The 230,686-nt window shown below is 70.1% G+C and carries 178 protein-coding genes and 1 pseudogene; 92 read left to right on the top strand and 87 right to left on the bottom strand.

Going from position 1 to position 230,686, the window contains the following annotated elements:
• Nucleotides 1-49: 49 nt before the first annotated feature.
• The 12 genes from rplB to VT85_RS01055 all read right to left on the bottom strand — a co-directional run bounded on the left by rplB (nt 50) and on the right by VT85_RS01055 (nt 15,759).
• Nucleotides 50-907 (bottom strand): 50S ribosomal protein L2, encoded by an 858-nt coding sequence (gene rplB / locus VT85_RS01110; protein WP_068409423.1) that lies wholly within the window; start codon nt 905-907, stop codon nt 50-52.
• Between the two features lie 109 nt (nt 908-1,016).
• Nucleotides 1,017-1,343: a 50S ribosomal protein L23 gene (gene rplW, locus VT85_RS01105; RefSeq protein ID WP_068409421.1), complete on the bottom strand. Its 327-nt coding sequence runs from the start codon at nt 1,341-1,343 to the stop codon at nt 1,017-1,019.
• 4 nt (nt 1,344-1,347) lie between these two features.
• Nucleotides 1,348-2,076, bottom strand: coding sequence for a 50S ribosomal protein L4 (gene rplD / locus VT85_RS01100; protein ID WP_068409420.1), 729 nt, complete (start codon nt 2,074-2,076; stop codon nt 1,348-1,350).
• Nucleotides 2,077-2,114: 38 nt separating this feature from the next.
• Complete coding sequence (gene rplC, locus VT85_RS01095; RefSeq protein WP_068409418.1) at nt 2,115-2,747, bottom strand: 50S ribosomal protein L3; 633 nt, start codon at nt 2,745-2,747, stop codon at nt 2,115-2,117.
• A gap of 315 nt (nt 2,748-3,062) precedes the next feature.
• Nucleotides 3,063-3,395, bottom strand: a complete 333-nt coding sequence (gene rpsJ, locus VT85_RS01090; RefSeq protein ID WP_015244106.1) for a 30S ribosomal protein S10 — start codon at nt 3,393-3,395, stop codon at nt 3,063-3,065.
• Between the two features lie 1,152 nt (nt 3,396-4,547).
• The gene (locus VT85_RS01085) at nt 4,548-5,267 is read right to left on the bottom strand and encodes a metallophosphoesterase family protein (protein ID WP_068409416.1); all 720 of its coding nucleotides are present in this window, start codon (nt 5,265-5,267) and stop codon (nt 4,548-4,550) included.
• A 12-nt stretch (nt 5,268-5,279) separates the two neighbouring features.
• Nucleotides 5,280-7,160: an asparagine synthase (glutamine-hydrolyzing) gene (asnB, locus tag VT85_RS01080; RefSeq protein ID WP_068409414.1), complete on the bottom strand. Its 1,881-nt coding sequence runs from the start codon at nt 7,158-7,160 to the stop codon at nt 5,280-5,282.
• A gap of 148 nt (nt 7,161-7,308) precedes the next feature.
• Nucleotides 7,309-8,739, bottom strand: a complete 1,431-nt coding sequence (locus VT85_RS01075) for a DUF1501 domain-containing protein (protein WP_068409412.1) — start codon at nt 8,737-8,739, stop codon at nt 7,309-7,311.
• A 20-nt stretch (nt 8,740-8,759) separates the two neighbouring features.
• The gene (locus tag VT85_RS01070; RefSeq protein ID WP_068409410.1) at nt 8,760-11,036 is read right to left on the bottom strand and encodes a PSD1 and planctomycete cytochrome C domain-containing protein; all 2,277 of its coding nucleotides are present in this window, start codon (nt 11,034-11,036) and stop codon (nt 8,760-8,762) included.
• A gap of 139 nt (nt 11,037-11,175) precedes the next feature.
• The gene (locus tag VT85_RS01065) at nt 11,176-12,357 is read right to left on the bottom strand and encodes a serine hydrolase domain-containing protein (RefSeq protein WP_082858897.1); all 1,182 of its coding nucleotides are present in this window, start codon (nt 12,355-12,357) and stop codon (nt 11,176-11,178) included.
• A gap of 42 nt (nt 12,358-12,399) precedes the next feature.
• Nucleotides 12,400-15,240 carry a cation-translocating P-type ATPase gene (locus VT85_RS01060; protein WP_068409408.1) on the bottom strand — a complete coding sequence of 947 codons (2,841 nt, stop codon included), beginning with the start codon at nt 15,238-15,240 and terminating at the stop codon, nt 12,400-12,402.
• A gap of 210 nt (nt 15,241-15,450) precedes the next feature.
• On the bottom strand, nt 15,451-15,759 hold the full coding sequence (locus VT85_RS01055; RefSeq protein WP_068409406.1) for a hypothetical protein: 309 nt from the start codon (nt 15,757-15,759) through the stop codon (nt 15,451-15,453).
• Between the two features lie 269 nt (nt 15,760-16,028).
• Here VT85_RS01055 and VT85_RS01050 point away from each other — a divergent pair, with 269 nt between their 5' ends.
• Nucleotides 16,029-16,739 carry a GDSL-type esterase/lipase family protein gene (locus tag VT85_RS01050; RefSeq protein WP_068409405.1) on the top strand — a complete coding sequence of 237 codons (711 nt, stop codon included), beginning with the start codon at nt 16,029-16,031 and terminating at the stop codon, nt 16,737-16,739.
• Nucleotides 16,740-16,759: 20 nt separating this feature from the next.
• On the opposite strand, the gene VT85_RS01045 is transcribed toward VT85_RS01050, so the two are convergent.
• Nucleotides 16,760-18,931, bottom strand: a complete 2,172-nt coding sequence (locus VT85_RS01045) for a leucine-rich repeat domain-containing protein (protein ID WP_068409403.1) — start codon at nt 18,929-18,931, stop codon at nt 16,760-16,762.
• A 239-nt stretch (nt 18,932-19,170) separates the two neighbouring features.
• Between VT85_RS01045 and VT85_RS01040 the strand changes: the two genes are divergently transcribed.
• The 6 genes from VT85_RS01040 to VT85_RS01015 all read left to right on the top strand — a co-directional run bounded on the left by VT85_RS01040 (nt 19,171) and on the right by VT85_RS01015 (nt 28,281).
• On the top strand, nt 19,171-20,733 hold the full coding sequence (locus VT85_RS01040) for a trypsin-like peptidase domain-containing protein (RefSeq protein WP_082858263.1): 1,563 nt from the start codon (nt 19,171-19,173) through the stop codon (nt 20,731-20,733).
• Nucleotides 20,734-20,925: 192 nt separating this feature from the next.
• A complete protein-coding gene (locus VT85_RS01035; RefSeq protein WP_197491026.1) occupies nt 20,926-21,543 on the top strand; it encodes a PEP-CTERM sorting domain-containing protein in 618 nt (205 codons plus the stop codon).
• Between the two features lie 151 nt (nt 21,544-21,694).
• A complete protein-coding gene (locus VT85_RS01030; RefSeq protein ID WP_082858261.1) occupies nt 21,695-23,518 on the top strand; it encodes an esterase/lipase family protein in 1,824 nt (607 codons plus the stop codon).
• 273 nt (nt 23,519-23,791) lie between these two features.
• Complete coding sequence (locus VT85_RS26375; protein ID WP_082858260.1) at nt 23,792-24,913, top strand: lipid-binding SYLF domain-containing protein; 1,122 nt, start codon at nt 23,792-23,794, stop codon at nt 24,911-24,913.
• A 119-nt stretch (nt 24,914-25,032) separates the two neighbouring features.
• Nucleotides 25,033-25,581: a formaldehyde-activating enzyme gene (gene fae, locus VT85_RS01020; protein ID WP_068409397.1), complete on the top strand. Its 549-nt coding sequence runs from the start codon at nt 25,033-25,035 to the stop codon at nt 25,579-25,581.
• A gap of 1,023 nt (nt 25,582-26,604) precedes the next feature.
• On the top strand, nt 26,605-28,281 hold the full coding sequence (locus tag VT85_RS01015; protein WP_068409395.1) for an alkaline phosphatase family protein: 1,677 nt from the start codon (nt 26,605-26,607) through the stop codon (nt 28,279-28,281).
• Between the two features lie 4 nt (nt 28,282-28,285).
• Here VT85_RS01015 and VT85_RS01010 read toward each other — a convergent pair whose 3' ends face one another.
• Together VT85_RS01010 and VT85_RS01005 are read right to left on the bottom strand one after the other, a co-directional pair.
• Nucleotides 28,286-28,759, bottom strand: coding sequence for a hypothetical protein (locus VT85_RS01010; RefSeq protein WP_231871440.1), 474 nt, complete (start codon nt 28,757-28,759; stop codon nt 28,286-28,288).
• 69 nt (nt 28,760-28,828) lie between these two features.
• Nucleotides 28,829-29,701 (bottom strand): NAD(P)H-binding protein, encoded by an 873-nt coding sequence (locus VT85_RS01005; RefSeq protein WP_068409391.1) that lies wholly within the window; start codon nt 29,699-29,701, stop codon nt 28,829-28,831.
• 63 nt (nt 29,702-29,764) lie between these two features.
• Between VT85_RS01005 and VT85_RS01000 the strand changes: the two genes are divergently transcribed.
• Together VT85_RS01000 and VT85_RS00995 are read left to right on the top strand one after the other, a co-directional pair.
• Nucleotides 29,765-30,358: a TetR/AcrR family transcriptional regulator gene (locus tag VT85_RS01000; RefSeq protein WP_068409389.1), complete on the top strand. Its 594-nt coding sequence runs from the start codon at nt 29,765-29,767 to the stop codon at nt 30,356-30,358.
• Nucleotides 30,359-31,005: 647 nt separating this feature from the next.
• Entirely contained in the window at nt 31,006-31,287 is a 282-nt protein-coding gene (locus VT85_RS00995; RefSeq protein ID WP_156512600.1) for a ribosome-binding factor A, read from the top strand.
• A 143-nt stretch (nt 31,288-31,430) separates the two neighbouring features.
• On the opposite strand, the gene VT85_RS00990 is transcribed toward VT85_RS00995, so the two are convergent.
• Together VT85_RS00990 and VT85_RS00985 are read right to left on the bottom strand one after the other, a co-directional pair.
• Nucleotides 31,431-32,156: a hypothetical protein gene (locus VT85_RS00990; protein WP_068409386.1), complete on the bottom strand. Its 726-nt coding sequence runs from the start codon at nt 32,154-32,156 to the stop codon at nt 31,431-31,433.
• Nucleotides 32,157-32,185: 29 nt separating this feature from the next.
• Entirely contained in the window at nt 32,186-32,959 is a 774-nt protein-coding gene (locus VT85_RS00985; protein ID WP_068409385.1) for a sugar phosphate isomerase/epimerase family protein, read from the bottom strand.
• Nucleotides 32,960-33,227: 268 nt separating this feature from the next.
• Between VT85_RS00985 and VT85_RS00980 the strand changes: the two genes are divergently transcribed.
• Entirely contained in the window at nt 33,228-34,487 is a 1,260-nt protein-coding gene (locus VT85_RS00980; RefSeq protein ID WP_156512599.1) for an acetylxylan esterase, read from the top strand.
• Between the two features lie 603 nt (nt 34,488-35,090).
• Nucleotides 35,091-35,747, top strand: a complete 657-nt coding sequence (locus VT85_RS00975) for a DUF2306 domain-containing protein (RefSeq protein ID WP_068409384.1) — start codon at nt 35,091-35,093, stop codon at nt 35,745-35,747.
• Here the strand turns inward: VT85_RS00975 and VT85_RS00970 are convergent.
• Entirely contained in the window at nt 35,734-36,483 is a 750-nt protein-coding gene (locus tag VT85_RS00970; RefSeq protein ID WP_197491025.1) for a DUF1559 domain-containing protein, read from the bottom strand. The two genes, VT85_RS00975 and VT85_RS00970, sit on opposite strands and share 14 nt — an antisense overlap.
• Before the next feature lie 576 nt (nt 36,484-37,059).
• Complete coding sequence (locus tag VT85_RS00965) at nt 37,060-40,365, bottom strand: PAS domain S-box protein (protein WP_068409382.1); 3,306 nt, start codon at nt 40,363-40,365, stop codon at nt 37,060-37,062.
• Nucleotides 40,366-40,726: 361 nt separating this feature from the next.
• Between VT85_RS00965 and VT85_RS00960 the strand changes: the two genes are divergently transcribed.
• Both VT85_RS00960 and rtcA read left to right on the top strand, forming a co-directional pair.
• Nucleotides 40,727-41,683, top strand: a complete 957-nt coding sequence (locus tag VT85_RS00960) for a hypothetical protein (protein ID WP_068409381.1) — start codon at nt 40,727-40,729, stop codon at nt 41,681-41,683.
• Between the two features lie 206 nt (nt 41,684-41,889).
• On the top strand, nt 41,890-42,960 hold the full coding sequence (gene rtcA, locus VT85_RS00955) for an RNA 3'-terminal phosphate cyclase (RefSeq protein WP_068409379.1): 1,071 nt from the start codon (nt 41,890-41,892) through the stop codon (nt 42,958-42,960).
• A gap of 29 nt (nt 42,961-42,989) precedes the next feature.
• On the opposite strand, the gene VT85_RS00950 is transcribed toward rtcA, so the two are convergent.
• Nucleotides 42,990-44,210 carry a cellulase family glycosylhydrolase gene (locus VT85_RS00950; RefSeq protein WP_068409377.1) on the bottom strand — a complete coding sequence of 407 codons (1,221 nt, stop codon included), beginning with the start codon at nt 44,208-44,210 and terminating at the stop codon, nt 42,990-42,992.
• Nucleotides 44,211-44,540: 330 nt separating this feature from the next.
• On the opposite strand from VT85_RS00950, the gene VT85_RS00940 reads away from it, so the two are divergent.
• Entirely contained in the window at nt 44,541-46,364 is a 1,824-nt protein-coding gene (locus VT85_RS00940) for a beta-L-arabinofuranosidase domain-containing protein (RefSeq protein WP_068409373.1), read from the top strand.
• 64 nt (nt 46,365-46,428) lie between these two features.
• On the opposite strand, the gene VT85_RS00935 is transcribed toward VT85_RS00940, so the two are convergent.
• The 4 genes from VT85_RS00935 to msrA all read right to left on the bottom strand — a co-directional run bounded on the left by VT85_RS00935 (nt 46,429) and on the right by msrA (nt 51,782).
• Entirely contained in the window at nt 46,429-47,799 is a 1,371-nt protein-coding gene (locus VT85_RS00935; protein ID WP_068409371.1) for a sulfatase-like hydrolase/transferase, read from the bottom strand.
• A gap of 146 nt (nt 47,800-47,945) precedes the next feature.
• Complete coding sequence (locus VT85_RS00930; protein WP_068409369.1) at nt 47,946-49,487, bottom strand: hypothetical protein; 1,542 nt, start codon at nt 49,485-49,487, stop codon at nt 47,946-47,948.
• A 380-nt stretch (nt 49,488-49,867) separates the two neighbouring features.
• Entirely contained in the window at nt 49,868-50,875 is a 1,008-nt protein-coding gene (locus VT85_RS00925; RefSeq protein WP_068409367.1) for a Gfo/Idh/MocA family protein, read from the bottom strand.
• A 187-nt stretch (nt 50,876-51,062) separates the two neighbouring features.
• Entirely contained in the window at nt 51,063-51,782 is a 720-nt protein-coding gene (msrA, locus tag VT85_RS00920) for a peptide-methionine (S)-S-oxide reductase MsrA (protein WP_068409365.1), read from the bottom strand.
• A gap of 561 nt (nt 51,783-52,343) precedes the next feature.
• On the opposite strand from msrA, the gene VT85_RS00915 reads away from it, so the two are divergent.
• The 3 genes from VT85_RS00915 (at nt 52,344) to VT85_RS00905 (ending at nt 57,892) form a co-directional block, all read left to right on the top strand.
• Nucleotides 52,344-53,366 (top strand): SIS domain-containing protein, encoded by a 1,023-nt coding sequence (locus VT85_RS00915; protein WP_068409363.1) that lies wholly within the window; start codon nt 52,344-52,346, stop codon nt 53,364-53,366.
• 5 nt (nt 53,367-53,371) lie between these two features.
• Nucleotides 53,372-53,938 (top strand): KdsC family phosphatase, encoded by a 567-nt coding sequence (locus tag VT85_RS00910; RefSeq protein ID WP_068409361.1) that lies wholly within the window; start codon nt 53,372-53,374, stop codon nt 53,936-53,938.
• A gap of 1,098 nt (nt 53,939-55,036) precedes the next feature.
• Nucleotides 55,037-57,892, top strand: coding sequence for a hypothetical protein (locus VT85_RS00905; RefSeq protein WP_068409359.1), 2,856 nt, complete (start codon nt 55,037-55,039; stop codon nt 57,890-57,892).
• Nucleotides 57,893-58,045: 153 nt separating this feature from the next.
• Here VT85_RS00905 and VT85_RS00900 read toward each other — a convergent pair whose 3' ends face one another.
• The 3 genes from VT85_RS00900 to hpt are packed head-to-tail and all read right to left on the bottom strand — an operon-like array spanning nt 58,046 to nt 60,878.
• Complete coding sequence (locus VT85_RS00900; protein WP_068409357.1) at nt 58,046-59,161, bottom strand: glycosyltransferase; 1,116 nt, start codon at nt 59,159-59,161, stop codon at nt 58,046-58,048.
• Nucleotides 59,162-59,177: 16 nt separating this feature from the next.
• The gene (locus VT85_RS00895) at nt 59,178-60,353 is read right to left on the bottom strand and encodes a glycosyltransferase family 4 protein (protein ID WP_068409356.1); all 1,176 of its coding nucleotides are present in this window, start codon (nt 60,351-60,353) and stop codon (nt 59,178-59,180) included.
• A gap of 9 nt (nt 60,354-60,362) precedes the next feature.
• A complete protein-coding gene (hpt, locus tag VT85_RS00890; protein WP_068409354.1) occupies nt 60,363-60,878 on the bottom strand; it encodes a hypoxanthine phosphoribosyltransferase in 516 nt (171 codons plus the stop codon).
• Nucleotides 60,879-61,011: 133 nt separating this feature from the next.
• On the opposite strand from hpt, the gene VT85_RS00885 reads away from it, so the two are divergent.
• From VT85_RS00885 to VT85_RS00875, 3 genes are all read left to right on the top strand, one after another.
• Nucleotides 61,012-61,590, top strand: coding sequence for an RNA polymerase sigma factor (locus VT85_RS00885; protein WP_068409352.1), 579 nt, complete (start codon nt 61,012-61,014; stop codon nt 61,588-61,590).
• 24 nt (nt 61,591-61,614) lie between these two features.
• A complete protein-coding gene (locus VT85_RS00880; protein ID WP_068409350.1) occupies nt 61,615-62,103 on the top strand; it encodes a hypothetical protein in 489 nt (162 codons plus the stop codon).
• Between the two features lie 302 nt (nt 62,104-62,405).
• Complete coding sequence (locus VT85_RS00875) at nt 62,406-62,888, top strand: hypothetical protein (RefSeq protein WP_068409348.1); 483 nt, start codon at nt 62,406-62,408, stop codon at nt 62,886-62,888.
• A gap of 245 nt (nt 62,889-63,133) precedes the next feature.
• Here VT85_RS00875 and VT85_RS00870 read toward each other — a convergent pair whose 3' ends face one another.
• The 4 genes from VT85_RS00870 to VT85_RS00855 all read right to left on the bottom strand — a co-directional run bounded on the left by VT85_RS00870 (nt 63,134) and on the right by VT85_RS00855 (nt 66,933).
• Nucleotides 63,134-64,195 carry a class I fructose-bisphosphate aldolase gene (locus tag VT85_RS00870; protein WP_068409346.1) on the bottom strand — a complete coding sequence of 354 codons (1,062 nt, stop codon included), beginning with the start codon at nt 64,193-64,195 and terminating at the stop codon, nt 63,134-63,136.
• 339 nt (nt 64,196-64,534) lie between these two features.
• Nucleotides 64,535-65,014: a hypothetical protein gene (locus VT85_RS00865; RefSeq protein WP_068409344.1), complete on the bottom strand. Its 480-nt coding sequence runs from the start codon at nt 65,012-65,014 to the stop codon at nt 64,535-64,537.
• A 79-nt stretch (nt 65,015-65,093) separates the two neighbouring features.
• Complete coding sequence (locus VT85_RS00860) at nt 65,094-66,182, bottom strand: DUF1559 domain-containing protein (protein WP_068409342.1); 1,089 nt, start codon at nt 66,180-66,182, stop codon at nt 65,094-65,096.
• A gap of 298 nt (nt 66,183-66,480) precedes the next feature.
• Nucleotides 66,481-66,933, bottom strand: coding sequence for a hypothetical protein (locus VT85_RS00855; protein WP_068409340.1), 453 nt, complete (start codon nt 66,931-66,933; stop codon nt 66,481-66,483).
• A 200-nt stretch (nt 66,934-67,133) separates the two neighbouring features.
• On the opposite strand from VT85_RS00855, the gene VT85_RS00850 reads away from it, so the two are divergent.
• The gene (locus VT85_RS00850; protein WP_068409338.1) at nt 67,134-68,204 is read left to right on the top strand and encodes a tagatose 1,6-diphosphate aldolase; all 1,071 of its coding nucleotides are present in this window, start codon (nt 67,134-67,136) and stop codon (nt 68,202-68,204) included.
• A 331-nt stretch (nt 68,205-68,535) separates the two neighbouring features.
• Here VT85_RS00850 and VT85_RS00845 read toward each other — a convergent pair whose 3' ends face one another.
• Nucleotides 68,536-69,237, bottom strand: a complete 702-nt coding sequence (locus tag VT85_RS00845; RefSeq protein WP_068409337.1) for a metal-dependent hydrolase — start codon at nt 69,235-69,237, stop codon at nt 68,536-68,538.
• Nucleotides 69,238-69,343: 106 nt separating this feature from the next.
• On the bottom strand, nt 69,344-70,267 hold the full coding sequence (locus tag VT85_RS00840; RefSeq protein ID WP_197491024.1) for an alpha/beta hydrolase: 924 nt from the start codon (nt 70,265-70,267) through the stop codon (nt 69,344-69,346).
• Between the two features lie 142 nt (nt 70,268-70,409).
• On the opposite strand from VT85_RS00840, the gene VT85_RS00835 reads away from it, so the two are divergent.
• The 8 genes from VT85_RS00835 to VT85_RS00800 all read left to right on the top strand — a co-directional run bounded on the left by VT85_RS00835 (nt 70,410) and on the right by VT85_RS00800 (nt 78,751).
• Nucleotides 70,410-71,225: a M15 family metallopeptidase gene (locus tag VT85_RS00835; protein WP_197491023.1), complete on the top strand. Its 816-nt coding sequence runs from the start codon at nt 70,410-70,412 to the stop codon at nt 71,223-71,225.
• 86 nt (nt 71,226-71,311) lie between these two features.
• Nucleotides 71,312-72,604, top strand: a complete 1,293-nt coding sequence (locus VT85_RS00830; protein ID WP_197491022.1) for a right-handed parallel beta-helix repeat-containing protein — start codon at nt 71,312-71,314, stop codon at nt 72,602-72,604.
• Nucleotides 72,605-72,665: 61 nt separating this feature from the next.
• A complete protein-coding gene (locus tag VT85_RS00825) occupies nt 72,666-73,502 on the top strand; it encodes a glycerophosphodiester phosphodiesterase (protein WP_068409330.1) in 837 nt (278 codons plus the stop codon).
• 24 nt (nt 73,503-73,526) lie between these two features.
• Entirely contained in the window at nt 73,527-75,023 is a 1,497-nt protein-coding gene (locus VT85_RS00820) for a sulfatase family protein (RefSeq protein WP_068409328.1), read from the top strand.
• Nucleotides 75,024-75,389: 366 nt separating this feature from the next.
• The gene (locus tag VT85_RS00815) at nt 75,390-75,854 is read left to right on the top strand and encodes a hypothetical protein (protein ID WP_068409326.1); all 465 of its coding nucleotides are present in this window, start codon (nt 75,390-75,392) and stop codon (nt 75,852-75,854) included.
• A gap of 66 nt (nt 75,855-75,920) precedes the next feature.
• Nucleotides 75,921-76,895 carry a DUF1559 domain-containing protein gene (locus VT85_RS00810; RefSeq protein WP_068409324.1) on the top strand — a complete coding sequence of 325 codons (975 nt, stop codon included), beginning with the start codon at nt 75,921-75,923 and terminating at the stop codon, nt 76,893-76,895.
• A 153-nt stretch (nt 76,896-77,048) separates the two neighbouring features.
• Entirely contained in the window at nt 77,049-77,861 is an 813-nt protein-coding gene (locus VT85_RS00805) for an endonuclease/exonuclease/phosphatase family protein (protein ID WP_068409322.1), read from the top strand.
• 488 nt (nt 77,862-78,349) lie between these two features.
• The gene (locus VT85_RS00800; protein ID WP_068409320.1) at nt 78,350-78,751 is read left to right on the top strand and encodes a hypothetical protein; all 402 of its coding nucleotides are present in this window, start codon (nt 78,350-78,352) and stop codon (nt 78,749-78,751) included.
• 426 nt (nt 78,752-79,177) lie between these two features.
• On the opposite strand, the gene VT85_RS00795 is transcribed toward VT85_RS00800, so the two are convergent.
• The gene (locus tag VT85_RS00795; RefSeq protein WP_068409318.1) at nt 79,178-80,920 is read right to left on the bottom strand and encodes an alkaline phosphatase; all 1,743 of its coding nucleotides are present in this window, start codon (nt 80,918-80,920) and stop codon (nt 79,178-79,180) included.
• A 328-nt stretch (nt 80,921-81,248) separates the two neighbouring features.
• On the opposite strand from VT85_RS00795, the gene glgC reads away from it, so the two are divergent.
• The gene (gene glgC, locus VT85_RS00790; protein ID WP_068409315.1) at nt 81,249-82,481 is read left to right on the top strand and encodes a glucose-1-phosphate adenylyltransferase; all 1,233 of its coding nucleotides are present in this window, start codon (nt 81,249-81,251) and stop codon (nt 82,479-82,481) included.
• Between the two features lie 200 nt (nt 82,482-82,681).
• On the opposite strand, the gene VT85_RS00785 is transcribed toward glgC, so the two are convergent.
• Nucleotides 82,682-85,660 carry a right-handed parallel beta-helix repeat-containing protein gene (locus VT85_RS00785; RefSeq protein ID WP_068409314.1) on the bottom strand — a complete coding sequence of 993 codons (2,979 nt, stop codon included), beginning with the start codon at nt 85,658-85,660 and terminating at the stop codon, nt 82,682-82,684.
• 232 nt (nt 85,661-85,892) lie between these two features.
• Nucleotides 85,893-86,639, bottom strand: coding sequence for a PEP-CTERM sorting domain-containing protein (locus VT85_RS00780; protein ID WP_156512598.1), 747 nt, complete (start codon nt 86,637-86,639; stop codon nt 85,893-85,895).
• Nucleotides 86,640-87,004: 365 nt separating this feature from the next.
• On the opposite strand from VT85_RS00780, the gene VT85_RS00775 reads away from it, so the two are divergent.
• The 4 genes from VT85_RS00775 (at nt 87,005) to VT85_RS00760 (ending at nt 91,429) form a co-directional block, all read left to right on the top strand.
• Complete coding sequence (locus tag VT85_RS00775) at nt 87,005-87,196, top strand: hypothetical protein (RefSeq protein WP_068409310.1); 192 nt, start codon at nt 87,005-87,007, stop codon at nt 87,194-87,196.
• Between the two features lie 76 nt (nt 87,197-87,272).
• Nucleotides 87,273-89,201 (top strand): asparagine synthase (glutamine-hydrolyzing), encoded by a 1,929-nt coding sequence (asnB, locus tag VT85_RS00770; protein WP_068409308.1) that lies wholly within the window; start codon nt 87,273-87,275, stop codon nt 89,199-89,201.
• A 186-nt stretch (nt 89,202-89,387) separates the two neighbouring features.
• A complete protein-coding gene (locus VT85_RS00765) occupies nt 89,388-90,371 on the top strand; it encodes a DUF4349 domain-containing protein (protein ID WP_068409305.1) in 984 nt (327 codons plus the stop codon).
• A 92-nt stretch (nt 90,372-90,463) separates the two neighbouring features.
• A complete protein-coding gene (locus VT85_RS00760; protein ID WP_068409303.1) occupies nt 90,464-91,429 on the top strand; it encodes a PLP-dependent cysteine synthase family protein in 966 nt (321 codons plus the stop codon).
• A gap of 150 nt (nt 91,430-91,579) precedes the next feature.
• On the opposite strand, the gene VT85_RS26370 is transcribed toward VT85_RS00760, so the two are convergent.
• The 4 genes from VT85_RS26370 to VT85_RS00745 form a co-directional block, all read right to left on the bottom strand.
• Nucleotides 91,580-91,750, bottom strand: a complete 171-nt coding sequence (locus tag VT85_RS26370) for a DUF1328 domain-containing protein (RefSeq protein WP_082858257.1) — start codon at nt 91,748-91,750, stop codon at nt 91,580-91,582.
• A gap of 286 nt (nt 91,751-92,036) precedes the next feature.
• On the bottom strand, nt 92,037-92,651 hold the full coding sequence (locus tag VT85_RS00755) for a GDYXXLXY domain-containing protein (RefSeq protein WP_068409301.1): 615 nt from the start codon (nt 92,649-92,651) through the stop codon (nt 92,037-92,039).
• Nucleotides 92,638-94,020 (bottom strand): DUF2157 domain-containing protein, encoded by a 1,383-nt coding sequence (locus tag VT85_RS00750; protein WP_068409299.1) that lies wholly within the window; start codon nt 94,018-94,020, stop codon nt 92,638-92,640. Before VT85_RS00750 ends, VT85_RS00755 begins: the two co-directional genes overlap by 14 nt.
• 153 nt (nt 94,021-94,173) lie before the next feature.
• On the bottom strand, nt 94,174-95,148 hold the full coding sequence (locus VT85_RS00745; RefSeq protein WP_068409297.1) for a hypothetical protein: 975 nt from the start codon (nt 95,146-95,148) through the stop codon (nt 94,174-94,176).
• Between the two features lie 446 nt (nt 95,149-95,594).
• Between VT85_RS00745 and VT85_RS00740 the strand changes: the two genes are divergently transcribed.
• The 4 genes from VT85_RS00740 to VT85_RS00725 all read left to right on the top strand — a co-directional run bounded on the left by VT85_RS00740 (nt 95,595) and on the right by VT85_RS00725 (nt 98,276).
• Nucleotides 95,595-96,551, top strand: coding sequence for a lactate racemase domain-containing protein (locus VT85_RS00740; protein ID WP_068409295.1), 957 nt, complete (start codon nt 95,595-95,597; stop codon nt 96,549-96,551).
• A complete protein-coding gene (locus VT85_RS00735; protein WP_068409293.1) occupies nt 96,494-96,949 on the top strand; it encodes a hypothetical protein in 456 nt (151 codons plus the stop codon). The genes VT85_RS00740 and VT85_RS00735 overlap by 58 nt, the downstream gene beginning before the upstream one ends.
• Before the next feature lie 154 nt (nt 96,950-97,103).
• Nucleotides 97,104-97,598 (top strand): hypothetical protein, encoded by a 495-nt coding sequence (locus VT85_RS00730; RefSeq protein WP_156512597.1) that lies wholly within the window; start codon nt 97,104-97,106, stop codon nt 97,596-97,598.
• A 183-nt stretch (nt 97,599-97,781) separates the two neighbouring features.
• Nucleotides 97,782-98,276 carry a ferritin-like domain-containing protein gene (locus VT85_RS00725; protein ID WP_068409289.1) on the top strand — a complete coding sequence of 165 codons (495 nt, stop codon included), beginning with the start codon at nt 97,782-97,784 and terminating at the stop codon, nt 98,274-98,276.
• 66 nt (nt 98,277-98,342) lie between these two features.
• Here the strand turns inward: VT85_RS00725 and VT85_RS00720 are convergent, their stop codons facing one another.
• From VT85_RS00720 to nadD, 4 genes are all read right to left on the bottom strand, one after another.
• Nucleotides 98,343-100,136, bottom strand: coding sequence for a glycosyltransferase family 39 protein (locus VT85_RS00720; protein WP_197491021.1), 1,794 nt, complete (start codon nt 100,134-100,136; stop codon nt 98,343-98,345).
• 1,102 nt (nt 100,137-101,238) lie between these two features.
• The gene (locus tag VT85_RS00715) at nt 101,239-103,581 is read right to left on the bottom strand and encodes a TRAFAC clade GTPase domain-containing protein (RefSeq protein WP_068409285.1); all 2,343 of its coding nucleotides are present in this window, start codon (nt 103,579-103,581) and stop codon (nt 101,239-101,241) included.
• A gap of 251 nt (nt 103,582-103,832) precedes the next feature.
• Nucleotides 103,833-104,831 carry a hypothetical protein gene (locus VT85_RS27245; protein WP_068409283.1) on the bottom strand — a complete coding sequence of 333 codons (999 nt, stop codon included), beginning with the start codon at nt 104,829-104,831 and terminating at the stop codon, nt 103,833-103,835.
• Nucleotides 104,832-104,963: 132 nt separating this feature from the next.
• The gene (nadD, locus tag VT85_RS00705) at nt 104,964-105,563 is read right to left on the bottom strand and encodes a nicotinate-nucleotide adenylyltransferase (RefSeq protein WP_068409281.1); all 600 of its coding nucleotides are present in this window, start codon (nt 105,561-105,563) and stop codon (nt 104,964-104,966) included.
• 134 nt (nt 105,564-105,697) lie between these two features.
• On the opposite strand from nadD, the gene priA reads away from it, so the two are divergent.
• The 6 genes from priA (at nt 105,698) to VT85_RS00675 (ending at nt 114,947) form a co-directional block, all read left to right on the top strand.
• Nucleotides 105,698-108,088, top strand: a complete 2,391-nt coding sequence (priA, locus tag VT85_RS00700; protein WP_068409279.1) for a primosomal protein N' — start codon at nt 105,698-105,700, stop codon at nt 108,086-108,088.
• Nucleotides 108,089-108,542: 454 nt separating this feature from the next.
• Entirely contained in the window at nt 108,543-109,193 is a 651-nt protein-coding gene (locus VT85_RS00695; protein ID WP_197491020.1) for a PEP-CTERM sorting domain-containing protein, read from the top strand.
• Between the two features lie 265 nt (nt 109,194-109,458).
• Nucleotides 109,459-110,151, top strand: coding sequence for a sigma-70 family RNA polymerase sigma factor (locus VT85_RS00690; RefSeq protein WP_197491019.1), 693 nt, complete (start codon nt 109,459-109,461; stop codon nt 110,149-110,151).
• Nucleotides 110,135-113,299 (top strand): serine/threonine-protein kinase, encoded by a 3,165-nt coding sequence (locus tag VT85_RS00685; RefSeq protein WP_068409272.1) that lies wholly within the window; start codon nt 110,135-110,137, stop codon nt 113,297-113,299. The genes VT85_RS00690 and VT85_RS00685 overlap by 17 nt, the downstream gene beginning before the upstream one ends.
• A gap of 17 nt (nt 113,300-113,316) precedes the next feature.
• The gene (locus tag VT85_RS00680; protein ID WP_068409271.1) at nt 113,317-114,021 is read left to right on the top strand and encodes a WD40 repeat domain-containing protein; all 705 of its coding nucleotides are present in this window, start codon (nt 113,317-113,319) and stop codon (nt 114,019-114,021) included.
• Between the two features lie 215 nt (nt 114,022-114,236).
• Complete coding sequence (locus tag VT85_RS00675) at nt 114,237-114,947, top strand: PEP-CTERM sorting domain-containing protein (RefSeq protein WP_156512595.1); 711 nt, start codon at nt 114,237-114,239, stop codon at nt 114,945-114,947.
• A gap of 90 nt (nt 114,948-115,037) precedes the next feature.
• On the opposite strand, the gene VT85_RS00670 is transcribed toward VT85_RS00675, so the two are convergent.
• The 3 genes from VT85_RS00670 to pyk all read right to left on the bottom strand — a co-directional run bounded on the left by VT85_RS00670 (nt 115,038) and on the right by pyk (nt 119,255).
• On the bottom strand, nt 115,038-116,375 hold the full coding sequence (locus tag VT85_RS00670; protein WP_068409267.1) for a Gfo/Idh/MocA family protein: 1,338 nt from the start codon (nt 116,373-116,375) through the stop codon (nt 115,038-115,040).
• 359 nt (nt 116,376-116,734) lie between these two features.
• Nucleotides 116,735-117,337, bottom strand: a complete 603-nt coding sequence (locus VT85_RS00665; RefSeq protein ID WP_156512594.1) for a hypothetical protein — start codon at nt 117,335-117,337, stop codon at nt 116,735-116,737.
• Nucleotides 117,338-117,746: 409 nt separating this feature from the next.
• Entirely contained in the window at nt 117,747-119,255 is a 1,509-nt protein-coding gene (pyk, locus tag VT85_RS00660; protein WP_068409264.1) for a pyruvate kinase, read from the bottom strand.
• A gap of 416 nt (nt 119,256-119,671) precedes the next feature.
• Here pyk and VT85_RS00655 point away from each other — a divergent pair, with 416 nt between their 5' ends.
• Together VT85_RS00655 and VT85_RS00650 are read left to right on the top strand one after the other, a co-directional pair.
• Nucleotides 119,672-121,642, top strand: coding sequence for a hypothetical protein (locus tag VT85_RS00655; protein WP_068409262.1), 1,971 nt, complete (start codon nt 119,672-119,674; stop codon nt 121,640-121,642).
• Nucleotides 121,643-121,652: 10 nt separating this feature from the next.
• A complete protein-coding gene (locus tag VT85_RS00650) occupies nt 121,653-122,348 on the top strand; it encodes a class I SAM-dependent methyltransferase (protein ID WP_068409260.1) in 696 nt (231 codons plus the stop codon).
• A 129-nt stretch (nt 122,349-122,477) separates the two neighbouring features.
• On the opposite strand, the gene VT85_RS00645 is transcribed toward VT85_RS00650, so the two are convergent.
• On the bottom strand, nt 122,478-125,198 hold the full coding sequence (locus tag VT85_RS00645) for an MGH1-like glycoside hydrolase domain-containing protein (protein ID WP_068409258.1): 2,721 nt from the start codon (nt 125,196-125,198) through the stop codon (nt 122,478-122,480).
• A gap of 478 nt (nt 125,199-125,676) precedes the next feature.
• Between VT85_RS00645 and VT85_RS00640 the strand changes: the two genes are divergently transcribed.
• Nucleotides 125,677-126,351, top strand: coding sequence for a DUF1080 domain-containing protein (locus VT85_RS00640; protein ID WP_156512593.1), 675 nt, complete (start codon nt 125,677-125,679; stop codon nt 126,349-126,351).
• Nucleotides 126,352-126,465: 114 nt separating this feature from the next.
• Here VT85_RS00640 and VT85_RS00635 read toward each other — a convergent pair whose 3' ends face one another.
• The 3 genes from VT85_RS00635 to VT85_RS00625 form a co-directional block, all read right to left on the bottom strand.
• Nucleotides 126,466-128,559: an FAD-dependent oxidoreductase gene (locus VT85_RS00635; RefSeq protein ID WP_082858253.1), complete on the bottom strand. Its 2,094-nt coding sequence runs from the start codon at nt 128,557-128,559 to the stop codon at nt 126,466-126,468.
• A gap of 39 nt (nt 128,560-128,598) precedes the next feature.
• Nucleotides 128,599-129,741 (bottom strand): alpha/beta hydrolase family protein, encoded by a 1,143-nt coding sequence (locus tag VT85_RS00630; RefSeq protein ID WP_197491018.1) that lies wholly within the window; start codon nt 129,739-129,741, stop codon nt 128,599-128,601.
• 484 nt (nt 129,742-130,225) lie between these two features.
• The gene (locus tag VT85_RS00625) at nt 130,226-131,212 is read right to left on the bottom strand and encodes a GGDEF domain-containing protein (RefSeq protein WP_068409256.1); all 987 of its coding nucleotides are present in this window, start codon (nt 131,210-131,212) and stop codon (nt 130,226-130,228) included.
• 275 nt (nt 131,213-131,487) lie between these two features.
• Here VT85_RS00625 and VT85_RS00620 point away from each other — a divergent pair, with 275 nt between their 5' ends.
• Nucleotides 131,488-132,870, top strand: coding sequence for a Gfo/Idh/MocA family oxidoreductase (locus VT85_RS00620; protein WP_156512592.1), 1,383 nt, complete (start codon nt 131,488-131,490; stop codon nt 132,868-132,870).
• 56 nt (nt 132,871-132,926) lie between these two features.
• Here VT85_RS00620 and VT85_RS00615 read toward each other — a convergent pair whose 3' ends face one another.
• A complete protein-coding gene (locus VT85_RS00615) occupies nt 132,927-133,184 on the bottom strand; it encodes a GlsB/YeaQ/YmgE family stress response membrane protein (protein ID WP_068409254.1) in 258 nt (85 codons plus the stop codon).
• Between the two features lie 46 nt (nt 133,185-133,230).
• Nucleotides 133,231-134,202, bottom strand: coding sequence for a tryptophan--tRNA ligase (gene trpS / locus VT85_RS00610; RefSeq protein WP_068409252.1), 972 nt, complete (start codon nt 134,200-134,202; stop codon nt 133,231-133,233).
• A gap of 505 nt (nt 134,203-134,707) precedes the next feature.
• Here trpS and VT85_RS00605 point away from each other — a divergent pair.
• A complete protein-coding gene (locus VT85_RS00605) occupies nt 134,708-135,139 on the top strand; it encodes a hypothetical protein (RefSeq protein WP_068409250.1) in 432 nt (143 codons plus the stop codon).
• Nucleotides 135,140-135,247: 108 nt separating this feature from the next.
• Nucleotides 135,248-136,291: a DUF1559 domain-containing protein gene (locus VT85_RS00600; RefSeq protein WP_068421162.1), complete on the top strand. Its 1,044-nt coding sequence runs from the start codon at nt 135,248-135,250 to the stop codon at nt 136,289-136,291.
• A 93-nt stretch (nt 136,292-136,384) separates the two neighbouring features.
• Here the strand turns inward: VT85_RS00600 and VT85_RS00595 are convergent, their stop codons facing one another.
• Nucleotides 136,385-137,827: a sulfatase gene (locus VT85_RS00595; protein ID WP_068409248.1), complete on the bottom strand. Its 1,443-nt coding sequence runs from the start codon at nt 137,825-137,827 to the stop codon at nt 136,385-136,387.
• 224 nt (nt 137,828-138,051) lie between these two features.
• Between VT85_RS00595 and VT85_RS00590 the strand changes: the two genes are divergently transcribed.
• Nucleotides 138,052-138,483 (top strand): hypothetical protein, encoded by a 432-nt coding sequence (locus VT85_RS00590; protein WP_068409246.1) that lies wholly within the window; start codon nt 138,052-138,054, stop codon nt 138,481-138,483.
• A gap of 334 nt (nt 138,484-138,817) precedes the next feature.
• Complete coding sequence (locus VT85_RS00585) at nt 138,818-140,752, top strand: tetratricopeptide repeat protein (protein ID WP_068409244.1); 1,935 nt, start codon at nt 138,818-138,820, stop codon at nt 140,750-140,752.
• 19 nt (nt 140,753-140,771) lie between these two features.
• Here VT85_RS00585 and VT85_RS00580 read toward each other — a convergent pair whose 3' ends face one another.
• From VT85_RS00580 to VT85_RS00570, 3 genes are all read right to left on the bottom strand, one after another.
• On the bottom strand, nt 140,772-141,728 hold the full coding sequence (locus tag VT85_RS00580) for an alpha/beta hydrolase (RefSeq protein WP_197491016.1): 957 nt from the start codon (nt 141,726-141,728) through the stop codon (nt 140,772-140,774).
• Complete coding sequence (locus VT85_RS00575; RefSeq protein ID WP_068409241.1) at nt 141,716-144,241, bottom strand: ComEC/Rec2 family competence protein; 2,526 nt, start codon at nt 144,239-144,241, stop codon at nt 141,716-141,718. The genes VT85_RS00580 and VT85_RS00575 overlap by 13 nt, the downstream gene beginning before the upstream one ends.
• Nucleotides 144,242-144,327: 86 nt before the next feature.
• Nucleotides 144,328-144,807, bottom strand: a complete 480-nt coding sequence (locus VT85_RS00570) for a hypothetical protein (RefSeq protein WP_068409239.1) — start codon at nt 144,805-144,807, stop codon at nt 144,328-144,330.
• 430 nt (nt 144,808-145,237) lie between these two features.
• Between VT85_RS00570 and VT85_RS00565 the strand changes: the two genes are divergently transcribed.
• From VT85_RS00565 to VT85_RS00555, 3 genes are all read left to right on the top strand, one after another.
• Nucleotides 145,238-146,638 (top strand): hypothetical protein, encoded by a 1,401-nt coding sequence (locus VT85_RS00565; protein WP_068409237.1) that lies wholly within the window; start codon nt 145,238-145,240, stop codon nt 146,636-146,638.
• Between the two features lie 153 nt (nt 146,639-146,791).
• Entirely contained in the window at nt 146,792-147,166 is a 375-nt protein-coding gene (locus tag VT85_RS00560) for a hypothetical protein (RefSeq protein WP_156512591.1), read from the top strand.
• An 831-nt stretch (nt 147,167-147,997) separates the two neighbouring features.
• On the top strand, nt 147,998-148,684 hold the full coding sequence (locus tag VT85_RS00555) for a PEP-CTERM sorting domain-containing protein (RefSeq protein ID WP_068409233.1): 687 nt from the start codon (nt 147,998-148,000) through the stop codon (nt 148,682-148,684).
• A gap of 611 nt (nt 148,685-149,295) precedes the next feature.
• Here VT85_RS00555 and VT85_RS29915 read toward each other — a convergent pair.
• From VT85_RS29915 to VT85_RS00525, 6 genes and pseudogenes are all read right to left on the bottom strand, one after another.
• Nucleotides 149,296-150,401, bottom strand: a pseudogene (locus tag VT85_RS29915) (sulfate/molybdate ABC transporter ATP-binding protein).
• A 134-nt stretch (nt 150,402-150,535) separates the two neighbouring features.
• Nucleotides 150,536-151,441, bottom strand: a complete 906-nt coding sequence (locus tag VT85_RS00545) for a sulfate ABC transporter permease (protein WP_082858251.1) — start codon at nt 151,439-151,441, stop codon at nt 150,536-150,538.
• Nucleotides 151,431-152,276 carry a sulfate ABC transporter permease subunit CysT gene (cysT, locus tag VT85_RS00540; protein ID WP_068409230.1) on the bottom strand — a complete coding sequence of 282 codons (846 nt, stop codon included), beginning with the start codon at nt 152,274-152,276 and terminating at the stop codon, nt 151,431-151,433. Before cysT ends, VT85_RS00545 begins: the two co-directional genes overlap by 11 nt.
• A 3-nt stretch (nt 152,277-152,279) precedes the next feature.
• Nucleotides 152,280-153,353 carry a sulfate ABC transporter substrate-binding protein gene (locus VT85_RS00535; protein WP_068409228.1) on the bottom strand — a complete coding sequence of 358 codons (1,074 nt, stop codon included), beginning with the start codon at nt 153,351-153,353 and terminating at the stop codon, nt 152,280-152,282.
• 120 nt (nt 153,354-153,473) lie between these two features.
• Nucleotides 153,474-154,487, bottom strand: a complete 1,014-nt coding sequence (locus VT85_RS00530) for a DUF1559 domain-containing protein (RefSeq protein WP_068409226.1) — start codon at nt 154,485-154,487, stop codon at nt 153,474-153,476.
• 126 nt (nt 154,488-154,613) lie between these two features.
• On the bottom strand, nt 154,614-155,135 hold the full coding sequence (locus VT85_RS00525) for a hypothetical protein (protein ID WP_068409224.1): 522 nt from the start codon (nt 155,133-155,135) through the stop codon (nt 154,614-154,616).
• Nucleotides 155,136-155,407: 272 nt separating this feature from the next.
• On the opposite strand from VT85_RS00525, the gene VT85_RS28140 reads away from it, so the two are divergent.
• The 5 genes from VT85_RS28140 (at nt 155,408) to VT85_RS00500 (ending at nt 162,026) form a co-directional block, all read left to right on the top strand.
• A complete protein-coding gene (locus VT85_RS28140) occupies nt 155,408-155,839 on the top strand; it encodes a hypothetical protein (RefSeq protein ID WP_197491015.1) in 432 nt (143 codons plus the stop codon).
• Nucleotides 155,770-156,966, top strand: a complete 1,197-nt coding sequence (locus VT85_RS00515) for a sigma-54 interaction domain-containing protein (protein ID WP_068409221.1) — start codon at nt 155,770-155,772, stop codon at nt 156,964-156,966. Before VT85_RS28140 ends, VT85_RS00515 begins: the two co-directional genes overlap by 70 nt.
• Nucleotides 156,967-157,504: 538 nt before the next feature.
• Nucleotides 157,505-157,723, top strand: coding sequence for a hypothetical protein (locus VT85_RS00510; RefSeq protein ID WP_068409218.1), 219 nt, complete (start codon nt 157,505-157,507; stop codon nt 157,721-157,723).
• 80 nt (nt 157,724-157,803) lie between these two features.
• Nucleotides 157,804-158,925, top strand: coding sequence for a DUF1559 domain-containing protein (locus tag VT85_RS00505; RefSeq protein WP_068409214.1), 1,122 nt, complete (start codon nt 157,804-157,806; stop codon nt 158,923-158,925).
• A gap of 365 nt (nt 158,926-159,290) precedes the next feature.
• On the top strand, nt 159,291-162,026 hold the full coding sequence (locus VT85_RS00500; RefSeq protein ID WP_068409212.1) for a bifunctional acetate--CoA ligase family protein/GNAT family N-acetyltransferase: 2,736 nt from the start codon (nt 159,291-159,293) through the stop codon (nt 162,024-162,026).
• A gap of 6 nt (nt 162,027-162,032) precedes the next feature.
• Here VT85_RS00500 and VT85_RS00495 read toward each other — a convergent pair whose 3' ends face one another.
• Nucleotides 162,033-162,560, bottom strand: coding sequence for a hypothetical protein (locus tag VT85_RS00495; protein WP_068409211.1), 528 nt, complete (start codon nt 162,558-162,560; stop codon nt 162,033-162,035).
• Between the two features lie 27 nt (nt 162,561-162,587).
• Nucleotides 162,588-162,722, bottom strand: a complete 135-nt coding sequence (locus tag VT85_RS29570; protein ID WP_255376967.1) for a hypothetical protein — start codon at nt 162,720-162,722, stop codon at nt 162,588-162,590.
• 211 nt (nt 162,723-162,933) lie between these two features.
• On the opposite strand from VT85_RS29570, the gene VT85_RS00490 reads away from it, so the two are divergent.
• Both VT85_RS00490 and VT85_RS00485 read left to right on the top strand, forming a co-directional pair.
• Nucleotides 162,934-163,959 (top strand): hypothetical protein, encoded by a 1,026-nt coding sequence (locus tag VT85_RS00490; RefSeq protein WP_068409208.1) that lies wholly within the window; start codon nt 162,934-162,936, stop codon nt 163,957-163,959.
• Nucleotides 163,960-164,135: 176 nt separating this feature from the next.
• Complete coding sequence (locus VT85_RS00485) at nt 164,136-165,317, top strand: tetratricopeptide repeat protein (RefSeq protein WP_197491014.1); 1,182 nt, start codon at nt 164,136-164,138, stop codon at nt 165,315-165,317.
• Between the two features lie 79 nt (nt 165,318-165,396).
• Here VT85_RS00485 and VT85_RS00480 read toward each other — a convergent pair whose 3' ends face one another.
• Genes VT85_RS00480 through VT85_RS28130 form a run of 4 tightly spaced genes read right to left on the bottom strand, consistent with a single transcriptional unit; the run spans nt 165,397 to nt 170,683 of the window.
• Entirely contained in the window at nt 165,397-166,266 is an 870-nt protein-coding gene (locus VT85_RS00480; RefSeq protein WP_082858249.1) for an alpha/beta hydrolase, read from the bottom strand.
• Between the two features lie 31 nt (nt 166,267-166,297).
• Nucleotides 166,298-167,725 (bottom strand): hypothetical protein, encoded by a 1,428-nt coding sequence (locus VT85_RS00475; RefSeq protein ID WP_068409204.1) that lies wholly within the window; start codon nt 167,723-167,725, stop codon nt 166,298-166,300.
• A gap of 22 nt (nt 167,726-167,747) precedes the next feature.
• Nucleotides 167,748-169,607 carry an AAA family ATPase gene (locus VT85_RS28135; protein ID WP_068409201.1) on the bottom strand — a complete coding sequence of 620 codons (1,860 nt, stop codon included), beginning with the start codon at nt 169,605-169,607 and terminating at the stop codon, nt 167,748-167,750.
• Nucleotides 169,604-170,683 (bottom strand): hypothetical protein, encoded by a 1,080-nt coding sequence (locus VT85_RS28130; protein ID WP_068409199.1) that lies wholly within the window; start codon nt 170,681-170,683, stop codon nt 169,604-169,606. Before VT85_RS28130 ends, VT85_RS28135 begins: the two co-directional genes overlap by 4 nt.
• Nucleotides 170,684-170,960: 277 nt before the next feature.
• Between VT85_RS28130 and VT85_RS00460 the strand changes: the two genes are divergently transcribed.
• Nucleotides 170,961-171,518, top strand: coding sequence for a superoxide dismutase family protein (locus tag VT85_RS00460; RefSeq protein ID WP_068409196.1), 558 nt, complete (start codon nt 170,961-170,963; stop codon nt 171,516-171,518).
• A gap of 99 nt (nt 171,519-171,617) precedes the next feature.
• Here VT85_RS00460 and VT85_RS00455 read toward each other — a convergent pair whose 3' ends face one another.
• Nucleotides 171,618-172,109: a dTDP-4-dehydrorhamnose 3,5-epimerase family protein gene (locus VT85_RS00455; protein ID WP_068409190.1), complete on the bottom strand. Its 492-nt coding sequence runs from the start codon at nt 172,107-172,109 to the stop codon at nt 171,618-171,620.
• Nucleotides 172,110-172,305: 196 nt separating this feature from the next.
• Between VT85_RS00455 and VT85_RS00450 the strand changes: the two genes are divergently transcribed.
• The gene (locus tag VT85_RS00450; RefSeq protein ID WP_068409185.1) at nt 172,306-173,241 is read left to right on the top strand and encodes a hypothetical protein; all 936 of its coding nucleotides are present in this window, start codon (nt 172,306-172,308) and stop codon (nt 173,239-173,241) included.
• Between the two features lie 7 nt (nt 173,242-173,248).
• Here the strand turns inward: VT85_RS00450 and VT85_RS00445 are convergent, their stop codons facing one another.
• A complete protein-coding gene (locus VT85_RS00445; protein ID WP_068409181.1) occupies nt 173,249-175,684 on the bottom strand; it encodes an ATP-binding protein in 2,436 nt (811 codons plus the stop codon).
• 107 nt (nt 175,685-175,791) lie between these two features.
• Complete coding sequence (locus tag VT85_RS00440; protein WP_068409179.1) at nt 175,792-176,100, bottom strand: hypothetical protein; 309 nt, start codon at nt 176,098-176,100, stop codon at nt 175,792-175,794.
• Between the two features lie 248 nt (nt 176,101-176,348).
• Between VT85_RS00440 and VT85_RS00435 the strand changes: the two genes are divergently transcribed.
• The 4 genes from VT85_RS00435 to VT85_RS00420 all read left to right on the top strand — a co-directional run bounded on the left by VT85_RS00435 (nt 176,349) and on the right by VT85_RS00420 (nt 180,316).
• Entirely contained in the window at nt 176,349-178,277 is a 1,929-nt protein-coding gene (locus VT85_RS00435) for a hypothetical protein (RefSeq protein ID WP_156512589.1), read from the top strand.
• A gap of 146 nt (nt 178,278-178,423) precedes the next feature.
• Nucleotides 178,424-178,909, top strand: coding sequence for a VOC family protein (locus VT85_RS00430; protein WP_068409176.1), 486 nt, complete (start codon nt 178,424-178,426; stop codon nt 178,907-178,909).
• A gap of 125 nt (nt 178,910-179,034) precedes the next feature.
• Complete coding sequence (locus tag VT85_RS00425) at nt 179,035-179,655, top strand: YcxB family protein (protein WP_068409174.1); 621 nt, start codon at nt 179,035-179,037, stop codon at nt 179,653-179,655.
• 7 nt (nt 179,656-179,662) lie between these two features.
• Entirely contained in the window at nt 179,663-180,316 is a 654-nt protein-coding gene (locus VT85_RS00420) for a hypothetical protein (RefSeq protein WP_068409170.1), read from the top strand.
• A gap of 161 nt (nt 180,317-180,477) precedes the next feature.
• Here the strand turns inward: VT85_RS00420 and VT85_RS00415 are convergent, their stop codons facing one another.
• Nucleotides 180,478-181,008, bottom strand: coding sequence for a hypothetical protein (locus VT85_RS00415; protein ID WP_197491013.1), 531 nt, complete (start codon nt 181,006-181,008; stop codon nt 180,478-180,480).
• A 414-nt stretch (nt 181,009-181,422) separates the two neighbouring features.
• On the opposite strand from VT85_RS00415, the gene argH reads away from it, so the two are divergent.
• The 5 genes from argH to VT85_RS00390 all read left to right on the top strand — a co-directional run bounded on the left by argH (nt 181,423) and on the right by VT85_RS00390 (nt 189,074).
• Nucleotides 181,423-182,805: an argininosuccinate lyase gene (gene argH / locus VT85_RS00410; RefSeq protein WP_068409166.1), complete on the top strand. Its 1,383-nt coding sequence runs from the start codon at nt 181,423-181,425 to the stop codon at nt 182,803-182,805.
• 136 nt (nt 182,806-182,941) lie between these two features.
• Complete coding sequence (gene lysA, locus VT85_RS00405) at nt 182,942-184,225, top strand: diaminopimelate decarboxylase (protein WP_068409164.1); 1,284 nt, start codon at nt 182,942-182,944, stop codon at nt 184,223-184,225.
• A gap of 173 nt (nt 184,226-184,398) precedes the next feature.
• The gene (locus VT85_RS00400) at nt 184,399-186,804 is read left to right on the top strand and encodes a hypothetical protein (protein WP_068409163.1); all 2,406 of its coding nucleotides are present in this window, start codon (nt 184,399-184,401) and stop codon (nt 186,802-186,804) included.
• 66 nt (nt 186,805-186,870) lie between these two features.
• Nucleotides 186,871-188,076, top strand: a complete 1,206-nt coding sequence (locus VT85_RS00395) for a sigma-54 interaction domain-containing protein (RefSeq protein ID WP_082858248.1) — start codon at nt 186,871-186,873, stop codon at nt 188,074-188,076.
• 8 nt (nt 188,077-188,084) lie between these two features.
• The gene (locus tag VT85_RS00390; RefSeq protein ID WP_082858247.1) at nt 188,085-189,074 is read left to right on the top strand and encodes a DNA-methyltransferase; all 990 of its coding nucleotides are present in this window, start codon (nt 188,085-188,087) and stop codon (nt 189,072-189,074) included.
• A gap of 153 nt (nt 189,075-189,227) precedes the next feature.
• On the opposite strand, the gene VT85_RS00385 is transcribed toward VT85_RS00390, so the two are convergent.
• Nucleotides 189,228-189,551 (bottom strand): phasin family protein, encoded by a 324-nt coding sequence (locus tag VT85_RS00385; RefSeq protein ID WP_156512588.1) that lies wholly within the window; start codon nt 189,549-189,551, stop codon nt 189,228-189,230.
• A gap of 220 nt (nt 189,552-189,771) precedes the next feature.
• Between VT85_RS00385 and VT85_RS00380 the strand changes: the two genes are divergently transcribed.
• Complete coding sequence (locus VT85_RS00380) at nt 189,772-190,644, top strand: inner membrane protein YpjD (protein ID WP_068409160.1); 873 nt, start codon at nt 189,772-189,774, stop codon at nt 190,642-190,644.
• Nucleotides 190,641-191,960 carry a glutamyl-tRNA reductase gene (gene hemA, locus VT85_RS00375; RefSeq protein WP_068409158.1) on the top strand — a complete coding sequence of 440 codons (1,320 nt, stop codon included), beginning with the start codon at nt 190,641-190,643 and terminating at the stop codon, nt 191,958-191,960. The genes VT85_RS00380 and hemA overlap by 4 nt, the downstream gene beginning before the upstream one ends.
• 649 nt (nt 191,961-192,609) lie before the next feature.
• Here hemA and VT85_RS00370 read toward each other — a convergent pair.
• The 5 genes from VT85_RS00370 to VT85_RS00350 form a co-directional block, all read right to left on the bottom strand.
• Nucleotides 192,610-194,316, bottom strand: coding sequence for a hypothetical protein (locus VT85_RS00370; protein WP_068409156.1), 1,707 nt, complete (start codon nt 194,314-194,316; stop codon nt 192,610-192,612).
• Between the two features lie 41 nt (nt 194,317-194,357).
• Nucleotides 194,358-195,434 carry a DUF4297 domain-containing protein gene (locus tag VT85_RS00365; protein ID WP_082858246.1) on the bottom strand — a complete coding sequence of 359 codons (1,077 nt, stop codon included), beginning with the start codon at nt 195,432-195,434 and terminating at the stop codon, nt 194,358-194,360.
• Between the two features lie 324 nt (nt 195,435-195,758).
• Nucleotides 195,759-197,552, bottom strand: coding sequence for a glycoside hydrolase family 15 protein (locus tag VT85_RS00360; RefSeq protein WP_068409152.1), 1,794 nt, complete (start codon nt 197,550-197,552; stop codon nt 195,759-195,761).
• A gap of 6 nt (nt 197,553-197,558) precedes the next feature.
• Nucleotides 197,559-198,608, bottom strand: a complete 1,050-nt coding sequence (locus VT85_RS00355; protein WP_068409150.1) for a glucose 1-dehydrogenase — start codon at nt 198,606-198,608, stop codon at nt 197,559-197,561.
• Between the two features lie 226 nt (nt 198,609-198,834).
• Nucleotides 198,835-200,421: a hypothetical protein gene (locus VT85_RS00350; protein WP_068409148.1), complete on the bottom strand. Its 1,587-nt coding sequence runs from the start codon at nt 200,419-200,421 to the stop codon at nt 198,835-198,837.
• 321 nt (nt 200,422-200,742) lie between these two features.
• On the opposite strand from VT85_RS00350, the gene VT85_RS00345 reads away from it, so the two are divergent.
• The 5 genes from VT85_RS00345 to VT85_RS00325 all read left to right on the top strand — a co-directional run bounded on the left by VT85_RS00345 (nt 200,743) and on the right by VT85_RS00325 (nt 208,669).
• Nucleotides 200,743-202,134 carry a DNA-directed RNA polymerase subunit alpha C-terminal domain-containing protein gene (locus VT85_RS00345; RefSeq protein ID WP_068409146.1) on the top strand — a complete coding sequence of 464 codons (1,392 nt, stop codon included), beginning with the start codon at nt 200,743-200,745 and terminating at the stop codon, nt 202,132-202,134.
• A gap of 7 nt (nt 202,135-202,141) precedes the next feature.
• Nucleotides 202,142-203,308 (top strand): tRNA guanosine(34) transglycosylase Tgt, encoded by a 1,167-nt coding sequence (gene tgt, locus VT85_RS00340; RefSeq protein ID WP_082858245.1) that lies wholly within the window; start codon nt 202,142-202,144, stop codon nt 203,306-203,308.
• A gap of 100 nt (nt 203,309-203,408) precedes the next feature.
• The gene (gene yajC / locus VT85_RS00335) at nt 203,409-203,753 is read left to right on the top strand and encodes a preprotein translocase subunit YajC (protein WP_197491012.1); all 345 of its coding nucleotides are present in this window, start codon (nt 203,409-203,411) and stop codon (nt 203,751-203,753) included.
• Nucleotides 203,754-203,998: 245 nt separating this feature from the next.
• Nucleotides 203,999-207,061, top strand: coding sequence for a protein translocase subunit SecDF (locus VT85_RS00330; RefSeq protein WP_068409144.1), 3,063 nt, complete (start codon nt 203,999-204,001; stop codon nt 207,059-207,061).
• 429 nt (nt 207,062-207,490) lie between these two features.
• A complete protein-coding gene (locus VT85_RS00325; protein ID WP_197491011.1) occupies nt 207,491-208,669 on the top strand; it encodes a P1 family peptidase in 1,179 nt (392 codons plus the stop codon).
• A 21-nt stretch (nt 208,670-208,690) separates the two neighbouring features.
• Here VT85_RS00325 and VT85_RS00320 read toward each other — a convergent pair whose 3' ends face one another.
• Complete coding sequence (locus VT85_RS00320; protein ID WP_197491010.1) at nt 208,691-210,061, bottom strand: Calx-beta domain-containing protein; 1,371 nt, start codon at nt 210,059-210,061, stop codon at nt 208,691-208,693.
• A gap of 526 nt (nt 210,062-210,587) precedes the next feature.
• Here VT85_RS00320 and VT85_RS00310 point away from each other — a divergent pair.
• Nucleotides 210,588-211,874, top strand: coding sequence for a hypothetical protein (locus VT85_RS00310; RefSeq protein ID WP_156512587.1), 1,287 nt, complete (start codon nt 210,588-210,590; stop codon nt 211,872-211,874).
• Between the two features lie 591 nt (nt 211,875-212,465).
• Nucleotides 212,466-213,575, top strand: coding sequence for a tetratricopeptide repeat protein (locus VT85_RS00305; RefSeq protein WP_156512586.1), 1,110 nt, complete (start codon nt 212,466-212,468; stop codon nt 213,573-213,575).
• Here the strand turns inward: VT85_RS00305 and VT85_RS00300 are convergent.
• Nucleotides 213,530-214,855 (bottom strand): UDP-glucose dehydrogenase family protein, encoded by a 1,326-nt coding sequence (locus tag VT85_RS00300; RefSeq protein ID WP_068409131.1) that lies wholly within the window; start codon nt 214,853-214,855, stop codon nt 213,530-213,532. The two genes, VT85_RS00305 and VT85_RS00300, sit on opposite strands and share 46 nt — an antisense overlap.
• A 401-nt stretch (nt 214,856-215,256) precedes the next feature.
• Here VT85_RS00300 and VT85_RS00295 point away from each other — a divergent pair, with 401 nt between their 5' ends.
• Complete coding sequence (locus VT85_RS00295) at nt 215,257-217,047, top strand: aspartate kinase (protein WP_068409129.1); 1,791 nt, start codon at nt 215,257-215,259, stop codon at nt 217,045-217,047.
• A 129-nt stretch (nt 217,048-217,176) separates the two neighbouring features.
• On the opposite strand, the gene VT85_RS00290 is transcribed toward VT85_RS00295, so the two are convergent.
• Nucleotides 217,177-217,674, bottom strand: coding sequence for a hypothetical protein (locus VT85_RS00290; protein WP_068409127.1), 498 nt, complete (start codon nt 217,672-217,674; stop codon nt 217,177-217,179).
• A gap of 934 nt (nt 217,675-218,608) precedes the next feature.
• Between VT85_RS00290 and VT85_RS00285 the strand changes: the two genes are divergently transcribed.
• Nucleotides 218,609-219,868 (top strand): argininosuccinate synthase, encoded by a 1,260-nt coding sequence (locus VT85_RS00285; RefSeq protein WP_068409125.1) that lies wholly within the window; start codon nt 218,609-218,611, stop codon nt 219,866-219,868.
• Between the two features lie 57 nt (nt 219,869-219,925).
• Here VT85_RS00285 and VT85_RS29565 read toward each other — a convergent pair whose 3' ends face one another.
• Both VT85_RS29565 and VT85_RS00280 read right to left on the bottom strand, forming a co-directional pair.
• Nucleotides 219,926-220,057, bottom strand: coding sequence for a hypothetical protein (locus VT85_RS29565; protein WP_255376966.1), 132 nt, complete (start codon nt 220,055-220,057; stop codon nt 219,926-219,928).
• 92 nt (nt 220,058-220,149) lie between these two features.
• Nucleotides 220,150-220,911, bottom strand: a complete 762-nt coding sequence (locus VT85_RS00280; protein WP_068409123.1) for a hypothetical protein — start codon at nt 220,909-220,911, stop codon at nt 220,150-220,152.
• 247 nt (nt 220,912-221,158) lie between these two features.
• Between VT85_RS00280 and VT85_RS00275 the strand changes: the two genes are divergently transcribed.
• The 7 genes from VT85_RS00275 to VT85_RS00245 all read left to right on the top strand — a co-directional run bounded on the left by VT85_RS00275 (nt 221,159) and on the right by VT85_RS00245 (nt 227,955).
• The gene (locus VT85_RS00275; RefSeq protein ID WP_068409121.1) at nt 221,159-221,422 is read left to right on the top strand and encodes a hypothetical protein; all 264 of its coding nucleotides are present in this window, start codon (nt 221,159-221,161) and stop codon (nt 221,420-221,422) included.
• 3 nt (nt 221,423-221,425) lie between these two features.
• A complete protein-coding gene (locus VT85_RS00270) occupies nt 221,426-222,895 on the top strand; it encodes a hypothetical protein (protein ID WP_068409119.1) in 1,470 nt (489 codons plus the stop codon).
• A gap of 305 nt (nt 222,896-223,200) precedes the next feature.
• Nucleotides 223,201-224,463: an ergothioneine biosynthesis protein EgtB gene (egtB, locus tag VT85_RS00265; RefSeq protein WP_068409118.1), complete on the top strand. Its 1,263-nt coding sequence runs from the start codon at nt 223,201-223,203 to the stop codon at nt 224,461-224,463.
• On the top strand, nt 224,460-225,413 hold the full coding sequence (egtD, locus tag VT85_RS00260; RefSeq protein WP_068409117.1) for an L-histidine N(alpha)-methyltransferase: 954 nt from the start codon (nt 224,460-224,462) through the stop codon (nt 225,411-225,413). The genes egtB and egtD overlap by 4 nt, the downstream gene beginning before the upstream one ends.
• A 27-nt stretch (nt 225,414-225,440) precedes the next feature.
• Entirely contained in the window at nt 225,441-225,722 is a 282-nt protein-coding gene (locus VT85_RS00255; protein ID WP_068409116.1) for a DUF427 domain-containing protein, read from the top strand.
• A complete protein-coding gene (locus VT85_RS00250; RefSeq protein ID WP_068409115.1) occupies nt 225,722-226,459 on the top strand; it encodes an ATP-binding cassette domain-containing protein in 738 nt (245 codons plus the stop codon). The genes VT85_RS00255 and VT85_RS00250 overlap by 1 nt, the downstream gene beginning before the upstream one ends.
• On the top strand, nt 226,456-227,955 hold the full coding sequence (locus tag VT85_RS00245) for a glycine betaine ABC transporter substrate-binding protein (protein ID WP_068409113.1): 1,500 nt from the start codon (nt 226,456-226,458) through the stop codon (nt 227,953-227,955). The genes VT85_RS00250 and VT85_RS00245 overlap by 4 nt, the downstream gene beginning before the upstream one ends.
• Before the next feature lie 11 nt (nt 227,956-227,966).
• On the opposite strand, the gene VT85_RS00240 is transcribed toward VT85_RS00245, so the two are convergent.
• The 3 genes from VT85_RS00240 to VT85_RS00225 form a co-directional block, all read right to left on the bottom strand.
• The gene (locus VT85_RS00240) at nt 227,967-228,362 is read right to left on the bottom strand and encodes a very short patch repair endonuclease (RefSeq protein ID WP_197491009.1); all 396 of its coding nucleotides are present in this window, start codon (nt 228,360-228,362) and stop codon (nt 227,967-227,969) included.
• A complete protein-coding gene (locus VT85_RS26360) occupies nt 228,328-229,578 on the bottom strand; it encodes a DNA cytosine methyltransferase (protein ID WP_197491008.1) in 1,251 nt (416 codons plus the stop codon). Before VT85_RS26360 ends, VT85_RS00240 begins: the two co-directional genes overlap by 35 nt.
• Nucleotides 229,579-229,648: 70 nt before the next feature.
• The gene (locus VT85_RS00225) at nt 229,649-229,936 is read right to left on the bottom strand and encodes a hypothetical protein (RefSeq protein WP_068409103.1); all 288 of its coding nucleotides are present in this window, start codon (nt 229,934-229,936) and stop codon (nt 229,649-229,651) included.
• Between the two features lie 118 nt (nt 229,937-230,054).
• Between VT85_RS00225 and VT85_RS00220 the strand changes: the two genes are divergently transcribed.
• The gene (locus VT85_RS00220) at nt 230,055-230,513 is read left to right on the top strand and encodes a hypothetical protein (RefSeq protein ID WP_068409100.1); all 459 of its coding nucleotides are present in this window, start codon (nt 230,055-230,057) and stop codon (nt 230,511-230,513) included.
• The last annotated feature ends 173 nt before the right edge of the window (nt 230,514-230,686 follow it).

The raw sequence follows: 230,686 nt of genomic DNA, 5'->3' as shown, positions 1-230,686 counted from the left end.
GTCGCGGGGTCGGGCCGGCTCCGCGACGGCGCTCGGCTCAGTTCGGGATTCAGACCTTGAGCTGACCGTAGCGGACGCTCGTACGGCGGCGGATGATCGCCTTGTTCGACGGCTTGCGGCGGCGACGGGTCTTGCCCCCCTTCGCCAGAACGCCGGTCGGCGACTGCGGGGTGTGGCCCTTCGACCGCCCCTCGCCGCCGCCCATCGGGTGGTCGACCGGGTTCATCGCCATGCCGCGGACGTGGGGACGACGCCCCAGCCACCGCTTGCGACCCGCCTTGCCCAGGCGGATGTTCATGTGGTCGGAGTTGCCGACCACGCCGATCGTCGCCCGGCAGGTGGCCGGGATCCGGCGGACCTCGCCCGACGGCAGCGTGATCTGGGCCCAGGTCCCCTCGCGGGCGGTCAGCGTCGCCGACACCCCGGCCGAGCGGCAGAGCTTGGCCCCGCCGCCGGGCTGCATCTCGATGTTGTGGATCGAGTGCCCGGTGGGGATCTTGCTCAGCGGCAGGCAGTTGCCCACCTTGGGCTCGGCGTCGGGCCCGGAGTTGACGGCCATCCCCGCCTTCAACCCCTCGGGGGCCACGATGTACCGCTTGGCACCGTCGGGATAGACGATGAGGGCGATCCGGGCCGACCGGTTGGGGTCGTATTCGATGTGGGTCACCTGGGCGACCTGGCCGTCGCGGTCGTTGCGCCGGAAGTCGATGATCCGGTACATCCGCTTGTGGCCGCCGCCGCGGTGCCGGGCCGTGATGAAGCCCTGGTTGTTCCGCCCGCCGGTCTTCTTGAGCGGCTCGGTGAGTGACTTCTCCGGCTTCTTGTTCTTATCCGTCAGCTCCGAGAAGTCGCTGACCGACGCGTTGCGGCGGCCCGGACTGGTCGGCTTGTAGTAGCGGATGCCCATCGCTGGATTCCTCTGCGGGCGGCCCGGCCGGCTGCGCCCGTCCCTTCACGTCTCGGTGTTCGGTCCCGGGGGGCGGGCGCGGGGCCCGCCGCGACCCATCCTCATACGATCAATAGAAGTCGATCCGATAGTCGTCGTGGAGGGCGACGATCGCCTTCTTCCAGCTCCGGGTGCGGCCCTGCTGGAGCTTGACCCGGCGGAGCTTGCCCTTGCGGTTCTGGATGCGGACGTCGCGGACCTTCACGTTGAAGAGGACCTCGACGGCCGCCTTGATCTCGGTCTTGCCCACCAGGGGGTTGACCTCGAACGTGTAGGCGTTGTGCCGCTCCGAAAGGTGGGTCGCCTTCTCGGTGATCAGCGGCCGGACGACCACCTGGTGGGGGTCGAGGGCCGGTCCCTTGCGGGAGTATGCGGGGGCTCGGCGGAGCGTGACCATGGAATCAGGCCTCCACGGCGCGACGCGCCGGCTGGGACTTCACGCGCTCGATCAGGGTCGTGAGCGCCTCGCGCGTCAGGACCAGGTATCGCTGCTTGAGCACGTCGTAGGTGTTGAATTCGGCGACCGGGGCCACCGTCACGCCCTCGATGTTGCGGGCGCTGCGGTAGAGGACCGGGTCGGCGGCCGGCAGGCCCAGCAGGATCGACCGGCCGTCGAGGGTCCGACGCACGGCCTGGGCCTTGGTCTCGCCCACGACCTCGGCGGCCTCGGCCTCGGTGATGTCGGGCCGGCGGATCGCCTTGAGGGCCTTGGCGACCGTCCGGGTCTGGGGCTTGTCGAGGCTCAGGCCGTCGAGCACCAGGACCTGGTTGTCCTGGAACTTGGACAGCAGGGCCATCCGGATGGCCGTGCGGACGGCCTTCTTGGGGATGCTGTAGCGGTAGTCGCGGTTGCGGCGGGCGAAGGCGACGCCGCCGCCCTTCCGCTTGTTGGTCCGCTTGGAACCGGCCCGGGCGTTGCCCGTCCCCTTCTGGCGGAACAGCTTCTTCTTCGAGCCGGCGACGTCCGACCGGCCTCGGGTGTTCACGGTCCCGACCCGGCGGGCGGCCAGGTGCATCAGGACCACGTCGTGAAGGAGCTGCTTGTTGACGGCCCCGCCGAAGTCGGCGGGGTCGATCGACTCCTCACCCACCTTGGCGCCGTCGGGGTTGTAAACAGGGATCGTCAGCATGGCGGTCGTATCCATCTCCGAGGGTCCGCGAACCCGGCTCAGCCCTTGTTGGTCTGACGGACGGTCAGGTAGCCGCCGTTGGGGCCGGGGACGGCGCCGCGGAGCAGCAAGAGGTTGTTGGTCGGGTCCACCCGGACGATTTCCAGGTTCCGCACGGTCACCTGGGCGTTGCCGAACTGGCCCGGCTTGCGGATGCCCTTGCGGGTCCGCGACGGGTCGGCGCTGGGACCGGAGGAGCCGGGATGGCGGTGCATCCGCTTGACGCCGTGCGTGGCCCGGAGGCCGCGGAAGCCGTGACGCTTCATGACGCCGGAGAAGCCGCGACCCTTGCTGACGCCGGTCACGTCGACGTTCTTCACGTCGCCGAAGACCTCGACCGTCAGGGTGGTCCCGGCCGCCACGTCGACCGCCTCGGCCTGGCGGATCTCCTTGACGTAACGCTTGGGCTCGGCCTCCACCTTCTTGGCGTGGCCTCGCTCCGCCTGGGTGGCGTTCTTCCGCTTCTTGTCGTCGAAACCGAGCTGGACCGCGTGGTAGCCGTCGACTTCGTCGGTGCGGACCTGCAGCACGGTGCAGGGCCCGCACTCCAGAACCGTGATCGGGACGGCGGTGCCGTCCTCCTGGAAGATCTGGGTCATTCCGATCTTCCGTCCCAGCAGTCCCACTCGCATCGTCGAACTCCGTGTACAACCGGTGGCGGCGCTTCCGCCGGCCGAGCCCCGGGGGGCCGGGACGCCCGGCGGGCCTCGCGGCGAGGCGTGTTCCAATCAACCTGGGTGGGTGGCGGACTTCGACGGAGGATCGCGGCCAGGCTTTTCGGCGATCCCGGCGTCGGGGCTGTCTCTCGGCCTGGGCCGATTGAGGCGTCCGACGCATCCGGACGTGCACGTACCAGTCGTACGCGGTCCAGGAAGTCTTCGGCCCGTTGCGACGACCGGGGGAGGTCGGCGTCGGGCGTCTTCAAGGCGATAGCTGTTATCCGGCGATCAGGCGCCCGAGGGCGAAGCCTTGATCTTGATGTCCACGCCCGCGGGCAGGCTCAGTTTGTTCAGGGCGTCGATCGTCTTATTGGTGGGCTGGACGATATCGATCAGCCGCTTGTGGGTCCGGATCTCGAACTGCTCCCGCGACTTCTTATCGATGTGCGGGCTGCGGAGCACGGTGTACCGTTCGATCCGGGTCGGCAGGGGGATCGGCCCGTGCACGATGGCTTCGGTCCGCTTGGCCGTGTCGACGATGTCCTTGGCCGACTGATCCAGGATGGTGTGATCGTAGGCTTCCATCCGGATCCGAATCCGCTCGTTGCTGATACCCGCCACCGCAGTCACGTCCTTCCGCCCGAAACCCAGCCGATCCGAGGTGAGCCGGTCTCACCTAACTGGCCTATCACGTAGGAAAGTAAGAGTGTATCGCCACCCTCAGGACCCGTCAACCATTCCCCATGCCGTTTTTTCACGGAATCTTCCGCGCGACCCGAACGGCGACGGCCTTCGGCCCCTCGCTTCGATCCACGCGGTCTTGACGACGGCGCAGCCGCCTTGAATCCGCGATTCAACGCTGGTCGACCGACCCGATTTCTCGCGACGTCGTCGTCGCCCTCCCGGTATCGGCCGCGACGTCGAGCCGACTGCACCCTTCACGGGTCGGTCGTCCTCGGCGGCGAGGGATGATCCGGATTGGACGGCGTCGTCGCAAGCGACGAATCCTCGAGCCGGTTTCGCCGCAATGGGCGATCGCGGTGCAATGTCCCACTTAGGGGGCGCTGCGCCTCGAAGCTCTCTGGCGATTCGATCGGAATCGAACGCGGAAGGTCCGCTGGCGAGATGATAATCGAATCCCGCTCCGAACTCCAGGGGCCTGCTTGCTTTCCGACGCCCGATCCCCGCGTCGGGGCCCGTCCTTCGGGGCTCTCGGCGTCGCGACGGGAGCCGGGATCTCGGCCCGGCGCAAGGCCGGTCGGCTTATCTGTCGACGTTGTAACCAACTCTCCAAAAACAGCTTGCGCCGGAATTTCCGCTTGCGCCGATCGCGCCGGAAAGTCCAGCAGCCACTCCTGAACCCACGTTGGAGAGCGGGTCCCCGCTCCCTCGCGGACGGCTCATTTTTTTCCTTGGATTTTCGCAGCGAGGTCTCTCCTCTTCTCCCTCGACTTCATGCAATGCGGCCGAACGAACCCAATTTCCTGCCACGCCTTTTCGATGTAAACCGACACTGCGATTAACCTTGCGTCGAATTTCTTTGATTCGAGGCTGGCTCGAACGAAGCCTATCTTACGCTCTGGGCGCAGGTCGTTAACGCCATATCGGCCGAACGGAGCCAATTGAGATCGACATAACATTCCGAATCCACAGGAATTACGACGTCTTACGGTCTCATGTCCGGTGTCAAACGAAGCCAATTTTGGGTCGCGGGTTCGCTGGCCAGGCTCTCTGAAACCGGCCGGGGTGGTACGGCTTCTCGTGGGTCAGCGGCTATAGGTGCGTGGGGTCGCTCGGCGGGGGGGGGAGGCGTCCGTTGCGGAACACGTGGGTGAGCATGGCCTTGGCGCGGTCGGGCCAGGGGGTGGATTGGGTGGCGGCGACGACTTCCTCGATGGGGTAGGGAACGCGCTTGAGTTCGACCCGGCCGTCCTCGATGACGGCGTAGGCGGCGCGGGGGTCGCCGTCGCGGGAGATGCCGACGCTGCCGGGGTTGACGACGAGCTTATCGCCGACCTTGAGCTTGAACTGCATGTGGGAGTGGCCCACGCAGACGACGTCGGCGTCGACGTTTTCGAGGCGGCGGGCCCAGCCGGCCTCGTCGCGGAGGAGGTATTCGTCGAGGGGGTCGCGGGGGGTGGCGTGGACGAGGAGGTAGCGGACGTCGTCCAGGGTGACGCGGCAGGTGACGGGGAGTTGGAGGAGGTATTTGCGTTCGTCGGGGGCCAGGGCCTCCCACATGTCGGGCCGGGTGACGCGGGTCAGGTAGCGGAAGCCGAGGTCGCCGGTGACCGGGACGCCCTGGGCCACGCCGTGGTCGTGGTTGCCCCGGACGGCGTGGTCGGCGTGGGTCATGGCCCAGCGCACGCAGGCCGACGGCTCGGGGCCGTAATCGACGAGGTCCCCCAGACAGAAGCAGACGTCGTGGGGTTCGTCGATCGCGGCGAGCGCCGCGCGGTTGGCGTGGAGGTCGGAGACGACGAGGATCCTCATCCTAATTCCTGTTCACTCAAGCCATTGTTCATGCCACAACTGGAACATCAGGAGCGTCCAGAGGGGTTTGCGGTGGTCTCGGGCGCCGGCCTGGTGCTCGGCGACGCGGCGGGCGACTTCCTCGGGGCGGAAGAGGCCCTGGGCCCGCAGGCGGTCGGGGGCGAGGAGTCGGTGGAGCAGGGGGGCGAGCGGGCCCCGGAGCCATCGGGCGACGGGGATGCCGAAGCCTTTCTTGGGGCGTTTGAGGATCGCTTCGGGGAGTCGGGACGCGGCGGCCCGCTTGAGGAGCCGCTTGGTGGTCCCCTTGCCGTACTTGTAGGACGAAGGCAGGGACCGGACCTCGTCGACCAGGCGGGCGTCCAGGAACGGGGCGCGGACTTCCAGGCCGCAGGCCATGCTCGCGCGGTCGACCTTGGTCAGGATGTCTTCGGGGAGGTAGGTCTCCTGGTAGAGCTCCAGCGAGCGGTCGAGCGGGTCGCCGGGGTCCTCGGCGGCGATCCGGGCGGCGAGCGAGGCGTGCTCGGCCTCGACGTCGAGACCGTCGGCGACGAGCAGCCGGGCCAGCTCGGGGCCGGAGAACGAGCCCAGCCAGCGCTGGTGGGCCAGGGGGGGGGCTTCGGCGGCGCCCCGGAGGAACTGCTTGAGCTTGAAGTCGAAGCTGAAGTTGCGATGGTCGACGGGCAAGCGGCCGACGGCGGCCTCGGCCAGGGCGCGGGCGGGGCGGGGGAGGCCGCGATAGATCCTGGCGGCGCGTTCGGCTTCGAAGGTGGGGTAGCCGGCGATCAGCTCGTCGGCCCCGTCGCCGCCGAGGGCCACGGCGACGTGCTCGCGGGCGAACCGGCTGAGGAGGTGCGTGGGGAGGACCGAGGCGTCGCCGAACGGCTCGTCGAGCCAGGCGGCGACCTGGGGCAGCAGTTCGAGGACCTGGTCGACGGAGAAGGTCCGCTCGTGGTGGTCGGTCCCCAGGAATTCGGCGACGGCCCGGGCGTGGGCGCTCTCGTCGAAGCTGGGGTCCTCGAAGCCGATGGAGAAGGTGTGGACGGTCGCGGCGGGCTCGACCTCGCAGAGCGCCGCGGCGACGCTGGACGAGTCGACGCCCCCGGAGAGGAAGACGCCCAGCGGCACGTCGGAGCGGCGGTGGCGGGCCACGGAGTCGCGGAACGAGCCCCAGAACCGCTCGGCCGCCTCCTCGAACGGCGGCGGGCTCGGGTCGCGCGGGTGGCCTTTGGGGAAGAACCGGGAGACCCGGACGCGGCCTCCCTCCCAGATCAACACATGCCCGCGCGGCAGCTTGCGGACGCCCTGCCAGATCGAGTACGGGGCCGGGACGTACTCGTAGAAGAGGTAGCGGGCCAGGCCGTCGGGGTCGAGCGCGCGGGGGACCTCGGGGTGTTTCAGCAGGGCCTTGGGCTCGGAGCCGAACGCCAGTCCGCCGCCGGGAAGCTCGGCGTAGTACAGCGGCTTCTGGCCCATGCGGTCGCGGGCCAGGATCAACCGACGGCGGGGACCGTCCCAGATCGCCAGGGCGAACATGCCGTTGAGCCGCTCGACGAAGGCCTCGCCGTCCTCCTCATACAGATGGACGTAGGTCTCGGTGTCGCAATGGGTCCGGTAGCGGTGGCCCTTCGCTTCCAGGCCCGGTCGCAGCTCGGGCTCGTTGTAAAGCTCGCCGTTGTAGACGATCCAGACCGAGCCGTCCTCGTTGGCGAGCGGCTGGGCGCCCCCTTCGACGTCGATGATGGACAGCCGCCGGTGCCCCAGGGCGACGGGCCCCGCGACATGCACGCCGTCGCCGTCGGGCCCGCGATGGGCGAGGACGGCGGTCATGGCCTCGACCACCGAGCGATCCGCCGCCCGATCTCCGCCGTTCACGAATCCGGCGATCCCACACATCGCGCCGCCGCCCTTTCCGCCCTGGTTTCGATCCCCCTCGTCGCCGGTTCAGCGTACCGCAATCGTTCGGCGTCGGGGAAGGCGCAGCCGGTCGGAGGGACGAACGGGTCGGGCGAGGGCCGATCGCCACGCCCGCCCCCCGGCGCGCTCAGGCCAGGAGCGGCTTGACGACGTTCCCCTTGACGTCGGTGAGGCGGAAGTCGCGGCCGGCGTGGCGGAAGGTGAGGCGGGTGTGGTCGAGGCCGAGGAGGTGGAGGATCGTGGCGTGGAGGTCGTGGACGTGCACGCCGTCCTCGGCGACGTGGATGCCGTGGTCGTCGGTCGCGCCGTGGACGTGGCCCGCCTTCACGCCGCCGCCGGCCAGCCAGGTGGAGAAGGCCCAGTGGTGGTGCTCCCGCCCCTTCGCGTCGGCCGACTCATGATAGGGGGTGCGGCCGAACTCGGTGGTCCAGACGACCAGGGTGTCCTCCAGCAGCCCGCGCCCCTTGAGGTCGCGGATCAGGCCGGCGATGGGGCGGTCGACGTTGCGGGCGAGCGGGGCGTGGGTCTGCATGTCGCCGTGGGCGTCCCAGTTGTTCGAGGCCCCGGTGTCGACCAGCTCGATGAACCGGACGCCCCGCTCGCAGAGCCGGCGGGCGACCAGGCATTGCCAGGCGAACCCCTCGGTCGATCCCCGCTCCAGGCCGTACAGCCGGAGGGTGGCGTCGGACTCCCGCGAGACGTCGAAGGCCTCGGGGGCCTCGTGCTGCATCCCGAACGCGGTCTCGAACGACCGGATCCGCGCGGCCAGGCCGGGGTCGTCGCCCCGGGCCGCCAGGTGGTCGCGGTTCAGCCCCTGGATCCGGGCGATCTCGCGTTCCTGGAGCGAGGCGGAGCGGAGCCGGCGATGGAGGTCGGCGATCGGCTCGGGGCCGGGGACGACCCGCGTCCCCTGGTGGCAGCCGGGGAGGAAGTCCGCCCCCCAGGCCTGCTCGCCGGCGTAGGGCGAATGGGGGGCGATCACCACGAACGACGGCAGGTTGCGGTTGAACGTCCCCAGGCCGTAACTCACCCACGCGCCGACGCTCGGCCGGGCGAAGGTGATCGACCCGGTGTGGGCCTGCAACGTCGCCTCGTAGTGGTTCGTGTGGTCCGACTTCATCGACCGGATCACGCAGAGGTCGTCCACGCAGCCGGCCATCTCCGGGAACAGCGAGCTGACCTCGATGCCGCTCTCGCCGTGCTTCGCGAACGTCCAGTCCGGCCGCTTCAGGAAGCGAGCGTACTTCCCGCGCTTCCCCTGCCACTCGTCGATCTCGATGCTCTTGCCGTGGTCGGCGAAGAGCCGGGGCTTGGGGTCGAACGAGTCGACGTGGGAGACACCTCCGGTCATGTAAAGCATGATCACCCGCTTCGCCCGGGCGGGGAAGTGGGGGGCGCGAGCCGCCAGGGGGTCGTCGGGGGCGGTCCCCTTCGCCGTCCCGGCCTCGGCGGCCGAGAGGTCGGCGAGGATTCCGGAGAGCCAGAGCGAGCCGCAGCCCAGCCCGGCCGTGGAGCGGATCAGGTCGCGCCGGGAGACGCCGGTCGGTCGGTCGCTCATGGTCCGGGCTCGCCCTCGATTCAATCGACGTAGAGGAATTCGTTGGTCCCGAAGAGGATGCGCGCCAGGCTCGCCCAGGTGCGGCGTTCGAGCGTATCGGGCGGCTCGCCGACGGCGGCCAGGTCTTCGCGGCACTCGTCGAGGTGGGCTCGCATCCGGTCGATCTCGACGGCCGAGGCGGGGCGGCCCAGGACGAGGCGGAAGGCCCGGTCGATCCGCGCCGAGGGGTCGTCGCTCGCGGCGAGCAGGCGGTCGGCGAGCCCTTCGGCGGCCTGGTGCACGAGCGGGTCGTTCAGGAAGAAGAGGGACTGGGTGGGGACCGTCGTCGCGTTCCGGGCCTCGGTGCTGGAGTTGGGGTCGGCCCCGTCGAAGAGGGCCAGGAACGGGTGCCGCCGGAGGCGCTGGGTCATCAGGTAGACGCTCCGGCGGTCGCTGGGATAGACCGCCAGGAAAGGCGAATGCTGCGTGAACCCCCACTGCTCGACGGGCGGGAACGGATGCGGCCCCCCTCGGCCGGAGTCGAGCCCGCCCGAGACGAACAGGAGGGCGTCGCGGATCTCCTCGGCGTCAAGCCGTCGGCGATTGAAGCGGCCCAGCCGGACGTTCTCGGGGTCGGCCTCCGCTTCCGAGGCGCTCGCCGGTCCGGCCGTCGAGGCGGTCCGGTAGGCGGCCGAGAGGAGGATGCGGCGATGGAGGGCCTTGATGGAGAAGCCGTCCTCGATGAACCGGGAGGCCAGCCAGTCGAGCAGCTCGGGGTGCGAGGGGGGGCTCCCCTTCACGCCGAAGTTGCTGGCCGAGGCGACGATCCCCCGGCCGAAGTGGTGCTGCCAGACACGGTTGACCAGCACCCGGTAGGTCAGCGGGTTGGAGCGGTCGGTCAGCCAGGCCGCCAGCTCGCGCCGGCCGCTCCCCGAGCCGATGGGGGGGGCGTCGCGACCGACGAGGACTTCCGGGAAGCCGCGAGGGACGGCCGGCCCCAGGTTCTTCGGGTCGCCCCGGCGCTGGATGCGGGAGTCGGCCGGCGTGGGGGACTCGGCGACGGCGTAGGCCAGCTCGACGGCCTCGGAGGCCGAGCCATCCGCGACGGGGACCGAGACGAAATCGCGGGGCCGCTTCGTCTCCTCGCCGCCGGGGAAGGGATAGCGGGTGCTCTCGAAGACGCCGTAGAGGGCGTAATAGTCGGCCTGGGCGATCGGGTCGAACTTGTGGTCGTGGCAGCGGGCGCAGGCGATCGTCAGGCCGAGGACCGACTTGCCCAGGGCGTCGATCGTGTCCTCGATCGTCAGGTGGTGGTAGTTCTGGGGGTCGAATCCGAACCGTCGGGAGACGGCGAGGAACCCGGTCGCGATCACCGCCGCGCGGGCCCGTTCGGGGGGCCCGGCCGGGGCCAGCAGGTCGCCGGCGATCTGCTCGGCCAAAAAGCGGTCGTAGGGGAGGTCGGCGTTGAAGGCGTCGATGACGTAATCGCGGTAGCGATACGCCTCGGGCACGGGATAGTCGGCCGTCTCCCCGGCGGTGTCGGCGTAGCGCACCAGGTCGAGCCAGACGCGCCCCCAGCGCTCGCCGTATCGGGGGGAGGCGAGGAGCCGGTCGACCAGCCGGGCGACGGCGTCGGCGTCGCCCGCGGGGTCGGCCTCGAAGGCGTCCACCTCCTCCGGGGTCGGGGGGAGGCCGACGAGGTCGAACGAGGCGCGGCGGATGAAGGCCCGACGGCTCGCCGCGGGCGCGGGCGACCGCCCCTGGGCTTCCAGCTTCTCCAGCACGAAGCGGTCGATCGGCGAGGCCGGCCAGGCGCGGTCGCGCACCTCCGGGACCGGCGGGTCGGCCAGGGGCCGGAACGCCCAGTGCGACCGGCCGGACTCCAGGTCGATCCCGGGGGACGCGGCGGCGGGCGTGGGGACCTCGTTCTCGTCGTCGGCCGCCCCGGGCCAGGCCGCGCCTTGCTCGATCCAGCGGCTCAGGGCGCGGATCTCGCCGTCGTCGAGCCGGCGGTCGGGGGGCATCCGGGGCTCGTCGTGATAGCGGATCGCGCGGACGAGCAGGCTGTCCTCGACGTTCCCCGGCTCGATCGCCGGCCCGCTGTCCCCGCCCTCGAGGATCTTCGCTCGCGAGGTGAGGTCGAGCCCGCCCCGGACCTTGACCTTGCCGTCGCCCGACTTCGCCGGCCCGCCGTGGCAGGAGAGGCAGCGCTCGACGAGGAGGGGCCGGACCGAGCGTTCGAAGAACGCCTCGGCCTCCTCCCGCGGCGCCGGCTCGTCCGCCAGGCCGACGCCGGCCCAGGCCGTCGCGGCCAGCAACCAGGCCGCTCCGAGATGTCCAGCCCATTGTCCCATGGTCGATCGCGCCGAAGGTCGATGAGGTAGCCCGTCGAGGCCCCTGAACGATACGCGCGACGGCCGACCCGTGCAACTAAAATTCAACAAACGGCCGCCGCGTTCAGGGCTGCGGCCGGGAGCCGAAGAGGTCGCGGGCGGCCTGCTGGAAGGTGGGCAGGATGCGATCGCCCCCCGGGCCCCAGGCGGCGTGCTGGACGAGGAAGACGGTGATCAGCCGGCGTTCGCGGTCGTACGACGAGTGGGTGCCGTAAGCCCCGCCGTGGCCGAAGCCCGCGCCGTCCACGGCCAGGCCGAAGCCGTAAGAGGAGCGGGCGTCGCCGGACTGGTCCGAGGTCATCATCCGCACGGCCGGTTCGGAGAGGATGCGCCGGCCTTCGAAGACGCCATCGTTCGCCAGCATCCGGTAGAACCGCGAGACGTCGTCGGCCGTCGCGAAGAGGCCGCCGGCGGGCATCGGCTCGCGGTCGGGGGCGTCGAGCGGGTATTTCAGCTGGTCGATGGGGGTGGCTTCGAGGCCCTTCCCGCCCGGCTTGTACGCCTTCGGCACGCGGGCGAGCCGCGAGCCCTCGGGGCGGAACGTCGCGTCGACCATCCCTAGGGGCTGGAAGAGCCGCTCCCGGAGGAACGTCTCGTAGGGCGAGCCGCTCACGACCTCGATGATCCGCCCGGCGACGTTGATCCCCGCGTTCGAGTACAGCGACTTCGACCCCGGCTCGAAGAGCAGGGGGAGCGTCGCGTAGCTTCGGACTCGCGACGCCAGCGGGAGGACGTCGAGCGTCGGCGTCTCGATCGGCGAGCGGAACGGCAGGCCGCTCGTGTGGGAGAGGACGTCGCGGACCAGGACGGGGCGTCCGGGCCGCTTCAACAGCACATGCCGATCGTCGCGCTCGACGGCGACCCACGCGTCCCCGAACTCCGGCAGGTACGTCGCCACCGGGGCGTCGACGTCCACCTTCCCCTCGTCGACGAGGATCATCAGCGCCGCGGCGGTCATCGGCTTGGACTGGGAGGCGATCCAGAAGACGGCGTCGGTCGCCATCGGCGTCCGCGCCGCCACGTCGGACCAGCCGACCGCCTCCAGGGAGAGGACCCGCTCGGGGGACGCCACGAGCGTCACGGCGCCGGCGAGCGCGCCGGAGTCGACGAACGGCCGGAGTTGCGGCGCGACCTTCGGCGCGTCCTCGCCTCGCGAGGCCGAGGCGAGCGCGACCGAGAGCCAGGCGGCCCCGATCGCAAGGGCCGAAAGGGGCGGGAGACGGCGAGGGTTCAAGAGGTTCGGCATCAAGCTCATGGCGTCCCAAGGGGGCGAGGGTCGATGATCCGATCAGGGGGCCGGCGCGGGCGTGGCGGCGGCGCGTCGCCGCCAGGCGCGGAGGGCGGCCTTGCCGAGTTCGCAGAGCCAGAGGACGGAGCTGGCGACCGCCGTGCAGACGAGCCAGTCGTTCAGGCTCAGCGCGGTGGTCGAGAACGCGACCTGGAGGAACGGGACGTAGACCACGGCCACCTGGAGGAGCAGCGAGAGGCCGACCGCGCCCCAGAGCCAGGGGTTCCGGAAGAGGCCGTGGAAGGCGGACTCGTCGTCGGAGCGGGCGTTGAACACGTTGAAGAGCTGGTACATCATCAGGGTCGTGAAGGCCATGGTCTGGGCGTAGTGCATGTCGCCGGTGCCTTCGATCAGGCCGCCGGGGAGGCAGGCGTCGATGACCAGCAGGGTGCCGACCGCCATCACGGAGCCGACCAGGCCGATGCCCACCCACATGCGACGGGTGATGACGCCCTGGTTCCGGGGCCGGGGGGGGCGGTCCATCACGCCCGGATCGGCGGGGTCCACCCCCAGCGCCAGGGCGGGGGCGCCGTCGGTGACCAGGTTGATCCAGAGGAGCTGGGTGGCCAGCAGCGGCAGCACCACGGCGGACCCTTCCTCGGCGTGCAGCCCGATCGGCTTGGACAGGAGCACGCCGAAGAACATGGTCAGGACCTCGCCGATGTTCGACGAGATCAGGTAGCGGAGGAACTTGCGGATGTTCTCGAAGATGGCCCGGCCTTCCTCGACCGCCGAGACGATGGTGGCGAAGTTGTCGTCGGTGAGGACGACGTCGGCGGCCTCCTTGGAGACGTCGGTGCCGGAGATCCCCATCGCCACGCCGATGTCGGCGGCCTTCAGCGCCGGGGCGTCGTTGACGCCGTCGCCGGTCATCGCCACGGTCCCGCCGTTGGCCTGGAGGGCCTTGACGATGCGGAGCTTGTGCTCCGGGTTGACGCGGGCGTAGACCGAGACCTCGCGGACGGTCCGGGCCAGGGCCTCGTCGGAAAGCTCTTGCAGGTCGGAGCCGGTCACGACGCGGTCGTCGGCGGCGATGCCCAGCTCGGTCGCGATGACCGACGCGGTGATCGGGTGGTCGCCGGTGATCATGATCGGCCGGATGCCCGCGCCTCGGGCCCGCTCCACGGCCTGCCTCGCCTCCTGGCGGGGGGGGTCGATGATGCCGATCAGGCCCAGGAAGTCGAGGTCGCGCTCCACCTTCTCGTCCACCGAGTGCCGCTCGGGCGCGTCGGTGGGAAGCTCGCGGAGGGCGATCCCCAGCACGCGCAGGGCCTTGCGGGCGAGGCCCTCGTTGACCTTCAGAAGCTCGGCGCGACGCTCGGGCGTCAGCGGCCGGACCCCTTCGGCCGTCAGCTCGCGGGTGCAGCGCGACAGGAGGATGTCGGGCGCCCCCTTGGTGAAGACGACGAGGCGCTCGGGCTGCTCGGAGTCGGTGTGGACCGTCGACATCAGCTTGCGCTCGGACGAGAACGGCACCTCGCCGACCCGGGGGAACCGGGCGTCGAGCGACTCGTCATCCAGGCCCGCCTTGCGAGCGGCGACGATCAGGGCCGCCTCGGTCGGGTCGCCCTGGACCGTCCAGCGCCCTTCCCGCTCCTGCACCACGGCGTTGCTGGCCCGGGAGGCGGCGGAGACCACGCGGCGGAACTCCTCGCGGAGCGCCCCGTCGCCCTGGCTCCCGGCGGCGCTGAAGTCGAGGGCGCCGGCGGGCTCGTAGCCGGTGCCGCCGAAGTCCACCCGGCCGGCCGCGGTGGCGACCACGCGGGCGGTCATCTCGTTGCGGGTCAGGGTGCCGGTCTTGTCGGAGGCGACGACGGTCGCCGATCCCAGGGTCTCGACGGCCGCCAGCCGGCGGACGATGGCCTTGCGCGTGGCCATCCGCTGCACCCCCAGCGCCAGGACGGCCGTCACCACGGCCGGCAGGCCCTCGGGGACCGCCGCGACGGCCAGCGCCACGCCCAGGATCAGGACGTCGAAGAAGGCGGAGACGCCCTGCACCTCCTCGACCACGAAGATCGTCCCGATCATGATCACCGCGATGGCGACGACGATCACCCCCAGCAGCTTGCCGACGCCGTTCAGCTCCACCTGGAGGGGCGTCATCTCCTGGGGTTCGGCCTTGAGCATCTCGGCGATGCGGCCCATCTCGGTCCGCATGCCGGTCGCCGTGACCACCGCCGCGCCCCGGCCGTAGGCCGCCGCCGTGCCGCTGTAGACCATGTTGCGGCGGTCGCCCAGCTCGGCCTCTTCGGAAAGGGCCTCGGTCTCCTTGGAGACGGGCACGCTCTCGCCCGTGAGGGCCGCCTCGGCCATGTGCAGGGAGGTGGACCGGGTGAGGCGGCCGTCGGCCGGGATCGTGTCCCCTTCCTCGATGACGATCAGATCGCCGGGGACCAGCTCCTCGGCCGAGATCCGCCGCTGGCGGCCGTCGCGGATCGCCGTCGCCTCGACCGCCGACATCGCCCGGAGCGCCGCCACCGCCGCCTCGGCCCGCGACTCCTGCACGTAGCCCATGACGGCGTTGAGCAGCACCACGCCGAAGATGGCCAGCGCCTCGTAGGGGAGCGCCGTGTCCCGCTCATAGAGCCAGAGCGCCGCCGAGATCGCCGTGGCGATCAGCAGCAGGATCACCAGGACGTCGGAGAACTGGGCCAGGAACCGCTTCCAGCCCGGCTCGGGGTCCTCGGCCGTCAGCTCGTTGCGGCCGTAACGCTCCAGTCGCGCCTCCGCCTCCTGGCGGTCGAGCCCGCGTCGCAGGTCGGTTCGGAGCGCGGCGACGACGGCGTCCACCGACTGCTGGTACGATCCTGAAGGGTCGGGCTCGTCTATTGGGACATTCATCAATCTTCATCCTTCACGGCCGCGGGGACTCGCGGAGTTCCGCCCGGCGTCCTTTGCGGCTGGCCTTCTATCGCGATTCGCCGGCGCACCGCGAATCGCCCCAATCGATGGCGTTCGCGGCCCGGACTCCCCGGGCGCGGCCGACTCCTCACCACTATAACGCCGCCGCCCAGGCCACGCCTCGCCCTGGCCCCGGATACGTCGCGGGGATCAGTCGAACGAGGAGGGTTCCAACCCCAGCCCGTAGGCGGGCTGGCCGCTGTCCTGGACGACGGCCGCGCGCACGGTCCCGTCGTACTGGACCCCGCCGGGGAGGATGTAGAGTTCGATCTCGCGACCGCCCGGGACGCTGAGGAACAGCCCCTCGTTCTCGCCGACGGCCCCCTTCGCCAGCCGGAACACGGCGACGTGGATCCCCCCCAGCTTGTCGATCTCGACCGCCAGCCCCGGGGCGACGACGTCCCCCGCGCTGGATTTCAGGTCCCCGGTCAGATGCTCGTTCTCACCGCCGCTCACCATGACGACCTCCCGATCGCGCCCGTCCCCGGCTCCCGACTCGACGTGGTGGGAGCCCCCTGGGGATTCATGATGCCGGAAGCCCGCGGGCGCAGGAACCCCTGAACCGTGGCGTCCTCGAAAACGGCGGTCGTCTCGCCCGGCCGGCCCGGCCTGGATCATCGGGCCCCTTGCGACCGGAACCGAGCCTTGTAGGATGGACCCACTCCGCCTCCTGAGGCGCGCCGGCGCCTGGAAGCCGCGGGGGACCTGGCCCGACCGAGGACCGGACCGTGAGAACGCCGAAATCGTCGATCGCCTCGATCTTCGCCTGCCTCCTGCTGGCGAGCTTCCCGCCGTCCGGCCTTCGCGGCCAGGAGCCGGTGGGGGGAGCGCCCGCCGCCCGGCACGACTACGCCCGGTGGGAGAAGGAGATCGCCGCGATCGAGGCCGCCGATCGCCAGGCCCCGCCCGAGAAGGGGGGCGTCCTGTTCGTCGGCTCCTCGACCATCCGGCTCTGGAAGACGCTGGCCGAGGACTTCCCGGACCACAAGGTCGTCAACCGGGGGTTCGGCGGCTCCGAGATCGTCGATTCCACCTACTTCGCGGACCGCCTGATCTTCCCCCACGAGCCCAAGCAGATCCTGCTGCGGGCCGGGGGCAACGACATCCACGCCGGGAGGCTCCCGGGCGAGGTCGCGGCCGACTTCGTGGAGTTCGTCCGCGTGATTCACGCCCGGCTCCCCGAGACCGAGATCCTCTACATCGGCCTCAGCCCGGCGCCCGCCCGCTGGGGCGAGGTGGACAAGGGCCGCGAGATGAACCGGCTGATCCGCGAGGCGGCCCTCGGCATGCCCCGCGTCGGCTTCGTCGACGCGGACGAGTTCACCGTCGACGACGACGGTCGCGCCCGCCCCGAGCTGTTCGTCGAGGACAAACTCCACTTCTCCCCGGAAGGCTACAAGCTCCTCGCCGAACGCGTGCGGCCGTTCCTCGGGCGCTGAGTTGCAGCCAGCCGGGGGACTCAGAAGTCACCGTGGTCGATCCGGACTTCCGGGAGGCTCTTACGGAGGTCGTCGATGCCGGCCTGGGTGGCCTTGGTCCAGGAGATGCTGAGGTATCGGAGCTTGGGCAAGGCCTTGAGGTGGACGAGGCCGGCGTCGGTGATCTTCTCGCCGGAGATGTAGAGCTGCTGGAGTTCCGGGAGCGACTTGAAGACGGCGAGCGAGGCGTCGTCCAGCTTGTTGTAGTAGAGGTTGAGCTGATACAGCCGGGTCAGGCCCCGGAGGTTCGCCACGCCGGCCCCCGTGATCTGGTTGTCCGGGAGGGAGAGGCGGTCCAGCCGCGTCAGCCCCCGCAGATGGGCGAGGCCGGCGTCGGTGACGTTCCCCTTGACGACCGAGAGGACCTCCAGGTTCTTGAGCGGGACGAGCTGGGCCATCGCCGCGTCGCCGAGGTCGGTGTAGCCGAGGAAGAGATACTTGAGCTTGGGGATCTCCTTCAGATGGGCGAGCCCGGCGGCGGTCACGGGCGTGTTGTCGAGGTGGAGCTGGGCGAGTTCGGGCATCTTCGCCAGGTGGGCCATCCCGGCGTCCGTCACGTTGGTCGACGAGATGTCCAGCAGGGCGAGGCTGGGCGCCCCTGCCAGCGCCGCGAGCCCCTCGTCCCCCAGCGGGACGTACGACAGGACCACATTGTCGAGCTTCGGCAGCTTCCTGAGATGCGCCAGCCCGGCCGCGGTGATCTTCTCGCTCGCGAAGGCGGGGTCCTTGCCCAGGTTGAGGACGCGGAGCCTCGGCAGCGCCTCCAGGACCGCGAGCCCGGCGTCGCCGACGTCGGTCGTCGCGAACGTGAGCACTTCCAGGTTCTTCAGGCCCCGCAGCGACCGAAACCCAGCATCGGTCACCAGCGTCTGGTCGATGTTGAGGTGGGTCAGCCCGGCGAGGCGGCCGATGGTCGCGAGCCCGGCGTCGGTCGTCCGCGTGCCGATCAGGTCGAGTTCCCGGAGGCCCGCGAGCCCCGCGAGGTTCTCCAGGCCGGCGTCGCCGACCTGCGTCCCCCGCAGCGAGAGCTTCCGCAGCCCCTTCAGGCCCCTCAGGTGGACCATCCCGGCGTCGTCGATCGGCCTGTCGTTCAGGTCCAGGGCGTCCATCTCGGCGAGGTCCTCAAGGTCCATCCCCCGGAGCGCGTCGACGATCCCTCCGAGATACTTCAGGTCGGCGTTCGTCGGGCGGGCTGCCGCCAGCATCCGGGGCGTCGCCTTCGCCGTTTTCCGGGCCGTCGCGGCGGGGGCGGTCGGATAGTCGCGCGGCTGACCGGTCGGCCTCGGCGGGGGGAGGGCCCCCGAGTACGAGAAGACCGCCTCCGCGACGCCGTTGCGGCCGTCCTTCTTGATGAATCGGAAGAGGGAGGCGACCCACCGCGAGTGCCCGGCCTTGCTCAGCGAGTAGATGAAGTAAGACCCCCGGGAATCGCGGCGGACTTCCGACGTGCGGGTCTCGGCCTTGTCCGGCCATCCCCAGTGGTCCTTGCCGTCCGTCCCCTCGCCCCAGGTCATGCCGACGTCGATCCGCGTCCCCGCCCAGTCGCCGGGCCCGAACCGGAGCCGGTACGAATCGAAGTCGGGGAGGTAGCCCTCGTCGTTCGGGCCCAGCCTGCCGTCGAGGCCGAGGGCCGCGACGGTCTCCTTGGGAATCCCGGGGTCGCCGCCGTAGGGGAACAGAGCGGTGGCGACCCCCCTCCGACCGTCGCGAAGGGTGTAATGGAAGACCGCGCCGACCCAGTCGGCCAGGTCGGCCGTCTCCAGCGAATAGATGAAGTAGAAACCGTCCTTGTCGGAGAGGGCGTCGGTGGCCTTGACGGCGAGGCCGTCGGGCCAGTTCCAGAGCCGTTCCGGCTTCCGGTCGCCCCAGGCGGACGTGATGATGATCCGGGCCCCGGCCCAGTCTCCCGGGCCGAACCGGAGCTTGTACGACTCGAAGCCGGGGACGAACCCCTCCTCGCCGGCCTTGACCTTGCCGCCGAAGCCGAACGCCACCGCCGATCGCGGCCCCGCAGCGGCCGACGACGCGGACGCCCCGGCTCCCGAGGCCGGCTTCTGGAGCGTCCGCGCGAGGACGGCCTCGCCCGACGCCGAGACGGCGGCCGACGCCGCCAGGACGAGACCCACCACCGAGATTCGAGTCGACTTGCGCATCACGAGCTCCCGACCGGGATTTGAGCCCACCGCATCGACCGCGGGGCGCCACGCAGGCATTCAAAAGTCTAGCCCGCCGCCGATCCTCCCACAACGAGCCGGCGACGGCCCCCGCCGGCCGCATCGGTCGGGGCGCGTCGGCGTCCCCGCCGGTTGATTTCGCCGGGGACGGCCCGCACAATGGCTTACCATTCGTGGACTTGCACCGGGCGTTCCGCCGATCGAGGGCCGCATCGCACATGGCGTCGTACAACGTGACGGACGATGGGTACGGGTACGACGCGCCGCCGCCGAGGCCGACGACGCCGCCGGTGAGGCGGGGGTTCGTGATGATCCTGGCGCTCTTAAGCCTGGCGGTCCTGGCGGTCTACGGCGTGCCGTTCATCGCCGAGCGGGCGGGGCGGGCGTGGGAGGCGGGGAGGGCGCAGGCGGCCTCGGCGGCGCTCTCCAAGCTGGACGAGCAGGGGGCGGTGAGCCAGGCCTCGCGGCTGTTCCGGCTGGCGACGACGGCCGTCTCGCCGGCGGTGGTGAACGTCCGGTCGTTCCGCGGGAGTTCGGGGATCGGCCGCCACGGCCTGCCGATCGGCGGCCCCCCCAGCGACCGCGAAGGGCTCCGCAGCGAACTGGGCTCGGGCGTGGTGATCGACAAGGTCAACGGCTACATCGTGACCAACAACCACGTCATCCAGGACGCCGAGGAGATCATCGTCCGCCTCGGCCCCCGCGACGACGTGCCGGCGCGGCTGGTGGGGGCCGACCCCAAGACCGACCTGGCGGTGCTCCAGGTGAGGACCGAGCTGAAGACGGCCGCCGAATGGGGAGACTCGGACAAGCTGGACATCGGCGACTGGGTGCTGGCGATCGGCAGCCCCCTGGGCTTCGACCACTCCGTGACCGCCGGCATCGTCTCGGCCACCGAGCGCAACGACCTGCGGATCGCCGAGTACGAGTCGTTCATCCAGACCGACGCCGCGATCAACCCGGGCAACTCCGGGGGGCCGCTGATCGACCTCTCGGGGCGGATCGTGGGCATCAACACGGCCATCATCACCCAGTCCGGCGGGTATGAGGGGATCGGCCTGGCCATCCCCACGTCGCTCGCCCGGCGGGTGGTCGAGGCGCTCATCAAGGACGGCCGGGTGACCCGCGGCTTCCTCGGGGTGGCGATGCAGCCGCTCGACGACGAGACCGCCAAGCTCCTGAAGTTCCCGGGAAAGCCCGACGGCGTGGTGGTCGGCGGGGTGATCCCGGACGGCCCCGCCGCCCGCGCCGACCTCCGGCCCGGCGACGTCATCGTCTCGCTCGACGGCCGACCCGTACACGACCCGACCGGCCTGCGGTACGTCACGGCCGACCTGGGGGCGGGGATCGACGTGCCGGTCGTCTTCTACCGCGAGGGCGCCGAACAGAAGGTGACCGTGACCCTGGCCGAGAGCCCCACGAACCCCGAGATCGCCCCCCTGGGCTTCCGCGTCAAGGAGGTGGACGCCCCCACCCCCGACGGCAAGCCCCGGACCATCGTGGAGGTGGACCGCGTCGTCTCCGCCGGCCCCGCCTTCAACGCCGGCCTCCGCCCCGGCATGTGGATCGCCGCCGTCGACCAGACCCAGGTCCACTCGGTCCTCCAGTTCCTCGCCCTGATCCGCAACTACGACCTCGAACACCGCCTCCCCCTCTTCGTCGTCACCCCCGACGGACGCGGCGCAGGACTGGTCATCCTCGGCCCCAAGGCCGTCCAGGACCAGCCGCCGGGCCAGGCCGCCGAAGGCCTCGGTCCCCCGTCGGCCACCGAGGGGCCCTGACCGGGGAAGACGAGACCTAAAGACGCAGGACGACCGAATCCAGCTTAATCCTTCCTGAAACGTTTCGTCCGAACATCACGCGATCAACCTCCGTGGCTTTTCGTTCGCTTCGACGCTCCGGCTCCGATACCCTACGTGCTCATCCCCGCGCCCGTGATGGTGCGTGGCGCATGTGGATCGAGGAGCCTTCTCATGAACACCCAAGGATTTTCGGATGCATTGAAGTCCGCCGCCGGTCTCGTCGCCGCTCGCGGGAGGCGGGCCGCCCTGATCGTCGCCTGCGCGTCCGCCCTCTTCGCCCAGGCGGCGCCGGGAGCCCGAGCGGAGAGAGTGGAGGCGTTGTTCGTCGGCCTGGTCACCTCGGCCTTCCCCGAGTCGAACGAATGGGTCTCGATCCGCCAGACTCTCGGCATGTACGTCGCTTACGACGACAGCCAGTACGACGGGGTCGGCCTCGGGGTGATCTCCTTCTCGGCGACGAACTCCAACATTCTCGAGATCGGCACGAATCTCGTCGGTTTCCGGGCCGAGGCGTCTCCCCGCTACCATACCGGGGAGCCCCTGACCATCACGCTGCTGGATGGAGAGCTCGTCGACACGAATTTCCGTTTGTACGACGAGAACGGGTTCGGAATCGGCGGAATCGAGTCGAAGGGCCTGGAGTTCTCGGCCTTCTTCATTCCCGGCGGCGAGCGATATTCCTACCAGATCTCCGGAACGTGGGGGGCCGTCGTGCCGGAGCCCTCGTCGGTCGTCCTGCTCGGCCTGGCCGCGGTCGGCCTGGCGGGCTGGATGAAGTGGCGGAGCTGAGCGGTCCCGACCGCTCGCTCGCCGGGGTCCGGGCACCCGATGGCGTCCCGGCCTCGAACCGGCGCAGACAGGATCGCCGAAGTCGCTAAGATCCCCGCCGAGATCCTCTCTACTTCCACGGCTTCGGCCGGGTCTCGGGGGCGGGCGGCGGATGATGCAGCCACGGCGTGCGGCGGTGCTCTCGGTCCTGGCGGTCGTCCTGGCGACGGCGGGCGGCTGCGCGCAGATCGTGGTGCACCAGCGGCCGATCCTGAGCCGGGAGTCGCGCGAGGTCGTCGAGACGGCGACGATCGCGCCGGCGGGGACGCGGCGGGCGCACGCCCTCATCCGGTCCGGGCTGGAGCTGGACCGCAAGCATCCCGACTGGGCCGTCACCTACTTCCGCGACGCGGCCCTCCAGGCGCTGCCGGCCGTCGCGTGGGGGGGGGAGTCGCCCGAGGCGGTCGACGGCCGGGGCGCATATCGGCGGGCGATCGAGTACCTGCTGGTCACGGCCGACCGCCGGGTGAAGTCGGAGAAGATCGCCTGGACGGAGGCCCTGGCGCAGTCGGGGATCGGCGTCTCCGGGAGGGTCGCCCTCTACGACCCGCCGCTCTGGCGCGAGGTCTTGCCGACGCGAGAGTTCGAGGTCAAGGGATTCCGACGCACGGCAGGGCGGGGGGGCGTGGGTGCGCCGGTGGTCATCCGCATGGCCCGAACCCTGGAGAACAACGAGCGGATCGTGGAAGGTGCCCTGGACGTGAGCGACCCGTCCGAGCGGCACTTCCCCGCGCAGGTCTTCCAGGGGGCCTCGGCCGTGATCCGCCCCGGCGGGCCTGGCGAGCCCCCGGCGATCCTCGAATTCCACGACCCGGTGCGCGAGCCCGACATGACCTGGAGCCCCGCCGGCGGCCCGCCGCTGCCGCTGGCCTACGACATGACCATCCCCGTCGCCCGCCAGTTCCACGAGGGCAACCTCGACCTCATCGGTCGGCTCGGCGTCCTGTACCCCTCGGAGTACGACGGCCGGACGGGCATCTTCATGATGGACCCGTACCAGCCCGGCAAGATCCCGGTCGTCTTCGTCCACGGCCTGATGTCCAGCCCCGCCGCCTGGACCAACGCCATCAATGAGCTTCGCGGCGATCCCGAGCTGCGCAAGCGCTATCAGTTCTGGATGTTCTTCTATTCGACGGGCAATCCGATCCTGACCTCGGCCGCGCGGCTGCGTTCGTCCCTGGTCTCGATCCGGGACGAGCTGGACCCGCTGGCCAAGGACCCGGCGATGGACCAGATGGTCCTGATCGGCCACAGCATGGGGGGCGTGCTCACTCGGCTGATGATCAGCGACAGCGGCGACGCCCTCTGGCGGGCCGCGACCGCCAAGTCGCCCGACGACGTCGTGTTGGCCGACGAACCCAAGCGGATGCTGCTGGACTCCATGTTTTTCGCCCCGGTGCCGACGATCCGCCGAGCCGTCTTCGTGGCCACGCCGCACCACGGCAGCCCGATGGGGGACGCCTGGATCGGCCGGGTCGCCTCGCGGCTGATCCGCGTGCCCCAGCAGGTCGTGGACATCCAGGGCGCGCTGGCGAAGCTCAACGGCGGCGACGACGTGGGCTGGGACTTCAAGGACCGCCGCTACGCCACCAGCGTCGCCCAGCTCGGCCTGACCAACCCGGTGCTCCAGGCCATCGACGCCCTCCCCATCGAGCCCAGCGTCCCCTTCCACTCGATCATCGGCTACGACGGCAAGGAGCCGCTCCCCACCGGCGGCGACGGCGTCGTCCCCTATCTCAGCGCCCACGTCGACGGCGCGATGTCCGAGCTGATCGTCTCCAGCGGCCACACCGCGCAGGAGACCGAGGCCGCCGTCGAGGAGATGCACCGGCTCCTGACCCTCCACTCCAACGAGTACGCCGCCGACCGCATGGCGATCGCCGCCGGCGCCCCGCCGACCCCCGCGCCGCCCGCCCCGACGGCCCCACGCCCTTGAAATTCGACGAGGCCGCCGCCGACCCCCGCGTCAAGGCCGACGTCGCCCGCGACGACAAGCCGCTGGACCTCCGCCTGATCCGATAAGAGCCGAAAGCGCCGCCCGCACAATCCAAACCGCGACGCTCGTCGCCGCGACGAAACTCCAGCTCCTCGGCACGCGGCCTGCTCGCCTTGACGAAAAACCCCGGCGACTGTAAAAGCCACCGGAATCCACGCCGTCCGCACCCGGGGCGAGCGTCCCGTTGCGGCCCCCCAGAAAGCGAGATCCTCGATGCGGACCCCAACTCGGCTGCGGCTCGCCGCCCTGTGCTTCCTCCCGACGCTCCTCTCGACGGCCGCCCCGGCGCGGGCGCAGAAGCCCCCGGACGTCGTCGTCGGCCAGGCGATCCAGGCGATGAGCGAGGTCACCCGCAATCCCAGGACGGGCATGCCCCGGCTGGTCATGCGCAACGCCCAGGGGATCGCCATCATCCCCAACATGTTCAAGGCCGGTTTCGTCATCGGCGCGCGTTTCGGCCGGGGGGTGCTGCTCGTCCGCCAGCCCGACGGGATGTGGAGCAACCCGGTCTTCATCCACCTCGTCGGCGGCAGCTTCGGCTTCCAGGCCGGCGCCCAGAAGACCGACCTGATCCTGGTCTTCCAGACCCAACGCGGGCTCGACCGCTTCATCAAGGGGCGCGACAAGTTGACCCTGGGCGTGGACGCCGGCGTGGCGGCCGGGCCCGCGGGCAGGCGGTTCGAAGCCGGGACCGACGTCGCCCTGAAATCCGAGATCCTCTCCTACTCCAACAGCCGAGGCGTCTTCGCCGGGGTCTCGGCCGAGGGGGGGACGCTCCAGATCGACTGGCGGGCCAACATGCTCTACTACGGCCGCCCCGTCTCCGTCGGCGAGATCGTCGCCGTCAACAGCAAGCTCCCCGTCCCCATCCAGGCCGTGACCTTGCAGGAGATGCTCGCCGAGAAGACCGCGCTCCCCGGCGGCGTCGTGGTCGGCCAGCCCGGCCAGGTCGTCGAGGGCGAGACCATCATCCTCGAATCGGACGAGCCGGTGATCCAGGGTGCGGCCCCCCGGACCTCGTCCTCCGTCCGCACCTCCCCCGAGCCTCGGCCCCGCCCCCGGCCCCGGGTCGTCCGCCCCGAAATCCTCGAGGAGGATGAAGACCTGGACCCGCTCCCCAGCGCCAGGCCCGAGCCCCGGTCGATCCCCGCGAACGACGAGGATCTCCCCTCCGCCATCCCCGACCCCCGCCCGGCCCGGCCCGACAACGAGCCGCTCCCCAAGGTGAAGGTCGAATCGAAGCCCAGGGCCAAGGTCGAGTCGACGCCCAGTCCCAAGGACGAGCCCGGCCTGAACCTGGACGACATCCCGCCCCTCGACCCGCCCAAGTCCTGACGAGGCCCGAACCGGACCACCGTCCGCCCGATCCGATTCCCCGACGCCCGCCGATCCGCTATCCTTGGAACCCGCGATCACGCGGACCAGGCGAGGCGAATCCCGAAGGGGGCGGAACGATGAGCGGACGCATCCTGCTGCGGACGGGCGAGGCGTTGGTGGAAGGCTCCGAGGACTACCTCTGCGCCGAGCCGGAGATCGTCATCGGCGAGCTGGACGGGCCGGTCGGCACCGCCCTGGCGACCCTGATGGGAGACCAGGTGAAGGGCCACACGCGGGTCTTCGCGATCCTCAACAGCGACGTCCAGGTCCGCCCGGCGACCCTCATGGTCAGCAAGGTCACCGTCAAGAGCGCCAGGTACACGAACATCCTGATGGGGACCGTCCAGGCCGCGATCGCCAACGGCGTCCTCGACGCCGTCCGCGAGGGCGTCATCCCCAGGGACAAGGTCTACGACCTGGGCATCATCTACTCCGTCTGGCTCGACCCGTCCGTGACCGAGGTCGAGAAGGTCGACCACAAGGCCCTCTTCGACGTCCACCGCGAGGCCACCCTCAAGGCCATTCGCAAGGCCCTCCACAACGCCCCCTCGATCGACTGGCTCCTGGAGAATCAGGACAAGGTCGAACACTACTTCCACAAGCTCGGCCTCGACGGCGAGCTGTGAGGAAGCGCCAATTCGAAGGGCGTGGGTTTCGCCAAAGCCTGCGCGGCCGGACCTCGAACCGGAAGTACCAGTCGAGGAGGCCCGAAGGGTCGGGAGCGTACGGGTGAAGCCGCTCCGCGGTGTCGACCCAGCGACGGCGACGGCGGAGGACGCTCGGCTTCTCGTACCGATGCCGATCCCGCTTGTGCCATCTGGGATCTCGCACGGCGTAATCTTGCCGCACGAGGTGTTTGAATCGCCTGATCGCGACTTCAAAAGACTCGTACTCGGCCACTTCGACTCGGACGCCCATGTTTCCGCGTCTTCACGGCTGACGCGACGCCGATGAAAGGGAGATCCGTTCCACGGACTCCAACCGGTTTCAGCCTAGCCCGACAGCCTCGCCGGGTCCAGCCGGCCGAAACCTCGGCGCAAAAAAAGCCCGGCTCCCAACGAGGGAGCCGGGCACAGCCAGGGAGAACGACGCTTGCTCGTGACGGCTGCCGGAGTTCCGGTCGATCGACGGAACTGTCGGTTTGGCTTGGGGAAGCGACTCGGAGCCCGGTGAGCTTTCGGCCCCGTCGCTTGCGATGTGGAGTCCTAGAGCATGAGCCGCGCCAAAGGCGGATATGCTTCGCGATTTATCGTCTTGGTTTCGCGCAAATCCAGGAATTGAGGGCACTTGAGACTTAAACATTTTTCCAGGCACGACTCCCAGCGGGCCATTCGGCAGAGCTCGACGCCCCCAGGAGTCCGGTGATCGCCCAGAGAATCGGCCGCCGCCGCCTAGAATCCAGGCAGGTGATATAGTGGAACGAGGCAGCCCGGCCGGTGCGGCCTGCGGCTCCCGCGCGACTCGACCTTTCGGCTCGGGAAGGGGAAGGTTGGGTGCGAGGCCGCCGGAAGCCTTGACGGGGTCAGGCCGAAGCTCGGTTGACGAGATCGGCCGGAATTCCGCAAGCTGGGAGGGATGGAGCCGAATTTTCGGGGGAACGGCGGGTCGGAACGAACGTCAAGCGGCGTCAAGGAAAGGATCGTGCGGCGATGAAGGTCATGGTGCTGGGCCTGGACGGGGCCACCTGGGACATCCTGGGGCCTCTCGCCGCCGAGGGGCTGCTGCCGAACTTCGAGCGACTCCGCAAGGGCGGGGCCTCGGGCGAGCTGCGGTCGGTCTTCCCGCCCCTCAGCCCTGTGGCCTGGACCGGCGTCATGACCGGCAAGAACTCGGGCAAGCACGGCGTCTTCGAGTTCCTGGAGCACGACCACGACCCGATGAAGGGCCGGGTCAACTCGTCGCGGGCGATCCGGTCCGACCTGATCTGGGAGGTCGCCGCCCGCCACGGCAAGAAGACGATCGCCGGCGGCGTGCCGATGAGCTACCCCCCGCGCCCGGCGAAGGACTTCCCCGGCTTCTACCTGGGCGACTTCCTCAGCCCCGAGAACGCCCCCGACTTCTCCAGCGACCCCGCGCTCTTCGCCGAGCTGGAAAAGGCCGTCGGCCCCTATCGCGCCTGGTCGACGTCGATCCACGACGGCGACAACGAGGAGGCGGTGACCGACGACCTGACCGCGTTCCTCGACCAGCACCTCAAGACCATCGAATTCCTGATGGGACGGTGCGAGTGGGACCTGCTCATGTTCGACCTCATGGCCACCGACCGCTTCGGCCATGAGTTGTGGCACGCCTGGGACACCACCCACGCCGCCGCCAAGGGACGCGAGAGCAAGCTGCAAGCGCTCCGGCCCAAGCTCCTGGAGTTCTGGAAGACGCTCGACCGAGGGTTGGGGGCGATCTTCGACAAGGCCGACGCCGACACCACGTTCCTGCTGATGAGCGACCACGGCTTCGGGCCGATCGAGCATTACGTCAACTTCAACGTCTGGCTGCTGGAGCAGGGCTACATCGCGCTCAAGGACGGCTTCTACGTCAAGCAGAAGCACTGGTTCTACCGTCGCGGCGTGACCCCGGAGTGGTTCTACGGGCTGATGAGCAAGTGGGGGATGGCGAACCACCGCGTCACCCGCTTCCGGGGCAAGCAGGAGAGCTGGATCGACCGCCTGGGCGAGAAGACGTTCCTCTCGCGCGAGCACATCGACTGGTCGCGCACCCGGGCCTACGCCCAGGGGAACTTCGGCCAGATCTTCCTGAACCTCAAGGGCCGCCAGCCCCAGGGGTGCGTCGACCCCGGGGAGGCCCGCGCCTTGCTCGACGAGATCAAGGCGGGCCTCATGACGATCGTCGACCCCGCGACCGGCGAGGCGCTCGTCGAGCGCGTCCACGAGGCCGCCGAGCTGTACCACGGCCCCCACGCCGACAAGGCGCCCGACCTGACCGTCGTCCTCAAGGACTGGAAGTACCGCACGATCGGGCTGCACGACTTCACGACCCACAAGATCGTCTCGCCCGCCTTCGGCCCGACCGGCGATCACCGCATGGAAGGGGTGCTCGTCGCGGGCGGCCCCGGCATCCAGCCCCGGACCGGCCCGCAGGGGGCGAACCTCCTGGACATCGCGCCGACCGTCCTCCACCTGCTGGGCGTCCCCGTCCCCGCCGACATGGACGGCCGCGTCCTGGGCGAACTTCTCACCCCCGAACTCGCCGCCACCGCCGACCGCCGCGCCGACCGCGACGACGACGAGGGCGCCGAAGTGGACTCGTCCTACACCGCCGACGACGAAGCCGCCATCCAGAGCCGCCTCGCCGACCTGGGCTATCTCTGAGCGGTCAGCCCTCGATCGACGTCGGGAATTTGGGCGTCAGCGCTCGGGGGTCGGCCGGGCTCGCCGCCCCGGCGGGGATCGGCGTCAGCGATCGGATCGTCGCGGTCGGCAGCCAGACTTCCTTCGCCGCCCCCGGGGCGGGGCGGCTGATCCCGACGTTCCGAAAGAACCGATTCAGGAACCGCATCCGGGCGAGCGGCGTCCGTCGGACGACGGTCAGCCGCGTCTCCGTGACGGTCAGGCCGACGCCCTCCGCGCTCGACCTGGCGACCACGCCCTCATGGAGCGTCTCCGTCACGTCGCGGCCCGTGGACACCGGGTTCAGCTCGATTCGACACCGCGATCCCACCTTCGGCGGCTCCGCGACCGGGACGCTCGCGATCGCCCCTCCCGCGTCTTCCTGGTCGTCGCCGGACCAGGCGGCCCCCGCCAGGATCGCGCAGGCCGCCAGCGACAGGCCGAGAATCCCAGGTCGCATCATCGCCTCCTACGAGCTGGTGGAACGAGACGTGGAGCGGGCGGGTCTTAGACGATCTCCCCGACCGCGTCAATCGGGATTCGGACCGTCGCCCGCTCGGCCGAGCACCCGCCAGGCCGAAGCCTGACGGCGAGCGAACGTCGCGAAGCGGCCGAGAGGCCGACCGATCAATCGAGAGACCTCTGCGTCGACCGAGGCGCACCAACCCGACCGAGCCAGCGCGTAGAAGCGAAGGACGCGTTCGACGTGCGCCGGCGGCAGCCCGCGAAGCTCCAGCAGTCGTCGCGCCTGGTCGTCGTCAAGGGGGACGTAGCGGACGCCTCGGCCCGTCGCTCCGGCGATCTCGGCGGCGATCTCGTGGTGATCGAGCGCCTCGGGGCCGTTGACCTCGATCGCCCGACCGGAACGCTCGGGGCCGTCGAGGGCGCGGACGACGACCGCCGCCACGTCCTCGGCGTCGACGTAGGCGATGCGAGCGTCGGCGAGCGGGAGGCTCAGCATGCCAAGCTCGGCGATCTCCCCGCTCAACGGCGGCCGGGCCAGCATCTGCATGAAGAAGTTCGGCCGGACGTGCGTCCAGGCCAGGCCCGACCCCTCCACCAGCCGCTCGACCTTCCGCAGCGAAAAGTCCTCGCGACGCTCCGCTCCCAGCGCCGACAGGACGACAACCCGGCGCACGCCCCGCGCACGCATCGCCTCGACCACCGGCCCGGCGTGGACGTCGGCCTCCTCGTCCCCCGGCCTCGAAATCAGCATGACCGCTTCCACGCCCTCGAACGCCGGGCCGTGCGTTCGCGAGTCCAGCAGGTCGAATTCCACCAGGCCCGCCCCATCGGGCCGTCGCGACGCCCCCTTGACCGACAGCCCCCGCGACCGCATCGTTGCGAACACCCGACGGCCCACCTCGCCCGTCGCTCCCAGGATCAGATACGAACCGGCCATGCCATCCTCCCCGTGTCGCCCCCACCCTCACCAGGACAGTAACGCCTGCGTTACTTTATCGCCGTGAACCAGAAAGACAAGCAGCGGGAGGCGACGAAGCGGGCGTTCGTGGAGGCGCTGGCGGAAGAGCTGGCGTCGGGCCGGGCACCCACAGTGGAGGGGGTCGCGGGGCGGGCGGGGGCGAACAAGGCGCTGGTGTACCGCTATTTCGGCGGGCTGCCCGGGTTGATCGCCGCGTATGCGGGGGATGAGACGTTCATGCCGTCGGCCGCCGAGTTGCTGGACCTTGGCGGCGTCTCGGGCGAGGCCTCGGCGCGGGAGCGGTTCGCGGCCTGCGTCACGGCGACCGTGGCCGCGCTGGCGAGGCGGCCGGCGACGGTCCAGGTCCTCCTCCGACTGTCGACGTTCGACGAGGCGATTTTGGCGGCCCTCCGCGAGGGCCGAGCCCGGGGCGTCGACGAGATTCGCAAGGCGTTCGGCGAGCCCGGCCCGGAATTGGGGTTCGACGCGGACGTCGCCTTCAGCCTGCTGATCTCCGGCGCCTGCCAGATCCTCGGCGCGCGGCGGACGACCTGGATCGAGGCCGAGCGGCCCGTCTCCGAACTCGCGGCCGAGCTCGACCGGACGATCCGAGGCCTTCTCGGCGTCCCGTGCTGAAGCCGACGGCCTGGCCGACGCGGCGACGCAGGATCTCAAGACACAAGCACTTCGGACGAAACCACTCCGGCCGCGAACCGGAATCGGGCGCGGGGAGTCTGGAGGATCGTGTTGCTCGCCGCCGATAGGTGGGCTAGAATCAAGAAGCACGCTTCGATCGTGCTTACCCGCGCATCAAACACGATGCCACCTCTCCTTTTCTCACCGCGAAGGAGCCCGACGATGTTTTCACTCTCCCGCCCTATTGAATCGTCGGGCCTGATTCGCCAGTTCGCCGCCTCTGCGAATCGCTTCTAAGCGAGAGCGGATCGCACGTCCGAACCCGCGAGACCTTCTCGCCCCTCTCCGCGCCCGTCGCGGAGGTCCATTGCGAGATCGGGCCCTTCCCCCCTTCGTGCCGCCGCGCCCGTCGATCGGAGCCGGCGGTCGGTGACGCCCCGCGCCCTGCCGGGATGCGTCGAGGAAGCCTCACGGATAGCCGTCAATCAGGAACGAGGACGATCATGGGACGTCATTTCCCCCTGCGCCGGAGTGAGGATTGGAACCCGGGCGAGGCGAGCGATCGCGAGGGATCGCGGCTCCCGAGCGCGCGGCGCCGTCGAGGCAGTCGCGGCGGCGGGCCCACGGAGCCGAAGGACCGCAAGGCGATGCAGCTCTGCCATCAGGTGGCCGTGACGCTGAGCGAGGTCCTGGCCGATTGCGGCGACCCGCTGCTCCAGGGCCTCCAGGTCGTCGGCGTCGAGCCGGCGCCGGACGCCTCGCGGCTCTCCGTCGCCCTGGCCTGCGACGACGGCCGGACCCTGGAACGCATCGAAGACCACCTGGCCAAGGCCTCGGGCCACATCCGCGGCGAGGTCGCCCAGGCCATCACCCGCAAGCGCACGCCGGTGCTGATCTATCACCTGGCCCCGGCCGGCGCCCTCGGCTGAGCCCAACAGGCCGCCATCGCCCCGAAGCCGTCGCCGACGCCTCTTCCCACTCGTGAGTGAAGGGGCGTCGGCGCGTTCATACGTTCCCCCCTGGTTGGGGAAGGGTGATCGAGGAGGCCTCATGTCCTCCGACGAATCCCGCCTCAGCGATCCGAGGGCTCGACGAGCCAGAGACGCCGCAGCAGGGCGTGGACCTCGGCGTCGTGCCTTGCCAGCTCGGCGCGGACGAAGGGGTAGAAGTCGTTCACGCCGAAGAGGGATTCGGAGGCCTCGGCGAAGTACTCCATCGGGTTCGTCAGCGCGTAGTGTCGCTGCTCGCGTCCGTTGATGTGGAGCACCTTTTCATACGTCTTCGCCTCGCGCGCCCGCTCCAGCGCCGAGGCGATCTCGGAGTTCGCGAAGCTCCCCTCGACGAACTGGTGGTGATAGCCGTGGGCCAGCTCGTGGAGCACCATCCAGGGCTGGTCGCGACACCAGTCGAGGAAGTTGCGGGCGTTGGCGATCTCGACGCAACGGGCCTTGTCCGGGTTCATGTCGTGCTCGCGCAGCCAGCCTGCGTCGGGGTGGTACGCCATGCAGGGATGGTGCGGCTCGGCCCGTTCCACCCAGATCGGGATCATCCGCAGCTTCGCGACGGCCTCGGGCGGCACGACGCGGACGATGGCCCGAAGCTGGTCGGCCAGGAGCGACATCGCCCGCGACGCCAGTTCGGGCTCGTCGCGCGGAAGGTCGCGATGCACGCGGACGGTCCATCCCTCCACGTCCCGGGTCTCGTAGCGGTCGGTCGGCTCCTGCGCCGACGCGGCCGGAGCGAGGGCGAGCAGCAGCGCGAGGATCGCCGGCGCGGCGATCGGGGGGCGTCGGGTCATGAGGGGCGTCCCAGGTCCGGGGAGGTTCGTCAGCGGGAGGGTTGGTAGGCCAGCCAGAGGGCTCGGAAGTAGCGGAGGACGCGATCGGGGTCGGTGCTCTCGGGGATCTCGGCGAGGGTGTAGCCGTCGTAGCCGCTCGCGTCGAGGAGGCTGAACAGTTCGCGCCAGGGGTATTTCTCGTCGGTCAGGTCGCGGAGGTGGACGGTCCGGATCTTGTCGGCGACCAGCCGGAAGTTGGCGGCGATCGAGCCGCCTCCGGCGGGCACGTCCTGGGGGTTGGAGTTCCAGCAGACGCCGACGTTGGGGTGATCGGCGTGCTCGATGATCCGGGCGAATCCGGGCCATTCCGAGGTCCCCGCGCCGTGGACCTCGACCCGGATCTCGATCCCCTGGCCCTGGGCGTCCTCGCCGACCTCGTGCAAGGCCGCGCCGATGCGACGGAAGACGGTCTCGGGATCTTCCCCTTTCGGGAGCCCGTTGGGCCGGACCTTCACGCCAGGCGCGCCGACGTCGTGCGCCAGCCGGACGTACTCCTTGGTGTCCGCGATCTGCTTGCGGACGACCGCCGGGTCCGGGCTCTGGTATTCGAACGCGCTCCCCAACCCGACGAGCTCGACGGGCGAGTCCTCGAACCGCTTGCGGACCTCGCGGCGCTCGTCGGCCGAAAGCCCGACCTCGACGCCGTGGCGGTGCGTCGTCCGCAGCTCCACGCCGGCGTAGCCCAGCCCTTCGAGCTTCTGCAAGAGGGTGGGGAGGTCCCAATCCTTGGCGATGTTGTAGGTCACGATCCCGAGTTGGAGCATGGCGTCTGGCCTCGATCGTCGGGGGATGCAGGGCGGTCGGCTCTCGAACGATTGTGACGCCCCGCACGGCCCGCACAAGGGGGCGGTCCGGCCGTCGGCCGCAAGCTCGATCGTCGGCGGGCGGTTGCACCGCGCGCCGGGGTGGGGCATCATCATCGAGGCGTCGCCGCGCGGGCCGGTCGCCGCCGGGAGAATCCAGACGATGACCAGATCTTCACGTTTCCGGATATGGATGATTCGGGGGCTCGTCGCCCCGGGGGCAATTCTCATGGGGACGCCGGACGCGGAAATCGCCGCGCAGACGAACTACGACGAGGCGGCGGTCCGGCCTTACACGCTGCCGGACCCCCTCCGCACGGCCGAGGGGCGGAGCGTCACCTCGCCCGACCTCTGGGCGAAGGCCCGGCGGCCGGAGCTGCTCAAGCTGTTCGAATCGCAGGTCTACGGCAAGACCCCCACGCCCTCTCAGCCCATCCCGATCTCCCACGAGGTCGTCTCGGAGGAGCCCGAGGCGCTCGGCGGCAAGGCGATCCGTCGCGAGGTGACGATCAAGTTCGGCGAAGGGGCCGACGCCCCCCGCATGGAGCTGCTGATCTTCCTGCCGAAGCAGCCCACCGGGGGCCGACCCGTCCCGGCGTTCCTGGGGCTGAACTTCGAGGGGAACCACGCCGTCACGAACGACCCGGGCGTGCGGATCTCAACGGCCTGGATGCGGCCCGGCCAGGAGAAAGGGGTCGTCGACAACAGGGCGACCGAGGCCGGGCGGGGCCGCGTCGCCGACCGCTGGTGCGCCGAGCGGGTCGTCGAACGCGGCTACGCGCTGGCGACGGCGTACTACGGCGACATCGACCCCGACTTCGACGACGGCTTCCAGAACGGCGTCCACCCGCTCTTCTACCGACCCGGCCAGACGAAGCCCGACCCCGACCAGTGGGGCTCCATCGGCGCGTGGGCCTGGGGCCTGAGCCGGGCGCTCGACTATCTCGCGACCGTCCCCGAGGTCGACGCCGCGAAGGTCGCCGTGCTGGGCCACTCGCGGCTGGGCAAGACGGCGCTCTGGGCCGGGGCGCACGACCCCCGGTTCGCCCTGGTGATCTCGAACAACTCCGGGGAAGGGGGGGCGTCGCTCGCCCGCCGGAACTTCGGCGAGACGACGGCGAATCTCAACAAGAGCTTCCCCCACTGGTTCTGCGGCAACTTCAAGCAGTACTCCGGCCACGAGGACAAGCTCCCGGTCGACCAGCACGAGCTGATCGCCCTGATCGCCCCCCGCCCGGTCCTGATCAGCAGCGCCGAGGACGACACGTGGGCCGACCCTCGCGGCGAATTCCTCGCCGCCCAGGCCGCCGACCCGGTCTACCGGCTGCTGGGGACCGACGGCTTCCAGCTCGCCGAATGGCCCGCCCCCGCCGAGGACTCGCTCAGCAAGGGGACCATCGCCTACCGCTACCGCCCCGGCAAGCACGACGTCCTCCCGTCCGACTGGGAGGCGTTCCTGAAGTTCGCCGACGAACATCTGAAGAAGTAAGAGTCCGTTCCGGAAGTGCGCCGTGGTCCGATCGACGCCCTTCCCCCCTCGCGGGCTTGTAGGGGGAGGTATTCTGCAAGATTCTGGGCTGAAACAGGTTGCGTGGACAAATCGCACGGAATCGCGGCCGTTACGGAAGTCGATCAATCATGTGCCAGAACGCCGCCGTGATCTGGCCCCGTAAATCACGGGGTTCTCCACGAACGGTGGACTCGGGCGTCGATCCGAAGCCCCGAAATCACGATCAGCAACCTCTCTCAAAACCAGTAGTTGCGAAAATACCTCCCCTTGTAAGCCCCTCGCGGGGGAAGGCGGCCCGAAGGGCCGGATGGGGGGGGGGACGAGCACCGCGGCCGTCGGCGTCTCGGTCGGCCGGACTGCAAATTCCGACGAATGGCCGTGCTCGTCTTCCCCCTCATCTGACCCCTCCGGGGTCTGTCTTCCCCCGCGAGGGGGGAAGACTTTCATCGCACGGAATCGGTCGGCGTTTCGGTCGGCCGGACTTCGAGTACCGACGGCTGCCGTTCGCCATGATGGGACAGATTCCAACCCGAACCCGGCGCGGGGGCGCGATCGCCCTGCGCCGGGAGAACCGGCCTCGCCATGCCTTCACGCCGTCCCACGTCGTCCGGCCGCATCCTGGCCTTGCTGGCCGGGCTGGTGGTGCTGCGGGCCGTCGCGGGCGTCGTCTCGAATTACGGCGACTACCTGCCGCCCGATTTCCGCTCCGACTTCCTGCACGGGCGTGAGGGCCATTTCCGGGGGGCCTATCGGTGGGCCTTCTACGCCCACATCGCGTCCGGCCCCGTCGCGCTGATCCTGGGCCTGTTCCTGGTCGGCGAATGGTCGCGGACGAGGCTCCGCGGGTGGCATCGCCGCCTGGGATGGGTGCAGGTGGCGTGCGTCCTTGCGGTGGTGACGCCCAGCGGGCTCGTGATGGCGCGCCACGCCGCGGCGGGGCCGGTGGCGGCGGTCGGGCTGGCGACCCTGGCGATCGCCACCGCCGTCTGCACCTTCCAGGGCGCGCGGGCGGCGGCGAGGCGACGATTCGCGGACCATCGCCGCTGGATGTGGCGGAGCTATCTGTTGCTCGCCTCGGCCGTCGTGCTCAGGCTGATCGGCGGGCTGGGCGTCGTCGCGGGGGGCGTCGCCCCCTGGTTCGACCCGCTCGCGACCTGGCTCTGCTGGCTCCTCCCGTTGGCGGCCTTCGAGCTGTCCGAGCGAATCCAACGCGCCCCCGGGCCGATCACAGTTCGTTGACGACCTCGCCGTCGTCCCCGGCGATCGTGATCATCGCCCGGCGCTCCTCGGCCGGCATAGTAGCACTCAGGAAACGGGCGTGCCCGTCGACGAAGACCGCGTTCCAACCTCCGTTGTGGTGCAGCTGGGTCTTCGGGCCGATCCCCATCACCAGCGCCTCGTCCGCATCCGTCGGGGCCATCCAGGGGACGGCGCCCTCCTCGCCGGCCTCGATCACCAGGAGCGTCGACGCATGGGAGTCCGTGACGTCTTCCAGGGAGCGGGGCCTATCAGGGAGGAGACCTCCGCCCGGCGCGACGATCGCCAGGTAGGTCGTCGTATTCGGGGGACCGGCCGACTCGGGGCACCGGAAGACCGAGAGGGGCGTCTCCCGCGCCTCGGCGTTCGCCGGATCGTCCCAGGGCTTCGACAGGTCGATCTTGCGGTAGAGCGGCTCCATCTCGAGATACGGCAGGATCAGCGTGCGCCAGCTATGCAACGGCCGCCCCTCCGCATCCACCGTGTAGGCGGGCGGCAGGGCCTTGTGTTCCTGTCGATAGTTGCTGAGCGCCAGCGCAATCTGCTTGAGATTGTTATTGCACTGGGCTCGCCTCACGGCGGCCCTCCCGCCGCTACGACTCAACGGCAAGATCAGTGCGATCAGCAGAGCGATGACGGCCAGCATCACGAGGACCTCGACGAAGGTCAGCCCTCGCCTCGCGCCGGGCCTCAGGTGTTTGTCGAAACCGGTCGACATGGACATGCCCTCCGATAACTCACTTCGCCGCGCCGAGGATTGGCGGTCGCCTCGTTCGATTCCATGCTATCTCATCAGAGATTGTCCCATAAGGTGGGAAAGTGGGGCGATTCGACGCCTTCCCTCCTCGCGGGGGAAGGCAGACCCCGCAGGGGTCGGATGAGGGGAAGACGAGCACGCACGCCGTCGGATTTCGCAAGCTGGCCCGACGTTAGGGCGACGGCCTTCTCGTTCGTCACCCCCTCATCCGGCCCTCCGGGCCACCTTCCCCCGCGAGGGGGGAAGGACGTCGTTCAATCCGTCGGCCCCCCTTTCAGCACTCCTGTCCGCGAGGCGTGAGTGACCAGATCGCCGTCCCAAATCCGCACGGCGCGGCATTGTCTCTGATGGGGCGGTCTCGGCCGAGCCTGTCGGTTTCGCGTGCGAAGCGGCGAGACAGGCGTCGGACGGACGATGAGTTTCGACCGAACGAAGCCATCCCGGCCCCCGATTCCATCGAATCAAACCCATTAACACGAATGATTTACAACGCAATCTAGAAATCGGCTTCGGTCGCGAACGAAGCCAATTCCGGCGTCAGCATTCGACGGCGGCCGGGGGGGCGTTCTCGGCCCATTCGAGGGAGGCGACGACGGCGAGGATGGCTTCGGGGTCGGCGGGTTTGACGAGGTGGTGGTCGAAGCCAGCCTCGTGGGAGAGGCGGCGGGCCTCGTCGTCGGCGTAGCCGGTGACGGCGGCCAGGGGGAGGGCGGCCAGCTCGGGTCGGGCGCGAAGCTTCCGGGCGACCTCGTAGCCGTTCATGCCGGGGAGGCCGATGTCCATGAACACCACGTCGAAGGCGTGGGCGCAGACGGCCTGGAGGGCGGTCGGGCCGTCGTGGACGACCTGGACGTCGTGGCCCTCGAACTGGAGGAGCATGGCCAGGCTCTGGGCGGAGGTGACGTTGTCGTCCACGACCAGGATCCGCCGGGGCGTGATCGAGGGAGGGGCCTCGGGCTCGGGGGGGGCCGGTTCGAGCTCCGGCTCGGGTGCGGTCGCGAAGGGGATTTCGGCCGGGTCGGGGATCCAGACGGGGAGGCGGACGACGAACTCGGAGCCCCTTCCAAGGCCCTCGCTGCGAGCCTCGACGGTCCCCTCGTGCATCTCGACGAGGCTCCGGACGAGCGACAGGCCGAGTCCCAGGCCCCCTTCGGAGCGGTCCAGGGTGCGATCGACCTGGGTGAAGACGTCGAAGACGCGGTCGAGCATGGGGGCGGGGATGCCGATCCCGTCGTCGAGGACGCGGAAGACGACGCGGCCGTCCTCGACGCCCGCCGAGATCCGGATCGAGCCGCCGTCCTCGGTGTACTTGGCGGCGTTGAGCAGGAGGTTGGAGAGGACCTGGGCCATGCGGAGCGGGTCGGCCAGGACCAGGACCTTCTCCGGGGGGGTGGCGATCGTGAGGCGATGGCGGTGGGCGTCGATCTCGGGCCGGCTGGTCTCCACGGCCGCCGAGACGACGGCGGCGACGTCGACCGGCTCGCGCTGGAGGCGGACCTTCCCCCGATTGACGCGGGCCAGCTCCAGGAGGTCGCCGACCAGATGAGAGAGCTGGCCCACCTGGCGGTCGATGACGTCGAGGGTCCAGGCAAGGTCGGGGGCGACGCCCCCGCGCCGCTTCATCACCCGGACGGCGTAGCGGATCGGGGCGAGGGGGTTGCGCAGCTCGTGGCCGAGCATGGCGATGAACTGGTTCTTGCGGTGGTCGGCCTCGGCGAGGTCGGCGGCGTTCCGCCTCAGCTCGTCCTCCAGTTGCTTGCGCTCGGTGAGGTCCAGGCAGAAGGCGACGATCGGGGCGCGGGGGTCGATCCGGGTCTCGTCGAGGCGGGCGAGGCCCAGGAGGATCGGCAGGACGCGGCCGTCCTTGCGGCGGACCTGGATCTCGAACGGGGTGCAGCTCCCGCGACGGGCGAGCTGGACGCGGCAGCGGCGGATCCAGCGGCCGGACGTGTCGGCGACGATGTTCAGCCAGTGGACGCCGCCGTCGATCAGGTCGTCTCGGGAATAGCCCACCATCTCAAGGAAGGCGTCGTTGGCGTCGGTCAGGGCGCCGGTCATCTCGCCGAAGGCCACGCCGAAGATGTTGGCCTCGACCAGGCGGCGGAGCCGGGCCTCGCTGGTCCGCACCTGGCGCTCGGCGGCCTGGCGATGGCTGAGGTCGGTGGCGATCGCCAGGAAGCCCCGGAGGGTCCCCTCGGGGTCGCGGACGGCGGTGACGGCCAGGAGGACCGCGATCCGGGTCCCGTCCTTGCGGACGAAGGTCCACTCGCGGACGTCGTGGCCGTCGCGGCGGGCGTGGGCGACCAGCGCCTCGAAGCCCTGCACCGGCCGGTCCAGCTCGGCGGCGAGCTCGACGGCCCGCGCGTCGACCTCGGCCGGGTCGTGGAGGATCAGGGGGGTGGCCCGGCCGACCATCTCGCCGGCGGCGTAGCCGAGCATCCGCTCGGCCCCCGTGTTGAAGATCATGATCAGGCCGCTGGGATCGGTCACCAGGATCGACGAGTGGGTCGAGGCGTCCAGCATGGCGTTGAGCCGGGCGTTGATCTCCACCTGCTCGCGGACGGCCTTGCGGCGCTCGGCGAACAGGCCGATCTGGCGGCCCATGGTCGTCAAGACCTGGAGCAAGGGCTCGTCGCGGACCAGGGGCTCGCGGCTGAACAGGGTCAGCACCCCGACCAGCGGGCTCTTCTCGGCGTCGGCCACCGGGATGATGACGGCTCCCCGGAGGTCGTTCCGGGCCTCCGGCGACGGGGCCCCGGACGCGTCGGGGGGGGGGGCGGCGATCTCGGAGACCCAGGCCGGGGCCCCGGTCGTCCAGACTCGGTCCATCGGCCCGGCGAGCGCGGCGTTGGGGATCAGGGCGGAGGCGTCGCCCGCCCAGCCGGCGTCGACCCGGCCCGAAGCCCAGGGACGGCCGGCGAGCCGAGGGGTGCGAGCCTGCCGGTCCCAGATCCAGAACGCGGCGACGTCGAAATCCAGCGTCCGGCCGATCGTCGCCAGGAGATGCGGGATCGCCTCGTCCAGCCGCATGCAGTCCCCCAGGATCCGCATCACGGCGTACTGGGCCTCCAGCCGCCGCTCGTCGCGCTTCCGCTCGGTGACGTCGGTCTGGACCGAGAGGTAGTTCACCAGCCGGCCGTCGGCGTCGAAGATGGGCTGGATCTCCATCGTCGCCCAGTATTTCCGGCCGCTCTTGGCGTAGTTGAGGATCTCCGCCCGCACCGGCTTCTCGGCGCGGAGCCGCTGGCCGACGTAGGCGCGAACGGCCGGGTCGGACTCGGGGCCCTGGAGCAGCGAGCCGGGGGTGCGGCCGACGACCTCCGCGGGCTCATAGCCGGTGATCCGGGTGAAGCCCTCGTTGACCCACTCGATCCGACGCCGGGCGTCGGTGACGATCATCCCCTCCTCGGTCCGGCTGGCGAAAAGCTGGAGCCAGCGCGCGTCGCGATGGGCGCGGCCCAGGGCCTCCTGCAAGGCCTCGGCGTCGGCGAGCGCCTCCGGGTCCTCGGCACGGGCCGCGGCGCGTCGCGCGCGGGCCGCCAGGCCCAGCGCGACCGAGCCCGCCGCCACGGCCCTACCCAGATCCAGCACCAGCCGAAGGCCCGCGGAATCGCCCAGGCCGAGCGCGTGCACGAACGCCGTCGCGGCGGTCAGGACGGCGAACGCGGTCAGCCCCCAGACGATCGCCGGGGAGAGCCGGCGGGTCGAGACGCTCGTCAGGCGCAGCCGCTCGACCGCCAGCAGAACGGCGCAGGCCACGGAGGCCAGGCCGACGGCGAGTTCCAGCGCCCAGACGGCGGCTGCGTATCCCGACGACGGCGACAGGGCCGCGAGCGAACCCATCACGATCGAGACCTTTCGAGTCGTTTCATGTCCGCGTCCTCGTCCCTCATGGGTGTTCATCCTGAAGCACGACAGCGTGGATCGAGGGCGTCCGGTTGATCTTCGGGAGGACCGACCGCCGTCCCAAGATATACCGGCCGCTCGACCGGATCTCAACCAGTTTTTGCGACCGGGGGCGGGGCCGTGGCCGGCGACGGCCGCCCAGATCCACAGGTCCTCCCGAGCCCCCCGTCTCGACCCGGGGTACTGCGATTGACGGCGGCGTCGAACCGTCCTACACTCGCCCGCTGTCGACGACGGGGACGAATCGGTCGAGTCGAGGATGAGGCCGGGCTTTGCTATGCGGAAAGGATTCCGCCCCATGCGTGCGAACTGGGGGTTTTCGGCCGTCGCGTCGCGACGGGCCGTCCTTGGCTGTCTGGCGGCGGGGCTGGCCGGGGCCTGGGGCTGCAACCCGCGTAAGGACCAGATCCGACCGGACAACCTCCTGGGGCGGATCGGCAACCGGCAGGGCGAGATCATCGAGCCCAAGAAGTGCGCCCTCCGCATGGCGGTCGTCACCCGGCCGTTCCGCGACCCCGTCGTCAACGAGATCGCCTGGCGGGCCGTCGACGAGCAGTCCGTCGCCCCCGAGGAGCGGCTGGCGTTGCAAGCCAACGGCATCCGCATGGGCCGGATCACCGGCGACCTCCCGCGCGAGCTGGAGGCCCTGCTCAACGCCCCGCCGCCCCACAAGGTGGAACCGATCACGTTCCTCGTCCCCGAGGGGACCCAGGAGTTGCTCACCGTCTGCGACAAGGTCGACCAGGCGAGCCTCCTGCTCAACCTGGACCGCCGCGTCACCGGCAAGGACTACAGCGAGGCCAGCGGCTTCTACCGCGTCACGCCCGAGCACTACGAGTCGGGCTCGGTGTCCCTCCGGCTCACGCCCGAGATCCACCACGGCGACGTGCAGCGGTCCTACCAGCCGCTCCAGCAGCCGTCCCCGTACTCCCCCCAGGAGTTCAAGATCGCCGACGGCCAGCAGCAGGAATCGCTCCGCGACCTGACCGCCAACCTCGTCGTCGAGCCCGACCAGGCCGTCGTGCTGGGCTGCCTGCCCGACCAGGAGCGGAGCCTGGGCGCGTTCCTGTTCACCGCCTCCGCCGACCACCCCGACCGCCGCAGCCAGCGCCTGGTCCTGATCTGGGCCGGCCGCAACCAGCTCGGCGTGCTTGAGGAGAAGCCCTCGAAGATCGTCGGCGACGTCGCGGCCCAGCCCGGCGCCGACCTGGCGACGGCCCGGCCCACGCCGGCCAAGGACGAAGCCGCCCGTTGACCTTGCCCCCCAGGAGCGCGACCATGGAAGGCGACATCGGATCCGGAGATCGGCGGAACCGACCCCCGACGGGCATCGAACCGAAGCTCGCCGGCGGTTGTCGGAAGCGCTGGGTCGGCCATGCCGCGCATGAGCCGAACGCGGGACCGTTGCGGCCGTCGTGGGCCTCTCCCCCCAGTCCTCGCCCTTCCAGGGGATCGCGCGCCGTGTCCTCTTCCAAGCCCGAGTCGGAACGCCTCGTCACCCTCGACGGCTCGCACGGCGAGGGGGGCGGGCAGATCCTCCGCACGGCCCTCACGCTGTCGCTGCTGACCGGCAGGCCGTTCCGCATCGTGAAGCTGCGCGCCAACCGCGACAAGCCGGGCCTCCGGCCCCAGCACCTCAAGGCCGTCGAGGCCGCCGCCCTCCTCGGCGGGGCCGACCTGCTCGGCGCCGAGGTCGGCTCTCGCGACCTGGTCTTCCGCCCCGGCGCGGTCGCGCCCCGCGACCTGACCATCGACATCGGCACCGCCGGCTCGACCGGGCTCGTCCTCCAGACTCTGCACCTCCCTCTGGCGATGCGGGCCGAGACCGCCGCCCGCGTCGTCCTGACCGGGGGGACGTTCAACCCCAAGGCGCCCGCGTTCCCGTTCCTGGACCAGACCTGGCGCGAGCACCTGGCGAACCTCGGGACGCCGATCGCCCTGGCCATGCCTTCGGCCGGCTTCTATCCTCGCGGCGGCGGCCGTCTCGAAGCCTGGATCGAGCCGGCGAAGCCCAGCCCCTGGGTCCGCACCACCCGAGGCGACCTGCTCCGCATCCGGGGCGTCGCCGGCGCGGCCAACCTCCGCGAGGACGTCGTCCGCCGTCTCCGCGACCGCGCCCTGAGCCGGATCGCCGACGAAGGCTGGAACGTCGACGTGGAGATCGAGGCCGCCTCCTGGCCCAGCCCCGGCCAGGGCGCGGCGATCAGCCTCACGGCCGTGCACGCCGGATCGGCCCCCGCCACGTTCGTCGGCCTCGGCGAGCGCGGCAAGCCCGCCGAACTCGTCGCCGACGAGGCCGTCGACGAACTCCTCGACTTCCTGGGCGTCCCCGACGGCGCCGTCGACCCCCACTCGGCCGACCAGATCCTCCTCCCCCTGGCCCTGGCCGAAGGCCGATCGGTCTACACCGTCTCCCGCGTGACCGAGCACCTCCGCACCAACGCCGACACCATCCGCGCCTTCCTCCCTCGCGAAATCGAGATCGAGGAAGCCGTCTCCCCCGACCAGCCCGGCCGCGTCATCGTGGCCTGAACGGCGGATGAAGGGGGGCCGGCGCGGCCTCAATCAAGGCCCGCGTGGCGACGGTTGAAGGCGCGGGCGCGCTCGACGAGTGCGGGGTGGGAGCGGCCGTCGAGGGTCATGTCGGGCTGCCAGGGGAAGTGCCAGACCCAGAGGGCGACGAGGGAGATCCCTTCCTCCTCGGCCATGTCCAGGTAGGCCCTGGCCCAACTCGCCTCCGGGTCGGACTGGAATCGGGGGGCGTCCTGGCCCAGCTCGCCGATGAACAGGGGGGCGCGGGCGGCCCCGACGGCGCGGGCGGCGAGGCGGGCTCGTCCGAGGGCGTCGAGGCCGGAGCCCTTCGGGCCGGGGTCGGCGGGGCCGTAGTGGTGCAGGCTGAAGACGTCGAGCGGCTCGGGCTGCGCGGCCAGCTCGTTCGCCAGGTGCTCGCGCCACGAGTCGTCGCGAAAGCGGAAGTCGGGGAACGTCTCGCGGCGGCTGGCGGCCTCGGGCCGCACGCCGGCGTCGCCGCTGGTCACGGGATGGTTCGGGTCGAGCGACTTGATGAACGCGGCCTGTTCGCGGTAGATCCGCCGGGTCATCTCCCAGGTCAACGAGTCCTCGCGCCCGCCGGTCTCGCGGATCGTCGCCCCCTCGGGGTAGACGCTTCGCGGGAGCAGCGGCGAGCCCTTCAGGTCCACGTCGGCGGCGAGCATCAGCTCGTTCTCCAGCTCCCACATCAGGACCGTGGGGTCGTCCCTGTAGCGGGTCACGAAGGCCCGGACGTAGGCCTCGTTCGCGCGCCAGGTCTTCGAGTCGTGGTCGAGGATCGCGCCCCTCGGCTCGCCGACGTGGGAGTTCCACGAGGTGACGTTCAGGCAGGGGACCAGGCGGAGGCCCGAGCGTCGGCAGAGGGCGAACAGCTCGTCCATGCCGCGCCAGTAGGCGTCGGGGTCGCGTGTGAGGAGTCGGTCGGCCTCGATCGGGTAGCCGGGGCCGGCGAAGAATCGGAGGAACGCCAGGCCGCTCCGCGAGGCGTCCTCGATCGCCGCGGCGGCCGCCGCCTTCGCCCGCTCGGGGGTCCCGTAGATCTGGCCGAGGTGGAACCACGTCCCCAGGTGGATCTGGTGCAGGTGCGGCACGTTAGCGCCGACCGCCCGGTACTCCCGGCCGTCGAGGACGAGCCGAGCCCCCTGGACGGCGACGAAGCCCTCGACGGGGCCTCCGGCCTGCGCGGCGAGACACCAGGCGAACAGCATCGTCGCATAGACGGTTCGTTTCATGATGGGTTCCTGGCTCACCGGCGAGCGGCTCGGGGGGACCGTCGCGCCGGGGCGGGGCGTGGAGGATGTCGAGGGAGTCACGTCGACGTTACCGACCGCCGGGGCCGTCGTCGAGGGGGCGGAGGCTGGCGGCGGGCTCGGATCGGGTCTATCCTCGGAAACCGTCGCGTCCTGCGAAGGGACCTGGCCGCATCATTCAGCCCCGGAGAGACTCCCGATGACACGAAAGCTAGGCCTCGCGACGCTGGCCGCGATCCTCTGCGCGGGCGCATCCGCCGCCCCCCCGAGACGCCCCCCGAGCACCCGCTGCGACGTCCCGCCGGCCTGAGGATGGAGCCCGCCGGGCCGCTCCGCGCCTATCTCGACGCCGTCACGGCCGACTGGCTCCTGCCCGGCCCCAGGGCGAATCCGGCGATCCTGGCGATGTTCGCCGACCGCGACCGCCAGCCCTATCGCGACCTCCTCCCCTGGTCGGGCGAGTTCGCGGGCAAGTTCCTCACCGGCGCGGCGCAGGTCTACCAGGCGACCAGCAACCCCGACCTGAAGCGGTCGCTCGAAGCCTACGTCCGCGAGCTTCTCCCCCTGCAAGACGCCGACGGCTACTTCGGTCCCTTCCCGAAGGACCACCGGCTCACCGGCACGGCGCCCAACATCCAGGGCAAGCCCGGAGGCACCTGGGACGCCTGGGGCCATTATCACATGATGCTCGGCTTGATGACCTGGGACGACGCCGTCGGCGACCCCGACGCGCTGGCCGCCGCCGTCAAGATCGGCGACCTGCTCTGCGACAGGTTCCTCGGCGACAAGAAGCCCCGGCTGGTCGACACCGGCTCCACCGAGATGAACCTCGCCCCCGCGCACGCACTCGTCCTGCTTTATGAGAAGACGCGGGCGAAGAAGTACCTGGACCTGGCGAAGCAGATCGTCGACGAGTTCGCCGCGACCGCCCCCGACGGCGCCCCCCTGGCCGGCGACTACCTCCGACGGGGCCTGGCCGGCGACGAGTTCTTCCAGACCCCGAAGCCGCGATGGGAGAGCCTCCACCCGATGCAGGCCCTCGCCGCCCTCGGGAGGATCGAGAACGACGCGGACCGCCGCAAGGCCTACGCGAACCTCTGGTGGAGCATCGCCAAGCTCGACCGCCACAACAACGGCGGGTTCTCCTCGGGCGAGCAGGCCCAGGGCGACCCATACCACGCCGGCGCCATCGAGACCTGCTGCACCATCGCCTGGCTCGCCCTCTCGGTGGACATGCTCAAGCAGTCGGGCGACCCGATCGCGGCCGACGAGCTGGAGCTTTCCACGCTGAACTCGGCGCTCGGGCTGTTCTCCCCCACCGGCCGCTGGAGCACGTACAACACGCCGATGGACGGCGTCCGCCAGGCCAACTACCACGAGATCGTCTTCCAGTCCCGCCCCGGGTCGCCCGAGCTGAACTGCTGCTCCGTCAACGCCGCGCGGGGCCTCGGCCTGGTCTCGCAATGGGCCCTCCTGAGCGACGACGCGACCGGCGGCCTGGTCCTGAACTGGTACGGCGCCGGCGACCTCATCGGCCGCCTCGGGGGGGGAGCGCGGGTCGGCCTGGAGACCGAGACCGACTACCCGCGCTCGGGCCGCGTCCGCATCAAGGTCGACGTCGACCGGCCGACGAAATTCGCGCTCGCCCTCCGTATCCCGCAATGGTCCACGGCCACCAGGCTGACGGTCGGGGGCGAGGCCGTCGCGGACGTGAAGCCGGCGACCTACCGGACGATCGACCGCGAGTGGAAGGACGGCGACGTCATCGAATTGGATCTTGATATGAGCCCCCGCGTCTGGGTGGGCGAGAACGGGTACGCCGGACGCGCGTCCCTCTACGTCGGCCCGACCCTGCTGGCCTACGACGCCCGGCTGAACGAGAACGGCCCCGACGACCCCGAGCCGATCGACGCCCGCTCGCTCCGCATCCTCCCCCCCTCCGACTGGAAGGGTTCCCAGCCGCCGATCGTCCTCGTCGAGGCGAAGACGGCCGACGGCAAGCCCGTGAAGCTCTGCGACTTCGCCTCCGCCGGGGCCGACGGCTCCCGCTACCGTTCGTGGCTCCGCGTCGAACACGCCTCGGCCACGCCCTTCTCCCGCGAGCACTCGTTCCGCACCGGCCCGCCGGTGGAGTGAATCGCCGAGCGGCCCCAACCCCCGGCGGCGCGTTCCCGCCTTCCCCCTCAGTGGGGAAGGCTTCTCACCCTGGGCCGGGAGTCGGCGTCTCGGCGACGGACTTCGCCCATTCGGCGTGGAGTCCGGAGAGGCGTTCGACCACCTCGGGATGGTCGGCGGCGAGGTTCCTGGTCTCGCCCGGATCGGCTTCGAGGTCCGCCAGGAACAGGGCGTCGGGGCCGACGACCGGGCGGTTCTGGTCATCCCGGCCGTTGCGGACGAGCTTCCAGCGGCCTTCGCGGACGGCGTCCTGGCCGGCCGAGGACCAGGCGAGGGACGCGTGCGGCGAGGGGGCGTCGCGGAGGAGGACTTCGGTCAGGTCTTTGCCCTCGAACGCGGTCGGCGAATCGGGCGTGCCGCCGGCGGCGGCGAGGAACGTCGGAGCCAGGTCGGACGTGCAGGCGAGTTGGTCGCGGGTCTGGCCGGCGGGGACGACGCCAGGGCGTCGGACGATGCAGGGGACGCGGAGTCCGCCTTCGAACAGGCTGAACTTCCGGCCTCGGAAGGGGCCGTTGTCGCCGATCGGGCCGTCGCCCCGGGCCTCCGCCGTCGCGCCGTGGTCGCTGAGGAAGACGACGAGGGTGCGATCGGAGATCTTATGCTCATCGAGTCGCGCCAGCACGTCGCCCACGCTCTCGTCGACGGCCGCGAGGGTCGCCGCGTACTTCGCGCGCGAAGGGGGCAGGTGGGCGAACCGCTTGAGGATCCGCTGGGGCGCCTGCAACGGGTAATGCGGGAGGTTGTAGGCGACGTAGAGGAAGAACGGCCCGGCGCGGTTCTCGTCGACGAAGCGGAGCGCCTCGCGGGTGACGATGTCGGTCAGGTAGGTGCCGTCCTCGTGGACCTCCTGGTCGTCGCGGCGAAGGTCGTGGACGTGGGGGGCGTCCCAGTAGAAGGTGTGGCTGAAGTTGTCGACGCAGCCGGCGTAGAAGCCGAAGAAGCGGTCGAACCCCTGGTCGTTGGGGGTCGCGCCGGGGGCCGAGCCCAGGTGCCACTTGCCGACGGCGGCCGTCGCGTAGCCCAGCGGCTTCAGGCGCTCGGCGATGGTGACCTGCTCCGGGGGCATGCCCGGCCGGCCGGGGTACGACGAGACATTGCCCGGCACCCCGGCCCCCTGCGGCGACCGGCCCGTCAACATCGCCGCGCGCGAGGCGGAGCAGACGGGGGCCGCGGAGTACCAGGACGTGAACCGCACCCCCTCGGCGGCCATCCGGTCGATGTTCGGCGTGCTGAGGTCCGTCGAGCCCTGGCAGCCGAGATCGCCGTACCCCTGATCGTCGGTGAAGAAGACGACCACGTTCGGACGATCGGCCGCCGGCGGCTCCGCCCCTCGGGCGACGTTCGCCCCGATGGCGAGAAGGGGGACGAAGAGGGCCGACAGGATGCGGTCGTTCATGTTCGACGGCCTCGGGGATCGGTGCGGGCGAAGTCCCGGAGAAGGGGGCGGCAAGAGAGCGGGGCGAAAGGTGCGCAAGGACTCATGCGGCGCGGAGACGGCGCGCGACGCGCCGTCTCCGCGTGCGGTCCGTGGGCCGTCGGGCCTCAGTCGAGTTGCGGGCGACCGTCGCCGTAGGTCCAGGGCTTGCCCTTGAACGGGCCGAGGGCGGGGGCCTTGGGGATGGCGCCGGGCTTGAGGCTCGCGGAGAGTTCCAGGAGCGCGTCGGCGATCTTGCGCCCGGCGGCGGGCTCCAGGTTGCTGTAGGCGGTCAGGCGGGTCTCATAGCCGCCGCCCGTCTGGGGGTCGAGCGCGCTTTCGTGCGGGACGTAGCCCACGACGTCGTTCGCCAGCGACACCGGGAACGTGAACGGGAATTTCGACCCGGCCTTCAGGTCCAGGCCGTACTGGCAGAAGTACTCGGCGGGCGAGGTCAGGAAGACGGCCGGGCCGACCTGCACGGCCTGGACCTCGGTCTCGACCACCGGCTCCCTGGCGATCCGCGCCTCCAGGACGACGGTCTCCTTGGCGAATGTCCATTCGGTCGGGTCGACGCCCGTCTTGTCCGGCTTCTGCACCAGGGCGAGGGCCGCCGCGACGTGCTCCGCCGACGGCTTCCGGCGCGGGATGGAAAGCCGGCGCGATGCGACGGCCACCGGGACCAGCGGGCCGGCCTTCGGCTCCATCGCGATGAGCGCCTTGCCCGCCTCGGCGCCGACCGTGCCGCCGACCAGCCGGGACGATCCCTCGCCGAACTGCCTGGCCTCGTAAGGCAGGCGGTTGTTGACCTGGGTCACGTCGCCGGCCATGCCGGGGACGAAGACGACCTTCGCGTCGTCGCCCATCAGGCCCCGGATCGCGTTCTCCATGTAGTAGACGTAGTCCGCCGAGATCCCGCCGGGGCCGGTGGTGCAGTGGCAGGCGAAGTTGACGACGCAGCCCAGGAACTTGCCCGACTCGTCCCACGCGCCCAGCACGCCGACCTGGGGGTCGACCGGCCCGGCGGGCTCGACGATGTCCGGGTTTCCGACGCCCGGGTGGGTCATCGCGTGGCCCTGCTTCATCTTGAAGCGGCGGTTGAACGCCACGTTCTCGGCCAGGCCGAAGCCCGCGCCGCCCCGCGCAGGGACGCGCTTCGCGTCGGCCTCGACGACGGCGTCGACGATCCCGGCCTTGACCTTCTCCAGGTAGGCGGGGTCGGCGATCACGGTCTCCTTCTCGACCATGTCCCTGACCAGCGGCGAGGCGTCGGCGAACTCGCCGGGGAGGAACAGGCCCGTCGGCCCGCCGCTGTGGGTGTGCGAGGCGGAGATCAGGATCGAACCGGCGGGGATGCCGGTCTTCGCCTCGATCGCGGCGCGGATCTCGCCGACGGTCTTGCCGCGGATGAACAGGGCGTCGAGCCCGACGATCGCGGCGCGATTGGTCCCGTCGTCGAAGACCGCCGCGCGGGCCTTGCAGGGGTCGTGGAACGTCTGGTGGTAGGCCTTGCCGTACCCCCCCGGCGCCTCGTCCCCGATCGCCGGCGAGACGTCCCGCTCCGCGAACCCCGCCTTGAACGTCGGCCCCTCGGCCCTCGCGGCCGTCATCGTCCCCAATGCCAGGGCGACCGTCGCCGCCCATCGCCATCGCTTCGTCGACTGCATCATCACGTCCCTCGGTCGAACCTCGGTGCGTCGCTCGGTCCCGGGCAGCTCAAACAATGTTGAACACGCCCCAGACGAGGGTGGTCGATCAGGACGTCGGAATCAAGGGGCCTTCGCCCCCCCCGCCAAGACCTGGCGGTTTCGATCAGGGATGCCGCGCCGCCCGAGAGCGTTCGCGTCGCGCAGGGCGCGCGTCGGAGCCGACGGCCGAGGGAAGCTCGCCGATCCGATGGATGATGAGCCCCGCGCGGAGAGCCCCGTCCTCGAGTCGTTCATGGATGAAGAGCCCCTCGCGGAGAGCCCCGTCCTCGAGTCGTTCGACGAGGACGGCGGCTTTCCGGTCAGGTTTCCGCAGCGAAGGCCGGGAGGCTTTCTCGTCGTCCTCAGAGGTCGACGCGGCGGCCTTCGCGGGCGGATTCCTTCTCGGCGGTGACGAGGCGGATGGTCTCGCGGGACTGGAAGGGGGTGACGACGGGTTCGAGGGTCTCGCCGGCCGCGGCGCGGGCGAAGTGGTCGATCTCGCGGGTGTAGCCGTCGCCGGGGGGGAGTTCGGGGGTGAAGGCGTCGCCCTCGGCGGGGCAGACGCGGAAGGCCGGGGTGCGGGTGCAGTCGAAGACGATGGTGGCCTTCTCCAGCACGACGTTGAAGCTCATCTCGAAGCCGAAGCTGGGCGCCATCCGCCAGGTGCTCTCGGCGACGACGGCCGGGCCGCCGGGGTAGAAGTACTGGCTGGAGATGTAGGCCTGCGGGGGGTCGGCGATGCTCGACACGGCGGCCGGCATGCCGAAGACGTAGTGAATGTAGTCGGTGTCGTGGATGTGCAGGTCCAGCGGCTGGCCGCCGGATCGCGACTCGTCGGCGAACCAGTTGTCCGGGCTCCAGTTCGGCGCGGTCGAGAACCGCCGGAAGCTCGCGGCGATCGGCTTGCCGTACTCGCCCGACCTGATGAGGTCGCGGGCGACGACGTACTCCGGCCAGAACCGGATGCAGTGGCCGACCTGGAGGACCTTGCCCGACTCCTCGGCCGCGGCCACCATCCGGTCGCACTCGGCCGGGTTGAGCGCCATCGGCTTCTCGCAGAGGACGTGCACGCCGGCCTTGAGGGCCTTGATGGTCGTGTCCGGGTGGACGAACGTCGGCAGCGTGATGGAGATCGCGTCGACCTCGCCGGAGGCGAGCATCGCGTCGAAATCGGTGTACGTCTTGATGCCCGCCAGGTCGATGTGGTCGGCCGCCCCCTGCACGTTCCCCTTGGGCGCGCCGCCGGCGTCCGCGAGGACCTTGGGGTTCGCCTCGCAGATGGCGGTGATCGTCGCCCCGGGCTGCGCCTTCCAGCAGCGGTAGTGCATCCGACCCATGAAGCCCAGCCCGACGATCCCGACCCGAATCATAAGTAAGTCCCCTGATACCCTGGAACGTGCGCCTCGTAGTCGCCGCGGGGGCCGCGTCGCGCCCCATCCGAAAACGGCTTGCGGCCGATCGTCCCAGGATACCAGCCGGGACCCGCTGATCCAATCCGAACGCGGGCGGACCGGGCGGGGGGGGAGGGCGGGGGACTCCCCGTGGGGGGCTCCGGCGTCAGTTCGATTCGGCCTTCTTCTTCGACTCGGCCTTCAGCTTGGCCTTGAGCTTGTACATCTTGGGGGTGATGTAGGTCTCGACGTAGCCGTGGTAGGGGTTGTTGCGGGCGAAGTCCTGGTGGTACTCCTCGGCCGGGTAGAAGGCTTCGAAGGGGACGATCTGGGTGACCACCGGCGACTTGCGGGCGCGTTTGGCGTTCAGGTCGTGCTTCGCCTGCTCGGCCAGCCGCTTCTGGTCCTCATTGTGGTAGAGGATGATCGAGCGGTACTGCGTGCCGTGGTCGGGCCCCTGGGAGTTCACGGTGGTCGGGTCGTGGGCGATCCAGAAATACTCCAGGAGCTTCTCGAACGAGATGACGCTCGGGTCGTAGGTGATCTGGATCACCTCCGCGTGGCCGGTCAGGCCGGTGGAGATCATCTCATACGTCGGGTTCGCCACGTTCCCGCCCGAGTAGCCCGAGACGACCGACTTCACGCCCGGGATCCGCTCGAAGACCGCCTCGGTGCACCAGAAGCAGCCGCCGCCGAACGTCGCCTGCTCCAGCTTCGGCTTCTTCGGCTTCTCGCCCTCGGCGCCGTCCTTCGTCGCGGGAGCCTCGGCCCCCGGCGTCTCCCGGCTCGGCTCCGCCTCCTTCGCCTCCTGCCCGAAGGCGACGCCCGCGACGAGCGCGAACCCGAGTCCAAGTCCGAGTCGCCAGGCCTGCTGAAGCGTGCTCATCCGTCTGCGCTCCTGGGTGAAGAAAACCGATCCGAATCCCGTCCGGGACGAATGCGCGTCCAGGACTATTGTGGCGGCGATCGCGGCGGATTCCAGCCCCGAGATCCGTGGCGGCCCGGCCGCGGTTCCTCAGGCGAGTCCCGGCGGGAGGCTTCCTCGCTCCGTCGAACACGCCTGGCCTCGCTCCGCTCCCCGGCCCGCCCGCGAAGAATTTGGGGCTGGAGCTTTAGCAAAAACCTCCACTCCGCCTTGCAATTTTTACATGCAAGCCGCGCAATCGCGCCAGTGCGGTCAATACAATCGCAACAGGGTCGCTCAACGCTATTCCCGCCCCATCTTACGGGCGTCCCGCAAATATCCAGGGCTTCCATAATCGTTCCAGGTTTGACTTCGCGTTGGACGATAAGGAGGGGCGACGGGGTAAGCGGGGATGCTCGGGCGTGGGTCGCGCCGGAGTCTGCGTTGACGGCCTTTGGGGGATGGGCTATGGTGCCGCCGCTCGAGGGCCTGATCCGATGCGACGTCGGCCACGGGTCCGCAAGCCGGGCAGGGAGGCCCAGGATGGCGACGATCTCGGAAGCGACGGCGAGCCCGGAGACGGAGGCCGATGGCCTGGCGTTCGCCCGCAGGGTCCTTCGGGACGAGGCCGCGGCGCTGGCCGGCGTCCGCGAGCGGCTCGACGGCTCGATCGTGCGGGCGGCGCGGCTGGTCTACCACTGCCAGGGGGGCGTGATCGTCACCGGCATGGGGAAGGCGGGGCTGGTGGGGCAGAAGACGGCCGCGACGTTCGCGTCGACCGGCACGCGGGCCTACCCGCTGCACCCGGCCGAGGCCGTCCACGGCGACCTGGGGCGGATCCGCCCCGGCGACGTCGTCGTCGCCTTCTCGCAGAGCGGCGAGACCGAGGAGGTGCTGCGGCTCCTCCCCTCGATCCGCCGGATCGACGCCGGCCTGATCGCCGTCACCGAACGCGCGGCCAGTTCGCTGGGCCGGTCGGCCGACGTCTGCATCGCGATGGGGCCCATCGCCGAGGCCTGCCCGCTGGGCCTGGCGCCTTCGGCCAGCACGACGGCGATGATGGCCGTCGGCGACGCCCTGGCCCTGCTGGTCTCCCGGATGCGCGACTTCACCCCGGAGGACTTCGCCCTCTACCACCCGGCGGGGAACCTCGGGCGGAAGCTGACGCGGGTCGAGGACGTGATGCGGACCGGCCGCGACGTCCGCACGGCGAGGCCCGAGGAGACCGTCCGCCAGGTCTTCGTCCGGCTCGCCGGCCCCCGCCGCCGCTCCGGCGCCGTGCTGGTCCGGGACGACCAGGAGCGGCTGCTGGGCATCTTCACCGACAGCGACCTCGTGCGGCTGTTCGAGAAGCGCCGGGAGTCCGAGCTGGACCGGCCGATCGGCGAGGTGATGACGGCGAACCCGTTCCGCACCACGGTCGGCTCCATGCTGGGCGAGGCGGTCGAGCTGATGAAGGGCCGCAAGATCAGCGAGCTTCCCGTCGTCGACGGCGACGGCCGGCTGGCGGGCCTGATCGACGTGACCGACCTGATCGGGACGCCCCCCGAAGACTTCGAGGAGTGACGCGGATGACGACCCCGGGAAGCCCCACGGCCGGCGTCGCGGCCGACCTCCAGGCGCGTTGCGAGGCGATCCAGGTGCTGGCGGTGGACGTCGACGGCGTCCTCACCGACGGCCGGATCATCGTCGACGACGCCGGCGTCGAGTCGAAGAACTTCCACGTCCGCGACGGCCTGGCGTTCGCGCTCTGGCACAAGGTCGGCAAGTCCTCGGCCATCCTCTCCGGCCGTCGCGCCGCGGTCGTCGAGCGGCGGGCGGCCGAGCTCAAGATTCAACGAGTCGTCCAGGGGATCGCCGACAAGGGCGAGGCCTTCCGGGCGCTGCTGGCGGAGACGGGGGCGACGGCGGAGCAGGTCTGCTACGTCGGCGACGACCTGATCGACCTGCCGGTGCTCCGGGCCGTCGGGCTCGCCGCCTGTCCGGCCGACGCCGTGGCCGAGGTCCGCGAGTCGGCCCACCTCACGACCGTCGCAGCCGGAGGAAACGGCGCCGTCCGCGAAGTCGTCGAGGTCATTCTGAAAGCCCAGGGGCTGTGGCACGGGGCTTGCGGCAGCTATCTTTCGCCAGCGACGTGAGCAGGCTTGGGCGGGGCCGCCCTCATCGCGCGGGGATCGTCCCCCCGACGCTTCCGAGGTGGTCGTCGACCGCGTGGACCGGGTAACCGCCGACGTTACGGAATGTCGATTCGTGCTTAAGAAACTCTTCAAGCTGGCGACGGTCCTGAGCCTCCTGACGGCGGCCCACCTGGCGTACGTCCAGGCGTTCGACCTCGTGGTCGCACGCCTCCGGTCGACCCACCAAGTCGACCAGATGGAGTTCACGGTCCACGACTCCGAGACCAAGACGCTGGTCAAGCAGACCGCGGAGCGCGTGTTCGGCCCCGACAGCTGGACCAACTCCGACGACCTCCTCCGCTACGTCAGCCCGGAGAAGGGGGTGATCCTCTTCGCGGCCGAGTTCTCCCGCCCCACCGAGAGCGGCGGCGTGAAGTTCGACGGCAAGCGGATCGAGGTGAAGCCGGCCGCCGTCGTGCTCGGGTCTCCCAAGGCGGGGAGCACCCGGACCATGACCAGCGAGTCCGCGGTCATCGACTTCAACAAGCCGTTCGGCCTCAGTCCCAAGGGCGACGGCGAGCCGCTGACCGTGCGCTACGCCCGGCTGGAGCGGAACGTCATGATCCGCGACGACCGAGGGACCCCGGACGACCCGACCGACGACCTGCACATCGGCCCGCTCACCGAGGTCGAGTACGAGGACGACGGGGTCTCCCCGGTCATCCGCACCAAGTCCGACGTCGTCGTCGTCGATCGCGACGTCCGCGTCACCGGCACCGGCCTGGAGATCCAGCTCCGCCCCAAGTCCGCGGCGAGCCAGCCCGGCGGCCGCGCCACCGGCTTCGACGGCGCCCAGCAGCTCACTCTCTTCAAGAACGTCCGCACCACGTTCGCCGACGTCGGCCGCACCGGCATGCTCCCCGACCTGGACGCTAAGCAGGCCGCCGACGGCGGCGTCGTCGCGGCCCAGGCTCGGCCGAAGTCGAACGGCAAGGCCGCCAGGGACCCGAACGAGGCGATCCCGCTCGACGTCCAGTGCGACGGCCCGCTCATCGTCGCCCTGCCGCGCCCGGTCCCCGCGCCCCCGGTCGGCCCCCGGTCCCCCCCGAGCCGACCTACGTGGAGTTCCGCAACAACGTCGTCGTCCGCCGCGGCAAGCTCGCGGACCTGCCCGACCAGCTCACCTGCGACACCCTCCACCTCACCCTCCTCCCCGGCGAGAAGAAGTCGGGCGAGGCCCAGGCCAAGGCTGGAGACGAGACCGAGGTGACGACGGCCGCCAAGGGAAGCGCGTTCGGCGGACTGACCCTGCGGCGGGTCAAGGCCAGCGGCCACGCGGTCTGGCTCCAGATGCCGGGGCAGGGGGTCAAGATCCTCTGCGTGGAGCTGCTGCATTACAAGGAGCCCGCCTCCGGCAAGAACACGACCGTCTTCAACGGCGGCGGCCCCAAGAAACTCTGGCTTGAGAAGCGGGACCTCGCCGCGGCGGCCCCCGCCGGCGCCCCCGCCCGGCTCCAGTCGGTCACCCACGTCTGGTGCTCCGACGCCACCCTCACCGACGACGGCGACCCCAACAACGCGGCGCTCGTCGCCAACGGGCCGGGCCTGCTGGAGACCCGCCCCGCGCTGGGCGAGAACGAGCCCCCTCGCGACGTGCCGCCCTCCCGCACGGCCGTCTGGCGCGAGCAGCTCTGGGTCCAGAACGAGGCCCCGCAGGCCGACCGCGCCTCGGGCCGAGTCCTGGTGCTCAAGGGCTCGCCCCGCGTGGAAGACCGCGCCCGGGGCGCCTCGCTCGACGCGGCCGACCGCATCGTCGTCTGGCTGAACCCGGACGAGAAGAAGGCCCAGCTCACGCGGGAAGGCCGCGAGGTCGTCCCCGCCGCCTACACGGAGCCCGACCCCGCCGCCGCGCCGAAGCCGGCCCTCCCCAGCATCCGGCGACTCCTCGCCGTCAAGGACGTCCACCTCGTCGATCCCAGCCGCGACTTGCACCTGCGAGAACGGCTCGACGTGGACTTCGAAGCCGGGACCGTGGCCGCTTCCCCGCCGCTGACGACGAACCCGAACCCGGTCGCGAAGCCCGCGCCGGCCGCGGACGCCAAGGCCGCCGGCGACGGCGGCGGAGCCGTCGCGCCCGACCTCACGCCGGTCCCCGCGCAGGGTGCCGCGACCAAGCCGACCGGACCGAAGATGTCCGCCAAGGCCGAGCGAGCCCAGGCCGTCGTGATCGTCGGCGCCCCCGCCCCCCAGCCCGGCGCGACCGCCGGGACGGCCGCCGAGCCGGCCTATGAGCTTCGCGACGTCGAATTGCGGGGGGGCGTGCAGCTCCACCAGGAGCCCGGCCCGGGCAAGACCGTCGGCACCGACGCGGAGGGCGAGGTGCTCGTCCTTCGCAACCAGGCGGCGGGCCAGGTCGTCTTCGACCTCTACCACCACGACCAGCACTCCGCCAAGGGTCGCGCGATCGATCCCAAGAAGGCCCCCAAGGCCCGCGTCTCCACCGAGGAGATGACGATCGTCGCCGACACCATCGGCGTCGACCAGAAGGCCGACCAGGCGTGGGCCTACGGCGAGGGCAAGCTCACCCAGCTCACCGACCGCGCCCTGTTCACCGACCGCTCGGCCGAGGGCCTCGAAGCGGCCCAGCCGCCGGCCGACCCGGCCAAGCCCCGCAAGCGCGGCGGCAAGACCCTGTCGAACAAGGTCCCGATCGTCATCACCTGGACCAAGCTGATGACCTTCGAGGGGATCTCGCACGACCCGCTCAAGCGGCCGGCCGCCAAGATCAAGTTCCTGGGCCGGGCCCACGCCCAGATGGAGGACTCGCTGCTCCACGGCGAGGATTCGATCACCGTCTACACCGACAAGCCGATCCCGCTGGTCGACGCCGGCAAGCTCAGCGGCCGGACCGCCGCCAAGGCCCCGGCCGAGGCCGGCGACGAGGCCGAGCCCGAGTCCCGACCCGACCTGGCGATGATCGAGGTCGTGGGGACGCCGAAGTCGCGGGCCGTGGCCATCGCTCGGAAGGTCCACCCGGACTTCCCGCTGCTGATCAGCCAGCAGCGGATGGAGGCCGGCTCGCTCCTGTACGACCGCCGCACCGGCACGTTCCGGGCGCCGGGCCCCGGCGAGGTCTTCCTCTACGACCGCAAGGGCGACCCGACCAAGGAGGCGAGCCCGGAATTCGGAGCCTCCGTCGCCGCCCGGCCGGTCGTCCGCCCCACCGCGTACAACCCCGGCGAGGACGACGACGCGGCCTCGGGCGTCAAGGAGCAGATCGCCGTCAGCCCCGACGCCCCCCGCCGGGCCGGGGCCGCCGGAGCCAGGCCCGAGCTGCCGCCGCTGGTCCTGACCCAGATCCGGTTCGCCGACGAGATGAAGGGTCGGTTCGGCACCGGCGCCCAGGACGACGTCGACGAGCAGCGTTGGGCCGAGTTCTTCGGGGCCGTCGAGACGGCCCGGGGGAACGTCGCCAACGAGGCGGTCCGGTTCGACTACGACCGCCTGCCGAACGATGCCGCGTTCCTGACCTCGGAGATGCTCCGCGTCATCAACGAGCCCCCGCCGGCCGGTTCCGCCAAAACCTCGAACGGTCGGAACTTCCTGAAGGCCTGGGACAACGCCTACGTCCGTGCCCAGGACACCGCCCTGCAAGCCGATGTCATCACGTATGACTCGCTCAACGACCTGGTCTTCGCCAACGGCCTCGACGGCCGCCCGGTGCAGGTCGTCCGCCAGGGGGCCCCCGGCCAGTCCGCCTCGCCGGGCCGCGCCGCGGCCGTCCGGTTCAATCCCAAGCTCGGCTCGGTCGACGTCATCGCCCCGGAGAACTGGCAGATCGTGGACGACCGGACCGGCACCCGACCCGGCATCGTCAAGCCCTCCAACGGCAACAAGATCGCCGACAAGCCGCGCAAGCCCCGCACGCGAATCTACACCAACCCGGCCGAGCGCAAGGGCTTCACCGGACGCTGACCCGCGCTCGGGGACCCGTCGAAATCCCCCCCGCAGGCGAAGGACGCGATGACGGCCTTCGCCGGAGAGAGGATGACGAGCGAGCCGGCTCGACGGCATTCGTCTCAACGGTCTTCCTCCCTTGCGGGGGAAGGGCGTGATGACGGGCGCGGTTCACGCGGGGGGGCGCTTGGCGGCGGCGAGGTTTTCGTAGAGGTCGGCGAAGTGGGCGACCATGGCGTCGGCGCGAAAGTCGGCCAGGACGCGTTCGCGGCCGGCGGCGCCGAGGGCCCGGGCGCGGCGGGGGTCGCGGACGAGGTCGCGAAGGGCGCGGGCGATCAGGGGGAGATCGCCGATGGGTGCCAGGAGGCCGGTCACGCCGTCGACGACCACCTCGGTCGTGCCGGGCGCGGCGGTCGCGACGACGGGCTTCGCCTGCATCATGGCCTCCAGCACCACGTTCGGCAGCCCCTCGTACTCGCTCGGCAGGACGACGACGTCGGCGGCGGCCATGAGGCGGGGTACGTCGTCGCGGTGGCCGAGGAAGCGGACCTTGTCGGTCAGCTCGTACTGCCCGGCGCGCTTCTCCAGCTCGGCTCGCAGCGGGCCGTCGCCGACGATCGCGGTGCGGAGGTCGGGCTGGACGTGTTGCAGCAGGTCGAGCACCCGCAGGAGGTCCAGCACCCGCTTCTGGGGGGCGAGCCGGCCGACGAACAGGGCGAGCTTGGCGTCGGGGGGGAATCCGATCTCGACGCGGACGGCCGCGGGATCGACGGCCGGCGGCGGCTCGTCGGCGACCCCCGAGTAGATCATCGCCAGCCGGTCCTCGGGGACGCCGAGCTTGCGGTAGTAGTCGACGACGGCGTTCGAGTTGCCGACGAGCTTGTCGCAGGCCGTCGCCAGCCTGCGGTCGACGGCCTTCTCCAGACGCCCTTTCCAGAGGTCGACGGCCATCTCCGCCGTGACCACCACCGGGACGCCCGCCCGCCCGGCGGCGATCCGGCCGTAGGCGTTGGCGGCGAAGATCCAGGTCTGGACCACGTCGAACTTGCCCGCCTTCAGGAACCTCGTCAGGCGGCGGAGGGCGAACGGGTCGACCTTGAACCGCTTGGCGATCGACGTCACCGGCACGCCGGCGGCGGCCAGCTCGGCCTCGAGCGGGCCCGTCCGGGTGAGCACCGCCGCCTCGACCTGGAAGCGGTCGCGGGGGAGCCCCCTGGAGAGCATCACCATCTGCTTCTCGGCGCCCGAGCGGTCGAGCGTCGGGATCAGTTGCAAGACCTTGAGCACGGCGGAAGACCCCGTTTCAACCCGACCGTTCGCGGGCGATCAATTCCTGGAAGAGTTGCAGGTGGCCGCGGGCGACGGCCCGGATCGAGAACTGCTGCTCGACGCGGCCCCTCGCCGCGCGGCTCATGTGGAAGGCCCGATCGAAGGTCGTCCACTGCTCGACGATCGTCCGGGCGAGGGCGTCGACGTCGCGCGCGGGGGCGAGCCGGCCGTGCTTGAAGTCGGCGATCAGGCGGCGGTTGCCCGGGATCGCCGTGGCGACGACCGGCACGCCGATCGCCATCGCCTCCAGCAGGGCGATGCTCATCCCCTCCTCGGTCGACGGCAGCACGAACAGGTCGGCCGCCCGCAGCGCGGCCTCGACGTCGTCGGTCGCGCCCGGGAGCGAGACCGCCCCGGCGGGGAGGCCCAGGTCGCGCGCCGCACGTTCGAGGGCCGGCCGTTCCGGGCCTTCGCCCACGAGCGTCAGCCGGGCGTTCGGGAAGCTCGACCGGACGGCGGGCCACGCCCGGACCAGCGTGGTCAGCCCCTTCTCGGGGGCCAGCCGGCCGACGAACATCGCGTGCGGGGCCTCTTGCCAGCCCTTGCGGCGCTGCCAGGGACGGGCGGGGATCGGGACGCCGTTGGGCAGGTCGTGGATCTTCGCCGCGTCGTATCCGGCCCCGGCCAGCTCGTCGTGGACGGCCTTCGAGATGGCGACGAAGGCGTCGGCGTCCCTGGTGCGACGGGCGATCCGCGCGCCGAAGTTCCCCCGGGCCTGCCAGGCGACGTCGCCGGTGTCGCCGGCGCCCTCGGGACGCAGGACGACCGGGAAGCCGCGCTCGCGCCCGGCGCCCACGGCGACGTAGGCGTCGTGCTTGAGCATCGAGACGTAGGCCAGATCGACGGGGTTCGCCGCCAGCCATCGCCGGAGGTTCCGCATGTAGAGCCAGGTCCCGAAGAACCGCAGCGGCGAGGTCTCCAGCCGGTGGATCGTCAGCCGCCCCCCGCCTCGTGATTTCGAGTAGTCCAGCGCCTCTCGGGTCGGGAGTCCGGCGGCCTCGCCCACGGCGGAGGTCAGCACCGAGACGTCGGCCCCCTCGCGCGCCAGGGCCTCGGCCAGGTACGCGAGCACGCGCTCGGCGCCGCCGATGAGGGGCGGGTAGCGTCGGGAGACGAGGGCCAGCTTGAGGGGGGGCGTGGGAGGGGTCACGTCGGGCGGTCAGTCCTTGAGGATGCCGACGAAGGGCAGGTGGCGGTAGTCGTCGTCGAAGTCGAGCCCGTAGCCGACCACGAAGGCGTCGGGGATCGGGAAGCCGCAGTAGTCGGGCTCGATCGGCGTCGTCTGGCGGCCGATCTTGCGGAGCAGCACCGCCGTCTTGACGCTTCGCGCCCCCCGCGCGATCAGGTGGTCGACGAGCGCCGCGAGGGTCTGGCCGGTGTCGAGGATGTCGTCGAGCAGCAGGACGTCGCGGTCGGCCACGTCGGGGGCGAGCGTCTCGTTGATGATCAGGGTCGAGGCGGTCGTCGTGGCCCCCCGGTAGCTGCTGGCGTGGACCAGGCCGATGCGGTGGGGGACGTCGACCTCGCGGATCAGGTCGGCCAGGGCGATCAGGCTCCCGGTCAGCACGGCGACGATCGTCAGCGGCTTGCCGGCGTAGTCGCGGGCGACCTCCCGACCCAACTCGCGGAGCCGGTCGTGAAGCGCGCTCTCCGGGATCAACACCTCGACGGGCACGGCGGCGGCGCTCCTCGCGTGACGTGACGCTACAATGGCTGCGGCGGACGATTACGGCCGTCCAGTGTAACCGATGGCCCCGGAGATCGAATAGGAGACGGGCCGGGTTCGTCTGGTCTGGGTAGGAGATCGTATGCTCGACGCCCCGACGACCGCATCCATCACCGATGAATCGCTGGTCCGGCGGGCGCTCGGACGCGACCCCCAGGCCCGCGAGGAACTGTTCCTGCGGCATCGGGACGAGGCGTACCGCGCGGCGTACCGACTGCTGGGGGACGAGCACGACGCGCTCGATGTGGTGCAGGAATCGTTGATGAAAGCCTTCGCCCGACTGTCGGAATTCGACGGCCGGGGGGGATTCCGGTTCTGGCTGCTTCGGATCGTCGTCAATACGGCACTCGACCAGGGAAGGCGGAGAAAACGGCGGAAGTACGTGACCCTTGAGGGGGAGCCGACGAGCCTCTCCCCGGACGACGACCCGGCGCGGGGGCTCCGCCGCCAGGACCTTCGCCGGGCGCTCGACGAGGCCCTGGAGAACCTGTCGCCGACCCTCCGGGCGACCTTCGTCCTCTTCGCCGAGCTGGGATTGAGTTACAAGGAGATCGCCGAATCGCAGGACGTCCCGATCGGAACCGTCATGAGCCGGATCAACGCCGCCCGGCGCAAGCTCCAGGCCGTGCTGGATTGGGAACGCCTCAAGGACCTCGGCTGATCGACCCAAGAAGGATGGCAGACCATGCGAGGAGACGCCGAGAATCGCGAGTCGGATCGGCTCGAACGCCTGTGGCGGGCGACCCGCCCCCCCGCGCCCTCCGCCGAAGCCTGGGACCGCGTCTGGACGGCCGTGAACGCCGCCGTCGACGAGTCGGCCGCGATCGGCGACCGCCCCCACGTCCCGACCCTGGTCATGGCGAAGCCGGCACCCTCCCGAGCCCGCCGCTGGGCGGCGATCGGCGTCGTGCTGGCGGCGCAGGCCGCCGCGATCCTGATCGCCGTGGGGATCGCCCTGCGTGAGGAGGCCTCGCAGCCCGACGGCGTCTCGCACACGGCCACCGCCGTCGTCCACATCGACGAGGGCCAGCTCGTCCTGATCCGCTCCGACGCCGACGCCGTCCAGACGACCGACCTGACCGCCCAGGCGGGCCCGGCCGGGGTCGACGCCTGGTATCTCGTCTTCAACCTCCTCGAATCGATGGCCGGCCCGGTCGTCGCGATGTCCGAGTGAGCGGCGAGCCTCTGGAGGATCGGATGGGAAGGCAGACCTTCGACGTCACGCCTTCCCCCCTGGCGGGGGAAGGTGGCCGCAGGCCGGATGAGGGGGAAGACGAGCGCGGATGCTGTCGTAGCTTCAGCCGCGTCGGTTGTGGGGCGATGGGACGTTTCAAGGTAAACAACCCGAGCGGCCGACGATGGGCGGTCTTGCCGCCCGGGGCTTTTATGATGAGGCCGGAATGCCGACGGCCGTTATGCTCGTCTTCCCCCTCATCCGGCCCTTCGGGCCACCTTCCCCCGCGAGGGGGGAAGGGATTGGGCCTGGTCGTCTTGCTTTGGCTGCTCGTCTCGGGTTGCTCGCCGCGCTCGTCGTCGCCGGAGCCGGCTCCCGAGCCCGCGCCGACGGGGGTCGCGGTTTCGTCGGTCGAGGCCGCTCGGCAGGTGACGGTGTTCGCGATCAAGGCGGAGCCGGGCGAGTCGGCGATCGACCCCCGGCTGACGTCGGTTCGGGTTCAGCTCCGCAAGGTCCTGCCCGATCACGGCTTCGAGCTGATCGTTTCGCGCAGTGAGCGGCTCTCTCCGGGCGAGACGCTGGCCTGCGACCTGGGCGGGGGGCGCGTCGCCGAGACGACGTTGGAGAGCGACGACGCGGGCCGCGTGACGCTCCGCTGCTCGTTCCAGGAGGGCGACGCCCCGCCGTTCGTGACCGTCGTCGACGCCCCCGAGAATCAGCTCTTCTTCTATGAGCGGTCCCTTCGCGACGGCTCGCGAGTGCTGATCGGCGTCGGGGCTCGCTGAGGCGGTCGGCGATCAAACGCCGAACGCCCCGACGGCTGGCGGGCCGTCGGGGCGTTCGGGCTGAACCTTCGTGTTCGTGAGCCGGGCCTTCCCTGGCCCGTCGGCCTTCGGGTCGCCGCTCCATCCTTGGGGGCGACCGTCTAGCGAGGGCCTGCGTCATCCAGTCTTCCTTGACCGGTTCAGCGTCCCAGCCGACACCCTTGTTATCGGCGTCGGCCGGGTCCCCCTTTACTTTTTCGGGATCGTCAGGCGATCGTGATCGACTTGTCGAGGTAGACGTCCTGGATGGTGTTGAGGAGCTTGACGCCCTCGGCCATCGGCCGCTGGAAGGCCTTGCGGCCCGAGATCAGGCCGGTGCCGCCGGCGCGCTTATTGATGACGGCCGTCTTGACGGCCTCGGCGAAGTCGTTCTTGCCGCTGGCCCCACCCGAGTTGATCAGCCCGGCGCGGCCCATGTAGCAGTTGGCGACCTGATAGCGGCAGAGGTCGATCGGGTGGTCGGAGCACAACTCCGTGTACATCCGCTCGTCGAGCTTGCCGTAGCTGGAGCCGCCCATGTTCAGGGCCTTGAAGCCGCCGTTGTTCTCGGGGAGCTTCTGCTTGATGATGTCGGCCTCGATGGTCACGCCCAGGTGGTTGGCCTGGCCGGTGAGGTCGGCGGCGACATGGTAGTCCTTGTCGGACTTGAAGGCGTTGTTCCGCAGGTAGCACCAGAGGACCGTCGCCATGCCGAGCTCGTGGGCCCGGTAGAACGCCTCGGCGATCTCGACGATCTGTCGGCCGCTGTTCTCGGAGCCGAAGTAGATCGTGGCGCCGACGGCGGCGGCGCCCATGTCGTACGCCTCCTCGACCTTGCCGAACAGGATCTGGTTGGCCTGGTTCGGGTAGGTCAGGAGCTCGTTATGGTTGATCTTGACCATGAACGGGATCTTGTGGGCGTACTTGCGGGCGACCATCCCCAGCACGCCGAAGGTGCTGGCGACGGCGTTGCAGCCGCCGTCGAGGGCGAGCTTGACGATGTTCTCGGGGTCGAAGTACGCCGGGTTCTTGGCGAAGCTCGCGCCGCCGGAGTGCTCGATCCCCTGGTCGACCGGGAGGATCGAGAGATAGCCGGTGCCGGCGAGGCGGCCGGCGTTGAACATCCAGGAGAGATTTCCCAGAACCCGCAGGTTGCGATCGCTGGGAATGAACACGCGGTCCACGAAATCGGGACCGGGGAGGTGGAGGGTCTCCTTCGGGATCGCCTTGCAGGTGTAGTTCAGCAGGCCGTCGGCTTCGCCACCGAGAACTTCTTGGACGGACGCCATGTTCCTGGCACTCCGAGGCGCGGGCGTCGCGGCGATCCCTCTCTGGGGGCGGACGCCGGCGCGGGCCGCGTGGACATGAAGGGAATTGAGAGGCTCGAGCGATGGATTTCTTCCATCACGCCCCGGACGACGGCCCCAGTCGAGCGGGCCCGGGGGCGAGTCGTTGCGTCCGGCGTGGATCCATCCGGCCGCACGGTCCCGAAACCGGGCCCGCCCGGTGAAGGGGGCCCGAACACGTTCAGGACAAGGCTCCATCATAGGGCCGATCGGGCCCCGATGCAATGAGCGATTCCTCGCTTCGCTACGACGCAGGCCCGAACCGGCCTCGGCCCTGGGGGCTCAGCGAGATCGCTTGGCGCCAGCCTTGCCGTCGGCCTTGCCGACGCCCCCGGCGTTGACGTCGCCGTCGGCGGGCTTGGGGGCCGACTGGAACTCCTCGGCGGTCATCTTGATCGCGGAACCGTCCCGCAACAGAACCTCGCCCCCCTGGGTGGGGACGTCCTTATGGTAGGCCAGGACGGTCTTGGAATCGTCGGGGTCGAAGGCCGCGCCCCAGTAGAGCACGACATCGCCCTTGCGGAGGGATTCCACCGCGAACGGATAGCCGTTCGCCAGGGGAATGACGTCCTTGATGGTTTTCGGGGCCCCCTGGCCGGACTTCTTGTACATCCGAAGGATCTGGCCGACCTCCTCGATCGAGAGGACCTCGGCGCTGGGGGCTTCGGTTCGGGGGGCGGGGGCGCCGTCGCAGCCCCCCAGGATGGTTGCGGCGAGGGCCAGGACGCAGACGCGTCCCAGGGCCGTCGGGCGGGATCTCATGGCAGCTTTCCTCGTTCAGACGGACGGTCGGACGTGGGGGAAGGCCCGGGCGAGGTCGCCCCGCCCGGGCGCATCGCCGTCAATAGGCGTCGGAACTCACGACCTCGCCGCCGGCGCGGGTGCCCAGGGCGAACCAGGTCGGAGCGCTGATCGAATCCTTGATGAAGTGGACCGAGCCGTCGCAGAACGAGACGTTGACGCCGCCGGAATGGTAGCTTCGAGGGGCCGCATGCGACGCGGAGAACGAGTTGCTGCCGCAGTCGTTGTTCTTGAAGTTGGGCGTCAGCGTGTGGCTGTAGTTCGTGGTCATCGGCAGGGTGCGGTAGTACTGACCGCCGCGGTAGCCGATCAGGTCGACCACCTGGGAGTTGTCCCAGTTGCCGCAGAGCGGGTTCCATGTCTGATTGTTGAACGAGGCCGACGACATGAGGTAGACCATGTCGATTGCGTACGGCGTCCGGCCGGCGTACAGCGTCGCCGCGGCGACCCCCGCATAGTTCGAGCGTCGGGTCTCGGCGAACATCCCCGTGTTCGAGGTCCCGTCGGTGAACGCCCCGATCGTCGTGCGGCTGGTGACCTTCTGAAAGTCCGGGGTGCCCGAGGCGGCCGTCTCATTGAGCTGGACGTTGAAAGCCCCGAGGTAGGCGGTGTTCTTCTCCGAGGCGGCCGAGGTCCCGCCGTAAATCTGGGCGGCGGTCCCGCCGGTGCTCGCCATGTAGTTCGAATAACCGAGGAGCGTCCCCGGCGCCCCCGCGAAACGGGCGCTCGACGCGTCCGACGGGCAGACGTAGGCCGAGACGATCTGGGTCTGGGCCGTGTTGTTCGGGGACGAGGCGCCGTAGATGTTGATGCCCACCGAGGTATTGAACGCGTTGTACGTGTTGCCCCCCTCGATGAACGGCAGCAGCATCGCCTGGACGTTGATCCGGCCCCCGCCGCCGGGCGGGTTGGGGCCGAATCCCGGGGGAAGCTCGTTGTACGTCGACTCGAAGGTCAGCGCCGCCAGGGACATCTGCTTGAGATTGTTCGTGCACTGGGCGCGGCGGGCCGCCTCGCGCGCCGACTGCACCGCAGGGAGCAACAGCGCGATCAGGACGGCGATGATCGCGATCACCACCAGCAGTTCGATCAGCGTGAAACCGTGTCGTCTTCGACTGGTCGACGTCATCGTCCAAATCCTTCAGTTGGCCCGAGGAAAGCCGAGCGCATGCACAGGCGGGCTCGCCTCGGACGAGTTCTCACACAGGGGCTATTCGAGGAAGGAGAAAGGCGGAAGACGGAAGGCCTCGAGATGGCATGGCAAGCGAGTGAAGGGATCCTCCTCCACCTCGCATCCCGAATCCTAGATTCTTAGGATTTAAGAATAGTAATCCTGGAGTCGCCGATCGTCAAGCGTGCAGGCGTGTCGCCGTGGCGAAAAATGAGGCTCGACGTTTTGGGGCTTGGGAGGTCGCCAGGCGGCATGGTCATCGGGATGATTTCGACCGGCCGCCGGCTGGGGGGGTGAACCGGCTCGCGGGGGGCTTGGAAGCGGCCTGGAACTCCTCGGCGGTCAGCTCGACGACGGTGCCGTCGCCCAGGACCACCGCCCCTCCCTTGTCCGGGGCGTCCTTCTCATAGCCGATCACCGACGTGCCGCCGTATTCCTCAAGGTCCAGGCCCCAGGCGATCACGACTTCCCCAGACCGCAGCGCCTCCAGCGCCCTGGGCAGGGCCGTGCCCGACTTCTGGGCCTCCTTGAGCGTCCGGGGCGTCGGCCGGTTCTGCTCGCGGTGCATCCTCAAGAGCTGGCCGACCTGCTCGACGGGGCTGGGCTCGGCCCCGGAGACCGTCGATTCCGTCGAGGAACCGCAGCCGGAATGCGGCGCGATCAGGCTGACGAGCAGGGCGGCTGCGAAACGACTCCGGCGCGAGATCATGGGCCTGTCCTCATTCCCTTCGACGAACCTGGGGTCGGCGTCCCGCCGCCATCCTCGCATCCCCGAGGCGCGCCGTGCCAGGGGACCGCGCCTGCAATCTCCCCGGGGGGCCGTTAGAATGGGGCCGGCGTGGGGCTCGTCGCGCGACGGGGCCTGGACGGGGCGATCGCTCGGGAATCGGGAAGAAAAGAAGGCCGGCCATGACGTTCGGGGACGGATCGAAGAAGCTGGGTGCGTTCGTGCTGGCGGCCAAGGGGCTGACGCCGGGCAAGCTCCGGGGGTTGCAGCGGATCAGCAACCCGAACGGCACCCTCACCATGCTGGCGCTCGACCAGAACAACTCGGTGATCGACATGGGCGGCAAGGCCCTGCGACGCGCCGGGGAGGACCGCGAGCCGACTTACGAGGAGGTCGTGGAGGCCAAGCTCGACCTGATGCGAGGCCTGGCGACGGCGGCTTCGGGCGTCCTGATCGACCCCTATTACGGCGCGTGGTCAGCCGTCGCCTCCGGCGCGATCCCTCCCCACACCGGGCTGCTCCTGCGCCTGGAGCGCACCAAGTATGAGATGAGCGCCAAGGGCGCGCCCCTGGCGACGATCGAGCCCGGCTGGGGCGTCGAGAAGGCCAAGAAGATGGGGGCCGACGCGATCAAGTTCCTGGCCCAGTTCGAGCCAACCGAGACCGAGTCGGCCGACGCCAACCTCGCGATCGTGGAGCGGGTCTACGAGGAGTGCAAGAAGCACGACCTGCTGCTCTTGCTGGAGGCCGTCGCCTTCCCGATCGGCGGCGAGACCAAGAAGGACGCCTCGTTCCTCGACCGCAAGGCCGAGACGGTCATCGAGAGCGCCCGCATCCTGAGCCGGTTCTGCGACGTTTACAAGGCCGAGTTCCCCGGCACGCTCGACCGTGAGAGCGACCAGCAGCTCGAGGACAACCTGCAAGCCCTCGACGCCGTCTCCGAGCGTCCCTGGGTCTTGCTCTCGGCGGGCGTGGACTACGACCAGTATCTGGACCAGGTCCAGATGGCGCTCCGCGCCGGGGCCTCCGGCGTCCTGGGGGGCCGGGCCTTCTGGAAGGAATACTTCGACCAGGACGACGCCCCCGCGCGCGCCTCGTTCCTGTCCGACGTCGCCCGCAAGCGGATCGCCGAGGTCGACGCCCTGGTCCGAGAGGAGGGCTCCCCCTGGTTCGCCCGCTACGGCTTCACCCGCGAAGACCTCGACTCCGTCCGCGCCGTCGAAGGCTGGCACTTCCGCTATCCAGGCGCGTGAATCTAAAGATGTAATCACGTCAAAACGCCTTCCCCCTGGTGGGGGAAGGCGGCCCGCGGGGCCGGATGAGGGGGGGACGAGCACCAAGACCGTCGGAGTTCGACGAGCCTTTCCCAGACCGTCGGCTCTTGAAACAGACCTCGAATCCCGACGGCTCACCGGCGCGTCCCCCCCTCATCTGACGCCTTCGGCGTCTGTCTTCCCCCGCCAGGGGGGAAGACCGTCATGGACCGAACGCCCGGCGGGCCTCGGGCTCGTCCGGTCCCTGCGGGCGCTTAGCTCCGCAAGGGAGGGGAGGGGTTCCGCGGGTCCGCTCGTTTCGCGCCACGGCTCACTTGGCGACGTCGAACCAATCGCCGGGCTTCAGGACGATGGGTTGCGCGGAGGTCTCGGCCTTGACGCGTTCGGCCCAGGCGTGCGCGTCTTGCGCGATGGTGGGAAATGTATTGTAGTGGATGGGGATCACATATTTCGGCTTGAGCAACTTGATGGCGCGGATGGAGTCGTCGACGCCCATCGTGTAATAGTCGCCGATCGGCAGCAGGGCCAGGTCGAGCCCTTCCTCACCGATCAGGGCCATGTCGCCGAAGAGGGCGGTGTCGGCGGCGTCGTAGACCTTGGTGCCGTCGGGGAAGGTCAGGATGAAGCCGCACGGATTGCCGCCGTTGGAGCCGTCGGGCAGGGCCGAGCCGTGGAAGGCGAGCGTCAGCTTGACGTGGACCCAGTCGTTGAACGTGAACCCGCCGCCGTGCTGGAGCCCCTCCACCTTGGAAAGCCCCCGGGGCGGCTGCTGGAGCCAGCCGCCGATCTCGTAATTGGTGGCGACCGTCGCCCCGGTGCGGCCGGCGATCGCCACCGCGTCGCCGACGTGGTCGCCGTGGCCGTGCGAGATCAGGATCAGGTCGGCGGGCGCGTCCTCGGGCTTGATCGCGGCTGCGGGGTTCCCGGTCAGGAACGGGTCGACGAGCACGTGCTTGCCGTCGTTCTCGAACAGCAGGGCGGAATGGCCGAGCCAGCGGAAGCGGGTGGACATGGCGGTTGCCTCTCCGGGCGTGCGAACGAACCGTCGGGACGTCCCTCGACGTCCGCGAAGCCCCATCATAACCCGCGAATCACGGGCCGCCATCGGCCTCGGCGCGTCAGGGCGCCTTGGCCGTCGGCTTCCCCTCGGCGTCGAACCCCGCCAGGGGGGGGAGTCCCAGGTGCTTCCGCAGGAACGCGACCGACTTCACGACGACGGCCTCCCAGGCGTGGGGATCGTCCCCCCCGCCGCCGTGCCCGCCCCCCTGAATCGTCACCAGCTCGGCCTCGACCCCGGACTTCTCGCAGGCCTCCCGAAACCTCGTCGCCTGGTCGTAGGGGACCAACTCGTCCTTCGTGCCGTGGATCAGCAGCACCGGAGCGTCGCCGGGGTTCAGGTGGAAGAGCGGGCTCGCCCCCTCCTGGACGGCGCGGTCGGCCCGGCGATCACGGCCCAGAAAGTCCGCGACCATGTCGCGCGAGGACTCGGGGAAATCGGCCGTGAGGTCGGTCGGCCCGGCGATCGAGACGGCGGCCCTGATCGCGGTCGACGGGGCGTCTTTCGGGTCCTCGTCTCCGGTCGTCGCCAGCAAGAGGGCCAGGTGCGCCCCCGCCGAGCCCCCCATCACGGCGATGCGCTCCGGGTCGAGCTTCCACGGCTTCGCTCGCTCGCGGACGAACCGGACGGCCGCCTTGACGTCGTCGAGCTGCGCCGGGAACGGGTGCCTGGGGGCGAATCGGTACTGCACGGAGACGACCCCGCAGCCCTGCTGGGCCAGGCCGAATAGGGCCTCGCGGAAGTCTTTCTTGTCCCCGGCGCGCCAGCCGCCGCCGTGGATGCAGACGACCACCGGGAACGGCCCGTCCCCCTCCTTCGGCCGCGCGAAATCCAGCCGGAGCGTCTCACCGTCGACCTCGCGGTACGTCACGTCGGGCTCGAAGAGGATCGAATCCGGCGGCGAGGGCTCGCGCCCGGCGAGCGCGATCGCCGCTCCGACGACCAGCAACGCCGTCAGGCCCGCCCATTTCTTCCAGAGCTTCACGGCTCGCGTCTCCTTCGCCTCGGTGTCTCGCACGCAAGGAGCTACCCGCGCGGCCTACGCCGGGTTTCGATGGCGGGAAACCGAGTCTCGGTGATGTTATCATGGCCGCGGTTCCTGGTCGCCGAGATTCGAGGGAGACCGCATGAGCGCGAAGTCGATCGGTCGGGCCGTGTTGCTGTTCTCGGGCGGGCTTACCTGGGCCGCTCCCGCCCCCGTCGTCCAGGCCGCGATGACGGTCGCCTCAAAGGATGAGGACGGGAAGCCGGGATCGCGGGCCGAACCGTCCCGCCAGACGTTCCACATCCAGCCCACGCGGCCCATCGCCGAGATCCGCGCCGAGGCCCTCGCCGCCAGCCCGCCGGAGGAATCGGGCGAGTTCGTCAGGCCGGATCTCGTCGACCTGGCGACGCTCGACCCGAGGATCAGGCTGGAGATCCGTTATGCGACGGCGGACAACTTCCTGGGCGTCCCGGTCTATACGACGCCCCGCGCGTTCCTCCAGCGGCCGGCGGCCGAGGCCCTGAAGCGGGCCCAGGCGAAGCTCGCGGAGCAGGGCTTCGGCCTCCTGATCTACGACGGCTACCGGCCCTGGTACGTCACCAAGATCTTCCGCGAGGCCACCCCCGCGAAGTACCACGACTTCGTCGCCGACCCCGCCAAGGGCTCCCGGCACAACCGCGGCTGCGCCGTCGACCTCACGCTCTACGACCTGAAGTCCGGCCGACCCGTCGACATGCCCACCGGCTACGACGATTTCACCGAACGCGCCTTCTCCGATTCCCCCGACGCCACGCCCCCCCAGGCCGCCAACCGCGCCACGCTCCGCAAGGCCCTCGAAGCCGAGGGCTTCCTCCACCTCCCCGAAGAGTGGTGGCACTACGACTACAAGGACTGGAACCGCCACCCGATCCAGAACGTCGAGTTCGAGAAGCTCCAGGCCGGAGAGAAGACCCGATGACGAACCGTTCGTACGGAGCCCGGACGATCCCCCTGCTCATCCTCCTTGCGGGATCGACCGCGGTGCGGGCCGGCGGAGATTCCGACGTGTCCACGCGCGATTATCCTTCGATCCAGGCGGCGATCGACGCCAACCCCGGCAAGGTGGTCGAGGTCGCGCCGGGCGTCCATGAGATCGACGAGACGATCCGCATCGCCACCGAGGGGGGCGGCCTGGTCGGACGCGCCCGGATCGTGCAGAAGGACTCGGCGAAGGCCATCGTCCGCATCGACCACGCCGACGGCGCGATCCTCCGCGACCTCACGCTGACGCGGCCGGAAGGGCTCCGCGAGACGGAGGCCGAGGCCGTCCTCGTCACCGACAGCCGCGACGTGAGCCTCGCGGGCCTGCGAATCCTCGACAACCAGACGCGGTCGGCGGCCGTCGAGTTGCGCAACTGCGACAACGGCCAAGTCCGCGACTGCCTGGTCCAGAACTACCAGCGCGTCGGGATCGACGACCGGACGGACACGCCCGACCAGGGGTTCGCCTTCCGCTGCATCATCGGCACGGGGATCCTGATCCGCGAATGCCAGGGGACCTTGATCCAGGGGAACACCGTCCGCGAGGACCGGCTGATCGCCACGCCCGAGGTGAAGCGGGAGTTCGAGCTGGGCCGGATCATCAAGAAGAACGCCGTCCGGGGCCGGATCGCCAGCGCCCGCGACTGGGAGCGGGGCGAGACCGACAACTGGATGCAAGGCACGGCCGTCCACGTCGGCTCGCCCGAGGCGACCGATTGCACGCGGGTCCTGGGCAACCTCGTCGAGCGCGCGGGGCAGGGGTTCGACATCCACGCCGACCACGTCATCCTGTCGCAGAACATCGTGAACGACGCCCTCATCGGCATGAAGGCGATGCACGGTTCCAAGCATGTGATCGTGTCGAATAATCAATTCATCAAGAATTCGCTCTGGAGCATCGGCATGATGCCCGGCGCCGCGTCGCTCCCGGCCCGCGCCGCCGAGGGCGACCGGCCCGCCCGCGCCGCCAACGTCGACGGCGGCTCGATCATCTCCGGCAACATCATCACCGACTTCGGACTCGGCCTGACCCGATGGATCTGGGGCGACGAGGCCGGCGGCTGCCCGATCCGCTTCGACCACGCCCAGGTCCCCGAGAACCCGCCGCTCGCCGACGTGATCGTCACCGGCAACGTGGTCTACGACACCGGCCACGACGCGATCCTCAAGGACGGCAAGCCCGAGGTCGTCCCGCCGCGCTACCGATACGCGGTGCTGATCGAATCCGGCGACTCCGCGCCGGTCGGTCTGCACTTCTCCAACAACCTCTTCCATCCCGGCCTCCGGGGCGTCTCCAACGTCGAACTGAAGCCGTAGACCGCCCGCCGAGGCTCGCCGCCCGGACCAACCATCCCCACGTCGCCACGGACGCACGCCCATGACGCGAACCTTCACGCTCGTCTTCCTGGCCGCGCTCGGCCTCCCCGACCACGCCGGGGCGGACGCCCCCCCGCGCCCGACCTCGTTCCTGAACAACGGCGTCACGGCCCATCGCGGAAACTCCAGCGAACACCCCGAGAACACCCTGCCCGCGTTCGCGAGCGGCTTAGAGATGGGCGCCGACTGGGTCGAACTGGACGTCTTCCTCAGCCGTGACGGCAAGATCGTCGTCACCCACGACGCGACCACCGGTCGCGTCGGCGACCGGAACCTCGCCATCTCCGAGTCGACCTATGAACAACTGAAGACGGTCGACGTGGCGACCGACTTCCGACGACGGCATGGGCTGACGGCCGAGCAATTCCCGCCGATGGCGATGCCGCTGCTGGAAGACGTGCTGCGGCTGGCGATGACGCAAGACCGCGCGAGGATCTCGATCCAGCCCAAGATGGACTGCGTCGGCGAGGCCGTCGCGCTCGTGAAGGGGCTCGGCGCCGAGGCGTGGGTCGGCTTCAATGACGGCGACCTGGCGTACATGACCGAGGTGAAACGGCTCGCGCCCGAGATCCCCGTCTTCTGGGATCGCCCGGCCGATTGCGACGTCGACGCCGACGTCCGCATCGCCCGCGAGCGGGGCTTCGAGGCCCTCGTCGTCAACCACGCCGGAGTCACCCCCGAGAAGGTCCGCAAGGTCAAGGCCGCCGGCCTCGCCTTCGGCGCCTGGACCGTCGACGACCCGGACCTCATGCGCGAGCTCCTCGGCATGGGGGTCGACCGCATCTACACCGACCGGCCGCGCACGCTGCTGGCGATCAAGCAGGCCCCGAGTCGCTGAACCGCCGTTGCAACGGGAGACGCCATGACGCGACACGCTTCGATCCTCACCCTCGCGATCCTCCTGACGACCTCGGCGGCCCCCGCCGCGCCGCCGAACGTGGTCGTGATCTATGCGGACGACCTCGGCTACGGCGACGTGGGCGCTTACGGGGCGAAGGCCGGGCTGACGCCGAACCTCGACCGGCTGGCGCGCGAGGGGCTGAAATTCACCGACGCCCATGCGTCGTCGGCGACGTGCACGCCGTCGCGATACGCGATCCTGACGGGGGAGTATCCCTGGCGGAAGCAGGGGACCGGGGTCCTGCCGGGCGACGCCAAGCTGATCATCGAGCCCGGCCGCACGACCCTGGCGACCGTCTTCCGGGACGCCGGCTATCGGACGGCGGCGGTCGGCAAGTGGCACCTGGGGCTGGGGGACGGGAGCCTCGACTGGAACGGGGCGATCAAGCCCGGCCCGCTGGAGGTCGGCTTCGACGAGTGCTTCATCATGGCCGCCACCGGCGACCGCGTCCCCTGCGTCTACGTGAGGGACCATGAGGTCGTGAACCGCGACCCGGCCGACCCGATCCAGGTCCGGTACGGCGAGCCGATCGCCGGTGAGCCCACCGGCAAGGCGAACCCCGAGATGCTCCGGCTCCATCCCAGCCACGGCCACGACATGGCGATCGTCGACGGCGTCAGCCGGATCGGCTACATGAAGGGGGGGAAGAAGGCCCGCTGGCACGACGAGACGATGGCCGAGACGTTCACCGACGAGGCCGTCGGATTCCTCAAACGGAACAAGGATCGGCCGTTCTTCCTGTACCTCGCGACCCACGACGTCCACGTCCCGAGGCTGCCGCACCCCCGGTTCCAGGGGAAGTCGGGAATGGGCCCGCGCGGCGACGCGATCGTCGAGTTCGACTGGACGGTCGGCGAAATCCTCAGGACGCTCGACGAGGAGGGCCTGGCCGATGACACGCTGGTCGTCTTCACCAGCGACAACGGCCCTGTCGTCGACGACGGCTACCGCGACGAGGCCGTCGCGAAGCTGGGCGGCCACAAGCCGGCCGGTCCCTTCCGGGGGGGCAAGTACAGCAAGTTCGAGGGGGGGACGCGGGTGCCGTTCATCGTCCGCTGGCCAGCGAAGGTCAGGCCGGGCGAGTCGCACGCGTTGGTGGGACAGGTCGACTTCCTCGCCACGTTCGCCGCCCTGGTCGGCCGCCAGGACGCGATCCCGACGGCCCCCGACGCGCAAGACCATCTCCGGGCGCTGCTGGGCGAGGACCCGAACGGCCGCGAGACCCTGATCGAACACGCCAACGGCCTGGCCGTGCGCCGGGGGAAGTGGAAGTTCATCCCCGCCTCCGGGGGCCGGGCGTTCAATCCCGCCACCGCCACCGAGACCGGCAATGACGAGGCCCCGCAGCTCTACGACCTCGACGCCGATCCTGGAGAAACCCGGAACCTGGCCGCCGACCACCCCGAGATCCTCGACAGCCTCCGCGCCGATCTCGCCAAGGCGCGGAATTTGCCTTGAAATCCCCAAGGTTTCGACTTACTTAATCCCAGCGACCAGGCTACGATGCACGCGACCATGAACAGGAGCTTCGGCGACTCGACTGCGTTTTGTTTGCGCCAATACGTGCGGCTGCGCAAACCACCGAACGCCTAGCCCCCCGACCAACGGTCGAGAGGCCATCCCCCCGCCAGGTTCGTTCAGCTCGCCCGTTCGAATCGCTATCTTTTCTAGTCTTCATGGAGCCCCGCTCGAAACGCCCGAGGAGTCCTCCTCGGGCGGCGGCCTCTGCTTAAATCAACCTACATCGTCGACGGCTCGACGAACGCCCCATCCCGGCGGCTTCGCCGGATGCGCTGCGCGCCTTGCTGAAAGGAGTTCCGACTCATGACCCTCGTCAAGTTTCGAACCGGATTTGTGGCTGCGGCGGCGCTGCTCGTCGCCTCGTCGGGTTGCGGGGGAGGCGACGGCCTGCCTCGGCAGGCGATCTCGGGCCGGGTCACGCTCGACGACCAGCCGCTGGAGTCGGCGTTGATCACCTTCACGCCCCTGGGCGCGGGGGGCGATTCGACCTCGGGGGCGACCAAGGTCTCCTCGGGATCGTTCGCGATCTCCAAGGCCGAGGGCCTCATCCCCGGCAAGTATCGGGTCTCCATCTCGGTGCAAAAAGAGGCGCCCGCCAAGGCGTCGCGGAAGCCGCACACCGACAGCGTGACCGGCGAGGTCATCCCGCCGCCGTCGACGACCCTCGCGGAAGCCCTCCCCGAGCGATACAACGCGCGTACCGAGCTGACCGCCGACGTCACCGAAGCCGGTCCGAACGATTTCCCGTTCGCCGTCACCTCGAAGTGAACGGGGAAATCGCCGACGAAATCCCCGTCCATCCCTCTCCCTCCCGGTCCCAGGAGTTTTCATCCGATGCCGTCCGAAATTCGTAAGCGCCCGCGTGGATTCACGCTGATCGAACTGCTGGTGGTCATCGCCATCATCGCCGTGCTCATCGCGCTGTTGCTCCCGGCGGTGCAGTCGGCGCGCGAGGCCGCCCGGCGGATCCAGTGCACCAACAATTTGAAGCAGATCGGGCTCGCCGTCCACAACTACGGCGACGCGGTGGGCTCGTTCCCCCCGGGCGCGTCCGACTGCTGCAACGGCACCTGGCAGGCGTTCATCCTCCCCTATATGGAACAGGGCGCCCTCTCCAACTCGTACAATTTCTCCAATCCTCGCTACGTCAACCTGGCCAACACCACGGTTACGACGAGCTTCATCAGCGCGTTCCTCTGCCCGAGCAATGGTCTGCGGCACAGGCCGATCAGCACGGCGCTCGGGGCCGACGCCACGGGCAAGATCTCGGCGCACAACTACGTGGCGAACTTCGGCGCGACCGACCTCAATCAGCAGAGCGTCGCGCTGGACTCCGTTTTCGCCGGCGCCCCGTTCACATTCATGAGGCCTTACACCAACGCCGACCACCCGGAGTCGCCCAACAAGGGCAAGACGATCACCATCGCCTCGATCACCGACGGCACGACCAATACCATGCTGGCTTCCGAGGTCCTCATCGTGCCCAAGGAGCAGGAGCTGCGCGGCATGACCTGGTGGGCCGACGCCACCAGCTTCACCGCCATGCTGGCCCCCAATTCGGCCCTCCCCGACATGATGTACGGCGGCGGCGCCTGCACGCCGACGATCGCCAGGCCCACCCCCTGCGCCCACTCCGCGGGCACCCCCCGCCTCAACTACCTGGCAGCCCGAAGCCAGCACTCCGGTGGGGTCAACGCCGCGATGTGCGACGGCTCCGTACGGTTCGTGAAGAACTCCGTCAGCCTCCCCATCTGGCGCGCCCTGAGCACCACCCAGGGGGGCGAGATCATCAGCTCCGACGCCTATTGATCCAGGCGGAGGCCGTCGTTCCAACATCTCCCCCTCGCCACGCGTGAGGGGGCCGCGATCCGGGGCCTTCGCCGCCCCTCTCCCCCCGACGCCGGGGGCGGAGGACGGCTGAAAGGCCCTCTTTCGTTTCCCGTCCCTCAAGGAGCCTTACCCGTGATCCGTCGCCTCGCGCTATCCTTCGGACTCCTCCTGTCGCCCGCCTTGGCCGGGGCGCAGGACGTGATCAAGCTGGCCACCTTCAACATCCATCACGGCGAGGGGACCGACGGCAAGCTCGACCTCAAGCGCGTCGCCGACGTGGTCCGGGGCGCCGACGTGATCGCGTTCCAGGAGATCGACGTCCGGTTCGGCGACCGGAGCGGCGGCGTGGATCAGGCGGAGCAGCTCGGGAAGGAGCTGGGCGGCAACTTCGCCTTCGGGCCGAACCTGCTCAGAGGGGAGGGGAGCTACGGCGTCGCCCTGGTGACGCGGTTCCCCATCGTGGGCCACACGAACCATCGCCTGCCGAGGTCCGAAGGGCGCGACAAGGCCGAACCTCGCGGGCTCCTGGAATGTCGGCTCGACGTCGACGGCAAGCCGTTGCGGGTCTACGTCACCCACCTGGCCCATGACTCCGGGGCCGATCGGGCGCTCCAGGTCGCCAGGGTGCGCGAGATCGTCGCCGCGAGCCCCGACCCCTGGGTCGTGATGGGCGACTTCAACCTCCGCCCCGACTCGGCCGACTACCGGACCCTCACGGCGCCCGAGCCCGGTCCCCGTTTCATCGACGCCTGGACCGTCGCCGGGAAAGGCCCGGGAGACACGATCGGCGTGCATGGGACTCGTTCGGCGCGGATCGACTACGTCTTCACGTCCGGGCCGCTCGCCGCCGGCCTCGTCGCCGGGTCGGCTCGCGTGGACGTCGAGACGATCGCGTCCGACCACCAGCCGGTCTTCGTCGACCTGCGATTCCCCACGGATCGCTGATCGGATCGGACACCGCCGCGGGCGGGCGACGAGCCCGCGTCGGCGGATTCGGATACGCCGCCTCGGCCCCTTGCGCCTCGACCGATCGAGGCGTCCCGGGGACGGATCGACGCCCATTCGATTGAATAGCCGGCCCGGATATAATCATCGCATCCAAGGATTCCACGCACAACCGCAGGCGAGAGCGGACTCATTCACCGCGGCGCGATCCCGGCTCCGAGCGTCGTTCCGAGCCGGACACCCCGGCCCCGACAACACCCTTCCCGAAGCGAAGGATCGGGCTCGTTTGCGCAAGCGCCTATATTGAAATCGGGGCCCATCCTGGATAACGTATGAGTTATCTTGAGGTACATGCCGGATCGGCCGACAGAGGCTTCACCTCTGCGAGGCGATCTCTCCCCCGGCGACCGAATGACTCGCGAATCCCCGGATCCGCTCCCGCCCTGCATAACGGGCCGCCCCGCATTCTTTCTTCCACGGAGACGCCTATGAGCCGCAAATCCAAGTCCGTCGTCGAAGTACCCGAGATGGCCGAAGAGACGACCGCCCCGAGCGAGGGCGGCGCGATTTCCAACGCGCAGGCCGTGCGCAACGCGCTGGCCGAAGGTCACGACGACATCAGCTCCATCGATGAATTCGTCAGGACCGAGTACGGCAAGGAGATCCCCCGGCAGCAGATTTCCGCCTACAAGTCGCAGACCAGGCGCAAGGCCGGCGAGGCCCCGCGCCGGGGACGCCGCCCCAGGGCCGCCGTCGAGGGCTATCTCGCCCCTCCCCGGATCTCCCCCGCGGGCGAAGGAGACCTCATCGACGCCCTTCGCGCCCTCAAGCCGCTGGTCGCCAAGGTCGGCGTCGAGAACGTCAAGAAGCTCGCCGAGCTCCTCTCCTGAGCCGCCGCCGCGTCCCGTCCCGCCCCCTCCCGGCGGCCCCCGCCCCTCGGGCGTGACGCGGCGTCCATCACTTTCGGCCCTCGTCGTTCGCTCATCTTCCGCCCGGCCTCATACGAGATGAGATGAGACGATTCAAGCCGGGTCGGATCGGCTTCAAGTCCGTGCAATGCACCGCGCAATCCCGATTCAATGCATGACGTCGAATCGGTCATTTCATCAAATCTCCTCTGCATTCACCTGACGCCTGATACCAAATTGCCTCGATCACCGACCATTGGGCGCCACGGCCGCTCGGTAAAGGCGAGTCACCAAAGCAACTGCGTATGGCAGGGGTCGGGGCGCACGAAAAACGGCCGCCGCGCAGGAGCGCGGCGGCCGTGGTGCGGTGCGGTTCGGCCGGCGGGTGGGGTGCGAGGCCGCCGGGGATCAGCGGCCGGGCGAGAGCAGGCCTTCGGGCTTGTCGATCACCAGGTAGTGGCCGTGGTCGGACGAGACGAGCAGGACGGAGTCGTCCCAGTTGCTCTGGGTCTCGACCCAGTGGATGATCCGCCGAATGGCGGCGTCGCCGCTGTGGACGGCGCCGACGGCGTTGTCCAGGTTGTTGGCGTGGAGCGCGAAGTCGACGTCGCCGGCCTCGACGAACAGGATGAACTTCTCGTCGGGCCTGGCGAGGACCGTGAGCGCGGCGTCGGTCATCTGGGCGAGGGTCGGCTGGGAGTCGAGGACTTCCTTGGAGTAGGGGAGGCCGACCGCTTGCCTGCCCTCCTTCGAGGGGTTGGGGGAGGGGTCGAAGTTGCCGTCGGCGGTGCGGAAGGGGAGATGGTCCAGTCCCTTCTCGCCGAAGAAGCCGAAGAGGCGGGTGCCCGCCCGGGCGGCCTCGTCCGCGGCGCGCTGGAGGGCCTCGCCGCCGTTGACGCCGAGCTTGGTCTCGACGACCGTGTACTTGCCGCCGTTCTTCACGTTGATCGCGGCGCGGTCGGCCTCGGCGATGAACAGGTGGCCTTCGACCGCGTTCTTGCCCTGCCGCTTGAGGTGCGCGGGCTCCATCATGACGCCGTAGCCCATCCCGATCACGACGTCGAGGCCGGGATACTGGGGCGCCCCCAGGGCCTCCTGGATGACGCTCGGGATGCCGAGCATGGTCCGGGCCAGGTCCTGATAATCGTCGCGGTAGACGTTCTGGGCGTACATGCCGGCGGGCGAGGCGTGGGGGAACGGCACGCTCGTCACGGTGCCGGTCTTCCAGCCCTGGGCCTGGAGGTCGTGGAAGATGGTGGGGACCGGACGTCCGTCGTCGCTCACGTTGACGCTGTTGTTGTACGACTTGACCCCGCTGACGATCTCGGCGGCGCTCTGGGAAGAGTCGGTGTAGGCGTGGAGGATCCGGCCGACGGACTTCACACCCTCGCGGTCGGCCTCGTTGGCCGATTGACCCTTGAAGTAGCCGGGGGCCTTGGCGCCGAGCGGGCCGGGGGTCCAGGGGTTCGGGCCGGCGATCTGGACGTCGTAGCCCCCCTTCATGCTCCCCTTGGGGATCTTGACCGTCTGGGCGTCGACGTCGAGGTCGCTCTTGTCATACGTCGGGCTGGTGACGACGTAGCCGTACTGGGGGTTGGAGCCCGGGGCCGCGTAGTCCTGGAAAATCAGGCCCGAGCCCTTCCCCTCGGTGTAGACCTTGTTCGACTTGGCGATCGCGGCGGCCTGGGTGGCGACCCAGTCCATGCCGTCGAACCAGACGATGAAGACGTGCTTGGCGCCCTTGACGGCGGCCGACTCCAGGACCTTGCGGATGTCGCTCTGGTCGGCGTATTCGGCGTCGGGGTTGACGGTGTTCTCGGGCACGTAGCCGTAGATCGCCTTGAGCTTCTCCGGGTCGCGATAGCTGCTCGCGGAGCCGGTGATCAGGCCGAGGTCGGCCTTGGTCCCCCAGGTGTAGACGGGGATCTGGCGGTTGGAATGGCTGCCGTGGTTCGAGTAGACGTCGCCGGGGCCCTGCGACCCGAAGTGATACACGCGGTCGCGCTTCTCGGCGACGGAGTTCGAATACTCCGTCTGCAATTCCTTCAGGCGGTCCTCGGCCTGCGCGGCGCGGGGGCCGCCCCAGGCCAGCAGGGCCGCCGCGATCGAGACGGCCGTCATGCGAACGGGTTGAGATGCGTGTCGGATCATCAAACTTCGAGCCTTTCGAGTCTGCGATACCCCGGGACGCCTGCGGGCGGGACGTCGACGACGACGCGACGCCGCCCCGGTCCCGGGCCTGGGCCCAGCATACGAACGCCTCGCGAAGATCGGCGGGAGGATCGGTGAGCTTTCGGAGGAGGGACGGCGGCCCCGCCCGAAGGACAGTCTAACGGATGCGCGGCCGGTTCCGCAGCGCCCAGCGGGAGCGAGGAAGGCCGGGGCGGTCGCCGGTTGGATCGGCGCGTCGCCTCGGGCAGAATAGAGGCGGCGAGGTCGTCCCCGTTTCGGCTGGTCGAGTGCGATCGGAGGCGTGACGGTGTATCGCGACGTGCTGGCCATCGTTCTGGCGGGCGGGCGGGGGACGCGGCTGGACCCCCTGACGCGAGACCGCGCCAAGCCGGCGGTCCCGTTCGGGGGCATCTACCGGATCATCGACTTCACCCTATCCAACTGCATCAATTCCGACATCAGGCGCATCCTGGTCCCCACCCAGTACAAGGCCACCAGCCTCAATCGCCATATCGACCAGGGTTGGAACTTCCTCTGCCGCGAGCTGGACGAGTACATCGAGGTCATCCCGCCCCAGCAGCGGCTCACCGAGGCCTGGTATCAGGGGACGGCCGACGCCATCTACCAGAACGTCTACACGATCGAGAAGGCCGCCCCCCGCGACACGATCATCCTGGCCGGCGACCATATCTATAAGATGAATTACGCCCGCATGATCGACTTCCATCGCGAACGCAAGGCCGACCTGACCGTCGCCTGCCAGCCCTCCACGCTGGCCGCCGCCCGCGATTTCGGCGTCATGGGGACCGACGACGAGGGGCGGATCACCAGCTTCGTCGAGAAGCCCAAGGACCCGCCCCCCATGCCCGGCCATCCCGACCAGGCCCTCGCCTCGATGGGCATCTACGTCTTCAACACCGACGTCATGTACGAGCTGCTCTTCCGCGACGCGGCGAGGAAGGAAGCCAGCGGCCACGACTTCGGCCGCGACATCATCCCCCGGATGGTCCAGGAGGGGATGCGCGTCGTCGCCTATCCGTTCCGCGACGAGAACCGCAAGACGGCCGCCTACTGGCGCGACGTCGGCACCCTCGACGCCTACTTCCAGACCAGCATGGACCTCATCGCCGTCGACCCGACCCTCAACCTGTACGACCGCGAGTGGCCGATCCACACCTACCAGCCCGCCTCCCCCCCCCCGAAATTCGTCCACACCGACCCCGACCGTCGCGGCGCGGCGTTCGGCTCGATCGTCTGCCAGGGGGTGATCGTCTCGGGGGGCCAGGTCTTCCGGAGCATCCTCTCGCCCGCCGTCCGCGTCCGCAGCTACTCGCTCGTCGAGGATTCCATCCTGTTCGACGGCGTCGAGGTCGGCCGACACGCCCGCGTCCGAAACGCCATCATCGACAAGTACGTCCGCGTCCCCCCGGGCTTCACCATCGGCTGGGACCGCCAGCTCGACATCGAGCACGGCTTCACCATCACCCCGGCGGGCGTCACCGTCGTCTCCAAGGACGAGGACCTCGAACGCTTCGCTTGAAGCCGCCGTGGATCGCGAGGGATCTCCGCCGGCGCGAGGAGCCACGGCGAGAGCGACGGTGTTCGGAACGGCAGAGAGTCGATTCGATCACGACCGTATCCGCCGTCTCGCCGCGGCCCATCGCGCCGGCGTTCGTCGCCACGTCGAGGTCCGCGCCCGGCGTCGGGCGCGGACCTCGGGATTCCTCCGCCTCGATCCGCTCAACGGCGGGCCATCCGGCTGAACGTCCGCTGGATGGCGAAGATCCGACGGTTGGTCATCGCCTGGATGCGGACGGTCGACTGGATGATCCGCTGCATGAGTCGGCGGATCGTCGGCGGCGGGGCCTCGCCATACTGCGCGGTCAGGGCGGCCAGGCGCACCTCCTGCTCACGGACGACGGCGTCCGTCCTCGTCACGAGATCCTGCACCGACTGCTGCACGGCCGGGGGGGCGTTGGCCGTGACGGCCGTGAAGACGACCGACCGGCCGACCAGGCCCCCCTCACCGTCGGAGACCTCCACGACGGCCTCGTACACGCCGGGGAAGATCGGCGTGAAGTCGAGCACGGCCCGGTCGCCGACCGCGACCACCGTGCCGTTGCGCAGGACCGTCCACGCATAAGTGAGGACCGCCGAGGGATTGACGTCGGCCGCCTGGGCCGTGAGCGAGACGGTCGCGGCGGCGTCGATTTGCTCGGGGATCGGCGGGATAACGACCGTCGGCGCCACGTTCAGCACCGAGACGGCCTGCGAGGCATGCCCCGACGCTCCGTGAGGGTCGCTCGCCGTCACGCTCACGACGTACTCGCCCGGGACCACCGGCGCGAACGCCAGCGTCGCCTGGTCGCCGGTGAAGACCACCACCCCTTCACGGGTGACCGTCCACGCATACGTCAGCGCGTCGCCGCCGAGGTCCGCGCCCACCGCCTGCGCAACCACCGACTCGCCCTGGTTCAGCGAGCCGGGAGCCCCCACGATCGCCACCGTCGGCGCCACGTTCAGCACCCGGACGGACACCGTATTCCGCGCGTCGAAGACGCCCGAGGTCGTCGTCGCGGTGGCGGAGATCGTGCGGGCTCCGGGAACGCCGGAGTAGACGTGACTCGCCGTGGCGAGACCGCCCGAAACGAAGTCGATCGTCCCGTCACCCCAGTCGATCCGCCACAGGCCCACGTCGACCGGCGAGCCGTCGCTCAGGAGACTCAGGGTGTAGGTCGATCCCTGGTCGACGGACGCCGGGCCGGCGAGGGACAGCGGCGGGCTCAGGACGTCGAACGACGTCGACGCCGATGCGCCGTCGAGGCTGGCTGTCACGGTCGCCTGGCCCGTCGTCCTCCCGGCCGAGAAGAGGGTCGAGCCGACGCCGTCGACCAGCGCGAGCAAGTCCTCGCTCAGCGAGCCGAGGTCCGGCGTGAGGTGGACCAACGACAGGCCCGGGATCCGGCCGAGGCCCGAGACGTCCTGCCCGGCCGAGTCGTGATTCAGATCGACCGTGATCCCGGCCGATCCGCCGACGACGAGCGGCCCGGGATTCGAAAGGCTCAGGACGATGTAGGGCGCCGCCGTGACCGCGCCGGTCGCGGACGAGCCCGGCCCGGCGTTGGAGCCCCACCAGTTGTGGACCGCGTCGACCGCCGTCGCGGACAGGTTCGTCAGGGCCGACGAGGCGTTGCCGACGATCCGGCTGAAGTTGATGGAGATCTCTTCCGCCCCCTCGCCGATCAGGAGGCCCGTGCCGTTGCCGGTGATCACGCTGGAACGGAGTTGGAAGCCGGAGACGGCCGCCCCGTCGCTCGCGTCGACGCCGATGGTCGTCCCGCTGATCAGCACATCCTCCAGGACGACCCCCCCCACCTCCCCATGAAGCCGGACGCCCTGCTCGCCGCCGAGGATCTGGAATCCGCGAACGGCGATCGGGCTCGCCTCCGAGCCGATCCCGGTGATCGCCACCGCCGCGCCCGAGGTGGGCTGGAGGATCGCGCCGTCGGCGCCTTCGAGCGTGATCGCCTGATCGATCGCGAGGTTCTCGGCATAGGTCCCGGTCTGGACGTGCACCGTGTCGCCGACGTCGGCCGCGTCGATCGCCGCCTGGATGCTCATCGTCGCGTACGGCCCCACCGTGAACGTCCGCGCCGCGCCGGACGCTCCCACCGTCGCCAGCACCCGGTCGTGATTCAGATAGTGGTCGGGCGCCCCGGACGCCGCGTCCAACCCCTGATCCAGCGACGCGTAAAACCGCCGACGCACCGACCAGGCGTCGTCCTGCGGGCCCGAGAGGACGTAGGGCAGGGGGGTCGTCGTGCTGAACGTCACGTCGGCGCCGTCGGCCGGGTTGGTGCTGAAGGTGATCGGGTAGGGGTTCGACGGGTCGTAGACCTTGCCCACGTCGTCCCAGGAGGACTCCTCGAACATCACGCCGCCGTTGGCCGTGGCGGCCTCGCCGAACGTGCTCGCGCCCGCGATCACCACCCCCTCGATACCGATCGCGTGATAGCGGCCGGCCGTCGAAAAGGCCAGCCCGGTCCAGACGTTCCCCGAGGTCGCCACGTCGGTCAGGGTGCCCCGCTTCACGTCGGTGAGGAAGATCCCCGCCCCGTTGTTGTCGCGCGAGGTCACGCCCGTGATCGTGAAATCGGTCGAGCCGATCAGGTTGACCCCCGTGGACGGCATGGAATGCACGACCAGATTCTGCAAGGTCACGTCCGACTTGCCGCTGGAGTAGATCCCGTACTTCAGCTTGGCGTTCTCCTTCGAGCCCTTGACGGTCATCCCGCTGAGGCCGACCTCCGAGGCGGTGATGTTCACGCCGTAGGAGGACGCGATGGCGGAGACGTCGAGGGTGACCTTGTCCGCGCCGGCGCCGACGAGGTCCAGGCTCTTGGATATCGTCACGACGCCGGAGTAGGTCCCCTCGGCGATCCGAACCTCGTCACCGTTGACGGCCATGGAGATCGCGCCCTGGATGGTCGCGAAGGCGTCGGTCCCGATGGTCTTGCCGTCGACGACGGTCCCGGCCGAGAGGCCGGCCCAGTCGTCGTCGACGAACATCGTGGAGAGCAGCGATCGGACCTCCAGGTTTTCGATCGTCGGCCGGCGGCGATCGTTCGCCCGGCGTCGGCCCGCGCGGCGGGGGGAAAGTCCGACCGCCCGACCGAGGGGGCTCCAACGACCTGAAGACGGGAAGACGCGGATGGGCATGGTTCGACTCCAGTTGCGTGACGACGGGCCGATTCCCGTGACGGATGGAAAGCGCCGACCGTGGCGCGGAGGGGGGAGAGGAGGTCGGCGTGGTCGTGGCCGGTCGCGAGACCTAAAAGGCCCCGGGAACCGGGCTCCTCCATCCTGAACCTAGATTCCCCGCGGGGAATGTCAAAAGCGCCATCGCCCCGGGAGGCCCGAGGCGACGCGGCGGAATCCTCCGGCTCCTCGATCAGCGGGCCTTCCTCCCCCGACGGGCGGCGAAGCCCAGGGCGAGCGCCGACGCCACCCCGGCCATCGCGAACGAGGAGGGCTCGGGGACGGCTTCGACGCCGTCGATCACGGTCCCCGGCAGCCCGTCGACGGCCGCGTTTCGGATGCTGAAATTGTCCAACTCCAGTCGACTGCCGCTGTTGGGGTTCATGAAGACGACCCGGTCGAACGTCGTCCCGGCGGTCCCGGCGAAGTTCAGGTACGCGTACTTCTCGCCGTAGTTCCAGCCCTCGAAGGGGGCCGTCGGATTCCCCTTGTACTCGTACGACAGCGCCTCCAGGGCCGTCGTGGGGTCGAATCTGGCGAGCAGGGCCGAGCCCGAGTAGATTTCGAGATAATTCGATGGATCGGCCGCCGACCACCAGAAGCCGAAATACGCCTGCGCGGCGTTGAACTGCAACGTCGTCGGGTCGTTCCCGCCGCCGACCGCCAGATACTTCCCAGTCCCCCCCGCGCCGCCGTACTGGTCGGCGTTCAGGACGAACATGTTCCCCGAGGTGATCGACCCCACGGCCGTCGACAGCGAACTCGTCCAGCCGGTCGCGAAGCTCTCGAACCGTTCGGTGGTCACCCCGGCCACGGAGGTCTCCTGCCGTCCCGGGGCCTCGACGGTGAGCACCAACCCCGCCGAGGCCGAACCCAACCCGAGGCCCAGGAAAGCCGCGGGCGCAAACCCGAATCGAGCCAAGGCGCCCAATCTCCGCATCAACGCACTCCTTCCCCATCATGTCCATCTCACGCGATCGGGGGGCGGTCGAGCCCTTCCCCGAGCGGCGGAGTCCGGCCTCATCGCCGACCCCCGCCGCCGTCGCTTCGCGGCCCCTTCGCCGCTCCCCATTCCGATTCGCGACACTCAACAACTAGGCCACGATCGGGGCCGTCGACGGGGCTCGCCGCGATTTCACGGCCTTACCGTTCGTCGAGGACGCCGGATCGGCCTGCTCCTCCGAGACGCGAATCGGGGAGTGGGAGTCCAGCGATCGACCTGGGCTCGGATCGGGCTTGCACGAGCTAGGGCGAACGCAATAATCCGGCGCGGGACCGCGGTCGGTGAGAAGTGAGGAGTGGATCATGCGACGTCTGGTCATGCTGGCGGCGGCATTACTGGCCCTCTGCGGCTGCGCCTCGACGAATCACACGGACGTCGGCGAGGAGCACGGCTTCGTCAACGCCTTGCGCGGACCGTTGGAAAACGTGTACTGGGGCGCGTGGACGCCCGAGTTCGCGCCCGATTCGTCGTCGATGTCGAGCGGTCGTCGCTGAGCCGGGCCGGGCCTGCTATCCTGGAACCCGGACGTCCGGTCGACGGACGCGTCGGGACTCGGCGAAAGGCTCGGCCATGTGCGGTATCTGCGGAGCAGTCTGGAGCGATCCGGCCTTGGCACTGGGGGAGGACCGTCTGGCGGCGATGATGGACCGGATCGTCCATCGCGGGCCCGACGACGCCGGCGTCCATCGCGACGCCCATGCGGCGCTGGGATTCCGAAGGCTGGCGATCGTCGACCTGCCGGGGGGCCGTCAGCCCCTCTCGAACGAGGATGGCACCGTCTGGACCGTCTTCAACGGCGAGATCTACAACTTCCCCGCGCTCCGACACCGGCTCGAAGCCAGGGGCCACACCCTGCGATCGACCGGCGACACCGAGGTCCTCGTCCATCTCTATGAGGACGAGGGACCCGCGATGTTCGGCCTGCTCCGGGGCATGTTCGCGCTGGCGATCTGGGACGCCCCCCGGCGCACCCTGACCCTGGCCCGCGACCGGATGGGGCAGAAGCCGCTGCTGTATCGCAACCACGGCGGCCGGCTGACCTTCGCCAGCGAACTGAAGGCGCTCCTGGCGCTGCCGGAGTCCGAGATCCCCCGCCGCGTCGACCCGGCGGCCGTCGATCAGTACCTCACCCTGGGATACATCCCGCATCCCCGGACGATCCTCCAGGGGGTGCACAAGCTCCCGCCGGGCCACTTCGCGGTCTGGCGCGACGGCGGCCTCCGGATCGAACGCTACTGGAACCCGGACTGGAACCTGGAGCGTCGGCGGCCGTTCGAGGAAGACGCCGAGGAGCTTCGCGCCACCCTCGACTCCGCCGTGCGCGAGCAGATGATCGCCGACGTGCCGCTGGGCGCGTTCCTCTCCGGCGGCGTCGACTCGACGATCATCGCGGGGCTCATGCAGCGCGCCTCGACCCGGCCGGTGAAGACGTTCGCCATCGGCTTCCCCGACCCCGCCTACGACGAGACGGCCTTCGCCGAGGCCGCCGCGAAGGCGATCGGCACGGAGCACCGCACGTTCCGCGTCGAGCCGGAAGCGTGGCAGACCCTCCCGGCCCTGGCCCGGCAGTTCGACGAGCCGTTCGCCGACAGCTCGGCGCTGCCGACCTGGCACGTCGCCCGCGAGACCCGCCGCGAGGTCACCGTCGCCCTGACCGGCGACGCCGGCGACGAGCTGTTCGGCGGCTACGACCGCTACCGCGCCCTCGCCCTGACCGAACTCTTCCAGCGCCTTCCCGTCGGCGCCCGTGCACTCGGCCGGATGACGGCCCGCATCCTGCCCCGATCCGGCAAGGCCAAGTCGCGGCTGCGGGCGCTGGAGCGGGTCTTCGAGCGGATCGACGAGCCGGCGTCCCGACGCTACCTGGGCTGGATGACGACCTTCGACGAGGACCAACGGCTCGCGCTCTACGCCGACGACCAGCTCGACCGCCTCGCCTCCTACGCCTCGGGCCTGGACGACCCCGAATCGGCCGACCCCGCCTCGATCCTCGATCGCGCCCTCGCCGAGGCGTCGGGCCGCGACGTCGTGACCCGGGCCATGGCCTGCGACCTGCTCACCTACCTTCCCGGCGACCTTTTGCACAAGGTGGACATGGCGAGCATGGCCCACGGCCTTGAGTGTCGGGGGCCGTTCCTCGATCACCGCGTCGTCGAGCTGGCGGCGGCGATGCCCATCGACCGAAAGATGCGGATCCGACCTGGGCGATCCAAGGTGGTCCTCAAGCGCGCGTTCGCCGACCTCATCCCCGAACCCATCCGCACCCGCCGCAAGATGGGCTTCGGCGTCCCCGTCGGCCGCTGGTTCCGCGACGAGCTGAAATCCGAGCTGACCGAGGTCCTCCTCGACCGCTCCACCCTCGAACGCGGCCTCTTCCGCCCCGACCAGATCCGCAACCTCGTCGACGAGCACACCTCCGGCCGCCGCGAGCACGGCCACCGCCTCTGGGCCCTCCTCATGCTCGAACTCTGGATGCGGAACCACCTCGACCCGACTTGAAATCCGCCGAGGTCGCGGATCATCGAATCGTCGACCCGAGTCCGGAACGTCGGCGGCGCGCCGGTCGATAGGCGCTCCCCCACGATTTTCATGTCGCCGACTATCAAAACGGCCTGTCCCAACGTCTAAGAAGAGGAACGCCCCTTTCCCTCGCCACGATGCGGTTCTTCGACGAAAGGCCCGACCATGCAATCACCCGCCAGCTTCCTCCTGACCATGGTGCTCCTCCCGCTGACCGGCTGCGGCGAGGCGGGATACGAGGCGCAGATGAAGACGGCGGAAGCCCCTGCGGCGTCGCATTACGCCAATTACAAGGTGCCGGCCCCCGGCCAGGTGATCTCGGCGGACTCCGACGGAGGTGGGGGGATGGCGGGGGGCATGATGGGGATGCACGCCGCGACGGCACCCGAGGCACCGGCCGAGGCCGCTGCGCCCACAGACGCCGGAATCTCCCGCAAGGTCATCTACGACGCCACGCTCGACCTGGCCGTCGATGCGGTGGACCCCGTGGCCGCCATGGTCGGCGAGCTGGTCGCCTCGTCGGGCGGGTACATCGCCGAGGAGAACATGACCGGCTCGCCGGGCTCGCTCCGCTCGCAATTCTGGCGGCTCCGCGTCCCGGTCGACCGCTTCGACGGCCTCGTCCGCTCGATCATGGCGCTGGGCGAACTCGTGCAGTTCAACCGCAAGTCCCAGGACGTCACCGCCGAGTTCTACGACGTCGAGGCCCGGATCAAGAACAAGCTGGTCGAGGAGGAGACGCTCAAGAAGATCCTGGAAGAACGCTCGGGCCAGCTTGAAGAGGTGCTGAAGGTGGAGGTGGAACTCGCCCGCGTCCGGGGCGAGGTCGAGCAGATGCAGGGCCGCCTCCGCGTGCTCCAGAACCTCTCTTCGCTCGCCACCCTGACGCTGACGATCCGCGAGCGCGACCGCTTCCAGCCCCCCGCGCCCGTCGTGGCCGACTTCCCCACGCAGTTGGCGCGCACCTGGCAGAGCTCGCTCACCCGCTTGCTCGACCTGGGCAAGGCCCTGACGATCTTCGTCGTCGGCCAGGTCGTCTGGTTGCCGTTCTACGCGATCGGGCTCGTGCTGATGTGGTGGGGCCTACGACGCCTGATCGCCATCGCCCGGACGCCCCGGCCGACCACCTCGACGCCTCCGGCCGTCTGACCGTCGATCCCGACCGCCGCGAGGATGGCGTAAGCTGTCCGGGACGGCATCGATCTCGATGCGAACGACCACCAGCAGCCCGCGAGGTCCCCGTGAACACCGGCGCCCGGCTTCCCGACGTCAACCACTATCTCGACCGCGCGGCGGCGACGCCGTTGATCCCCGTCCGGCTCGATCCGGACGGGCCGACGATCTGGTGCAAGCTCGAGTTCCTCAACCCCAGCGGCTCGACGAAGGACCGCATCGCCTGCCACATCCTGCACAAGGCGGTGCGCACCGGGACGGTCCCGCCGGGGGGGACCGTCGTCGAGGCGTCGAGCGGCTCGACGAGCATCGCCATGGCCCTGGCCTCGGCGCAGCTCGGCCTGAAGTTCGTCGCGGTCATGCCCGAGGGGGTCAGCCGCGAGCGCCGGCTGATGATCGAGGCGTACGGCGGTGAGGTCCAGTTCTCACCCCGAGGCGAGGGCATTCTCGGTGCCCTCGCCGCCGCGGCGGCCGTCGCCGACGAGCGCGGGGCGTTCCAGCCGCTCCAGTTCGAGAACCCGGACAACCCCGCCGCGCACCGGAGCCGCACCACCCAGGAAGTCCTGGCGCAGATCCCCGGCGGTCGGGTCGACGCCGTCGTCAGCGGGGTCGGCACCGGCGGGACGCTCGTCGGCCTGTTCGAGGGCCTGTGCGATCACGGCTGCTCGCCCACCGCCTTCGCCGCAAGGCCCGTCGGCGGCGCCGCGATCGGCGGGGCGGGGGCGGAGTGCTGCTCGTTCAGCGGTCGGATTCCCGGCGTGATCGACGGCCTCTCCGCCATCTACACGAAATTCCGCGCCGACCGCGCGGCGTCCCTGGTGGAGCTTGACGTCTCCGACGACGAATCCATGGAAGTCGCCCGTCGCCTGATCCGCAAGGGATTCCCCATCGGGCCCAGCTCCGGCCTCAACTACCGGGCCGCGATGACGGTCGCCCAACGCCTCGGGCCCGAAGCCCGCATCCTCACGGTCTTCCCCGACCGCATGGAACGCTATTTCTCCACCGAACTGTTCGGCGCGACCTCGCAAGGCTGAGACGACGGTCTTCCCCCCCGCGAGGGAAGGACATTGTGTGGCCCCCGAAAATCCGCGACGGTCAGAAAAAAGGGCCGGGGACGCGACGCTTCTTGCAGCGTCCGTCCCCGGCCCTTTTCGATGGCTTGATCCTTGATGGATCGACGCCGATTATACGGCGGGTGGACCGGAACGGCCCATGACCAGCGCGACCACGAACAGCACGAGGAAGACGAAGACCAGGATCTTGGCGATCCCCGCCAGGTCGCTCTGCATGCCGCCAAAGCCCAGGAAGCCCGCGATCAGCGCGAGCACGAAGAAGACGATAGCCCAGCGCAACATGGTCGTGATCCTTTCGCCTGGATGGCTATGGGAATGCTCCGGCTGAGGGCCGCGACCGGACCACTCGGTCCCCGGCCGGCCTCGACGCCAACGCCAGAGCAATAACGCAAACGTGATGCCATAGCCCCATGACAAATAAAGAACCCGCGACGGCCTTGCGCTTGATTGATTCGGCCGTCATCTCGGAACAACCGAGGGGGCGACGGCCCCCGTGCTCGGCGCCCCCTCGTCCAACGCTGCGCATCCGCCTCTCCGTCGAGGGAAGCAGGATTGCACCAGCGGAGGCTCAATCGATCTCGAGCCCCTGCAGCGTCCCATGGCCGGAGCGGTTCAGGGCGACGCGGGCCCAGAGCTTGTGGTCGCGGGCGGCGGCTTCGTAGGGGGCTCCTCCCCCCTCCTGGACGTAGTAGGTCTCGATGCCGAAGACGATCCGCGAGGGCTCTTCCAGCGTCCCCTGGAGGAAAGGAACGCCGTCCGGCGGAGGCGTGCTTCTGGGGGGGCCGGCGGCGTATCGGCCCATCCCGCCCTCCTCGGGGATCAGCGGCACGAAGACGGGGCGATCGTGCCAGTCGTCGAAATTCTCGGCCGTGAAAGGGCCGGGGAGGCCCTCGATCCCCTCGGGGGGGACGCGGCCGAAGTCATAGGCGAGGATCACGTACTCGCCCCGGAACAGGTCGCGGGGATCGACCGGCTCGACTTTCAGGAGGACGGTCCGCGTCTCGCGAAACGCCAGCAACGTCCCGCCGATCATCCAGCCCAGGACGAGGAGCTGGAACGCCGCCGCCGCGATCAGGAGCTTGGACTCGCGGGTCGCGAACGGCCCCCGAGGCCGCGCCGAGGCGCCGAAATCCGGGTCGGCGAGCGCGGAGGAGGCGGCGGGCTTGGGTTCAGGCAGGGACATGGTGGACCTCCTTCAGCCGTCGCCAGAGCAAGGAGGCCGCGACGAGGGCCCCGCCGCAGGCCAGGAACATCAGGGCCGCGCCCGGCATGCCGCCGAAGCCGCTGAACAGGTCGATGTAGCGGGCGATCGCCCAGAGCAGGAAGTACGCCACGCCGGCCGCGAAGGGACGGACTCGATCCTCGCGGGCGCCGACGATCGTCAGCCAGATCGCCAGCGACGCCATCGCGACGTTGGCCGCGATCGTCGTCGTGATCGGCTCGGCCACGACGGCGTTCCAGAAGCCCAGGGCCGCGAAGAAGGCCAGCATCAGGACCGGGAACCAACGGCCGGGGGCGGCGAGCAGCCTCCGGCCCAGCGAGCCGGCCCCCCCCTCGCGGCGGCGGTCGAGTTCGGCCGCGACGACCAGGAGGATCGCCGCCAGCACCACGGCCGCCGCCGACTCGATCGCCAGCGGCGTCGGCAGGATCTCGCCGCTCATCGCCGAGTTGGCCGCGTACGTGCTCAGCGGCAGCAGCACGCCGCCGACCAGCACCACCCCGAAGAACCGATACGGGATCCCCAGGCCCCCCTCGACCGGATGGCACTCGGCCAGCAGCAAGAGGAGCGATCCCACCAGCCCGACCCAGTAGATCGGCGCCTCGTCGAGCCGCCAGGCCGTCGGCTGGAGGAGCAGCCACCAGGTCCCGAGCGCGACGTACAGGCCCAGCGCGCTCCGCGACTTGTGGCGGTAGGCCCAGGCCAGGCCCAGGCCCGCGAGGATCGGGACGCTCCAGGCCGGCTCGACCAGGTCTCGCATCCCGCCCCCGCCCCAGGACCACGACCCGAACGCGGACAGGCCGACGAAATAGGCGAGCGTCGCGGCGGTCAGGGCGTGCAGCGGCCAGGTCCCCAGGGTCAGGGCGAACGGCAGCACGCCGATCCCCCACCACCAGTAGCCGTCGGGACCTTCCACGTTGAAGTTGAACATCTGCGCGATCAGCGCGATCGCCGCGCCGTAGAACAGGCAGCCGAGGAAGCAGACGACGTTCGAGGTCGTCCTCGCGGCGGCCCGATAGCGCAGCAGCCAGGCCCCGCCGTAGGTCCCGGCGAGCGTCAGGAAGATCAGGGCGATCCGCGCCCCCCTCGGCAGCTCCGACCAGTTGAACGCGACCGCCGTGAAGACGGCCAGGCCGATCAGCAAGGCCCCCAGCCCCATGACCGCGGCGCTCGCCCGGTCGTCCCGCCTCGCGGCCTCGCGCCGGGGCGCGTCCGCGTACACGCCGAGGATCCCCGTCGACTGCTCGACGGAGAGAAGGCCCATCGCCGTCCAGGCTTCCACCTCGCCCACCAGCCACGCGCGCCGGTCGGCCGTGATCTCGCGACCGCTCATGTAGCGTTCCCTTGCGCCGACGCCGGCGCGACCCGTCACCCATCCAGCTCGACGCACGTCGCCGAGCCATGGCATGCCACGGAGAATCCTTAGCATGTGGATGACGAAACGTCGCGTGATTGTGACGCGGCCTCGGCGGAACGAGTCCCGGTCTCAGCCGATTTCGTCGCTCCGACCGCCAGGATCGCCAGCATCGAAATGGTCGCGTTCGGACTCGGACCGATCGGCATCGGGGCGGGGGCCGTCGGATTCGGCGGCGATCCGGTCGCGGGCGTGGTTCGACTGTTCGGCGGCCTCGGCGCGGGCGCGGCGTTGGGCTTCGACGGCCTGGACGAGCTGCTCCTGGGCCTCGGCGACGTAGGCGCCCCAGTCGGTGGAGAAGTCCTGCCGGAAGGCTTCGATGTAGCCGGGCTCATACTGGCGGGAGAGCCATTTGAGCTGGTGGAACACCTTGTGCGCGAGGGCCTGCATCTCCTCGACGTTGCCGCAGTCGCGATCGGGTCCGGCCTGGTGGTAGCGGAAGCGGCCGATCCAGACCTTGAGCCGGGCGTACTGCTCGAGCTTGACGAGGTGGGCGAAGGCGTGCAGGCCGGCCTCGATCTCGTGGGCCAGGAGCTGGAGCTGGCCGCCGGGGAAGTGGCTCTCGGCGTCCCAGAGGAGGCGGTCGGCGTCGGCGAACTGTTCGAGGAGTTCGGGCTGGAGCCGTTCCAGCTCGCGGCGGTGCTGACGATAGGCGTCGACGGCGACGCGCAGCTCGCGGCGGGCCTCGTCAAGCTCGCGGCCCACGACGTCCAGCTCGGCCCTGGCGTCCTTGCGAGTGCGGTCGATCTCACCCTGGGACGTTGCGATCAACTGCTCGGCGTCGGCGTCCGAGGTCAGCGACGACTTGAACTGGGCCAGCTTGCGGACCAGATCCTTCAAAAGCTGCTCGTCGGCGTCGGCCTGCTCGATCGCCCGGGTGCACGCCGGCCGCGCCGTCCTCATCCGCTCCAACGCGTGGCGCGACCGCTTCTCGGCCGTGCGGAACAGCTCGGCGGCGTGCTGCGTCTCGGCCTCAACCTTCTTCGCCCGGGTCTTGGCCTCGGCCTGACGAACCAGCTCGGCGAGTTGTGCCAGCGATGGAGTCATTTTACCCGTCTCTTCCGCTATAATTATTTATTACTGGATCTTCACCGAGATTATTGGCGGATCGCCCATCCATTGATGGGACTCATCCCATGGCCCCGGATTTGGCGAGGCCTGGCGTGACGCTCGCATGGCGTCGACAGGCGGCTCGGGGCCAGGGCGGGGGAGTCGTCGGGGGGTTTCGCGTGAGGGCGACTCCGCGGGGGACTGCATGGTCCCGCGCGGCGGCGTCGCCTTCGTCGTCGCTTCGGGACGACCGCAACAGCCGTTCCAGCATCATACTCCCACCCCTTCCAAAGTTGAACGGTCGGACTCCGGCGGCCGACGTTTCCCCCAGGAGAGGCACGTCTCATGCCGGATCGCGGCGGTTGCGGCGAACGCCGGGGATGGCGTAACCTGACCGGACGGATCGAGGCCGACATGGAAGACGTCGGGATGTGGGGGCGGGGATGACGACGGCGACGATCGAGGCGCCCTGGGGCGACGGGGGGACGCTGGGCCTGCGCCTGCCTCCGGACTGGAACGTGGGCCGCGAAAGCGTGGTCGAGCCCGACCTCCGGGGCCCGACGGACGATTACCCCGCCGCGCTGGCCGGGGCCCTCGACGCGCCCCGGGACTCGCCCCGGCTGGAGGACCGCGTCCGGCCGGGATCGAAGGTCGCGATCGTGGTCGACGACCCGTCGCGCTGGACTCCGGTGCGCGAGGCCCTGCCGATGGTGCTGGCCCGGCTGCACGCCGCGGGGGTGGCGGCCGAGGACGTGACGATCAGCGTCGGGGTGGGCCGCCATCACGCGGTCGACGACGCGGCGATGCGGAGGCGGCTGGGGGAAGGCCCGGCGTCGTCGTATCGCTGCTACAGCCCGCCGGTCGACGACCTCTCGGCTTACGTCGACCTGGGGACGACCGCCAGGGGCGTCCCCGTCCGGGTCTTCCGGCCGGTCGCCGAGGCCGACCTGCGGGTCCTGATCGGCTCGGTCCTGCCCCACCTCCAGGCGGGCTTCGGCGGCGGCTACAAGCTGATCTTCCCGGGGACCAGCCACCGGACGACCCTGGGGGCGCTTCACCGCCAGGGGCTCTCGCGCGACTCCGACGCCGGCCTGCTGCTGGGGGGGCTCGCGGCCGAGAACCCGATGCGCCAGGCCGTGAACGAGGCGGCGGGGCTGCTGGGCCCTTGCTTCTCGGTCAGCCACCTCATCGGCGCGCCGGGGATGATCTTCCGGGCCTGCGCGGGGCGGCCCGAATCGGTCCAGGACGCGCTGGCCGAGGAGGCCCGGACGCGGTTCCAGGCCCCTCCCGCCCCCCCGCCGACGTGGTGGTGGTGGGGAACAACCCCTGGCCGGGCGACCCGATGCAGAGCTTCAAGGCGCTGCTCCACCATCGGGCCGCCAGCGTCCCAGGGGGGGTGACGGTCGGTCTCTTCTGGACCGATCCCGGCGAGATCGACCGCTCGATGCCGCGCTCGGCGATGCGGCTGATCGCCGGGTCCGGCGCGCCCGGGGGCTGGGCGATCCGCCGCCTGGTGCCGATCGCCGAGCGGATCCTCTCGGCGCGAGAGTCGTCCGCGGCGTTCATGCTCCGATGGGCTCGCGAGCTGGTCGTCGACCGGGCGGTGATGGTTTACGCGCCTCCGCTCCACGCCCGGATCGGCGGCCGGCTCGGTCCCGTGCGACTCTTCGCCGATCAGGACGCCCTGTGGCGAGCGGTCCGCCGCGCCCTCCCCCGCGCCCGGCGCGGCTCGCCGCGCGTCCGCATCTTCCCTCGCGGCGGCCTGACCTACGCGCCGCAACGCGACTCGCTCCCGTAGACGCGCCGCGGGGCGGATGAGGGGGCGACGGGCGCGAGGGCCGCTTCGGTTCGCGAGGCCGTCGGCGTCGGCGCGGGAGTTGCGGAAGGGAAGGGCCTGTCGCGAGGGTCTTCCTCGACGTTTCCGAGCCACGACCGCCACTCAAGGAGCCGTCATGATGCGCCGATCGATCGCCCGAGTCGCCCTGTTCGCCCTCGCCTTCGCCCCGGCGTCCCTCCTCCCGCTCCCCGCCCACGCGCAGGGCGACGGGCCGCTGAAGGCCGAGGACCTGGCCGGCGCGTATGAGATCGTCTCGGGCGAGAAGTTCGGCATCCCCGAGCCGTCCGAGCGCATCAAGGGCTCGACCGTCCGGTTCACCAAGGACCGCGTGGTCGTCATGGACAAGGAGAGCAAGGAGATCTACGGCGCGGCCTACTCCCTGGAGGCGACCGAGGCCGCGGCTGGCGAGAGCGAGTCGGGCGCGACCGCGTCCAAGATCAAGATGACGAGCAAGCTCGCCGATTCCGAGGAGACGGTCGCCTACGGCCTCGTCGACAAGGACGGCGATCAGGTCCGCCTCGTCTACGCCCTCCCCGGCGGCGAGGTCCCGCGCGAGTTCAAGACCAAGGACAAGCAGCTCCTCTTCGTCCTCAAGAAGAAGGCGGACTGACCCCGCGCGTCCGCGTCCCGCCACCGTCGATCCCCCGACGCCCCGGCCCTCGCGGGGCGTCGGTCGTTTCGAATGGAATGGGAAGTGGACGATCCTCGCTCGGCGGCGCGGTGTTTGCGATGGAGATCGACGTCTTGACGACGGCCCGCGACCTAACGACCAATCGATTCAGGGAACGCAGACATGAAGATGCAGACGCTCAACGACCTGATGGTGGACGTCGCCCGCGACATGCTCGACGCTGAGAAGCAGCTTGCCAAGGCCCTCCCGAAGATGGCCAAGGCGGCCTCGCACCCGGAGCTGCGCCAGGCGTTCACGAAGCATCTGGAAGAGACCAAGGTCCACGTCGAACGCATGGCCCAGGTCCTCGAGGCGCTCGGCCACGCCGCGCGCGGGAAGAAGTGCAAGGCGATGGAGGGGCTGATCGAGGAGGGGAAGGAGGTCCTGGAGATGGAGGCCGCCCCGGAGACCCGCGACGCCGCCCTGATCGCCGCCGCGCAGAAGGTCGAGCATTACGAGATCGCCGGCTACGGCACCCTGAGCACCTGGGCGAACACGCTCGGGCTCCCGGAGGTCAAGAAGCTCCTGGGTGACACGCTGGCCGAGGAGAAGACGACCGACGGCCTCCTCACCGAGCTCGCCGAGTCGATCGTCAACGTCGAGGCCGCCGCGACCTGACGGGGCCGGAACGAGCGGGACGGAGGCCGGGTCGCGTGGCGCGAGCCCGGCCCTCCCGGACCTCGTTCAGCGACGGGCGACGCGGCTGCTGGCCGTGGCGTACGCGTCGAGGATCCCGCTGCGGCCCGGATGGATGGATTCCAGGCCGAGCCGCGACTGCAGGCTGTAGGAGAGCCGACTGCCGGCCCCGTAGAGGATCACCAGGCGCTGCTCGTCCGGCAGGGTGAGCAGTTCGTCGACGTGGGTGAGGTCGATCTGCGGGAGTTCCGGCAGGGCCGTGCGAAGGATGAAGCGGAGCCGGCCGCCGGGATAGGGGGCGTCGAGCGAACCGGGCTCGCCGTCGGAGTCGAACCGGGACGACGGCGGGCTGACGACCGCGATGTGGCTGAACGGCCGCTCGCGATTGCGCCTGAGGATCATCGTCCGGAGCATCAGGAGGTCGTTGGTCTCGCCGTGGCGGAAGACCACCTCGCGGACGCCCAAGCCCACGGTCGCCGCCAGGGTCGCCAGCAGGAACGCCGCCAGCACCTGACGCTGGCGGTCGTCGCGGTCGCGCGCCCAGCGCTCGACTGCGCGGCCGAGCAGGAACGAGACGATCAGCAGGTCGAGCGCCAGGTGGAGGCTGAGGGTCGTCGCCGAGCTGGCGCGACCGGCGAGCAGCTCGTCCAGGGCGCCGCGAAGGTCCTTGCTGGACCACCAGGCGAGCCCCAGCGCCGCGGCGGGCGCCAGGCCGATCAGCGCGCGGACCGAGGCCCTTCGGTTGACCAGGTCGGCCACGGCCGACGCCGCGAGCAGGTTGAGCGGGACCAGCAGGAAGATCTCCAGCGCCTGGCGAGGGCCGGTCGTCCAGAACGCGAGCGCCAGGGCGACCGCCCCCGCCCAGACGACCCAGAGCGATCCGCCGATGGTCTCGCGGTCGTCGCTCTCCGCGGTCAGGGCGATCCGAACCGTCCGGGCCGCGCCGAAGAGGGCCAGCGGGGCGGCCACCGGGGCCAGCTCCACGATCTTGGTCAGCAGGTTGTAGGAGTCGGTCCAGCCCGAGGGGGGGAGGATGAGGGGGGCGAAGAGGTCCCAGCCGTGGACGCGGAACATCATCAGCCGCCAGGGGACGGCGATGAGCGTCGCGATCCCCAGCGCCAGGGCGGCGTCGATCAGGCCGCCGTCGCGGAGCCAGGCCGAGCGTCCCGCCGAGGGGGCCGCGCGGAAGTTCGGGTCGGCCGACGCGCTCACCCGCAGGTAGACCTGGTGCAGCGCGACCACGAGGATCGTGATCAGGCCGAACGCTTCGATCGTCAGCAGCGAGGCCCCCAGGGCCGCGCCGCCGGCCGCCGACCAGAGCAGGGAGAGCCGCCGGGGGTCGGCCGATTCGGCCGTGATCCGAGTCCTGGCGGCGTACGCGTACAGCGCCGCGAGGGCCCCGGCCGCGGCCAGCAGGTTCGGCGTCATCTCCTGCTCGCGCAGCAGGAGGCTCGGGCTGAAGGCCATCATGAGGGCCGCGGTGAACCCCATGCCGCCCCCCCGCCACAGCCGCCCGTGGAGGTAGACCAGCATCACGATCGCCGCGCCCGCCGCGTAGCTGGGGAGCACGCAGGCCAGCGGGTCGCAGTCGCCGCTGAGGGTCAGGCCGAGGGCGGCGAGCCAGGGGTACAACGGAGGCTGGAACGCCACGCTGCGATACCCGGCCGATTCCCGCTCGGGCTTGATCGCGGCGTCGGCCGCCGTCTGGTCGACCGCCATGCCGTCGACGGCCACGGCCATCGCCCGAAGGCCCCAGAGCGGGCCGGGCATCGTCAGGTCCCACGACCGCAGGGCGGCCAGGCCGGGGAGGATCGCCGCCATCACCACCAGCGGAAAGAACATCGCCGATCGTGGGGCCGGGCGGATCAGCGGCCGGGGCGAACGCGGGTCCGCCGGCTCGAACCGGGGCCTCGCCGACGCCGTCGCCGACCTTCGCATTGGTCGAAGCACGCGCGTTCCCATCGTGTCATCCGTCCGGATCGTGATGGTGGACGCCCCCGCGCCCGGCCCTGGAGGTCCGGCGGGAAGTCCGGTCGACGTCGAAATGGGTTTCGACGGACCATACCATATCCGCAACGATCGGGGGATAGGCTTTCGCTCGGTTCCCAGGTGCACAGGACCGTCCTTTATCCCGCCCGCCGCGACTTCCCCGGGCGACCCCCAGCGAGAACTCGCGAGGCGCGCCCGGCGTCGGGGGGCGAACGCGACGCAACCTCCGAACCATCCCCAGACCGGGACGACAGGGCCGCCGAGACCGGGGATTCACGGCCGAAGCCGCGGAAGGGACGCGTCGCACGCGTCGACACCATCGCCTGATATCGGCCTCCGGAGACGCCTCGATCCATTCATTTCCCCGCCCGCCAACTCTCCCGCCGCGAAGTCCTTCCTCCTTGGCTGACGCGGTGACGAGCACCGGGGCCGTCGACTCTTGTGTTCGTCCGCGACGACGTGGGACCGTCGCGATCATGCCTTCCCCCCCTCGCGGGAGAAGGTACCCGTGCAGCGGCGGATGAGACCAAATCGCCTCGATCACCGACCCGTGGCGCCCGAGGCCGCTCGCCAATGACGATTCATCAAAGCAACTACGTATGAGGGGCGGCCAGCCCGAGGGCCGGCACCGTTTCGGTTGATCCGCGATGATGGTCCCCCTCATCGGCTTCCGGCCACCTCCTCCCACCACGGGAGAAGGCAGGATTGCGCGAGCCTTCCTCCGGGCGATGGCCCGGCTCCGTAATCGGTCGGGAGGGCGCATTGTGAGGATGGCGGGTTGCGCTTCGGAGCGATCGAGAAGGGCGATCGGCTGCGGGGGATCGATGCCGGAAGCGATGAAAAATCGCCGTTCGAAGCCAATCCCGGAGTCGGAAACCAGCATCAAAACTCAACCGCCGCAACGACTTGCGTCCGATGGCTTCGTTTAACGCCGGTCCAAACGAAGCCATTCCGGTCATTCGGGCCGGGCGAGGGTGGGCATGGCGAAGTCGGAGGTGAAGGTGAGGGAGGTTTGGCCTCCCCTGGCGAATCGGATGGTGTTGTCGAGCAGGCGGAGGGCGAGGGGGTCCCCCTGGCGGCTGTTGAGGACGGCGACCTCGGAGGCGGACCAGTCGTAGTCGATGACCCGGATGGTGACGGGGTCGCCATACTTCCAGATGATCGGCTGGGGGAAGGTGTAGTCCCAGATCGGCCGCGTGGAGTTGGCGATGACGGGGGAGGGGCCGTAGGTCACGCCGCCGACTTCGAGGGTCACGCCCAGGTCGGGGCCGCCGCCGGCCAGGTACTTGGCGATCGACGGGGAGACCTCGCCCCGGCGCAGGGTGACGCGGTAGCCGTGGGGGACGGAGACCTTGTCCCACCAGTCGAGGTACGTTTTGGAGGTGCTGGCGAAGCGGCCGTCGGGATGGTCGCGGAGGTAGTCGCGGAGCCGCCGGGCGACCTCGGCGACGTCGTCGGGGTGGGCCGTGGCGTGGTCGTAGGCCTGGCGGTAGGAGTAGGCGTCCCACTCGCGGAGGATCTTGTCGCGGGCCTCGATCGCCTCGCTGATGAACAGCCCGCCGGTCTGGTGGGCCTTCAGGTAGTCCTGGTACTTCTCGATCCGGGTCTCGAAGCTCGTCGGCTGGCGCTGGGAGTATTCGCGGGCGCGGGCGATGTCGCGCTCGTCCAGGCGGCGGACGTAGTCGTCGAGCCGCTCCTGGACCTCGGACCGATACGGGCTTTCCGGGTGCTCGTTCAGGAACTGCCGCGAACGCTCGATCAGGTCGGCGAGCGAGGCGTTGGGGAGGGACTCGGAGCGGACGAGGTCGTCGATGGTCCGGCGTTCGGCGGCGCTTCGACGGGTGGTCAGCTCGGCCTTGAGACCCTGGGCCAGCTTGAGGATCTCGGGGCGTCGGGGGGTGTCGGGGAACTCGCGGAGGAAGCCGTCGAGCGCGGTGACGGCCTTGGCGGGCTCGTCGATCGCCTCCAGGGAATTGGCCTGGGCGTACACCTCCTTCCAGCGCTCGTCGTGACGGACCTGCTCGCGAGACTTCTCGACCTCGCGGATCGCCGGGGCGAGCTGGGGGGCCTGGTTGCGGGCGGCCTCCAGCCGCGCTTCGAGATCGGGGACGACGGTCCCGGCGGCGATCTGCACGCCACTGGCCTTGACGCTCCACTCGGCCTTCTTGTTCGCCGCCTCGCGGGCGAGCCGGGGGAGGACGTAGGGGAGCGTCGGGTGGCCTTCCAGCAGGTCCGCCCAGCGCCCGGCGACGGCCGTGGCCGTATTCCCCGGGTCGCGCTCGAACGCCGAGGCGACGTGGTAGCCCCAGTAGTCGTAGCCGACCACCACGCCCGCCAGCAGTGCGAGGGCGCCCGCGAGCTTCGCCGCCCGTCGCAGCGTCCGGCCCCGCTCCCGACGCTTCAGCCGGGCGCGGAACTCGTACGTCCGGTTCGATCGGGGGTAGCGCTTCTCGTAGGCGGCCAGGCAGCGCCTGAGCCTCGGGAGGTCGCCGGCGGCGAGGTCCCAGAGCAGCTCCATCTGGGCGCGGTCGCGGGTCTCGAGCTGCTCGGCGACCCAGCCCAGCGGGCCTTCGAGGCCCATCGGTCGGATCTCCGACGGCGGCCGGTTGCCGTCCGAGCCGGTCCCGAACGAGCTGACGGCGAAGATCACGCCGTCGGGCGCGTGCTGGCGGAGGGCGTGGCGGGTCATGCCGTACTGGCGGTCGACCAGGGCCTCGACGAACGCCTCGTCGGCCGTCGAGCCCCGCCCCTCGCGGGCGAGCACCCGGTCGAACTTGGTCAGGAGCAGGGCGACGGGGCGGTCGGTGCTGATGTCCTCGGACCGCTCGATGTACCGCTCCAGCAGGTTCTCGACCTCCTGCTGGCGGCGCCGGCGCTCGGCGGGGTCGTTGGAGCCCTCGGGGTCCAGGCAGAGGAAGACGGCGTCGCAGCCGGCGAAGAACTCCTGGATCGGCTCGTCGGTCCCCAGGGTGACGTGCTCCCCCTGGTAATCCTTGACGATCAGCTCGAACCGAGCGGGGCCGTGGTACAGCCGCAGGTGCAGCTCGGTTTCCGAGAGGGTGCCGGTGGTGGACTGGCCGGACTCGATCTGGGCGATCTTCTCGGCCAGGTACTCGGCGGTCGGGGGGTCGGCGGCGGCCAGGCGCACGCCCGGCACCTGCCCCCCGGCGGCCTGCCGGTAGAACATCGCCAGCAGGGTCGTCTTCCCGACGTTCCGATGCCCGAACAGGGCGATCCGCTTGGGGCCCGTGAGCCGGGCCTCCAGGGCGTCCAGTCGCGCGTTGCGGCGGTTTGACACGCTCGTCCCCGATCTCCTGAGCCACCAGACCAGACGTGAGGGCGTCCATGCCCACGGCGGAAGGGCCGTCGAGAGTTCGCGGCCGCTTGCTGATGATCGACCGTTTCGACCCTCGACCCGAGCGTCCCCGGCCGGGCCGAGGGTCGCGTCGGGAGGGATGCTCAACCCCCGTCGAGTTTACCGCCGGGGGGAGCGGACCGCTTCCCGCGTTCGATACGAAAGGGGAGGGCGGGTGGTTCGATGCCGATCGTTCAGGCCGAACGTCGCGAGACGGCCTTGCGGAACAGCCAGAGGGCTCCGGTGAACGGCCGGAGCATCGTCCGCATGGGCATCCCCAGGACGACCAGGAGCGCCCCGCACGCCACGAGCCCGGCCAGGATCACGCCCAGCTTGCGGAAGACCAGGAAATCCAGCCCTCGGCTGGCGAGGGCCTCGCCGATCGAGGTCTCCAGCCCCTGGGCCAGACCGCCGCCGACGGTAGTCGCCAGGGTCACGCCGGCGCGGGCGAATTCGCGGGCGGCGTACTCGGTGGCGCGTCCGGTGTAGTCGATGAAGGCGTCCGGGTTGGCGTAGAAGGCGGCCAGCACGCCGGCCGCGGCCAGCTTCTTCTTATGAGGAAGGACCTGGGTGGTCAGGAACTCCCAGCCCCCCCGGCCGGTCTTGCGCAGCACGCCCAGACTCTCCGGACCTTCCTTCGCCAGCACCTCGGCCACGTCGTCGCCGAACGTCCGCACGGCGGTCAGCCCCTCCGGGCCGAGCCGGCCGATCATGGCCTCGGCTTCCTGGGGATACCGCTGGGCGATCCGACGGGCCGACTCGCCCATCTCGACGACCACCCGCTTCTCGGCCGGCTTGAGCGCCGAGAACGTCCGCAGGGCGTCGGCGTCGCGGCCCACGAGCTGGCCGAAGCGGCTCTCCAGCAAAAGCTCGCTCGGGTTCTCGACCCGACGCGCCGCCGCCGCGAATTCGTCCGACTGCTTGACCAGGCCTTCGAGCCCTTCCTCGGTCCCCTTCGCGAACAGCTTGCCGCCGCCGCGGGCCTCGATCCGGGCGGCGTCGCCCGTGTGCAGCACCGCCTTGCCCCCGCGAGCCTCGACGATGATCTGCTGCACGACCTCGTCCAGCCAGGAGAACGCCCCCGCCCGCGCCGGGGACGACGTCCCGAGCACGGCCGCGGCCAGGGCCAGCCCGAGTATCCGAATCAGGCCGAGCCGGCGAGCCGGCTGCCCGCTGTGGGAGAGGAGCAGCATGTTCCCTTTCCTTCCGCGCGTGTTCCGAGAACCAGAGGAAGTCGATTCGGCCGAAGCCATCCTCTATTGTATCGCCCGAAAGGTTTTCCAAGGTGAAGCCCGCTCGATTCCGAAAAATCGCCGGGCGATCGGTCAGGGGGCCTCGCGATAGAGCTTGTGGGCCTCGATGTAGGCTTCCACGGCCCTCGGGGTCTGGTAGCGGATGCTCCGGCCCTCGGCGAGCCGACTCCGGAGGCCCTGGGAAGCGATACCGATCGGGGGGATCGAGACGAACTGGAGGGGTCGGGCGTCGGGGCCGAATAGCGAAGCGGGAGGGGGCTCAACGTCCGATCCCGGCCGGTTCGCCACCACGATCGTCGCCGTCGCGGCGATCTGATCGGGCTGCCGCCAGGTGGGGAGATCGACCAGGCTGTCGCCGCCGATCAGGAAGAACAACTCGTCCTCGGGGCGTTCCTCCCGGATCTGGGCCAGGGTGTCCACGCTGTAGGAGGGTCCCGGCCGGGTCGCCTCGATCTCGGAGACCTCGAACGCGTCATTCCCGGCGATCGCCAGCCGGGTCATCTCGATCCGATGATGGACCGCCGACCGTTTCGCCCCGCGCTTGTGGGGCGGCTCGTTCGCGACCACGAACCAGACCCGATCCAGGCGGCAGGCCTCGCGGCACTGCTCCGCGAGGATCAGATGCCCCAGGTGGATCGGATCGAACGTCCCGCCGTAAACCCCTAATCGCATGGACGAGCAAACCCCCTTCGACCCGACGGAACCTCGACCGCGGCCGTCTGGACAGGCGTGCAGAAGTTCGACGGTTCGGCGTATAATCTCGATAGTCAGCCGACGGCCCGGAAACTCGACGATAGGTTCGCCCGATGAGCGTTGTCAATCAGGATGATCGGGACGGCGAGGCCGCCCGTCCCTCGGGAAGGTTGGTCCGCCCCCCGTCGTGGTTCGGCGGCGAGGACGTCGCGCCCGCCGAGCGCGGGGGGCTGTTCATCGAGGTCGTCGTCAATCGGGCGTTCGACCAGGCGCTGACCTACGGCGTCCCCCGCAAGCTGGTGAGCGGGGTCCAGGTGGGCCAGCGGGTGCGGGTCCCCCTGGGGAAGCGGGGGGGGCTGGTGACGGGCTACTGCGTGTCGGTCGGCCTGCTCCCGCCCGAGGGGCTCGACCCGTCCCGGATCAAGAACATCGCCGAGATCCTCGACCCGGTCCCGCTGATCGACGCCCGGATGCTGGAACTGACCCGCTGGATGGCCGGGTACTACCTGTGCTCGTGGGGCCAGGCGCTCGACGCCGTGGTCCCGGCCGGGGTCCGCAACCAGGCGGGGACGCGGATCGGCACGTTCCTGGTCGTCCCCCCGGAGACCCTCCAGGCCTGGCGGGACGGGACCCTGGAAGCGACCCTCACCGCCAAGCAGGCCGCCGCGATCGACGCCGTCTGCCGGGCCGAGGGAGACATGCTCACCGTCTCCGACGTCTGCCGACGCGCCAAGTGCGGGCCGGGGGTCGTCGCCGGCCTCCGCCGCGACGGCCGCCTCCACACCGTCAAGCGCCGGCTCGCGCTCGACGAGGCCCGCAAGGCCGCGAAGGACGAGGAGGCGGACGCGACGGCCCAGGCCCCGGCCCCGGCAGCCGCCGAGGCGACCGAGGCCAAGCCGAGGCTGGCCCTCACGCCCGAGCAGCAGGAGGCGATGGACGCGCTCTCGCCCGCCTTGCAAGGGGACGCGTTCGCCCCGTTCCTGGTCTTCGGCGTGACGGGGAGCGGCAAGACCGAGGTCTACCTGTCGGCCATCGAGCAGGTCGTCGCCCGAGGCCGGGAGGCGATCGTCCTGGTCCCCGAGATCAGCCTGACTCCCCAGACGATCCGGCGCTTCAAGCGTCGGTTCCGGCGGGTCGCGGTGCTCCACAGCCACCTGAGCGACGTGGAGCGGCACCGCCACTGGCGGAACATCGCCCGGGGCGAGATCGACGTGGTCGTCGGCGCCCGCTCGGCCATCTTCGCCCCCACCCGCCGCCTGGGGCTGATCGTCGTCGACGAGGAGCACGAGAGCACCTTCAAGCAGGAGACCGCCCCCCGCTACCACGCGCGCGACGTCGCCGTGAAGCGGGCCCACCTGGAATCCGTGCCGGTCATGCTGGGCTCGGCCACCCCCTCGCTCGAATCCTGGTCGAACGCCGAGCGCGGGCGATACACGAAGATCGACATGCCCAGCCGCGTCGAGGGGAGGCCGATGCCCGCCGTCGAGCTGATCGACCTCCGGCATGAGAAGCACATGACCGGCGGCCTGAGCGACACCCTGCGCCTGGCCATCCACCAGGCGCTCGACGACGACGGCCAGGTGATCCTGCTGTTGAACCGCCGGGGCTACAACACGTTCATCATCTGCCCCAAGTGCGGCGAGGTGGTGAAGTGCCGGCACTGCGACGTGGCGGCGACCTTCCACAAGGGGCGTCGGCTGCTGATCTGCCACATGTGCGACGCCGAGCGGCCTTGCCCCCCCGCCTGCCCGTCGTGCCACGCCCCCGTGCTCCACTACGGCGGGATCGGGACCGAACGCCTGGAGCGCGAGGTGGCGATGGAGTTCCCGTTCCACGCCGCCCGCCGGATGGACTCCGACACCATGCGCCGCCACGGCAGCCATGAGGAGGCCCTCGCCGCGTTCAAGTCGGGAGAGGTGCGGATCCTCCTGGGGACGCAGATGATCGCCAAGGGGCTGGACTTCCCGAACGTGACCCTGGTCGGCGTGGTCGACGCCGACGTGGCCCTCCACCTCCCCGACTTCCGCGCCGCCGAGCGGACGTTCCAGCTCGTGGCGCAGGTCGCCGGCCGCACCGGGCGGGGCGACCGCAAGGGGAGGGTGCTGGTCCAGACCTACAGCCCCGAGAGCCCGGCCATCCTCCACGCCGCCCGCCATGACTACGAGAGCTTCGTCACCCAGGAACTCCCCCATCGCTCGGCCGTCCTGGCCTCTCCCTACGGCCGGATCGTCCGGCTGCTGGCCCGAGGCCGCGACGAGGGCCGGGTGAAGGCGTACCTCGACGAGCTGACGACCGTCCTGCGGGCGAAGGCCGATCCCTCGGTGCGTTTCCTCGGCCCTTGCCCGGCCCCCGTCCTGAAGATCAAGGAAGAGTTCCGATTCCACCTCCAGCTCCGGTGCGCGACGCCGGGCCCTCTCCGCTCCCTCCTGCACGACCTTTCCAATCCCCCGCTCCCCCCCAAAGTCGAGCTAGCGGTCGACGTGGACCCGGTAGGGATGCTCTGATCGGGCCGGAGTCCGCCTATTCGGACGCGGTTCCTGCAGGGGGCGGGGCGACTCGGCTTTCGGACGAGGGAAATTCACGGAATTTCCGACAAAGCCCCAAAGTCGCGTTTACAGGTTTCCCGACCCGGAGTATTCTCCCCGCCGTTGGCTCACATCACGGACATCTTGGCGAAGAGACTCATGGCGGAGTCTAGGCGGAGGCGGGCATGGATGCGATGGCCTTCAGCTCTCATCCTTCTCCCTTCCCCCCGATCCGTCGCGATCTCGCGGCCCTCCCCAAAGGGGGCCCTCCAGGAAGCCTGTCCGGGTCGTGATCCCCGTGTCTCGCGAAGTTCGATCCGCGCCGCGTCTCAACCGAGCGGGCGAGGCCGTCGCGACGCGAGTCAGAAGCAGCGACCGAGGAACCAGGATTGCGTCGTGACAATCCGATCTTGTTCAGGAGGAAGAGATGAGCATGACTAAAGGATTGACGAGGCTGCGGTCCGCGGCCCTCGCGCTGGGGATGATCGTCGGCACGGGCCTGGGCTCGAACGTCGAGGCGGCCGCGATCCTCAAGTACCAGACCGCCACCGCGATCGACCTGAGCAAGGGGATCAGCGGGCCGAACCTGATCAGCTTCACCCCGGCCAGCGCGGCGGGCGTGGACCTGGCCTCCGGCTCCGTGAACGCCGGCCTGGGGACGTTCGTCGTCGCCCCGCCGGCCGCCGGGTCGAGCACCACCTACAACAACGTCGGATTCGCCATCACGATCCTGCCGCAGGATCTCAACGGCAACCCGCTGACCGCCCTCTCGACGGTCATCACGGGCGTGCTCAACGGCGTCGTCGACAGCCCCTACCACTCGACGGTGACCGCCACCTTCGACCAGCCGATCGACGAGCTGGACCTGGGCACGCAGAAGCTCAGCTTCAGCTTCCCCAAGGGCGACAAGCTCCTGGTGCCCTCGCAGTCCAACGCCGGCCTGACCACGGTCGAGGCCCTCATCACCTCGACGAACACCGAGGCCCCGGTGCCCGAACCGAGCACGATCGCCCTGGTGCTCACCACCCTGGGCGGCCTCGGCCTCCGCAAGTACGTCTCCGGCCGCCGCACCAAGGCCGCCTGAGCCCGGCCGATCGGCCGCTCCTCTCGACACGACGAGTCGTCACGACGACTTTTCCTCCGGACCCCCGGCGATCCTCCCGATCGCCAGGGGTTTTTTCATGCGCCCCGCCCGCCGCCCGCCTTGCCGACCGCCCCAGTCCTCCCCATGATTGATCGGGATCGGGATCGGGATCGAGGCCGCGGGACCGTCACCCTCGGCCGTCGGCGATTTTCGAGGGGTGCACGGTCCGGCCGGCTGCGGGGCGTCGCCTACTTAGATTGAGACGATGAAAGTAGGGGCGACCGCCATGGCCGAGGGGCCGATCGAGCTGCTGACCAGGGCCCGCGCCGGGGAGACCGAGGCGCTCGGCGAGCTGTGCGCGCTGTACCGGAACTACCTGAGGATGGTCGTCCGGACCGGCCTGGGCCCCCGGCTCCGCGAGCGCCTGGAACTCTCCGACGTGGTCCAGGAGGCGCTGGTCGAGGTCGTCCGCCAGTTCCCCCAGTTCACCGGCCAGAACGAGGCGGCCCTGGTGGGCTGGCTGCGGCGGCTGGTGGGCCAGAAGCTCGCCGACCTGGGCCGCTTCCACAGCCGCACGAAGCGGGCCGGGGGGGTGGCCGCGGTCCCGCTCGACGCCCCCTGGGACGGCGGCCGCGCGGAGAAGGGGGGGGACGGGGGGGGCGGCGGACGTTTGCTCGACATGCTGGCCCTCAGCCAGACCAGCCCGAGCGAGGTCGTCAGCCGCCGCGAACTGATCGTGCTGCTGGCCGACGCCTTGGCGGCGCTCCCCGAGGGAGAGGCCGACGTCCTCTGGCTCTACCACGCGGAGGGCCTGTCGTTCGAGACGATCGGCGAGCGCGTGGGGCTCAGCCGGAAGTCGGTGCGAGGCGTCTGGGCGCGGGGCCTCAAACGCCTGAAACGCTCGCTCGAAGGCCCGCCGGGCGGATCCTTGAGGTACGACGATGACCCAGCCGGCTGACGACGCCGCCTCCGACCTCACCCCCTTCGACGACGACGACCGTCTGGGGGAGGCGATCGAGCTCTATCTCGAACTGATCGAGCGCGGCGAGGCCCCGGCCGCCGAGACCTTCGCCGCCCGCTACGGCGACCTCGGGGCCGACGTCCGCGCGGCGCTCGAAGGCCTGGAGCTGGTCCACGGCCTGGTCGGCGGCGGCAGCGGATCGGCCGTCTCGGGGGACTCGGGGCCCGGCCGGAACATCGAGTCGGGCCGCCGGATCGCCGGCTACCGCGTCGTCCGAGAGTTGGGACGCGGCGGCATGGGGACCGTCTACGAGGCCGTCCACGTCGGCCTCGACCGCCCGGTGGCCCTCAAGGTGCTGGGGACCCACGCGGCCCCCGACTCCTCGGCCCGCCGCCGCTTCCTGAACGAGGCCCGCACCGCCGCCGGGCTCCACCACACCCACATCGTCCCCGTCTTCGACGTCGGCCAGGTCGGCGGGCTCTGCTACTACGCCATGCAGCGGATCGAGGGGAGCGGCCTCGACAGCGTGGTCCGCTGGCTCCGCCGCGAGCGCGGCAGCGGCGCGGGACGCTGGAGCGAGACCGGCGGGCGGAACTCCTCCTCCTCCGCCACGAAGTTCCTGCGGGCCTGGTCGCGGGCCTCCTCCGGACTCCCTTGGACGCGACGCTCGCCCGCGCCCGGCCCCCGTTCGCAGATCGCCGACGACCCCACCCCGACCTGGTCCCACGGCCATTCCCTCTCCCGGCTCTCCCGGTCGGGCGCGGCGACCGCGCTGGCCGTCGCCCGCCCCCGCGAGGACGAGTCCGCGCCCCCGTTCGAGCCCCCTCGCGGCTCGTCCTACTACCGATGGGCGGCCCGGGTGGGGCGCGAGGCGGCCGAGGCGCTCGACCACGCCCATCAGCACGGGGTCATCCATCGCGACGTCAAGCCGTCGAACCTCCTGATCGACGCCGCGGGGTCCATCTGGGTCGCCGACTTCGGCCTGGCCAGGCGGCTGGCCGACCCCGGCCTGACCCACCACGACGGCATCCTCGGCACGCCCCGCTACATGAGCCCCGAGCAGGGCCGGACCGGCGTGATCGACGGCCGGACCGACGTCTACAGCCTGGGCGCCACCCTCTATGAGCTGCTGACCCTCCGGCCGCCGTTCGACGGCTCCAGCGCCGCCGAGCTGCTCGACCAGATCGCCGGCCGCGAGCCGGCCCCGCCTCGCGCGATCGACTCCCGAATACCCCGCGACCTGGAGACGATCGTCCTCAAGTCGCTGGCGAAGCGGCCCGCCGACCGCTACGCCACGGCCGCCGACCTCGCCGCCGACCTCGCCCGATTCCTCAACCGAGAGCCCGTCAAGGCCCGGCGGATCAGCCTCCCCGGCCGGGCCTGGCGCGTCTTGCGGCGGCATCCAGGCATCAGCTCGGTCACGGCCGCCGCCAGCCTGATCATCCTGGCGGTCGCCGCGTTCGCCTACCACCGCGTCGTCAAGGAGCGCGACCTCGCCGAGCAGGAGCGGGACCTGAAGGTCGAGGCCCTGCACAGGGCCGACGCGGCGCTCGCCAAGACCGAGGAGGCGATGCGCGAGACCCAGGCCGCCCTGCGGACGGGGCTCTGGCGGCACGCCGAGCTGGTCCGACGCACCGACGCCCCCGACCGCCGCGGCCTGGGGCTCGACCTCTTGAAGCAGGCGGCCGCCCTGGAGCCCGCCCCCGCGATGAAGGCCAGCCTCCGCGACGAGGCCGCCGAATTCCTCATCCTCCGCGACGTCGAGCCCCGCGTCGACCTGGCGACCGGCCCGACCCGCGACGTCGTCCTGGGCGCCGCCGGCTCGCGGCTCACCTCCCTGACCGCCTCGATCGACGGCGAGGAACTGGCGTTCTGGGACGTGGCCTGCCGCCGCCGAGGCGACGCGGTCGCCCTCCGCAAGCTCGCCAGGGTCGACCCCCGCGACGAGCCCCCGCCGTCGGGAGGCCGCGGCTCCGGGGGAGGCGGCGCGTCGCCGCGACGGGGGGGCTGGTGGTGGGGCTGGGGCGATCGGCTCGCCCCCTGCGGCTCGAACCTGGCGGTCGTCCCGGAGGAGGGCGCGTCGATCCTGCTCGTGGACGCCGCCACCGGCGGCCTCGTCCGGGAGCTGGACCGGGGCGCCGGCCGCGTCGTGGGGGTCTTCGGCGAGCCGACCGGCAAGCGGCTGGCGTCCGTCGAGATGGAGGTCGAGCCCCGCGAGGGACCGCCGACGCCCCCTTCCTTCGACAACCTCGGCCCCCGGCGCGACTATCGCGTGGTCCTCTGGGACCTCGAACCCTCCGAACCCCACGCCAGGGTGCTCGACCTGGACCTGGAAGGCCGCTACCCGATGCCCCCGATGGTCGCCGTCTCGGTCGACGGCAAGACCCTGGCCGTGACCGCCTCGGGCGCGACCACCATCCGGCTGTTGTCGACCGAGGACGGCGGCGAGATCCGCGCGATCGAGGCCCCGGCCGACGTCCGGGCGCTGGCCCTGGGGGGGCGGGACCTGCTGGCCGCGGCCTCCGAGGGGACGATCCAGCTCTGGAACCTCGCGAACCCCGACGCCGCCGGCTTCGTCACCAGCCTCTCGTCCTCGCAGAGCCCGGTCGTCCGGCTCCAGTTCAATCCCCAGGGGACCCTGCTGGCGGCGGCCTCGTTCGTCGGCCCCCAGGTGGAACTCTGGGACGCCCTGACCCACAAGCTCGTCGCGGTCCTCTCCGCCGCCGACCCGGTCGCGGACCTGGCCTTCTCGGCGGACGGCCGCACCCTGGCCGCCGGCGGCCGGAACCTCACGACGTCGTCGTGGACGATCCACGAACCGGCCGTGCGGACCCTGGTCGGGGGCCTCGACTCCCGACCCGTCTCGATCGCCTTCCGGGACGACGGCCTGCTGGCGATCGCCGACCTCGCCGGCGACGTCTGGCTCTGGAGCGAGCCCCGAGCCGCGTCCGAGGCGGCCGTCGCGGCCTACCGCCTGTCCGCGGCCCAGTCCGAGACGATCGCCCGCCAGGACGTGGTCGGCCCCCCGTCGCCGCCGTCGTCGGCGCCCTGGCCCGCGCCGGCGACCGCAGGACCCTGGTCCTGGCGCGGGGCCGCTCCCTCTACCTCTGGGAACCCGATCGGCCCGACCGGCTGCTCCCCCTGACGAGGGTCGACGAGGCCTTGAGCGGCCTCGCGCCCCCGTGGGCGTCCGGGCCTTCCGACGACGCCCGCCGGCGGGGCCCGGCCCAGCGCCCCGTCGTCGGCCCCCCCGCGCCCCACGACAAACGCCTTCGCCCCCCCGGGCCGGCGGAAACGCCGCCGTGGGCTTCGCCGTGGGGTCGGCTCCGGTCGTTCCAGATCGCACCGGCCTCCGATCGGCTCTACCTCGTCTTCGGAACGCCCCCGTCGGTCCAGGCGTGGTCGCTGCGACGGACCGAGGACCGGGTCGAGGCGACCGTCGAATCCTGGGTGGACGCCCCCCCCGCCAACCCCTCGGCGATCGCCCTCAGCCCCGACGGCGGCCTGCTGGCGATCAGCGACGGCACCGGCTCCATCGTCCTGATGGACGCCCTTCGGCTCACGGTCGTGGGCCGGATCGCCCCGCGACCGGACGAGCCGGAAGCCGTCGCGACGGCCCTGACCTTCTCGCCCGACGGCCGTCGGCTCGCGGCCGGCTCGCAGCAGGGGGTCCAGTTCTGGGACCTCGACGTCCCCTCCTCCCCACGCCCCTCCTACCGGCTCCCCGGGCCGAGCGGGCGGACCTTCGCCCTCGCCTTCCGTCCCGACGGCCGCCGGCTGGCGGTCCTCGGCGCGGACCCCGCCGTCGAGTTCTGGGACCTCGACGCGCTGGAAGACGCACTGCGGCGGCTTGATCTCGGCGACTGACCCCTCGGAACGTCGCGGCGCGTCCTCGGAACGCCACGCATGGCGGCCCCCGTCGTCTCGGGACGACGCGCGGGGCCGCTTCCGCGCGCGTGGATGGATTTCGGCGACGTCGGCGTCCGGCGTCGGGTCGCGGTCGTAAGAAGCGTGTCAGCGAAGAAAAGCGTGGACGGAATCGAATGGCGGATGAATTGGAAAGCGTGCTGGAGAGCCACTTGATGATGCGATCACTTCTCGGTTCGGTTGCGGCGGTCGTCCTCTCGGCGGGTCTTGGCGCGGGGGCCGCCCACGCCGATGCGACCTTGATCAGCCAGTTCAACGGCGGCGTGAACGTCAACATGACCTATTCGACCGGGAGCGGGACGGGTTCGGAGACCGGCGGCGCGGGCGCCTTCACCCTGACGCCGACCGGCCCCGCGGGTCCCGCGTTCGCCGGCTTCTGCGTCTCGCCCGACGTCCAGGTCGGCTGGGGGCCGGACACCATCTACGCCAGCTCGGTCCTGGAACTGAACACCGTGGGCCAGTCCTTCTTCACCCATTCGAGCTTCTCGGACGTCGGCAACCGGCTGGCCTACCTGCTGGTGACCCACGGCGGCGGCGACTCGACCGCGAATTCCGCCCTGGCGCTGGCGATCTGGTACACCATGGACCAGAACTTCAGCTATACCGGCGGCAACACGGCGGTCAACAACCAGTACTCCTCGTTCATCACCTTCGCCGGCTATGACGGCGGAACGTTCTACGGCGAAGGCCTCGCGAAGCTCTTCGTGATCGACCCGGTGGGCTCGTATCAAAACATGATCGGGCTCACCGGCCAGAACTTCGTGCCCGAGCCCGCGAGCCTCGTCTCGGCCGCGGTCGGCATGGGAGCGATGGGCCTCTTCGGCTACCGCCGGACCCGGCGGGGTGCCAAGCCGCCCGTCGCCTGAGCGACGCGGGCTCTGAAAAAGCGAAGCGACGGCCCCGTCCCCCCATCCGGGACGGGGCCGTTCGCATTCGAATCGCGGCGGGCGGGAGCGTCAGACGACGATCTCGAAGCCGGCGCGCTGGGGGCGGGAGAGGAAGCCGTTGGCCTCGTCGTCGCCGACGATGGCCTCCTTCTCCGGATCCCAGGTCAGCTTGCGGCCGCCGAGGCGGATGGCGATGTTCGCCAGGTGGCAGGTGGTGAGGGAGCGGTGGTGGCTCCAGACGTCCGAGGCCGGCTTGCCCCGGTCGCCGCAGCAGGCGAAGAAGTTCGCCATGTGGTCGTCGTCCAGCTTGCCGTGACGCAGGTCGCGGAGCAGGGACTCGGGGATCGGGTCCTTGTACAGCGCGGCGACCGCGCCGCCGTCGAGGTCGATCCGATCGCGGGTGACGAAGATCCGGCCCCCCTCGCCCTGGAAGGTCACGCCGTTCTCGGTGTCGTCGCGGATCTCCAGCGGGACGCCGTCGGCGAAGGTGGCCCTCACGAGGAAGCTGTTCGCGGTGTTGTAGCAGTCGTCGACGGTCGCGAAGCCCCCCTTGTAGGGGACCGGCAGCACGGCCCGCTCGACCTCGATCGTGGTCGGGCCGGTCTTCTCCTTGTCGAGCCCCCAGTGGGCGACGTCGACGTGGTGCGCGCCCCAGTCGGTGAGCTTGCCGCCGGAGTATTCATACCACCAGCGGAAGTCGGGGTCGGCGCGCTTGGCGATGTAGTCGACCTTCGGCGCCTGGCCCAGCCACATGTCCCAGTTCAGCTCCGGGGGCGGGGTTTCTTTGGAGAACGGGCCGCCCGAGGGGCCGCCGCCGATCGCCGCCGTGACCTTCTTGATCTTGCCGATCCGCCCCGAGCGCACCAGGGCGACGGCCAGCAGGAAGACCTTGTTGTGGTCGCTCCGCTGCTGGGAGCCGACCTGGAGGACCCGGCCGGTCTTCTCGACCGACTCGCGGAGCTTCTTGCCCTCGTCGATGGTGAGGGTCAGGGGCTTCTCGCAGTAGACGTCCTTGCCCGCGTTCATGGCGTCGATGCAGATCTTGGTGTGCCAGTGATCGGGCGTGCCGATGATCACGGCGTCGACGTCGTTGCGGTCGAGGATCTTGCGGTAGTCCTCGAACGCCTCGGCCTTCTTCTTGCCGACGCGGTCGCTGTCGCGGGCCTTCTCGGCGTGGCCCTTGTGGACGTCGGCCACGGCGACGAAGTCGCCGAAGTGGGCGGCGCGGATCGCGTCCCAGGTCCCCTGGCCCCCCGCGCCGATCAGCGCCAGCCGGGGCCGCTCGTTCTTCGCCCGGAACCCCGCGCCGAGGGCCGCGCGCGGCGCCTCGCCCAGCATCGCCAGCGCCGCGCCCGACGCCCCCACCCGCAGGAACTCCCGCCGATCACCGCCGGTCCGCACGAACATCGCGACGCCTCCCTATCCCGACAAGCCAGAGGGTTCAACTTTTCGTGAACATACTCCGACGGTCGGGCCGACTCAAGCGGGCGCCGACGACGCGGCCAGCGACGGCCCGGTCCTGGCGCCGGACCGGGGAGGGGGCACTCCTCACTTAACACCACCGCCTCAAGCTCGTCGAGGGGCGTCGATCGGGGTGCCACGGGTTCGGAGGACCCGTGAACCGGCCGGGGGGTCTCGGCGACGGCTCGGGAGGGGGCCGATGCCGATCCACGGGTTCTCCGAACCCGTGGCACCCGAGGGTTTTCCGCCACAACCCGGTGGAGTTAAGTGAGGAGTCTCGGGGAGGGCCGTCCAGCTCGCCGGCGTCACGGCCCGGGTTTCGATTCTCTCGCATCCTGCGGGGCCACCGGAACTTGTTCCTCGATGGCTCGTACGAGCTTATGCATCGGCTCCGTTCGCCAAACCTGCTGGCGGGTCAGGTCGAACCATTCGTGCGTCAGCTCAGACTTGCCGATCAGGGTCAGGGTGTGACGCCACTGCCCACCCTTGTGGAAAGTGAGCGTCTTGAAGTCGTCGGACAGGGTGACGGCTTGCATCCTCTCAGGGCCGTACACGCTCAACACCGAGCGGTCCACGACGATCCAGTGGCCCGTATCGCTCTCCCAGTGCCCGGCCCAGGTTTCGCGATCGAAAGGCCCTGCGTCCCAACGCGTGCCGGGCGTGAAGGGCTTCTCGCCGCGAATCAGAGCGGTCGCCTCGGCCGCCAGTTCCGGGTATCGGGCGCGGTTCTCGTAGGGCGGGGCGTTCAACCCCCTCCAGGCCTTCAGGACGCGGTCCAGGTGGCCGTCCTCGATCTGCTCGATGGAAGCATCGATCAAACCCTGAGTCGCGAACCCGAAATCCGCGTTGTATTGGAGGTACAAAAGGGTCGCCCAGAGGGTCGACGCCGCGACGGTCACGACCGCCATCGCGTTGATCCCAAGCAAGATCCGCACCCCGCGGCCGCATCGGAACTCGGAAACGATCCACGCGATGGGAAATCCTATCAAAGCCAGAACGAGAGCGGACCCGAGGAGGTTCATGGCGGCTTGATCTCGCAGGTTCGGCGATCCCGACGACCTCGTGGGCCGGCCGCGTCGAGTTGCGGGGCCTTGGGGCGGCCTCACGGCCCGGTCAGGCCGAAGCCGCCCGGCGAATCCATGCGGTCCGCTCACCAAGATGCATGAAGGCCGCCCGCCGTGAAGGCCTGGGAAGTGGTGGATCGCGACGCCAGGTTCTTGTGATGCGCCACGCACGAGGTCCGACGCGCGGCCTCCCTCGCGTACTGGACCCCCGACCTTCGTGCGGGCCGGGGGAGGTTCGGCGGGGGCGACGCGGTCACTCGACCTCGTGGACGAGGATGGCGTTGTGGTTGGGGTTGTCGGGGATGACGCCGCGGACGACGACGAGGCGGTCGCCGGTGTCGATCAGGTCGTGCTGGCGGCACCACTCGTCGGCGAAGGCGAGGACCTGGCCGGTGTCGAAGATCTCGGGGATGTGCAAGGCGGTGACGCCCCAGTAGAGGGCCATGGCCAGGGCGACCTCCTGGTCGTCGGTCAGGGCCAGGGTGGGCGTGGCGGCGCGCTGCTTGGAGAGGGCCAAGGCGGTGCGGCCGGAGTGGGTGGCGACGACCATGAGCCGGGCGCGGAGGGTGGCGGCGACCTGGCTGGCGGCCTCGACGACCGCCTCGGTGATCGGCAGCACCTGGCCGGCGCGGGCGACCGTCCCCGACGGCCCGCACGGGCAGTCCCGGCAGGTCTCGGCCGTCATCGGCCAGCCGCCGCGGCCCGAATGGGAACGCGAGAAAACGAGGTTCTCGGCCTCGTAGGCGATCTGGCTCATGGTGGTGACGGCATCCACGGGATACATCCCGATCGCCGTCTCGCCCGAGAGCATGACCGCGTCGGACCCGTCGAGCACGGCGTTGAAGACGTCCGACGCCTCGGCCCGGGTGGGGCGGCTGGACGACTCCATGCTGTTGAGCATCTGGGTCGCCGTGATGACCGGCACGCGGGCCCGGTGGCAGATCTCGATGATCCGCTTCTGGACCGCCGGGACCTTGGCCACGTCGATCTCGACGCCCAGGTCGCCGCGGGCCACCATCACGCCGTCGGCCTCGGCCACGATCGACTCCAGGTTGGCGACCGCCTGGGGCTTCTCGATCTTGGCGATGATCCGGGCGCGGCTCCCCCGGGTCTGCAGTTCGGCGCGGAGCCGGGTCACGTCGGCGGCGTGCCGCACGAACGAGAGGCCCACGTAGGAGACCGCGTGGTTGGCCGTCCACTCCAGGTCGGCCAGGTCCTTGGGGGTCAGCGCCGAGACGCTCAGCGCCGCGCCGGGGACGTTGATCCCCTGGTTGGACCGGATCCGACCGGGGAGCGTGACCTTCATCCGCACCCAGCCCGGCCGCTTCTCCAGCACGACCATCCCGACCGTGCCGTCGGCGAAGAGGACGGTCTGGCCGATCTCCAGGTCGTCGGCGAGCTCTTGGTAGGTGCAGGTCAGCTCGCGCGGATCGTCCGGCGAGATCGGGTTCGAGGTCAACACGAACTCGGCGTCGAGGTCGCAGGCCGCCACGTCGCCGGCGATGGTCCCCAGTCGGATCTTGGGGCCGCAGAGGTCCTGCAACACCGCGACCTGCCGCCCCATCTCCCGGTTGATGTCCTGGATCGCCTGAAACGTCCGAGAGTGCTCCTCATGGGAGCCGTGCGAGAAGTTCAGCCGGAACACGTCCACCCCGGCCTCGACCAATCGGCGCAACATGGCGGGATCGCGCGAGGCGGGCCCCACCGTCGCGACGATCTTCGTCCGAACCTTGCCGACAGGCTCCACCTGATTAACCGTCATAGTCCATCCCGGTTCAAGTATGGCGACATGCTCGACGACGCGTCTCCCTTGGCGCGCCAGGCCCGCAAATCCTCGACTCTAAGGGATGAGGCCGCCGCTTGCCCAGGTATCCTTAGAGCGTCCCCCTCGATCGGGCGTCTCCCAAAAGCCCCGCCGACCCTCCCGATCGATCCGAACCCGCAAGCCGACGAGCCCTTCCGCGCGGTCGGAATTGACGAATCCGGCAACGTCGCGGACAATTGAAGGGTTCACCCCAACAAGAATCGACCCGCCGCGAATCCTCACCAGGGGCGAGCCCCTCGACGGGGGCGCCGGGGTTCCCCTCGTCAACGCCGACGCGACGGCCGGGGGCCGCGCCCGGGTCGATCGTCGCCGCGAGCATCATCGGACTCCCCCACCACGAGGCCGACTCTCCCATGAAGCGAACCTTTGCGGTCGTCGTCCTGCTCGCCGCGCTCGGCGTGATGGCCAAGCTGGCCGTCCGGCCGACCGGCGTCCCCGCGCGACCGGGCGCGCCGGCCGACGGCGTCGCGGCGGGGCGGGAGGAGGGCGGGGGCCCCTCGGCGATCACCGAGGAAGACGCCCTGGTCGCCCGCTATCAGGACGCCTCGGCCGACGACCGCGCGCTGGTGGCCCGCACCCTCGAACGCTACCGTCGCAACGCCGTGCTGATCGAGCGCTCCGACGGCCTCCGCGGCCTGAAGCTGCTGGACCGGCTGGACCTGGAAGCCCTCTTCCTCCACGAGAAGCACCCCACCGAGTTCCGGCGGCTCCGCGACCTGCTCGGCGACGACGCCGCGGCCGACCTGCTCCTGCACTGGCGGGAGTACTTCGGCATGAAGCGGGCCGACGAGACCGACCGCAAGATCCTCATCGCCGAGCTGGAAGGACTGAGCCCTTCCCAGCGTCGCCTGGCCGCGAAGCACCCCAACTCGCTCCCCCTGATGCTGGCCGAGCCCGAGCGCGTGGCCGAGATGATGGCCGCCTGCGGCGAGGACGACGCGGCGCTCGTCGACCGCCTGGTCGTCCTCAGCCTCGTCAGCCTGGAGCACGGCGCGGCCGACGTCCGCGCGGCCCTTCGAACGCTGGAAGACCACCCCACGCTGGCCGTCGACGCCTTCCGCCTGTACGGCCCCGAGGGCTTCGCGCTGGCGAGCCTGTACGGCTCCGTGCTCGAGAGCCTGGGCTCGGCGATGCCGCTCGACGAGAGCCTCATCGTCCTCCGCGTGAACACCGACTTCCTCGACGAGCAGCTCCAGACCCACCGGCCCGAGACGGTCGCGCGGCGGCTGGCCCACGTCAAGGCCGTCGGCCTGGTGAAAGAGGTGGGCGGCAGCCCGAACGCCCTCCGGCTGGCCGTCGAGTACGGCGAGATCGGCGAGAAGGCCCTCGCCAAGGCCGGGCCCGACGCCGCCGACGTGGTCTTCGACGACTTCACCGACCCCGTCCTCCGCCGCCAGGCCGCCGCCGCCCTGGGCGACCACGGCGCGATGGCCCTGGCCATGCTGGAGAAATACTCCACCGACCCCGACTTCCGCGAGATCCTCCGCGCCTACGGCGGGGCGATCATCCCCCCCATCGCCCGCGCCGACGCCGGCCCGGAGACCCTCGCCTTCCTCCAGTCCAAGGAACGCCCCACCTTCACCGAGAGCTTCGCCAAGACGGCCCTCTACCTCTCCGGCGACGACGGCCAGGCGATCATCCGAATCATCCGCAACGACGGCCTTGCTCGGATCGCCAGCCTGGGCGACCAGGACCTGCGCTACTACCAGTTCCTCCCCCTCTACGACATGATCCACCTGGGCGACGTCCTCCGCCGCGGCTACGCGCCGACGACCGGCGAGACGGCCTGGGCGCTGCTGGACGCCTGCTTCGTGGTGACCGACGTCCTCAGCCTGGCGACGATCCAGCCCGGCGCCGCCCTGGCCGTCGAGGCCGCCCGCACCGAGGTCAAGGCGACCGTCCGCGAGGCGTCCCGATCGGTCGGCCGCGAGGCGGTGGAGTCTGGCGTCGAGACCGCCGCGAAGGCCGCGACCCGCGAATCCGGCGACCTCGCCGCCCGCCGACTCGCCCGATGGTGGACCGTCCGCTCCGCCGGCGGGCTCTATCAGGTCCTCCGACGCGCCCCGGAAGCCCTCCCGCTCATGCCGCTGAGCCGGCTCGCCGACGTCGCCCGCCCCCTGTGCGCGAAGGCCGGGCTCCGACTCTCCACCTGGGCCCCGTTCCGACTCCTCCGCGACGGCGCCGAGATCGTCCTCCGCATCCCCCCCGAGCGCGGGCTCAAGTACCTCGGCGCCCAGATGGCCCAGGCCACCGTCGGCGTCGTCGGCTTCCAGAAGATGGAAGAGCATCTCAGCTCGCGGCGGCCCCGGCCGGCGGGCGAGTGAGCGGGTCGCGATGAGCGAGAATCCCTCACCAGATCAGTCGCTGGAGACCACCGCCGGGGACTTCACGCTGCTCGACTACCGCCTGCGGCGGGACGGTCGCGAGTGGTCGGTCCTGCACGTCGGCGCGGTGTTGACCGACGCCGACGAGACGCGGGCCCTCGTCCGCAAGACGAACCGGCTCCCCTACGGAGTCTCGCTCTGGCCCTCCGCGATCGCCCTCGCGCACGAGATCGCCGTCCGCGAGGCCGAGTTCCGGGGCCGGAGCGTCCTGGAGCTGGGGGCCGGCGTGGGCCTGCCGGGGATCGTCGCCGCCTCGCTCGGCGCCCGGACGGTCCAGACCGACCGCGAGGAGCTGGCCCTGCACCTCTGCCGTCGCAACGCCGAGCGCAACGGCGCGGCGGCCATCGAGAGCCGCCTCGCCGACTGGGCCGAATGGTCCGAGACCGGCCGCTATGACTGGATCCTCGGCGCCGACGTCCTCTACGGCGACACCCTCCATCCCTTCCTCCGCCGCATCTTCGAATCCAACCTCGCGCCCGGCGGCCGAGTCCTCATTTCCGACCCCTTCCGCCCCGGCGCCCTCGGCTTCCTGCAATCCCTCGAAGCCGACTCCTGGCGCGTCACCTACTCCCACTGGGACGTCGGCGAGGAGGCCGCCCCACGACCCATCGGCGTCTTCGAATTGATCCCGCCGGGACCGGGCTGAGCCGGCCCCCGCGCCCAGGTGAACTGAAGAGACGGCGTTCGCGCGATCGACATGGGGAAGATCGAGCCCCATGCGATTGGGCGCGAAGTCGAGCATGAGCTTGTGAGACGCCCACGTCGACCTCCGCCGTCAGACTTTCTGGAAGGCCGACATCTTGCCGAGTTCCAGGGCCCGCTTCGGATCCAGGACGCCGTAAAGCTGGATGAACTTGGCCACGAGCCCGGTCCAACCGGTCTGATGGCTGGCGCCCAGGCCCGCGCCGTCGTCGCCGTGGAAGTATTCATAGAAGAGGAGATAATCCCGCCAATGGGGGTCGGTCTGGAACTTTTCCGTTCCGCCGTAGACCGGACGCCTGCCGCGCTCGTCGCGCAGGAAGACGCGTGTGAGCCGGTCGGAAATTTCCCGGCTCACCTCGAAGAGGTTCATCAGGTTGCCCGATCCGGTGGGGCATTCGATCTGAAAGCCGTCGCCGTAGTACAGGTAGAATTGCAGGAGGGCCCGGATGATCATGGCGTTCACCGGCATCCAGACGGGGCCTCGCCAGTTCGAGTTGCCGCCGAACATGCCGGTGTCCGATTCGGCCGGCACATAATCCACCCGATACTCCACGCCCTGCACGTGCAGGACGTAGGGGTTCCGCTTGTGGAACTTCGAGACCGAGCGGATGCCGTGGGGCCCCAGGAATTCCTCCTCGTCGAGCATCTTCGCGAGGATCCGGCGGAGCCGCTCCGGGTTGAGGACCGCGAGAACGCCCCGATCCTGCACGCCGTAATGCCCCGGGCCGGTGGGATGCATCGTGCGAACCAGCTCCGGGATCCGCCGCAGCCGACTCAACAGGCCGGCCATCGCCCGAGGGATGTGCTCTCGCTGCCACGGCTCGATGACCGTGGTGGCGCAGAGGGGGAGCAGGCCGACCAGCGAACGCACCTTGAGCCGCGTGGCGGTCCCGTCGGGGAGCTGGAGCAGGTCGTAGTAGAAGCCGTCTTCCTCATCCCACATGCCATCCCGCCCGGAGCGGTTCATGGCCGCGGCGATGTAGAAGAACTGCTCGGCGAACTTCAGGACCATGTCCTCGTAGACCGGATCGTGGGTCGAAAGCTCGATGGCGAGCTCCGTCATGTTCTGGCTGAACAGGGCCATCCAGGCCGTGCCGTCGGCCTGCTCCAGATAGCCGCCGGTGGGGAGCGGGGCGCTGCGGTCGAAGACGCCGATGTTGTCGAGCCCGAGAAAGCCCCCCTCGAAGACGTTCCGCCCGTAGCGATCCTTGCGATTCGCCCACCAGGTGAAATTCAGCATCAGCTTGTTGAACGCCGACGCCAGGAATTCGACGTCAGGCTCGCCGCCGATCGCCTGCGCGGTGCGATGCAGGAAGAGGGTGGCCCAGGCGTGGACCGGCGGGTTCACGTCGCTGAAATTCCACTCGTAAGCCGGGAGCTGACCGCTGGGATGCAAGTACACCGACTTGAGCATCAGCTTCATCTGGTCCTTGGCGAAGTCGGGGTCCACGATCGCCAGCGGAAGCGTGTGGAAGGCCAGATCCCACGACGCGTACCAGGGGTACTCCCACTTGTCGGGCATCGAGATGATGTCTCGATTCAACATGTGGAACCATTCCGAATTCCGGGAGTTCCGATATCCCGAGTGCAGCGGGTTCGAGTTGTGCTCGTCGAGCCAGTCGTCGCCGTCGAAGAAGAAGAACTGCTTGCTCCAGAGCATGCCCGCCAGCGCCTGGCGCATCACATCGGCCGCCTCGGCGCCGACCGACGGCGGCGTGACGGACTCGTAGAACTCGTCGGCCTCGCAAAGCCTGTCGGCGAAGATCCGATCGAAATCCGCTCCCAACAGTTCGCCGTCCAGCTCCGGCGAGGAAGCCCGGGCGAGCCGTAGGCGAATCACCAGGGACTGACCGGCGGCGACCTCGGCGCGATAATGCGCCGCGGCTTTCGTGCCTTGCCTCGCCGGATTCACCGCGTCTCGACGCCCCTGCACCACGTAGTCGTTGATGCCGTCCTTGACGTAGGGGCTCTCGTTCTCTCGACCGGGGAACAGCCGCACGTGGTTGGTCTCGTTCTCGGTGAAGAGGAGCGGCGCGTCGCCTTCGCAGTAAAGGGTGAACTCGCCGAGCAGCGGGTGCGTCCCCGCGACCGCGCGCACGCCCGGCGAGGTCTCGACCTGCCGGAGGTTCGGCTTGCGGGCGGCTCGGTTCGATTCGGCGATCCAAGCCGACCAGTCGTTTCGAAACCAGAGCGTCGGCAGGAGGTGCAATTCGGCCGGATCAGGCCCCCGGTTCACGGCCGTGATCCGCACCAGGACGTCCTCGGGGGCGGACTTGGCGTACTCGACGAAGACGTCGAAGTACCGGTCGCCGTCGAAGACGCCCGTGTCGAGGAGTTCATACTCCATCTCGTTGCGATTGCGCCGCCGGTTCGTCTCCACAAGATCGGCGTAGGGATAGGCCGCCTGCGGATACTTGTACAGGTATTTCATGTACGAGTGGGTCGGCGTGCTGTCGAGGTAGAAATAATACTCCTTGACATCCTCGCCGTGGTTGCCTTCGCTGTTGGTCAACCCGAAGAGGCGCTCCTTGAGAATGGGATCTTTCCCATTCCAGAGGGCCAGGGCGAAGCAGAGGCGCTGCTGATCGTCGGAGAGCCCCGCCAGACCGTCCTCGCCCCAGCGATAGGCCCGCGAGCGGGCGTGATCGTGGGTGAAGAAGTTCCAGGCGTCCCCATTCTGACTGTAGTCTTCACGCACGGTGCCCCACTGTCGCTCGGACAGATAAGGCCCCCATTTTTTCCATTCGGCCACCCCGTTGCGGACGTCCTCAAGCCGCATCTTCTCGGTGTTCATCGATGTGCTTCCCGTCCACGAGCCTGCACGGCGGATCCTGAAAGGCCCCCTCATTCAAATCTGGATCATCCCAACCGTGAAATAAAGATACTCATTTTCGTTTCTCATCATTTTCCTCAAAATTTCCAGACCTCCCGATCTGGCAGCAGATCACGTTGCGGTCGACCTGCAGGGCGGGGCGAATTCCTGCACGGCGTCGCCGAGTCCACAGGGGCGTTGGTGAGGAGGCCGCCCCCCCGTGAGCGAGTCCCCCTCGATTCCCGCCGAGACGCTCGGTCGGCCGGCGTCGATGACCACTGCGGCCGGACTGCGGAGGCGGCCTCTCGGCTCCGGTCGGGGATGAGTCGAGGAACGGAGCCGCGCCGGGGCCGGGGGGGGCGGGACGGAGCGGCGGGGCCTGCCGAGATTGATCGTCGCGCCCTCGCGCGATAAGCTCGGGTCTGTTGCCGACCGGACACGATCCCGAAAGGATTCCAACATGATGCGCCTGGGCATGAACATCTTCACGAGCCTGATATTCGCTCTCGCGATCGGCGTCCCCTGCTTCGCGGAGGCGCCGGCCGAGGGCAAGCCGCTGTTCGACGGGAAGAGCCTGGACGGGTGGGAGCACGTCGGCCCGGGTCGGTTCGTGGTCGAGGACGGCCAGCTTCGGACCGAGGGCGGGATGGGGCTGCTCTACTATTCGCGCGAGAAGCTGGGCGACTGCACCATCAAGGTCGTGTACAAGCTCGGGACGCCCCGATCGAATTCGGGCCTCTACATCCGGATCGCCGAGAAGCCGGCCGATCCCTGGTACGCCGTCCACCACGGCTTCGAGGTCCAGATCGTCGACGGCGGCCGGTCGGCCCGGGGCGCGGGCTCGGTCTACACCTTCGCCGACGCCAAGGCCCAGCCCGGCAAGTCCGGCGAATGGAACACGCTCGAAGTCACGCTCAAGGGGAACCGGATCTCCACCGCGATCAACGGCACGCCGGTCGCCGACTTCGACTCTTCCGAACTGAAGCCCCAGGCCAAGGAAACAACCGGCGAGGGCGACCCCGCGCGCGGCCCCAGGCCGGAGACCGGCTACATCGGCCTGCAGAACCACGACAAGGATTCGATCGTCTTTTTCAAGGAAGTCTCGGTCCGTCCGCTGGCCAAGTCCGCCGACTGACCCCCGAGTCGTCTCGACGATTACCGCGAGCTTGCGGACGTCGGCGAGCCGCCCGCGATACGGCCCGGTCCCGATCATCGGGCCGGGCCGTCGCGATTCGGGAGGCGGACGGCCTTACGGGTTCGAGCCCGCCGGCACGGCTTGCACGGCGTCGACGACGACGTGGCCGTCGGTGGCCTCGTTGGAGATGACGACCTCGGCGGGGGCGTCGGGAGTGAGCCGGAAGACGCCGAGGGGTTGGAAGGGGGGGGCGGCGGGCGCCTTGCGCTGGTCGACGTGGACGGTGTGGGATCCGTCGGCGTCGCGGATGGCGACGGGGACGGCGCGGGCGCGGTTGGGGCTCGCGGTATAGGACATGCGGACCTCGTAGCGGCCCGGCTTATCCACGCTCAGGACGAAGCGGGCGGAACGGGCGCCCTTGGCCTCGTTGTCGTCGTGGAGATAGTGATCGCCGACGTACGGCGCGAGGGCCGAGCTTCGGCCCCAGTCGCCGGTGAGCTGGGCCTGGGGGTCGTCGAGGACGACGCCGGGGAGGCTGGCGGCGTCGACCGGCGGCCTGGGTCGGGGGCCGGTCCACTTGAGGACCTGGCCGTCCTTCAGGAGCTGCGCCTGGAGCGCCGGGACGTCGATCCGCTGGACCGGCTTGCCAGCGTCGATGGCGAGGCTCGCCGCCGTGGCCGCCGACTGGCCGAGCACCATGAACACGGGCTCCATCCGGATCGACCCATAAGCGATGTGCGAGGCCGACAGGCAGACCGGCACGATCAGGTTCGAGCACTGGGCCTCGGTCGGCACGATCGAGCGATAGGCGATGGGGTAGGGGGGGAAGCCGCCGACCTCCACGTCCCCCTCGTTCCAGGCCTTGCCGTCCTTGACGAACCGCTGGACGTTGTGCGAATCCATCGTGTAGGCCGCCAGCGCGACCGCGTCGTCGACCACGGACCGCCCCTGGCAATCGTGCTGGGTCATGACGTGGTCGGAGATCATCCGACGCGCCTCGCGGACGTAAAGCTGATGCGGCCAGCCGCCGGTGTCGAGGAACTCGTCCTTGCAAAGCCCCCAGCGGTTCACGTCGGCCCGAACCTCGGCCGGCACGCGCGGGTCGTTCGCCAAAAACCAGAGCATCCCCTGGTGATAGGTGACGTGCTCCTGGAAGATCTCGGCGCGGCGAGCGTAGTCGCCGTCGGGATAGTCGTAATTCATCCCGATGTTATCGGACGAGAAGCCGCCGTAATTGTTGATGTCGGTCTTGCGATTCGGCATCGGCGTATTGAGCTTCAGGACGTCCCACACGCCGGCGTTGATGTAGCGCAGGAGCAGTTCATAGCGGAGCGGATCATAGCCCTCGGGTTTGGGGAGCGGGAGCTGGTTCTCCGGGACGTCGGTCAGGCAGACCCGGAAGTTGTACGCCTGAACGCGACGGTCCCCCTCGCCGTTGACGCCGGGGGAGCCGCCGTGGACGCCCGGCAGCAGCCCGCTCGACGGGTCGCCGGGGACCTTGTAAGGGTCGACGTCCTTGAGGAACTGGTGATGCGGGTGGCCGAATTGCACGCCGTTGAGCGTCTCGCCGTAGCGGGCGTTGGCCTCGCGGCCGACGTGATACGAGACCCCGGCCTTCGCCATCAGGTCTCCCTCATAGGTCGCGTCGATGAAGACCGAACCCGCCAGCGTCAGGCCGCTCTCCATCTCGATCGACTCGATCGCGTTCCCCCGCTTGCGGACCCCGGACTTCAGGTCGAGCCGCTCGCCGAATCGGACCGGGATCCTGGCGTCGGCGATCCATCGATTGAGGATGGCCTCGGCGACGTGGGGCTCGAAGGTCCACATCGTATCCTCGCCGGCCGTACTCCGGCGCTCGCCGTACTGGGCGCGGGTCTGCCGGGTCCACGATTCGTCCTTCGCGTAGTGGCGGGCGACCTCGCGATAGAATTCGCGCGAGACGCCGCCGACGGCCGCCTTGTTGCCGATGTCGGTGGCCCCGAGCCCACCGGTGGTCAGCCCCCCCAGACGATTCCCCGGCTCGATCAGGACGACCGACTTCCCCATCCGCGAAGCCTGGACGGCCGCCGCCACCCCGGCCGAGGTCCCGCCGTAGATCACGACGTCGTAACGCGGCGCCTCCGCCGGGGCCTGCCAGGCCCACGCCGGGGCCGCGGTGACGGCGAGGCCCGCGATCGCCGCGAGCCGGATGCACGTTCGTTGAAGCATATCAGCACTTTCCTCGGATTCGCGTGGGGATCGGGAGTGTCAGGGCCTGGCGGCGGCGGGGCGGCCGAACTCGTCGTCGAACAGCTTGTAGGCGGCCTGCCGCATCGCCTCGGGGAAGTCGTGGGCGGAATCGGGGTGCTCGACGCGCAGGTGGTCGGCCGCGCCGTAGAGGTCGAAGACGGGCCTCGCGGCGGCGGCGATCCGGTCGACGCTCCGCCAGTCGAAGTTCGCGTCGCCGAACGGGGCGATGATGAGCGTCCGGCGCGGGGCGAGCGCCCCGATCAGCTCGTGGAAGTCGAACGGGATCTCCGCCAGTCGGCCGCGATAGTCGGCCAGCCGCTTCATGTATCGGGTCTGGCACCAGCCCCGCTCCGGCTGCCAGTTGGCCTCGTCGCCGTGCTTGTAATCCAGGAACGAATCAAGGCCGCAACTGGAGACGACGGCCTTGATCCGATCGTCGAAAACGGCGGTGAAGACGGCGTTGTGGCCGCCGAGCGAGTGGCCGATCACGCCGATCGCGTCGGGACGGACGTAGGGGAGCGAGCTCAGCAGGTCGATCCCCCGGATGTTGTCCCAGACGGCTTTCAGGCTGCCGCTCTCCCAGCCGAGCTTCGCCAGGTCCGGCTGATACTCCGCGAGCAGCGGATAGTTCGGCGCCAGCGTCACGTAGCCGCGCTCCGCAAGCTCGCGGGCGTACTGGCGGTTGGGACGGTCGCCCACGCCGACGACGACCCCCGCGCCGACGACGTTGTCGGTCCCGTGCAGACAGAGAATCGCCGGGACCCGCGCCTGGGGATTTCCGAGGACCGCCTTGGGGATCAGCAGATACGCGGGGACCCGCGAGCCGGGCTCGGACTGATAGAGGATCTTCTTGCGGACGTAGAGGCCGCAGTCGACGGTCTCCTCGGTCGTCGGGTCGAGGGGCGAGCGCCTCGCCTCTCCCGGGAGCCGCCCCATGATCGACTCGACCCCCCGGACGATCTCCGCTCGGCGCTCCGACCAGTCCTCGACCGATCGAACCGGGGCCCGCGCGCCGTCGGCCGTGCGGCGGACCAGCAGGTCCTCGCGCGGCAGCCGCGCCGAAGCCGTCGGGGGAGCCTCGTCCGGACCCGACGCCGACGAGATCGACGAGCCCAGGATCAACAAGACGTTCGCGAACATGATCAAACCGTTGCGTTTCATTCGGCGGCCCCAGGGAGCATGGCGAGTGGCGTCGAGGACGATCCAGGATCGACCAGCCGCCCGGCGCCGTCAAGCGGTCAGGGATGGGGAGCCGCCGGGGTTTCAGCTTGTGGAACGGCCGGCGGGCGGCGTCTCCGGAAGGGCCTCCCGAGGGGATCGATCGCCGCGTTGCATCCGGCGCCCGGCCTTCTCATGGACGGCTCGGATCGATGCGAGGGGCACCAGGCGGGGAGCCCACGAATGAAATCGCCTCGTCGACGAAACGATCGAGATCGTCAAGCGGCCGCAAGCCGACATCGCGGGCCTCCAGGAAACGGGAGGTCTCGCACCCGGGGGGCGCCGCCTCCCGATCGGGCCGCCGAGATCGCCAGGCGCCAGGGACGGCGCCACCGCCGGGCCCCGGCCTCGTCGAGGATCCGGACGCGAGCCGGCCGGAGGGACCGGCGAGCCGAGGGGGTCGGAAAGCGACGGCGTCTCGGGCTCGTCACCCGTCGAAGGCGACGATCCGGTCGCGCCCGGCTTGCTTGGCGGCGTAGAGGGCCCGGTCGGCCCGAGAGACGAGTTCGCTGGGGAGGACGTTCCTGGTCGGGACGATCGTGGCGCAACCGACGCTCATCGTGACAAGCGGGCCGGCCCCCGGCGCGGCGTGCCGCAGCCCCCGGAGCCGCAGCCGTTCCATCGCGATCGCGGCCACGGCGAGGGCCCCGGCGCGGTCGGTCCGGGGGAGGATCGCGGCGAACTCCTCGCCGCCGTAGCGGGCCGCGACGTCCCCGGGCCGTCGGATCGACCCCAGGAGCGTCCGGGCGACCTCGCGCAGGCAGTCGTCGCCGGCGAGGTGGCCGTGGAGGTCGTTGTATCGCTTGAAATGGTCCACGTCGAGCAGGAGCATCGAGAGCGGCGCCCCGGTGCGGACGTGGCGACTCCACTCCAGGCTCAGCACCTGGTCGAAAAGGCGCCGGTTGCTCGCGCCTGTGAGGCCGTCGGTGACGACCTGCGCCTCGAGCGCGTGATTCGCCTTCCGCAGCTCCAGCTCGGCGAGCTTCCGCTCGGTGACGTCGTCGTGCATGACCACGAGGGAGACCTGCGAATCGATGACGAACCGCGTCGCGCGGACGAGGAACCAGCGGGGCTGGGTCGGGGAGTGGCAGGGGTACTCGAGCTGGAAGTCCGGCACGCGGCCCCGCGCGACGTCGCGGAGGCCCCGGGCGACGAGGCGGGCCTCCTCGCAACCGGCGTCGGAAGCTCCTTCGCAGACGCGAAGGTAGTTCATCCCCGGCCCGCAGCGACTCGGGGCCAGCCCGTTCCGGGCCGCGAACTCGCTCCACGCGGCGTTCACCGCGACGATCTCGCCGTCGGGCCGGAGAACGGCGATGTGGGTCAGCAGAGCATCGACGACCCGCTGAAAGTAGTTCGTGGCGCCCGCCCGCTCCGGACCGTCCCTCCGCGGCGAGGCGGCGAGTCGTCTGCTCATGTCCGCTCTGTCCTTCCCGGCTGGATCTCTGGGCGGTGACGAACCCCCCTCAACCGAATCTTAGGTCACGCCTGCCGTCTCGGCGGCCCCCGGTCGCCTCGCCCCTCCTCATCCATCCCCGGCTCCCGCCCGGCGACCCGGGCCGGCTCGCTCGCCCCGCGAAAAAACCTTGGCATCCGGCTCGTCGCGCGCTATGGTGGGCTCGACGCCGATCCCTCCGTGTCGCGACGGATCGGTCGTCCCCGCCCGAACACTCCCTCCCGAGGACCCTGCCGATGTCGCTGAAGCCGGAGATGGATCGTCGCGCGTTCCTGTACGGGGCCTCGCTCGCGGGGTTCGGGATCTTCTGCCAGGGGAGGAACGGCCGGGCGGCGGGGGTCGGGCCGAACGACGTGATCCAGGTGGCCTGCATCGGCGTCGGCGGCAAGGGGAGCAGCGACACCGACCACGCGGGCAACCACGGCCGGATCGTCGCCCTCTGCGACGTCGACGACCGCCCGCTCAAGGCGAAGCTCGATCACTACAAGGACGCCCGGGGGTTCCACGACTTCCGCGAGCTGTTCGCCCAGATGGGCGACAAGATCGACGCCGTGACCGTCTCGACGGCCGACCACGCGCACGCGGCGGCGTCGGTCGCCGCGATGCGGCTGGGCAAGCACGTTTACTGCCAGAAGCCGCTGACGCACACCGTGTGGGAGGCCCGCCTGATGCGCGAGACCGCCCGCAAGCACGGCGTCTGCACCCAGATGGGGAACCAGGGATCGGCCACCGACGGCCTCCGCGCCAGCGTCGAGATCCTTCAGGCGGGCGTGCTCGGCGACGTGGTCGAGGTTCACGTCTGGACCGACCGCCCCCGCGAGTACTGGAAGCAGGCCCCCGCGATCACCGCGAGGCCGGAGGGGACGTTCGAGGTCCCCGACCATCTCCACTGGGACCTGTTCCTCGCCGGAGCCCCCGAACGCCCGTTCGCGCCGGTGTATACGCCGATGCTCTGGCGGGGCTGGTGGGACTTCGGGACCGGCGTCCTGGGGGACATGGCCTGCCACAACACCAACGTCCCGTTCCACGGCCTGAATCTCGGCCTGCCCACCCGCGTCTCGGCCCAGAGCGGCGAGATCAACCCCGAGACGTTCCCCGCCTGGGCGACGGTCGTCTATGAGTTCCCCGCGCGCGGCAAGCTGCCGCCGGTGAAGCTCACCTGGTACGAAGGGGCGAAAGACGGGAAGGTCAACATGCCCCCCGCCGAGCTGTTCCCCGAAGGCTTCCAGCCCGAGTCCAACGGCTGGCTCTGCATCGGCTCGGCGGGGACGATGGGCTCCGCCCGAGGCGAGTCGGTCGGACGTCACCTCTGGCCCGCGGACCGCTTCAAGGACTTCCGGGCCCCCGAGCCGACCCTCCCCCGGATCGAGAAGCTGGGGTCCGATTTCGACGACGCCCACAAGCTCGAATGGTTCCAGGCCATCCGCGCCGGCAAGCCCGAGGCCCCCTTCTCGAACTTCGATTTCGCGGCCGTCCAGACCGAGGCGATCCTCCTGGGCAACGTCGCCATGAAGACCGGCCAGGCGATCGACTACGACGGCGAGGCCGGCCGGATCACCAACAACCCCGAGGCCGACGGGCTCCTCAAGGGGACCTACCGCAAGGGCTGGGAGATCTGACCCAGGCGACGACGCGAGGCGGGGGTTGCGACGAGTCGCTCCCCCCGCCCGCCGCCTCAGAACTTGCGGCCGTAGCGGCCGAGCAGGTAGAGGACCAGGACCGCGCCGACGGTGGCGGAGATCAGGCTGCCGATCAGGTTGGTGGGGCCCAGGCCGATGATCCGAAAGAGGAAGCCGCCGAGGATCGCGCCGAGGCCGCCGACGATCATGTTGTTGACGGCGCCGAAGTCGCGCCCCTTGGTGAGCTGGCCGGCGAGCCAGCCGGCGGCCAGGCCGATGAGCAGGAACCAGATCAGCGAGAAGAGCAGGCCCATTCCATGACTCCTTGAGAGAGAGCAGGGGAGATCGGATCGGGGCCGATCAGCCCAGGCCGCAGGCCGCTCGGGCCCGTTCGAGGATCTGTCGCGCCGTGGCTCGGGCCTTCGTCGCGCCGGCGGCGCGGACCTCGGCCACCCGCTCGGGGTGGGCGAGCCAGTCGGCCCGACGCTCGCGCGCCTCGGCGAAGTGGCCGATGATCGCCTCGCCCAGCCGCGTCTTGACCTCGCCGTAGCCGACGCCCCCCTCGCGATACCGGCGCTCGACCTCGTCGCGATCCTCGGCGGTGGCGAAGAGCTTGAAGAGGCCGAACAGCGGGCAGGTGTCGGGGTCCTTGGGGGCCTCGACGGGGGTGCTGTCGGTCACGAACTTCTTGACCTTCTTCCGGATCGCGCCGGGCTCCTCGAAAATCTCGATCGTGTTGTTGTAGCTCTTGGACATCTTCCGGCCGTCGAGCCCCGGGATCACGGCCACGTTGTCCAGGATGTAGGGTTTGGGGAGCCGAAACACCCCCTTCTTGCCGCCGTACACGTTGTTGAACCGCTCGGCGACGTCGCGGGTGATCTCCAGGTGCTGCTTCTGGTCCTGCCCTACCGGGACGAGGTCGGCGTCGTACAGGAGGATGTCGGCCGCCTGGAGGACCGGGTAGGCGAAGAGGCCGTGCTCGGCCGGCAGGCCCTGCTGCACCTTGTCCTTGTAGCTGACGCACTTCTCCAGCCATCCCATCGGCGTGACCGAGGTCAACAGCCACGACAGCTCGACCGTCTCGGGGACGTCCGACTGGACGAACAGGGTCGCCTTCTCCGGGTCGAGCCCCAGGGCCAGCAGGTCCAGCAGCACGTCGAACACGTACTTGCGCAGCGTCGCCGGGTCGCGCACGCTCGTGAGGGCGTGATAGTCCGCGACGAAGTAATAGGCGTCGTTCGCGTCCTGGAGCGTGATGTACTGCTGGATGGCGCCCAGGTAATTGCCGATGTGCAGCGGGCCCGAAGGCTGAATCCCCGACAAGATCCTCATCGATTCCTCCTCGACCTCGGTCGTGCGTCGCTCGCGCGCGACCGCGCCCAGTTAATCTACCAGGATCGCCCGACGGCGTCCAAGCCGGGCTCCGCGGCCCCCCACGCCCCCCGAGCGGGATGACGCCCCGTCCCTGACCGGGCCTGGACTTGCGGCGAGCGGCGACGAATTCATTCGTCCGCAGCCGCCGACCGCACCGAATCATGAAGGAATTCGGTTATCAAGGGAATCTGATTCCACGCCGAAGAATGTCTTTGACATGGCATCGACGAAGCGGTATCTACACGAGGATCTCTCCGTTTCCTTGGACGGACCGGCGGCCTTCGCGGCCGGTCCTCCGACTCCCGTCCCGGCACTCGGCGGGACGGTCGCATTCCGCTTGCGATCGAGCATGCAAGTTCACGAGGGGCCCCTTGGGTCCGTCGCCGTGTTGCCGCGCGCCCGCTGCGCGGCCGCGCCGGCGGCCCCGCGCGGCAGGAGGTGTGTCATTCGAGCGAGAGCGTTCATGTCGCGGATGTTCGCGTGGTCGGCCGCCGCTTCGGTCCTGTTCGCGGCCGGTTGCGGAGATGGCTCGTCCGACGGCCTGGACCGCAAGACGGTCTACGGCAAGGTCACGCTGGACGGAGTCCCGCTCACCAAGGGGGTGATCACGCTGGACCCGGCCGAAGGCCAGGCCGGTGCCGTGGGATCGGGGGGGACGATCATCGACGGGGCCTACTCGATCGACCGGGCCCAGGGACCGACCCCGGGCAAGTACAAGGTGTCGATCCGATCCGCCGGGGGCGACGCGCCCCAGGAGAAGGCCGCGCCCGGGATGCCCCCCAGGAAGCCCGCGCCGGACCCGATCCCCAAGCAGTACAACGCCGAATCCACCCTGACGGCCGATGTCGGCTCGGGTGGGTCTACCGAGGCCAATTTCGCCCTCACCACGAAGTGAGCGGGCCGCCGCGGGCCGCCTCGTCGGGCGGGCGCGGCGTCTCCATCCTCGTCATTCGACCCTCCGTTTTCAGATCGACGTCGCTAGATAAAGGGACCTTTCATCATGATGGGATCGCGTCGCAAATCAGGGTTCACCCTGATCGAACTGCTGGTGGTCATCGCCATCATCGCCGTCCTCATCGCCTTGCTGCTCCCCGCCGTCCAATCGGCGCGCGAGGCGGCCCGTCGGGCGCAATGCGTGAACAACCTCAAGCAGATCGGCCTGGGGATGCACAATTACGAAAGCTCCAACGGCGCATTCCCCCAGGGGATGCGGGGCTGCTGCTGGGGGTCCTGGCTGATCCCCATCCTGCCGTTCGTCGAGCAGCAGGCGCTGTTCAACGCGTGGAACGCCTCGGGGAACAATGACGCGAGCCTCTCGGCCAGCATCGGCTCGGAGAGTCTGTTCCGGTACGCGGGCGTCGCGAACATCACCGTCACGTCGACCCGCGTCAACGCCTACATGTGCCCCAGCGACGGCAACAACACCCAGACCGTCGGCATCGAGGCGATGGGCATGAAGGTGACGTCGCAGAACTACGTCGTGAATTTCGGCAACATCACCATGCAGCAGGGGAGCATGCAGGGGGGGACGCTCCAGCCGTTCTTCATCGACAACGGCATCCGTTACGAGTTCCGCGGCGCCCCGTTCGGCGACGTCGGCTCCCCCTTCCCGGACATCGCGGCGGGTGGCGGCCAGGGCGCCCGCAACGGCACGATCCGGATCGCGTCGATCTCCGACGGCCTGAGCAACACCATGATGACCTCCGAGGTCCTCGTCGGCGTCTCCACCGCGAGCTGGGACCTCCGCGGCTTCTCGCACTGGGCCTACGCCGCCAACTTCTCCGGCTTCCTGACCCCCAACAGCACGAAGCCCGACTGGATGCAGAGCTCCGGCTACTGCAACTACCCGGCCGCCAAGAACCCGCCCTGCATCGGCGGCCCCGACGGCCTGGTCATCATCGCCGCCCGCAGCAACCACTCCGGCGGCGTCAACGTCGGCTTCTGCGACGGCAGCGTCAAGTTCATCAAGAACTCCGTCAGCCCGCCGACCTACCAGGCCATCGCCTCCACCCAGGGCGGCGAGGTCGTCAGCTCCGACGCCTATTGATCGGCTCGCCCTGAACCGAACGTCGACCTTCCCCTCGCCGGCCCGGCCGCGCCTCTCGCGCGAGCCGGGCCGGCGTCGTTTCGTTCCCGCGTCTCACTCGTCCTCGTCGGCCTGCTTCCGCTGCTTCTTGGTCCTGGCGGCCTCGGGCTCGGGCGTGTGGGGGGTGGGCATGGGGGCCTTGACGTGCTTCCGCCAGTCGACGAGCCTGGCGTGCATCGCCCCGGCGCGATCGGGGTCGGCGGCGGCGAGGTCGCGGGTCTCGCCCGGATCGTCGCGGAGGTTGTAGAGTTCGACCTTGCCGGTCTCGAAGAATTCGAGGAGCTTCCAGTCCCCGTCGCGGATCGCGCCGGCGGGGGTGGTCCGCCAGTCGCCCCGCGCCGCGCCGAGGTAGCCGGGGAAGTGCCAGTAGAGCGCGTCGCGCCCGGGGCGGTCCGCGCCGCCGGTGGTGAGCAGCCGCAGGTAGCCGGTGCCGTCGAGCGTCGACTTCGCCCGGCCGCCGGTGACTTCCATCAGGGTCGGGTACAGGTCGACGCTGTTGACGGGCCGGTCGCTGGTCGCCCCCGCCGGGATCCTTCCGGGCCACCGGAAGATGTAGGGGACGCGGACGCCCCCCTCGTAGAGCATCCCCTTGCCCCCCCGCAGCGGGGCGTTGTCGGTGGCCTCATGGCCGACCCGGATCCCCTCGCGCGAGTAGCCGCCGACGCCGCCGTTGTCGCTCGTGAAGATGACCAGCGTGTCGTCGCCCAGGCCCAGGTCGTCGATCGTCTTCAAGACCCGGCCGACGCTCTCGTCGACGCTGGCGATCATCGCCGCGTAAGTCGGATCGTCATGGCCCCCTTCGGGCCTCGTCCCCACGAACCGCGCCACGATCTCCGGCTTGGCCTGGTACGGCGAGTGGACCCCGAAATGGTGCAGCGCCAGGAAGAACGGCTCGTCCTTGTGGCGGGTGATGAAATCGACGGCCTTGTCGGTGAGGAAGTCCGCGAGGTACGTGCCGGCCGGGTAGTCGACCGGGGGAATCGTCTTGAAGTCGAAGTGCCGGCCCATCGAGACGATCGCCTCGTCGAACCCGCGCTTCGAGGGATGGTGATCGGCGTCCTGGCCGAGATGCCATTTGCCGAACAGGGCCGTCGCGTAGCCCGCCTCCTGGATCGCCTGGGCGAGCGTGAAGGTCTCCAGCGGCAGCTTGGCGACGTTGTCCACCGGCCGGAGCGGCCGGGTGCGCCAGGCGAAGCGGTCGATCGACCCGACGGTGTAGACCCCCGTGCGGGGCCCGTACTGGCCGCTGATCAGGGCCGCGCGGGTCGGTTGGCAGTTCGGCCCGCACGAGTAGCCGTCCGTGAGCCGGATCCCCTCCGTCGCCATACGGTCGATGTTCGGGGTCCGGTAGAACTTGCCGCCGTAACAGGCGACGTCGGAATACCCCAGGTCGTCCGCCAGGATGAACACCACGTTCGGCTTCCGGTCCGCCGCGAGCGCCGGATCGGCCCCGAAGCCGAGGATCGCCGCCAGGACGCCCGCCGTGAGAATCCGCATGTGCCGCCTCATGAGAGCCCGCCAGAGGATCGGGAAAGGTGCGCCGCCGCCGCGTTGAGGTCGAACTATAGGAGACGCCCTCGCGACGGGTCAAGGCTCGCCGACGACTCGCGATTGGCGACCGCCCCACGGCGCGTTACGATCGGCGGCTGAATCATGCGACGGTCGGGATCGTGGCGTGCCCGGATTCGTGGCGATCGATTTTCCAGCGGAGGAGGCGCGCGGTGTCAGATCAGACTTACGACGAACAGGGGCTCCGGTTCGATTATCCCCCCGACTGGGTGCTGGAAGAGACCGAGGACGGCGCCGTGCGGACCGTGGCCGTCCAGGCCCCCGACGGCGCGGGCTTCGCCGTCATCCAGACGGACGACTCCCGGCCCGACCCGGCCGAGATCGCCGACGCCGCGCTCCAGGCGATGCGCGACGACTATCCCGACCTGGAATCCCGGCCGATCCTGGAAACGATCAACGATCACGCGGCCACCGGCCACGACCTGGAGTTCGTCTCCCTCGACGTCACCAACTCCGCCTCGATCCGTTGCTTCCGCACCCCGACCCGGACGATCCTGGCCCTCGGCCAGTGGTCCGACCTGGACGGCGAAGAAACCGCCCAGCAAGTCCTCGCCGTCGTCCGCTCGATCGAAGAATCCGAATAGCCCCCGGGCGTCCCGCTTCGTCCGCGATGACATGAGGCCGTCGTCATCAAGTCCTCCCCCCCTCGCGGGGGAAGACCGTGATTGCGCACGGAAGCCGCGGCGTCTCCGGCGGCCTGCCGCGCGCCGCCGAAACATCCGGGACAAGCCGGATCGTCGCGACGCGCGGATTCCTTGCGCGGATGGTTGTTTTCGCGAAGGATGGAAACCTTGCGAGAACCCGTCCGGCGGCGGAATTCCCGGACGCGCCGGGGCGTCGTCGGGGAGTCCTGCGAACCGATGAGGAAGGGGGTGAGTTCGATCCCAGCCGAGTCCTGACTAAGGACGGTCGCTCGCAATGACGGTGAAGAATCCCCCGCTCGCGCTCGCGGTCTGCCTCGTCCTGGCCGGTTGGAGCCGCGTCGCGGCGTCGACCAACGACCTTCGGGCCGAGGCCCTGACGCTCTATCAGGCGGGGCGGTTCGTGGAGGCTCTCCCTCGCTTCGACGCCGTGCTCGAACGCCATCCCAACGACCTGGAGGCGCTCGTCAAACGCGGCAACGCCTACCTTCGGCTCGATCGGCCGTCGAAGGCTCTGAGCGATTTCGAGCGGGTGATCCAGCGAGACCCGCTGAACACGTCGGGCCACACCGACCGCGCGGTCGCGCTGATGATGCTCGGCCGGCTCGACGAGTCCGAGGCCGCGTTCGTCCGCTCGATCCGGCTCCGGGAAGTCCCGCTCAACGGCGCCCGGGGCCTCGGAGGAGGGGGGCGAGACGCCGTGCAGGAGGCGAGGGCCACCGCCTACGCCGGCCTCGCGCAGGTGCACCATCGGCTGAACCGCGATGATGAAGCCCTGGCCGAATACGACCAGGCGATCCGCATCTATCCGAGCGATCCCAACAGTCACATCGGCCGGGGCGACGTCCATCGGGCCCTGGGCGACTTCCCTCGCGCCCTCGCGGATCTCGACGAGGCCGTCCGGCTCGGGCCGGGATACCCGCGCGCCTTCGCCAGCCGGGGCCGGCTCCTCGAAGACCTCAAGCAGGACGATCGGGCCGAGGCCGACTACGCCCGCGCGATCGAGATCGACCCGAGCTACACCTTCGCCCATCGCCTGCGCGGCGGCCTTCGCTCGCGGCTCGGCCGCAACGAGGAGGCCCTCGAGGATTTCGAGATCGTCGCCCGCCTGCGGCCCAACGACGCCGAGACGCTCAAGGATCGCGGCGGCGTCCTCGTCCGCATGGGCAAGTTCGAGGAGGCCCTCGCCGAGCTCGACCGCGCGATCCAGATCGACCCCAAGAACGCCAGGGCGTACCAGAACCGGGGGGCCGCGTACAACAGCCTCGCCCGCTACGAGGACGCCGTGGCGGATCTCGACCGGGCCATCGCCCTCGACCCGAAAAACGCCGGCGCCCGGACCAATTGCGGGCTGGCGTACTTCATGCTGGGCGACTTCGAGCGTTCGCTGGAAGACCTCGGGGAGGCGGTGAAGCTCGCCCCTCGCAACGCGATCGTCCACTTCAACCGGGGGAACGTCTACGCCAAGCTCGGGCTCAGGGAGCAGGCGCTGGCCGACTACCAGGCCGTCGAGGAGGCCGATCCCAAACTGCTCGCCTCCTACGGCGGCGCCCACAAGGTCTTCGCCGAGATGTCCCGCGAGCGGATGGCCGTGCGCACCCCGGCGCCTCGACCCGCGCCGTCGAGCGAGGCCGATCTCCGGCTGGCGGAGGGGCGGTCGCTCCAGGCCGCCGGCGACTGGACCCGCGCGATCGCCGCGTACGACCGCGCCATCGCCGCCGACCCCCGGCGCGGCGAATCCTACATCGCCCGAGGCTGGTCCCGCCTCTGCGCCGACGTCGACGGCGCGGAGACCGACGCCCGCGCGTACCTGAACCTCGAAGGCTGGAGCGACCCCGCCTCCGCCTACATGGCCATGCTCGGCGTGCTGGCCGAACGCCGCGCCGGCCGCGACCAGGCCGCCTACGCCGTTCTGGAAGAGGCCCTCGCCAAGCTCCCGCAACGGGACGCCTGGCCCCGCCCGGCGCTCCTGCACCTCAACGGCGACCTCGCCGACGCCGACCTCGTCGATCGCGCCGGGAACGACGTCCAGCGGGCCGAGGCCCACACGCTCGTCGCGCTCGATCTCCTGCGCAAGCATAAGACCACGGAAGCTCGCGAGCACCTGGAATGGGTCCGCGCCCACTCCGTCGACCGTTCCGTCGCCTCCGACCTGGCCCTCGCCACACTAGCCCGGCTCGACCGCACGGAGCAGGTCGCGCGGAAGCCCTGACCCGGCGAGCGAGGGCTCCTCAGACGGCCCGGTCGATGCGATCGAGCACGTCGTCGAGCAGCGCCCGGCCGCCCACGCGGGCGACGTCGGCGTGCCTGGCCCCGGCGACTTCCAGCAGCGTGGCGGGCGTCGGGAAGGACTCGGCGAGCCGCCTGGCGGACGAGGCCGGGATCAGGTCGTCGTCGGTCCCGTGGACGACGACGACCGGGCGGTCGAACCGTCGGGCCAGGTCCAGCGGCCGGGGACGGCCCAGGGGAGTCCCGGCGATCCTCCCCGCGCGACGGACGACCAGCCGCGCGAGCACCGGGGCCAGCGGCAGCCGACGCTTGCGCATGACGGTCGCCACCGACGCCTGGAGGTCGACCATCGGCGCCTCCAGCACCAGCGCCCGGATGCGAGGGTCCTCGACGGCCGCGCGGAGGGCGATCGCCGCGCCCATCGAGCGTCCCCAGGCGACGGGGACGAACGGCTCGCCGGCCGGGACCCTCGCGGCCAGCGCGTCGAGCCAGGCGTGGAGGTCGCCGGCCTCGCGGCCCCCGAAGCTGGAGTATTCCCCCTGGCTCTCGCCGTAGCCCCGCAGGTCGATCGCCGCGACGTTCCAGCCCCGAGCCAGGATCGCCGGGGCGCGATCGACGAGCATCATGCCGGGGCCGTCGATGAAGCCGTGGATCAGGATCATCACCCGGCCGGTCGGCTCCTCGGCCGGGGCCCAGCGGCCCGCCAGCTCCACGCCGTCGGCCGCCCGGATGAAGATCGGCCCGCTCTCCTGCACGACGGACACGCCGGCCGGGTCCGATTCGGGATCGGACGTCGGCATGGAGGGCGCCCGACCGTCGCGGCCTCGCCAGCGATTCGGGACCGGCTCCGAGATCCGCCTCGGCGTGACGAGCGCCCAGGCGCCGAACTCGACCACGACCAGCGCAAGTCCTCCGAGCAGCCCCGCGCCGACCCCCAATGATGCGATCAACCACTCCATCCCGGCCGCCCCTCCGTTCGCCGCTCCAGGTCGAGGAACCCCCGCGCGACGATCCCTTCGGGCGACCATTGCAGGAGGATCGCGCCGACCTTCCAGGTCCTCAAGAGCACGATATCCCCGGCCTCCAGGGGCGTCAACGCGTCCGCCGCGCCGACGGCCGGCGGCTTCTGGCTGACGGCGACGAGGCGGGGCCGGGACCACTCGTAAAGCTCCGGCGGGTTGGCCGCCCGACCGCCGTGGTGCGGGGCGAGCAGCAGGTCGATCGGCGGCCGGGGCTCGGGCTTCGCCAGCAACTCCGCCAGGCCGTCGCGCTCCAGATCACCGGTGAGGAGCAGCCGCCGCCCCTGGTGCGAGACGTCGATCACCAAACTGCGCGCGTTGTCGGCCGCTTCGGGGGTCCAGCCCGCCGGAGGATGGATCGCCTCGAACCGGGTCGTTCCCGACAGCCACGTCGTCGGCGCGGCCAGGGTGCGCAAGGGGACTCCGCGAGCCTCGATCTCCCGCAAAAGGCCCGTCGCGGCCGGGTTGCCAGGGCCCGCGAAATCGGGGGCGACGACGACCTCGCCGACGGCGAAGCGGTCGAGGAGGTCGGGCAGGCCGTTGAAGTGGTCCTGATCGGCGTGGCTGAGGAAGACCGAGTCGATCCGCGAGACGCCCCGCGACCAGAGCGCCGGGGCGATGATCCGACGCCCCACGCCGGGGTCGTCCATCCGCCCGCAATCATACAAGAACGTCTTCCCCTCGGGCGTCCGCAGCACGACCGCCAGGCCGTGGCCGACGGCCAGCACTTCTCCCTCCAAAGTCGCCGGCGCTCGTCCCACGCCCGAGAAGATCCAGCAGGGCAGGCACCAGGCGAAGGTCAACGCCCAGGCCAGCCCGCGCGCCCCACGGAGCGCCCGCGGCGGGTCGCCGCGCCGCGGGCCGACGTGCATCAGGTACGCGGCGACGCCCAGCAGGGCGTAGAAGACCAGCACCGCCTCGGGCGTGGGGCCGGGCGTGTACCAGTGCCCCCAGGGGATCGCCGCCCCCCACTTCACGACGATCTCGGAGAGCCCCAGCAGCATCCCGACCAGCCGGCCGAGGAGCCAGGCCGCCGGGGTCAGCCCGACCGTCGCCATCGTCAGCTTCAGCGCGCCCGCCAGCAGCGCGGCCGAAGTCAGCGGGACCAGCGGCACGTTCAGGAGCACCCCGACCGGCGAGAACAGGTGGAATCGCAGAGCCGACAGCGGCGCCGCGACCCCCCACACGACCACCGACGCCAGGGCCAGCTGCCCCACCTGACGGCCCAGGAATTCGCGGACCCGCGCGACGTTCGGCCGACTCCAGGACTCCAGCTCGTCGAGCGCGTCGGGCGGCCCGAAGATCCGACCGTAGGCCGCCGCGAGGAGCCGAGACGCGGGCGTCGACAGCCAGAACAGGGCGACGACGGCGAGGAACGAGAGCTGACAGCCGACGTCGAACAGGAAGGCCGGGTTGAACAGGAGCGTCAACGTCCCGGCGAGGGCCAGGGCGTCGGCCGGCCGCGCCTGCCGACTCGTCCCGAGCGCCGCGCAGAACGAGACGGTCATCACCATCGACCGGGTCACCGACGGCGACCAGCCGACGATCATCGCGTACCAGACCGCCGCGATCGCCACCAGGGCGTATCGCAGCCCCCTGGGGACGCCGACGAGGACCAGCGTCATGCCGAGCGCCCAGGCCAGGACCTGGAGTTGAAGGCCGGAGACGGCGAGCAGGTGCGTGGTCCCGGTCGTCGCGAAGGCGTCGTCGACCTCGGCGTCGATCTCGTCGCGACGCCCCAGCACCAGGGCCGAGGCCAGCGCCGCGACCTGGGGGTCGAGCCCCTCGACGAGCCGGTCGCGGCTCCAGGTCCGCAGCGCCCCCAGCCAGCCCGCCCCCCACGACCAGTCGCCGTCGGGATCGTCCATGACGCCCGAGGGCTCGTCCACGCCCATCGTCAGGCGGACCCCCTGCGCCCGGAGGAAGGCGCGGCGGTCGAACTCCCCCGGGTTGAGCGGGCCGTCCGCGAGCGAGAGCCGGCCCGCGACCTGCACCGGCTGGCCGGCGACGAGATCCGAGCGGTCTCCCTGCACGAAGACCTCGGCCCGGCCGCTCGTCGGCCGGAAACCTGAGCCGTCGTGGATCGCGTCGATCCGGAGGAAGAAGCGGGTCCGCGCCCGAGAGTCGTCGCCCGGCGATCGGCCGTCTCGACGGCGCAGGCCGGAGACCTCCTCGACGTGCCCGCGCATCCAGGCCGGGCGCGACGCCCGGCCGACGCCCGCGGCCAGGTCGTCGGCCGCGACGTCGAACCAGCGGAAGTGGTGATAGGCGCCGCCGCCCGCGGCGAGGGCCGCCGCCAGGGCCAGGTTCGCGAACGCGGGGCGACGGAAGCCCAGCAGGATCGAGCCCGCCGCGAAGGCGACGAGCCCGGCGACCCAGCCGGCCGTCCCGAACGGCTCGAACCGGCGATCCAGGACGGTTCCGACGACCAGGGCCGCCAGCGCCGGCGCCATCGAGGCCAGCGGCCACCGGGGGGCCCGATCGGGCCACCCCGGGCCTGGCTCGCGCGTCGGCGTCGGCGATGGTGCGTCGGTGGCGGTTACTTGCCGAGGGTCAGGTAGATTTCCATGCTCGAAACCAACCACTTCCCGTCCTTCTGGGAGCGGACCTGATGGAACGGGACCTTGGGCGAATCGGGCTTGAGCGAGTTGGTGTCGAACGTCCCGTTGATGACCAGCACGTCCGGGCTCACGAGCCGGGCGTGCTCGACGTGGTTGGCCGACTTGATGGTCTCGGGGTTCTTGAACAGCTCGGCGTAGGCGGCCTCGACGCCCTCCCGGCCCTCGCGGACCTCGCGCTTCAGCTTGCCGTCCTCCTTCGTGTAGATCGTGAGGATGGAGGCCTCGGCGTAGGTGGCGGCCATGGCGTGGGCGTTGTAGGTGTCGAAGATCGCCGCCCCCTCCGTGGTGACCTTCTCGGCGATCTTCCGGGCCGCCGCATCGGCGTCGTCGGCGGTCGCCGCGATCGGCGCGAGGGCCAGGCAGGCGGTCGCGAGGCAGGGGAGGATCCAGCGGTTCATGGCGTTCTCCAGATCAAACAGAAATTCCGTTTCACAACGCACGATTCATTTAACCCCCGCCCGACGAGCCATGCAACACTCCGCCCTCGGCGACCGCTCTTGACAGCCAGAGGTGCGAATCCGAAAGCATTCCGATATCAGACCCTTGCCGATGCCGATGGACGATGATACCGTTGAAGTCGACCCTTCTCTTCTCTCGATCCAATTCAAGACGATCCATCGCGTTCTCAAGTCGGGCTGTCCTTGGGCCCCGCGTTCGTCGTCCGCCCCTGGCGGATCGCCGCGCGCCGATCCCGATGAAGTCGGCTCGGCCCCCGTTTTCGGGGTGATGATGCGCCCCGGGGCTTGATGGCCCCGGCGGGGAGCGGTCCTGAAGGGAGTCGTCCGGGCCGTTCGGTTCGCCTCGCCACATCCAGGAGGACGCGTCTTCATGGGGACTCGACGTCTCGCCGGGCCGGTTCTTGCTGCGCTCTCGATGGTGTTCGTCCTGACGATCGCGGCGGTCGCCGGCGCGGCGGAGCAGCCGACCGGCCTCCCTGCCGGGCCGGCCCCGAAGCCGACGCCGACGCCGACCTTCCGGCGCGACGTTCGGCCGATCTTGCAGGCCCGTTGCGTGACCTGCCATCGCAAGGGGGACGTGGGGCCGTTCCAGCTGGAGACGTTCGCCCAGGCCCGCAAGCGGGCCCACGACCTCGCGGACGTTGCCGAGGAGCGGTCGATGCCGCCGTGGAAGGCCAACGCCAAGTTCGGCCCCAGGCTCAAGCACGACCCCACGCTCACCCCCTCGGAGATCGCCGTGCTTCGGGCCTGGGCCGAGGCCGGCGCCCCGCAGGGGGAGGGGACCGACGCCGAGCCCGCCGCGGTCGACGCCTCGGATGAGGGCTGGTCCCTGGGCGAGCCCGACGTCGTCCTGGAAATGACCGAGGAATTCACCGTCCCGGCCGGCGGCCCCGACATCTATCGCTGCTTCGTGATCCCCTCCCGGCTGTCGCGTGACGTCTACATCTCGGCCATCGAGTACCGGCCCGGCAACCGCAAGGTCGTCCACCACGCCATGGCGTTCATCGACATGAAAGGGGGAGGGCGGGAGCGCGACAAGGCCGAATCCGGCCCCGGTTACACCTCGTACTCCGGCGCGGGCGTGGTGATCGACGGCGACCTCGGGGGCTTCGCCGCCGGCAATCAGGTCTCCCATCTCCCCGACGGTGTCGGCCGCTTGATCCCCGGCGGGGCCGACGTGATCCTCCAGGTCCATTACCACCCCACCGGCAAGCCCGAGGTCGACCGCACGCGGCTGGGCCTCCACCTCTGCCGAAAGCCGGTCGAGCAGTCCATCCACTGGGCCAACGCCACCAACGAAAAGCTTCGGCTCCCCGCCGGCGACCCCAACGTCGAGATCAAGGCGGACTGGCACGTCCCCGTGGACGTCGAGGCCCTGGGCGTCACCCCCCACATGCACCAGCTCGGCCGCGACTTCCGCATGACCGCGACCCTCCCCGGCGGCGCCGTCCGCGAGCTGATCGACATCCCCCGCTGGGACCCCTCGTGGCAGAACACCTACTACTTCAAGGAACGGATCCTTCTCCCTCGCGGCTCCACGGTCCACGTCGTCGCCCACTTCGACAACTCGGCCCATCCCCTCAACCCCCACAGCCCGCCGAAAGACGTCACCTGGGGACCGGGCGCCGCCGACGAGATGCTCGTCGGCTACATCGGCGTGGTTAAAAAGGGACAGGACCTCACGCAGCCGGGCCAGAAGGACGACCTCTTCCAGATCCTCTCCCGCCAATATTACCGCAAGGTCGTCCGCGAGCGATTCGCCCGTCGTTGAGGAGCCGACCACCCCTGACGCCCCGCACGTGGCGTCCTCGCCACACAACGACGCTTGAAATCTCCCCGGACCTCGGCGAAGATGCAAAGTATTGGAGGCGATCGACGGCGGTCGCCCTGGTTGTTTGGTCTTTCCTGAGAGACGCCAACCATCATGATGAAGCGAATGCTCTCCGTGGCCGCCTTCACCCTCCTGTCCGCGGCCCTCGCGCAGCCGGCCTCAGCCCAGTTCGGCGGCGGGGCCGGCGATCTGGCCGACCAGATCCAGAAGGATGCGAAATCCCAACTAAGCCAGCAGAGGCGATATACCGCCCGCTCCAGCCGTAACGCCCACATGTCCGGGCCCCAGTCCCGCCCGAATTACGGCGGCGCCGACGGCACCGGCCGCTTCGACATGTCCGGCCGCTCCGTCTCGGGCTACTTCTCGGTGCGCGACCGCTCCACGAGCTTCTCAGGCCGTTACAGCTCCAGCCGACGCCGCTCCCCCAGGCCCGCCGCCCCCGCCGCCGCCCCCCTCCGTCGCCCCTGACCCCCGGGCCACCTGAATCGCCCCGGCCGTCCCCCCCGTCCTGGACGATCCGCGACGGATCGAGCGACCGTCCCTTCAGGTCGAATGACAGGCCCTCCCGACGCCTTCCCCAATCACAATCACGGGGAAGGTCGACCCCGCCGGGGTCGGATTTCACAGGCCGGCCCGACGCGGCGTCGACGGCCTCCGCTCCGCGCCGGTCGCTCTCATCGCGGACGAACCGAGGGTGCGACGGACTTCGTTCTCGTCGCCCCCCATCCGCCGCTGCGCGGCGCCTTCCCCTTCAAGGGCGTCCCGTCGAAAGCCCGCCCCGTGGCCTGGGCGGCCTGGCGATGCGCCCGGATGCGACGATGCGCACGCGCAGGGCGGGGCCGCCTAAACCGCCATCAACGCACTCTCATTTACAGGATTTCTGATCAAGCTTAAATCTAACGTCCGAAACCAGCCCGGGCCCCGTCGCGTTCGGTTTATTTCGGGATCGGGAATCGAGAAATCCTCGCCGCGCGCACCGAGCCGTCCGGGGGAGACTTTCCGCACAAACGCCTGCAATTCCAGCATTTCGGCGATCGCTCCTCCTCATGTCGGTGAGGAATCACGCAAGCATTTGAAAACGCTCCAAGATACCGATTTCTTGTATTCTTGATTTGAGCGCAAGCGAATCAAGCTTTATAATGACGCGGGTCGGCTCCCCCGCTTCGGGGCGGCCGTCGGCCCGACCCCCGGGGGGTTCGGGCGGCTCCGCGGGAGGTCGATCCCTCCCGCCGCCCGGCTTTCGAGCGGGGCGTCTCCATCTCGATCGCTTCCCTCGGACACTCTAGGAGTTTCGCTTCAATGCATCGGAAGCTCGTCGCACTCGCCGCCTTGCTCGCGCTGGCCTCGTCGTCGGCCCGCGCGGACCTCGTCATCGACGATTTCGGCTCGAGCGCGCAGTCCGCCGCGGTCACGGGGCTCGGCTCGACCTCGAGCACGACGGCCGCGGCCGTCCTGGGCGGCACCCGGACGTTGTTCCTCGACGTCACGGACAACCCGCTGAATCGTTCGGCCGTCGCCTCGGTCGACACCGGCACGGGCTACTTCTTCCTGGAGTCCGGCGCGGGCGTGGGCGCGAACGGCTCCATCGTCTACGACGCCGGCGGCGCCGGCCTCGGCGGCGTGGACCTGGCCAGCTCCGGCTCGCAGTTCACGTTCGACGTCGTCTTCGGCGACGCCAGCCTGGCGCTCGGCATCCAGGTCACCGACACCCTGGGCGGCACGGACACCTTCACCCTGAGCACCCCCGGCGTCGGCCTCGTCAACTTCCTCTTCGGCAACTTCTCGGGCGTCGACTTCTCGAGCGTCGCGTCCATCGCCGTGCTCTTCTCCGCGCCCGATGGCGCGGACCTGGCCCTCAACTTCGTCGGCGTCACCGGCGGCAACACCACCCCGCCGGTCGTCCCCGAACCGACCTCGGCGGGCCTCATGGGCCTGGGCGTGGTCGGCCTGATCCTCGCCGCTCGTCGCCGCGCGGCCCGCGGCTGAAACCCGCCGCGGGCGATCCGCTCCTGAACTCTTCTCGAAAGGAGGCGGTATCGAAACAAACGAATCATCCTGCCTTCCGAACAAGCGAGACCGGGGCCGTACGACCTGAGAACACCGTACGGCCCCGCGTCTTTTTCCCGGCCCCCCCTCCCGCGGACCTCTCCCCCTCCCGTCGCTCGATCCTCCGGGCGTCCGTCACCAATCCACAATCGAGATGCATCCTCTATCATGGAGGGCTGCGTCGCGATCGAATCCGGCGTCTCGGCGCAGTCGCGCGATCGGGCCGGACGGCGAAGGTGAAACGAGACTCCTCACTCAACTCCACCGAGTCCTGACGGAAGGCCTTGGGGTGCCACGGGTTCCCTGAACCCGTGGACCGGCGGGGATTCGGACGACGGCTCGGGACCGGCCCGACGCCGATCCACGGGTTCAGGGAACCCGTGGCACCCCGACCCCGCTTGAAGCGGTGGAGTTGAGTGAGGAGTGTCGTGAAAACCGCCGAACGAAGCCAATCGCGAACCCCGAAAATCCGACGCATATCAATCCAACATAAGGACTTGCGTCCGATGGCTTTGTTCGCCGGGGGTTGCGAGCGAAGCCAATTCGGGGGGTCAGATGCCGGCGCCTTCCTGGAGGGAGAGGCCCAGGGCGTGATGGACGTCGACGGGCTGGAAGGTGCCCTGGACGCGGTCATAGATGTTCAGGTGTCGGGGGGAGACGTAGACCTCGTCGCCGTATTCGAAGCCGACGCCCAGGGAGCGGTTGCGAGGGAGTTCGATCTGGAGGGGGTGGTCGGGGGCGATGCGGAGGTCCAGCCGGACGACGCTCCCCAGGGGGGTGATCCGTTCGACGGTGGCGGGCCAGTAGGGCTTGCCGTCGCGCTCGGCGAAGACGTCGAGGTCGTGGGGGCGGACGTAGGCCTCGGCGTGGTCGGCGGGGGGGCGGTCGAGCCAGCTCTCCGGGCCCCGGCCGATCGATCCGGCCTTGAGCGAGCGGAGGGGGAGGACGTTGATGGCGCCGAGGAAGCCGGCGACGAACGGGTTGGCGGGCCGTTCGTAGAGGGTCTGGGGGGGCCGATCTGCTGGACCTGGCCGTCGGCCAGGACGACGATCTGGTCGGAGACCTCGAAGGCCTCGCGCTGGTCGTGGGTGACGAAGAGGCTGGTGACGTGGACCTCGTCGTGGAGCCGGCGGAGCCAGGTGCGGAGTTCGTCGCGGACCTTGGCGTCGAGGGCGCCGAAGGGCTCGTCGAGCAGGAGGACCTTGGGGGTCGGCGCCAGGGCGCGGGCCAGGGCGACGCGCTGGCGCTGGCCGCCGGAGAGCTGGGAGGGGAAGCGGTTGGCGTAGCCGCCGAGCTGGATCAGGTCGAGCAGCTCGTCGACGCGGCGGCGGATCTCGGGCTTGGGGACCTTGCGGATCTTCAGGCCGAAGCCGATATTCTCGCGCACGGTCATGTGGCGGAAGAGGGCGTAGTGCTGGAACACGAAGCCGACCCCGCGTTGCTGTACCGGGAGTGCGGTCGCGTCTTCTCCGGTGAGCATGACGCTGCCGGAGTCGGCCGATTCCAGGCCGGCGATCGTCCGGAGGATCGTGCTCTTGCCCGACCCGGAGGGCCCCAGGAGGGCCACGAGCTGGCCCGCCTGGACTTCGAACGAGACGTCGTTCACCGCCTGGAACGAGCCGTACTTCTTGGAAAGCCCCCGAACCTCGATCGCCACTGTCTTCTCCTCGTCGCCCGTGCCCGTCGCGGCCTCGCGCCGCGGCGACGGCCCCGTCCCTCGATGGTACGAAAGCGAGGCCCCCGATGCCAATCTCGGATGAGTCCGCCCCACTTGAAGATTCGGCGCCATGCTCACGACTCCACCTCCCTCGACCGTTCCAGGCGGGCCCGCAGGAGGTCCATCCCGACCAGCAGGACGAACGAGGTCGCGGCCAGGACCAGGCTGGCGGCGTAGGCCCCCTCGGGATGGAAGCTCTCGATCCCCTCGGCGATGTAGAGCGTGGCCGTCTGGGTGTGGCCGATCACGTTGCCCGAGACGACCAGGACGGCCCCGAACTCGCCCAGGCACCGGGCGACGGTCAGGGTCACGCCGTAGGCCACGCCCCAGCGGATCGACGGCAGGGTGATGCTCCGGAAGGTCCGCCAGCGGGACGCCCCCAGCGTGTACGCCGCCTGCTCGTACTCCTCGCCCAGCTCGCGGAGGATCGGCACCAGCTCGCGGACCACGAAGGGGACCGTCACGAACATCGTCGCCAGGATCATCCCCGGCAGGGCGTAGACGACCTGCACCCCCCGCGATTCCAGCCAGCCCCCCACGCCGCTCTCGGGGCCGTAGAGGACGATCAGCATCAACCCGGCCACGATCGGCGAGACGGCGAACGGCATGTCGACCACGCCGTCGATCAGCGACCGCCCGAAGAACCGCTGCCGCACCAGGACCAGCGCCATGGCGATCCCGAACACCGTGTTGACCACCGTGGCGACCAGGGCGATCCCCAGCGACATCACGAACGCCCGCTGCACCGCCGGCTCGCCCAGGGCCGCGATCAGGGGTTTCAGGCCCCCCGCCACCGCCTGCCTCGTCAGGGCCAGGCCGGGGATCAGGATCAGGGCCGCGAACCAGAGCAGCACCGCCCCGATCAGCAGCCGACGCCCCCACGACGACGGGGCCTCGTTCCCCCTCGCGGGGAATTCGACGAGGCGGGGCGTCGGGGTCGGTTCCGGGCCCGTCGGGGCCTCGCCGTCGTCAAGTCGCATCACGGTTCCCCCCCCGGCGCTGCAGCGCGTTGAGGATGACGAGGATCAAGAGCGACGAGGCCAGGAGGACCGCCGAGACGGCCAGGGCGCCGTGACGGTTGCCGCTTTCGATCTCGCCGAAGACGTAGATGGGCGCCGTCTTGGTCAGCAGCGGCTGGTTGCCGGCGACCATCACGACGCTGCCGTACTCCCCCAGCGCCCGGCTGAACGAGAGGGCCGAGCCGGTCAGGATCGAGGGCCAGAGGGTCGGCAGGGTGACCCGCAGGAAGGTCGTCCAGGGGCCCGCGCCCAGGGTCGCCGCGGCCTCCTCCTCCGCCTTGTCCAGCCCCAGGAGCACCGGCTGGACGCTCCGGATCACGAACGGGTAGGTCACGAACAGGAGCGCCAGGATGATGCCCGGCTGGTCGTAGATGACCTTCCAGCCCGCCTTTCCGGCGATCGCGCCGACGACGCTCGACGGCCCGTAGAGGGCCACCAGCATGACCCCCGTGACCACCGTCGGCACGGCGAACGGCAGGTCGATCAGGGCGTTGACCAGATTCTTCCCCGGGAACTCGTAGCGCACGAGGACCCAGGCCGTCGCCGTCCCCGTGACCGCGCCCACGAAGACCATAATGAAGGCCGTGATGAAGGTGAGCTTCAGCGCGTGCCAGGCGTAGGGCTCGGAGACGGCCGCCCAGAAGGCCCTCGGGCCGGGCTCGGCCGCCTGCCAGGCCATCGCCAGGATCGGCAGGACGACCATGACGCCCAGATAGGAGAGGCTGGCCCCGCGGAGCAGGGCCCCTTCACGCAACCGCGGCCTGCGCCGGGCGAGGGTGGAGATTCCGGCGGACATGGCTCACTTCCCCCGGTTCTGCACGGCCTCGGCGGCGATGGTCGACCAGAGGCCGCCGCTGGAATACAGCTCCTCCTCCAGCGCGGCCCAGCCGCCGAGGTCGTCGGTCGTGAAGACCTCGGTGGGCTCGGGGCGGCCGGCGACCGCGTCCTCGGCCTCGGGATTCACCGGCCGGAAGCCGTACTCGGCGAAGATCCGCTGGCCTTCGGCCGAGGTCAGGAACGCCAGGAACGCCTTCGCCAGCTCCTCGTTGCCGTGCTTGGCGATCGACGGCCCGACCAGGGCGATCGGGCTCTCGATCAGGAGCGTGGCCGGGGGGACGACGTAAGGGATCGCGTCCCCTTCCTTGGCCCGGAGCAGCAACTCGTTCTCATACGTCACCACGGCGTCGCCGGTCCCCGTCCTGGAGAACGACGCCATGCTCTGGCGGCCCGACTGGTCCATGTTGACGACGTTCGACTGCACCTTCCTCAGACGGTCGCGGACGGCGGCGAGGTCCGGGTTCGCCGCGTCCTTCGCGCGGGCCTCCCGCAGCGCCGAGCCGTAGATGGCGTTGATGTTCCAGCGGGCGCCGCCGGACGTCTTGGGGTCGGGGTAGAGGACGCCGACGCCGGGCTTCGCCAGGTCGGCGAAGTCGTGGATCGACTTGGGGTTCCCGGCGCGATGGCCGATGACGACGAGGCTGTGGGTCAGGATCCCCTTGTAGGGCCCGTCCTTCCAGTCGGGGGCGACCTTGCCGGCCTTGACCAGCAGGTCCATGTCGCCCACGTGGGAGAGGGCCGCGACGTCGGCGTCGAAGCCCGATCCGATCGAGCGGGCCTGGGCCCCGGAAGCGTTGTAAGACTCCTCGAACGTGGCGTCCCGGCCGGTCTCGGCCTTCCACTTCTTCGCGAACGCGGGGATGAGGCCGTCGTGGAAGACCTCGCGGACCACCGAGTACGCGCCGATCTTCAGCGAATCGGCGTTCGAGACGGGCTTGCCGCCGCAGCCGATCGTCGTCGTCGCCAGCATCATCGCGAGCGACAGCGAGATCGAGATCGGGACGGTCCGGGCGGCGTGAGGGGGACGGAACTCCATGGGGATCCCTTTGAATCGATCGGGGCGGAAGGCCGTGGAACCAGTCCCCTCGCGTCGGCCGACGCGAGGGGACTGGTCGTTGGGTACGAATTGTCGGGCGATGACGCCTCGGCGTCCATGTCAATACTGGTCGGCGGAGACGATCTCACCCCCGCCGCGGGTGACCAGGGCGGCGATGGTCGGCAGCGAGACCGAGTCCTTGACGAACCGGACCGAGCCGTCGCCCAGCAGGACGTTGATCCCGCCCGAGTGGAACGAGAAGAGGCCGCCGGTCCCCTCGGTGACGTAGTAGGGGTGGGGGAACGGCTGGCCGTTGACGTTCTCGCCGTTGGCGGCGTTGAGGACGACCGGGCCGGGGAAGACCGAGCCGTCGGCCGTCGACCCGTTGAGGGTGACGTCGCTGGCCGGGCGGGCCCAGCCGCCGGAGTTGACGCGGTGGTCGGGGACCGCGCCGAAGACCTTGCCGCCGCGACGGTAGACGAACGGCCGACCGGCCGACTCGACGAAGACGATCGTGTTCGAGAGCCCGTCCGTGGCGTCGGCCAGCCGGGTCTTCTTGTTCTTGACGATCAGCGACTCGGGCGGGGTGGAGCCGGCCGCGAACACGTTGTAGGGCGCCCCGCCGAGCCGGGCGTCGATGCCCACGATCGGCGAGTAGTCGGTGACGGCGGCGACGGTGGCGGTCCAGCTGGGCGAGTAGGGCTGCACCTCGGGGATGCCGTCGAGCCGGCCCGGGTCGGCGGGCGTCGAGGGGCAGAGCAGGGTGTTGATCCGCGTCTTGACGGCCGTCTGGTTGACCGGATCGCCCCAGGTGACGCCGACGTTCAGGGCGTTGTAGACCTGCGTCTGCTCCATGAAGTTGAGCATGCCCAGGAGCGCCGCGACTCGCGGCAGGGTCGTCAGGCCGGTCGGCCGCACGCTGCTGGGGAGTTCGCTGTTGACGTCGTGGAAGTTGTGGACCGCGATCCCCAGCTGCTTCAGGTTGTTGACGCACTGGGAGCGGCGGGCGGCCTCGCGGGCGGCCTGCACGGCCGGCAGCAGGAGCGAGATCAGGACCGCGATGATGGCGATCACGACCAGCAGTTCGATCAGCGTGAAACCGGGGCGGGGGCGGCGGGGGCTGGGGCGGTTCATCCTGGACTCCTGGATATCCGTCGTTCGGAGGTCTCGCGCTCGACACTCGTCGTCACGCGTCATTGTCTTCATGAAAGCATCAATGTTGTCGTCGATCGGTCGGCCGGGCCTCGGCCGCGTTCGCGCTCACTTCCTGGTGATCGCGAACGGCTCCAGCTCGTTGTCCGACTCGCGGATCGTGGCCTGCAGCGGCGTGGTCGCGGGGTCGGCGTAGGCCTTGGGGATCACGTTCGGGCCGGCGACCAGTTCGTTCCCCTGCTTGACCGGCTTCGACCAGCGGACGGTCACGGCGTAGTCGCCGGCCGGGGCGCCGTCGCCCTCGGTGGCGCTCGTCAACGAGAAGGTGCCGTCGGCCCGCACGGTCGCCCGGGGGGTGAAGCCCTCCTGGCCGGACTTCGGCGCGGCCTTGGGGCTGAAGACCACGAACGCCCCGGCGGCCGGCTCGCCCTCGAACGTCACCTTCCCCTGGGCCGGGAAGATTGGAGCCTCCGGGCGGACGACGCCCTCGTCGCGACAACCCCAGGCCCCCGCGACCATGACCGCCAGCGCGGCCCGGCCCATCATGCCCGCCGCCACGCGGGTCGGATTCCACCGACCCTGGATCGATCCTCGTCTCGTCGCACCCGGAACCGTCGTCGCCGTGTTCATCGTCCGTCTCGTCCTGAAAGCCATCGAAACCCCACGACCAAACCTTGTCGGTAGGAATTGTCGAGTACGGAGAGGGCCTAGTGCACGCGGAGTGCCAAACGACCTCGCGAGGCCAAAATCTGACTAAATGACACGAGATTGCAAACTTTACACGCTTTGAGCCGGTTCGGCGGCACACAATCCGTGAGATTTCCTGGGGGTGCCCGTGGTATTTCCTGGCAACCCGTGAGATTTCCTGGCATACTGGGTGGATGAACGACTTCGGGCCGGTCTTGTTGAGTATCTGGCGGGTGGTCTCGCGGCACCGGACGCTTGCGGAGTCCGTGGAAGAGACCGTTCCGCTCGTGGCGGGTCTTCTGCCGATGGAGTCGCTGACGATCCGGTCGGTGGACCGGGCCGCCGGATTCCTGGAGACGGTGGCGGCCGAGTCGGCGGGCGGGAGCGAGCCCCGAGGGGAGACTCGGACGTCGATCATGCCGGAGATCCTGCCGAAGCTCCTGGACTGGTGCGGCCGGGGGGAGCTGGAAGTGGCCGAGCGCCGGAGCTTCGCGGCGCGGTTCCCGGGCCTGGTCGCGGGCGGGGCGGGGGGGCGATGCTGGCGGCGCCTTTGGACCCGGAGGAGGGGGCGCCGGCGGTGCTGCTGCTGGCCCTGCGCCCGTCCCAACGGCCGACCCCCGAGCATGAGGCGCTGGTGCGGGCCCTGATCGAGCCCTTGACGGTGGCCGTGGAGAACGACCACCGGCTTCGCGAGCTGGTCATGCTGCGCGAGGCGGCCGAGGCCGAGAACCGCACGTTGCGATCGAAGCTCGGCCGCGACGACCTCGCCGGCTCGATCGTCGGCGCGGAGACCGGCCTGCGCGAGGTCATGGAGCAGATCGAGCTGGTCTCGACGGCCGACGCCCCGGTCCTGATCCTCGGCGAGACCGGCTCGGGCAAGGAGGTCGTCGCGAGGGCGATCCACACCCGATCCCGGCGGGCGTCCGGGCCGTTCCTCCGCGTGAACTGCGGCGCGATCCCGGCGGAGCTGGTCGATTCCGAGCTGTTCGGCCATGAGAAGGGGTCGTTCACCGGGGCCGTGGGCGAGCGCAAGGGCTGGTTCGAGCGGGCCGACGGCGGGACGCTGTTCCTGGACGAGTGCGGCGAACTCCCCCCGGCCGCCCAGGTCCGGCTGCTGCGAATCCTCCAGGACGGCTGGTTCGAGCGGGTCGGGGGCGAGAAGCCCCGGCGGGCGGACGTGCGGATCGTCGCCGCGACCCACCGCGACCTCCACGCGATGGTCCACGACGGCCGGTTCCGCCAGGACCTCTGGTATCGCCTGGCCGTCTTCCCGGTCTACCTCCCGCCGCTTCGCGAGCGGCTGGCCGACGTCCCCGCGCTGGCCGCCCACTTCGCCGGCCGCGCCGCCCGGCGACTGGGAATGCCGCACCTCTCGCCGACCGCCGAGGAGGTCGCCTTGCTCCTCCAGTACCCCTGGCCGGGCAACGTCCGCGAGCTGGCGGCCGTGATCGAGCGGGCCGCGATCCTCGGCAACGGGTCCGGCCTGGACGTGGCCCGGGCCCTGGGCGTCCCCCCGGCCGCGCGCCCGCTGCCGCCTTCCCCGTCGCCGGCCACGGCCGCCCCCGCGACTTCGGCCTCGGCGCCACTGGCGACGCTCGACGAGGCCGCCGCCCGCCACATCGAGCAAGCCCTGGCCCGCGCCGGAGGACGCATCGAGGGCCCCCAGGGCGCCGCCGCGATCCTCGGCCTGAACCCCCACACCCTCCGCTCCCGGATGCGCAAGCTCGGCGTCGACTGGGGCCGTTTCCGGGTGCCTCGCGGGGACGGAGCCTGAGGACCGCCGCTCGATTCGACACAACTATTTTTGCGATATATCATCGACATCAAATCAACGACGAAGCAACGACTTACCGGAACTTGCAATAGGCGTCGAAATTCGACGGGACGGCCCCTCCGGCGGGCCGCGAAGGCCTCGGAAGGGTGCCGCCCGCGCGCATCTCTTAATTAATTCGTACCAAGACGCTTGCCCCGCATTCATGACGATCTATAGTTACTGAGTAGAGTGAGATCCGATTACGAGACCGGGTGGGGCGTCGGCTTCCTTCGGTCTCGTGGGAGGGCGATTCGTGCGAGAGTCGCCCGGCCTGGCAAGCTCGCGCGCCCCCGGATCGGTCGGGGGGATGGGCGGACCGTCGGGTCGATCGTCGGCGGGGGACGACCGGACTTCCGAGCGGTTCATCGCCCGGGGTCGCGCCCATCGCCGCGACGGAACATCGGGTTTCGAAGCCGGGGTCCGTGCGGGCCACCGGCCCCTTCGTCGGCGTCCCGGGCCGCTCGCGTCCCGGCGCGATCTTCGAGAAAGGCTTGAAAACATGAATGCGCGTGGTTTTTTTGGCTGGGCGACGGTCGGCGTCGCCTGGGCCGTGGCCGCCTGCGCCCTGGCCGCGGCCCCGGGATGCGGCGGCTCGGACGCCGCGGCCGTGGCCCAGTTCGACAAGTCGCCTCGCGAGACGCTGAAGGAGTCGCTCCAGTACTCGCAAGACATGCATAAGCAGAAGAAATCCTCCAGGAGAGGGAGTCCCCGGAGATGAGGCCCGCGTCGAGACGAATCCCGTCCGCCCCCTCCCCAACCCCGGCCTCGTCCCGGCCGGGCCCGTCCAGGAGTCAGTCCATGCCGCGTCCAGACAGGAAGGATCGGGGCTTCACCCTGATCGAACTCTTGGTGGTCATCGCCATCATCGCCGTGCTCATCGCGCTCCTGCTGCCGGCCGTGCAGGCCGCCCGCGAGGCCGCCCGCCGTGCCCAGTGCGTCAACAACCTGAAGCAGATCGGGCTGGCGATGCACAACTACCACTCGTCGCAGAACACGTTCCCGATGGGCGTCTCGGCGTCGTACAACTCGATCAACGGCGGCTGCGTGGCCTGGTCGGGCTGGAGCGCCCATTCGCTGCTGCTGACCACGATGGAGCAGTCGGCGATCTACAACGCCGCCAATTTCCAGTTCGACCCGCTCCAGGGCATCGGCTGGGACGTCAACGCGACCTCGTGGCAGACCAAGGTGTCCTCGTTCCTCTGCCCCTCGGACGGCAACGCGGGCAAGGTGGGCTACAACAGCTACTACGCCAGCCGGGGGACGACGTTCGACGCCGACTACAAGGTCAACCAGGGCGCCCCGCCGAACTGCGGCGGCAACGTGCGGAGCACGGGCCTCTTCTCGTACCAGCAGACCTACGGACTGAACGACATCACCGACGGCTCGTCCAACACGGTCGCCTTCAGCGAGGGCCTGGTCGGCTCGGGCGACAGCCGGGTCCGCCCCTACGTCACCGGCGTCAACGTCGAGAGCCTCAGCAGTTGGGGCACCGACGTGCGGTCTTCGGACGCCGGCAGCGCCCTGATCCTGGGCGAGCAGGCCCCCGGGGCCGCGATCTCCCAGGTCCTCCAGACTTGCTCCACGGCGTTCCAGAACGCCACGGCCGGCGGCGGGCTCCACTCCAACCGCGGCGGCCACTGGGCCTGGGGCGCCGAGGGCTTCACGCTCTTCAACACCGTCGTGCCCCCGGGCTCTTCCCAGTACACCTGGGGCTCCTGCCGGTTCGGCTGCGGGGGCTGCGGCGTGGGCTCCGCGGACCACGCCCACCTGACCAACGCCAACAGCAACCACTCCGGCGGCGTGAACGTCCTCTTCGGCGACGGCTCCACCCGCTTCGTCAAGAGTTCGATCGCCATGAACATCTGGTGGGCCGTCGGCACCAAGGCAGGCGGCGAGATCGTCAGCTCCGACGCCTACTGAGCCGAAGCGATCTCCTTCGACCGGAAGTCGCCGATCAACCTCGACTCCGCCGACCCGTCGCGACCCCTCGGCCGCGACGGGTCGCTTCGCGCGCCCCTCGCGGCCTTCCCCGGGCCGGAAGGCGGGCCCGAGCGGCCCCGGGGCCGTGCTCATTCCTCTTTCGCAGCCAGCCCCAACTCCTTCGGTGGCAAGGCGATCAAGGCACCTAAAATCGACGAACAGACTTCGGGCCGGTCCGTATCGACCGGGCCGGGCGCAGCGGGATCGCACCGGCGGCGCGTCCTCCTGGCTAGGGCGGCCCCCGCCCGTCGATTAGGATGAGAGGGGGTCAGGAGCACGAGCGGTAGGCGTCCGGGAGGACCGACATGAATCGTCTGTACGGGGCGCGGGTCTCCGAGGAGGGGGCGGCGGGTCGGCCGCTGGATGCGATCTTCGCGCCGAAGACGGTGGCGGTGGTCGGGGCGACGGAGAAGGTGGGGAGTCCGGGGCGGGCGGTGCTCTGGAACCTGATCAGCAACCCGTTCGGCGCGACGGTCTTCCCCATCAACCCGAACCGGCGGAACGTGCTGGGGATCAAGGCGTACAAGGACGTGGCGTCGGTCCCCGACCCGGTCGACCTGGCGATCGTGGTGACGCCCGCCGCGACGGTCCCGGGGGTGATCTCCGAATGCGTGGCGGCCCGGGTGAAGGGGGCCGTGGTGATCTCGGCCGGCTTCCGCGAGGCCGGGCCGGAGGGGCTCCGGCTGGAGCACGAGATCCTGGAGCGGGCGCGGCGGGGGCGGATGCGGGTGATCGGGCCGAATTGCCTGGGGGTGATGCGGCCCCACACCGGCATGAACGCCACGTTCGCGCACCGTTCGGCGCGGCCGGGGAGCGTCGGCTATATCAGCCAAAGCGGCGCGCTCGACATGGCGGTGCTCGACTGGAGCCGCAAGGAGAACGTCGGCTTCAGCGCGTTCATCTCGGTCGGCTCGATGCTCGACGTCGGCTGGGGCGACCTGATCGACTACCTGGGGGACGACCCGCGCACCAAGAGCATCGTCATCTACATGGAGTCGATCGGCGACGCGCGGGCGTTCCTGTCGGCCTCGCGCGAGGTGGCCCTGACCAAGCCGATCATCGTCCTGAAGGCCGGGCGGAGCGACGCCGCGGCGCGGGTGGCGGCGACCCACACCGGGGCGCTCGCCGGCAGCGACGAGGTGCTGGAAGCCGCCTTCCGCCGGGTGGGCGTGCTCCGGGTCGATTCGATCGCCGACGTGTTCGACATGGCCGACGTCCTCTCCAAGCAGCCCCGCCCGCGCGGGCCGAGGCTGGCGATCGTCACCAACGCCGGCGGGCCGGGCGTGCTGGCGACCGACGCGCTGGTCGAGCACGGCGGCGCGTTGGCCGAGCCGTCGGCCGACGCCCTGCGCGACCTGGACCTGTTCCTCCCCCGGGGCTGGAGCCGCGACAATCCGGTCGACGTCCTGGGCGACGCCGACGCCGAACGGTTCGGCAAGGCGGTGGAGGTCCTCGCCGGGGACGACGCCGTCGACGGCCTCCTGACGATCCTCACCCCCCAGACCGCCACCGACCCCACCGCCGTCGCCGGCCGGCTGAAGAAGCACGCCAGGGTCCTGGGCAAACCCATCCTCGCCTGCTGGATGGGGGGCGAATCGATCGAGGAGGGGACCAGCATCCTCAACGAGGCCGGCATCCCCACCTACCCCCACCCCGACGCCGCCGCCCGCGTCTTCGCCCTCATGTGGCGGTCGTCCTACAACCTCCAGGGCCTCTACGAGACCCCGACCATGCCCGCCGAGGACAGCGCCGCGGGCTCCCCCCGCGAGCGGGCCGAGGCCCTGCTGGCGGCCGTCCGGCGCGAGGGTCGGACGATCCTCACCGAGGCCGAATCCAAGCGACTGCTGACCATCTACGAGATCCCGACCGTCCCCACCACGGTCGTCCAGACGCCCGAGGAGGCGGCGGTCGCGGCCGAGGGGTTCGGCTGGCCGGTCGCGGTGAAGCTCAACTCGACCACGATCACCCACAAGAGCGACGTCGGCGGCGTCCGGCTCAACCTCTACGACGCCGACGCCGTTCGCGCCGCCTTCCGCTCCATCGAACGGTCGGTCGAGGCCCACGTCGGGAACGGGCACTTCCAGGGCGTCGGCGTCCAGCCCATGGTCCAGCCCGAGGCCGGCGTGGAGGTCCTCCTGGGGAGCAGCCTCGACCCCGAGTTCGGCCCGGTCATCCTCTTCGGCTCGGGGGGCCGCCACGTCGAGGTCGTCGGCGACCGCGCGCTGGGGCTGCCGCCGCTCAACACGACCCTCGCCCGCCGGATGATGGAGCAGACCCGCGTCTTCGCCGCGCTCAAGGGCGTGCGCGGCCAGCCCTCGGTCGACATGGCCGCCCTGGAGCGGCTCCTGGTGCGGTTCAGCGACCTGGTCGTCGAACTCCCCTGGATCAAGGAGATCGACGTCAACCCGCTCTTCGCCTCGCCCGACCGGCTGATCGTCCTGGACGCCCGCGTGATCATCCACGGCCCCCTGATCCACGCCGAGGACCTCCCGCGACCGGCGATCCGGCCCTATCCCTCCCAGTACACGTTCCCCTGGACGTCGAAGAAGGGGGAGGCGCTGACGATCCGGCCGATCCGCCCGGAGGACGAGCCGATGCTGGTGAAGTTCCACGCCACGCTCTCGGAGCGCAGCGTCTCATTCCGCTACTTCCACGCGATGAAGTACAGCACCCGCGTCGCCCACGAGCGGCTGACCCGCATCTGCTTCATCGACTACGACCGCGAGATGGCCCTCGTAGCCGACTTCAAGGACCCGGAGACCGGCGAGCGGAAGATCCTGGGCGTCGGCCGCCTGAGCAAGATCCGCGAGACCGACGAGGCCGAATTCGCCCTCCTCGTCAGCGACCAGTTCCAGGGCCGCGGCCTGGGGAGCGAACTCCTCCGGCGCATCTTGCAGGTCGGCCGCGACGAGCACGTCTCGCGCGTGACCGGCGACATCCTCCCCGAGAACGTCGAGATGCTCCGCGTCTGCGAGAAGGTCGGCTTCACCCTCACCCGCGACCTCGAAGACGCCGTCGTCCGCGCGGAGATGGAGCTGTGAGCCGCCTCAACCGGCCCCCAGTCCCAACTCCGAGCGGATCGCTTCGAGATCCCGCTTCGTCCGGGCCCCGGCGTTGACCGTCCAGCCTCGCGCCCAAGGCAGGGCGACGGGGGCGACGGTGATCACCTGGTTGGGTCGGCTGTAGCACGCCTCGCCCTTCATCTCGCCGTAGCCCTTCCATCCCCGCTCGGCGAGCCGATGGGCGGAGATCGGCGACGCGGTGAAGGTGCCGAAGGCCAAGTGGGGGAGCCCGCCCGAGACGGCCTGGTGGTGGAGCATCGCCGCCAGGAAATCCGAGCACTTGCGCTTCAAGACGTACCAGCTCGTCGATTCGTCGTCGGGCTGTCCCTCGGAGACGGGGGGATCCTCGGCGTCGGGCGCGCGGACGGATGCGCCCCAGATGCAGACCCCCTGGTTCTCCTCCATGAAGACCAGCTTCTTCCCCTCCACCTTCCAATCCGACGGCGGCAGGAGACGCTCCTGGCTCAGGTTGAAACGCTTCTCGCGGCCCGCGACGAGATAATACTCGCGCAAGGACGTCGGTGCCTGGACGCCCAGCCGCTACTCGGCCTGGGCGATCGATCGGGGCGATAACGCGGTGCGATTGGTCAGCGGATAGCCGAAGTCCTGGAACAAGGTCCTGTAGAGATCCTCGTACGACGTCACGGTCTGGCCTTCCTTCGTGCTGGATTTCAACCCCATCCGGCGGCCCGGAGCCGCTCCGAGAATCCGAGGCCGCCCCCGACTCGACCGTCGGCTGACCATGAGACCATGCCCGATCTCGCGACGCCAGCAGCCAGGACGTTCGACGGCGCCCACGGCCTCGAATCGCCTAGCCCGATCCTCGGGTTGTTGGTATAAATCCGCGCCCACGGATCCCGCCCCGCCACTCGATGGATCGATCCTGATGAGCCACACCCGTCGCGCGGGCCTCGCGCTCGCGATCCTCTTGAGCGCCCTGGCCGCCCCCGCGCGGGGGGCGACGGAGATCAAGCTGGAGAAGGGCTACCTGGCCGGGGTGGTGGAGAAGCTGCCGCCGAACCGGTTCGATCAGGAGAAGTATCGGGGCTCGGTGCATTCGTACCGGCTCGTGGGGATCGACCCGAAGGAGCGGAAGCTGCTGGCGGCGTTCACGGCGGAGGGAGAGTTCCGGCCGCCGGCCTCGGGGCCGCTCTCGGAGAACGCCTCGCGGTCGAAGGACCACGTCGACGGCTGGCGGAAGTTCCGGTTCGACATCAAGGCCAGCGTCAACGTCGAGGCCGGTCCCGACGGCTCGCCCCGGTTCCGGGTGGACGTGGACGAGGTCAAGCGGACAGAGCTGGAAGGGGTGGCGGGACTGCTGGCGAAGCTGCTGGGCAAGCAGTTCGACGCCATCGCCACCCAGGTCGTCGACGGCAAGGCCGAGTCGGTCAACCAGAAGCTCAACGCCGAGATCCTCAAGCGCGCCGCGATGTACAAGGACTACGGCGTCCTCTGCGGGCTGGACTACGCCCCCGACTTCGTCGTCCTGAAGTTCGATCTGACCCGGCTCGAACGCCAGGGGACGCTGGGCTACATCTTCCGGGAGCCCCGACCGGGCGCGGTCCCGCTCCACCGCTGGCTCAACGTCCGCACCGGGGCGCACCGCTACACCCTCAGCCCGACGATCGACGTCCCCGGCGCCTTCACCCCCGAGGGCCTGGCCGGTTACGTCCCGACCGCCGACGCCCCGGGCGCCGTCTCCGTCGAACTGCTGCGGAGCCGCACCGACCACCTCTACACGACCGACCCGAATTCCGAACGCATCCGCCCCCGCCTCTACCAGTCCGAGGGGGTCGCGTTCCACGTCCTGCCCGAGCCGATCGATGGCGCCGTCCCCTTCCACCGCTTCCACGACCCCCGTCGCGGGACGCACTTCTACACCACCCACCCCCACGCCGAATTCGCGAAGTGAGGGGCCTGTGGACGGCTTCGCCTGCGCGAAGTGCCGCATCCAGGCACAGGAATTCCGACGCCCCGACCACCCGAGCCCGGGTTCCTGTTAGGCTCGCAGGTCGATCTCTCGGGCTTGGGCTTCCGGCGACGGAGGGCGTGATGGGACGCGAGGCGCGATACGAGCGTCTGAGGCGATTGTCGAAGAGGCATTACCCGGCCCTGACGATCCGCGTCGCGCGCCGATACCTGATCGACTACCCCGACGACGGGGTCGTCTGGATGTGGCTGGGAGACGTCCTGACCAGGATGGCCCGCTACGAGGAAGCCGAGCAGGCGATCGCGAAGGCCCTGGAGTTCTGCCCGCCCGACTTGCGACGAAATCCCCTGTTGAAAATGGGGTACCTCTTCGACGCGGCGGGCGATCAAGGCCAGGCGGCGGCCTGGTATCGAAAGGCCATCGAGGCCGACCCCGGCCACGCGGCCGGCCGGATCTGGCTGGGCGAACTTCTGGCGAGGCAGGGTCGGCTGCACGAGGCCGAAGACCTCCTTCGAGCCGGCCTCACCTGTGCCAAGGGCTACATCGACGAGGCGAATCTCCAGCTGGGCTTCGTGCTGAGGGCCCGCGAGCGCTTCCGCGAGGCCGCCGCCTGCTTCCGGGAAGCGCTTCGACTCGACCCGGAACGTCGCGAGGCGCGACACGCCCTGCGCGACGTCGAGGCCTGCATCAGGTGGGAGGAACGGCGAAGCCGACCCGGCCGATCGAGCCTTCGGCGACGAGAGGGCGAGAGGGACGAGGACGAGCGGTACGAGCGGCTGAGGCGGCTTTCGGAGGGACCGTTCCCGGCCTCGACGATCCGCGTCGCGCGGCGGTACCTGACCGACTATCCCGACGATGCCGTCGCCTGGGTGCGGTTGGGGGAAGCCCTCGTCAAGGCCGCCCACTTCCAGGAAGCCGAGGGGGCGATCGCCAGGGCTCTCGAACTCTTCCCGGCCGAGGGGCGTCGGCTCCCCCTCATGGGCATGGGCTACCTCTTCGACGCGGCGGGAGATCTGGAGAAGGCGACGGCCTGGTATACGAACGCCGTCGAGGCCGATCCCGACCATGCGGCCGGGCGGATCTTCCTGGGCGGCGTGCTGACGAGGCAGGGGCGGCTGCACGAGGCCGAAGAAGTCCATCGGGCCGGCGTCGCCTGCGAAAAGGGCCGCGTCGACGAGGCCTATTTCAATCTGGGCCTGGTGCTGCGGTGCCGCGAGCGGTTCCATGAGGCCGCCGAGTGCTTCCGGGAGGCGATCCGCCTGGACCCGGAATACCGAGAGGCGCGAAGCGCCCTGCGCGACGTCGAGGCCTGCATCAGGTGGGAGGGACGTCGGGCTTGACCCGGCCGAGCCGCGGACCACGACGGCGCGCCCCCACGCCGAGATCGGGGCGTGGGGGCGGGGGCGGGGGCGGGCGGCGTCAGCGGAAGAGACGCTGGGCGAAGTGGTAGAGGTCGTCCTTCCAGACGTCGAAGTCGTGGCCGCCGGGCTCGACGTGCCAGACGTGGGGGATGCCCTTCTCCTTGAGGTACGCGTGCGTGCGCTGGCTGATGTTGATGAGCCCGTCCTTGTCGCCGCAGGAGATCCAGAGGAGCTTCAGCTTCGCGGCCCCCTCCGGGTCCGACAGCAGCTTCTCGGGCGGCCGCGTGTTCGGGGCGGAGGAGAAGCCGCCGACCCAGGCGAACGTCTCGGGATGGCCGAGCCCGAAGTTGAGCGCCTGGCCGCCCCCCATCGAGAGCCCGGCGAGGGCCCGTCCCTCGCGGTCCTTCCTCACGGCGTAGGTCTTCTCGACGAACGGGATCACGTCCTTGAGGAGGTCCCCCTCGAACGTCTCGAAGGACTTGGCGTGGCGGAAGACGTCCCCCTCCGCGCGGTCGTTGGGCTGGGCCCGGCCGTTGGGCATGACGACGATCAGGGGCGTCGCCAGCTTGTCGGCGATCAGGTTGTCCAGGACGACGTCCACCTTCCCGCCCCGCTCCCATTCCTCCTCGTCCCCGCCGATGCCGTGCAGCAGGTAGAGGACCGGATACGGGGCCTGGTCGTCGTAGCCCGGCGGGGTGTAGACCCGCATCTTCCGCCTCACGCCCACGGTCGAGGAGTCGTACTCGACCGTCTCGATCTTCCCCCGGGGGACGTCGTCGCGGCGGACGTCGAAGCCCTCCGGGGCGGCCGGGAAGGCGGGCTTGTCGTCGGGCCCGAGTTCGATCGGGGGTCGGCGAGGGCGGGTTTGCGCCGAGGCGTCCGACATGGTGAGCGGCAGCGCAAGGAGCACGATCCAGAAGCGTCGCATGGCGGGATCCTCCGAGACTCGAAACGAACCCTCAGCGTTCAGCTTTCAGCACCGCCTCCAGCCCCTTCGTGAGCACGGCCTCGGCGCCGGGGTCGACCCAGCACCAGTCGCGGAGGTTGGCGTCGTGCTCGGCGATGCGGTCGGCGGTGGGGATGTAGCCGGTGGCGGCGTCGCCGTAGGCGATGGCGACGACGACCTTGTCGGGGCGGAGCTTCTGGGCCAGAAGCTGATAGGCCACGTACGTCTCGCCGGGGAGCAGGACCAGGACGACGGGGCCGAGGTCGAGCGCGGGGAGGTCGATCGGCCGGCCGGCGGCGACCCGCTCGCGCCAGCTCAGGGCCATCGCGGCGAGGCACTGGCCGAACGGCTTCGTATGATCGAGCAGACGCGCCTTCAGTTCGGCCTCCGTGAATCCGGCGTCCTCGCGGGGGGTGAACTTCAAGGGCTCGATCCGGAGCGAGGCGCGTTCCAGGGGCTCGCGGCGGGTGGCCTCCCAGGCGCGGGCCATCGCGTCTTCGAGGCGGGCGGCCAGTTCGGGGCGTCGCGCGTGGTCGCCGTCGTTGTACTTGCCCGCCGTCACGTCGCCGCCGCAGCCCGAGGCGTAGATCTGGACGACCCCCGGCAGCGCCTTCGCGCGGGCGCGGCGGGCCATGCCGACGAAGTCGGCGGAGACCTCCCCCTTGCCGTAGTAGCTCATCGGGTGGATGGCGTAATGGTTCAGGGCGACGATCGGCTCCTCGCCGTCCCAGAAGCTGACGACCGTGACGAACGGGTCGATCGACCCCTCGTCGGCCGCCTTCGCCTCGGGATTCCTCGACGCGCTCGTCCGGTCGTGGACGACGGTCCCGTCGGGGCGGACGTAGCGTCGGCTCGATCCCAGGCGCTCGGCCTTCGCGCGGCCGACGCCGACGTGCGTGACCCGCCGGGGGGCCTTCTTCACGGACTTCGCGACGGCCCGCGCCACCCGCTCGACGATCAGGTCGTGGAACGAGAGGTTGCAGATCCTCCCGGCGCAGCCGTTCTCCTCCAGCAGCCGCTCGGCCGCCAGGTCGGCGATCGGGGCGTCGTGCTGGTGGACGGCCGAGAGCAGGACGTGGTGCGGGTCGGTCCCGGCGGCCTCGGCGATCGCCTCGCGCCAGCGGTCGTAGGCCTCGTTGCGGATCTCGCACCAGTCGACCGAGACCACGACCACGGGCTTCTCCAGCGTGCCGCCGCGAAGCACGAAGCCGATGGCCTCCAGCGGGTCGGCGACCGACTTGACCGGCTCGATGCCGCCCCCCATGCAGGGGTGGCCGACCAGCGGCGTGACGTCGGCCGAGAACGTGGAGAGCTGCCACGGCCGCTCCGGCTCGGGTGCGCCGGCGAAGGTCCGGGAAGCTCCCAGGACGACCGCCGCCAGCGCCCCGAGGACGCCGCGACGGGGGAGGGGGGCGTCGAACAGGTCGGTGCGGCTTGGCATGGGAGTTCGCCTGGTTCTCTTCTCAAGGTGGGGTCGCGTCGTCCGGCGTCCCGCCTGCCCGTCGAGCGGGAGGCGGCGCGTCCTGATGCAGTATCGTCCGCAGCGACTTCAGGCCGGTCAAGGGGCGGGTGCGCCTGCGCCAGGCTTCGAAGGCGGGCTCGCCGCCGCGACGGTCTCGGAAGGCGGCGAAGGCGGCGAAGGCTCGCCAGTCGGAGTCCTCGACGACGACGCGGAGGCCGCCGCCGGCGTCGAAGTCGGCGAGGACCTTCGCCGTCTTCGAGGTCTTGCTGGGGGGGAACGCCGCCGACCGGACCGCGACGGCCCGCAGGCCCTCCGCGGCGGCGAAAGCGTCCAGCTCCTCGATCTCCCGACTGAGCGCGCCCCCTTGCGGCGGCCGGTTGCAGACCGAGGCGACGAAGCGGGCGCGGGGGCCGTCGAACGTCACGAACCGGCCGTCGACCCGGACGCGGGCCTCGCCGCCCCCGTCCTCCTCGCTGGCGTCCCGGAGCCCTCGCGCCAGCGCCTCGGCAAGCTCGGGCTCCTCGACCGGCGCGGGCTCGGCCTGGGCGGATCGGAAGTCGCTCCACGCCTGCTCGATCTCGTCCACGGCCCGCCTCGCCTCGTCGTCCCCCTTCGGAGCGGCGACGGCGGGCGCGGGGCCGCTCTCAGGAGGGTGCGCGGCCATCTTCCCTTCCTCGACGCACCGCTCGCGATACGCCTGGCACTCCTGCAAGACGTCGCGGGCGCGGAGGCCGACCAGGGCCGTCGCCAGCGCCTCGGGGATCGGCGCGATCGGATCCATCGGGTCGGGATCGACGCCCGCCGACTTGAATAAGTGTTCGATCCGTCGCGCGATCAGCGCCCGGACCTCTTCCGGCCCGCAGGGGGTCTCCAGCACGGCCGGGCGGGGGTCGTTCTCGACGCGGTCGCGGGTCGACCGCGTGAGCATCGGCTTCAGCTCGTCGTAGAAGTTCTCCAGGCACGAGACGACGACGATCGCCGAGCGGACGCGGCTGAGCAGGTCGCAGAGCGTGGCCATCGCCCGTCGGAACTTCGCCGACGCCTGCTCCAGGTCGAACACGTCCTCGAGCTGGTCCACGCAGATCACCAGCGGGGCGCCCTCGACCGCGTGGATCAGCCCGCCCAGCCGCGCGGTCATCCGCGAGCAGGCGTCGGCGTAAGTGTTGGGGTCGACGTCCCCCAGGTAGCGGCGGTCGCGCGCGTTGAGGTCCTCGCAGCGGAGGTATTTCAGGAGCCGGGCGTGGATCGCCGGGTCGCCGGCCTGGAGATAGAGGAGGGCCTGGATCAGATAAACGTCCACTCGCGCCAGGCGCTCGTCGCGAATCAGGGCGTCGGCCGTTTCGGCGACGACCGCGTCGATCGCGGCCTGGTCGAGCCCCCCCTCGCGGAGCCGCTCGACTCCCTCGCGACGGTCCTCGCCCAGCATCGCGACGAGGCCGTCGGAGAGCCTGCGCAGGCCGGATTCGGGCGAGGCGCCTTCGCAGTACGGGCGGTCGAGCGACTCGATGACGTTGTTCAGCGCATAGCGGGGATAGTCGCCGGTGTACGACGTCATCTGCATGTAGGCGCAATACCCCCGGCCCGCGCCGTGGACCTTGCTCCGGAAGGCGCGCATCAGGTGCGTCTTGCCGCTCCCGGACTCCCCCAGCAACAGGAGCAGGCGGCCCGACGACGGCCCCGAGACGTCCCGCGCCCGCTCGACGGCGCGGTCGAACCAGGCCCGGACGCGGCCGTGGATCGACTCCACGTCGTACGGGTCGGGCCGCCAGACGTCCGAGGCCGTGGCGACGGCGTGGAACGGATCGGCCGCGGCCGACGAGCAGAAGGCGGCGACGCGCGCGGCGTTCGCTTCGGCGGTCATGACGCCGCCCCCCGGCCCGGCTCGTCGCGGACGAAGTGGAAGCACGTATTCATGTAAGGGACCTCCGAAAGCAGCACGTCCTCGGGGTTCATCGCCTGGACCAGATCGGCCCGCGAAAGGCTGAGGAGCCTCGCGTTGTTGGCCTCGGCCAGCCGCTTCTTGAACAGCGCGAAGTCGCCGCCGCGGAACGAGGGATCGTGCTGGAGCGCCCGCCAGACGTGGACGACGAACACCTTGTCCTCGCCGTGGCGTCCCGTCCGACAGCCCCTCACGGCCTCGCGGACACGCCTCGCGAACGCGCCCAGGTCGAGGGCGGGGGAGGGGGTGGCGACTTCGGCCTCGGCCCCGTTCGGCGGCTCCGAAACGAGGCCGGGGATCCCTTCGGCCCAGCGGCGGACGATCTCGTCGCGGAGGCTCTTGAACGGCTTGCCGGGAGCGCCCAGGCGTTCGGCCAGGAACAGGTCGAGCGTCCCCTTGGCGGGGACCGGCGAGGTCGGCGCGCCCGCCAGGGCGCGCCGGAAGAGGGCCGCTTGCACCGTCTCCAGCGTGACCTTTTCCCTGGGACCCATCCCCAGGTGCTTGCGGGTCCAGGCCTCCTTGGCCTGCTTGAGCGTGGGCGCCCCCCCCAGGCCCAGCCCCGCCTGACGGTCCAGCAGCACGGCGCGGAGGGCGTCGTCCTTGGCGACCGGGGCGAGAGCGTCCAGGCCGAGCGCCCTGGCGATCAGGAGCGACTTCTTGAGGCTCGCCCACGTCGGCTTGGGCTTCGCGGGGAGTTCCGCGACCCCCAGGAACGCCAGCGCGTCGCGGCGGCCGTCGTCGGTCGCGAGGAACGTCGCAGGGGCTCGTTTCGTCCGTCCCGGCTGCTGGACGGCCAGGCCGTCGGCGGCCAGCTTGATCAGGGCCCGGTCGATCACCGAGGCCAGCTCGCTCCCCGGCCAGCGTCGGCCCAGGATCGGCTCCAGGTCCTTGCGGAGATCCGCGGCCTTCGCCCCCTTCGTCCCGGCGAGTAGCAGCCGGACCAGGATCAGGGCGTCGGTCGGGGTGGAAGTGGGGGCGGAAGCGTCGGGCGTCGGCATGGGGCGGGTTCCACGACGGTCGCGGGCGGGATAGTCGACCCATGATCCCCCGGCCCCACGGCCGAAACAAGGACGCGGCCGGCGAAATCCCCCGGATCGGCCACGGGTTGGGCCCGCGCTTTGCTGGCATAACCAGGGGTTCCCCCGAGGGCGGCCCCTTGAGACCCGCCGGTTCGCAGGCTACCTTCGATCCTCTGGGGAAGCGACGGCCGACGCGAGGCTCGGCCCCGCACCGACATCGACGCGACCGAACCGAACACCAAGGAGAACGAAGACGATGACGATCCATCGAAGCGCCGCGGCCCTGGCGCTCTGCGGCCTGATCGGGATGGGCTCCTCGGCCCTCGGCCAGCACGCGGACGACAAGGCGCACGCCGCCGCCGCGCCGATCACCAAGGCCGTGGCCACCATGGTCCCGACCAAGGACAGCAAGGTGCAGGGCCACATCACCTTCACCGAGCACGGCGGCAAGATCAAGGTCGAGGGGGTCATCACCGGCCTCACGCCCGGCAAGCACGGCTTCCACGTCCACGAGTTCGGCGCGTGGTCCGAGGACGGCATGGCCTCCGGCGGCCACTTCAACCCGACCCAGGAGCAGCACGCCGACCGCGAAGCCCCGATGCGGCACGTCGGCGACCTCGGCAACGTCACGGCCGATGAGAACGGCAAGGCGACCATCGACCTGGAAGACGCCCACCTGAAGTTCCACGGCCCGGCCTCGATCATCGGCCGCGGCCTGGTGGTCCACGCCAAGGCCGACGACCTCAAGAGCCAGCCCTCAGGCGACGCCGGCGGCCGGCTCGCCGTCGGCGTCATCGGCGTCGCCAAGCCCTGATCGATCGGGCCGGACGCGAAGCGAACGCAACACGGCGGGCGAGGGACGCAGATCGTCCCTCGCCCGCCGTCGACGTTTCGAATCGCACGATTCGCCCGCTCAGTCCATGATGAATCGCGGCGGATCGGCGTCTTCGTGGCGGATCTCGTCGATCGGCTCCTTCTTCCCCTCGCCGGCGTAGAGGCGGTTGGGCGCGTTCAGGACCAGCCCGGGATTGTCGCCGACGTTGCGATAGGCGTGGACGACGCCGGGGGGGATCCACACGGCGGCCGGGCGGGATTCGCCCAGAACCTCGACGAAGCGACGGCCGAAGGTCGGGCTCTCCTTGCGGGTGTCCCACAGGTAGAGCTTGAAATCCGAAGGACCGATGAACGCAAAGCCGTCGGTCTGGTCGACATGCTCGTGCGGCCCGCGCGCCACGCCCGGCAGGGTCGAGGAGATGTAGGTCATGACCGGCCAGCGATCCTGGGCCAGCTCGTCATGGCGGAAGACCTCGATCAGCCACCCGCGCTTGTCGCTGAAGGTCTTCAAATAGCGGATCTCGACGCCTTCGATCTCGCCGTCGACGTACTGGATGGTCTCTTCAGACATAGAGCTTCCGTTGGGCGGTCGTCCCTGACCGCCTCCCCTAAAGGCCCCCAACCCGGATGCACCGCCGCGTCGGCGGAATCTCCCTTCACCGGGCTCCACGCCGTATCTTTCCCCGATTCCGACCGCCCCGTCAACACCGGGCCGGCTTCTCGGGTATCCTCGTTTCCGTGCGATCACCCATCGAGGAGACCCATCCATGACGCGAATCGTCCTGGTCCACGGGATCGACAACCAACGCGAGACGGCCGACGGCATCCGGGCCGGCTGGGTCCCGGCGCTGGCCGGGGGCGTCCGGCTCGCGGGCCGGGGGGACCTGGCCGACCGGCTCCAACTCCCGACGAGCGACCCGGCCCATATCGAAGTCCACGTCGCCTACTACGGCGACCGGTTCCGCGCCCCGGACGTGCAAGGGGCCCATGACGACCTCGACGACCTGACCGCAGACCAGGCGAGCCTGGCCGAGTCCCTGATGACCGAGTGGCTGGAACGCGTGGCCGAGCGCGCCCCGAGCGAGAGCGCGTCAGCCGTTCAGGCCGCCCGGACCCTCGCAATGGTCCGCGACCCCGAAGGCGCGGGTGCCCAGGGGACCGGCAACGTGGCGCGGACGATCCTCAAGGCCCTCGCTCGCAGCCCCTGGATCGCCCGTCCGGGCATGTACATCGTCGAGCGAACCTTGTTGACGACCCTGAATCAGGTCACTCGCTACCTCACCGAGCCGGACCTCCGCAACGCGATCCGGCAGACCGTGCTCGACCAGATGGACGACGCGGTGATCCTCATCGGCCACTCCCTCGGCTCCGTGGTCGCCTACGAATGCGCCCACCGCCTGACGAGCCCGCTGCCGCTCCTCGTCACCCTCGGCTCCCCCCTCGGCCTCCGCACCATCGTCACCGAACGCCTCGACCCGCGCGCGTCCTTCCCGCCCCTCGTCCAGACCTGGCTCAACCACGCCAACCTCGAAGACGTCGTCGCCGCCGACCCCGACCTGCACCCCCTCTTCGGTCAGACCGTCCCCGAAGGCTCCCGCCTCAATTCCTTCCACTTCCAGGAACCCGGCGGCAATCCCCACCGGCCCGAGACTTACCTGGGACGGCTCGCCGTGGGAAAGGCGATCATCGAAGCCCTGGAATGACCGTCTGTCAGGGCGAGCCGCATCCGACTTGCTCCATCAAGTTCCGCAAGTCCTTGATCAGCGGATAATCGGGCTCGAATCGTTTTTCCGCGCGAGACAATCCCTCGCGCAGCCACCGGCAGCTCTGAGGCCGATCGCCGACCAGGGCCGCGTAGAGGCCCAGAATACCGAGTGTAGCGAGAGTGTCGGGGTGGTCCGGGCCCAGCGCACGCTCCTGGTCCGGCAACAACGCCGCATACGCCGCCAACGCACCCCGCGCGTCACCGCACTCCCCCGTCCAGGCGGCGAGGTTGCCGCGGGTCGTCAGCACGTCGGGGTGGTCGCGGCCCAGCGCCCGCTCCCGGTCGGGCAGCAACGCCGCATACGCCGCCAACGCACCCCGCGCGTCACCGCACTCCCCCGTCCAGAAGGCAACTTGCGACCTAAATCGAAGGGTCCGTGGATCGTCTGTGTCAGATCGCTGGCCGAATGGAGAAACCCACTCTTCCCACCGAAGGAGGTTGGCTCGGGGAATGTTCGATTCCCGCTGGTACAGGCAGTTGTAGGCTCGCGCGTGGTCCTCAACCATCCAGTGGTGGTGGACCTCGCGTAGGAAGGCATAGCGGTGCAACGGGTCGTCGAGGAGACGCTTGGTGCTGGGGGCGAGGACGTCGATGGCCTGGATCATCGCACGATGGGCGGCGGGGGCGTCGATCTCGAAGCCCGAATCGGCCGCCGGGACGCTGAGCAGGTATTCGGGCAGGGTGGCGTGGAAGAGGCCGACGTGTTCGGTCGGCGCGCCGGACTCGCCGCGGACCACGAGGCCGCCGAGGGCGTCGAGCGCGGCGCGGACGGAATCCTCGTCGGAAGGGCCTTCGAGGGTCGCGGAGGCGTGGACGAGGAGGGGGAGGGGGAGGATCGGGCCCGAGCCGGCGACGGCCAAGGCGGCGAGGATGGGGCCGAAGCGGTCCCGCCATTCGCTGGAGGATCCACCGGTCGTCTGCTCCAGACGCTTCGCGTAGGCCTCGGCGACGGTGCCGGGCAGGTGGGCGAGGTCGATTCCGGGCTCCGCAATTACGGCGTCGGCCAGGAGGGTCGCGACCAGCCACTGGCCTCCGGCCCTGCCGAGGATCGCCGAGCGCGCCGCGGCCGGGATGTCGCGGGCCTTCAGGTAGGCGTCCAGCGCCGATGCGTCCGTCGGCTCCAGCGCAAGGCGACGCCCCGGCGGGCAGCCCGGCGTCTCGGGATGCGCCGTGACGATCAGCCGGAGCGCAGGAGGCGACTCCGCGAGCGTCCGCTCCATCAGGTCGCGCATCGGTTGCGAGAGCTGGTCGAATCCGTCGAGGATGATCCGCACGACCGACGATTCCGGCAGGTAGGCGAGCGGGCGGAGCACTTTCAGGCTGAGGTGGTCGAGCCGCTTCCGTTCGTCGTCTGGGACGGCGAGCTGGAACGCCTGGACGGCGTCCGCGAAGCCGGGGACGGATCGCTTCAGTTGCGTCTCCAGGTCGCGGGCGAGGCCGACCTCGGTCGTCTGGGCCAGCAGGACGCCGATCGCCTGGACGAAGCCCTCGGGGACGAGGCCGGTCGCCAGTTCGGGCCGCGTCAGGGCCGAGGCGAGCGTCGACTTGCCCGAGCCCGCCGCGCCGGCCAGGACGACGATCGGCTCGGCCTGGCTCGCTGCGACCAGCCGGCCGAGGTCCGCCGTGGGCTGGAAGTACCAGGTCCGCTGGAGGATCTGGGGGCGTCCCGGGCTGTCCTGCCAGAAGACGTCGCCGGGGTCCTTGGCGGGGTTGCGGCCCAGGTCGACGTCGGCGTTGAAGGCCGCCCGCTGCGCGGGATGGTAGGCGGCCCGCAGACGCCGGTGCACGTCGCGGGAGGTGACGCGGTCGCCGGCCTCGGGATCACCCCGTTCGAGGATCTCGGTCAGCGTCCGGAAGAGGGGTGCGTTGGCCGTCTCCTGGTCGTCGGTCGCGGTCAAGAGTTCGAAGCCGCTTAGCCCCTTCACGAACTCGGCCCAGGACGCCATCGCCTGCTCGACGCCCATCCCGGCGTGGCAGGCGTCGACCAGGACCGTCAGGCCGCGGAAGCCTGGGTACTCCTCCAGGCACTCGCCGATGCACTTCGCGAGATGCACAGCGCTCTTGCTCGTCGCCTTCTGAGCGTCAGTCGGCATCAGGAAGAAGTGGCTGTTCTGGAAGTCGCCGTGGCCCACGTAGGCGAGGATCAGCGACTCGCCCGCTTCCGCCGCGGCCCGAATCGCGCCGTCGATCGCATCTTTGGTCTCGGCGACGCTCGGGTCGAGCAGGAGCCCGGCCGGTCGGCCTTCCAGGGGGACGCCCGCGCACGCGCCGGGGCCATCGGTCATGAGGGAGTGAAGTCGCTGGGCGACGTCGGGCAGGAAGCTCAGCCTGCCGAGAGCGTTGCATTGCGACCCAATGATGAGGGCCCGTCGACCGGCCATGAAGCCTCCTCCCGAACGCCTCGCTGCATGCTGGCGACTCGGAAGTGTTCATCTTAGCGAGGCGGGGCGGGCCGTCGACGAAAAATCGGGAATCGCTTGGATGAGGCTTATTCGACCTCCATCGGCCGGCTGCGGAGGGGGGTGGGCCGGGAACCGCGGCTGTAGTCGGCGCCGGCGTAGCCGCCGACGAAGAGGGGCTTGACGGCGGGGGTTTCCAGGGCGGGGCGTCGGACGACGCGGCCGACGCCGCCGGATTCGGGGGTCGCGGTGTAGAAGCGGTCGCGGGCGCAGCCGGAACAGGCGGCGGCCCCGGCGAGGCCGAGCGCGACGGCGGCCGTCGCGAGCTTGAACGGGCGTCGGGGCGTGCGCGGGTCCATGTGGGCCGGGCCTTTCCTGTCCGGGAACGGTTCGATCATCGTCTCCTCCCCGTTATCGGCCGACCGCGACGACCGACTTGATCCGCAAAGCCGACGGCCCGCCGATGCCCCGGCGAACGGCCGAAAAAACTCAAGTCGCGGCGAGGGTCCGGGAACCACAAACCCCGACGCGATCCGTTCAAGCCGCACGGCCGGCGCGACCGATCGAAAGCCTGTCACGGCCGATCGGCAAGGCGGGGGAACCGCCCAAGTCGCGTCGGCAAGGTCCAGGCGGGGAAGGGCTTGGGATGACGGATCGCTCCCGATTTCGGGCCCTGCGGGCCTCGGCCGCGGCGCTGCTGGCGCTCGGGCTCTCGGCCTCTGGGGCGGGCCTCGCCCCCTGGGGCGACGCCCGATCGTCGGCCTCGTCGCCCCCGCCGTCGTCCCGGATCTCGTCCCCACTCCCCCCAGTCGACTGGCGGCCCCGCGAGCCCGTCCCGATCGCCGTGCGCGACGGCTTCGCGACGTTCGACGCCCCGAACGACGGCGAAGCAGGGGGCGACCTCCTGGTCGTCGTCTCCTCGTTGGCGCCGGAGCCGGGCCCGTTCTCCGTCCGGCTCTCGGCGCGGGGCGTCGACCGCGCCCGGCCCCCGGAACGCGCCCCGGAAAGCCCGATCCGGGAGCCCGCGCTGACGCCCCCCCGACCCCCGGCGGACGTCGCCGCGCCGCTCTTGCCGCCGGAGCCTCATCGCGACTTCCACGTCATGGTCCGCGAGGGGGACGTCGGCGGGGCGAGCAACTACCAGAAGGTCCGGGGGACGCTGCGGGCGATCGGCGAGCGGGTGCAGGTGTACGTCGCCGAGGAGGACGTGGAGCGGGTCGACGCCGAGACGCTCGCCGACGTGGTCGACACCTTCGACGCCCACGTCCGCCCGGTCGCGGCCCGGACGATCGGCCTGGCCGACGACGCCGACGGCGACGGCCGCTTCACCGTCTTCTTCTCAAGCTGGCTCGCCCGCCTGGGGGGAGGCCGCCACGCCGTCGACGGCTACGTCCGCGTCACGGATCTCGATCCGGGCTACCCCGCGCCGTTCGGCAACCGGTGCGACATGATGTACCTGAGCACGGACCTCCGCGCCGGGCCGCACCTCCGCACCGTCATGGCGCATGAATATACGCACGCCGTCGTGTTCACGAGAAAATGTCTCCATCGCGGGGCCGACGCCGGGACGGCGATCGAGGAGGAAGGCTGGCTCGACGAGGCCCTGGCGCACCTCTGCGAAGACCTGCACGGGTTCACGCGATCCAACCTGGATCACCGCGTCAGCGCGTTCCTGTCTCGTCCCGAGCGATATCGGCTGGTGGTGGACGACTATTACGCGGCCGACCTGTTCCGGAGCCACGGCAACCGGGGGAGCACCTACCTGTTCCTCCGATGGTGCGCCGACCGCTACGGCCCCGACCTGCTGCCGACCCTGGCCGGATCGGGCCTGCGGGGCGCGGCGAGCCTGGAAGCGGCGACCGGCCGGGCCTTCGAGGACCTCTTTCGAGACTGGACGACCGAGCTTTACCTGGAGGCCGACGGGTCCCCCTCGCCAGCCTTCACGGGCTTCCGCACGGGGGGGAGCGACGGCCCCTGGCTGCCGGCGGGACCTCGGCCGACCCGCGTGGAAATCGACGGCGAGCCCGACGTCTGGGAGGCGGCCGGGACCAGCCCGCATTACGCGATCATCGACGGCGGCGGCGCGAAGGCCGTCGAGGTGCGCGTCGAGGGGCCCGACGCCGCGAGGCTCCAGGTGACGGCCGTCCGCCTCCCCCGCTCCTCTCGCCTGGCGATGAGCGCCCGAACCTACACGGCCGCGAACGGCGACGTCATGCTCCGCGTCTCGGCCCGAGAGCAGGGGGGAGGCGTCGTCAAGCTCCTGGCGCTCGGCTGGGAACCGCTCACGCCCCCCGCCGATCCCCGACGTTCGCCGACCCTCCCCGGCCGGCTCGTCGCCGACGACCTCGCCGAAGCCCTCGGCGGCGTCGAGATCCCCGCCGACGCGACGCTCGACTCCCGGCCGATCCGCCTCGGTGACGTCCCGCCGTCCATCCCCCTCGTCGTCAAGCTCCTGGGCCGAGACGCCCGGGGTCTCCCCGTCACCGCGTGGGCGACCCTCAACGACGACCCGATCGCCCCGTCCCCCACGATCGCCCGCGAGGCCGGGGACGATCCCGCGCGATCCCGTCGCTGACGCCCGCCTCCCATGCGGACATGTGGAAAACGAGAATTCCGCCCGAAACCACTGTACAGACGTTGACAGAAAGTCGATATCCGGGTTGAATCCTCGTGTTCGCGTGAACACGAGAACGTTACGAACGCCTAACGGGAGGTCGACGTATGGCCGATGCGAAGCCGAACGGGTTCCGGACGATCACGCCGCATCTGGTGGTGAAGGGCGCTGGGGAGGCGATCGAGTTCTACAAGAAGGCTTTCGGGGCGGAGGAGCGGTCTCGGCTGCCGTGGCCGGGGCCGGACGGGGTGGAGCGGGTCGGCCACGCCGAGCTGACGCTGGGCGACTCGGTGGTCATGCTGGCCGACGAGTTCCCCGAGCACGGGTCGGTCGCGCCGTCGGCGAAGGGGGCGAGCGTGGTGATCCACCTGATGGTCCCGGACGTCGACGCGACGTTCGCGCAGGCCGTCGCGGCGGGTGCAACCGCGGTGATGTCGCCGGAGAACATGTTCTGGGGCGACCGCTACGGCAAGCTCGTCGACCCGTTCGGCCACCACTGGTCGGTCGCCACCCACATCGAGGACGTGGCTCCCGAGCAGATGAAAGAGCGGATGGCCGCCATGTTCGCCCAGTCGCCCGACGGCTGCAAGTGAGCCGACGGCGTCGCGATTGGTCGGGGGGCTCCCTTGCGGGCGGCCCCCCGGCGTGATCCAATCATGCCGACGTGGGCCGGATCGTCTCGAATCCGGAGAAGCGACCTGAGGGGGCGGCTCGGGACATGGACGAAGCGGACCCTCAAGTCGAGTCGACGCCGGAAGTCGTGGGGCGGGTCTCGTACTGGTTCAACGAGGTCGAGTTCACGGCCGCCAAGCGCGCCGTGCTGATCGCGAACGGGCAGTCCTTCGACGGCTGGATCATCCGACTCCCGCTGCTGATTCTCGGCCACGTGCTGCTCCTTTTCGGCCTGCTGATCGTGCTGCTCTGGCTCGGCACGGACTTCCGCGGGCGGCCGGGATCGGCGGGATCGGCGATCATGGGCCTGGTGCTGGTGCTCGCGGGGGGCTGGCTCCTCGACCGTTTGCTCTACGGCCGTGGGCGACGGATGCGGAAGCGATTCCGCGACTCCCCCCTCGCGGGCCTGCGGGTGGACCTGACGCTCACGACGGATCGCTTGCTGAGCCACACCGAGAAGTCGGACGCGCGGACCGCCTGGGACCTCTTCACGGGGGCCGTCGAGCTGCGCGACGGCTTCGTGCTGCTCTACCCGCCGGGGCTGGGGATCTGGCTCCCGAAGCGGGGAGTCCTCGCGCCCCTCGACGCCCGAACCGTCGCGGCGTTCCTGCGATCGAAGGTCGCGAATTACCGCACGATCGCTCGCTCCGTCAGGCCCCGGGAGTAATCCGCCGATGGCCGTCCTCGACTCGCCGTTCGTCCCCGATCCCGCGCGGGTGGTCGGGACGGCCTCCTATCGGTTCACGGAGGAGGCGTTCCTCGCCGGCTGCCGCGCCTGGTGGATGACGCGGTTCCCCGGCTACGGGTCGCCGCTCCTGAAGCTCGTCGGCTTCGTCGGGTTGCACCTGATGCTGCTGGCGGGGATCGGGCTGTTCATCGCCGAATTCGCGGGCCCGAAGCGCGAAGGGGAGGGGGAGGGGGCGAGCGTCATGATCGCACTTTACCTGACGATCATGTCGGCGTGGCTCCTTTGGGTGTTCCTCTATGGCTTCCGACGGCGGCTGCGGAGGTTGTACCTCAAGTATGGGGTCGCGGGCCGGGAAGTCGCGCTGACGTTCACGCCGGAACGTCTGATCGTGCAGACCCCTCAGTCCGAAGCCAGCGAGGACTGGTCGTTCTACCGCGGGGCCGTCGAGCTTCGCGACGGCTTCCTGCTTCGTCACAAGGCGTTCGTCGGGGGCGTCTGGATCCCCGACGACGCCCTGCACGCCCCCTTCAACCACCAGTCCGCCGCCGCCTTCTTCCGGGCGAGCCTGCCGGAGTACCGCGTCCTGAATCGACGGGCGCGACTCGTCGCCGAACGGGCTCCTGACGAATCCGTGGCCTGAGCCTGGCGCGCGGTCTCGGAATCGCGGTTCCCGCGGCCGGGCGCGGACGGCGGGCCGCCCATGGCGTCTTTCCCACTTCCGGGACCCGGGATATGCACAGCGTCCATCGTGACGAGGGCGGCCGGCCTCCGCACCGGGCCAGGCGATGCGAGCGTCCGAGCTCAACGTACCGAATGAGCTGCCTGAAATAACGGCAATATCACCGCCAGCACAGTCGACACGATCACCGCCACCAACATCCAGGCGACCGGCCAGAGCTTCAGGTAGATCCTCAGGCGTCGCCAGCGCGTCGCCCCCGGAAGCCAGAAGTGGCTCCGCATCGACCTCGCGACCAGCATCGCGAGAATCAGGCCCATCGCGACGGGTAATACGATCGGGCCCCTAATTCCATCCGAAACGATGAAGCCCACCAGGAAGGCGAAGTCCGCCAGCCCCACCACCAGAACCGCAACCCCGACCGCCTTGAACGCCTCCCGCGCCTTCCGACCTCGGCCGGTCTCCAGCCCTTGCGACGCCCGCCAGGCCAGCAGGTCGCGATATCTCAAGTAGGCGACGATCCCCAAGCAGCCGCCGATCACCTCCCAGACCATGCGGACCTCGTCCCCGCTCCGCAACGCCGCGAAGAGCAGGGCGGTCACGGCCAGAGCCAGGAGCATCCCCCTGATCGAGAACCTTGATTCCGGCCCGAGCATGATCGGCCTCCCGTGATTCAGCGGCGGCGCGGAGAATGTCGGCCATCCAGAGCGGCAACCTTCACTCTACATATGTCAGACACCCGCCGAAACAGCATCATCCTCCTGGCGACGACTCTTTGAGTCGAAAGCGACCGGCGGCCGAGCGAGTCAGCGAGTCGCGCAAAATGCAACAGGCGCGAAAACCTGACCGCCGAGTAAGGACTCTGTCTGCAATGCGCGCACGATGTCGTCCCGCCAGGCCGAATCCCTCGCGCGAGCCCGACGACGCGTCGAACCCTTCGCGTCGAGGTCGCGTCAAGGAGTGGGGGCGATTGAATCCCTGGGGGCGGCTGCCTATACTTGGGCTCGGATTGCTGAATCGGCGCGCAGGCGCCGGGACGAACCATCGCGACCAGACGAAGGGGGCGGGACGTGGCGAGCAAGCCCTGGGGCGGGCGGTTCGAGGCCGGGACGGACAGGCGGGTGGAGGAGTTCACGGAGTCGATCTCGTTCGACCGCCGGCTCTTCCGTCACGACGTCCTGGGCTCGCAGGCGCACGCCCGGATGCTGGCCCACGTCGGCCTGCTGACGGCCCCGGAGTGCGAGGCCATCGTCAAGGGCCTCTCCGAGATCCAGACCGAGATCGAGGAAGGCCGGTTCCCGTTCGTCCTGGAGCGGGAAGACGTCCACATGCACATCGAGGCCGCCCTCACCGAGAAGCTGGGGGACCTCGGCCGCAAGCTCCACACCGGCCGCAGCCGCAACGATCAGGTCTCGACCGACGTCAAGCTCTGGACCCGCGACGCCATCGACCGCCTCGATTCCGGTCTGGTCCACCTCCAGCGGGCGTTCGTCGAGTCAGCCGTTCGGCACGAAGGGCTGATCCTCCCCGGCTACACCCACATGCAGCGGGCGCAGCCGGTCCTGGCCCCGCACTACTTCCTGGCCTTCGTCGAGAAGCTCGAACGCGACCGCGGCCGCCTGGCGGACTGCCGCAAGCGGTTGAACGTCCTGCCGTTGGGCGCGGCGGCGCTGGCCGGGACGAGCATCCCCATCGACCGCGACTTCACGGCCCGCGAACTGGGCTTCGAGGGGGTCGCGGCGAACAGCCTGGACGTCTCCAGCGACCGCGACTTCGCCATCGAGGCGGTCTTCGCCCTGACCCTGATCGCCGAGCACCTGGCCGGCTGGGCCGAGGAATGGATCCTCTGGAGCACCCAGGAGTTCGGCTTCCTGGCGCTGCCGGACGCGATCTGCACCGGCTCCAGCATCATGCCACAGAAGAAGAACCCGGACGTCCTGGAGCTGATCCGGGGCCGCTCGGCCCGCGTCGTCGGCTCGCTGACGACCTTGCTGGTCCTCATCAAGGGCCTGCCGCTGGCCTACAACCGCGACCTCCAGGAAGACAAGCTCCCCCTGTTCGACGCCTTCGACACCGTCGAGGCCTGCGTCGAGCTGGCCGCCGTGGTGGTCTCGGGGGCGAACCTCCGCCCCGAACGGATCGGCGAACGGCTCGACGAAGGCTACCTGGACGCGACGACCCTGATGGAGCACCTGATCCTCCAGGGCGTCCCCCAGCGCACCGCCCACGAGGTCATCGGCCGCCTCGTCGGCCTCTGCGAGCGCCAGGGCCTGAAACGCCTGGCCGACCTTTCCGACGCCGACCTCGCCGAAGCCTCCCCCAAGCTCGGCCCCGACGCCCGCGGCCTACTGGGCGTCGAGGCGGCGATCCGAGCGTTCAAGTCCTACGGCTCGACCGCCCCGGACCAGGTGGCGACGCAGCTCGGTCGGTGGAAGACGAAGCTGGAACTGTAGGCCGCAGGTCGGTCGCCCCTTCTCCTTCAACAAGGGGAGAAGGCGAGGAAGGCCGACGTCGAGCGATCCCAAGTCAGACGACGAACCGGGCGGTCCTCGCCCGACCTTCCCCACCCTTATTGAAGATCGAAGCCCCATGGAAGCCTTCCAGTACTGCGAAAATCAGCTCTATTGCGAAGCCGTCCCGGTCGCCAGGCTGGCGGAGGAGTACGGGACGCCGCTGTACATTTATAGCGCGGGGGCGATCGTCGACGCGCTCAAGTCGTTGCAGGAGGCCTACGCCGAGGTCGACCCGCTGGTCTGCTACTCGGTGAAGGCGAACTCGAACCTCGGCGTGCTGAAGCTCCTGAACGGGCACGGCAGCGGGTTCGACGTGGTCTCCGGCGGCGAGCTGTTCCGGGTGGTCAAGGCGGGGGGCGACCCCGGCAAGACGGTGTTCGCGGGGGTGGGCAAGAGCGACCCGGAGATCGCCCAGGCGATCGAGGCCGGCGTGCTGATGTTCAACGTCGAGAGCGAGGCCGAGCTGGAGTCGATCGCCCGGGTGGCGGCGTCGATGGGGCGGGTCGCGCCGATCGCGCTGCGGGTGAACCCGGACGTGGACCCGAAGACCCATCGGTACACGTCGACGGGGCAGAAGGAATCCAAGTTCGGTTTGGATATCGATCGGGCGATGCGGATCGCGGGGACCGTAAAGGATATCCCGAGCCTGTCGATGATCGGCATGCACATGCACATCGGCTCTCAGATCACCTCGGTCGACCCCTACGCGAAGGCGGTCGGTAAGGGGGTGGAGCTGATCGAGAGGCTGCGGGCGATGGGCCACCCGATCGCCTGGTACAACATGGGGGGGGGCTACGGGATCGCCTACAAGGGGTCGGAAGCCCGGCCGATCCGCGAGTTCGCCGCGGCCATCCTGCCGGGGATCAAGGCCGCGAAGTGCCGCCTGGCGATCGAGCCGGGGCGGGTGATCGCCGGCAACGCCGGCGTGCTGGTCAGCCGTGTGTTATATACCAAGCAGTCGGGCGACAAGCGGTTCCTGATCCAGGACGCCGCCATGAACGACCTGATCCGGCCGGCGCTTTACGAGTCGTTCCACCGGATCTGGCCGGTCGTGGTGCCCGAAGGGTTCCCCGCGCCCCCGACCGACTACGAGGCCGAGATCCCCGGAGCCGAGCCCCGGGACGTCGTCGGCCCGATCTGCGAGAGCGGCGACTTCTTCGCCAAGGACCGGTCGCTGCCGCCCCTCGACCGCGGCGACCTCCTGGCGACGTTCTCGGCCGGCGCCTACGGCATGGTCATGGCCTCCAACTACAACACCCGCCCCCGCGCCGCCGAGGTCCTCGTCGACGGCGACCAGGCCAAGCTGGTCCGCCGCCGCGAGACGCTCGACGACCTGGTGGCCCAGGAGCTTGAAGTCTGAAACGAAGACCGGAGCGGACGACCGCCGGGGGGCCCCTCGGCGGTCGCGAGGCCGCGCGGGGATCGGACGAGGACGCGAAGGAGCGAGGGCGGGAGGCGGGGAGCCGAGGAGTAAGGCCAGGCGGAGCAGGGCGGGGCGGGGCGTCCCGGACATCAACTCATCGGATCACAGTCATGCGTCAAGACATCGTTCGCTCGATCGGCCGATCCGAGGAAACGGGACCGTCGCGGAGGCCCCGCGCGTCGTCGCGATCGCGGGCGCTGGCGGCCGGGGCGCTCGTCGCCCTCGGCTGGTCGACGGCCGGTCCGGCCCTCCCGCTGGCACACGCCCAGATCCCGGGCCCCGAGCTGTTCGCCCAGCAGCCCAAGACGCCCGAGGAGCTCTGGGGCGCGATCGACTATCTCTCGCGGACCGGCCAGGGCCGCCAGGCGGTCCCCTACCTGGAGACCTTCTCCCAGGCCGAGGTCGACGACGCGACCCTGCTGAAGCTCCGCGACAAGTACGGCCCCGGCTCGTTCCTCCGCCTCGACGACGACCCGGCCACCAAGCCTTTCGCCAAGCCCCTGACCGACAAGCTGAACGCCGCCGCCCGCCGCATGACCGCCGACCCCGAGCGGATCCGCGGCTACATCCCCGCCCTCCTGGCCTCGAAGGAAGAGCAGGATTACGCCGTGGCGAGGCTCCGCGAGTCGGGGCCGTTCGCCGTCCCCGCGATCGTGGCCGAGATCAAGAAGTACGGCCCGACGGCCCCCGAGCGCGGGCGGCTCATCCACAACGCCGGCCGGCTCGACACCTCGTCGGTCCCGGCCTGGATCGCCGCCCTGGACAGCCCCGACCCCCTCCTGGCGGCCGACGTCGCGGGGATCCTGGGCGACCTCGCCGACTCCCGCGCGGTGCCGTTCCTGACCTTCCCCGCCGCCTGGGCCGACTCGCCGATCCCGGTCAAGACGGCGGCCGCCCTGGCGATCGAGAAGCTGACCGGCAAGCCGTTCGCGAACCAGCCCCGCTCGCCCGTCAACACGCTCGACGACGCCGCCGAATCCCTGGCCCGGCACCAGTACGAGATGCCCGGCGAGCGCGTCCTGCTCTGGCGTTGGGACGAGGCGCAGGGCCTACCCGCCCCGGTCGTGGCCCGGCAGGTGGACGTCGAGGGGATCTTCGGCGGCAAGCTCGCCGGCCAGGCGCTCCAGCTCGAGCCCGCGAACCGCCGGGCGCAGGTAGTCCAACTCGGCTTCCTGCTGGAGCGGGCCATCGACAAGGTCGGGTTCGCCAACTTCCCGGCCCAGGACCAGGAGACGTACGCCGAGGCCCTGGCCGCCGGCCCCGAGGTCCTCGCCGACCTCCTCCGGGGGGCGATCGCGACCAGCCGCGTCAACCTGGCCGCCGTCACGGCCGAGGCCCTGGGCAAGGTCGCCGATCCCAGCCTCCCCTCGCGGGACGGACGCCCGCACCCGCTGGTGGAGGCCCTCTCCGCCCCCGGCCGCCGGCTCCAGCTCGCCGCCGCCCGCGCCATCGTCGACCTCAGCCCGACGCGGGCGTTCCCCGGTTCCAGCCGGGTCGTCCCCACCCTGGCTCGGTTCCTCCTGAACCAGAGCCGTCCCCGGGCCGTCGTGATCGACGGCAACCCGGCGCGGGGGGCGCAGGTCGCCGGGGCGCTCCGGGGCCTGGGATATGAGGCGAACGTCGAGACCAGCGGCGAGCGCGGCTTCCAGTCCGCGACCGAGTCGGCCGACGTCGAGATGATCCTCACCGCCCACGACCACGCCTCCGGCTCCTGGGACCTGCTCGACATCCTCTCGATCCTGCGGAGCGACGCGCGGACCTCGCCCCTGCCGCTGTTCGTCTACGGCCCCAGCGACCTGGAAGCCCGCCGACCGAACCTGGCGCGGAACTACCCGGGCGTCAAGTTCGTGGTCTACACCGCCACCCCCGAGGACCTCGAGCGCCAGATCGGCGGGCGGCCCTCGAAGCTGAGCGACGAGGAGCGGATGTCGCAGGCGAAGGCCGCCGCGGAGACCCTCGCCCGGATCGCCGCCCGCCCCCGCAGCCTGTTCGCGCCCGACCTGGCCGCCGCCCGGGAGACGCTCTCCTCGGCGATCGGCCTGTTCGGCGTGGAAGGGCCCATCGCCGAGACGCTGGGCGAGATCCCGTCGCCCCAGGCCCAGCGCGCCCTGGCCGACGCGATCCTCGACGGCTCTCGCGACCCCGCCCTCCGGCGCGACGGCGCCCGCCGCCTCGCCCGGAGCATCCAGCGGTTCGGCCCCATGCTCGCCCCGGACCAGGAGGTCAAGCTGAGCCACGCCTTCCAGTCCGAGGACGACGCCGACCTGCACACCGGCCTGGGCATGGTCCTGGGGGCCCTCCGCCGCACCTCCCGCGAGTCCGAACAGCGGCCCGCGAACCTCGTCCCCGGCGGGGCCGCCGCCGATCCCACCTGGGCCCCGGCCGCGGCGCCCGCCGCCGAAACCGTCGAGCCGGCGACGCCGGCCCCGGCGGCCGCGACGCCCCCCGCGCCGCCGATCGCGCCGACGTCGACGATCCCCGCGCCGCCGCCGGTGGAGGCCGCGCCTCCGGGTTGACGAGGTCGACGCCGGATCGCCGCGCCGCCGCACCAGGACACCGCACCACCAGGAATCGCCCGTCCCATGCCCATCGAGACCCGGCCGAGCTACGGTCGCCCGCTGAAACCCGAGCCCCGCGGGACGGGGCCGGGGTCCGGCCTCGATCCGAACGCCCCGCTCCCCGGGGTCGTGGGCGCGGGGCCGATGATGCGCGAGGTCTACCGGACCACCCGCCAGGTCGCCCCCTCTCGGGCCTGCGTCCTGATCGTCGGCGAGACCGGCACGGGCAAGGAACTGGTCGCGCGGGCGATCCACGACCTCAGCCCGCGCTCCACCGGCCCCTACATCCGTGTCAACTGCGGGGCGCTCACCGAGAGCCTGCTGGAGAGCGAGCTGTTCGGCCACGTGAAGGGGTCGTTCACCGGCGCGGTCGACAACCGCACCGGCCGGTTCGAGGCCGCCCACACCGGCAGCATCTTCCTGGACGAGGTCAACAGCACCTCGCCCAAGCTCCAGGTGAAGCTCCTCCGCGTGCTCCAGGAGGGGGAGTTCGAGCGGGTCGGCGACAACAACACCAGGAAGGTGGACACCCGGATCATCGCGGCCACCAACCGCGACCTCCTCGACGAGATCGACGCCGGCCGCTTCCGCGAGGACCTCTATTACCGCCTCAACGTCATCCCCATCCACCTCCCCCCGCTGCGCGAGCGTCGCGACGACGTGGAGCTGCTGGTCCTCTTCTTCCTCAAGCGGTACGCCGAGCAGAACCGCCGCGAGATGCGACGGGTGCACCCCGAGGCGATGCGACGCCTCCGCGAGCACGACTGGCCGGGGAACGTCCGCGAACTCCAGAACTACGTGGAGCGGGCGGTCATCCTGGGGGACGGCCCGGAGATGATGGTCGAGCACCTCCCCCCCCAGCTTCGAGGCGAGGCCGCGCCCCGGCCGATCCGCCACCGAGGCGGCGGCTCGGGCGCCGACTTCTCCTCCCTCACGTCGGAGCTGGTCCGCCAGGGCATCCGTTCCGCCGGGCCCAACGCCAACGACCTGCACGACCGCGTCGTCGGCCAGGTCGAGCGCGAGCTGATCCAGCAGGTCTTGCAGACCTGCGACCGGGTCCAGATCAAGGCCGCCGCGCGGCTGGGGATCAACCGCAACACGCTCCACAAGAAGCTCTCGGAATATCGGATCGACGAGAACGCCCCCGCCGCCGGCCCCTCCAACGGCGACGGCGACGACGCCCCGGACGGCGGCCGGACCGGCGACGCCCCCCTCCCCAACGACGAGTGAGCCCGACCATGCGGAAACCGGTTATCACGCCCTCCGGAAGCGACGGGGAGGCGCCGACCTTCGGCGCGCGGAATTCCAGCGAATCCGCCCCGGTCGGCTTCGAACTCGACCGTTTGTACCCGGGCGACTGCCTGGACCTGTTGCCCCGAATCGAGACGGGCTCGATCGACCTGATTTTCGCCGACCCCCCCTTCAACATCGGCTATGATTACGATGTCTACGACGACGAACGCGACACCGACGCCTACCTCGACTGGACGAGGCGCTGGGGCCGTGAAGTCGTTCGTGCGCTCAAGCCCGACGGGACGTTCTGGCTCGCGATCGGCGACGAATACGCCGCCGAAATGAAGTGGATCTTCCACCGCGAGCTGGGCCTGACCATGCGGAGCTGGGTGGTTTGGTACTATACGTTTGGGGTCCACTGCCGACGGAAATTCGCCCGCAGCCACGCCCACTTGTTTTACTTCTTGAAGGACCCCAAACGTTTCACCTTCAACGACGAGGACGTCCGCGTCCCGTCGGCCCGCCAACTCGTCTACGCCGACGCCCGCGCCAACCCCAAGGGACGGCTCCCCGACGACACCTGGATCCTCCGCCCCCAGGACATGACCACCGGCTTCGACCCGATGGAGGATACCTGGTACATCCCCCGCGTCTGCGGCACGTTCAAGGAACGCGCCGGGTGGCACGGCTGCCAGATGCCCGAACAACTCCTGGGCCGAGTCGTCCGCGCCTGCTCCAACCCGGGCGAGACGGTCCTCGACCCCTTCGCCGGCAGCGGCACGACCCTGACCGTCGCCAAGAAGCTCCACCGCCGCTTCCTCGGCTTCGAACTCTCCAACGACTACGCCGCGGCCGTCGAGAAGCGACTCGAAGCCGCCCGCCCCGGCCAGCCCCTCGAAGGGGGAGCCGAGCCCCTCGCCGGCGGTCGCAAGACCCCCGCCGAGCCCCCCAAACGCCGCAAGCGCGCGACCGCCGCCAAACAGGCCGAGGCGTGACCCGGAGCCCCGACCAGGCGTCGTCGAAGGAGGCGGGCAGACCGGCGCGGGCCTGCCTCCTCCCCCCTCATCCGGCCCTGCGGGCCACCTTCCCCCGCGAGGGGGGAAGGGCGTTAGGGTCCGGCCCCGCGTCGTCGGCCGCCGCCCTCGCGGTCAGGCGTCGTGGGCGGCCGAGCGTTCGTGCTTCTGGAGTTCGGTCTCCAGCTCGGCGACCCGCGCCTGGAGCGAGGCCAGTTCGTCCTTGTGGACGAGGTTGAGGCCCTCGACGGCCTTCTTGACCAGGCCGTTGACGCGAGCTTCGAACTCGTCGCGGGCGGTCTCGGACTGCTTCATGAGGTTGTCGAGGAAGTCGCGGCCCTCGTTCTCGGAGAGCTTGGCCTGGTCCACCAGGCCGCGGCCGAGCTCCTCCACCTTGTCCTTGGTCAGCACGGCGAGGCCCACGCCGGTCAGCAGCGTCTGCTTGATGAGGTCGATCATCGCGGAAACCCTTCGCGTCAGATCCGAGGAAATGGGGCCGACGGCCCCGCTCATCCTCCATCATACGCGCCGCGACTTCCTCCCGATGCGCCCGCCGGCCGACTCGCGGGGCAGGCGCGGCCCGAACTCCGACGCCTCTGGGATTCGGCCGGCGATTCTCTTACAATGGGGCGGAGCGCGCGGGGGGCGCGGATATCGAGGCGTCGAGGGCCGCAACGGTATGGATCGGCTGCAGATCCTGTGTTTCGCCGGGACTTACGGGCTTGCGCTGGCGGTCGAGCTGGCCCGGGTCTTCGTGCGCAGCCGGTTCCGGTGGCACCTGGGGGTCGGCCTGACCTTCCTGGGATGGATCGTGCAGACGCTCTACCTGGCCAACCTCGCCTGGACGCGCCAGACCCTGCCGGTGACCTCGGCGTTCGAGTCGGTGATGGTGCTGTCGTGGGTCGTGGCCCTGATCAGCCTCTACCTGATGCTCCAGTGGTCCCGCAACGTGGCCGTCGGCTTCTTCACGCTCCCCCTGGTCCTGGGCCTGATCCTGGGGGCCGCGTGGTTCGTCCCCCGGTCGCCGGAAGGGCGGGAATGGGACGGGGCCACGGCCTTCTGGGGGACCGTCCACGGGACGTTCCTGCTGGCGGGGGCCGTCTGCGCGTCGCTGGCGTTCGCGACCGGGCTGATGTACCTGGCCCAGATGCGCCGGCTCAAGTCGAAGCAGACGCGGCGGTACGGGTTCTCGCTGCCGAGCCTGGAGCAGTCCGAACGGGTCAACCGAGGGGCGGTGGTCGCGGCCTTCCCGCTCCTGACGGCGGGGCTCCTGATCGGGGTCTTGCTCAGCGTGGTGGAACTCCGGAAGGGGGGCGTCGGGGCCTCCCTGGGGGTCCCCTGGTACGACCCCAAGGTCCTCAGCGCCTTCGGGATGTGGCTGGTGTTCGCGGGCCTCTTGCACGCCCGGTTCCGGCCGTCGATGCGGGGGCGGACGGTGATGATGTTGACGATCGCGGCGTTCGCCTTCCTGGTCTTCACCTGGGTCGGGGTCGAGGCCCTGCGGCTCCCCACGGCCCACGGCGCGTCGCGGACGATCGGGAGGTTGCCGTGAGGCTGCTGGCCCTCGGGGTCGACCATCGATCCGCCCCCGCGACGGTCCGCGAGGCCCTGGCCTTCGGCGACGACCGCCTGGACGCCGCCCTGCGCTCGCTTCAAGACGCCTTCCCGGGGAGCGAGTTCGTCGTCCTCTCGACCTGCAACCGGGTCGAGATCTACGCCGCCGGCCCGGCCGACGCCATCCCCGACGTCGACGCCCTCTCGGGGTTCTTCGCGGACTTCCACGGCCTGCATCCCGACCAGTTCGCCGGGCACCTGGTCGGCTACCACGACGAGGCGGCCGTCGGCCACCTGTTCCGGGTCGCCGCCAGCCTGGAGAGCCTCGTGCTGGGCGAGGGCCAGATCCTGGGCCAGGTCCGCGAGGCGTACCGCTCGGCCGTCGACCGCAAGGCCGCCGGGCCGGTCTTCCACGCCGTCTTCCAGAACGCGCTTCGGGTCGGCAAGCTCGTCCGCGAGAAGACCGGCATGGACCAGGGGAAGCTCTCCGTCGCCAGCGTCGCCGTGGACCTCGCCCGCGAGGTCTTCGACACCTTCACCGACAAGACCGTGCTGGTGATCGGCGCCGGCAAGATGGGGGACCTCACCCTCCAGCACCTCAAGAAGCTGGAGCCGGGACGGATCCTGATCGTCAACCGGAACGCCGAACGCGCCGAGGCCGCCGCCGAACGCTGGCGGGGCCGGGCCGTGCCGTTCGACAGCCTGGGCCAGGCCCTCGTCGACGCCGATCTCGTCATCAGCACCACCGCCGCCGCCGAGCCGATCATGACCCTGGACCAGTACGTCCGCGTCCAGCGCGCCCGCCGCAACCGGCTGTCCCTGATCCTCGACATCGCCATCCCCCGCGACTTCGACCCCCGCATCGGCGACCTCGACCAGGTGACCCTCTACAACGTCGACGACCTCCGCGCCCAGGCCGAGCAGAACCTCTCGCGCCGCCGCCGGGGGGTCGACCCGGCCCTCCAGATCATCGAGCGCGAGACCGCCGCCTGCTACGCGGCCATCCGCCGCCAGCAGGACGCCGGGGTCCTCCTGCGTCAGCTCGGCGACCGGGCCGACCAGATCCGCCGCCGCGAGCTGGACCACCTCTTCGGCAACATGCCCCAGCTCTCCGACGCCGACCGCGAGGCCATCGCCCACATGGCCGCCCGGCTCCAGAACCAGTTCCTCCACCACCCCCGCGCCGCCGTCCGCACCGCCGCCGCCGAAGCCGCCTCCGCCCCCGAATCCCCCCACCCCATCCTCACCGCCGTCCGCCACCTCTTCGGCCTCACCGACTCCCAGCCCCAGGCCAGCCTCAAGAAGATTACCTGAGCCCCTCCCCAAATTGGCTTCGTTCCCCCCGACCCGCCGAACGAACCAGACACTACAAGTCCTTATTTCAAATCATTTTAAATCCACAACCCGGCTTCAAGAATTGGCTTCGTTCGCGCAGTTTTCATCTCTCACCGATCCCGCGCCTCGCATCGCCCCCAGGCCCGCCGCGAATTGGCTTCCTTCGCCCCGCCCCGCGAAACGAAGCCGACCACGCAAGTCCTTTTCAGACATCTCTTTAACACCAGAACCCGCTCCCGGAAATTGGCTTCGTTCGCGCACTTTCGAAGCCTCGCTCGCTCGTCGACCAGGCGGGAAGCCGTTGCAGGAACCGGCCCAGAGGCGGCAAGGGAGCAACGACCCCGCCACGCGACGCGCGCAGCCCGTAAAGACAATGACACTATCCGCCGGGTTACGGAACGTCCCGAGCTAGCCGAACGGCGTCCGAGGCCCCGAATGTAGCTTTGGTGCCTGGCCACCGCGGCCACGGGTCATGCTGACCGTGCGGCTCGACCTACTAAGTTGCAAGATAGGCCGCGAGCTTATGAGCTGCCATGATCAGCCGAAGAAGGACTGGCAAGACCGCGAGTACGATAGTAGGGGGGAGCCACCTCACGGCCGGGAGCGTTAGGTCCGCCGGGCGTGCGACCTACTCCTCTGAGTTGCTCAAGCGGACCTTGTCCAGCAGATCGCGTACTTCCGCCGAGATCGCGGCGTAGCCCTTCGTCTGCAAAAGCTGGTTCTTGTCCGACAGCTCGATAACGCTGCCGTCGAACTCGACCCCGCAGTCATCGACCAGGCCCAGCACCACCTGCGAGTCCTTGGGCCGCCGCTCGTGGATGAAGCTCAGCATCTTCTTCAGGTTGGCTATGTCCTGGTCCTGCTGGTTCGGCGAGTCGATCACGATGGGGCAGAAGGCCGCCGTCGAATTCTCCTTCATCAGGTGGAGGATGCTGTAGTAATAGGCCAGCAGGGCGCGGGGGAGGTCGCTCCCGGTCTCCGAGACGCTCGAATAGACGTGCAGCTTCTCGTGGGCCAGGTTGTGGACCTCCAGTTCGAACAGGTACTTCCCCATCATCTCGCGGAACTTCTTGGTTATCGCCTTCCTCCGCTCCGCGTTGTCGTACAGGGCCATCTCCGCCTTGACGGCGTTTATCTCCTTCTGCACCTCGGCGATCTGCCCCTCGACCGCCGCGATGTCGTTGCGGATGATCTGTTGGACCTGCTTCCGGCCCTCGTTCTCGATCAAGTCCTTCAGCTTCAGCTTCCCTCGCTTCGTGTTGAGGATCTTGTCCACCCGGGCGAAATCCGCCTTGGTGTCCACGAACGCGTTGCTGGTCTTCTCGATCTTGCCGTTCACCTCGATCAAGTCGTCCTGCAACTGGCTCAGCAGCTCGTGGCAGCGGTCCTCGTCCTGGGCGATGGCCAGCCGCTCCTCGAACGAATTCTCGTAGACCGCCCCGCACATCGGGCAGTCGATGTGGTCCTTGGTCTCGTGCTTGACGATGTACTCGATGTCGGCCTGGAGGTCGCCCAACATGCTGTTGGCGATGGCGATCTGCGTCTCGACCACCGTCTTCGCGGAATAATGCCGGGCCAGTTGCTCGCGGAGCTGCTCCTCCCGCTTCTTGATCTTGTCGCAGAGCAGCAGCAGCTCCTTCACGTCGTTCTGATAGGCCTCAATGTCCATGTCGAAGGTCGCGGACTTCAGGCGCTCTTCCAGGTCGAGCAGGATCGACCGGAGCGACGCCTGCTTGCCGTTCAGCGGCTGCAACTTCTCGTGCAGCGAGTCCAGCGAGCCCTTCGCCCGGTAGTATTCGTTCGGCCTCACCCCCGCGTGGTACTCAGCCAGGTCCTTCTTCCAGTTGGCGAACTGGTCCAGCCGGGCGAAGGACGACCAACTGCTCTTCCAGCCCGCGTCCTGGTCGACGTAGAAGGGCAGGAGCAGGTAGGCGGGCGGCGGCGTGACCAGGTCCCCCTTGCGCGTCGGCAGCTTCAACCCGAACCCCATCAGCCGGGCGAAGTAGGGCGCGACCCCGTTGGTGACGGAATCGAAGGACTCGAGGTGCTGCCGGTCGGCGTCGAAGAAGCTGTAACGCGTCTGGTTCTGGAGGACGTGGAACGTCCTGCCGTCCACCGCGAAGGTCAGGACCCCGATGACGCGGGCGTCCTTCCATTTCGCGTGGGTGACGGCGGGGGCGGCACCGAAGCAGCGGTAGATGCTCTTCAGGAGCGACGACTTGCCGGTGTCGTTATCACCCTTGACTATCGTCGTCTTTGGGTGGAACGAGAACCTTCTCCCCCGCTTTTCTTGCAGGGAGAGCAGGGTCAGATTTTTTAAAAAGAAGCTTGGCATCCGTCTTCTTCCGTAGGTTGCGAACAAGCTTCCTATAGTTGTTAATAAGCATATAGGTGGAAGAGGGCGATGGCCTTCAGGTAGGGGTTGCCGTAGATTTCCGACCCCTTGATTCTCAGGGCCCGCACCCGCGCGACGCAATGGTCCAGCGTTGCGGAAAGCTTCGCGGCGCAGGCGTCGTCGGCGGCAGCCTGGACGGCCTGGCGGGTCTGGGCAAGCACGACGTTCCAGTCCTGCATCCGCTCCATCTCGAAGAGGCGGCAGGCGTCGCGGATCTGGATCAGCTCCCGAAACCCCACGTCTTCCGAGGCCAGCTTCGCGTCGATGGCTGGCCACTCGCGCTCGAACTTCTTCTCCTCCCGGAGTTTCGAGATCAAACCCGTGAACTGCGCCCGCGAGATCGCCTTGTGCTTGAGGACCCCGTCGTAATCCAGCCCCTGCTTCTCGTAGTTCGCCTTCCGCCTGAGCTCGTCGTAGAGCGTGTTATAGAGCGGACCGACCGCGATGGAAATCCCAGGCCGCTCCCGCTCGAGGAACGCCACCAATTTGCCCTTCGCGTGGTCCGCGTGGTCGTGGACGCTGAGCGCGGTGACGACGAGCTTGGCCAGGTCAAGGAAGACCGGCGGGGCGGTCAGACCGTGCTCGTTCATGATCTTGTCGATCACGCCGTCCGCCTCTTCGTCGGCCAACTCGTTCAGGCAGATCGTGTCCTTCGTGTCGGACTTGGTCCCGCACTTCAGGTCCATCCGGTAGGGGTAGTTGCTGACCAGGTTGACCGACCGGACGCTCGCCTTGAAGACCAGGCAGTTCTCGTACATCTTGCCGAGGATGGACTTGCCCTTAGCCTTCTTCAGCTTCTTCGGCCTGAGCAGGGCGGTCAGGCTCCAGTGCGAATCCGCCGTCTTGATCTGGTAGCAATCGACCGCCTTCGGGTCGACGGGCGAATCCAGGACCACCACGTCGTCGTGGTGCTCCATCACGAGCACGTAGTCCTTGCCGCCTTCCTGCAACTCGAACAGGTGGCAGAGCGCCCAATCCCGCTGGAAGTCGAAGCGGTTGGCCGCCATTGCGCCGCTGGCTTCGCGCGGGCGGTTGACGAGGCAGTCTTTGACACTCATGAGTTGTCGCCCAGCCCGCCGCCCCTTGACCTCGCACAAAAACCGACCGATCAAACTACCATGCTCGCAGGGGGCAGGCTAGAGGAGCCGCGCCCGGCCATATAAAATCCATAACTACTTGGATGGCATCCTGCGGCAGAAGCGTTCCCTATTTGGGATTTTCCGATTGTCCAGGCACCCAAACAGGAAAGTGGGGGGATCTAAGCGGTCTTGCCCCCCGCGCATTGCCTAAATCCTCTAGATGCAGTGCCTGGCCACAGGGAAGCTTTCTTCCAAGCCGCCAGGACGCCGGACGGTTCGCGGCCCGGCGGCTCGTGCTTCGTCCTAACGCTCCTTACGTTGTCCCGCGGGACAGGACTCTGGTCGCGACAGGTTCATCGCCGTGTCGACGAGTCCGATGTGGGAGAACGCTTGCGGGAAGTTGCCGACGAGGCGCCGGCTCGCCGGGTCGTACTCCTCGGCGAGGAGGCCCACGTCGTTGGCGAGGCCGCACAGCCGTTCGAAGAGCCGCTCCGCCTTGTCCCGCTCGCCGAGGAGGGCGTAGTTGTCGGCGAGCCAGAACGTGCAGGCGAGGAACGCCCCTTCGCCCGGCGGGAGGCCGTCGTCGGACTTGGACGTGTCGTACCGGAGGACGAATCCGTCCCGGAGGAGGTGGCGTTCGACGGCTTCCACGGTGCCCCGCACCCGCGGGTCGGAGGGGGGGAGGAACCCGACGAGCGGGATCATGAGAAGGCTGGCGTCGAGGAGGTCCGAGCCGAAGGACTGCACGAACGAGTTCATCGCCGGGTCGAAGCCGTCCCGGCAGACGCGGTCGCGGACCGCTCGGCGGAGCCCCCGCCACGCGTCGATCGGGCCGTCGAGCCCGAACTTCTCGGCGCTCTTGATCGCCCGGTCGAGCGCGACCCAGGCCATGACCTTCGAATGCGTGAAGTGCCGCTTCGGTCCCCGGACCTCCCAGATCCCTTCGTCAGGGTCATCCCACACGTCGCCGACGAACCGCACGAGCGCCCTCTCGAGCGCCCACCCGGCCGGGGCGGGCTTCAACCCCGCCAGCCGGGCGTGGTGGAGGGCGTCCGCCACCTCGCCGTACACGTCGAGCTGGAACTGGGTGCTCGCCGCGTTCCCGACCCGGACGGGTTTCGACCCCTCGTAGCCGGAGAGCCACGGCACCTGGTACTCGTCGAGCCGCCGCTCGCCGCCGAGGCCGTACATGATCTGGAGCTTCGACGGGTCGCCGGCCACGGCGCGCAGGAGCCACTCCCGCCAGGCGCGGGCCTCCTCCGTGTAGCCGGCGTTGACGAGGGTGAGGAGGGTGAAGGTCGCATCCCTCAGCCAGCAATACCGGTAGTCCCAGTTCCTCACGCCCCCGATGAACTCCGGGAGCGACGTGGTGGCGGCGGCCGCGATCCCGCCGCTCGGGAGGTACTGGAGCGCCTTGAGCGTGATCAGCGAGCGGAGGACGAGGTCCCGCCGGACGCCCTGGTACGTGCACCGCCCCGACCACTCCCGCCACCAGGCGAGGGTGTCGTCCAGCGACGCCTCCGCGTCGACCGGCGTCGGGACGGGGTCGAACGACCGGTGCCAGGTGAGGGCGAAGGGGACGCGCTCGCCGGCCTGGACCGTGAACTCGGAGACGGTCTTCATGTTCTCGCCGTGGGTCTCGGCCGGCGTCCGGAGGTGGAGCGCGTCCGGCCCCGCGACGGCCGTCACCCCGCCGTCGTCCCGTTGGACCCACGGGATGATCGATCCGTAGTCGAAGCGGATGACCAGTTCGCTCCGCACGGCGACCGCGCCGCCCCGGCCTTCCACGATCCGGACGACGTCGGGCGCCTCGCCCCGGATCGGCATGAAGTCGATGACCGCGAACTTGCCGGCCTCCGTCTCGAATTCGGTTTCGAGGACGAGGGTGTCGCCTACGTAGCGGCGCCGGACGGAGCGGACGCCCCCGGCCGGCGCGATCCGCCACCGCCCGTTCCCGGGCGTCCCCAGGAGCGCCGCGAAGCAGGCCGGGGAGTCGAACCGCGGGAAGCAGAGCCAGTCGACCGACCCGTCCTTGCCGACGAGGGCGGCCGTCTGGCAGTCGCCGATGAGCGCGTAGTCCTCGATCGGAAGCGCCATGAGCCGTCAAACCTCCGCGAGCTGGATGATGGGCTTGACGTCGTCGGGCCGTCGGGCGAGGGCGTCCGCCCACGCGTCGAGCGGGACGCTCCGGTTCACGATCCGCTTCAGCCACCCCGCGTCGGCCCGGGCGAGCGCGTCGGCCGCCTTCTCGTAGTGCCGGCGGTTGGCGTTCACCGAGCCGAAGACGACGTCGTTCTCGAGCACCATGCTCTTGTTCAGCGCCCCCGCGTCGGTCGGGATCAGCCGCCCGCCGGAGGAGATGCCGGTGAGGCACGTGATGGCCCCGGGCGGAGTCGTCTGGAGGATGTCGAAGACGAGCCGCCCGACGCCGGTGCACTCGACGACGACGTCGGCCTCGGCCGAGAGCTCCTTCACCGAGCCGGTGTGATAATGGGCGCCGAGGTCCCTCACCAGCCCCGGCTTCGGCCCCTCGGTGACGCGGTCGAGGACGTGAATTTCCAGCCCCCGCTGCCGCCCCATCATCGCCGCCAGGAGGCCGATCGGCCCCGCGCCGGTGACGAGGCACGTCTTCGGCCTCCAGAGGGCGCGCTCGCCGATCCGCTCGATGTGCTCCCAGGCCTTGGCGAGGACGCTCGCCGGCTCCATGAGGACGCCGAGGAGCCCGAGGTGCGGCGCGACCTTGACGAGGAAGCCGGGGTCGCTCCGGAACCGCTCGCGGCAGAATCCGTCGATCTCCTTGATCCCGCGCTCCGTGTACCGCCCGTTCCGGCACATGTCCCATTCGCCCACGCCGCAGTTCGGACACGGCACCGGGTCCGGGTGGCGGACGATCCCGGCGACCAGATCGCCCGCGGATAGCCCGCTCCCGGCCGGGGCCTCGAGCACCCGGCCGAGCGACTCATGCCCGAGCACGAGCCGTCCCCGCCCGGGCGGGGCCCACCCGTATACGCCGGACGTGATCTCGAGGTCCGTCCCGCACACGCCGACGGCGATCGTCTCGACGAGCACCGAGCCTTCGGCCGGGTCCGGTTCGGCGATGTCTTCAACCCGGGCCGAGCCCGCCGTGCCCGGCACTACCGTGAGCGCGCGCATGTCCCCTCCCTTCCGCCCTCAAATGCCTGGTTTCTTAAGCAAGAACCGTACCGACGGCCGGCCGCCGCACGGCGGGACGCGGCTCGCCGCTCCGGTTTCGCGTTCGAGGAGACGCGGCGAAACAAGGGGGGACGTACGGCGTTGGACATACCGCAGAGGTGGAAGGCCATCGAGCGCGCGGCCCTCGCCGCTTCTCCAGGTTTGGCGTTTGGCCGTTGAGAATCCGTCAGGAGCCCGGGGCGAGGGTGCGGGATTCCAGTTCGAGGAGGCGGCGGAGGACGCCGAGGGCTTCGGGGTCGCCGGTCTTGGGGAGGTTGGCGGCGAGGATGACGGTGTCGGCGCGTTCGAGGAGGCGCTGGTACTTGACCCAGGTGCGCTCGGGGTCGTCGCCGAGAGGGGCGGGGCGGCGGGAGAGTCGGCCGGAGATGGCCGGGTAGTCGGGATGGGCTTCGAGGAAGCGGCGGATGGCGTCGGACTGCTCAGCGACGATCCGGGGGACTTCGGGGTGGAGCGGCACGGTCAGCTCGGGCCAGCGCTCGGCGAGGGCGGCGCGGAGGCGGCCCACGGCGGGGTTCGATCGGCGGGCGGCGTTCGGCCCGGTCGGCGGGGCCTGCGCGGTGTATTCGCGGCGGGGCGGGGGATCGGCCTGGGCGGCGTCGGGGCGGTTCGCGGGGCGGTTCCGGCCCCGGCCGCGGCCGTTGTTGCGGCGGGGGTCGATCCTCCTGGCCTGCTCGCGGGCGCGGGCCAGGCGGTCCTCGCCGTCGAGGCCGAGGATCTGCGAGAGCCCTTCGAGGGCCGCCTTCTGGGCGGGGTCGGCGGCGGCGAGCACGGCGGACCAGGGGGCGTCCTGGGGGAGCAGGCCGAGGTCCGGGTCGTCCTCGGGGAGGGCGAAGCGGCTGTGGTCGCGGAGCAGGCGGTCGGAGGTCGTGGTGGGGATGTCGATCGTGTCGGACGAGAGCAGGACGTGGGCGAACGCCTCGGCGTAGGAGGTCCGGCCGTCGCCGTCGAAGTCGGGCCTGACGACGGGCTTCCCGGTGCGGGTCTCGCCGGCGAGGGCTTCGAAGAAGGACGTGGAGAACTCGTGGTAGTCCTCTTCGGAGATGTCCGGCGTGCAGCCGGCGGCGGTCCGCGAGGCGATCGTTGAGAAGAAGCCGGCGCGGGGGTTGGGGGCGAACCCCTTGTCCGGGTCGCCTTCGTTGTAGATCACGTTGGCGAACCCGCCCGAGTAGCACTGGACCATCACCAGGGTCACGTCGACGTCCGGGCTCATCGCGTCGAGCTGCCTGGCGAGCCGATCGACGGTGTAGGCGTTGGGGGTCCCGGGCATGACCAGCGACGTGTTCCGGGGCTGATCGCCCCCCTTGGGGTCGGGCCCGCCGTGGCCGGTGAAGTAGAAGAAGAGCCGCTCGCCGGGCGGCAGGGCGCGGCCGACCTGCTCGAACCAGGCGTCGAGGTTGGCGACGCTCGACGGGCCGACCAGGCCGGGGATGTCGACCGTGGAGTAGCGCAGGTCGCCGTCGTCGTCGTTGAAGAGGATCAGGCCCAGGGCCCTGGCCAGCCGCTGCTCGTCCCCTTCGGGCATCCGGTGCTGGACCGAAGGGCCCGCGCCGCCGTCGCCGAAGTAGATGTCGTGGCGGATCCCGCCCAGGCCGAGCTTGGAGAGCACGCGCTGGAAGTAGGCGACGTTCCGCTCCAGCGAGATCTGGTTGTGCGACGGCGGCCCGCCGCCGAACGTCACGACGTGCGTCCCCGCGTCGGCCCGCGCCGTCGTCAGCGCCGCCAGGATTCCCAACAGGCCGATTCCGATTCGCATATCCGGGTCCCCGATGGTCTTCTTGCCGGCCGGTCGGCCCGACGGGATGCGAGCCGTCGCGCGATCGCCGACCCTCTATGAAGATAGCGTCGGGGGGACCCTCGCGGGGCCGGATTCGCCCGAGATCGCCGGGCCGCGCCCGAGGAGGGCCGGGGAGTTCCGGGCGGCCGAGGCCGCCCGGCGCGCGTTACGCCGGACTTTGACAAGTCAAGGGAATTCGCGTACGATCTGGGATTCACCCGCCGACGAGAGGTCGTCGCGGCCCGGCGCGCGCGGGAGCGATCGGCCTGGACGCGGGCGGAACAGGGAGATTATTCGGCGATGACTGAGATGATGACCACGGACGTCCGCGCGATCATGGATCGCACGCCCTTCGATGTTTCGGCCGTCGCCGATCTGCGCGAGGTGCTCAACCGCGATCCGTCCCGCTATCGGACCCTCCGCGACGCCGTGGCGACGATCCGCGACCGCGAGAAGCAGCAGCCCAGCGGCAGCCAGGAGACCAACCTCCGCCTGGGCGTCGGCGAGGTCCTGCTGGGCCGATACGCCGCCGGCCTGGACAACCTGAAGCGCGCCGGCGACGTCGGGATGGCCCTGTATTTCCAGGGCCTGGCCGCGGAGAACCTCCAGCGTTACCAGGAGGCGGCCGACGCCTTCGCGAAGTCGGCCAAGCTCGGCTACGACGCCAAGAACTCGGAGCTTCGCCGCGCCGGCGCCCTGCGTCGGCTGGGCCAGGCCGACCAGTCCAACGGCAAGTTCGAGCAGGCCGCCGGGAAGTTCCAGGAGGCCAAGACGATCCTCGGGGGGCTGGAGACGTCGGTCGGCTCGTCGGCCGAGTACCACTTCCAGCAGGGCGCGGTGCTCGCCGCCGAAGGGGACCTGGAGCTGGCCGCCGCCGAGCTGGAGAAGGCCCTGGCCCTCGACCGCGACCACAACGGCGCGCTCTTCGAGCTGGCCTACATCAACGACCTCTACGGCAACGACGACGCCGCCGTCGACTTCTACAAGCGGTGCACCGAACGGCCCCCGGTGCCGCTCGCCGCCTGGATCAACCTGGGCGTGCTGTACGAGGACGAGATGAAGTTCCGGGAGGCCGAGCAGTGCTACCGGCACGTGCTCGACTACGACCCCAACCACCCCCGCGCCCGGCTGTTCTTCAAGGACTGCCAGGCCAGCAAGGGGATGTACTACGACGAGGAAGCCGAGAAGGGCTACACCGTCCTCAAGCAGCTGCTGGAGATCCCGGTCACCGACTTCGAGCTGTCGGTGCGGAGCCGCAACTGCCTCCGCAAGATGAACATCCGGACGCTGGGCGACCTCACCCGGACGACCGAGGCGGCGCTGCTGGCCTCCAAGAACTTCGGCGAGACCTCGCTGGCCGAGATCAAGGAGATGATGCGCTCCAAGGGGGTCCGGCTGGGCATGGCGCTGGAAGGCGCCGAGCGCGGCGGCCCCGGCGGGAACGACCACCGCGCCGAGCCGGCGCAGGAGGTCTCGCCCGAGGTCCAGGCCATGCTGAGCAAGCCGATCAGCGAGCTGAGCCTGTCGGTGCGGGCGCGCAAGTGCATGAGCAAGCTGAACTTGCAGACCGTGGGCGACCTGACCAAGCGGTCGGGGGACGACCTGCTGGAGTGCAAGAACTTCGGCGTCACCTCGCTCAACGAGGTCCGCGACAAGCTCTCGGCCCTCGGCCTGAAACTCAAGAACGACTGACCCCACCTTGAGCCCGGAAACCGCCCCCGCCGCGCCCCTCGCCGCGAGCCCCACGCCCGGCGTCCGCCCCGTCCGCTTCACGGCGACGGCGCGCGACGCCGGTTCGGCCGCCCGCGCGGGGAGGCTCGACACCCTCCACGGCCCGGTCGAGACCCCCGCCTTCATGCCGGTCGGCACGCAGGCGACCGTGAAGGGCCTGACCCCGGACCAGCTCCGCGACGTCGGCTCGCGGATGGTGCTCGCCAACACCTACCACCTGGCCCTCCGCCCCGGCGAGGAGACGGTCGCGGCGATGGGGGGCCTGCATCGCTTCATGGCCTGGGACGGCCCCATCCTCACGGATTCGGGGGGGTTCCAGGTCTTCAGCCTGGCCGACAAGGCGAAGATCACCGACCGGGGGGCGACGTTCCGGTCGCACCTCGACGGCCGGCTGCTGGAGCTGACCCCCGAGCGCGCCGTGGCGATCCAGGAGGCCCTGGGGGCGGACGTCGCGATGTGCCTGGACCAGTGCCCGGCCCTGCCGGCCGCCAAGGCGGACGTGGAGGCGGCCGTGAACCGCACGATCGCCTGGGCCGGCCGCTGCCGGGAGGCGAGGCGACGCCCCGACCAGGCCCTCTTCGGCATCGTCCAGGGGGGCTCCCACGAGGACCTCCGGGCCCGCTGCGCCGAGGCCCTGATCGCGATGGATTTCGACGGCTACGCGGTCGGCGGCGTGAGCGTGGGCGAGAGCCGCGAGGAGGTCCGCCGGGCGCTCGACGTCTCCGTCCACCGGCTCCCGGAGGACCGTCCCCGTTACCTGATGGGGGTGGGCCGCCCGCAGGACCTGCTCGACGCCGTGCTGGCGGGGATCGACCTGTTCGACTGCGTGATGCCCACCCGCAACGGCCGCAACGCCACCTGCTTCACCGACCAGGGCCCGGTGAAGCTCCGCAACGCGGCCCACGCCCGCGACCCCCGGCCGCTGGAGGAGGGGTGCGACTGCCTCGCCTGCGCGAAGTTCTCGCGGGCCTACCTGCGGCACCTGTTCCTGGCGAAGGAGATGCTGGGGCCGATCCTGGCGTCGATCCACAACCTGGCGTATCTCCACCGCCTGATGCGGCGGGCGCGGGAAGCGATCCGCGCCGGCCGATTCGTCCAGTTGCGGTTGGAAGTGCTTGAAGCCCTGGGACCCTAGGCGTTAGAGTGCAGGAAAATCCGGCCGCCGACGGGTTTCGAGTCCCGCGTCCGCGCCGCGGCCCCCCTCGCGAAACCCAACGAGCCTTTATCGGACCCCCATGATGCCAGGATTGTTCGACGTGATCGGCCCCCTCTTCGCCCAGGACGGGGGCGCGCCGCCCAGCAACTGGACGACGCTCCTGTTCCTGATGCCGATCCCCTTGCTCTTCTATTTCATGATCTACATGCCCCAGAAGGAGCAGGAGAAGAAGCGGCGGGCGATGATCGACTCCCTGAAGAAGAACGACAAGGTCGTCACCGCCGGTGGGATCTACGGGACCGTCGTCTCGATCGACCCGTCGTCGGACCGCATCGGCCTGCGGATCGACGACGACAAGGGGGTCAAGATGAGCGTCACCCGCGCCAGCGTCGTCCGGGTCCTGGAAGGACCGGGGTCGGACTGAGCGTTCCGTCCCCCGGAGCGGCGATTCCCGGCCGCGCCGGGCCCCGTCGCCTCCTCGCCTCGCCGATGCGGCCGGGCGTCGAACGTCCCCGGACGCCGACCGTTCGGACGCCGAGGGCCGCCTCCCCCGCGAGGGGGCGTGCAGATCGAGCCATCCTGATTTCTCCGATCGAATCCGATCCCATCCCGATTTCCGCCGACCAGGGACCGCGGTCGGCCGCCGCCTGCGGGGCTTGAGGAACGCCGATGAAGAACCTTGTGAACTGGAAGAGCATCTTGATCGTGGGATCGACCCTCCTGGGCCTGATCGCCATGTCTCCCCCCGAGAAGAAGTTGAAGCTGGGCATCGACCTCTCCGGAGGGACGATCCTCGTCTACGAGGTCGCCAAGGAGAGTACGTCGTCCGGCAACTTCAACATGGAGGAGCTGATCGCCGCGCTGAAGCAGCGGGCCGACCCGCAGGGGGTCAAGGAGACGCCGATCCGCAACATCGGCAACAACCGGATCGAGATCATCCTGCCGAAGGCGAGCCCGGAGGAGGTCGAGGAGATCAAGAAGATGCTGACGGACGTCGGCTCGCTTGAGTTCCGGATCCTCGCCAACCAGAAGCACGACTCCGAGGCGATCGCCCGCGCGATGGGCCCCGGCGGCCTGGCCAAGCCCCCCGCGCGCTACAAGTGGGCGCGGCTGGGCGAGGTCTCCACCGGGACCGAGCCCCAGTTCACCGAGGCCTCGATCACCGACCCCCAGCAGAACTGGAAGCGCGACCTCTACGCCGGGGTGGAAGTCGTCCTGACCGGCAAGGACGCGACCGGCGCCGACAAGACGCTGGCGATCCCGATCCTCCGGAACACGAACGACACGCTCACCCTGGCCGAGCCCCACAACCTCGGCTCGATCGCCTCGTACCGGGTCGAGTACAACCCCAGCGGGATCCGCGGCGGCGACCCGACCAACCCCCGCCCGGGCGACCCGATCGTCCGCGAGGAGAAGGTCTCCGAGGGCCGCACCGAGACCTACATCCTCTGCGTCCAGGACCGCCAGGACGTCACCGGCAAGTACCTCTCGCGGGCCTACATGCAGACCGACGAGAAGCTCCAGCCGGCGGTCGGCTTCCAGTTCAACCGCCAGGGCGCCCGCCGCTTCGGCCAGCTCACCCGCGAGCACCTGCCCGAGGAGGGGGACGCCTTCCGCTACCAGCTGGCGATCCTGCTGGACAACCTGGTGATGTCGGCCCCGTCGATCAACTCGGAGATCCGCGACTCGGGGATCATCGAGGGGGGCGGCCAGGGGTTCAAGGTCAAGGAGGTCCAGCACCTCATCAACATCCTCCAGGCCGGCAGCCTGCCGGCGAGCCTCGACCCGACGCCGCTCCAGGAGGAGAACGTCGGCCCGACGCTCGGCGAGGACTCGATCGCCAAGGGCTGGCGGGCCATCTGGGTCTCGATGCTCGTCGTCCCCGTCTTCATGATCATCTACTACCGCTTCGCCGGCGTGGTGGCGGTGGTGGCCCTGGTCGTCAACATGATCCTCCTGGTGGGCTCGATGGCCTTCATCCAGGCCACTTTCTCGCTCCCCGGCCTGGCCGGGCTCGCCCTGACGATCGGCATGGCGGTCGACGCCAACGTGCTGGTCTTCGAACGCATGCGCGAGGAGAAGGAGCGCGGCGCCGGGCTGGCGCAGCAGATCCGCAACGGCTTCAACCGGGCCTGGGTGACGATCTTCGACTCCCACGTCACCAACCTGCTCGCGGCGATCGTGCTCTACGCCGTCGGCACCGAGGAAGTGAAGGGCTTCGCCCTGACGATGATCCTGGGCATGCTCTGGAACCTGTTCACCGCCGTCTTCATGTCGCGGCACATCTTCGAGACCGCCTACGCCCGCGGCTGGCTGCGCGAATTGCACTTCCGCCAGATGCTGGACAAGACGAACATCGACTTCGTCGGCCCCCGCTACTACTGCATGGCCGTCTCCCTCGTCGTGATCCTGCTGGGCCTGGGGGCGTTCTTCGCCCGCGGCCGGACGATGTACAACATCGACTTCACCGGCGGCACCCTGGTGACCATCCGGCTGAACGAGGCCGACGCCACCGTCCGCAGCCTCTCCTCCAGCCAGCGGACCGAGCTCGTCCGCGAGAAGGCCGGCGTCCTCCCCGACGTCACCATCGAGAGCCTCCGCGTCAGCCAGAACCAGAAGGAGCAGGCGGCCCGGTTCAACATCCGGACCACCGAGCAGGACTCGCAGAAGGTCAAGAACCAGATCATCGAGGCGTTCGGCCCGTCGCTCGCCAAGATCGACATGACCGTCGGCCCCGAGAAGGCGATCGGCGAGCCCGCGGCCCCGGCGTCGGCGTCCGCCGCGGCGAAGTCCGCCCCCTCGATGGTCGCCCGGTTCGCCGGCGGCCGCGAGTACGAGCTGGCGTTCAACACCACCTCGTTCAACAGCACCCAGCCCCCGGCCCAGGTGGTCTCGTCCGAGTTCGCCCGGGTCCTCGACGCCGCCGGGATCGTCAACCCGAACTCGCGGTTCGAGATCACCGCCGCCGGCTCCGGCGGCAAGGCCCGCGCCGAGGGGACCAAGCTGATCCTCAAGACCGACCTGGAGCCCGACGTCGCCAAGGCCGAGCTGGAAGCCCTGAAGGACTCGCTGGCGAACAACCGCGACATGCTCTTCGAGCGGATCGCCAACTTCGGCAGCACGGTCGCCTCGGAGACCCGGACCCTGGCCCTGATCGCCACCGTGGCGAGCTGGATCATCATCGTGGCCTACCTCTGGTGGCGGTTCCACTCGTTCACCTACGGCCTGGCCGCGGTGCTCGCCGTCGTCCACGACGTCCTCATCACCCTGGGGGCCATCGCCGTCAGCTACTGGCTGGCGCTCGTCCCGGGCCTGAACACGCTCCTGATGATCGACCAGTTCAAGATCGACCTGCCGATCGTCGCGGCCTTCCTCACGCTCATCGGCTTCTCGGTGAACGACACGATCGTCATCTTCGACCGCATCCGGGAGATCAAGGGGAAGACCCCCCACCTCACCCCGCAGCTGGTCAACGCCGCCATCAACCAGACCCTCAGCCGGACGATCCTGACGTCGCTGACCGCCTGGCTCGTCGTCGTCGTCCTCTACGTCCTCGGCGGCGAGGGGCTCCACGGCTTCGCCTTCGCCCTGGTCGTCGGCTTCCTCAGCGGAACCTACAGCACCGTCTACATCGCCACCCCGATCCTCATCGACTGGATCGGCCACGAGGAAGCGACCCACGGCGCCCTCGCCAAGCCCGGCGACAAGTCCAAGGCCGTCACCTCGCGGTAAGCCGCGGGCCCACCCCGCTTCCGCTCCGCTTCAAGCCCTCCCCCACCGCCGGGGGAGGGCTTTTCCGTGCGCCTCTCCCGACGCCCGGCCGAGACCGCCCCCTGGATCCCGGCGTCGGGAGCGGTCGTGGAGCGCCCCTTCGATATTGGTCGGATGCGTATATTCATGGCTCCTTGTCGGCATCCCCATCGCGTCGACCGTTTCGTTGGTCTATCTTAGGTTCGTCACCCGCCTGCCGGCGCGGGTCCGAAGCCTCGTCTTCACGGCCGCCGCCCTCGCGGGGGTGGCGAGGCTCGGGGCGCGTCATCATTCGCTCTGCGGATGGGGCGGCGAGGGCGCCGGATCGTCTTCCGGGCGGCCCGATTCCGCTGCCCGGACGCGACGGCCGAAGTGTCAGGGAGCCGGAACCCAAGCGAGGAGGGAATGCGAATGGCTGTTCGACGTCGTCTCGGGATGTTGTTCGTGGCCGCCTGCGTCACCCCGCTCGCCGCCGCCGGCGAGCCTCCGGCGCGTCCTCGCGCCCGCGAGCTGGGCGTCGCGCCCGGGGTGTTCGAGACCGGGACGCACAACGCGATCACCGACGTGCCCGGCGTGAAGGTCGGGCAGACGACGATGATCGATGGGGATTCCATCCGCACCGGCGTCACGGCGATCCTGCCGCACGGCGGGAACCTCTTCCGCGAGAAGGTCGCCGGCGCGGTCTTCGTGGGGAACGCCTTCGGGAAGCTCGCGGGCTCGACCCAGGTGAAGGAGTTGGGGACGATCGAGACGCCCATCGTGCTGACCAACACGCTCTCCGTCGGCGCGGCGGTCGACGCCGTCGTCGCCTACACGCTGGAACATCCCGAGAACGTCGCCGTCCGCTCGGTCAACGCCCTGGTCGGCGAGACCAACGACGGCGGCCTCAACGACATCCGGGGGATGCGCCTCCACCGCGAGCATGTCGTGGACGCGATCAGGCAGGCGGCCGACGGCCGGGTCGCCGAGGGGAACGTCGGCGCGGGGACGGGTTGCGAGGCGTTCGGATGGAAGGGGGGGATCGGCACGTCGTCGCGCAAGCTGCCGACCCGCTTCGGCGGATGGACGGTCGGCGTGCTGGTCCAGGCCAACTACGGCGGCGTGCTGACGATCGACGGCGCGCCGGTCGGGAAGGAGCTGTCCCGCCACGCCTTCCTCGCCGCGGCGGACGACGCGGCGGGGCTCCAGGAGAAAGGCCGCCTCAACGGCGACGGCTCGTGCATGATCGTCGTCGCGACCGACGCACCGCTCGACGCCCGCGACCTCGAGCGCCTGGCGGCGCGGGGGGTGTTCGGCCTGGCCCGCACCGGCTCGTCGTTCTCCAACGGCAGCGGCGACTACGCCATCGCCTTCTCCACCTCCCCCGAGTGCCGCGTCACCCACGGCGACGATCGGCCCCGCCCCCGCGCGACGCTCCCCACGGACGCCGTCTCCCCGCTCTTCCAGGCCGCCCTCGAAGGCGTCGAGGAGGCCGTCTACAACGCCCTCCTCCGCGCCGAGAGCATGACCGGCGCGAACCGCCGAACCGTCGAGGCGATCCCCATCGAAGGCGTCCGCGACGCGCTCAAGAAGTACCACAGGATCCCCTGACGCGTCGCGGCCCGATCGCCGTCAGCCCGTGACGGCGACGGAGTCGGGGTTCGCGGCGTTCAGGCGGCGGTAGCCGGCGCTGGTCCAGAGCCAGAGCCCGGCGGCGCCCTGGTCGACGAGCAGTCGGTCGCCGCCGAGGCTGGGGACGAAGGAGTCGACGGCGGTGGAGCTCAGCCGGACGAACTGGGACTTCGCCGACCACGACCACAGGCCGAACTCGCCGAACTCGACGAACAGCTTGTCCCCGCCGATCCGCATCGAGCGCGGGTCGGCGTCGGTGAGCTTGCGCCAGCCGACGTTGCCGGTCCAGCTCCAGAGGCCGGTGGGGCCCATGTCGGCGTAGAGGACGCCGGCGGCGGCGGCGAGACCCTGGGGGTTGGAGTCGCCGAGCTTCTTCCAGTTCTGGTTGGCGGCCCAGCTCCAGGTCCCGCTCGCGCCGTAGTCCAGGAAGAGGACGCCGTCGGCGGCGGCCATCGACTCGGGCGCGAGGTCGTTGAGCTTGTACCAGGGGAGGGCGTCGCCGTATCGCCAGAGGCCGCCGTGGCCGAAGTCGATGTAGGCGGCCTGGCGGTCGACCGTGATCGCCCGGGGGTCCACTTCGCTCAGGCGGGACCAGCCCCGCGATTCGCTCCACCGCCAGAGGCCGCCGGAGCCGAAGTCGGCGAGCAGGACGTCCTCGGAGCGGTTCCAGTCGTCGTTCACGACCACCATGTTCTGGGGGTCGGCATCGGTGATCCGCCGGCTGCCGCGGAGCGCGTCCCACTGCCAGAGGCCGCGGACGCCGAGGTCGATGTAGGCCATCCGGTTCGAGGAGGCGACGACGGCCTGGGGGTCGGCGTCGAGGATCTTGCGGAAGCCTTCGGAGGTGGTGAACGTCCAGAGCCCGGAAGCGCCGAAATCCAGGAGGGTCAGGGGCTCCAGGCTCGCCGGCTCGTCATCCTTGATGTTGACCGTGGCGATGGAGACGGCTCCCAGCCCGGCCCCCCCCTGGGGATCTTCGAGGACCACCCGGAACGACTTGAAGAGCGCCTCCGCGATCGAGTCGTCCCCGATGGTCACGGTGAACGTCGCCTTCGACTCGCCGGCGGCGAACGTCAGCGTGGTCGTGAGGGCGGCGTAGTCATACCCCGGAAGGGCCGTCCCCGCCACGGTCCTCGCCCGCACGGTCGCCGGGGAGGAGAGGTCGCCGGTCCGGATCGCGGTGAGCTGGACCCGGCCCGCCCCCTCGGCGACGACCCGGGCCGTCGCCGTGTCGAACTCGATCAGCGAGACGATCGCCGGGGGCTCCGCGCCGAGCGTCCCGGGGCCGGACATCATCCGGCGGTCTTCCAGAGAATCCAGGGCCAAGGTCCGCGGGGCGCGACGACGCGCCCGTCCCTGAGTCCGCAACATGCTGGGGCTCCATCCTGGTGTGCGACGAACGAATCGACCGAGCGTGCTCATCCCGACGGACGTCTCGCCCGGCCGCATCCCGGGGCCGACGGATTCGGTCCTCCCGGAAACTCCCTGATCGTCGGGGGCGATCTTAACGCAAGACGGCCCGCGCTGAACAGGGCCGACGGAAGCCGCCGCCTCGCGACGTCCGCGGGCTCCATGTACTCTATCGGGGAATCGGGCTCGACGGCGTCATCGCCCGGCCGTTCCGAAGCCCCGGCGCGACTCGACGAGCCTCTTGCGGGCCGACGGCCGGGGGGCGAGAATCCACCGGACACTCCGTCCTCGAATCGACATGGGAGGCGTTCATGCGGCCCTGGGCCTGGGGAATCGTCGCGGCGGTGGGATTCGCGTTGATGGTCGGGACGTACCAGGACCGCATGGCGATCGACCCCTCCGCGCCGTGGGCTTCGGCCCTGATGGCGATCGGCGAGGGGGGCCGCCGGCGGCGCCGGAAGGAGCCTCGACGCTCGCCGCGCGGGCCGTGCCGTTGCCGCTCTCCGGGCTCTCCGGAGAGTTCGCGAAGGCGATGGCGGCCGACGACCCCAAGGGCGCGGCGAGGCTGGCGATGAGCGTGGGCCCGAAGCTGATCGAACTCCCCACCCCGGAGATCGCCGCGCTCGCCCCCTGGCTCCGGTCGGGCCGGATTCCCGAGGCCGACGCCGACGAGGTCCTGGCCGGGGCCGAGGCGGTCGGAACAGACGTACAGGTCGGCGGCCGGACGCTCCAGGTCGTCGGCGCGCTCACACCGGACGTCGCCCTGTTCGCCACGTCCTACCTGGCCACAGCTGGCGCGAAGCTCGACGAGGCCCTGGCCCCACCGGAAGTCGCGACGAAGGCCGTGACGCTCATCCGCCCCAGGAATGCGGACCGCCTCGACGCGAAGCTCGGCGAACTGATCCTCGCGGCCTATCCATCCGATCGGTTCCAGCTTTTGACGCCCCGAATCCGGCCCGACGGCGTCGCCTTCGGGCTCTATCTGGCCGGCCAGTCGCTCTTCCTGCTCGGGGGTTCGGGCCTGCTGATCGGCCTGTATCGCCGCCTGGCCGCTCGGAAAAGCACGTCGATCCTCCTGACCGCTCCGCTGCGCGAGATCGCCGGGCGTCCCCGGCTGATCTGGGGGGTGCATCTGGCGTTTTTCGGGCTCTACGTCGCGGGGTCGCTGGCGGCGTACGCCTTCCCCACGGTGAACTCGTTCCTGCTGGCGGCCGTCACGTCGGAGTTGGGGGACGGGGGGAAGGGGCCGCTGGCGGCTGCGGGCCGGGCCTATCGCTCGGGGAGCATCCCCTACGCGGCCGTCGTGACGTTCCTGGTGAACTTCCCGCTCGGCTCGCTGGCCGCGATCACGCTCCCCTCGTTGATCGTTCCGGGTTCGGGCGTCCTGCTGTCGATGTTCCGCGCCTCGACGTGGGGCCTGATCCTGGGCCCGACCGAGGCGATCCTGGCCGGTCGGATGATCCCCCATACCGGGACGCTGCTCCTGGAAGGCGAGGGCTACATCCTGGCCACGTTCTTCGCCCTCCTCGTCCCCGTCTACCTGTTCGGCTCCGGGCCGATCCCCCCCGTCGAGCCCCCGCCCCCGGACGACCCGGAGCTTGCAAGCCTCGCCGAGCCGCCGTCGCCGCCGCCCCCTCCCCGGCGCGAGGGATTCGTCCGCCGGTTCGCCGGGGCGGTGGCGATCAACGTGAGGGGGAACGTCCTCGTCGCGATCGTCCTGGCCGTCGCCGCCGTCTATGAGGCGTACGAGGTCATCCGCATGGCCGGGTTCTGATCGATTCGATCCTCGACTCTTCGTCCCAATTTTCTCGGGAACCGCGCGGGATTTCCACGGAGTCTCGGCGAGTCTCTCGGAGGGATTCTCAAACGGAGGCGCATCGGGCAGGATGAAGAGGGACCATCCCCGCGGACGGAACGCAGATCAGGCGGCCTCCCATCTCTTTCCTTCCCCCCTGGTGGGGGAAGGTGGCCCGCAGGGCCGGATGAGGGGGACCATCAAGGCGGACGCACGGATGCGGCTGATGGCTCGCGTGCTCGTCGTCCCCTCATCCGCCGATACGGGCCACCTCCCGCGCGCCGGCAGAAGGGATGAAGTCGACGGCTTCCGTCATCGCGAACGTCTCGTAAACGCCGACGGCTTTCGTGCTCGTCCTCCCCCTCATCCGGCCCTGCGGGCCGCCTTCCCCCGCGAGGGGGGAAGGGATACGGGCGAGAGCCGTAGATTGCTCGACTTCCCCCAGGAATCGGAGATCCTCGCTTCATGGCTCGTCCTCGCACGCCTCGTCGCCCGATCCGAACTTCGTCCGAGCCTCGGGGCGAGGCGATATCGACCCCGTCGCCCTGGGCCGCGAGGCGGATCGGCGTCGTGGTCGTGGTCGTGATTGCGGCCGTCGCGGTCATGGCGTTCGCCTTTCTGGCGGCCCGGCCGGAGGAGCCGGGCTCGCTCCGGCGTCGGGCTGAGGCGGCCTCGGCGGCGAAGGATTGGGAGACGGCGCTGGCGCTCTGGCGGCGGGTGAACGGATCGCCGTCGGCGACGGGGGCGACCTGGCTGGAGGAGGGGAGGGCCTGCCTGGCCCTGAGCCGGGCCGCGCAGGGGGATCGGGCCTTGCGCGAGGCGACGGCGACCGACCCCAAGGCCGCGAAGGCCTGGGCGTTGAGGCTGGAGATCCTCCGCGTCGAGGACCGCTGGTTCGACGCCTCGAGGATCGGCTGGGAAGCGTTCGAGGCCGTCGCCCCCGAGGACCGCGCGGCGGTGCTCCGCGAGATGACCCTGGCCGCGATCTCCGACCTGCCCGACGACCTGGCGCGCGACACGCTCAAGAAGTGGATCGCGGCCGACCCGGAGGACGTGGAGGCCGAGGCCGCCCTCTGGCGTCGGATCGGCGGCGACCCCCGATCCGACGACCCCGACCGCCCGACCCGCCTGGCCCGGCTGGAAACGCTGGTCGCGAAGCACCCCGACCGGCCCGACGTGCGCGAGACCCTGGCGACCCTCCTGGCCGACGGCGGCGACGTGGAGCGGGGCCGCGAGGTCCTCGACGCCTGGCCCGAGGCCGCCCGCGACGCCCGGTTCGATCGGCTCGACGGCCGCTGGAAGCTGGACTACGAGGGCCGCCCGGAAGAGGCCGTCGCGGCCCTGTCGCGGGCGAGCGAGGCCGCCCCCCACGACTGGCGGACGCACTACCGCCTGGCGCGGGCCCTGACGATCCTGGGGCGTCGCGACGAGGCGGCGAGGGCGGCGAGGACGACGGCGAGGATCCGCGAGGCGCTTGACCCGATGACGCTCGGTCCGGCCCTGGAAGACGCCTTCGCGAGGCTCGACCGCCCCTCGGCGCGGGCGACGATCGCCGACGCCTGCGCCCGGGTCGGCCTGGAACGGCTGGCCCGGGCCTGGCGCGAGCTGCCGGCGGCGATCCCGCCGGCCGGGCCTCAGCCGGCGGCCGGGGCCTCGGGGACCAGGCGGCCGATCCCGTAATAGGTGAAGCCCATCTCGACCATCCGCTCGGGGTCGAACACGTTCCGGCCGTCGAAGACGACGGGGCGGCCGAGGAGCCGCTTGATGACCTCGAAGTCCGGGTTGCGGAACTCGTTCCACTCGGTCGCGATCACCAGCGCGTCAGCCCCTTCGATAGCCCCGTACGGGCGGTCGCAGTAGGTGATCTTCTCGCCGTAGATCGCGCGGACGTTGGGGATGGCCTCGGGGTCGTGGACGCGGACCTGGGCCCCGGCGGCGAGCAGGGCGTCGATCAGGACGAGGGCGGGGGCCTCGCGGATGTCGTCGGTGCGGGGCTTGAAGGCCAGGCCCCAGACGCCGATCGTCTTGCCCGCCAGGTCGCCCTGGAAATGATCCGTAACCTTGCGGACGAGGACCTGCTTCTGGGCCTCGTTGACCTCGTCGACCGCGAGCATCATCCGAGGCTCCAGCCCCCGGGACTTGGCCATGTGGACGACCGCGCGGATGTCCTTGGGGAAGCAACTGCCGCCGTAGCCGACCCCCGGATGGAGGAAGTGGAACCCGATCCGCTGGTCGTGGCCGATCCCCCGGCGGACGTCGTTGACGTCGGCCTGGTAGATCTCGCAGAGGTTGGCCATCTCGTTGATGAAGCTGATCTTGGTCGCCAGCAGGCAGTTGGCGACGTACTTGGTCATCTCGGCCGACTCCGGCGACATGACCAGGAACGGCCGGTCGGTGCGGAGGAACGGGGCGTAAAGCTCGTGGAGGATCTCGGCGACCTCCGGGCGGCGGGCGCCGACGACGACGCGGTCGGGCTTGTTGAAGTCCTCGATCGCGGCGCCTTCCTTGAGGAACTCGGGATTGTTGGCCACGTCGAACGGGACCCGGGCGACTTCCTTCATCTGCCGGGCGAGCTCGGCGTTGGTGCCGACCGGGACCGTGCTCTTGATGACGATCACCTTGGGACCGTTCAGGTTCTCGGCGATCTGGCGGCCGACGGCCCAGACGCCCGAGAGGTCCGCGCCGCCGTCGTCCCCCTGGGGCGTGCCGACGGCGATGAAGACGATCTCGGCGTCGGCGATGCCGGAGGCCAGGTCGGTGCTGAACTTGAGCCGGCCGTCGCGATAATTGCGGTGGACCAGCTCGGCGAGCCCCGGCTCGTAGATCGGGATTCGGCCCTGCTTCAGACCCTCGATCTTGTCCGCGAGCTTGTCGATGCAGACGACGTCGTTGCCGCTCTCGGCCAGGCAGGTCCCCTGGACCAGACCGACGTATCCCGTTCCGATGACTGCGATTTTCACAGGGCGTCTCTCATGCATGCTAGGGGATCGTCGCGGCGACCGGGGGAGCGGCGGCCGGGGAGGGCGGGGCCGTTCGAGCCGGGCGCGAGGGCGGGGCCGCTCCGTGGCGCCGCCTCGCGACGCTCTGGCGCGTCGCAGGCGCCTATTATGGAAAGGCCGACCCGGCTTGGCAAGTTCGACGGGCGATGCGGGGGATTCCGGCGCCGGGGGACGTCTCGCCGCCCGCCGCGCCAGGCGTTAGAATGAATCGCCCCGCCCACCCGGCCCGCGCGCGGGTGCAAGCTCTCAACCCGGGCTCAACAAACATGAGGCCCCCGACGGCCGGGACGCGGGCCGGTTCGATTCGATTCGGAACGATGGCCGGCGCGACGCCGGCCCCAAGGGCGAGACGGGAGTCGACAGTGCCATTGCTCGTGCAGAAGTTCGGCGGGACGAGCGTCGCCGATTCGGACAAGATCCTGGCCGCCGCGAGGCGCGCGATCCAGGCCCATCAGCGAGGCGATCAGGTCCTGGTCGTCGTCTCGGCCCGGGGCCACACCACCGACGAGCTCGTCGCCCTGGCGCGCGAGATCAACGACCGCCCCCCGGCCCGCGAGATGGACATGCTCCTCTCCACCGGCGAGCAGGTCAGCATGGCGCTGCTGGCGATGGCCGTGGAATCCCTGGGCGTCCCCGCGATCAGCTTCACCGGCGCCCAGATCGGCCTGGTGACGGACAGCTTCCACACCAAGGCCCGGATCCGCAACATCTCCACCGAGCGGATGCGGGCGGCGCTCGACGCCGGCCGGATCGTCATCGTGGCCGGGTTCCAGGGGGTCGACGAGAACTACAACATCACGACCCTGGGCCGGGGCGGCTCGGACACCACGGCCGTCGCCCTGGCCGCCGTCCTCGGGGCCTCGGCCTGCGAGATCTACACCGACGTCGACGGCGTCTACACCACCGACCCCCGGATCGTCCCCGAGGCCCGCAAGATCGACCGCATCAGCTACGACGAGATGCTCGAGCTGGCCAGCCTGGGCGCCGGCGTGATGCACTCGCGGTCGATCGAGTTCGCCAAGAAGTACGGCGTGCCGATCCACGTCCGCAGCAGCCTCTCCGACGCGCCCGGCACCTGGATCGTCGCCGAGACCGACGCCCGCCGCCTGGGGGTCCCCGTCACCGGCGCGGCCCTGGCGAAAGACGAGGCGCGGATCACGATCCGGGGGGTCCCCGACCGCCCGGGGGTCGTCCACCGGATCTTCCACACGATCTCCAAGGCCGCCGTCGTCGTCGACATGATCGTCCAGAACGTCGCCGTCGAGGGCCTGGCCGAGCTGAGCTTCACCGTCGCCAAGGGGGACCTCCCCGAGACCATCGCGGCCGCCGAATCCGCCGCCGAAGCCGTCGGCGCCGCCGGCGTGCAGCACGACGCCGAGGTCGCCAAGGTCTCCGTCGTCGGCCTGGGGATGCGCACCCACACCGGCGTCGCCACCACCATGTTCGAGGCGCTCGCGCGGGAGGGGATCAACATCCAGATGATCACCACCAGCGAGATCAAGATCAGCGTCCTGGTCCCCCGCGCCAACGCCGCCGCCGCCCTCCGCGCCGTCCACAAGGCGTTCCTGCTCGACGAGGTCCACGCCGAGCCCGCCACGCCGTTCGCCCCCCCCCCGGCCGGCAAGCGGCCGATGAAGCTGGTCCCCCTGGCCGACCCCGACGCCGACCCCGCCCTGCCGCAGGGGATGGAAGACCTGGTCATCGCCGGCGTCGACCTGGATGAGACCCAGGCCAACGTCTCGCTCTTCGGCGTCCCCGACGAGCCCGGCTACGCCGCCAAGGTTTTCCAGGCCATCGGCCGCGCCGGCGTGTTCGTCGACATGATCGTCCAGAACGTGAGCCTCTCCGGCGCGACCGACCTCTCGTTCACCGTCCCCCGCGACTCCGCCGAACGCGCCGCCGAGGCCGTCCGCCCGTTCGGCGGCGGCCAGATCGCCATCGAGCCCAACCTGGCCAAGCTCTCCGTCTCCGGCGTCGGCATGCGCACCCACACCGGCGTCGCCACCGCCATGTTCGGCGCCCTGGCCGACGCCTCCATCAACATCAAGCTCATCAACACCAGCGAGGTCCGCATCAACGTCGGCGCCGACGCCGCCGGCGGCCGCCGCGCCCTCCAAAGCCTCCGCAAGGCCTTCGCGCTGGACGAGGAGTGAGGGGCGGGGATCGTTCGACGGACCCGAGACGCCCCGGCGCACGGCCGGGGCCGGGTCTCGACTTCCTCCCCGACCCACAGGGAACCGCCGTGACCGCTGTAGTCCGCGCCCCGGCCGTCGAAGCGGCGGTCAGGTCGCTCGACTGATTGCGGTCTCGACCGCGGCCACGGATCGATCGAGCGCCTGGGCCAGGGTCTCGCCGAGCCGCAAGCCGTCGGCCCCCGCCGTGGCGGCCGCTAGACGGGTCGCGAATCCGAGGTAGTAGTCGGTGAGCCAATCCGGGTGCGGGTCAGGGATGGGGATCGGCGGCCACCACGGCGGAAACTTCGGCGGCCTCGGGGGAGTGGGGCACCAGTCCTCCAGGTCGCGCAACGCGACGCTGAGGTCCTGCCCGAACCGCTCGCTCAACCAGACGATGCGGATGAATTCGGACGCGATCGCGGCGCCCAGCTCGTGGGGCGGCAGCGGTTGGGGGTTGAGCGCCACCCTGGAGAAGTAGCTGAGCGGCCCCTGAGGGATGATGTCGTAGATGGCGGGAGTGCGACGCCCGATGATCGCGAGAAGCCGGCCGTCGATGGAAAGGCGTCTCCTCTTCTTGGCGGCCTGCTGCTGGGTTGCTTCTTCCATCCGAAACTCCTGTGGGACGATTCCCGATGCGGGGTCGGCGCCTGACGACTCGGCCGATCAACCGGAAGACCGGTATCCAAGCCGCCGCCATTCGCAGCGCCAGGAGAAGGAGCGCGTTCGACGACGCGCATCCACGATGATGAGCCCGGCTCGCCCAGTGACGCGGGTCAAGTGAATTCCCGCCGAGGCGCGACCGTCGAGATCGACGAAACGAGGCGCGATCAGCGACCGCGAAGCTGCTCGGCTCCTGCGCCTGAGTGGAGGCCGACGCCTGGCGTCAAGGAGACGACCGAATCCTTGTGTGAGAAATGGCGATCGTGATGTGGGTTCTCGCCACAGCCATGATGATTCACCATAAATTGCGTTAATTCAAGAGAAATCAGGAATAACACCGGAAATTACCGTCGTTTTTAGACGACTTTAGATCTTTGATGAATTCCAGGGCGAGGCCGGCGTCCTGCAATCCCTCCCATCTCACGGCGACCAGGCGCAACGGCTCCGCCTCGGGGAACGTCCGCTCGCGGTCAAGGACGTCCTCGGCGATCAACTGCCGCGAGCCGACTCGGCGCGGGTGGGGAGGCGGTCGGCGCCGGCCTCGCGTTCGACGCGTACGGCGTCGTCCGGCTTTGGTGAACCCGTTCGCGAGCGTCGCCGTCGCCTGAAGCGTCGGGTCGGGCTGGGGTGACGTGATCGCGAGGGGGGGTCGTTTTCGAGGACGCCCGGACGATCGTCGCTCGGAGTGCGGCCGGTCGGCTGGGCCGGCCCGTCGGAACGGGTTTGTCAAACCGGGGGCCGGGCGAAATAATGGGAGCCTGGCCGGGTTCCGTTCGGGTGGGGGTGCGCGCGGGTGCGGCGGCCCGAGACCGAGGGCCGGCGCGGGTTCCGTTTCCTACCTCGTCCTCAGCTTCAGCCCCAGAGAAAAGAGCATATAGCCGTGGCGCGTGAGAAGATCGTCCTCGCCTACAGCGGCGGCCTCGATACGTCGGTGGCCGTCAAGTGGATCAACGAAACGTACGACATGGACGTCATCGCCTACACCTGCGACCTCGGGCAGGGGCAGGACATCCATGCGATCCGCGACAAGGCGCTGCGCACCGGCGCCGTCGAGGCGGTCGCCGAGGACGCCCGCAACCTCTTCATCGACTACTTCGTCTGGCCCTCGCTGATGGCCGGCGCCCTCTACGAGGGCAAGTACCCGCTGGCCACGGCGCTGGGGCGGCCGCTGATCGCCCAGCTGATGGTGCGCGTGGCGCGCGAGCATGGCGCGACGGCCGTCGCCCACGGCTGCACCGGCAAGGGGAACGACCAGGTCCGGTTCGACGTCACCTTCCAGACCCTCGCCCCGGACCTCAAGATCGTGGCCCCGGTCCGCGAGTGGAAGTGGACCCGGACCCAGGAGCTGGAGTACGCCGCCAAGCACGGCATCGAGGTCGAGGCGACCAAGAAGTCGATCTTCAGCACCGACCAGAACCTCTGGGGCCGCTCCATCGAGGCCGGCATCCTGGAAGACCCCTGGGTCGAGCCCCCCGCCGAAACCTTCCAGTGGACCACCGACCCCAAGGACGCCCCCGACGAGCCCGAGGAGGTCGAGATCACCTTCGAGCAGGGCCGCCCGGTCGCCTGGAACGGCAAGGAGATGGACGGCATCGAGCTGATCGAGGCCGCCAACAAGACCGCCGGCAAGCACGGCGTCGGCCGGATCGACCACATCGAGAACCGCCTGGTCGGCATCAAGTCGCGCGAGATCTACGAGGCCCCGGGCGCGATCCTCCTGAACGAGGCCCACAAGGAGCTGGAGTTCCTCACGCTCTCGAAGGAATCCCAGCGGTTCAAGACCCTGGTCAGCCAGACCTACGCCGACCTGATCTACAACGGCCTCTGGTTCAGCCAGCTCCACCAGGACCTGATGGCGTTCACGGTCTCCAACCAGCAGTACGTCTCGGGCGTGGTCCGGATGAAGCTGTACAAGGGGGGCCTGATCGTCGTCGGCCGCAAGAGTCCGCACAGCCTCTACCGCCACGAGCTGGCGACCTACGAGGAAGGCGACCAGTACGACGCCACCGCCGCCATGGGCTTCATCAAGATCCACGGCCTCGGCCAGACCACCCAGGCCAAGCACCAGCTCCTCAACGCCAAGGCCGGCGGCCCGCGCCTCGAACTCCCCAGCATCATCCCCCCCAGCAACACCAAGTGACGTGGACGGCCCGAATCGCCCCCCCGCGATCGCCCGCGGGCGGGGGCGACGGGACGTTCAGCGGCCCTGGGCGCGGAAGTAGGCGATCCAGTCCTTGCCCGTCTCCTTGGTCAAGCCCTCGAGCGCCGCGTCGATCCTCGGGCGGGCGGGGGTGCCGGCCTTCTCGCGTTCCGCCCCGCGACGCGCCATGCGCTCGGTCTCGCCGGTCCACTCCCCGGTGGAAAATCCGCGTGAGAGCGCGGCCAGATACCAGACGCGGGCGTCGTCGGGCCGGGCGGCCGTCAGGCCCTGGAAGGCGTCGAAGGCCTCGCGATATCGACGCTGCCGGAAATCCGCCAGGCCGGGCTCGATCGCCGAGTCGGCCGAGCCTTCGGCCTCGGGACGCCCCCCCCGACGCTTTCGGGCGCCGTCCCGCCGTCGGCCCTCGCAGACGTCGACGACTTCTGAAGCTCGGCCACGAGCCCCCGCACCTCGTCGAGCGACTCGCGGTTGGCCTTGATCTCCCGGCGGTTCGCGTCCACTTCGGCGGGGATCTCGTCCAGCTTGCGGGCGAGGGAATCGACGGCCGACGTGGCGGCCTCGACCTTGTCGACCCGCTCCATCAGCGGTCCGAAGTCGGGCATCGGCGACGTGACCTTCGCGTCCTGATCCCGTCGCAGGCCCTCGACCCGCTCGGAGAGGTCGTCGAGCCGAGCGGCCAGGGCGGTCGCGGCCTGCCCCGTCGCCTCGTCCGTCGCGCTCGCGGCACTCTCCGCGACGGGGGGCCGAGGCGCCAGGAAGCTCGTGTAGGCCCAGGCCCCGGCACCGCCCATCAGGAGCGAGAGCGCCGCGCACATCGCCAGGCCGGCGAGGCCGATCCCGGCGGAAGGGCCGACCTCCGGCCCGTCGACCTGGCGAGGTCCGGACGGCCATATGGCCCCACGCGTGGGCTCCTCGGATCGCGCCGGATCGGTCGGCTCGTTGACCAGGAACTCCCCGCCCACGGCCGACTCGTCTTCAAGGCCGCGATCGTGTCCGTCCGTCGTCCCATCATGCGGCGTCATCGTTCTCGGCTCCCATCGGGCCTCTCGACTCCCCTCTCATTTCAACGGGGGACGAGCCCGATTCTGATCAAGCGAACATCGTGCCGTTCCGGACGAAATGGGGCCGAATGGCTCATTTCCCAGGGATTTCGCCGAGACCGCGGTGTCCTCGCGACGCACATTAATGGACCCGCCCTTGAATCCTACGACAACTGTGAGACAATGGTCTCGTCAGCAAATCCGGCCCCTTTCCTTCAGGAGTCTCGCCATGGCGCGCTTGCGGATCTTGCTCATGGGCCTGGTGCTGGTCGGCCTTGGGGGGCGGGCGGGGGCCTGCCTGAACGACAGCGAGCTGAAGACGCACGAGCGGGAGTTCCGCTCGCAGTATGGCGAGTGGGTGGGGCCGGACGAGGGGGCGGGGGAGGGGGCGATCCGCCGGGCCCTGCGGCATGACGTGCTGCTCGGGGGCGGGGCGGCCTTGCTCGTGGGGGCGTTCGTGGTGGCTTCGAGGCGCGACCGGGCGAGGGCCTGAACCATGAGCGCGACTCGACGCGTCGCCCTGACGGCGCTGGCGATGACGGCGGGCTGGTGCGTCGGCTGGCTGGTCGGGGCGATCGGGAACCTTCCGGCGTCGTTCGATTCGTCGAACTACCCGTTCCTGGCCCGGTCCTATCCGCCGCCGCATCACGTCCCGAAGTACGAGGGGGGCGTGGCCTTCCGGTTCGCGATGGCCCACGACGTGATCCACGAGCGGTTCGCCAAACACGGCCCCGCCTACTATCGGGAGCGGGATCGGCTGGCTCGCGAGAAGCTCGCGGACTTGCCGGCCGACGACCCCTCGGCCTTCGACCTGACGGACGACCTGGGCGTGGGTCTCGACCGGCTGGGACGGTCGGACGAGGCCGTCGCGGCGATGCGCGAGAAGCTCGCCCGACAGGAGGCGAAGGGCTTGCAAGGCCGCGACCTCTACACGTCATACGCGAACCTTGGGACGTTCCTGATCCACGGCAGCTTCAAGCAGGCCGCCGCGGGCGACGCCTCGGCCCGCGAGCGGTTCGGCGAGGGCGTCGGGTTCATCCGCAAGTCCGTGGAGGTGAACCCCGAGGCCCACTTCGGACGCGAACAGTGGCAGGCCGCGATCGCCGAATTCTTGCTCGCCACCATGGACGATCCGGCGCTCCTGAAGACGTACGACTGCCTCGGCAATCGGCTCGACCTCGGGACCCGCCAGATCCTCGATCGCGAGAACAACTGGGTCGAGACGGCCTACGGCCGCCCCTACGACGTGGCGTTCAGCAAGGGCGAGTCCCCGTCGAGCCCCGGCTCGGTCCGCGATCAGATCACGAAGGTCGGGGCCGAGACGGGATGGCTAGGCGTCCCGCTCCCCTCGCATCGCGCGCCGGTCGCGTTCGACGAGCCGACGCTGGGGATCATCGGCATGTGGCGGCAAGGGGGCGGGGCCAACCCCCACTTCGCCCTGGCGCTGGGCGAGACCATGCTTCGCGTCGGCCAGCGGTCGATCGCCTGGACGGCCTTCGAGCGCGCCATTCGGCTGGCCGACCGCTACTCGACCGACCCGGCCATCCAGGAGTTCCTGCGCGAACATTGTCGGAAGCGTCAGGCCCAGATCGAGGAGACGCTGACGTCCGACCCGGCCCGAGTGGCGCGCCTGCTCCCCCAGTTCGAAGCCGAGCTGGCCTACGGCCAGGGCTATCAGAAGGACTACCAGGAGTTCGAGGCGGCGAAGATCGCGGCTGGAGCGTCGATCGAAGACGACCATTTCCTCGACGACTTCCCGCGGCGCAACGAGTCGATCGCCTCGCGCAGCGGCGCGGAGGAAGCGTTCGCCCGAGTCGACCGGAAGGACATGAACACTTATATCGCCGCCGACATCCAGGCCAAGGCCCTGTTGGGGGCCGGCCTGGCCGCGATCGCGACGGCCGTCTTCCTGCGCTGGAAGTCTCGCCGACGCGCCGGGAAGGCGCGCACTTCGGCCGTGGCGTAACGGTGTCATCCTGCTCCCCTTGTGGGAGAAGCGATGACGTCGACAGTCTCCCACCCCCGTAATCGAGCCTGAAAGTGTGCTTCGGCGGAGCGCGCGATGGGTGAAGGGGGATCGTCGGCGGCCTTGCGAAACTTGCCGTTCGAATGGACCGAACCTAAAATCGCTTCGGTCCAACACGAGCAGTCGTTCGGCTTGAGATATGCATCATTCAGGACAGGCCGATCTGGACGCACGATCCGAGCCTCTGTCCCGACCTTGGTGCGATCGGCCCCCGCGACACCGAGTCCGACACCCGTGGAGACGAGATGTCCGACCTGCCTTCCGATTCTTCGGCTCGTCCCGCGCTGGCGGCCCGCTATCGCGAGGTCCGTAGCCGCAGTGAGGAACTGTGCACGACGTTGGAGCCGGAGGATTATCAGCTCCAGTCGATGCCCGATTGCAGCCCGCCCAAGTGGCACCTGGCGCACTCGGCCTGGTTCTTCGAGACGTTTCTGCTCGTGCCGCACGCGCCGGGGTATCGCGTGCATCACCCTCGGTACGGCTTCCTGTTCAACTCCTATTACGACTCGATCGGCGATCGCTGGGCCCGCCCCGCCCGAGGATTGCTGTCGCGTCCCACGGTCGCCGAGGTGTACGCCTACCGCCGCGCGGTCGACGAGGGGATGCTCGGTCTCATCGAGTCGGCCGACGACCAGGTCCTGGGCGTAATTGCGCCTCTCGTCGAGATCGGCCTGAATCACGAAGAACAACACCAGGAGTTGTTGCTCACCGACCTGAAACACGCGTTCGGCCTGAACCCGCTGCGGCCCTGCTACGCCCCGGCGGTTGATGTGGAGGCCGTCGACCCGAGCCCCCTGGGATGGGAGCCGCACCAGGGGGGCGTGCGCTGGATCGGTCATGAGGGGCCTGGCTTCACGTTCGACAACGAGGGGCCTAGGCATCGCGAGTACGTCGCCGCGTTCGCGCTGGCCTCGCGTCCGGTGAACAACGGCGAGTATCTGGCGTTCATCGAGGACGGCGGCTACGACCGGCCCGAGTTGTGGCTCTCCGACGGATGGGCCGCCGGCCGCGACGCCGGTTGGTCGGCGCCCTTGCACTGGCACCGCGACGGCCCCGGCCACGTGCTGTTCACGCTTCGGGGGATGCGGCCCCTGGACCCGGCCGAGACCGTCTGCCACCTGAGCTATTACGAGGCCGACGCCTACGCCCGATGGGCCGGAGCCCGGCTGCCGACCGAGGCCGAGTGGGAGACTGCGTCCCGCTCGCGGCCGGTGGAAGGGAACTTCCTGGACTCGGGCCGGCTCCACCCGACGACCGCCGGGGGCTCGTTCTATGGCGACGTATGGGTGTGGACCTCCAGCCCGTACGCGGCCTATCGGGGGTATCGGCCCGCCGCCGGGGCGCTCGGCGAATACAACGGGAAGTTCATGTGCAACCAGATGGTGCTGCGAGGCGGCTCGTGCGTCACTCCGCCGGGGCACGTCCGGCCGACTTACCGCAATTTCTTCCCGCCCCACGCCCGCTGGCAATTCTCGGGACTCCGACTCGCGAAGGACCTCTCCGAATGATGATCGACACCCGACTCGCGACGGCCGCCGACCGCCGCTTCCGGGCCGACGTGCTCGCCGGCCTGGCGCTTCCCCGGAAACGCCTGCCTTCCAAGTACTTCTACGACGCCGTCGGCTCGCGGCTGTTCGAACGCATCACCGAGTTGCCCGAGTACTATCCCACGCGGACCGAGCTGAGCATCATGCACCGGCATGCCGACGCGATGGCCGCGCGCTGCGGCCCGCGCTGCCTGCTGATCGAGCTGGGCGCCGGTGCTCTCACCAAGGTGCGTCTGCTGCTCGACCGCCTTGACGCCCCGGCCGGCTTCGTCCCCGTGGACGTCTCCGGCGAGCACCTCCGCGAAGCCGCCGCGACCCTGGCCGACGACTACCCCGCGCTGGACGTGGAGCCGGTCGTCGCCGACTTCACCGCCCCGTTCGCGGTCCCCGAGGCGGCGACGGCCGAGCGGAAGGTCGTGTACTTCCCCGGATCGACCCTCGGCAACTTCGATCCCCAGGAGGCCGACGACCTGCTGCGGCGGATCGCCAGGATCGTCGGACCCGGCGGCGGCCTGCTTCTGGGGGTCGACCTGCGCAAGGATCCGGCCGTCCTGGAGCGCGCCTACGACGACGCGGCCGGGGTCACGGCGGCGTTCAATCGCAACCTGCTGGCGCGGATCGACCGCGAGCTGGGGGGGGACTTCGACGCGGAGTCGTTCCGCCACGTCGCGTTCTACGACCATGAGAAGTCCCGGGTCGAGATGCACCTGGTGACCGACCGCGAGCGCCGGGTGCGAGTCAGGGCCTCGACCTTCGACTTCCTCGCCGGCGAGTCGATCCACACCGAGAATTCCCACAAGTACGACATCTCCGAGCTGGCCGCCCGCGCCCAGGCGTGCGGGCTCCGCCTGGACGAATCCTGGACCGACGCGCGAGACTACTTCGCGGTCCTGTACCTGACCGCGGCCTGAAACCCGCCCCTCTCTGGAGATCACTGGATGAAGGCGACGTGGAACGGCACCGTCCTGGCTGAATCCGACAAGACCGTTACGGTCGAGGGAAACCACTACTTCCCTCCCGACTCGATCAAGCAGGAGTACTTCAAGCCGAGCGACACGCACACGACCTGCCCCTGGAAGGGGGTCGCCAGCTATTACAGCGTCGAAGTGGACGGCGATCGGAACGCGGACGCCGCGTGGTACTACCCGAAGCCGAAGGAGGCCGCCGCCGAGATCGCCGGCCACGTCGCCTTCTGGAAGGGCGTGACGGTGTCGACCTGATGTTCACGCTCCGCGACGTCGAGAAGGTGTACGCGGGGCGCCCGGCGCTCGGCCCGATCTCGCTGAAACTCCCCCCCAATCGGACGACGGTGTTGATCGGCCCCAGCGGTTGCGGCAAGTCCACCCTGCTGCGGCTCCTCATCGGCCTGGCCGGGCCGCACTCGGGCGAGGTCTCGTTCGACGGCGAGCCGGTCGCGCCGAGCACCGCCCGATCGGTCCGGCTGCGGGTGGGGTACGTCATCCAGGACGGCGGCCTCTTCCCGCACCTGACCGCACGCGCGAACGTCACCCTGATGGCCCGCCATCTCGGCCGTGACCGCGACGCGATCGCCGCGCGCGTGGACGAACTGGCCGCGCTGACCCGGTTCCCGGGCGACGGTCTGGACCGCTACCCCGGCGAGCTTTCCGGCGGCCAGCGCCAGCGCGTGGGGCTGATGCGCGCCCTGATGCTGGAACCGGACGCGCTCCTGCTCGACGAGCCGCTCGGCGCACTCGACCCGCTCGTCCGCGCCGACCTCCAGGAGGAGCTTCGCGAGATCTTCCGCACGCTCCGCAAGACGGTCGTTCTTGTGACCCACGACCTGGGCGAAGCGACGTTCTTCGCCGACCGCGTCGTGCTTTTGCGCGACGGCCGGATCGTCCAGGAAGGGAGCCCCGCCGATCTCTGGCACCGCCCCGCCGACCCCTTCGTCACCCGCTTCGTGCGGGCCCAGCGCGGGCCGGAGGTGCCCGCATGAGGCGCCCGCATGGCTTCTTTTTGACGGCCTGCCTGCTGATCACGGGGCTGACGATCGCCCCCGGCTGCTCCCGCTCCGAGAAGGGAGTGGTGATCGGCGCGAAGAAGTTCACGGAGTCGGTGATCCTCGCGGAGATGGGGGTGGCCCTCGCGCGTGACGCCGGGGCCGAGGCCCGTCGCGACGACCTGGGCGGCACGCCGGCGCTCTGGCTGGCGCTGACGCAGGGGGATATCGACGCCTACCCCGAGTACACCGGGACCATCACGCGGCAGATCCTCAAAGCCGAGCCGCCCGACCTCGACGCGGCCCTGGCCGAGCGCGGCGTCCGCCTGAGCCGGCCGCTGGGCTTCCGCAACAACTACGCGCTCGGCATGCGCAAGGACGTCGCCGCCGCGCTGGGCGTCACCAAAACGTCCGACCTCCGCAACCACCCCGAGCTGCGCTGCGGCTTCATCCACGAGTTCCTCGACCGGCCCGACGGCTGGCCCGGCGTGAAGGCGCGCTACAACCTCCCCCAGACGAACGTGCAGGGGATGAACCATACGCTCGCCTATCGCGGCGTGGTGGAGAAGGCGCTCGACGTCACCGAGGTCTACACCACCGACGGCGAGATCGCCCAGTACGATCTCCTGGTGCTCCCCGACGACCTGGACTTCTTCCCCTCATACGAGGCGGTCTGGCTCTACCGCGCCGACCTGGGCGAGCGTTTCCCGAAGGTCGTCGACCGCCTCCGCCGCCTGGAGGGGAACCTCACCGAGCCCGAGATGCAGCGAATGAACGCCGCCGTGCAAGGCGACAAGCGCGACGAGGCCCAGGTCGCGGGCGAGTTCCTGCGGTCGAAACTGGGCGTGGACGCGGTCGAGTCGACCGAGGGGACCCTGGTCGGCCGGGTGCTGGAGACGACGGGCGAGCACCTGCTGCTGGTCGTGCCGTCGCTCCTGGCGGCGATCGCGATCGCGGTGCCGCTGGGGATCGTCGCCGCACGCAAGCCGAGGCTGGGCCGGTTCGTACTGGGGGCCGTGGGCCTGCTCCAGACGATCCCGTCGCTGGCGCTTTTGCTGTTCATGATCCCGGTGATGATGTGGCTGATCGGCCGGGGCACCGGCGCGCCGCCGGCCGTCGCCGCCTTGACGCTCTACAGCCTGCTCCCCATCGTCCGCAACACCCACGCCGGGCTGACGGGCGTCCCCCGGCCGCTCCGCGAGTCGGCCGAGGCGCTTGGGCTCCCTCCCTGGGCGATCCTCCGACGGGTGGAGCTGCCGCTGGCCGCCCCGACGATCCTGGCGGGCGTGCGCACGGCCGCCGTGATCAACGTCGGCACCGCGACGCTCGGCGGCTTCATCGGAGCCGGCGGCTACGGCCGGCCGATCCTCCGCGGCATCGACAAGTTCGACGTCCCCCTGATGCTCGAAGGCGCCATCCCCGCCGCGCTCCTCGCCGTGGCCATCGAGGCCCTCTTCGGCCTGATCGAACGCGCCGTCTCCCGCCGGGACTGAGGGGCTTCGGATCACGAGGGCGCTCCACCTTGCCGGGCCTTCGCCCGCTCCAGCAGGACGCGGACGCGGTCGACGGAGGCGTCAAGGTTCTTCTCGACGTCGTGGCCCCAGAGGCGGAGGACGGCCCAGCCCTGGCGGCGGAGGAGCGCGAAGTTGCGGCGGTCGCGGGCGCGGTTGCGCTCGATCTTGGCCTGCCAGAACGGCGAGAGCTTGTGCTTCCAGAGCGGGTAGCGCCAGCCGTGCCAGAAGTCGCCGTCGACGAACACGACGACGCGCGCCCTGGTGAACACGAAATCAGGCTTGCCGGGCAAGAGCTTGTAATTACGTCGATACCGCCAGCCCAGGCGGTGGAAGGCCGAGGAAACCTTCCGTTCAAGCGACGTGTTCTTGCCTTTGACCGCCTGCATCGTCCGCCGACGTTGCTCGGGCGTCAGGTTGTCGGCCACCGGGCGTCCTCCGCAGCTCCGCGATCCCCGCCGCGACCGGCGACAGGACGTGGCGGTCGATCCATTGTACGGCCGGCACGCAGACCGCGTCGCCGAACCCGAACAGGTTCTGGATCGTGTTCGCGACCAGCGGGAAATCCGGCGCCCCCTGGAGCCGGGCGTACTCCCGGGGCGACATCCAGCGCATCCGAAGTCGGCCCGCTTCCACCACGATCACGATCTGCTTCGCGCTGCCGCCTCGGGGCGTGCGCAGGCAGCCGGCGACGCCGTCGAAGCGGACCTCGGCGCGGGTGCGGCCGTCGCGCTTGCGGCGGTAGATCGTGCCGATGAACGTCTCGCCGGACGAGACCATCGCGTCGACCCGTTCGCGGTGACGGTCGTGCATCATGTCGCGATGTTTGGAAACCGCCGCGGCGTCCCACCAATCCTGGGCGTCGTCGCGGTCGATCACCTCGGCGACGTCCGGAGGCTTGACCCCCGGCGCGGGGACGTCGAAGGCGATCCAGCCGGTCGGCAGGTCGATCGCGCGCATCAGCTCGATCAGCTTCCGAGGGCGGATGCGACGGTCGGCCGATTCGAGCCGCTCCTCCCAGGCGTCGACGATCCAGCCCGACTCGGCCCTGCGCACCGCCCCAGGCGGGTCGAGATCCGCGCGCACGCCGACGACGAACACGCGAGGCCGGCTCTGGGGGACGAACATCGCGGCATCGAGCGTGAAGGCGTCCAGCCGGTAACCCAGGCCCGCGAGCGCCCTGGCGGCGGCCTCGAAATCCTTGCCGCCGGACGAGGTCAGGAATCCGGTCACGTTCTCCAGCAAGACCAGGCGGGGGCAGCGCTCGGCCAGCGTCTCCATCGCCCGGACGAAGCCGAAGAAGGTCGACGAGTGCGTCCCCTCGAACCCCCGACCATTCCCGGCCAGCGACAGGTCGACGCAGGGGAAGGAGGCGGTCGCCAGCAGGGGACTCCCCTCGATCCGCGACACCACCTCGGGCGTCTCCCAGACGTCCCCCAGGTGGAAATGCCCCTCGTCGCCGAACCGGCCGAGGTAGAGCCCCTGCTTCTTGGGGTCGACGTCGTTCGCATAAACGCACGACCACCCCGACGCCCCGAGCGCCTCGCGCACCAGGCCGATCCCGGCGAAGAATTCGCAGAACGTCTTGTCCGCCGCATCGCTCATGCCGGGCCCGTCCCTTCGTCGCGACAAGCCTATCATACGGACGGACGGTCGGAGAGCCGCGAGGGTCGCCTCAGCCCGGGCGCCGCGCGTCTTCCAGGCTGGGCTCGTCGAAGGTCCAGCGGGCCTCGATGGGCTCGTCCAGGTCGTCGAACCTCACCTTCGCGACGGGCGCGATGCGGACGCCCTGCTTCCGCAGCAGATAGGCGACGAGGCGACGGTCCCAGCCGAGCTTGTGGAGGACGAACCCGACGAGGAGCGCGACCACGGCGAACGTCGCCAGGACGACGGCCAGGAACGCGACGAACACCATCGCGACGATCAGTACGAGCAGGTGGATGAACCAGATGATCGGCGGCATCGCTTCACCTCGGGGCAGGGCAGGGGGGCGATCCAGTCGCCGCCTCGACCTATCCTATACGGGGACCGAGAACGCGACCATCGCGATCGCACAACGGGGCGCGACGAGGAGGATTCGGATGAGACTCGACTTGATACGGACGGCCTGCCGGATGACGACGCTCGCGGCCGCCCTGCTCCCCCTCGGCTGCGGGGATCTCGAGGCGTATCCGGGGCCCGAGTACGCGTTTCAGGCGACGTTCGGGGCCTTCCCCTCGTCGTCGGTTCGGAACCTCCAGGGAGAGGGGCGGGCGTTCCGCGACAGCGGCCACGTTTACCTGAAATTCGAGGTTCCCCAGGGGACGCTCCAGGCGATGCTCGGCGGCGGCTTCACGCCCCTGAGCGCGGAAGCGTTCGCGAAGGAGACGACCGGAGCCGCGATCTACGGCCCCAGGCCGGGCTGGTGGATGCCGCTCCCCGGCTCGACGGTCCTGCTGGAGTCGAAGCGCTTCCACCCCACCTTTTCCACGGGGGAGGCGTTCGCCGCGTATGAACCGGCGACGTCCACCGCGTACCTCTACTGGAGCGGCATGGATTGAGGCGTGCCCGTCTTCATCGCGCGGTCGATTCGGGGTTGACCATCCTGGGGGTTCGCAACAGAATGCGGCCTCAGGTTGCTGGAGCCTGGAACATCTAGGAATGTACGTCTTGTCGTCAGGTTCTGTGTGATTTGAGGCCGGCTCGCCGTCGAAGGCGGGAGGCCGCATCACTG

It is taken from the genome of Planctomyces sp. SH-PL62 (assembly GCF_001610895.1).
GTDB lineage: Bacteria > Planctomycetota > Planctomycetia > Isosphaerales > Isosphaeraceae > Paludisphaera.
Note: the sequence above shows the minus strand (reverse complement) of the source record. Positions and strands in the feature narration are given on the sequence as shown.

Bases quoted from the DNA above. Each gene is read 5' to 3' on its own strand.
- VT85_RS00320 (WP_197491010.1), bottom strand. From the start codon at position 210,061: ATGTTGCGGACTCAGGGACGGGCGCGTCGTCGCGCCCCGCGGACCTTG.
- VT85_RS00940 (WP_068409373.1), top strand. From the start codon at position 44,541: ATGGAGCCCGCCGGGCCGCTCCGCGCCTATCTCGACGCCGTCACGGCC.
- VT85_RS00560 (WP_156512591.1), top strand. From the start codon at position 146,792: ATGATGAAGCGAATGCTCTCCGTGGCCGCCTTCACCCTCCTGTCCGCG.
- VT85_RS01030 (WP_082858261.1), top strand. From the start codon at position 21,695: ATGATGCAGCCACGGCGTGCGGCGGTGCTCTCGGTCCTGGCGGTCGTC.
- VT85_RS00860 (WP_068409342.1), bottom strand. From the start codon at position 66,182: ATGACGTCGACCAGTCGAAGACGACACGGTTTCACGCTGATCGAACTG.
- VT85_RS01045 (WP_068409403.1), bottom strand. From the start codon at position 18,931: ATGCGCAAGTCGACTCGAATCTCGGTGGTGGGTCTCGTCCTGGCGGCG.
- VT85_RS00500 (WP_068409212.1), top strand. From the start codon at position 159,291: ATGAATCGTCTGTACGGGGCGCGGGTCTCCGAGGAGGGGGCGGCGGGT.
- VT85_RS00935 (WP_068409371.1), bottom strand. From the start codon at position 47,799: ATGAACGACCGCATCCTGTCGGCCCTCTTCGTCCCCCTTCTCGCCATC.
- VT85_RS00570 (WP_068409239.1), bottom strand. From the start codon at position 144,807: ATGAACCGCTGGATCCTCCCCTGCCTCGCGACCGCCTGCCTGGCCCTC.
- VT85_RS00225 (WP_068409103.1), bottom strand. From the start codon at position 229,936: ATGCCGCCGATCATCTGGTTCATCCACCTGCTCGTACTGATCGTCGCG.
- VT85_RS00460 (WP_068409196.1), top strand. From the start codon at position 170,961: ATGACGATCCATCGAAGCGCCGCGGCCCTGGCGCTCTGCGGCCTGATC.
- VT85_RS00980 (WP_156512599.1), top strand. From the start codon at position 33,228: ATGGGGACGCCGGACGCGGAAATCGCCGCGCAGACGAACTACGACGAG.
- VT85_RS00345 (WP_068409146.1), top strand. From the start codon at position 200,743: ATGACTGAGATGATGACCACGGACGTCCGCGCGATCATGGATCGCACG.
- VT85_RS00675 (WP_156512595.1), top strand. From the start codon at position 114,237: ATGATGCGATCACTTCTCGGTTCGGTTGCGGCGGTCGTCCTCTCGGCG.
- VT85_RS00535 (WP_068409228.1), bottom strand. From the start codon at position 153,353: ATGGAGTTCCGTCCCCCTCACGCCGCCCGGACCGTCCCGATCTCGATC.
- VT85_RS00950 (WP_068409377.1), bottom strand. From the start codon at position 44,210: ATGAAACGAACCGTCTATGCGACGATGCTGTTCGCCTGGTGTCTCGCC.
- VT85_RS00545 (WP_082858251.1), bottom strand. From the start codon at position 151,441: ATGCGACTTGACGACGGCGAGGCCCCGACGGGCCCGGAACCGACCCCG.
- VT85_RS00580 (WP_197491016.1), bottom strand. From the start codon at position 141,728: ATGGAGTGGTTGATCGCATCATTGGGGGTCGGCGCGGGGCTGCTCGGA.
- cysT (WP_068409230.1), bottom strand. From the start codon at position 152,276: ATGTCCGCCGGAATCTCCACCCTCGCCCGGCGCAGGCCGCGGTTGCGT.
- VT85_RS00360 (WP_068409152.1), bottom strand. From the start codon at position 197,552: ATGGCGCTTCCGATCGAGGACTACGCGCTCATCGGCGACTGCCAGACG.
- VT85_RS00565 (WP_068409237.1), top strand. From the start codon at position 145,238: ATGGGGACTCGACGTCTCGCCGGGCCGGTTCTTGCTGCGCTCTCGATG.
- VT85_RS00220 (WP_068409100.1), top strand. From the start codon at position 230,055: ATGAGACTCGACTTGATACGGACGGCCTGCCGGATGACGACGCTCGCG.
- VT85_RS00555 (WP_068409233.1), top strand. From the start codon at position 147,998: ATGCATCGGAAGCTCGTCGCACTCGCCGCCTTGCTCGCGCTGGCCTCG.
- VT85_RS00505 (WP_068409214.1), top strand. From the start codon at position 157,804: ATGCCGCGTCCAGACAGGAAGGATCGGGGCTTCACCCTGATCGAACTC.
- VT85_RS00730 (WP_156512597.1), top strand. From the start codon at position 97,104: ATGATGCGCCGATCGATCGCCCGAGTCGCCCTGTTCGCCCTCGCCTTC.
- VT85_RS29565 (WP_255376966.1), bottom strand. From the start codon at position 220,057: ATGGCGCGTCGCGGGGCGGAACGCGAGAAGGCCGGCACCCCCGCCCGC.
- VT85_RS00820 (WP_068409328.1), top strand. From the start codon at position 73,527: ATGACGCGACACGCTTCGATCCTCACCCTCGCGATCCTCCTGACGACC.
- VT85_RS00240 (WP_197491009.1), bottom strand. From the start codon at position 228,362: ATGCAGGCGGTCAAAGGCAAGAACACGTCGCTTGAACGGAAGGTTTCC.
- VT85_RS01060 (WP_068409408.1), bottom strand. From the start codon at position 15,240: ATGAATGTCCCAATAGACGAGCCCGACCCTTCAGGATCGTACCAGCAG.
- VT85_RS00735 (WP_068409293.1), top strand. From the start codon at position 96,494: ATGCAGAGCTTCAAGGCGCTGCTCCACCATCGGGCCGCCAGCGTCCCA.
- VT85_RS00965 (WP_068409382.1), bottom strand. From the start codon at position 40,365: ATGGGTTCGCTCGCGGCCCTGTCGCCGTCGTCGGGATACGCAGCCGCC.
- VT85_RS00395 (WP_082858248.1), top strand. From the start codon at position 186,871: ATGCCCATCGAGACCCGGCCGAGCTACGGTCGCCCGCTGAAACCCGAG.
- VT85_RS01065 (WP_082858897.1), bottom strand. From the start codon at position 12,357: ATGCCGAACCTCTTGAACCCTCGCCGTCTCCCGCCCCTTTCGGCCCTT.
- VT85_RS00885 (WP_068409352.1), top strand. From the start codon at position 61,012: ATGCTCGACGCCCCGACGACCGCATCCATCACCGATGAATCGCTGGTC.
- VT85_RS00850 (WP_068409338.1), top strand. From the start codon at position 67,134: ATGACGTTCGGGGACGGATCGAAGAAGCTGGGTGCGTTCGTGCTGGCG.
- rplC (WP_068409418.1), bottom strand. From the start codon at position 2,747: ATGCGAGTGGGACTGCTGGGACGGAAGATCGGAATGACCCAGATCTTC.
- VT85_RS00350 (WP_068409148.1), bottom strand. From the start codon at position 200,421: ATGCGAATCGGAATCGGCCTGTTGGGAATCCTGGCGGCGCTGACGACG.
- VT85_RS00415 (WP_197491013.1), bottom strand. From the start codon at position 181,008: ATGCTCGGGCCGGAATCAAGGTTCTCGATCAGGGGGATGCTCCTGGCT.
- VT85_RS00575 (WP_068409241.1), bottom strand. From the start codon at position 144,241: ATGGCGCCGGCGCTGGCGGCCCTGGTCGTCGGAACCGTCCTGGATCGC.
- VT85_RS00740 (WP_068409295.1), top strand. From the start codon at position 95,595: ATGACGACGGCGACGATCGAGGCGCCCTGGGGCGACGGGGGGACGCTG.
- VT85_RS00275 (WP_068409121.1), top strand. From the start codon at position 221,159: ATGGCGCGCTTGCGGATCTTGCTCATGGGCCTGGTGCTGGTCGGCCTT.
- VT85_RS00870 (WP_068409346.1), bottom strand. From the start codon at position 64,195: ATGGCGTCCGTCCAAGAAGTTCTCGGTGGCGAAGCCGACGGCCTGCTG.
- VT85_RS00995 (WP_156512600.1), top strand. From the start codon at position 31,006: ATGCAGCTCTGCCATCAGGTGGCCGTGACGCTGAGCGAGGTCCTGGCC.
- VT85_RS00615 (WP_068409254.1), bottom strand. From the start codon at position 133,184: ATGGGCCTGCTCTTCTCGCTGATCTGGTTCCTGCTCATCGGCCTGGCC.
- rplW (WP_068409421.1), bottom strand. From the start codon at position 1,343: ATGGTCACGCTCCGCCGAGCCCCCGCATACTCCCGCAAGGGACCGGCC.
- VT85_RS00370 (WP_068409156.1), bottom strand. From the start codon at position 194,316: ATGCCAAGCTTCTTTTTAAAAAATCTGACCCTGCTCTCCCTGCAAGAA.
- VT85_RS00620 (WP_156512592.1), top strand. From the start codon at position 131,488: ATGTCGCTGAAGCCGGAGATGGATCGTCGCGCGTTCCTGTACGGGGCC.
- msrA (WP_068409365.1), bottom strand. From the start codon at position 51,782: ATGAGCACGCTTCAGCAGGCCTGGCGACTCGGACTTGGACTCGGGTTC.
- lysA (WP_068409164.1), top strand. From the start codon at position 182,942: ATGGAAGCCTTCCAGTACTGCGAAAATCAGCTCTATTGCGAAGCCGTC.
- VT85_RS00640 (WP_156512593.1), top strand. From the start codon at position 125,677: ATGATGCGCCTGGGCATGAACATCTTCACGAGCCTGATATTCGCTCTC.
- VT85_RS00975 (WP_068409384.1), top strand. From the start codon at position 35,091: ATGCCTTCACGCCGTCCCACGTCGTCCGGCCGCATCCTGGCCTTGCTG.
- VT85_RS01015 (WP_068409395.1), top strand. From the start codon at position 26,605: ATGAAGGTCATGGTGCTGGGCCTGGACGGGGCCACCTGGGACATCCTG.
- VT85_RS00755 (WP_068409301.1), bottom strand. From the start codon at position 92,651: ATGTCCCTGCCTGAACCCAAGCCCGCCGCCTCCTCCGCGCTCGCCGAC.
- VT85_RS00430 (WP_068409176.1), top strand. From the start codon at position 178,424: ATGGCCGATGCGAAGCCGAACGGGTTCCGGACGATCACGCCGCATCTG.
- VT85_RS00250 (WP_068409115.1), top strand. From the start codon at position 225,722: ATGTTCACGCTCCGCGACGTCGAGAAGGTGTACGCGGGGCGCCCGGCG.
- VT85_RS00970 (WP_197491025.1), bottom strand. From the start codon at position 36,483: ATGTCGACCGGTTTCGACAAACACCTGAGGCCCGGCGCGAGGCGAGGG.
- VT85_RS00780 (WP_156512598.1), bottom strand. From the start codon at position 86,639: ATGCGGAGATTGGGCGCCTTGGCTCGATTCGGGTTTGCGCCCGCGGCT.
- VT85_RS00525 (WP_068409224.1), bottom strand. From the start codon at position 155,135: ATGAACACGGCGACGACGGTTCCGGGTGCGACGAGACGAGGATCGATC.
- VT85_RS00635 (WP_082858253.1), bottom strand. From the start codon at position 128,559: ATGCTTCAACGAACGTGCATCCGGCTCGCGGCGATCGCGGGCCTCGCC.
- VT85_RS00445 (WP_068409181.1), bottom strand. From the start codon at position 175,684: ATGGCCGGTCGACGGGCCCTCATCATTGGGTCGCAATGCAACGCTCTC.
- VT85_RS00645 (WP_068409258.1), bottom strand. From the start codon at position 125,198: ATGAACACCGAGAAGATGCGGCTTGAGGACGTCCGCAACGGGGTGGCC.
- VT85_RS00325 (WP_197491011.1), top strand. From the start codon at position 207,491: ATGGCTGTTCGACGTCGTCTCGGGATGTTGTTCGTGGCCGCCTGCGTC.
- VT85_RS00595 (WP_068409248.1), bottom strand. From the start codon at position 137,827: ATGCGGATTCTCACGGCGGGCGTCCTGGCGGCGATCCTCGGCTTCGGG.
- VT85_RS00245 (WP_068409113.1), top strand. From the start codon at position 226,456: ATGAGGCGCCCGCATGGCTTCTTTTTGACGGCCTGCCTGCTGATCACG.
- VT85_RS00690 (WP_197491019.1), top strand. From the start codon at position 109,459: ATGAAAGTAGGGGCGACCGCCATGGCCGAGGGGCCGATCGAGCTGCTG.
- VT85_RS00685 (WP_068409272.1), top strand. From the start codon at position 110,135: ATGACCCAGCCGGCTGACGACGCCGCCTCCGACCTCACCCCCTTCGAC.
- VT85_RS26375 (WP_082858260.1), top strand. From the start codon at position 23,792: ATGCGGACCCCAACTCGGCTGCGGCTCGCCGCCCTGTGCTTCCTCCCG.
- VT85_RS00815 (WP_068409326.1), top strand. From the start codon at position 75,390: ATGACCCTCGTCAAGTTTCGAACCGGATTTGTGGCTGCGGCGGCGCTG.
- nadD (WP_068409281.1), bottom strand. From the start codon at position 105,563: ATGCGATTAGGGGTTTACGGCGGGACGTTCGATCCGATCCACCTGGGG.
- VT85_RS26370 (WP_082858257.1), bottom strand. From the start codon at position 91,750: ATGTTGCGCTGGGCTATCGTCTTCTTCGTGCTCGCGCTGATCGCGGGC.
- VT85_RS00855 (WP_068409340.1), bottom strand. From the start codon at position 66,933: ATGATCTCGCGCCGGAGTCGTTTCGCAGCCGCCCTGCTCGTCAGCCTG.
- VT85_RS00765 (WP_068409305.1), top strand. From the start codon at position 89,388: ATGCAATCACCCGCCAGCTTCCTCCTGACCATGGTGCTCCTCCCGCTG.
- VT85_RS00440 (WP_068409179.1), bottom strand. From the start codon at position 176,100: ATGATCGAACCGTTCCCGGACAGGAAAGGCCCGGCCCACATGGACCCG.
- VT85_RS01040 (WP_082858263.1), top strand. From the start codon at position 19,171: ATGGCGTCGTACAACGTGACGGACGATGGGTACGGGTACGACGCGCCG.
- VT85_RS01005 (WP_068409391.1), bottom strand. From the start codon at position 29,701: ATGGCCGGTTCGTATCTGATCCTGGGAGCGACGGGCGAGGTGGGCCGT.
- VT85_RS01055 (WP_068409406.1), bottom strand. From the start codon at position 15,759: ATGGTGAGCGGCGGTGAGAACGAGCATCTGACCGGGGACCTGAAATCC.
- VT85_RS00985 (WP_068409385.1), bottom strand. From the start codon at position 32,959: ATGCTCCAACTCGGGATCGTGACCTACAACATCGCCAAGGATTGGGAC.
- VT85_RS00270 (WP_068409119.1), top strand. From the start codon at position 221,426: ATGAGCGCGACTCGACGCGTCGCCCTGACGGCGCTGGCGATGACGGCG.
- VT85_RS00775 (WP_068409310.1), top strand. From the start codon at position 87,005: ATGCGACGTCTGGTCATGCTGGCGGCGGCATTACTGGCCCTCTGCGGC.
- priA (WP_068409279.1), top strand. From the start codon at position 105,698: ATGAGCGTTGTCAATCAGGATGATCGGGACGGCGAGGCCGCCCGTCCC.
- VT85_RS00695 (WP_197491020.1), top strand. From the start codon at position 108,543: ATGACTAAAGGATTGACGAGGCTGCGGTCCGCGGCCCTCGCGCTGGGG.
- VT85_RS00800 (WP_068409320.1), top strand. From the start codon at position 78,350: ATGAGCCGCAAATCCAAGTCCGTCGTCGAAGTACCCGAGATGGCCGAA.
- VT85_RS01010 (WP_231871440.1), bottom strand. From the start codon at position 28,759: ATGCGACCTGGGATTCTCGGCCTGTCGCTGGCGGCCTGCGCGATCCTG.
- VT85_RS00725 (WP_068409289.1), top strand. From the start codon at position 97,782: ATGAAGATGCAGACGCTCAACGACCTGATGGTGGACGTCGCCCGCGAC.
- VT85_RS00880 (WP_068409350.1), top strand. From the start codon at position 61,615: ATGCGAGGAGACGCCGAGAATCGCGAGTCGGATCGGCTCGAACGCCTG.
- VT85_RS00925 (WP_068409367.1), bottom strand. From the start codon at position 50,875: ATGATTCGGGTCGGGATCGTCGGGCTGGGCTTCATGGGTCGGATGCAC.
- pyk (WP_068409264.1), bottom strand. From the start codon at position 119,255: ATGACGGTTAATCAGGTGGAGCCTGTCGGCAAGGTTCGGACGAAGATC.
- VT85_RS01035 (WP_197491026.1), top strand. From the start codon at position 20,926: ATGAACACCCAAGGATTTTCGGATGCATTGAAGTCCGCCGCCGGTCTC.
- VT85_RS00625 (WP_068409256.1), bottom strand. From the start codon at position 131,212: ATGAGCAGACGACTCGCCGCCTCGCCGCGGAGGGACGGTCCGGAGCGG.
- VT85_RS00990 (WP_068409386.1), bottom strand. From the start codon at position 32,156: ATGACCCGACGCCCCCCGATCGCCGCGCCGGCGATCCTCGCGCTGCTG.
- VT85_RS00585 (WP_068409244.1), top strand. From the start codon at position 138,818: ATGACGGTGAAGAATCCCCCGCTCGCGCTCGCGGTCTGCCTCGTCCTG.
- VT85_RS00385 (WP_156512588.1), bottom strand. From the start codon at position 189,551: ATGATCGACCTCATCAAGCAGACGCTGCTGACCGGCGTGGGCCTCGCC.
- VT85_RS28135 (WP_068409201.1), bottom strand. From the start codon at position 169,607: ATGACCGCCGAAGCGAACGCCGCGCGCGTCGCCGCCTTCTGCTCGTCG.
- egtB (WP_068409118.1), top strand. From the start codon at position 223,201: ATGTCCGACCTGCCTTCCGATTCTTCGGCTCGTCCCGCGCTGGCGGCC.
- VT85_RS00450 (WP_068409185.1), top strand. From the start codon at position 172,306: ATGACGCGAATCGTCCTGGTCCACGGGATCGACAACCAACGCGAGACG.
- VT85_RS00390 (WP_082858247.1), top strand. From the start codon at position 188,085: ATGCGGAAACCGGTTATCACGCCCTCCGGAAGCGACGGGGAGGCGCCG.
- VT85_RS00795 (WP_068409318.1), bottom strand. From the start codon at position 80,920: ATGATCCGACACGCATCTCAACCCGTTCGCATGACGGCCGTCTCGATC.
- VT85_RS00655 (WP_068409262.1), top strand. From the start codon at position 119,672: ATGAAGCGAACCTTTGCGGTCGTCGTCCTGCTCGCCGCGCTCGGCGTG.
- VT85_RS00845 (WP_068409337.1), bottom strand. From the start codon at position 69,237: ATGTCCACCCGCTTCCGCTGGCTCGGCCATTCCGCCCTGCTGTTCGAG.
- VT85_RS00665 (WP_156512594.1), bottom strand. From the start codon at position 117,337: ATGGCGGTCGTGACCGTCGCGGCGTCGACCCTCTGGGCGACCCTTTTG.
- VT85_RS00600 (WP_068421162.1), top strand. From the start codon at position 135,248: ATGGGATCGCGTCGCAAATCAGGGTTCACCCTGATCGAACTGCTGGTG.
- VT85_RS00420 (WP_068409170.1), top strand. From the start codon at position 179,663: ATGGCCGTCCTCGACTCGCCGTTCGTCCCCGATCCCGCGCGGGTGGTC.
- VT85_RS00510 (WP_068409218.1), top strand. From the start codon at position 157,505: ATGAATGCGCGTGGTTTTTTTGGCTGGGCGACGGTCGGCGTCGCCTGG.
- VT85_RS00960 (WP_068409381.1), top strand. From the start codon at position 40,727: ATGCGTGCGAACTGGGGGTTTTCGGCCGTCGCGTCGCGACGGGCCGTC.
- asnB (WP_068409308.1), top strand. From the start codon at position 87,273: ATGTGCGGTATCTGCGGAGCAGTCTGGAGCGATCCGGCCTTGGCACTG.
- VT85_RS00835 (WP_197491023.1), top strand. From the start codon at position 70,410: ATGAGCGCGAAGTCGATCGGTCGGGCCGTGTTGCTGTTCTCGGGCGGG.
- VT85_RS26360 (WP_197491008.1), bottom strand. From the start codon at position 229,578: ATGAGCGATGCGGCGGACAAGACGTTCTGCGAATTCTTCGCCGGGATC.
- VT85_RS00605 (WP_068409250.1), top strand. From the start codon at position 134,708: ATGTCGCGGATGTTCGCGTGGTCGGCCGCCGCTTCGGTCCTGTTCGCG.
- VT85_RS00750 (WP_068409299.1), bottom strand. From the start codon at position 94,020: ATGAGCGGTCGCGAGATCACGGCCGACCGGCGCGCGTGGCTGGTGGGC.
- VT85_RS00255 (WP_068409116.1), top strand. From the start codon at position 225,441: ATGAAGGCGACGTGGAACGGCACCGTCCTGGCTGAATCCGACAAGACC.
- VT85_RS00630 (WP_197491018.1), bottom strand. From the start codon at position 129,741: ATGAAACGCAACGGTTTGATCATGTTCGCGAACGTCTTGTTGATCCTG.
- VT85_RS00290 (WP_068409127.1), bottom strand. From the start codon at position 217,674: ATGGAAGAAGCAACCCAGCAGCAGGCCGCCAAGAAGAGGAGACGCCTT.
- VT85_RS00865 (WP_068409344.1), bottom strand. From the start codon at position 65,014: ATGAGATCCCGCCCGACGGCCCTGGGACGCGTCTGCGTCCTGGCCCTC.
- VT85_RS00930 (WP_068409369.1), bottom strand. From the start codon at position 49,487: ATGATGCAGTCGACGAAGCGATGGCGATGGGCGGCGACGGTCGCCCTG.
- VT85_RS00490 (WP_068409208.1), top strand. From the start codon at position 162,934: ATGAGCCACACCCGTCGCGCGGGCCTCGCGCTCGCGATCCTCTTGAGC.
- VT85_RS00825 (WP_068409330.1), top strand. From the start codon at position 72,666: ATGACGCGAACCTTCACGCTCGTCTTCCTGGCCGCGCTCGGCCTCCCC.
- VT85_RS00650 (WP_068409260.1), top strand. From the start codon at position 121,653: ATGAGCGAGAATCCCTCACCAGATCAGTCGCTGGAGACCACCGCCGGG.
- trpS (WP_068409252.1), bottom strand. From the start codon at position 134,202: ATGAGGATCTTGTCGGGGATTCAGCCTTCGGGCCCGCTGCACATCGGC.
- VT85_RS27245 (WP_068409283.1), bottom strand. From the start codon at position 104,831: ATGCTGCTCCTCTCCCACAGCGGGCAGCCGGCTCGCCGGCTCGGCCTG.
- VT85_RS00530 (WP_068409226.1), bottom strand. From the start codon at position 154,487: ATGAACCGCCCCAGCCCCCGCCGCCCCCGCCCCGGTTTCACGCTGATC.
- VT85_RS00785 (WP_068409314.1), bottom strand. From the start codon at position 85,660: ATGCCCATCCGCGTCTTCCCGTCTTCAGGTCGTTGGAGCCCCCTCGGT.
- VT85_RS00280 (WP_068409123.1), bottom strand. From the start codon at position 220,911: ATGACGCCGCATGATGGGACGACGGACGGACACGATCGCGGCCTTGAA.
- VT85_RS00425 (WP_068409174.1), top strand. From the start codon at position 179,035: ATGGACGAAGCGGACCCTCAAGTCGAGTCGACGCCGGAAGTCGTGGGG.
- rplD (WP_068409420.1), bottom strand. From the start codon at position 2,076: ATGCTGACGATCCCTGTTTACAACCCCGACGGCGCCAAGGTGGGTGAG.
- VT85_RS00330 (WP_068409144.1), top strand. From the start codon at position 203,999: ATGAAGAACCTTGTGAACTGGAAGAGCATCTTGATCGTGGGATCGACC.
- VT85_RS00355 (WP_068409150.1), bottom strand. From the start codon at position 198,608: ATGCGCGCGCTCACGGTAGTGCCGGGCACGGCGGGCTCGGCCCGGGTT.
- VT85_RS01085 (WP_068409416.1), bottom strand. From the start codon at position 5,267: ATGAGGATCCTCGTCGTCTCCGACCTCCACGCCAACCGCGCGGCGCTC.
- VT85_RS28130 (WP_068409199.1), bottom strand. From the start codon at position 170,683: ATGCCGACGCCCGACGCTTCCGCCCCCACTTCCACCCCGACCGACGCC.
- VT85_RS00910 (WP_068409361.1), top strand. From the start codon at position 53,372: ATGACGACCCCGGGAAGCCCCACGGCCGGCGTCGCGGCCGACCTCCAG.
- fae (WP_068409397.1), top strand. From the start codon at position 25,033: ATGAGCGGACGCATCCTGCTGCGGACGGGCGAGGCGTTGGTGGAAGGC.
- yajC (WP_197491012.1), top strand. From the start codon at position 203,409: ATGATGCCAGGATTGTTCGACGTGATCGGCCCCCTCTTCGCCCAGGAC.
- VT85_RS00745 (WP_068409297.1), bottom strand. From the start codon at position 95,148: ATGACTCCATCGCTGGCACAACTCGCCGAGCTGGTTCGTCAGGCCGAG.
- VT85_RS00810 (WP_068409324.1), top strand. From the start codon at position 75,921: ATGCCGTCCGAAATTCGTAAGCGCCCGCGTGGATTCACGCTGATCGAA.
- egtD (WP_068409117.1), top strand. From the start codon at position 224,460: ATGATGATCGACACCCGACTCGCGACGGCCGCCGACCGCCGCTTCCGG.
- VT85_RS00435 (WP_156512589.1), top strand. From the start codon at position 176,349: ATGACGGATCGCTCCCGATTTCGGGCCCTGCGGGCCTCGGCCGCGGCG.
- rplB (WP_068409423.1), bottom strand. From the start codon at position 907: ATGGGCATCCGCTACTACAAGCCGACCAGTCCGGGCCGCCGCAACGCG.
- VT85_RS00455 (WP_068409190.1), bottom strand. From the start codon at position 172,109: ATGTCTGAAGAGACCATCCAGTACGTCGACGGCGAGATCGAAGGCGTC.
- VT85_RS01075 (WP_068409412.1), bottom strand. From the start codon at position 8,739: ATGAGCGACCGACCGACCGGCGTCTCCCGGCGCGACCTGATCCGCTCC.
- VT85_RS00475 (WP_068409204.1), bottom strand. From the start codon at position 167,725: ATGCCAAGCCGCACCGACCTGTTCGACGCCCCCCTCCCCCGTCGCGGC.
- VT85_RS00670 (WP_068409267.1), bottom strand. From the start codon at position 116,375: ATGTTCGTGCGGACCGGCGGTGATCGGCGGGAGTTCCTGCGGGTGGGG.
- asnB (WP_068409414.1), bottom strand. From the start codon at position 7,160: ATGTGTGGGATCGCCGGATTCGTGAACGGCGGAGATCGGGCGGCGGAT.
- VT85_RS00720 (WP_197491021.1), bottom strand. From the start codon at position 100,136: ATGTTCTTTCCGCTGGTGGTGATGGCGGCGATCCTCCCCGGCCTGGCC.
- VT85_RS00480 (WP_082858249.1), bottom strand. From the start codon at position 166,266: ATGCGACGCTTCTGGATCGTGCTCCTTGCGCTGCCGCTCACCATGTCG.
- VT85_RS00400 (WP_068409163.1), top strand. From the start codon at position 184,399: ATGCGTCAAGACATCGTTCGCTCGATCGGCCGATCCGAGGAAACGGGA.
- VT85_RS00365 (WP_082858246.1), bottom strand. From the start codon at position 195,434: ATGAGTGTCAAAGACTGCCTCGTCAACCGCCCGCGCGAAGCCAGCGGC.
- VT85_RS00380 (WP_068409160.1), top strand. From the start codon at position 189,772: ATGGATCGGCTGCAGATCCTGTGTTTCGCCGGGACTTACGGGCTTGCG.
- VT85_RS00915 (WP_068409363.1), top strand. From the start codon at position 52,344: ATGGCGACGATCTCGGAAGCGACGGCGAGCCCGGAGACGGAGGCCGAT.